Genomic DNA, 230,686 nt, shown 5'->3' on the forward strand with positions numbered 1-230,686 from the left:
CCGCATTCACAAGCTCTTTCAGGGGATCGCGCTGGAAGTGCGCGACATCGCGAATGTTGTACTTATTCACCTCCGAAGGCCAGATCGCGAATCCATCGTGATGCTTCGACGTGATAATGACATATCGCATGCCGGCGGCCTTCATCTGCCGCACCCACGATTTTGCATCGTACGCATCCGGATGGAATTTCGCCGCGACCTCATTCTTGTAGGTCTCCACCGGAATGCGGTTCACCCGCATGATGTGCTCGGCATATCCCGGGTTCGGACGGTCCTTCCACTCTCCGCCAAGAACGGAGTAGGCGCCCCAGTGCACAAAACAGCCAAACCGCGCCTCCCTCCACCATTCCAGCCTCTGATCCCGTGTCTTCAGCGAGGCTGCATACCAGCCTGAAGTCGCGTCTTTGACGGCGGCAGCATCCTTGGGAGCCGCATCGCCGACCTTCATCGGTTCATTTCCTGAATCCAGTTGCCGCTGCGCTTCATCCGGCGTCATATGCTGCCCGTACCCCACAGCATGCAGCGCCAGAACCATGGCGGACGAACAGCAGACAGACCGAATGAAACCTCTCACAGCCATTGCACCTCGAACGCTGAACATCATGCGCACACACAACTCCCTTACTCTTCTGAGCGCACACAGCCTATCATGGGTGAATTTCACTTGTGAAATATATTTTTTACTGAAGGATTGACGGGCAATCTGTATGGGGTCCATATTGGGTCAGTTCTCCGGCATTACGTATGACGTTCGTAAAGGAGCACCATGGATCTCACACGCCGCACCACTCCGTCACGTCGCAGCTTCCTCGCAGGCAGCGCTGCCGCTCTCGTTGCAGGATCTCTCCCGCTCCAGGCATTGCAACCGGCACAGAACCCGGCATCCGCCAAGGAAAGCAGTCCATCTACGGGCCGAGCCGCATGGATGCAGGACCAGCGTTACCGCTGGGGAGTGATGACACACTATCTCTCAGACTGGAAAGCTCGCGATCACAAGCTCGACATGACTATCGAGCTCTGGAACAAGCTGGTGAATGGGTTCGATGTGGAGGCTATGGCGAAACGCCTCCATTCCGTGGGGGCCGGCTATTACCAGATCAGCATTGGCCAGAACTCCGGTTACTATCTCTCTCCGAATGCGGTGTACGACAGGATTGTCGGCAACAATCTCAGCAAATGCTCGCATCGTGACCTGGTAGGCGATCTTTACGAGCCGCTCAGGCGGCACGATATCAGATTGATGGTCTACCTTCCGTCCGGCGCGCCGGCGCAGGACAAAGCTGCTGTCGCTGCCCTGGAGTGGTCCAACGGACCGCATGCGAACAAGAACTTCCAACGAAAGTGGCAGCAGATTATTGAGGAGTGGTCTCGCCGCTGGGAGCAGAAAGTTGCCGGCTGGTGGTTCGATGGTTGCTATTTTCCGAATACGATGTACCGCACCGCAGAGGCGCCCAACTTCGCCAGCTTCGCAGCAGCCGCCCGGGCGGGAAATGCTGCTTCCTGCATTGCGTTCAATCCGGGTGTGCTCTATCGCTTCCTTTCAATAACTCCCGAAGAGGACTTCACCGCGGGTGAGATCGACAAACCGGAACTTGTCGCCATCCGCCGAGCCGAAAAGGGGGAGGTTGATGGAAGCCAGCTCCACATGCTCAGCTTCCTTGGAGAGAAGTGGGGTTCCGGAGCACCGCGCTTCAGTTCCGAACAGATCGTGACCTACACAGGAAATATTCTGGGCGTCGGTGGCGCCGTTACGTGGGATGTTCCGGTAGAGCTTGATGGGACAATTCGTGACGTCTTTCTCGATCAACTAGCTGCAGTCAACAAGGCATTCCCAAGAGAAGCAAAGGCATAATCCATGCTCCTGGATCAGCGAGAGTAATTCCCTGCCGTTGAGCGATAATGGCTGACGTATTCGATTCCAGGATGGGAACTGCGCAAGCTTAAGCCGCCCTTCCCTGCCATTGCAAGGCCGGTTCAGACAGCACCATCGTGCCAGTTTGGCCGTTGCCCTGAATAGATCCTCTAGGCCTTTGCAGGCGTGTCAGCTCGCGTCACCACGGCGATACTCTCCCGGGGCGCATCCCATAATTCTTCGGAAGACGCGGTGGAACTGGGGATAACTACCGAACCCGGCTTCCAGGGCGGCATCGAGCATCGTCTGCCGTTGCCCGTTGCCGTAGATATCCAGGAAACGATCAATCCGCTGACGGTTGCGGAAGTCCACCATCGCAAAGCCGGTCTGTTGCTTAAACAGGCGGCTCAACCGTGCAGCCGACAGTCCCGATCGCCGCGCCAGTTCGTCGAGGTTTAATGTATTGTCCTCGTCGCGCAGCAGGCGGGCAGCCCGCTCCACAGCGGGATGGACATCGCGTACCGGAACCGTGCCCGCCCGCTCAAAACACTGCCAGGCATACAGCAGCAGGTAGCTGAGACCTGCATTCAGAAATCCAGGCTGCTTCGCTCCCGCCAGAAGATCGGCACAATGTGCCTCCATGCGCGACAATTCCTGCGATGTCAGGCGGCGGCAACACTCGCCTTCGCGGGAGAGTTTCAGTAGCGGGGTACTGAACTCGTCGATGGCAAAGCGTTTGACGGCACGGCGCTTGAAGACCGCGATCCACATCTCAAAATCTGCCGACTCTTCAAAGAGCACATGCTCCTGCGCGGGGAACAGCCAGATCAGATCGCCGCTGCGAATTTGGTATTTCCGGCTTCCCAGAAGATAACTGCCCGTTCCGCGGGTGACGATGTTCAGTTCCAGCTCGGCATGGTGGTGGCGCCGGTTGGTCCAGCCCAGGTTGTGGTACAGCCAGACGTTTCCATCGAATTCCGGACGAATTTGCAGGCGCTCGCGCATAACGGTGCTCGCTACGACAAAATACGATAACAACTAATTTCAAAAATGAGAAGCCAAAGGTAATCTCTACTACGTAGATTGCAATGCGTATGGCGATCATTACGGAACAACAACGCGAACTGTACCGCACAGAAGGCTACATGATCCTGCCGGGCGTCATTCCTCCGGAGATGCTGAGCATGTTGCGTGAGGAGTGCTCTTACTACCTCGGCTATTACGATTCCATGATGGACGCCAAAGGCGTTCAAACGGAAAACATCAGCCACCGTGGCAAGAGATACTTCATCAATAACCGCTACCGTCTCAGCTCCCGGCTGTGGCGCTTCGTCTTCAGCGATCTTATGGCCCAGGTGGCTGCGGCGACAGTCGGCCCTGACGCTTATCTCTTCCATGAACAATGGGTAGTCAAAGGCGCCGAACAGGGTATGAAGTTCGCCTGGCACCAGGACTCCGGCTACGTGAAGTGGTACAACCCAACCACCCAGCACAAGCCTTACGTGACCTGCTGGTGCACGCTGGATGACGTCAGCGAAGAAAACGGCACCGTTTATCTGCTGCCCCATTCGCGGGGCGGAACCCAGAACAGCATCATCGACCACACCAAAGAAGATGGCACCAACGACCTGATCGGCTATACAGGCAATGATCCCGGCGATGCGGTCATCGTCCCTGCCGGAAGCATCGTCGCCTTTGACAGCTATGTCTTTCATCGCAGCGGGCCGAACAAGACGAACAATATGCGGCGTATTTATCTTCCCCAGTACAGCGCGACGCCGATTAATCGTCCGGACGGCAAGCCCTGGGCCATGGCCACTCCATTTCTGAAGGATGGCAAGAATATCTACAATCACGCTGACGATACTGCAGAACAATACGGCCCCTTCCCCGAACCATCGAAGGAAAAGGTCGCCTGATCCTTGGATGACAGGCCGCTGGCGAATTGCCGTCAGCGGCCTTTATGCTTTGTAGCCGTTCGAAGAAAAGGGAGAAGGGTGTGCTGAAGACACGTCTAAGTTATGCTGCCAGCGAAGTCGCGGGCCAGCTCATCTTTTGCGTCGTCTCGTTTTACCTGCTGAAGTTCTATACCGATGTCTATGGCATCTCCGCGGCTGCCGCGGGAACCATTCTGCTGGCGACCCGCTGCCTGGATGCGGTGGACGCTCCGCTTTGGGGCATTCTCTTCGACCGCATCCATAGCCGGCTTGGAAAGAGCCGCCCATGGTTCCTCTGGCTGTGCAGTCCGTTCGCCATCTTCGGCGTGCTTACCTTCCTCACACCGCATCTCAGCGGCACGGCAAAGGTTCTCTATGCCGGTGTTACCTATGCCATCTGCAGCATCCTTTACACAGGCATTAATACGCCCGTCACATCCATTCTCTGCGGACTCACTTCAGACTCCCGCGAACGCGTCACGCTTACGACCTTCCGTATGTTCGGGTCAAAGCTCGCCGTCCTGTTCGTCAATCTGACTGTCCTGCGCCTGGTGGATCGCGTTGGAGGCGGCAATGACCGTAAGGGATTTTTGATCGTTATGTCGCTTTACGCCGTCGGCTCCGTACTGCTTTATCTGACTGCATTTCGGAATCTGCGGGAGGCAGTCGTGGAAGAGCACAAGAAGATCGCCCTGCGCGAGAGCCTGCGCGCGATCCGCGGCAACCATCCCTGGCTGATCACCTTCGCAAGTGGTCTCTTCTTCTGGATCGCCTTCATCGCCCGCATCTCGGCGGCACCCTACTTCTTTGAATACACGCTGCATCGCCGCGATCTCATCTCCGTTGCCAACAGCCTGGACTTCGTCTCTCTGGGAACGGTCTTCCTGCTTCCCTGGCTCTGCCGCAAAACATCGAAACGCAATTTATGGACTGCCGGCCTGTTGGGCTGTGTCGCTGGGCAGCTTTTGCTTGCAGCCGGAGCACGCCTATATTCCGTGCCACTCATATTGACCGGCTGGGGACTCGGCTTTTTTGCCAGCGGCGCGGCCATGGCGATACCCTTCACGATTCTGTCTGACAGCGTTGACTACGGCGAATGGAAGTGCGGCATCCGGGCAACCGGCTTTCTTACTGCCATCGGCTTCTCCTTCTGTTTGAAAGCCGGCAGCGGTCTCGGCGGTGCAATTCCCGCCTGGATTCTGGACCGTTATCACTACATCCCACACGTCCAACAGACGGCACAGTCGCTGCATGGCATCAACCTGAGTTTTATATGGCTGCCGGCGGTGGCCTACGCTATGGCAACCATTCCAGTCCTCTTCTACCAGCGGTATGAGCGGCTGGAACCGCAGATCCGCAAAGACCTTGAGTTGCGCCGCGCCGCGGCCGTAGCCATGAGTGCGGGTATCTGATGTTCCAGCTTGAACAACGTCGCGGCGATGCTATCTTCGTCTCGGGAGCTCGTCGCCTTCGACTGAGCTTCCCCACTGAAGCCACTGTCCGCGTCACGTACACGGAAGACAGCGCCTTTGCCGAGCGCAATTCTGCCATCGTCATAGTCCGTGAACACGTATCTTTTAGCGTTGAGGAGGAGCAGGATCTTTATCGCCTCTCAACAAACGCGATCGAAGTTTCTGTTTCGAAAGCGAGCGGAGCTCTAACCGTAAAGGATTCTCAGGGCAAAGTTCTTCTCCAGGAACCCGACCGAGGGGGCAAGTGGCTGACGCGAAAGAAGGTCTATCGCAATCTCTTCTCCACAACACAGGCCATCACCACAGGGCAAAGTATCGATGGCGCACGTGCAGCCGCGGAATCTTTTGAGACCGTCTTCGATCGCGAGGCCTTCGAGGCCAAGCTGGAGTTCATCTTTGCCGAAGATGAAGCTCTTTACGGACTGGGATCACACGAGGAGGGATACGGCAACCTTCGTGGCCGTTCCCGCGAGTTGTATCAGCAGAATATGAAGGCGGTCGTGCCTGTACTGATCTCATCGCGGGGATACGGAGTCCTGCTTGATTGCGAATCGCTGATGACCTTCCACGATGACGCCCTGGGCTCCTACTGGTGGGCCGATACCGTCGCCGAGCTGGACTACTACATCTTTTGCGGAAGCACGCTGGAAGCGCTTTACGGACAGTACTACGACCTTACCGGCAAGCCGGCGATGCTGCCGAAGTGGGCTTTGGGATACGTGCAGTCCAAGGAACGCTACGTCAATGCCGAGGAGCTCCTCGCTGTCGCCAACGAATACCGCAGACGCGAGATTCCTCTCGACTGCATTGTGCTGGACTGGAAGAGCTGGCCCAACGGCTCCGGCTGGGGACAGAAGAGCTTTGATCTAGCCCGTTTCCCTGATCCGTCCGCCATGACTCGGTCGCTGCACAACATAGACGTACACCTGATGGTATCCATCTGGCCCATCATGGCCGGCGGATGTGAGAACCAAGTCGAGCTGCAGCAGAAACAACAGATGCTCGGTAATCAGTCGACCTATAACGCCTTCGATGACACGGCACGAGCCACTTACTGGCAGCAAGCGAAACGCGGGCTCTTCGATCATGGCGTCGACGCATGGTGGTGCGACTGTACGGAACCCTTCGAAGCAGACTGGGCCGGCGCCGTAAAACCCGAACCGCATACCCGGCTGCGTATCAATACCGATGCTGCGAAGAGATACATCGACGAAGCCCGCATCAATAGTTTTTCTCTCCTGCATTCGCAAGGCATCTACGATGGCCAGCGCAGTGCCACGGAAGATCGCCGCGTACTGAACCTCACGCGGTCGTCCTATGCCGGCCAGCATCGCTACGGCACAATTACCTGGAACGGCGATATATGCGGGACCTGGGAGACGCTACGGCGCTGCATCCCTGAAGGCGTGAACTTCTGCGCCACCGGCGAGCCCTTCTGGACGACCGATGCCGGAGGCTTCTTCGTCGCCAATGATCCTGCGCTCTGGTTCTGGAGCGGTGACTACAACGATGGCTGCCGTGGACTCACTCCCATGGACGCTCTGCAGCCAGATGCTGCTGACAGCGGCTGCCGCGATAAGGCATTCTGGGAGCTCTACGTTCGCTGGATGCAGTACGCCTGCTTCCTTCCGATGATGCGATCTCACGGTACAGACGCCGCCCGCGAGATCTGGCGATTCGGTGAACCCGGCGAGCCGTTCTATGATGCACTGGCTGCGATCATCCGGCTGCGCTCCCGTCTTGTGCCCCATCTCTATTCGCTGATGGCTGCCGTCTGCCGCACCGGAGCTCCCATGCTTCGCCCCTTGGCACTGGAGTTTCCCGATGATCCCGTTGCAAGGCAGATGGACGACACTTTTCTTTTAGGCGATTCCCTCCTCATCGCTCCGGTAGTCGAGCCAATGTATTACGGCCGGTCATCGCAGCAGCTTGAAGGACGCCGGCATACCCGCAGAGTCTATCTACCGGCATCATCTGACTGGTTCGACTTCTGGACAGGCATACCTCACGCGGGAGGGATGTGGGTCAATGCCGATGCGCCACTTCAGACCATCCCGGTCTTTGTCCGTTCCGGCTCCATCCTGGTGCTGGGACCAGTGCGCCAGTTCGTTGGACAGTTCCCAGAGGCGCCATACACCGTACACGTTTATCCCGGTGCAAATGGAACCTTCACGCACTATGAAGATGCCGGCGATGGCTACGCCTATGAGCGGGGCGACTATACCCTTACCCACTTTCGCTGGGATGATTCACAACAACAGTTGACCGTTTTGCCCCGCGAGGGCAGCTTCCCCACGATGACCGCATCCCGCGAGCTGACGATTCAAATCTACGCCGATGCAGGAGTGAAAACAGAAACAGTGCGCTATGACGGCGCAGAGGTTCAGATACGATGCACAGAACAATAACCGCTATCACCTTGTTGCTGACCGCGGCCTCCCCCCGGGTCCTGGCTCAGAAGCTCGCCCCCGATGCCGTCATTCTCTCCATTGCTCCGAACGGCAACGATAGCAACGACGGCTCGGCCGGCAAGCCGCTGCGTACCTTCGAACGAGCACAGGCAGCCGTGCGAGAGATCAACCGGCAACATGATGTCGTCGTGGAACTAGGCGACGGGATGTATCGCATCGCCCATCCACTTCTTTTCAATGCCGCGGACGGCGGACAGAACGGCCATCAGGTGGTATGGCGTGCAGCGAAGGATGCAAAGCCCGTAATCTCCGGCGGTATGGCCGTCACCGGATGGAAGGTCTTCGACCGCGCCAAAAATATCTGGGTTGCTGACGTGCCCACAGGAACTGACAGTAGCGATCTCTGGGTAGACGGTCATCTTGCGCCGCGCGCACGCGTAGAGCTTCCAAGAACCGACGTCACCTTTACGCGCGAGGGCCTGACACTCCACGACGCCAAGTACAACTATCTGGCCACGCTTCCGGACCCATCCCGCATTCTCGTCAGTGGAACCGGCTTCTTCACTGAGCGTTTCTCTCCGGTCGCACGCATCGACGGCATGAAGATAGTGATGCAGCAGCCCGCGTGGGACAACAATCTCTGGGGATACGACAGTCTTGCCTTCCCCTACCATCCGGAGCTCGCGCATCTCTATCTCAGCAATGCACTGGCCTTCCTCTCTGAGCCTGGCCAGTGGTACATCGATCCACGCCAGGGCAAGCTGTATCTCAAACCGTCAGCCGGCGTCGATCTCGCCAGGGCCGATGTTGAGCTTCCGCGGCTCACCGTACTGCTCTCGATCAGCGGCAGCTATGACACACCCGCCAGGAATCTGAGCTTCCGCGGCATTCGTTTCTCGCACACAACCTGGATGGGCCCATCTTCTTCCGAGGGCTATGCCAGCCAGCAGAGCGGTTCTTACCTGACGGGCCGCGCCATCGCCTATCCTGCCGATCCGCTAAGTACCTGCAAGTTCGGCTGCCCCGAGTTTGAAAGCGTACGCAACGAATGGCAGCAGATGCCGGCAAGCGTCCAGGTCTCCGCGGCAGAACGCATCACCTTCGAAGGCAATGTCTTCGCGCATCTCGGTCAATATGCCCTTGGCATCGGCAATGATGCCGACGCCATGCTGAGCGGCATTGGCCTCGGAACCGGCGATATCACGGTGACGGCGAATATCTTCACCGATCTTGGCGGAGGCGCCATTCTTGCCGGTGGCGTTCATCGTGACGCCCACCATCCTCCGCGCCCGGAAATGGTGAACCGCCAGCTCATCATCCGCAACAACCGCATCCGCCTGGTCAGCAAGACCTTCCGCGACAATAGCGCGATCCTCAGCACCTACATCACGCAGGCCATCATTCTGCACAACGATATCTCCGAGGTGCCGTACGACGCCATTGATATCGGCTATGGCTGGGGGATGCACGATGCCGGCGGCAATCCCAACTACCGCGTGCGGATGCATGGCTATGACTGGAAGGCCAATCTTGTCTACGCCACGCCAACCACGCATCGTGACACCGTCGTCGCCAGCAACCGCATCCACGGAGCCAAGCGTTTCTTCCACGACGGGGGAGCCATCTATAACCTCTCCGCCAGCCCGGGAACGCTGATCACCGAGAACTACATCTTCGACAACAGTAAGATGATCGGCCTCTATCTCGATGAGGGCTCACGCTACATCACGGTCCGCCGGAACGTCGTACAGGATCCCGACAGCGAGTGGCTGAACATCAATACCGTCCGTGCCGCCTACCCGCTTCGCATCTCACCCGACAACACTGCTGACTCGAACTGGCACGACGGCACCAAGATCGGCGGCATGTGGACCAACTATCAGAACGACCTGATCCTCAACGATCATCTGGTCAGCAACGGCCAGTGGCCCGAAGAGGCGCAAGAGGTCATGAAGAGCGCCGGCATCGAGCCTGAAGCTGGTCCGGTTGCCTATGATGATGCGCAACCCGGAGCCGGCGAACCTGCCAAACCATAGTCCGCTATACGGAACCATGCACCCCGGATTGCACATCGCCGGCCGTTTAGAGCATCTTCCCTGTTGCTGGGTATTCCGGAAGGGCCGTGCAGCGACGTTTTCATTGCGGAAAACGCCCATAGATGCGGAAACCCCACTCGATAACTACAGGGCGAATGCTCTACTTCGTGGATTTCGCCGCCTCGGCAAAGCACTGCTGAGCGATGGTACGCAGCAGCAGCGATTGCTGCCAACGATCGCTTTCTTCCTTCCCCTGGAAGGTACGCGCGTAGTAGATGTCGGGCGCGAGCAGCTCCGGGGTGAAGGTGAAGAACTCCTGCTTTACAGTCTCCGCTTTCAGATAGCGGGTGAAGACGTGCGTCCACAGCGTCTTGAAATGGTCGATGTACGGATGCTCCGCCGAATCTCCCGAGCCGAGATCAACCTGAATCGAGCCGGGGTTGCCAATCCGTCCATGCATGAACCGCACGCACTCCAGCATCGGCTTGATGAACTCGAACTTCGTCTCGAAACCTCCGTAGACCATCTCCTGGCCCGTATACCAGTGCGAGAAGTCGCCGTTGAACTCCAGCGCCGGAAAGCGACGGTGAAAGCCCACGGCGCGCCACATGTCCTGGAAAAGCGTCGCGCGATGCGTCTCCACATACATTGGAACCGAGTGTTTCGCCGAGGCGTTCAGTACGGCCTCAATCAATCGCACTGCATTATCGTCATCTTCCAGGCCCCACCCCACGTGGAGTGTCAGGCACTCCAGCCCCATCAGGTGAGCCTCTTGCGCAACACGGACAGCGTCCTCGGGCACGTTCACCCGCGCCGCGGCACAGACTCCCAGCCCCTGCTTCAGAGCTTCTTCCAGCTCTTGCGGTTTCGGCGAGATATGAAACTGTACGCCGTCATAACCGGCCTCGCGGATCGCCGCCATCGAGCCGCCCGGAAAAGGCCCAAGACCGACGAGAGCCAGAGTATTGAAGTAGCAACGAAGAGTACGTTTTTCAGAACGAATGACAGCACCTCAAGCCAGATAAGGTCAGGACACGAACACGCGCGTGCAACTTTCGCGTGAAACTCCTTATACTTGTTTTCCCGCAACTTTGTCTGAAAACAGGTTTTTGAATATGAAAATCACACTTTACCCTGAACTTCCCGATTTCAACTCCAGGAAAATCGTGTCGATGATATTTCAATCAGTTGCGGCGGCAGCTCTGCTTTACTCGGCGACAGCCTTTGCTTCTACAACCTGCGATGCTCGCCAGATGGGCGCCAAAGCGGATGGCGTGACTAAAGATACCGCCGCAATCCAGAAAGCGATCGACGCCTGCGCCTCCCAAGGTGGAGGAACTGTCGTCCTGCAGGGAGGCACCTTCCTCTCAGGCCCGCTCGATCTGAAGAGCCACGTGGCCCTCTCTGTCGCGAAAGACACCATGCTCAAGGCCAGCGAGGAGATCGATGATTTCCCCGTCCGTGAGGACGCCAAATGGCGCCGCATGGCGCTGATTCATGCCGATCACGCGGAAGATATTGCAATCACCGGCGAAGGCACCATCGATGGCAGCGGACAGGGCTGGTGGACCCGCCATCTGAATCGTCCCAAGGCATCGCCCGAGCCACCGCGGCCGATGATTGTCGATATCACCCGATCCAAAAAGATCCGCATCGAGGGAGTCACGGTCCAGAACTCGCCGATGTACAACATCCTGACCAATCTCTGCGACGGACTCACGGTGCGGAATGTGCGCATCCTGAATCCCGGCCGCAAGGCGCCGAATACTGATGGTATCGATCCGCTCTCGACCTCGCACGTCCTGATAGAGCACGCCTACATCGACACCGGCGATGACAACGTAGCCATCAAGAGCGGATTGGTTGATCGCGGAGAACCTATCGTCCCCAGCCGTGACATCACCATTCGGGACTGCGAGTTTGTCCATGGACACGGCCTCTCCATCGGCAGCGAGCTGGCCGGCGGTGTACAGCATGTCCGGGTCGAGCGCGTCGGCTTCAAGAGCTCGGATCAAGGCATCCGCATTAAAAGCGCCCGCGGACGCGGAAACGATATCGGCGACTTCCACTATAAGGACATCACCATGGAAGACGTCCGCACCGCGATTCAGATCACGGGCTATTACACCGGTTACAAAGCCGACGATCCAGGTGAGCCTGTCGCAGAGCACACTCCCCGCTTCCATGACATTTACCTCGAAAACGTAACCGCGAAGAACTCGCAGACAGCCGTGCAGATCCAGGGGCTCCCCGAGGCTCCAATCCAGAACCTGCAGCTCAAGAACGTTCACCTGCAGGCGAAAAAGGCAGGTGTCGCCCAGTTCGCAAGGGGGAAGGCCGAAGGGTTCACCGTCCAGGCTGAAGACAAGGTAGTTCGCGGCAAAGGGCTCGCTGTGGAAGGGTGGACAGAATAACCATGAAACACAGATGGCATCCATGGCCTACTGCCGCTGTTGTTGCAATGGTCACCGTTCCAATAACGGCCCAGCAGCCGTTGCAACTTCCCGATACCGCTGCTCCCGCGATAACGCAGGCAGCAGACCGTTTCGAGTTTGCCGCTGACGGCCCTGCCGGGCCTGGATGGACACGTCCCAACGAACCCGCCCGGAAGTACTTCCATGAGATGCTGCCGGCGCTCTTCAGCCGCACCATCGCAATTGAAGGTGATCTCCCGCCGACGGCTACACTGCGCTGGATCTTCACCGGCCCCCACGCCGGCCTGACAGTCGAGCTCAGCGAAGGGAACGTCAAGCTTTCAGAGCGTTGGTACGACAGCACGCAGTTACTGGGAGAGAAAGGCACTCTCATACGGCAGGAAAAGGCCTTTACCGGACACCCTCGCACTCTTAAGGTTGTCGCCGATTCGCATCTCTCCGTACATGTTCTGCTCAACGGGCAAGATCTTTTGCAGGCCCCAATGTACTTCGATGTACAACGGCATCAGATGATGCTGGTCGCTCCGCGCACGCAACACCTCGTCGTCCGCGGGGCTTTGCTCGCATCGGAGATCAAAACTGCAGCGCTGCAGATCGATCGGGACAGCAAACAGCAAACCATGCTCGGCTTCGGCGGCAGCCCCGGAATTCCGGCCTATGCGGAGCTGAGCGAACGCGGTAAGGCCGAGTACTGGCACCTTATCCACAAATACAATCTGCTGCTCCACCGGGAATATCCGATGGGCACGGAGCTCAAGCAGGACCTCAGCAACTTCGACGATCTCTCATCCGCTACACCGCACTATTACGGCGACAACTTTCCTAACGGAGAAGTCAGCAACTTCGAGTACTCGCGTCGCATGCTTGCGCTTGGCGGCCACGTCATTTACGAGATGTGGGCTCTGCCAAAATGGGCAGAGAAGCCCTACGACGGCCCAGTCAAGATCATCGACGCCTGGAAGAAGCCCGTTACGAAGCAGGCTGACGTGGAACAGTATGTCCGCATCGTTGTGGCGTATTGCCGCATGGCTACTAAAAAGTCCGGCAAGCCGCCAATGATCGTCGGCATTCAGAACGAGGTCGAACAGATTCCCTCGGTCTATGCCGAGATGACAAAGAGCCTGCGCCGTGAACTGGATAAAGCTGGTTTCAAAGACGTGAAGATCCACATGGCCGATGCTCCCTATCTATGGATGGGCGTCGGCCGGGTGAACGATCTGAAACAGGACACTGAAGCCTGGCAGGATACGGACTATGTCGCTAGCCACGTCTATGACTGGCAAAAGTATGCCGCTGGTCCTGACCGCTACGATCAGCAGCTACAGGCGATGCGCGCTGCGATGGGCGACAAACCCTACCTGGCCACCGAAATCTGCCTGAACGACGGCAAGCTGCAGGAGCCCAGCTATCGCGTCGCCTTCCAGGTGGGACAGCTCTACCACAAGCACCTGACCGAGCTGAATGCTATTGCCCTGATGTACTGCTGGACGATTCTCGATGTCGAACAGCCCAACTTCGGTGCCTCCCGCTCTCTACTGATTCCCGACAAAACACACGGCAATATCCCGGTTACCTCCAGCTTCGAGCTCCGGGTTCTCGGCGCCTATAGCCGCCATATTCAAGAGGGAATGTGGCGTGTCAACGCCACGGCTCCCGGCAACCCGGATCTTCTGGTCTCAGCATTTGCGGGAGACACCGGCAAAAAGACGATCGTCCTCTTGAACCGTAGCACCGACACCACTCGCGTCGAGATTCCCTGGAACACATCCTGGCGCCAGGTGGAGCACGTTACCCAGTACGAAGAGAACGAGGTAGCTGCAGCAAAGCCTGGCTTGCGTGATGTCGTTGTCCAACCTGGAGAGATCTTGATCGTCTCGACGCTGGAGGGAGGCAACTGATGCTACGCCGTCGCGATCTGCTGATCAGCCTGGGAGCGACTGCACTCCATCCGGGCTCTGGTCACAAAGTAATATCCCGGAAGCCTCAATCTCTGTGGACTGGAAGACCGGAAGACATGAAATCCCGTCCGAGATCAGTGCTCTCAGCTACGAGTCGGCGCTGGACCCATGGCACGCTGCGGGCTAGCCCCGAATTCGAAAGCGAACAAGGAATCACATTGCAACCCTTGCACATCAGTAAAACCTCTATCCTCGATCTGCCTGCGCATGGCGCAGGCGTCGTGTGGAAACAATAAGGAGATATATAGATGCATCTCTCACGCCGCGGCTTTCTGCGCGACTCCGTCCTGGCCGGCATCGCCGTCACATCCAGACGAGGCAGCGCCATCACTACCTCCCAGGAGAAGCCTCGCTATGGCCTCTGGTTCAATCATCCTGCCCGGGAGTGGCGCGATGCCTTCCCTGTGGGCAATGGCCGTCTCGGCGCCATGGTTTTCGGCGAGCCCGTCCATGAGCGTATTCAGCTCAACGAAGAGACGATCTGGGTGGGCGAGAAGCGCGACCGCAATAATCCGAATGCAGCCGAAGGCGTTCGCCGTGTCCGCGAGCTGCTCTTCGCCGGCAACGTGAAAGAAGCGGAAGCACTTGCGATGAAGGATGTCATCGCCGTTCCCACGCGCATGCCCTACTATCAGACGCTGGGCGATCTGCATCTGCACTTCGATGGCATTACAGATATCTCGCAGTACCGCCATCAGCTCGACCTCGACTCCGCCATCGTGACAACGAGATTTGTCAGTAATGGAGTCACGTTTGTCCGTGAGGTCTTCTCGTCTGCTCCGGACCAGGTCATCATTGTTCACCTCACCGCCAGCGTTCCCGGCAAGCTCTCCTTCACGGCGGCGCTGGACCGCCCAGCGAATGCGACCACCCAGGTCGTGGGCAGCAAGCGGCTGGTCATGACCGGTCAAGCGCTGCCGGTGAAGCCAACGACCGACCCGGCAACCCAGGAACGTCAAGTAGGTGTCCGCTTCCGCTCCGAAATGGTGGCCCTGAATCGTGGGGGCCGTATCTCCGCGGCAGACAATACGCTCAAGATCGAAGGAGCAACCGAAGTTACGCTGCTTCTGTGCGCCGCAACCGAGATCAGGACGCAGGATATGGAAGGGGCCTGCCGCCGCTATCTCACCGTAGCCTCGGCACCGTTCGCCGAGATCAGGCGCAGGCACATCGCTGACTATCGCCAATTCTTCCGCCGCACCGACCTTACGTTGCTGAACACACCCGATCCCAATGCAGGCGTACCAACCGACGAACGCCTGAAGCGAATGAAAGAGGGCGAGGATGATGTCCACCTGCTGCCTACCTTCTTCCAGTTCGGACGCTATCTTCTCATCAGCAGCAGTCGTCCAGGCACGATGGCAGCAAATCTACAGGGCATCTGGAACGATGCACTTGATCCACCGTGGGGCTCGAAGTTCACTATCAATATCAACACTCAGATGAACTACTGGATCGCCGAAGTCACCGGTCTCGGCGATCTGCACTTCCCGATGTTCGATTTGCTGGACGCAGCGCACGCTGCCGGAGCTGCCACCGCGAAGAAGTACTACAACGCCCGTGGCTTCTGCATCCACCACAACACCGACCTTTGGGGAGACGCTGTGCCCATCGATGGCCTCGGTGGAGGCTTCTGGCCGTTGGGTGGCGCATGGCTCACCACTCATCTTTGGGAGCACTGGCTGCACTCCGGCGATCGGACCTTCCTCGAGCAGCGCGCCTATCCCCGATTGAAAGAGACAGCCGAGTTTCTGCTTGGCTATCTGCAAACGGATAAGGACGGCCATCTCGTCGGTGGCCCCTCCTGCTCTCCGGAGAACGGCTATATCCTTCCCGGCACCACGAAAACCAAAGCCAACCTTTGCATGGGACCGACCATGGACCAGGCAATCGCCCGCGGCCTGTTTCGCCAGTTTGTCGCGGCAAGCCGTGAGCTCAATCTCGATGCAGATCTTCGTGCCGAGGTGGAAGCCGCGGAAAAGAAGCTGCTGCCTTACAAGATTGGTAAACACGGACAGCTTCAGGAATGGGCCGAGGACTATGACGAGTTCGAGCCCGGGCATCGTCATATCTCGCATCTATGGGGCTTCCATCCCGATGACCAGATCACACTCCGTCAGACTCCAGACCTCGCGGCCGCGGTCCGGGTCTCTCTGCAGCGCCGTCTCGACGCGGGCAGCGGCAGCACCGGCTGGAGCCGCTCCTGGATCATCAACCAGTGTGCCCGTCTGGAAGACGGCAACCTGGCCTATGACAACATCAAGTGGTTCTTCCGCCAGAGCGTTCGTCCGAATATGTTTGACGTCTGCGGACTGAAGGACAATTCTCCGTACCAGATCGACGGCAACTTCGGTATGCCGGCAGGTATGGCAGAGATGTTGCTGCAGAGCCATGAAGGCGTCGTGCGCCTGCTGCCCGCTCTTCCTTCTGTATGGCAGGACGGCAGCTTTCAGGGCCTCCGTGCCCGTGGAGGCTTCACCGTCAATCTCACCTGGAAGTCAGGTAAGCCATTCTCGGCAGTCGTTCTGGCATCGCGTCCTGGAAAGCTTCGTCTGGCTGTGCCCCATGGCTCACGCGTGGAGAGCGTTCAGTTACGCGGCAAGTCCGCCGGTAAAACCGAAGGAGAAGAGTACATCATCGAAGCGGAGGCCGGTGCGCGTTATTCCATCCGTTTTGCATAAATGACTCTGGATACCAAAAAGGGAACGGGGTGCGCGATGCGCACCCCGTTCTCCTTTGTTCTAGGGAGGTTAGAAATTCAGCCGCAGAGCCTGCTGCAGCACGCGCGGCGGAGTTGATGTTGACGTAATGAGACCGAAGCTGGTGCTGGTGGGCGAAACATTCGGTGCTCCGAAGTTGGTGTGGTTCAGGACGTTGTATGCCTCAAACCGGTACTGCATGTGAATGCGTTCCTTGAAGACATTGAAGTCTTTCAATACAGAGACGTCCAGGTTGTTCGTTCCGTCCTGCCGTCCGTAGAAGAGCGGGAAGGTACGGTAGTTATATGTCGTGCTGGGCTGGGAGTTCGCATCCCGATTGAACTTCGTGGTGTCGAATACACCCTCAACGCGGCGTGCGTTGAACGTCAACGACTTGTCAAACGATGTTCCATTGGCAAAGAGCGGCGGGTTATTCCACTGAATAGATCCACCCGATAGATGCTGGAAGATTGTATTCATCGTCCAACCGCCAATCAGAGCATCGACGACATACGGCGTATTGGCGGCAAATTGCCGTCCACGACCGAATGGCAGGCGGTAGACTCCGGTAATTGAGAGATGGTGCGGAAAATCAGAAGAATTACCTTGATAAGACAATGGGCCACCGGCGTTGAGTTGCTGCGATAGCAGATTCTTCGAATACGTATAGTTGACATTCAAAGTCAACCCATCGGAGACGCGCTTCTGCAGACGTGCCATCAGAGCGTTATAGTTCGAGCTTGAGTCGGGCGCCAACTGTTGCGTTACGCCACTCTGGGCAGTGCCATTACCGAACTGAGGATAGGCCTGTAGCAACACATATTTCGGAACAGTGGTTGCCGTCGCCAGCGTTCCGGTCATACCGGGCGCACCCTTGAAAGGATTGGAGACGGCCGCGCTAAGGTTATTCTGTACCGCGGCATCGCGCGCCGGCGAACGGCTAAGGTACGGCAACAGGGGCACACAGCTCAAGCAATTGCTATACGAGAGATGGACCTGATGATTGCCTAAATACCCAACCTGGAACATCGTGTTCTTGGTCACCTGGAATTGCAGGTCGAGATACCACCGTTCGGAATACGGTATTTTTACCGCACGCGGACGGGTAGTAATTGGCTGGCCGAGATAGGTATTCACCCCTAGCGCATTTCCTGTGGGCTGCAGAATCGGATTCGCTGCTGGAAATGGATTCGAGAGCGAAGCAGCCGGCGTGAAGTTGCTGTTGAGCGAAGCCACCAGAGATGTATTCGAGATATACCCGTAGCTCTGCGGCGTGTAGTAGTCGTTATACGGATTGACGAAGATACCGAAACCAGTGCGGATTACCATCCGGTCGTTGAAGATCGGCGGATTGAAGGCAAGGCCCACACGCGGCGTGATGTACATCGGCGCCGTGGCATATTCATGGCGGCGGGCATCGGATGCAAAGACCAGACCGCCTTTAGCATTGAAGTTCGCCGCCGGAAGCTCCGGAATCGGCGATGCAGCATACTTTGTCGCGGCTGCGCTCGCCGCAGAATTCACGGCATTCGGATCAAAATAAGAGACAGCACGGTTATGGCTCTCGTTGATCGAGGTCTCACTCTCCAGGCGAATACCAAGATTCAGCGTCAGCCGCCGCGTTAGCTTCCAGTCATCCTGGACGAAACCGGCAAAGTAGTGATTGTTGAAAGTCAGGTAGGGACTGATGGTATAGGCGCCGTTCGACGGAACCCCCAGCAGAAAAGAGGCCATCGAGCCGCCAAAGACCGGCCCGGCGAGCGCCGTACCCGCTTTGGTGAAGGTGCTATCGAAACCGAAGTTTCCGGTGAAGTAGTTGCTGCTTCCGGGAGCCGTCGGGGTTGCATAGTTGCGGTTCTGGCGAAGGTCCGGACCAATCTTCAACGTGTGGCGGCCATGCACCCATGTGACCGCGGTGAAGAATTGGATGGTGTCGAAAGCCGTCCGGCTGGGCGACGCCGCACTCAGAGTGGTATAGGCTGTGCCGGATTCACTGAAACTAATGCGAGGCAGCGCGGCGCCCGCACTGGACGATGAATCCAGATAGCTCGGGAAACCGTAACTGCTTGGTTGGACACCGCCGCTGGCAATTGCCGAGTTCTTATAGGAACGGGTCAGGCTGATTCGGGAATCCATGACCACCGATGAGCTGAAAGTATGGACGAAGTCGACCAAACCGCCCTGATAGACCGTATAACTCTTCGAACCAGTGGCAATATTGCCAAAGTAATTGTTCTGGATCGGCTGATACTCGCTGCGATGCACATCGACAAACAGCTTATTGTTGGCATCGATGCTCCAATCGAAGCGACCGGAGTTCGAGTTGTAGTTATTGATCGTGTTGTTGCTGGAATAAAAGTTGTTCTGCCCATCCGCCGTACCGGTCACGTTCGGTTGCGGGTAAAGCGAAAGATATTTCAGCGCGATCTGACTCAGGCGCGATGCCGGGATGATGTTATTAGTGAAGGGCGTGCGCAGAGCCTGACCGGGGCAGTTCGGGTCGGCCGTGCCACTAGCCGGGTCAAAGATCTGATAGCTGTTGTATGTGGCCGTATAACCTGTGCAGCGAGCAGCAGACTTGTTGGCCCCCAGGCCCAGCAGCGCGGAAAAATCGCCATTGCGCTCCGCTGCCGTAGGAACAGTCGTCAACACTGGGCTGGGCTGCGATCCCTTAAATCCTTCATAGGCATACAGGAAGAAGAGCTTGTCCTTACCATTTACCACGTGAGGAATCCAGATCGGACCTGCGATGTGGCCACCGTACTGATTTTGGCGATAGGCCTGCTGCTTGGTCGTTCCCGCGAACCAGCGATTCGGTGCATTGATCGCAGAGAACTGATTGAACTCAGAAAGAGAGCCGTGGAACTGATTCGTTCCTGACTTGGTCACAAGATTGACCGTTCCGCCCGACGTATCGCCGGTAGACGCATCAGCATTGAAGATATCTACCTTCACCTCTTGCACCGAGTCCTGCAGCGGGCTGAAACCGGGCAGGCGTGAGGAATCCTGCATGTTGGGCACGCCGTTCAACAGATACTCGTTCGATTGCGAATTGCCGCCGCCAAGCGAAAAGTCGGAAGCGGCGGAGTTATCGAAGGGCCGAGCCTGCACGACGGAGTTCTTCTGCTTGACCACGACACCGTACATCGTCTTGGCCAGCGCCAGAGGGGAACGGCCGTTGTCGGGAAGGTTCTCGATCTCCTGAGCCGACAATGTCTGCCCGGCCGAAGCCGTCTCCGTCTGGATCAGTGGGACATCGGTGGTTACCCGGACCTCCTCGGTCGTGGCGCCTACCTGCATGGTAACGTCTTCACCAACCTTCGATCCGGACTCAAGCGTCAGGTTCTCATGTACGTAGCGTTGAAAACCATTCGCGGTAACGGTCACACGGTACTTGCCCGGAGCCAGGAACGGTACGGTGTACTCACCCGCGCCATTGCTCGTAGTCATCGAATTGACGCCCGTCTCCATGTTGGTGACAAGCACGGAGGCATGAGGAATGGTCGCGCCCGTTGGATCTGCGACTCGCCCCGTCAGAGTTGCGCGAAACTCCTGGGCTGATATGACAGAGGCACTGGCGAGAAGAAGCAAAAGCAAAGCGGCAAAGCGTTTCATAGACGTGCTCCTGATTGAAAACCAGATTTCATTCATGAATCCGGAACGGCTGCCACACTAGCGAGGTGAAGAAAGAATTGTCAATAAAGAATGAGAGGAAACATAGCGATTTTCTGCAGCTTTCCCTTGAAATTCTCGTATTTTGTCAGAATGTACCGACAAAAAATGCAATGCACATCGACCCCTCGACATTGCATACTTGGGTGGCATAAACGACAGCACCTTCCCTTCTCGGCGGATACCTCCACGCAGGATTCGGTTGGTGCTTTCTGTAACAACGAACGATTCGCGATCAGTGATCGATGCGTTCGCTAAGTGGAGACACGCATAACCATGAACCGCCGCGAGATGATGAAGCTGGGGGCTGGAGCCTTCGCAACAACTCTTCCACTGGCCGCGCATGCAGAACATTCATTCCGCAATGCGGCATCGGGTAGCGATGCCACCGCAGAACAAGGCGGGGCAGAGACTATCGAACAGTGGGGAATCTTTGAGGTCGCTCTCAGTGGTCCCACCGAAGGGAACCCATTCCTTGATGTCTCCCTGTCGGCGGAGTTCCGCCATCAGCATCGCGCCGTCAATGTCACCGGTTTCTACGACGGCAACGAAACCTACCGCATCCGCTTCATGCCGGATGCCACCGGCGACTGGAGCTACACCACCACATCCTCAGCCGGTGCACTGCATGGCAAGTCAGGCAGCTTTCGCTGCACCTCTGCCTCGGCGGGGAACCACGGGCCAGTCCACGTCGCTCACCAGTTCCATTTCCAGTATGCGGACGGCACACCGTACTTTCCCTTTGGCACCACCACCTACTCATATCTATTCATGAGCGAACCCTACGATACGCAGACAATTGCCGCGCTGAAGGACTCTCCCTTCAACAAGGTGCGCGTCTGCATTCTGCCAAAGGGACAAGGAAAACGCGGCATGCCGGAGTTTCCGTTCGAGCACGCTGAGGGTTCCAGCAGTGCTCATCACGAAGATCTGAAAGATAACACTCCCTCAAATGCAATCTTCGACTGCGATCGCATCAACCCACGCTACTTCCAATTGATCGAGCGCCGCCTTTTGGAACTCCAGAAGGCCGGTATTGAGGCTGACCTGATCCTCTTTCATCCGTATGACTCCTGGGGCTTCAAATCGATGACTCCGGAGCAGGATGACCGCTATCTTCGCTACGCGATTGCTCGCTTTGCCGGGTATCGGAATGTCTGGTGGGCGATTGCAAACGAATATGACCTGGTAAAGACCAAGAGCCTGGCCGATTGGGATCGTTTCTTCCGCATCACGGTCGCGAGCGATCCCTATAGCCATCTCCGTTCCATCCATCACAGCAAAATCATCTACGACCATTCCAAACCGTGGTGCACGCACGCGAGCCTGCAGGAATATGACTTTCAGAAGTCAGCCGAGCGCCGCGCCGCCTGGAATAAGCCCATCATCTATGACGAGATCCAATACGAGGGCAACATCGCCCGCCGCTGGGGCAATCTCTCTGCGGAAGAGATGACGCGGCGCTTCTGGCTCGCCACAGTTCACGGTGTCTATGCCTCCCACGGAGAGACCTACAAGACACCGCCGGGCGAGCCCGTCTGGAGCGACGGCGGAAAACTGCGCGGTGCCAGCCCACTGCGGATCGCCTTTTTGCGCACGCTGCTGGAACGAACGACGCAAACCGGCGTCAACGAGTTCGAAGATGCCTATTACCCGTCAGCTGGCAAAGAGAAAGAGCTCTATCTCTACTACTTCGACTTCCACTGCGTCGGCGAATACGACTTTCCTCTTCCCGCGGGTGTACGCTTCAAAGCCACACTCATCGATCCCTGGAATATGACGGAGCGCGAGCTTCCCGGCGTGTTTACCGGAAGGTCCACTGGCAGCAGGTTCATCGACGAAAACGCCGCCGATCAGATTCAGGGTGGCGCCAACCACATCGAGCTTACGGGCAAGCCCTACATGGCTGTGCTCTTCCAGAAAGTTTAGGAGTATGACATGCATCTGTTGACACAGGCCCGCGTTCGCATCCGGTCCATTGTGCTTTTCTCCGTCGTCTTTGCCGCACCCGCCATCGTGATGGCAGCTCCTGTAAAGGTCGTCGTCCCGGAACATGCAACGCCCCGTGAACGCTTTGGCGCCGACCGCCTGCAAGCGGCCCTTACCGCGAACCATATTGAGGGTGGTGAAGAGATCATACTCGGTCTGCGTTCCCTTCCCGCAGTCGAAAAATACAAGCAACTGCCGCAGCTATGGCCTGGTGCCACCGAAGCCTTCGTCATCAAGCGCATCGGTAACCAGATCATTGTCGCCGGCAGCGATGCCTCCGGTGTTCTTTACGGAGCGCTGGAACTGGCCGGCCGTATCAACCAGGCACATGCTCTTCCGAAAGAGATCGAGTTCATCGATCATCCAGCGCTGAAGCTGCGCGGAACCTGCATCGGAATGCAGAAGCCTGAGATCACCTACGAAGACGCACAATACGATTACCCCTACACGCCCAAAGACTTTCCCTTCTTCTATGACAAGGCGGAATGGACCCGCTACCTGGATATGATGGTTCGCCAGCGGTCGAACACGCTCTATCTCTGGAATGGTCATCCGTTCACTTCGCTGCTGAAACTGCCGAAGTACCCAGAAGCCCAGGAGCTGAGCGACGCACAATTGAACCAGAACATCGAGATGATGCGCTGGATCACCGCAGAGGCGGACAAGCGCGGTATCTGGCTGCTGCAGGGCTTTTATAACCTTCATCTCTCCCATACATACGCCCGCGCTCACCATCTGCCTTATCACCTGGTGAACCCGACGCCGGAGTCCATCGAGTACACCCGCTACGTCATCTCCGAGTTCATCCGCAACTATCCGAACGTCGGCCTCATGATGACTCTCGGCGAGGCTCTCTCTCCACATAAAGGTGTTGAGCTCATGACCCAGGCCATCATCCCCGGCGTGAAAGACGGCATGAAAGCGCTTGGCACCACAGTGGAGCCGCCGATCGTGCTTCGAGATCATGCCACCGATATCGAAGATGTCCTGAAGGCAAGTAAGCCTCTCTACGGCAATATCGACACACTCTCGAAGTGGAATGGCGAGTCCCTCACCTGGACGAACGATCGCGGCAAAGTGCTTGACCGCTTCAAGCTGCTGGTGGAGAACAGCAACGTCGCCGTCTCCAACGTTCACCTGCTCTCGAACCTCGAGCCCTTCCGCTGGGGAGATCCTGACTTCGTTCGTGAGACCCTGTTGAACTATCAGCGCATCGGCATCGGAGGCGTACACCTCTACCCGCTGCGTTACTGGGACTGGCCCAACGCCGCCGACAAGACCGAGCCCCTGCTCTATCAGCCGGAGCGGGACTGGATCTGGTTTGAAGCCTGGGCTCGCTACGCCTGGAACCCTAATCGTGATCCACAAAAAGAGCGCACGTATTGGGTTCAGGAGTTCGCTCAGCGATTCGGTACTCCACAGGCCGGAGAAAAACTGCTGGATGCCTACACGCTCGCTGGTCCGGCACAACCACGCCTGCTGCCGCGCATCGGTATCACCGAAGGCAATCGTCAGGCGTTTGCTCTCGGTATGACAATGCCGGAGCTGATCGATGCCAAACGCTTTGGCCCCGCTGAGACGCTCTGGACTGCCAATGCTCCAGCCGGCGAGCGCCTGTACGACTACGTAGACCATGAGTTCCATCATCAGCCACACCAGGGAGAAACACCGATTGGCGTAGCCGATACCGTCACCAAGGGCGCAGAGCAGGCGTACGAAGCCGCTAAAGCAGCGGCGCCATATGTCACGAAGAATAAGGACGAGTACGATCGTATCGCCAGCGACATGCAGTGCATCTGGCTTCTGATGCAGTTCTATCAGGCAAAGACCCACGCTGCCGCCGAAGTCATGTTGTTTGGGTATGACAAAGACCAGCAACATCTTCAGAGGGCCGATTCCCTGCTGGCTTCATCGGTCGAGTTCTTCCGCCAACTAACGGACATCACCGACAAGACCTATCGCAATGCAGCCGGTATGCAGACCTCGCAGCGGCAGATCCCTGTACGCGGCGGTCCGAAGACCAATCACTGGCGCGACATCCTCCCCATCTATGAAAGGGAGTTGGCCACGTTCCGTTCACGCTTGAAAAGCATGAATGATCCCGCCGCTCTGGCAGAGGCGCAGAAGCCGGTTGAGAGACTTCCTCAGGTCGTTTTCCAGCTTGAGCCTGGCTCCGGCGAAGCATTCACCGTCAAAGCAGGCGAACCGATCTTTCCCGATGGACCACAGCAGATTGCATCGGTAGCCGGTGAACTGGACGGTATGCGCGGCATCCGCGTCAGCAGCAAGAGCAACGCCCCCATCCGCTTCTCTCTCGACAAACCTGCGCAGGTTCTGGTCGGCTTCGTCCGCAAGGGAGTCAACAAAGCAGGCCCACAGAATGCCGATGCCGAGAACTGGAATATCGCCCTGACCAACGCGGTTGCGTTGAAGGGAGCACCGGCTCTCACCGTATGGGCCGCACCACTCTCCGCCGGACGGAATGAGCTCGACCTTGGCCGTGGAAGCTACGTGATTCTTGGCTTCATCCCACAGGAGACAAAGGTCAAAGCTCGCATCAACTTCTCTACTGCTTCCGTTGATGGAGAGCCACCAAATCTTGACTGGATGTTCGAGGACTAAGACAGATAGCCCTCACTGGTGCCCCAGGTCCCTCGGGGACCTGGGTGTTCGCGCTACGCGCGAACCGTCTTATCGTTTGTTATTTCGAAGCCGTTTTTGATGAATCGTGTCGCTGTTCCAATTGAGATGCCACGGCATCGCTGATCTTCAAAAAACTCCCATGCTTACATCCACGCGGCAGATCAATCTTGTCGGTCGCATCGCTCCAATGCACCCAGTCCGTCGTCTCTACCGCCTTGAACCTTGCCGGCGGACGATAGTAGTCGTAAAAGACCACATATCGATCTCCAATCTGCAAGGCTGACGGTCCCTCACTCCATGTCGGTGTAATCGGTCCGGAGATATTACTCCATGGCCCTTGTACACTGGGCCCACTCGCAACACGAATCTGATAACGCAGCGGGTCCTGGTTCTGGTCCTTGAAGACCAGGTACCACGGAGCCAGATCCTTCCGCGACGTGTTGTGAAAGATCGTCTGGTCGATGGTGACGTATCCAGGGTCGAACCATACCGATGCCTTGGTAAAGCTCCTAAAGTCCGCTGTCATCGACGACCAAATGTGGTGATTGTTCGGCTCGCCTTTCATTGCGGAAGACCACAGAACAAGCCATTTCCCGGCCCTCGTGTCCCAATAGATCTCCGGAGCCCAGGTGTTATTGGTCTGAGGGAAATCAGCCATGATCGGAATCTCCCGCATTCCAGTCCAGTGTTGCAGGTCGTCAGACTCGGCATAACCGATCGACTTGCCTCGCCAATCCCACGTCCATACCAATCGATACTTCCCGTCCGGCCCTTGCGTCAGATAAGGATCGCGGATCTTCTGTCCTGCCGGTGGAAGAAGCCATGGCGTCCCATCATTGAGCGGAGCATAGTGATAGCCATCATGCGACAGGGCAAAGTAAATTCCGGTGTCACCGGGCTCTTTGAAATAAGCAAACAGATAGCTCTCTCCCCGTGTGGCGGCGGTCGTCAATCCCAGCAATATCGAAGCAGCAATGATTCCTCGTTTCATCATCTCTTCGCTCCCGGGAGCTGCACTGTCAGCGGGCCAAGTTCCTCACGATGCGCTGCGATCTTCCCATCGATCCAGACCTGGAAGCCGTGTCCTTTGTGGTAATGGGCCCCCGTGCGGTCATAGACCAAAGTCAACTGATGCCCGTGATAAGGCAACCCGTCCAGGGCAAAGTATTGCCATGTCCCCTCAGGCAGCAACGGCTTGATATGCAAGGTATCTCCTGATTCCGGACGGATGCCTAACAGGCCCGTGATCAGGGGATCGGCAAAACCGGAATGGTTATAGTAATTGCCTCGCCCAACTTGTTTGTTCTTCTCCACCAACATACGGCGCGCAATCCAGTCATCAGCATCCGCGTCACGATCCTCGTCAATCCATGGAATCGACTGACCACCGGGCAATGTGAGGTGTTGCGCCAGCACATAACGGGCAAACAACTTATAGTATTCCCTGTTGCTGATGGCCGACGTTCCTCGTGTCTCCAACAGCTCCGACAACGCTGTCAGTGTCTGGGTTGTCGCAAAGGGCCACATCGGGCCATTCCAGGTGCACTGGTCGCTGCTGGCAAAACGAAACCGCGGACTCCGCTTTTCTGCAGTCGTTGGCCCATACTTTCCTTCAAAACCTTGCGCGTCAAATAATTGATTCCAGGCAATGTCCTGGTCAGGCGTAGCGATGCCATACGTCCATGGGATGTAGCCGATCTGCTCCCGCACGCCTGAAAACTGCATCTGCGTTCCTGGATCGACAAACTTCTTCTGTTTGCGGATGCCAGAATCAGCGGCCGGCGAAAGCACCTCATAAAACTGATCTTTCGTATTCCAAAGCCTCTCATGTATCAGGTTCCGCAGGAGATCTGCTTTACGAATGAACTTCGTGCGCAGATCGGCATCGTCGGTAAGCGCGGCGATCGCCCTCGCGTCCGCCACCATATAGCTGTTCAAGGTCGGACGATATCCATCACCGGAGATCGATTTCTCCATCGCATCCCGGGTGTCGATCGACCAGTACAAGCCATTGCTGTCTCGCTGCGTTGCATCCCAATGCTCCGCATATTGCATGAGCGCAGGTAAATTTTCCCGCACAAGATCGCGGACCCCTGTTGCCAGCGTTACCTGATAGAGGGCATCGGCCAACGGCACGGAATACTTCCACGGATCGGCCTCCGGCTTCAACCAATAGCGTGCATAATCCGCAGCGATCTGGGAGGTGTGCAGCCATCGTGCCTCACGCAAATGAAACGGTGTCGCGTCCGGCAGAACACCATACGCTCCATCCGGGCTCTCCGGCTTCGGCAGCCACTCGGTGATCAGGTAGCCATACTTCTCGCTGCGCACCACGTGTTTCTGGAATGCATACCAGCGGAAATAGTAAAGCTCATTGAAGTCCTTATCGGAAGACTCGAACAGCGGAATATTGGCCGCCATCCAGTGATACGAATCGCTTCCCTGTTTTCCCGTAACCAGCTTCTCCTGCTGGCGAAACTCGTCAACGTAATGACGAAAACTCTCGGGCCGCAGAACGACCTGCCCATACAGGCTGGAAGCCGCGAATAGAACGCTGCAGACGATGGCGTGAATGCACTTCATACAGGTAGTCACGACAATAGGGCTGCAGGGTGACGGTTCGCAATTACGTCAGCGCACCTGCACCATAATCTTCTTCATCGCAGCAGGATTCGCCGCCCAGCGGGCAATATAGTCAGAAGCCTCATCCATTCCCACAACCGCACTGATCGCTTTCTCCACGGGAAAGCGCTTGGCCTCAAGCATCGCAATGACCTCGCGAAAATCGCCGGCCAGGGCATTCCGCGAGCCCATGATGTTGAGCTCCTTCTGCACAAAGAGCTTCGTCTCATAGGAGACCGGCTGCTTAGCGTAGCCGATATAGACAACCCTGCCCGTAAAAGCGACCTGCTCGACCGCCATGCGGAATGTCTCCGGCAGGCCGATCGCCTCAATTACGACATCCGGTCCGCATCCGGTAATCTCCTTCAACTTCACTGCAGCGTCCTCGCGCCGGGTGTTGATCAGGTGTCCGGCTCCGGCGGCGCGGGCAATCTCCAGCTTCTCGTCATCCTGGTCGATCGCAATCGTCTGAGCGCCTCGGAACGCCGAGCCGGCCACCGCGCCCAGCCCGACGCCACCGCAACCGAAGATCGCGACCGTATCACTTTCTGTCACCCGCCCCCGCGCCACGGCGTGAAATCCGACAGTTAAAGGCTCTACCAGGCACAGCTCACGCAGACCCAAGGAAGGTGAGGTGTACAACTTCTCCTCCGGCACGCGGATGCGTTCCGTCAACGCGCCATCGCGTTGCACACCCATGGTCTGATTGAACTCGCAGGCGTTCACACACCCGTTGCGGCATGATGGGCAACATCCACAGCTCGTATAAGGCGAGACCGTTACCCGCGTGCCCGCAGGGTATTTCTCCGATCCTTCCAACACAGTCGCTGCAATCTCGTGCCCCGGAACCCTCGGATAGCTCACCATCGGATTGTTTCCGCGATAGCTGTTCAGGTCCGATCCACAAAGGCCAACCATCTCTACCTGCAGCAGAACACCTTCGTTGCCTGGCTCTGGGACATCTGTCATCGCCAGCTCACCAGGAGCAACCATCGTCAACGCTTTCATGCTTTCGCCACCTTGATCTCGTCTTCTTCCAATCCTGCCATCGCGCGTTTCGTGTCTTCGTTCTCCGGGCGCCCCTGCGGCCATGAGGTGTTGTATACCGGAGACACCTGACGTTGCACGGTCTGCAACACCTCGGCATCCGGGTCAAAATCCAGCGCAGCACACGCCGAGTCGACCTGCCCGGCACTGGCAAATCCCATCAACGTCGATGCAACGGATGGATGTTGCAGACACGTCCACATCGAAAGCGTGGCGGGATCCACGCCGGACGAACGGCAGAACCCAACCACCTCTGCCCCGGCTGCACGCACCGCAGGCGGAGCCGGGTGCCATTCGGGAAGCTTAACTCCTCCCAGAATCCCCATGTGCAGTGGCGACGCATTGATCAGCCCGATCCCCAACCGCGCCGCTGCCGGACACAAGGCTTCATCCATGTCATTCGAAAAGAGATTCCAGTGGCAGTAGTTCAATACGGTATCGACCGGCGCCTCTGCGGCCACCCTCGCGAGCAAGCCCGGCCAATATCCGGTAATACCGACATACCGGGCCTTGCCCTGCCGCTTTAGCTCCCATAAGGCAGGAATCGTCTCGTGAATGACCTGATCGATATCTCCGAACTCGATGTCGTGTGCCTGGATCAGGTCCACCGCATCAGTCCGCAATCGCCGCAGGGAGGTTTCCAGGCTGGCAGTAATCCCCTTCGCCGAAAAATCGAATCGATCAGAGCCATTGCGCCCGCACTTGGTCGCCAGCACTACATTCCTTCGATGTGGAACAAGCGCAGTTCCGAGGCGCTCCTCCGCCAGCCCATCTCCGTAATAAGGAGAGACGTCGAAAAAATTGATGCCGGCATCCACCGCCCGACCTACCAGGGCGTCATCTCCAGCCTGTGGAACGGGGGAAAAGACATTGCCCAGCGGCGAAGCGCCGAACCCGATAACGGAAACGGAAAGACCGGTAGAGCCGAGAATTCGATAGCGCATAGTAAACGTAACAGTTAACGTTTACTGAAATGCGGGGGAATTAGCAATCACTCTCTACCCCATTCAATGAGGCCATCTAGTGCTTGTGCGGAATCTCCAGCACCATATGCCTCTCGATATGATTCCGTTCCGCGAAGTTCCCCTGGTTGATCGCGATACTGAGCCTGTCTCTCGAATCGATGTAAAGCAGATCTTTTCCAACGGGAACATCGTCAAACGTTCTCACGAACGGTATGCGGTAGGCTTTTCCGTTCAGCGTCAGCGGGACGGCGTCTCCATGGGAATAGCCGAGCTTCGCGAAGAGAGTCTGCGGCACGTTGAGGACCAGGTTTCCATAAGGTCCATCTGTCCCGATGACCTCCGCATGCAGACCTTTTTCGTCGACCTTTGCCACCGTTCCGTGCAGCCTGACAAGTTGCGCGACGGGAATCTCAGGACCTGCTGTCGTCCAATCATCCCCACGCGCAAGATGCGCGGCCGCTGGAGAGAAGATGTCACGCCCATGAAAGGTGGACGAAAGCTTCGCCCCAATCATCCACTCTGGACTGGTTATCTCTCGTGCGGCTTCCAGGCCATCGCGTTCCGCAATGCCGGTAATTAAGCCGTTGTCAGGCAGTACGAAGTACTGCCCCACCCTCGATTTCACGATAATCGCTTTCCGCGCTGTACCAACACCAGGATCAATCACCGCAACAAACACGGCATCCTTTGCAAAATAGGGAGCACTTCCAGCGAGAAACCGCGCGCCTTCGCTGATATCAAAGGGCGTAACCTGGTGCGTGATATCGATGATGGTAGCCGTGGGAGCAATGCCGTGCATGACGGCATGACAGATGCCTACCGCATCATCTTTCGTATCGAAGTCGGTCAGAAATCCGATCGTGCGCGATCCTGTTTGGCCAAGTGCTCCAGCACCGAGACTCAAAAGAACCATCGGAACAAGAAGCAAGAACGACAGAGCATTTTTCCTGCAGGTGTAGAGTAGGGCTTCCGCATTTATGGGCGCTTTCCGCAATGAAAACGCCGCTGCACTCCTCTGCCGGAATACCCAGCAACAGGAAAAATGCTCTAGATATCGAAAAGCTCTCAAAGCCAACTCCTCACTCGCTGAATGTTTGCTCACCGAAGGGCTACGGAAATTTGACAGCCAGTTCCCCTCTAAGGCATTATCCACACGATAGCGGCAGAGAATCGAAAGCCGCCCCACCGCCCGTCTTCTATGGGTGCTGGGGCGGCTTTTATCTTTTTACGGCAGCAGAAGGGCGGTCCCATGGAATCCACGGCCTCATTCCCAGAGATACAGACCTCGCATAGCCCTTCGCGGCTCGATGCCATCGGCATACCTCCCGTTCTTCTATGGGGGTTCGTAGGTCTGCTGCTGTTCATGATTGGCGATGGCGTCGAATCAGGCTTTCTCACCCCTTACCTGGTAAGCCGCGGACTCACCATCGGGGATGCGGCAACCATCTCGTCTGTTTATGGAGCGATGGCTGCCCTGGCCGGATGGCTCTCAGGAGCTCTCTCTGATGTATGGGGACCCCGCCGTGTCATCAAGATCGGCCTTGTCCTCTGGCTGATCTTCCAGGTGCTATTCCTGACTCTCGGCCTGCAGCATGCCACCTATCCCGCAGTCCTGATGACCTACGGCCTGCGCGGTCTCGGCTATCCGCTCTTTGCCTTTGGCTTCCTGGTATGGATCACGCTCGCTGCACCGAAACAGCGTCTCGCTTCCGCCATGGGCTGGTTCTGGTTTGCCTTCACCGGCGGCCTTCCCACGCTGGGATCGCAGGTAGCCCGGCTTTCCATTCCCTATTTTGGCCAGTACGGTACCTTCTGGATTGCCACAGCTCTCGTTCTCATCGGAGGAGCGGCTCTGCTGATCGGTGTCCGCGAACCTCGCGGACGCTCACGTCTCATCGCGGAGACTGACAGTCCGTTTCACGCACTCCTCAACTTAGTCACACTGGCATGGCGGAGGCCGAAGACCGGAATTGCCTGTATCGTACGCGTCATCAACACGGCTCCTGAGTTCGGGTTCTTCGTCATTCTTCCGGCGTTCTTTCAGGACCGCATCGGGTTCACCCAGGCACAGTTCCTCACGCTGCTCAGCGCCATCTTTCTCTCCAACATCATCTGGAACCTGCTCTTTGGTCTGATCGGTGACCGGTTTGGCTGGCGGCAGACGGTGGCCATCTGCGGCGGCCTTGGATGCACCATCACCACACTCGCGCTTTACTACGTCCCTCTGGCGACGAAGAGTTATGGCCTCAGCGTCGTCACCGGCATGCTCTACGGCGCTACACTCGCCGGCTATGTCCCACTCTCCGCGCTGGCTCCGATGCTGGCTCCGGAAAATCGCGGCGAAGCTCTCTCGCTGCTCAGCCTGGGTGCAGGCGGCGCCATGCTCGTTGGTCCGGGCCTCGTACGCATCTTCTATCACTCTGTTGGCATCGTCGGTCTTATGTGGATCTTTGCCGGTCTCTACCTGTTGAGCAGCCTGCTCGCATGGACCCTAACCATCCCGAATGAACCGAACTCCGAGATCTGACCATGGCCTGGATCGCAATTGACGCAGGAACAACCGTTATCAAAGCGGTCGCCTTCAGCCCTACCGGCGAAGAACTCGCCCTCGCACGCGCGAATACCGAAGTACTGCATCCGCGCGCTGAATATTCTGAACAGACCCAGGAGAGCGTGTGGCAGGCAGTCGTGTCGACTGTCCGGCAGGCTGCACAAAAGTGTGGGGAGCCGATCGAAGGTATCGTCTCCACGGCCCAGGGCGATGGCTGCTGGCTCGTTGACGCGTCCGGCAGCCCCGTACGCACAGCCATTCTTTGGAATGACGGGCGCGCGTACGAGATCGTCGAACGATGGCGCGAGGAGGGCATCATCGACCAAGCCTTCCGCATCTCAGGGTCCGCTTCGTATCCTGGCCTGCCAAATGCCATCCTTCGCTGGCTCTCCCTGCATGAACCGCAAACTCTGGCGCGCGCACGCTGGGCGCTTACCTGCAACGGCTGGCTGTTCTCCTGCATGACAGGCCGTTATGCTGCCGACCTCTCTGACGCGTCGAACCCCTTCTGCGACATCAAAAATCGGCAATACTCCCCGGATCTGCTCCAGCTCTTTCAACTCGAAGAACATTTCGAGAAGCTTCCTCCTATTGCTCAGGGAAGCGATCTCAGCGGTCCACTCACTTCTACCGCAGCACAGCGGATGGGTCTTTCAGCAGGTATACCGGTCCTGATGGCGCCGTACGACATCGTCACCACCGCCTTCGGCTGTGGAGTCAACACGCCTGAACGTGCATGCGTCATCCTGGGCACGACCATCTGCACCGAGACCATTCTTCCCGACGTCGATCTCACACAAGCCGCCTCCGGTACCACCATCGCATTCGAGGACGGACAATTCCTTCGCGCCATGCCGACCCTCACCGGGTGTGAGGCTCTACGATGGGGCGCCACGCTGTTTGCAGGCGGAGATCAGCAACGGCTCGAACAGTTGGCACAGGCAGAGTGTACCTCGCTGGAAGATGCGTTCTTCCTGCCGTATCTCTCCGCTGCCGGAGAGCGCGCGCCTTTCCTCGAACCGAAGGCGCGCGGCAGCTTCCACGGCCTATCATTCAATACCTCTCCATCGAGGATCGCTCATGCCTTATACGAAGGTCTCGCCTTTGTCATCCGTGAATGCCTCGAACGGACCGCCGATCCTGCCCTGCAGCGCGTCTACGGCGCCGGTGGAGGAGCACGGAGTGACTTCTGGTGCCAGATGATCGCAGACGTCACGGGACGAAATGTAATTCGTCCCGCCGGCAATGAACTCGGGGCCAAAGGCGCCTTTCTATGGGCTCTTAGAACGACAAGCAACATGGATCAAGTACAGAAGGTCTCTCTCGGTATTGAGACAGGGACAAGCACCTTCGTACCGCGCACCTCTGAGTACGCCGTCTTCTCCAGCCGCTACAAGACCTGGCTTTCCCTCCGTGAGTCCTCGTCGTCGCAATGGCATCTGCTTCGAGGTGAGCGATGATAGAGCCGGTCTACCTCGGTATCGACCTCGGCACACAGAGCGTCAAGGTCATGGCGGTAACAGTCAACGGCCATGTAGCTGCGGCTTCGTCCGCGCCGCTTACCAGCACAAGAAACGGTATTCGCCACGAGCAGAATGCTGAAGATTGGTGGAGTGCGGTCTGTGTAAGTTGCTCTGCAGTGACCAGGCAATTAGGCGGCGCACCCATTCTTGGTATCGCCGTCGACGCAACTTCCGGAACGATTGTCGTTACCGATTCGCAACTCCGCCCCTGCGGCCCAGCCCTGATGTATGACGATGCCCGGGCACTCGCGGAAGTCGACGAAGTCAATCGTATTGGGGATAGCGTGTGGCAACAGATGAGCTACCGCATGCAGCCCTCGTGGGCACTGCCCAAGATGGTATGGCTCTCGCGCCAGGGCCTGCTCTCTCCTGATCGCCGCATCCTCCACCAGAACGATTTCATCAATGCGCGGCTTGCAGGTGTTCTGCTTCCAACGGACAGCAGTAATGCCCTCAAAACCGGCTACCACCAGCTCGAAGACAAGTGGCCTGACGATGTCCTGAATACTCTGGGGATCGATTCGGGACTCTTGCCCAAAGTTGTTCGCCCGGGAGCCCGTATCGGTGTGACCGGTGGCCGTTCCCTTCAGGAAACAGGCATCTCTGCGGGTACGCCTATCTACGCCGGCATGACCGACGGCTGCGCTTCGCAGATCGCAGCCGGTGCGGTCAGTCCTGGGAGTTGGAGCTCTGTCATCGGTACGACGCTCGTATTGAAGGGCGTGACACCCCAGCTTCTCCACGATCCACGCGGTGTTATCTACTCTCACCGCTCGCCCGATGGGATGTGGCTTCCCGGAGGAGCGTCCAATATCGGCGCGGGAATCATTGCGAAAGAGTTCAAGGCTCAGGATCTTCCACACCTTAATCAATCGGCGGCAGCAGCAGACGGCCCCTCCGGCATTGTGATGTATCCGCTCAGCGGACGCGGAGAGCGCTTTCCCTTCTCAAACTCTGACGCCACCTACTTTGCTCTTGGGCAGTTCGGCTCAGACGAGACGAAGTACCGCGCGATCCTGGAAGGTATCGCCTGTACAGAGCGGCTTTGCGTCGATGTCATGGTTGCCGGCGGCGCGCCTCGAGCAGGTGACTTCTTTATCTCCGGCGGCGCCACAAAAAGCGAGGCCTTCAACCAGATCCGCGCCGATGTCCTCTCCCGCCCCCTCATCGTGCCCTCTGTCACGGAAGCCGCATTCGGCATGGCGGTTCTTGCAGCATCCTCCGCCGACTCACTGCATCACGCTGCAAAACGCATGGTGCATATCGAAAAAAAGATCGAACCCACAGGACAATCCTCGATGTATCTGGAGCAGTACCAGGAATTTGTGAAAGAACTCAGGCAGCGAGGCTGGCTGGATCCCGCGCTGGCATGCACAGCCATCAAAGGTGCACCTAACGAGGTGACACGATGAGCCGCCTCTTTCTTGTCCGCCATGGTGAGACGATATGGCACACCGAAAATCGCTACGCCGGCCGGACCGATATCGCGCTCACGCCCAAAGGCATCCAGCAGGCAGGCAGGCTCGCACGCTGGGCAGCAACCACCAGCATTCAGTCTGTCTGGTCTTCGTCGCTCTCTCGCGCTATCAAGACGGCAACTCCTGCGGCGGACGCCCTTGGGCTGAAGCTTCAGACCGACGATCGTCTCCTTGAGCTCGACTTTGGCCGCGCCGAGGGTCATACAAAGAGCGAGCTGCAAACGACCATGCCCGAAGCTCTCGCTGCCTTCCGAAGCGATCCTGTCCTCCATCACATGCCCGGTGGCGAAGATCCAGTAGTGGCGGCCGAGCGCGGCCTCGCCGCTCTTCGTTGTATCGCCGCACCACTCCCGCCTCACGGGCACGCATTGGTCGTTGCCCATAGCACCCTGCTGCGGCTCGTCCTCTGCCGGGCTCTGGGCATCTCTCTATCGCGCTATCGGGACCTCTTCCCCACCTTTCACAACTGCGCCATCACCGAGATCGAGATACGGCCTAACTCCACTGTCAGTCTTTTGTCGTTCAATGCTCCACTCCCACTTCCCCCGAAGGAGACTTCCCGGTAATGCCTCAAGAAAAACTTCTCGTCATTGGAGACCACTTCATCCAGTCGCAGCTCATGCGGGCTTCCCTTGGTGAGCTTGGCAATCGCTTCGAGATCATCGAAGCGTCGACTCCTTTTCCCATCGAGCCGTTCCGCAATATCGCCGAGGTTCGTGAGGCCTCCGGTTCAGAAGAACAGATGATGGAGGCTCTCCAGGGCGTCTCCATCTGCATCGCACACCATGCGCCGCTCACCCGGCGTGTGATGGAACAGGTAGAAGACCTTCGCCTCTTTATCGTGTGCCGCGGCGGCCCGGTCAACGTCAACGTCCCAGCGGCCACCGAACACGGCATCGCCATCGCCTACACACCGGCACGCAACGCTGCAGCAACCGCAGAACATACCATCGCAATGATGCTGAGTGCGCTGCGCTTCATTCCGCAGACGCACGCCGCTCTCCATCGTGGAGAGTGGAAGGGCGACTACACATGGGACAGCGCAGGCTTTGAGCTTGAAACCGCAACCGTCGGCCTCATAGGCTACGGCGCCATCGGTGGAATCGTCGCCCGTATCCTGCGCGGATTCGGTGCTACCGTTCTCTGCTATGACCCTTATGCGCACATGAACGAAGACTCACCCGCAACTCAGGTAGCTACTCTGGACGAATTGCTGCAACGCTCCGACGTCGTCTCTCTCCACGCCCGCGAGACCGCCGAGACCCGCAACATTCTCGGCGCGGAACAGATCCAGAAGCTCAAGCGCGGCGCCGTTGTCATCAACTGCGCGCGCGGTGCACTGATGGACTACCAGGCTCTCGAACAAGCTCTCCGCTCCGGTCATCTATTTGCGGCTGCAGCGGACGTCTTCCCCGAAGAACCGCTTCCCGCAGATTCAAGTCTGCTGCAGCTCCCCAACTTCATCACGACTCCGCACATTGCCGGCGGCACCAAGCAGGCCGCCATCAAAGCCACCCGCATCGCGGCAGAGGAACTCAAAAGCTATCTTCAGAACGGAACCCTGCGTTACTGCGCGAATCCAGAGGTACTCGTACAGCAGAAAGCCGCTAGAGCATTTTCCCTGTAGATGTAGCGTAGGGCTTCGTCATCTATGGGCGTTTTCCGCAATGAAAACGCCGCTGCACGCCCCTTCCGGGATAGCCAGCAACAGGGAAAATGCTCTAAATAATCCACAACCGCTGATCGCTGACCGAGACCGCGTGAATCCCAGCGGCCAAAAGATCTTCGATCTCCTTGACGGTCTCGATCAGTCCTCCCCCAATAATCCGCAGGGAGGCATGATCTTCCAACAACTTCCGCGCGACCTTGGGTGCTGCCATCGCTGGCAGCACCTCCACCGCATCCGGAAGAAATTGCGTCAGTGATTTACGAGTCGCGGTTACCGCCGCCGAATCAAGGCTGAAAGTACGCTGCACCGTAATCAATCCAAACGATTGCGCTGCTTTGAGGATTTCGGAGCGCGTCGAAACGATGCCAGCGACATGATGGCTGGCAAGAAACTCCACCGCAAAACGGTCGCGCGCCAGGCCATCCAGAAAATCGATATTGACCAGGCATTGCTTTCCCTGTTCCGCAGCTCGCTGCAGCATTCCAGGAAGAGACAGCGGATTTCCTGTCAACAGGTAGACAGCCCGCGGTGGACTCTGAAGCGCCACTTCGAACGCAGCAGGCTCATTCACCGCCGCGATAATCGGCGTATCGATCAGAGCCTGACGAGTTCGAGGCGGCGCCTCCTGGTCGTCCTGACGGCGAGCGTCCCTGCTGCGATCCACGTACCTCTCCTCGAGAGCTCTCCCACGATCTCTCTTAGATAAGGGTACTCAATTTTCATTGCAGCGATAACCGTGGAGACTTAGCCGTGTTGAGCTTAGTCCCCAACAGCACCGCAAGCGTCGGCGCAATCTGCCGCATATGGATCACTCCAGGTTCTTTCCTTTCGCAATATCTGAGCCTTCAGAGACTAAGCATTTTTATGCATTATTGCAAAAAATACGATGATGTGATGTCATGAGAGCCAAGTCGAACCTTTGGTTGCCTTAGCTTATGGCGGAATCATCCTTGAAACACCTGCAGCAAGCTGCAAACCTTACCCGCATCCGTGCGATGTCGATGACCCATCATTCGCAACTGGGTCACACCGGCGGCGACCTCTCCTCTGCCGACATTCTTACCTGTCTCTACCTGGGCGGCATCCTGGCGGTCGATCCTGAAAAACCCTACTGGGAGCAGCGGGATCGCTTCATCATGTCCAAGGGACACTGCTCGGGCGCCTTCTACGCAACCCTCGCCGCCCGCGGCTTCTTCCCGGTCGAGCAACTTAAAACCTTCATGGATCCGCTGTCGATGCTGAATGGTCATCCTGACAGGAACAAACTGCCTGGCGTAGAGGCAAATACCGGTCCCCTGGGTCATGGGGCTCCCATCGCCGTCGGCGCTGCTCTTGCAGCGAAGATGCGTGGCGAGCACTGGCGGGTCTTCGTCCTGACCGGCGATGGCGAGTTGCAGGAGGGCTCCAACTGGGAAGCCGCCATGACCGCTCATCATTACAAGCTGGATAATCTGACGGTTATCGTCGACCGCAACCGCATTCAGCAGGGCGACTTCACTGAAAACACAGTTCAACTGGATCCGCTCCCTTCGAAGTGGGCTTCTTTCGGCTTTGCGGTACGGGAAGTGGACGGGCATAACCACGAGGAGCTGATGCAGGTCTTTCACTCTCTTCCTCTTGAACCCGGGAAACCGACCTGCATCATCGCAAACACGATCAAAGGCAAAGGCGTCAGCTTTGCAGAGAATAAGCCCGCTTGGCATCATGGTGTGCCGACACGTGAGCAGCTTTTGCTGGCGGCAGAAGAACTCGGAGTGGAGGTCCCATGGTAGTCGCCCCCCCTGTTGAGACATCAGCCAAGACCTACGATTGCCGCGAAGCCTACTCCAGGACTCTTGAGGAGATGGCCGCACAAGACAAGCGGGTCTGCGCGGTCATCAATGATTCGGTCTCTTCCACCAAGCTGAAGAAGTTCAAGGAACTCTTCCCCGAGCGGTTCGTCAATGTCGGAATCGCGGAACAGAATATGGTCGGCGTCGGGGCGGGCCTGGCCAATGGTGGCATGGTCCCTTATGTCTGCGGAGCCTCCTGCTTCCTGACCGCCCGCGCTATGGAACAGGTAAAGGTCGATCTTGGCTACTCCAAATGGAACGTCAAGCTCTGCGGCATGTCCTCCGGTATGGCCTATGGGCAGCTTGGCGCCACTCATCATTCCATCGAAGACATGGCCTGGACACGCATCATTCCGAACCTTACCGTCATCGTGCCGGCCGATCCGCTGGAGACCGAGCAGGTCATGCGCTATTCCCTGCGCCACGATGGCCCGATGTTCCTGCGCATCAGCCGCGTTCCGGTGCCAAAAGTGCATGATCGGGGATACCAGTTCACGCTAGGCCGGGCCGCGCTGATGAACGACGGAGACGATGTCACCATCATCACCAACGGCATTCTGGTAGCTCGTGCCCTGCAGGCCGCAAAACTTCTGGAAGAGCGCGGCATCTTCGCCCGGGTGTTGAATATGAGCAGCATCAAGCCGCTCGACTCCGATGCGATTCTCAAAGCCGCACGCGAGACCCGCGGCATCGTCACCGCCGAAGAGGCACTCACCGCCGGCGGTCTTGGCGGAGCGGTCGCCGAGGTGCTCGCACTGCACCATCCTGCACGGATGCGCATGCTGGGGCTGCCCGACGTCTTCGCACCCACCGGGTCCGCGGAGTTTCTGCTGGATCACTTCCACTTGAACGCGGAGGGCATAGTGAACGCCGCACTCGATCTGCTGGGAGCGAAGAAGTAGGCCCAGATCATGTCCGACCTTATCCTCGCCATCGATCAGGGAACAACGAATACCAAGGCTCTCCTCGTCGGCAACGATGGACAGCCGGTCTTTCGAGCGTCTGCACCGCTTACGCTGGTGACACCGCAGCCGGGCATGGTGGAGCAGGATCCTGAAGCACTGTGGCAGTCGGTACTCGCCGTCATCCGCGAGTGCATCGCCCATAGCGGCGCTGATCGGATCAAAGGTATTGCCATTTCCAACCAGCGGGAGACCGCCGTCGCCTGGTATCGTGCCGACGCCAGGCCCGCAGCGAATGCGATCAGCTGGCAGTGCAGGCGAGGCGAGGCCATCTGTGGGCAACTCGCATCTCACAGGGACATCATTCGCGAGCGCACGGGCTTGCCGCTCGATCCGCTTGTCTCTGCGAGTAAATGGGGCTGGCTGCTCCAGCAGAATCCTGCGTTAAGGTCTCAGGCGGAGCAGGGCGACCTTTGCCTGGGCAACGTTGATGCGTGGCTTATCTATAAGCTGACCGACGGCGCGACCTACGTCACGGATCACACCAACGCATCGCGTACGGCGCTGTTGAATCTTCAAACATTGCAGTGGGATGGTGAACTGCTCGATCTGTTTGGAATTCCCCATACCACGATGCCGCAGCTCGCCTGCTCCTCGTCCTTGTTTGGTACGGTCTCGGCGATTCCAGAACTTGTGGACATTCCGATCATCTCCGCTATCGGTGACTCCCACGCGGCGATGGTGGGACATGGAAGCTATACGCCGGGAACCATCAAGGCAACCTATGGTACTGGCTCGTCTCTGATGACGTTGACGCCGGGTCTCCCTGCTCCTACACGCAGTCTGGCGCGCACCATCGCCTGGTCGCACAACGGCACAGCTCATTTTGCCCTTGAGGGCAACATCACCATGACCGGATCGGCGGTGCAATGGGTGGGAGAGTTTCTCGGGCTTGCCGATCCCACCCGCGATGCCGTAGCACTTGCCGAGAGAGTTTCGAATGCAGCAAGTGTCTACTTCGTTCCAGCGATGGTCGGCCTCGGAGCGCCCCACTGGGACTCCGCCGCGCGCGGCACACTCACCGGCCTTAGCCATACCAGCAGGCGTGAACATATGGCGCGCGCCGCGGTCGATGCCATTGCCTATCAGGTCGCGGATGTCTTTCATGCCATGCGCGATGCCGCCGGTGTCGAGCTTCCCACACTGCACACCGACGGAGGCGCAACCCGCAATGGGGCTCTCATGCAGTTTCAGGCGGACCTGCTGCAGGTGCCGGTCCATCGCTCCAGTTGCGAAGACCTGTCGGCACTTGGCGCCGCCTGGCTCGGTGGACTCACACTCGGCTGGTGGCATTCTGTCGCGGATCTCGCATCCCTTCCGCAGGAGTCGGTGACCTTCCTCCCCGGCACATCGCTCGCGTCACACTACGATGGCTGGAAGCTTGCCGTCCAACAGGCTCGCCTGAAGGGAGAGCTCGCATGAGCGATGTGATCCTCCAGGCAAATGGCATCCTGAAGCGGTATCCCGGTAACATCGCGCTCGACCATGTCGACTTCAAGCTTCATCGCAATGCCGTCAATGTACTGATCGGAGAGAACGGCGCTGGAAAGTCCACCTTGATGCGCATCCTGTCAGGCGTGGAATCGTGCGATGAAGGCGCCATCCTCCTCGACGGAAAGCCAATCACTCTCCGCAGTCCACGCGATGCGGCGGCACACGGTATCAGCATCGTGCACCAGGAGCTGAGCGTGATGCCGAACCTCGACATCAGCGAGAACATCTTCGCCGGCCGGGAACTGACCCGCGCGGCTATGGTCGATCGCAAGACCGAAGATACGCAATCGGCCGATGCGCTCCACCGTCTGCACAAGCCGATGCCGGTCAATGCGCAGACAGCTCATCTCTCGCTCGGCTGCAGACAGATCGTCGAACTGGCCCGCACCATTGCTCACGGATCGAAGATCCTGATCCTCGACGAGCCCACCTCTGCTCTCTCGATGGCGGAAGCAGAGTCGCTCTTCGAGGTCATCGGGGATCTCAAACGCTCCGGCGTCACCATCGTTTACATCTCGCACCGTCTGCACGAGCTGCTACACCTCGGCGATTACTTCACCGTCCTGCGCTCAGGACGCGTCGTCGGCGAAGCCGCTCGATCCGAGGTCACGCGGCAATGGATCGTGGAACGTATGTCAGGCCGCGCCGATACTACCGACCTGCAGGTCCGCCCGGCTGCCTCCACCCAGGCCGTGCTATCTGTCCACCACTTAGAGCTCGGCTCCTCTGCCGCAGGTGAAGAATCGCAGGCTGCATTGCACGAGATCTCGTTGACGCTCCACAAAGGCGAGGTGCTCGGCATCTATGGCCTTCTCGGAGCAGGAAGAACCGAGCTACTGGAGACGCTCGCGGGGAACCGTACACCGCTTGACGGCTCCGTTCAGATCGAAGGTCGCACGCTTGAGCTGAATTCCGTTGGCAGCGCGGTTAAGGCCGGCATTATTCTTGTCCCGGAAGACCGTCAGCGCGACGGCCTCATTCCCGAGCTATCGATTCGCGAGAACGTGGCCTTGGCAGCCTCGCATGGCCCCTTGCTCTCACGCGCGCATGAGACAGAATTAGTGCGCAAGCTGGCGAAGGATCTGAACATCGCGGCCAACGATCTTGAACTGCCCGTCACCTCACTCTCCGGTGGCAACCAGCAGAAGGTTCTGATCGCTCGCTGCCTGATGCGCAACCCGCGCGTCCTGCTGCTCGATGAACCAACACGTGGCGTCGATGCCGGGGCGAAAGCCGAGATCTATCGCATTCTTCGCAAGCTGGCTGCGGATGGTCTGAGCATTCTCTTCACCTCATCCGAGATTGAAGAGACGCGCACGCTCGCCGACCGCGCCCTCGTCCTGTGCCAGGGACGCATTGCAGCCCAATTTCAGCATCACCAGTTGACCGACGAAGCACTCTTCGCCGCGGCCAGCCCGAACGTGACCACAGGAAGCCTCGCATGACCTCTATCTCCGCCACGCTCTCATCGTCCGATCGTCTGGCCAGCAGTGGAGCCCGCATCGCACTCATCCTGCTGCGTGCCCGCGCTGTCCTCGTGCTGGTGTTGCTGCTCATCCTGTTCTCTGCCCTGGCGCCGAGCTTTCTGACAGCAGCCAATCTCTCCATCCTGACCAAGCACGTCGCCATCTCCGCGATCCTCGCCATCGGCATGACCTTTGTCATCCTCTCCGGAGGCATCGATCTCTCCGTCGGCTCCGTTGCCGGTCTGGGTGGCATGGTGGCCGGCTACATCCTCACACAGGGCCTCACGCTCGGCGGGACAACGTATCATCCCGGAGTCTTCGTCGCTATCTTCGCAACCATCGCTCTGTGTCTGGTGGTTGGCGCGTTGAATGGCTGGCTGGTCTCGCGCGCCGGCGTCGCTCCCTTTATCGCGACGCTGGGCACGCTGTACATCGCACGCGGTGCGGCTCTGCTGATGTCCAACGGCAAGACCTTCCCGAACCTCGCCGCGCATGCGCCTTCCTTTGCTTTCATCGGCCAGAGCTTTCTGCTGCGCGTCCCCATCCCGGTCTGGCTGATGTTCGCGCTGTTTGCCGTCGCGGCTTTCATCGCCGCCAAGACTCCCTTCGGCCGCCACGTCTACGCTATCGGCGGCAATGAACGTGCTGCCCGCCTGGCCGGCATTGTTGTGCCCCGCGTGAAGATGTACACCTTCCTCTTCTCTGCCTTCTGCGCGGGACTCGTTGGGCTCATCATCGCCTCGCAACTCGAAGCTGCTCACCCGGCCACGGGCGAAAGCTTCGAGCTGAACGCCATCGCCGCCGTCGTCCTCGGAGGCACGTCACTCATGGGAGGACGTGGCTCCGTCACCGGTTCGCTGATCGGAGCCTTCGTTATCGGCGTACTCGCCGACGGCCTGGTAATGCTCGGCGTCTCTGAGTTCTGGCAGATCGTCATCAAGGGCGTCGTCATCGTCCTCGCGGTCGCCATCGATCAGCTCCAATCGCGGTTGCAGGCGAAGTTCCTGCCGCTGCTGCTGCGCTCCACTCCAGGAGCCGGAGCATGAAGCTCGCAACACTGTTCGTGGTTGGCGCCGTCGCTCTTACCGGATGTCACCGTGAAGAGCTGTCGAAGCCGCTGATCGCCATCATCGTCCCCTCGCAGGACAACCCTTACTTCAAGGCCGAGGGCGATGCCGCTGCTGCCCGCGCGCAGCAGCTCGGGTACCGCACCCGCATCGACGCACATAACGATGACGCTTACCGCCAGGACAACCTCATCGACGCCGCCATCGCCAGCGGAGCCGAGGCAATCGTGCTCGACAATGCCGGGTCAGAATCCTCCATCTCCGCCGTACGCCGCGCGAAGGCTGAAGGCATCGCCGTCTTCCTCATCGACCGCGAGATCCAGGTCACCGGAGTCGCCAACGCGCAGATCATCGCCGATAACCACCAGGGCGCTCGCATCGTTGCGGAAGAGTTTGCACGCGCTACCAAGGAAGGTGAGTATGCCGAGCTGCTGGGTCGTGAGTCCGATACCAACGCCCAGATCCGCACCAAAGGCTTTCACGAGATCCTCGACACCGCACCGCAACTGAAGCTTGTTGCGGCACAGTCGGCCAACTGGTCGCAGGCAGAGGCATTTCAGAAGACCGAGACCATCCTGCAGGGACACGCGAAGCTCGCAGGCATCATCGCCGGCAATGACACCATGGCTCTCGGCGCCGCAGCGGCGATCAAGTCCTCCGGCCGCAAAGGAATCGTCGTCACCGGCTTCGACGGCTCACCCGATGCGGCCACGGCTATTCGCTCTGGCGAGCTACGAGCCACCTCTCTCCAACCCGCTGTCGTTATCTCGCGGCTCGCTGTCGACGAGGCCGATCACTTCCTGAAGACCGGTTCAACCGGCAAGCCGGAGAAACAGATCATCCCCTGCGATCTCGTCACTCGCGCCAACGTGGATAACTATCGCGACTTTGAAAAGATCAGATAACACCCAAAAGGAATCACTCATGCCCAGCACTCTCGGCGTCATTCTTGGTAACCGCGACTTCTTCCCCGACGCTCTCATCTCAGAAGCGCGCCAGCAGCTCACCACCCTCTTCTCGCAGCTCGATGTCACGCCTATCTGGCTTACCGCGGGCCAGACCAAGCTGGGCGATGTACAGGGATGGGCCGACGCGGTCAAGTGCGGCGAGCTCTTCCGCGCGCATCGCGCCGAGATCGAAGGCATTTTCGTCTGCTTGCCGAACTTCGGCGATGAGAAGGCGCTCTCCGATGCCATCCGCCTCTCTGAGCTGAATGTCCCTATCCTCGTGCAGGCCTGCCCTGACGATCTGGACGCCTTTGGCCTGGAGCGCCGCCGCGATGCCTTCTGCGGCAAGATCTCCGCCTGTAACAACCTGCGCCAGTACGGCTATAAGTACACCCTCACCCGCGATCACACCGTCGCCATCAACAGCGATCGCTTTCGCGAAGACCTCACCAACTTCCTGGCCACCTGCCGCGTCGTGCGCGGCCTTCGCCGTGTTCGCCTGGGAGCCGTCGGAGCACGCCCCAATGCCTTCAACACTACCCGCTTCAGCGAAAAGCTCTTTGAGGCAGCGGGCATCTCGGTCAATACCATCGATCTTTCCGAGGTCTTCGGCTCCGCACAACGCATTGCCGATGCCGATTCCCGCGTCAAGCAGCGCATCGAGCAGATCCGCAGCTACGCCGATGCATCCAAGGCTCCAAGCGAAAGCCTGCTGAAGATGGCGAAGTTCGCCCTGGTCGTCGATGACTGGATGCAGGAGCTCGGCCTGACCGCCACCGCAATTCAGTGCTGGTCATCAATGCAGAAGAACTTCGGCGTCAACGTCTGCACCATCATGTCGATGATGAGCGAGCAGATGCTGCCCTCGGCCTGCGAGGTCGATATCGCCGGCGTCGTCAGCATGTACGCTCTACAGCTCGCCAGTAAGAAGCCCTCGGCGCTGGTCGACTGGAACAACAACTACGGCAACGATCCTGATAAGTGCGTCCTCTTCCACTGCGGCAACTGGGCCAAAGATTTTCTGCCCGACATCCGCATCGGCACCGCTCCGATTCTCGGCACCGTCCTTGGCGAACAGAACACCGTCGGAGCTCTCGAAGGCCGCACGCCCGCCGGCCTGCTGACCTTCGGCCGTGTTAGTACAGATGACCTTCAAGGTAAGATCCGAGCTTATGTCGGCAATGGCCTCTTCACCGACGATCCGTTGAATACCTTCGGCACCCGCGCCGTCGCGCATGTGCCGAAGCTGCAGAAACTGATGCACGTCATCTGCAAGAACGGGTTTGAGCATCACGCTGCGATGAATGGAAGTCATTGCGCCGTGCCCGTGGCGGAAGCTCTGGAGACCTATATGGGATGGGATGTTTACCACCATCACGCTGAGGTTTGAGCAACGGACATCACCACACTTGGCCCGCCTACGAAGCGGGCCTTTTCTTTTGGGAGCCACCAATCTGGGTGCCCCATATCTCGGCCAGGCCGAGATGTGGGCCTTCGCGCCCTGCGCGAACCGTTTCTCAACATCTAGTGATTACCCGCCCACCCTAGCGTTGCGAGCGTTCACCCCAACGAATAAAGTTCGTTGGGGACCCCGATGGTGGGGCACTCGGGCAGGGAAAATCATGTAAGACATAGGGTGAACAAACTCACGTGTACTATTATGCAGACATAAATATATATGCCACGCATCAATGAAACCCGACTGATGGTCAAGATCGCCCGCCTCTATTACGTACACGAGGTGCGGCAGCAGGATATCACCGAGATGCTCGGCATCCATCAGTCCACTGTCTCCCGCCTTCTGAAGAAGGCACGTGAGGCGAACGTGGTGCGTGTCATCGTCGACGTTCCCGGCGGCGTTTACGCCGAGATGGAAGAAGAGCTGGAACGTCGCTTCGGCCTGCGCGAAGTGGTCATCGTCGACTGCCCTGACGACGAGTTCCACATGATTCAGGAGCTTGGTGCAGCCGCCGCCTTCCTGCTCGAATCGACTCTGCGCCCTAAAGAGAACATCGGCATCTCCTCCTGGAGCCGACACCTGCTCGCCATGGTCGATCAGCTTCATCCGACCAATCGCGCCGAGGGTGGACGCGTTATCCAGATGCTCGGCGGCGTCGGAACACCTGACATCCAATCACGCGCTACCCAGCTCGTGAACCAGTTCTCGCGCCTGATCGGTGCGACTCCTGTTCTGCTGCAGGCTCCGGGTGTAACCGGCAGCGCCAAGACACGTGATCTGCTGCTGCAGGAACCGTACGTGCGTGAAACCATCGAGACGTTCCCGACACTCGACATCGCTCTGGTCGGCATCGGCGCCCTGAAGCCATCGGCCCTTCTCGAAAGCAGCGGCAACAGCTTCACCATGGCAGAGCTTGAGTCGCTGCAGAAGAAAGGCGCCGTTGGAGACATCTGCCTGCAGTTCTTCAACGAACAGGGCGAACTGATCCGTTCCCCGCTGCTTAGCCGCGTTATCGGGATTGAGATGCCGATGCTCAAGCGCGTCAGCAAGATCATCGGTATCGCCGGTGGACCGGCGAAGTTCACCGCCATCAAGGCAGCGATCAAAGGCAAGCTGATCAATGTCCTGATCACCGATCAGAAGACAGCACAGAAGCTGTTGAAGACGTAATCGTATAGAGCGCCACAACCTGGGTGCCCCACATACGCGAAGCTTATGTGGGGGTTCGAGCGAAGCTCGAATCGTCTTTTTTTGTTGTCATCCCGAAGGGATCTGCTTTTCTCTTTCAAAGGCATATTGGTTGAAAAGCGGATTTCTCCCTACTCTTCACCCCAGCCAGCAAAGCTGGCCGGGGACCCCGAGCGCTACGAAATGACAAACAAAGTGCCACAGACCTAAGCGCTGAAGGCGCGTTCTATATCAGCCTGGGGCAACGCCCCAGGTTTTCGGGACTCCATTGAAATCAAGGGCTGAAGGCCCGCTCTATAGTTCATCAATCTCGCTCCGCGAGGCATCCCACTCATCGCTACGCGATGAATGGGGCACGCAGTGTATGGGTTATCCCCCTACGGCAAAACATGCACAATCACGCGCCGATAGCGTGACAGCGGAGGGGTGCCACGATCCGTCACTCGGCAGATGAAATGCAACGTCTTCGGCGAATCAACCTTCGGCGCTACCACCGGCAGGTCCGTCAACACCTGCGAAAACGGAGCAAAGCTCACAGGCTCCGGCAGATCTCCCGCCTCCACGTACTGAAACCAGTAATACGTAATCGAATCACCATCGGGATCATGTGAGCCCGTCGCATTCAGATGAAACTCCTGCCCGGAGTGCACGCTGAACTCCGCCGGAGTATTCTCGGCCAGCACCACAATCGGCGGATGATTCGCCTGGTTATACGGCTTCGTCGTCCACTCCATACGCGCCGCGAAGTCATTCTGAAAGTCTTCGCGCCAGCGCCACAGCGTCACACCGGCATTCTTCGGCTGTGCCGGCTGATCCGCCTGAGCAGGATCGAAGGGCCTGCGCGTTCCTCGCGCCATCGGACCATGAAACTGATCGTCACTCGCGGTCCAGATCGGCCGAGTCTCGGGAACCGGGACCACCACGTTCTGTGATCGAAAGCCGGCATGCATCGGACGCTGCGGCGCAGCCGGAGGTGGCGGTGTATAGAGCGCGAAGCGCCCGCCCCAGCCTCCATAGTTGGGATGCGACGGATCGTTCAGCCCATTGGGAATCAGACTCAGGTACGCCGGCGTATCGCCCTCCATGCCATAGGCCGTATCGGGATACGCCACACCGAGCGGCCCATGCCCCTGCTGAATATTCTTCCCCAGCCACGCCGCCGAAATCATCTCCGGATTCGAGCCGGCGTCAGTCGAGTTGATGCCGGTGTTGAAGCCCGTCGGCGTAATCCAGAACAGGTCCGGAAACTCCTTACGCATCCAGAAGCCTGAATCATCCTGATCGCCGATCGCATACACCCGCAGCTTGGCGACCAGAGCCTTTACCGTCTCCGGCTTTTCGGTTGAGCGGATCTTCCACAGCGCCTGCGCCAGCGTATTCGCTCCGCCCCAGATCGAGACCCACAGCGGCCGCGTATCGTTCTTCTTCAGCGCAGCAATTAGCAGCGCCGAACCCTCGGAGTCCTTCCCCGGACCAACCCCGCCCAGGCCATACTCCGGTGCGCCTGACTTGATAAGCGCCGCAAGAAACTCCGCTGTCGGATAGTGCGGATCGTGCTTCAGCAGATTCTGCCGCACCTGTCCATAGGCCTTGATGATTTCCTGGATCAGCCAGGGATTCGTCCGGTCCATCATGAACGTCGACGTCGTTGCTACCAGTCCCTCGATATCGATCTCGTTCGCATACAGTACCAGCCGCACCATCGACTGCCTGTCGTCGTTGTCGGCGCCCATATCGGTCAGCACAAAGACGCGGTGCTTCCCCTGATCCTGCGCCGGATCTGTTGTCGGCGAGACTGGGACGATATGTTCCTTATCCAGGCAGTTCCAGTTACACGGAGTGCTCTTGAACGGCGGCGCGGCGGGAATCTCCTGCGCACCAGCGGACACCACAAAGGCCGCGGAAATCGCGGCCGTTAGAACCACACACCCTTGCACGCGTCTGGAACGAATCATTGCCCCTCACTTGCGACATATTTATGCGATATAGACATAACATGCACTTTCGGCAGAAGGAAAGTAGCATCGGCGGTTACGGCCGGTCAAGCCTTAGGTCTTGGTCGCCTTGAAGCGCTGCCCTCAGTGGCTAAAGCCACTTGCTTGGATTCGTCGATATGGGACGACTAAAGTCGTCCCCTTAAGCACAACATTCGCGTTGTCACGCGAACGGGTGCCCCGGGGTCCCTAAAGGGACCTGGGCATTCGCGCATCGGGTCCCGAGTCAGCTTGCTGTCTGGGGTGAAGCTTCGCGCGAACCGTTTTTTTGTTTGTCATTTCGCAGTGACCGAAGGGAACGGAGAAATCCGCTTCTCTACTCCGATGCTTTTCCCCCGGAAGAGCAAAGGCGGAGAAGCAGATCCCTTCGGGATGAGAAACAAAAATAGCCCATCTCCGACATTAGAGCCCTCTGATCCCCTCCACCCGCCAACGGCCCCCAAATTGCACCCTCAACCCCGTGAGCCGCGCTACCGTACGTCAACCTCTACCGTCTCAGCCTCTCTACGGGCAAGCATTCCAATGCGTTAGCGGAGCCTGCGACGACACCTGCTGCAACGGATTCTCCGTTCCCGTCGACAAAAAGACGTATGAGTTCTACCGTTTGCTGCCCGTCAGCGAGATCCGGTCTGCCGTCGATACCCATATCCGTAAGGTTCCAGGCTCTACCAGCGACAACCTCTACGCCAGCATCGAGATGACCGCCGACAAGAAGTGCCCCTTCTTCACGGCACAGCGCCTCTGCGGCATCCACAAGGAGCATGGCCACGACTACCTGTCGGCCGCATGCTCCACCTATCCCCGCGCCCTCAATCAGGTGGACGGACGGCTCGAGGTCTCGCTCTATCTCTCCTGCCCCGAGGCAGCGCGCATGGTGCTTCTGGATCCGGGATTTGCGAACCACCACACCGATGGCCCCGCTGTTCCCTTCCGCACCGACCAGTTTTCGAAGGTCGCTCGCAACGGACCCGGCTTGCCTCACAAGCCCTTCAACTTTTTCACCGAGGTGCGCTTGTGCCTGGGCGATCTGATCACCGATCGCAGCCGTCCGCTCTGGCAGCGGATCTTCCTGATGGGAATGATGTGCAAGCAGCTCGACGAGGTCACTTCGCTGGAAGGTGAAGCAAAGGTGGCGGAGATCATCCAGAGCTACCAGCAGATCGTCGAGGAAGGAACACTCCGGACGGAGCTCGATCACCTACCCGCAAACACCGCCGCACAGTTGGATCTCGTCCTTCGCGTCGCTGACCTTGCCAACCGCTCCGGTGTGAACTCAAAGCGATTCAACGAGTCCTTCCAAGACTTCCTCGCCGGCATCGGTTACGCCCCGGAATCATCGGCCGCCCAGGACCTGGAGCGCTATCAGCACGCCGACAACGCCTACTGCAAACCGTTCCTCGAGCAGCATCCGCATATCCTCGAGAACTACCTACTGAACTACATCTTTAGAACACTGTTCCCCTTCGGCCGCGAAGCCAGCGCGCACTCGACGCCAAAGACAATCTTCCAGGAATACACCCTGCTGATCGGCCAATACGTCCTGGTCCACGGCCTGCTGATCGGCATCTCCGGCAACCGCCAATCCGGGTTCGATGAGAAAGCCGTGGTGAAGACCGTTCAATCCTTCTCCAAAACAGTCGAACATAGCCCCGGCTACCTGCAACAGCTCCTCACCCTGCTGGAAGACCGCAACCTGGCAGACATGAAGAGCATCGCAGAGATCCTCCCCCGCTAAACGGGGCCGCTGTCCCTAGATCACCACAACACCGGGCGCCCATTCACGAGAAGCGTGAGTGGGATATTCGCCCCGCCAACCGATCCCATCAATCCAAGAAATACACCGGGTGCCCCGGGTCCCTAAAGGGACCTGGGTGTTCGCGCTACGCGCGAATGTCTTGCTTAAGGGCACGGCTTTCAGCCGTGCCGTATCAAGTCATCAAAGGCAGTGGCTTTAGCCACTGAGGTACGATTCGCGCTACGCGCGTATGGGTGGGAGCATCGGGGTCCCGGCCAGCTTTGCTGGCTGGGGTGAAGGCGTGGGCTTTCAGCCCACGGCTTATTGGCTCTAAAGAAATTGGGCTTCAGCCCTGGGCTTTTTGTGTCGTCTCAGAGAGAACCCAGGGCTGAAAGCCCATCATCATTTAAGACCTTCAATCAGCGGACTAAAGTCCGCTGCTCCCACCAGCTAATTCCCGCTCCGCGCGAATGTTTTGTCTGGTCATCCTGACCGTACGGAAGGACCTGCTTTTTTGTTTGTCATTTCGTAGCGATTGGGGTCCCAGCCAGCTCCGCTGGGTGGGGTGAAGGGTAGCGAAGAAATCCGCTTCTCCACTCATCCGTGATAGAAACATCCAAAACAGAACCCATACTGCCCCTTCTCCTACTCCTCGCCTTCGCAGCCCCCACCTAGAGCATTTCCCTGTCGCTGGGTATTTCGGAACAGGAGAGCAGCGGCGTTTTCCCTGCGGAAACGCCCATAGGCGCGACGCCCTACACTACACCTACAGGGAAATACTCCAGGTGAGCGAATACCAGTATTACGACTTCAAAGCAATTGACCATGCGCTGACAAAGACCGAGATGGACGCCCTTCGTGCCATCTCCTCGCGCGCCGCAATTACCACGACGAGTTTTAAGAATCACTACGAGTGGGGCAACCTGAAAGCCGATCCGCTCAAACTTCTGGAACAGTATTTCGATGCGTTTGTCTATCTGGCAAATTGGGGGACGCGAGAATTCCACCTTCGCTTGCCGCAGGAGCTGGTTGATTTCAAACATCTCAAGTCGATTCTGCCAGGCAAGTCCGCGCGTGCGCGAAGTGCGGGACAGTTCGTGATTGTCACCTTTGAAAGCGAACCTGAGTCCTATGACGACTGGGATGATGGCACTGGCTGGATGGGATCGTTGGTTTCCCTGCGCTCCGATCTGCTTCGGGGCGATCTTCGCTGCTTGTATCTCGGGTGGCTTATGTGTGCGCAGAATGAGGAATTCTCTGGAGATGCGCTGGAGCCGCCTGTGCCCGCCGGTCTGCGCGAATTGTCAGCGCCCCTTGATTCGCTGATCGAATTTCTTGGAATCGACGAGGATCTCGTCGAAGTTGCAGCGTCCGCTTCTGCGCCGCTGAAACCAGGGCCGCCGCGCGAGGAACTCGCAGCCTGGGTTCGGGGCTTGCCTGCAAATGAAAAGGATGACCTGCTCATCGACTTTCTATCAGCACCCAGTGAGCGGTGCGGGCTCGAACTTCTGCAACGCTTCCAACGGGAGAACGCCGTCGCAGCAAGCCACGACGCAATCGAACGGCGTGCAGTGAAAGATCTCCTGGCAGCAGCTCGTGTCCGCGCGGATGAAAGGGAAAGGCAACTGAGTGCGAAGCAAGCGGCGGACGCCGCGCGTAAGACAGAGCTACTCGGCAAAGAGATCAACACCAATGGCACCGAGATCGGAGCCATGTTCCTAGGCACAGACGGCAGCTTCCTCTTCTCCCGCAACATCGGCAAAGAAAAATCCGGCGAACTCTTGCTTGCAAGACCAAACAACATTAATCCGAGGTTCATGACTGTGACAGTGGCTGGTCGGTGCTTCGGTACATGAGCAGAAATGTACTTACTTGTAGAAGGCAATTCCGAGAAGATCGAAGAAATGCGAGTAGACGATAGTAAGGTCAAGAATTGCAATGTTCTAAGAGGGCAAGATGATCAAGGGTGTCGGTATTGACATAGCGAGCGTCGAGGAAATGAGGACCTCGATCGAAGATCAACATGATTTCTTACATGAGGTTTTCACGGAGGAAGAGGTTGCGGCAGTTGCGATAAGACCAAATGCCTACGAATGCTTCGCTGCTCGATTCGCCGCCAAGGAGGCTTTTATGAAAGCCATTGGGAGCGGCTGGACAAGCGAGATCGACTACCTGGATATCGCGGTCCAAAGCGACGGAGCGTCGATTCCCACTATCGAATTATCTCAGAGAGCAGAAGTGTACTGCATGCGACTCCGACCATTCTCCATCAGAATGAGCATCTCTCACACTGCGGCTTATGCTTGCGCGGTCGTCATTCTAGACGAATAGAAGCGCCTCGCTGTTGCGACGGCTCACTTCTTGTGTAGCTGTGCACTGTTCCGCCAGATCTGAAATATCCTTCACCGACCATGTAACCCTGCGCTTCCCCTTCTGAGCAAAAAGATCGAGTTCAGCTTGTGTGGCATGACAGGTTAGATGGCCGACTCCGAGCCCTGCTTCCTGCGCAGTAAAGGCGAGCAGTTGGCCTAGACCTATGAAGTTTCCAAGAGCCTTTTGAATGTAGTACTGAGATCGATAGAGAGCGGTGAGCGAAACCGTTTCCTCTCTAACGTTGAGTTTGAAACTGAGATGTGTAAGACACGGCTGGCCGATGTCCTGTTTCGAGTCATATCCAGGTTGGTAGATAGATAGTTCTTGCGTGGATAGAGAATCGTATACGTCTACCTCGTAGGAGGCGCGCATCTTTACGGCCGCCTTGAAATTCTTCTTGAGCTTCTCTACGATCCGCTCCATCCGTATGAAGTCACCCTTCGGTGAACTCACTTTTTCCGCAAAGAGCCTGCCGGCGTAGGTCCCCCAGCCTGATTTGGAAGCTTGATAACTTGCTGGAAAGTCCTGGTAGACGGCCTTTGCGCCTCCATCGCGATAATACCCTCCAGGTAAGATTGTGTTTGCAACAGTGATGAGCGGGAGCAGGTCCTTCGAACGAAGGAAAGAATCAACCGTATTGCAGACGGCATGATCACCTGGCGTTAGGGCCGAAGGATGCTCGATCGAGACAATTAAGTTATCGATTCGTGTCCGATCAGTACCAAGAATGAGGCGAATTGCTTCAAGCCATGCGTCCGAGAGCGTTTCAGCTTCGACTGGATGGATCCGGTTCACTTTAGGCACGATATTCTCCTAAGAACAGAAGCCTGGGTTCGATGTAGGCCCTAGATAGAACGGCATGCCCCTGGGTGCCCCAGCGCATCCCCCAAGAGTTCCGTATAAGGAATGCGTTGCCGACGGCTCGCTTCAACAAGCCCACGATCAACACGGCGTGACGGCCCATCACATTTCCATCGGAATCCCATTCAAGTGGATCGAGTGTACGTATCCCGAAGAATGATGCCGTAAGTGCGAGACCCATGATAACGGGCCGCTTCAAGTGAAGGGTAGATTCAGCGGAATAAAGATTCGGGAGCAATCTTCCCTGATGTCGAAAAACTCGCGAGACCGCGGGTGGCGCGTATAAACCCAGATCGGTTGGAAGCGCATTAAGATACGGCCATTGGGACTCGAGAGGTTGGCCATCGTGCGCAAGTGCGGCAAACATAGCGTCCGGTGTGGTACCTGCCATTGGCGAATAATGACGCATTCGATGAGCCGCGCGGTAGTGAGCAAATTCAACGCTGAACTCTTCCGCCGGCTGAGCGTGAACCAGCGCGTGTGCGTCGGAAGCAGCAAAGGCAAGACACGTTGGCCTCCTTCCCTGGTCGCGAGCATCTCCGAACTCCTTTCGCAGATCGACGTCGAAAATCATGCGGCCAGAACTTCCATCCGATGTCTCAGCGTGAATCCGATAGCCGGGCGAGCGATATCGAATTTAACGCGGAATTCTTCAGCTATATCGTCTGGATCCCAAGGTCGACTTTGTACGGCACGGATATCCTTCTGCCCGGTAAAGGTCGGTTGAGCAGTGAATCTTCGTTCGACATCACTTCCGATCTCAGAACCGGCAGACAAGAACCGTTCATCGGCCACGATGCTGAATCCTGCTTCCCGAGCTTGTTGGACATTCCAAAGATACCCAGCAGACGACATCTCGCGGAGGCGTATAACGAAGAAATCATTCGGCTCTGCGATGAGCACGCTCTCAGCATCCCGTTCCGTCAATTCCCAGATATTGCATCGCCAATCCGGAGGGAGAACCCTGTTGCCGAGAAGGCCTCGCTTTATTGATTTGATTTCTTCGTCGAGAACGACTCGGCCTCGAGAGGCCGAAAGGATTTTATACTTCGTCAGCGTGCGAACTAGTGCCTCGTAGCTGACACCCAACCGGAGAGCCATTTGGTAGATGACTGCTGGCTGCTGAATCGATGCCGAGTCCCAACGCTGACGAGTGGCGACTTCGTTGATCAAGTACTCCGGCATAAGGAACATGGCCGCAAAGGTATCCGCTGCTACTTCCTCCGGGAGGTAGCGCTGAGTACCGAAGGGGGAGCGGGTAAGTATGTCGTCACCATCGATTCCTGCCCTGTGATTCAGAACTGCATGTCCTAGCTCATGTGCAGCAGTGAAGCGTTGAATAGCCAAGGTTCTTTCTGTAGTCACAAGGATGCCGCGCTTATTGAAGTTTAGGTAGGCTCCGAGGAGTCCTCCTAGTTTTTGAAACAGGAGATTGATTCCACGGCTATCGATTACGCTGAAGATGTCGACGGCTGTTCCTGGAACCCTCGCGATTGTATTGGCGTTGAGTTCCGAATGAAGTTGTTCTGCCTCTAGCGTTCCTTCCAGAACAGCGTCCCGTTGTGATGTCACTCGGTGTCCTCCTTAGGTGCGCGACTACTCAGAAACTCAGCAAATCGGCGTAACTCCATTCGGTCTGTTTCAGTTAGCTTCGAAGCTGTTCGAGCAAGATGTGCTATGTCTTGCGGCAACTCAGGTGGCGGTTCTTCGCCCGTCAGGGAGCCAATTGATCGTTGGTAGAGTTTTGCCAGAACCTGCAACTCGATGGCCTCAACCTTGCGTTGGCCAGACTCGATAAGCGAAATAGCAGTACGTGGGAGATTTAGTTTTCGTGCGACTTCGTCTTGAGAGAAGCCTACGTACTCACGAGCCTCTCTAAGGCGGTCAGCAAGGGCTGCGCGTTCAGTAGGCGACGGTTGCATCTGGTAATACTCCTTCTTGTGTTTGCGCGCTTTGTGGAGCGGGTTGTTTACAATCGAACTCGATCTTGATTTGTTGTAGAAGTGTCGTCACAAAGTCGTTTTTGTCCGAGTATCCGCCCTTCTTAATCGTGTCCTTTGAGGGGCGGTAGCCAAGCACGGCCTTACAAGCCACTAGAACACCCACGGCCTGCTGAGACGACAGCTCAGGCTGTAAGGCGAATACGGTTCCTTTTACTGGCGTCTTCGGCGCCTCCTTCAGAGGAGACTGCGTTTTTGAAATCCACCAGCCCGACAGAATCTTAGTGATAGCGTCGGTTGGAAACGCTTTTTTTGGCAGTGCGACCGTGGACATCGTGTTGCCCCCTGTTCGACTTCCGATCAATGTATAATAAAAAATGTTCGAAAGTCAAACATTTTGGGAGGCCCGTTGGACGACATTTTGCTTTTGCAACTTGCTTGGAGGCTGATCTGGTGTTCGGCTTTGGCCTACCTGATCACTTGGGTGGCGGTAACTCATTACAGTAGGCTGGCGTTCGGCAATGTAACGTTGCTTTGGTTCAGAATATTGAGCTGGTCGATTTGCACTGGTTTCATCCTTCTTGTTTGCGGGGAGCTTTGCCAGGTCCTCAAGATTTACCTCTTCTGGAGACGCTAATGTTTCTCTCGCGCGAACGCATCGCTGAACGCTTTCAAAATTCACCCCTTTTTTCGGAGAACACAGGCGACCCGAAGCATATCCAGCAAGCCTCATACGACTTGCGATTGGGCGCGGCGTCTTATGTGGTCGGCGCAGATGTGCCCGTTAAGTTATCTGCCGACAAGCAGGAATACCTGACCATAGCGCCGGGACAATTCGCCCTCCTGACTACTCACGAAATCTTGAGCATGCCCAGGGATTTGCTAGGTTTCATCACTCTGAAAAATAGTTTCAAGATGCAAGGCCTCATCAATGTGTCCGGATTCCACGTAGATCCGACGTTCAAGGGACGTCTCGTCTTCGCCGTCAACAATATCGGCCCGAGCGATATACGCCTTAGATACGGCGAGGCAACGTTTACGATCTTTTTCTCGACCGTCGACGGCGATATCGGCGAGGCTCGTTCACCAGTAAGGGAAGATTTGCCGCTGAGTTATGTGCAACTTCTGGGCGGATCGAGTTTAACCCTGTCCAAAGTCCAGAAGGACCTTGATGATCTCAAATTCAAGTTCCTCTTCTATGCTCCTTTGGGCGTTGGTCTCCTAGTCGCATTGATTCTCAACCTTTTGAAAAAGTAGTCGAGGTACGCCATGGATATGAACGAGTATCAGCAGAGGGCCCAAGTGACCAGCCAAGGAGAACGCGGAGACCAAAATACAAAGATGGTCGCGCTCTTAGGCTTGTCTGGCGAGACTGGATCCCTTTTGACTTTGTACAAAAAGGTCCTGCGTGATGGATCATCCTTCGGTTCGATGAACGATAGAATCGTGGAGGAACTTGGTGACGTGCTCTGGTACGTCGCCGACATTGCCGCTCAATTTGGTCTTAACCTTAGCGATGTTGCAGATGCTAACTTGCTGAAAATTAAAGACCGTTGGGAACCGTCGAACCCACTCTCCTTTCCGCAATTTGATAGCGAATACCCCGAAGAAGAACGGTTTCCGCGCGTGTTCGAGGCAGAGTTTTGCAACTCGGGACCCACCACGCACCCTCGTCTAGAAGTATTTATTAGTGGGCAGAAGTTCGGCAGCACGCTTACAGACAATGCTTATACGACCGATGACTACAGGTACCACGACCTACTTCACTTGAGCTTCGCGACGGTCCTTGGCTGGTCGCCTGTGCTTCGAGCGCTATTGAAGCGGAAGCGGAAGAGCAGTCCGATGTGCGATGAGGTCGAAGATGGAGGACGGGCGGCCGCGGTTGAGGAAGGACTCGCCGCATTGATCTTCGCTTATGCGACTCAACATTCGTTGCTTGATGGCGTTACCCGCCTAGACTGGCCTCTACTGCGTACCTGCAAGGAGATGACTGCCCACCTCGAAGTGAGCTCGCGATCGTCGAATGACTGGGAAGATGCGATTCTCCAGGCCTTCGCGGTCTGGCGGGAGATGAAGCGTAATGGTGGAGGCATTGTGATTTGCAATCTTGACAGCAGAAGGCTTCGGTACCAAGACCCCTGCTAGGGACAGTGGATGTGCAAGCCCCATTTGGGTGGGTAAAACGGCTTGGGAAGGTCACCGCGCATTCGGAACTGTTGCTTGATTCTTGTTCGTCCGGAAATGCCAACAACCTCCGGATGTGCGATGCGCGAATATTTATCGATCTCACAGAAGAGATTCTGGCAGTCGACCAACTGCAGTTGGCGCCCCCAAAGGGTACGAAATTGCAATCCGCATGCGGCGAACTGATCCTCTTGAGTATTACAAACTGCCTTGATCGCGTCAGATCCCAAGGCCATCGGAAGATCCGGAAAACATTTGCGTAGGCCGTCCCGAGCGCCAGGCCCCGGTACGACGAACTCCCGTTCTGAAAAATCGCATAGCGTGCTGTAATTCAGATCAGTGGCTAGTTGATAGGCCAGAAAGCTCCCCAGCATCGGTTGACTCAGCAGCATATCGTATACCTGTTCCATTGAACGAGCGGCAGTCACTTTCCTCCACACGCCCTCGGTCATCATCTTTTCGAGCAAAACCAAATGCGCACGATGTTTCCGCGTGTACGCCTTCCCGCCACTCGGCATTATGTATGCCGCTGAATAGATCCTGGATCCCGCGTCAAGCATCTCCGATAGAACCAGATCGATTTCGTCGAGAATTCCTGGCCGCCAAGAAAGATCGGAAATCCGTGCGGACAGAACTTCCCAAGTCTCAATCTTGTTGAACAATTTGAATAGAACGATCCGAAAGAATAGTTGAACTGGGCTCTGATCACCTCCGTAGATCACGTGTCGGATCAAGAACTGACTGACTCTGTCTGAAGCTCGATAAGCGTTCGTGAACTTAAAACTTTGCAGAATCGGATCTCCAGTGAGATTCGGTAAACGCTCCAACCGACGAAAAAAGATCTGTTGCCTTTCAGCGGCGAAATACCAGTAGCTCGCGAACACCGCCGTCGTTTTCCATGTACGCCCCGCGAATTTCAAAGTCAACTGTGGGCGCGATACTTCAGTGCTGTTGGGCGCGGGAAATTCGAAGCTGCGATTCACGACTGTAGGGGACATTCTTTGACGATACACAAGTCTCATCCTCTTGATTGCACTGCCGTTCCCACGCCAGCTGAGCGCTAACGAGGATTCGGCCTGCACACCACCAGAATCGACGCGTCTTTCTTGCGGTCAATCCCTTGCACGGTGCTCGCGTCCGTCGATATAGCACAATTGCCCAAACATCGGGCTGGAATCCTTCTTGAAAATCCTCATTCCTTGTTTTCGATCTCCTAGGAATCTCCGTCATTCGAGCTAACGATCAGTGCAAATTGGCGCCCGAGCATTTGGACGTGAAAAAACCTCTCGCGTCGAGAGGTTTGATGCTTCATAACTTCGATTCTTTGGTGCCGGGAGGGGGGGTCGAACCCCCACGACCGCAAGGGTCGGCGGATTTTGAGTCCGCTGCGTCTGCCAGTTCCGCCATCCCGGCTTGTTTTCTATTCTAGCCTACAGCCAGCCGCGCCGCCGGAAGTACCAGTATGGCAACACTGCCGATAAAACCATCATCGCGATTGCCATCGGATAGCCCAGGTGCCACTTCAGCTCCGGCATATGCTCGAAGTTCATGCCATACAGCGAGCCCACCAGTGTAGGCGGCAGGAAGATGACGGCCGCTACCGACAGGATCTTGATAATCGCATTCTGCTGAATGCTGATCATGCCCAGGTTTGAGTCCAGCAGGAACTGGATCTGCGACAGCAGATACGCATCATGCTCCAGCAGAGACTTGATATCCCGCTGCAGCGTCTTCAGCCGCAGGGCTTCGTTACGGTGCATGGCTTCGTTGCGGTCCTGATGCGGTGTCTCGCCGTTCTCTTCTCCGGAGAGGAAGCCGGCCGCCCGTGTCAGGCTCAGCAGGCTCTCACGAGCGCGGCCCGCCAGGTCGCCGCTGCGGCCGATCGTCCGCAGCATGGCGGCCAGGTCTTTCTCCACAGCCTTCTTGGTCGAGGTAGCATCCTGCGCGAAGAGCTCGCCGGCCAGAACATCCAGGCCGTTGCCGATCTCTTCCAGGATGTCGGCTACGCGGTCCACCACGGTCTCCAGAAAGGTCAGCACAGCATCACGAGGATGCTCGATGACCTTCGGCGTCTTATCCACACGCGCGCAGAAGAGCTTGAAGGCCGTGGGATCGGCATAGCGCAGCGTGACAAACTGTCTGGCCGTCACGATCATGGTCACGGCCGCCAGCTTGGGCTGTTGGTCACGCGGACGGCTGACCAGACGGACCGTGATGTACGAGGCGCCGTTCTCGCGGTAGAGGTTGCTGCTGCTCTCCACCTCGGCCATCTCTTCCCTGGTGGGAACGGAAAGCCCCATCGCATGTTCGACGGCGTGGTCTTCTTCCGGAGTGGGCGCCAGCAGGTCGATCCATGCGGCCTGCTGCAGCAGCGAGGGTGAGTCGCCCTCGTCGATACGCAGCGCTCCATTCTCGACGTGAAACGACCGCAGCATCGGCTACTGCACCTTGCCTTGCGGACGCAGCTTTTCCAGCTCCACGGCACAGGCGATGGCGTTCTGCGCGGCCAGCTTCAGGTTGTCCGCAGCCAGCCACAGCCACACCCGCGAGACCTCCGAACCGGAGTCCTCAGGCAGGCGGACCAGGATCTCTTTCCGCCCCGCAGCGCTGACATTGCTTGGCGGTTCGGCATCGCCCAACAGCACCTCGACATGCTCGCCTTCGAGCGCACGCTCCAGCAGAGCCAGCTCTACCGGCTGCGCAAACTCGAGCAGCACACTGAGGACATAGCCATGGAAGACCGGGGCATGCACGATCTGCAGAGCCGGCTCGGGCAGGCGACCTGCAGCCAGCCGTGCAAAGTGCTTATGGATGCGGTTTTCCGTAATGGACAGCCGCTGCACCGCTCCGTCGCCGAAGACCGGCAGAAGATTGAAGGCTGCTTGCGCGTCGTACTGTTCCTTGGGCAGCGACTGGAATGAGAGCAGGTTCAGTGTCTGCTGATGCAGCTCGTCCATCGCCTCCTTGCCCATCTGCGATGCCGGCTCATAGACCACTGCGGCCAGGCTCTGCAGCGGAAGGCTTTTGCCTGCACGCGCCGCGATGAGTGACAGCATCAGCGCCGCCGGATGTGCGGCGATGACTGCGACCGTGCTGAGACTGAGCGCCGCACCGGGTCCCTTCAACGCCAGCGCCTGTTCCGCCCACGGACCCAGTACGACCGTCTCCGGCTGCTCTTCCAGGGCATAGCTCATGTCGACGATGCCTGCACCGGCTTTGCGGGCGAAGCTCCAGCTCTCTTTGGTCTGCGCGGCGGTGCCGGCGAAGAAGACGAGGTCCAGGCCATCGAAGGCGTCGGCGTCGATCTTCTGGATGAAGCTCATCTCGTCTTCCGTGGCCTCAAGCGTTCCGGCCAGCTCTTCATGGTCCAGCAGACGCACATCGGCGGCGGCCAGCACGCTTTGCCCCAGCTCTTCATGCAGGTCCTTGCCTGCCAGGCTCGATGCGCCGGCCACGCCGACGTGATACACGCGTTCTTCCATCTTGTTTCCTTCCTGTTGCCGCTACGATGCGGTCTGCGGACGACGGCGTCGCATCCATCCATAGCTCACGCGTGAGAACAGACCGTACACCGTATAGCTGAGCGCCAGCGTGATCAACGTAATCCCAGACCACAGGAACAGCGGCACCACGGCCAGCGTCAGCAGAATCAGAAGCCGGAACGGATGCCCCCGGCTCAGGTTAATCTCTTTGCCGCTCCAGAAGCGCCAGCGGCTCACCATCAGGAACCCGACAAACGCAACGAACGACAACCACACCAGCGCGATCCAGATATTGTCGATCGGCTGGCCATCAAAGCAATGCACTACGGAAGCCACAACACCGGCCGCGGCGGGAATGGGCATACCGACAAAGTACTTCCGGTCAGGCCGTCCCGGGTTCTGCGGCTTCGGGTCCTTGGTGATGTTAAACCGCGCCAGGCGGCTGGCTCCGCAGATGAGGAACAAAAAGCAGATGAACAGCCCCAGGTCCATCACCTTCTGCCGGAAGACCAGGTTGCCCACCACGGGCAGCATGCGGAATCCCCACAGATAGGCCAGAATGCTGGGCGCCACGCCGAAGGTGATGACGTCGGCCAGGCTGTCCAGCTCTTTGCCGAACTCGCTGGCCGTGTTGGTCATGCGGGCGATGCGGCCATCCAGAGCGTCGAAGGGCATGGCGAAGGCGATGGCAATCGCCGCGCGGTCGAAGAACCTGGCGTCCCCGGTCGATACCGCCTGCAGGCTCTGCATGACGGCGTAGTACCCCACGGCGATATTGCCCGCGGTGAACAACGACGGAAGAACATACATGGCGCGCCGCGGCTGCTTGTGACGGCGCTCGATCAGCTCATCCATCAAGCCTCCGAAGCAACGGGCATCTCCGCCAGAATGGTCGATCCGCCCTTCACCCGCGATCCCTTCTTGACCTTCAGCACCGCCTCCGAAGGCAACAGCACATCCACACGCGAACCGAACTTGATGAGGCCGATGCGCTGTCCGCGCTCAACCTTGTCGCCAGCCTTCAGGTTGCAGACGATGCGGCGCGCCAGCAGACCGGCGATCAGCTTGAAGCTGACCTGATAGTTGGGGCCGTCGACGCTGACGAGCGTCTGCTCATTCACCAGCGACGAATCCGGCGAGAGCGCGTTTCTGAACAAGCCTGTCCGATGGTCGACCTGTGTCACCGTGCCTTCGATCGGCGAACGGTTCACGTGCACGTCGAAGACGCTGAGAAAGACACTGATACGCAGGCGCGATCCGGCGCCGGTCTCGATCCACTCGGCCTCGGTCACCTTGCCGTCCGCCGGAGAGACAATGACTCCCCTGCCCTGCGGGATCGTACGCGAGGGGTCGCGGAAGAACCAGAGGAAGAAGACCGCCAGCAGAACCGGAATCACAGCCAGCCAGGGCCATGCAGTCAACCACAGAAGAACCGCAACGACACCCAGGCCGAGCGCATACAGAAAACCGTCACGCACCATAAAGTTCTTCCGATTATAGAGCCGTGGGGAGAAAAGGTCGTTATCCGAGGTTTTGGGAGCCCATACACCGGGGGTGCCCCATGTGCCTAAAGGGACGTAGGTATCGGCGATGTAAATCCACCTCCCGGGTGCCCCATCCTCGCAACGCTAGGGTGGGCGAGGAGCCACAACTTTATCCCGAGCGATTTTTGTTTGTCATTTCGGAGCGGAGCGGAGAAATCTGCTTCTCTACCAATTCGTCCGAACAAACAAAAACCGTTCGAGCTCCGCTCGAATGGTTCACCCCAGCGAACAAGTTCGCTGGGGACCCCGAATGTCCCACATCTGCTTCGCAGATATGGGGCACCCAGTTGGGTTGCACCGACGTACGGAGACACACCGATCCTGCAAGGCATCGCTGCCCAGCGCTATTGCCGGCTCGATTGGCTCCGCAGCTTCCGCAGAGGGACCTAGTCCCCTCGCAGATGCTCTATCTCATCCTTCAACTTCAACTTCATCTTTTTCAGGCGAATCTCCTCCCATTGGTCCGCGGGTGAATGCAGCGGATTCATGACAAGGTGATCAAGGCGTTCAGAGTAGTTCGCGTGTTCCATCTGTAGACGGGTAAGTTGCTCATGACGGAACGACGCCTCGGTGTGCGCAGGAAGCATGAAAACCTCCTCCAGACTGATGCCAAGCACTTTACTCCGGTCTTTTTTCGAGGGCAACCGTGTCTTGTGGAAACTGTAGGGACATCAACACGGCGTCCTCGACCGGGTCGCGATAGTACCTGCGGCGCAGCCCTTCCTCCTGGAAACCGAGCCCCCGATAAAGCGCCCGCGCAGCAGTGTTGCCGCTACGGACCTCCAGGATCAGCCGTATCGCTCCGGCGGCCTGAGCCTCACCCAGCAGATACCGCAGGAGCCCGTTCCCGAGGCCGTTTCGCCGATAGGCAGAGGCCACAACAATCGCCTCCAGCTCGGCCAGAACCTCACCGGGAATCCGCAGCAGCGAGGCCACGGCGTAGCCTGCGATGTCTCCGTCGGCCTCGGCGATTACGACAATGGCGTCTCCGGCGAGCAGTCCCCGCCAGTGGACGTCAGTCCACGGCGGCATGCCCGGCGTCGCAGCCTGCAACCGCTGCAGCGCAGCCACGTCCCTCTCCTCCGCCCGTCTGAACGCACTAGCCATAGAGAATTATCGCCATAAAAACGGACTAACCACCACACAGGGTGCCCCATATCTGCGAAGCAGATGTGGGAATATCGCCACCACAATGGGTGCCCCATTCATCGCGAGACGGGTCCCTGACGACCTGTTTCGCTAGGGTGGATCGCGATGAGTGGGATATTCGCGCTCCTGCGCGAATATCCCGCGTAGCGCGATGACCTCAGCGGTTAAAACCGCTTCCCTGGAGGCTGGGTACGGGACGGCTGGAAGCCGTCCCCTTAAGCAAAACAATTCGAGCTTGGCTCGAGTGGTTCACCCAGCGAACAAGTTCGCTGGGGACCCCTAATGCCCCACATCTGCTTCGCAGATGGGGCACCCAGTCCGTGCTATCCCCTATGCTCCAGGGCTCGTTCCGCATCCGGGCGACGCAGATACAGCGCATCCACAGCTTCAGCAGTCACCAATCTGCCGGCCTCCAGCGCTTCGATCGCCAAACCCAGGCCGCATTTTGCCGTTGGCTCCGCCACACGCACCACCATGAACGCATCCAGCGAATCCGCTACCCGATCTTCGCAGACCACCACCGTCACATGCGCAGGCACACGGCTCAGCATCTCTTCCAGCGTCACCAGCTCCTGCTCACTCGCGCTGCCCAGGTAAAACTCCCCTCGGCCCGCGTTGAGCACCGCAAACATCGCCTTCGGCTGCATTGCCCGCAGGACGTCCAGCCGCGACAGCGGAATCAGCCCAACACCGGACGCCTCGGACAACCCCTTTGCCATGGCAACCCCGACACGCACGCCAGTGAATGACCCTGGTCCGTGCAACACAGCGATGGCATCGAGATCCGCCAGCGAAAACCCTGCTTCATCTAACAACGCGCGCACAGCACGCATGCCATGCGAGGCTGCCATCCTGGGCGCGAGCTCTATCTGCCGCACTCCTGCTGCAGACGATAAAGCGACAGATCCGCCCAGGCCGCAGGTATCGATCACCAGCAACCGCCGATCGCTCACCCCAGCACCTCGCCCGACTTCACCTGATAGCCATGCAGAAAGTCCGTCGCAGGCATACGCTTCTTGCCTTCGAGTTGCACTTCATCCAGCACCAGCATCGTGCCGTCAGCACACCCGGCCAGCAAGCTGTCGCCATTCACGCGCACGGCTCCCGGTTCTGCAACACCGGCCTCAGCATGCATGCGACGCACCGTCAGCTTCTTACCGCGAAAAATCGTGAAGCACCCTGGCCACGGCTGAAAGCCGCGCCAGCGATTCACATTCCACTGTGCTGTCTGTGCAAACTGAATGCGGCCGTCCTCACGCGTCAGAATCGGAGCCAGCGACGCCTGGGACTCATCCTGCTTCTGCGGCGTGATAGTTCCTGCCTGTAATCCTGCAAGCGTTTCCACCATCAGCTTCGCGCCCACCTCGGCCAGGATCGGAAACAGATCCACCGATGTCTGCTCCGGCCCGACTGGCACTTCCTGCTTCAGGAGCATCGCGCCGGTATCGAGACCCTCGTCCAGCAGCATGGTGGTCACGCCGCTAATGGTCTCCCCATTGGCGATGGCCCACTGGATCGGCGCGGCTCCGCGATACTTCGGAAGCAGTGAGGCATGCCCATTAATGTTGCCGTACCGCGGAAGATCGAGCATCCACTTTGGGATGATGCGGCCATAAGCCACGACCACAATCACGTCGGGAGCGATCGCTTCGAGCTCCGCGCGGAACTCTGCGTTGGTCTTGATCTTCTCCGGCTGCAGGACACGCAACCCATGCGAAAGCGCGAGTTGCTTCACCGGAGGAGCCACGATCTCTTGATTGCGACCCACGGGACGGTCGGGCTGTGTCACCACCAGGGCGATCTCATGCCCGGCGCCGATCAGCGCCTGCAGCGTGGGCACGGCGAACTGCGGCGTACCGCAGAAGACCAGGCGCACCGCTCTACCACTCCCCGTTTTTCTGCATCTTGCGAATGCGCCGCAGCACCAGGTCGCGCTTCAAACGGCTGAGGTGATCGATGAAGAGAACGCCATTCAGGTGATCGATCTCATGCTGAAACGCACGAGACAGCAGCTCGGTGCCCTCGATCTCAAACCACTTGCCCTCTACATCCTGTGCGCGCACCTTCACCTGAAAGGCGCGGTTCACCTTCTCGCGGATCTCCGGCAGGCTAAGGCAGCCCTCTTCTTCATGTTGCTTGCCTTCCTTTTCGATGATCTCGGGATTGATCAGCACAATCTTCTCCGCCGGGTTCTTCTTAAACGAGAGATCGATGATGCAGAGGCGCTTCGCAATATTGATCTGCGGCGCCGCCAGACCAATGCCCTGCGCCTCATACATGGACTCGAACATGTCCTCGACCAGCTGTTTCAGCTCCTTGTCGAAGACAGTGACGTCCTTGGCGGGCTTCATCAACACAGGGTCGGGATACTTAATAATGGGATAGATCATCGTCCTACCAATCTTGCCATCCTGCGCGCAGCGCCGAGCTTCTTTCTTGTCATCCTGAGCGCCCGGGGTCCCCAGCGAACTGGTTCGCTGGGGTGAGTTAGCAAAGGACCTGCTTTAGAAGTTACGAATCTGTACGCAGTAGCCCTCAAAGTTGCGCTTCAGTTCCTTCAAAGAATCTCCGCCAAACTTCTCCAGCACCAGCCGCGCCAGCGTCAGTGCCACCATAGCCTCGGCTGCTACGCCCGCCGCCGGCACCACACAGACGTCGGAGCGTTCATACGCCGCCTTCACCGGTTCACGGGTCTCGAAGTTCACCGATCCCAGCGGGCGGCGCAGTGTCGAGATCGGCTTCAGGTAGCCGCGGACGATCACATCCTCGCCATTGGAGATACCGCCCTCCAGACCACCGGCGTTATTGTGGTCGCGCTCGAAGCGCGTGAACGGGCCATCTGTTTCGCCGTAGGAGATGGCATCGTGAACCTCTGATCCCTTCGACTCCGCTGCCGTGACGCCGCGGCCGATCTCTACGGCCTTCACCGCCTGCAGACTCATCACTGCCTGGGCGAGCAGACCATCCAGGCGCTCATCCCAGTTCACGTGCGTTCCCACACCCGGAGGCACACCATGAGCGACCACCTCGAAGACTCCGCCGATGGTGTCACCGGTGCGCAGGATGCCATCAACCTCAGCCTTCATGGCCTTCTCGCTCTCGGGGTCGGCACAGTTCAGCAGTATCTCGTCCTTGCCGTGCAGAGCCTTGATCTCGTCCCAGGTCACCGGACGCTGCAGCTCAGCCTTGCCTACGCGGATCACGTGGCTGGCGACTTCAATGCCCAGTTCCTTCAGCAGCAGCTTCGCCAGAGCTCCGGCAGCGACGCGCGCCGCGGACTCACGGGCGGAGGCGCGCTCCAGCACGTAGCGGGCATCAGGAAAGTCATACTTCAGCGATCCAGCGAGATCGGCGTGTCCAGGCCGAGGAGACGCCACAGCCTTGTGCTTTTCGGGATCGCCCGGCTCAACCGGGAGAATCTCAGTCCAGTTCTTCCAGTCGCGATTCTCCAGCGTCATCGCGATCGGCGACCCGATGGTGTGGCCATGGCGAACGCCCGAGAGCACATGTGCCGTATCGCGCTCAATACGCATACGGCCGCCGCGGCCATATCCCTGCTGACGCCGCCAGAGCTCGCGGTTGACGTACTCCAGATCGACCGGCACCCCGGCGGGCATACCACTGACCAGCGCGACGAGACTCTCGCCGTGACTTTCACCTGCTGTGGAGAAACGAAGCATAAACATCAATTTTATCGCGAGATGTCCCATTTACAGGAGTGCCCATACACTGGGGTGCCCATGTCCCCTTAGGGACATGGGGATTCGCACTGCTCGCGAGCGTCTTTCTTGGGCATGCCCTCAGCGGCTGAAGCCGCTGTTCGTAGCGGCCCAATACGGGTCGGCTGAAGCCGTCCCCTTAAGCACTACATTCGCGCTTCGCGCGAACCTTTTGTCATCTCGTAGCGAGCGAAGGAAGCGGAGAAAATCTGCTTCTCTACCGCCACGGTTCGCTAAGAAAGACGATTCGAGCTCCGCTCGAACATCCCACCCATCGCCATGCGATGGATGTGGCACCCAGTGCATGGGCCAAAGCAGGTCCCTCGCTACGCTCAGGATGACAACGGAAGTTGCCCAACTAGCAACCAGGAACCAGCAACTAGGAACTGCCCTTCAGGTATTCCTTCGAGTCCACCAACTGCCGATCCATGCTCCGGATCCAGTCCGTCACCGAACCCGGCTGTGCACCGCCCGCGACATGATTCGCAAGCTGTGTCCGCAGGTTCTGCATCTTCGCTTCCAGATCATCAATGGCGTGGAAGACCAGAGCCTCTGCAAACATCGGCAGCTTGGGAGAACCGAACTCCAGCGATCCATGATGCGACAGGATCATGTGCTCCACCAGGATGCGCAGCCTCTCCGGAAACGGCTCCTGCTGCGAGACGAGTGCGAGCTTGTCACGCAGCATGCCCATCGCAATGGAGATGTGTCCGATCAGCTGCCCCTCAGCCGAGTAGGCAAAGCTCGACTTCCACTCCAGCTCGCGCGTCTTGCCGATGTCGTGCAGAATCGCAGCCGTGCACAGCAGATCCGGATCCACCTCGGGATACTGCGGGGCCACCCGTTTGCACATGCGCAGCAGGAAGACAACATGCTCTAACAGTCCTCCGATCCAGGCATGGTGCAACACCTTTGCTGCTGGGGCGCTCATAAACGCCGGCCCGATGACGGGATCGTCGAGGAACGCATTCACCAGCCGTTGCAAGTGCACGTTGCTGAAGGCATCGACGGTCGAGCGCAGCTCCTGCCACATCTCTCCGATGTCGTACTGCGTGTGCGGCAGAAAGTCAGCGGGTTCGACTTCGCTTTCAGCCGCCGGGCGAAGCTTCTGCAGCGTGATCTGGAAGCGGCCGTTGTACTTCGAGATCTGTCCCTGGGCCTTCACATAGCAGCCGGGCTCGCAGGTACGCAGCGCGTCCTCGAACTCGTCCCACATGCGTGCGTCCATGGTGCCGGTCTTGTCCACCAGCGTGAGCACCAGGTACTGCCCCCCGCCTGATCTCTTCTCCCGCGCCGAGATGGAACCCAGTGCAAAGTAGCTGGTAATGACCTCGTTCTCGTACTGCGAGGCGTCTGCGATAAAGAAAGACTTCATATCCTGAAGTTCAAGGATACCCGCCGCCTGCGCCATCAGCACACAGCACCGCGCGCCCGACACATCTTAAATACCTTCGTCCCCGACTGGGCACCCCACCTTCGGGGTCCCTAGCGAACTCTGTTCACTGGGATGAACGCTCGCAACGCTAGGGTGGGCAAGGGAGAACGTCACCGTTCCAACTCTTTTTGTCATTTCGGAGCGTCGGGGTCCCCGACCACCTTCGCTGGTTGGGGTGAAGCGATAGCGGAGAAATCTGCTTTTGAATAACCAGCAAAAAGGCCCCGTCTCCGGGGCCCTTTCTCTTCCTTACTTATTAGTCGTATCGCCGGTTCCCGGCGGTACCGGACTCTTATACGTCCCGTCCTCATTCCGCTGACTGTTGACTTCCTTCTGCGTCTCCGAGGGCGCCTGGACAGTCTGCTGGATGCGCTTCTTCTCCTCGCCCTTCTTGCGCTTTACCTTCTTCTTCTTGGCAGTGTCGCCATTCAGACCGAGCGCAGAGGACTGCACCTGGCGGCTCTGTACTTCTTCTTCCTTCGGAGCATCCGGCATAGCAGCGGCCTTCTCACGGGCAAACGCAGCCTTGCGGTCCACCTTCGCCTGTTCAAACTCCTTTTGCTTGGCAGAGTAGCGCGACTTGTGATCGGCCACCGGAGTCTTCGGCGCCAGCGGATCGGCATTCGCCGCAGCGGCCGCGGCAGCGGCATCAGCATTCGCCTGCGAGAGCGGATTGCTGTCTACCGGAGCGATCGCTGTTCCTGGAGCAGCCTCTTGCTGCGTCGCTCCGTTAGCTACCTGATCTTCAGGAGCCGCTGGCAGCGCGGTCCGGGGAGCCTGGCCGTAACGCACCTTCTCACGCTTGATCTTCTTTGGCTTGCCGTTCTTGTCCAGCGGCAGGCTGGCGAGCTGCGCTCCATCCTTGGGGGCCTGGGCCAGACGACCGGTCTTCGCCGTATCGAAGCGGGACTTGTTCGCCTTCTTCTTCGGAGCCGGAGGGGTATAAGCCGTAAAGATGAACGAGGTCTGACGCCCCGAAGATCCGGAATCCGTATAGCCAGGCCTCAGATCGATGTAGGCATCCTCACGCAACTTGGTCAGGTAGGCACGCAGAGCCGGATTCATCTGCTCGGAGTACATCGCCTCCTGCACCTGGGGTTCAATCTGCTCCAGCGGAGGAACGCCGGCCGGGATGTGCTCGGTGACCTTCAGGATCACAAAGCCCTGGCGAGTCCGAATGGGAGCGGTATTTTCGCCGGCCTTCAAGACAAAAGTCTTATCTTCAAGGACTTGCGCCAGAGCTCCACGCTTGAACATGCCCAGGTCGCCGCCCTGTGCCGCCGTCGGTCCACCGGAAACCGTCTTGGCGAGATCCTCGAACTTCGCTCCGCCGGCCAGTTGTGCGACTACATCATCTGCCTTCTTCTGGGCGGCTGCAATATCGGAATCGGTCGGAGTGGCAGGGGTAGGAATCAGGATCTCGGAGAGGTGAATCTGCTCCGGCTGGGTGAACTCATTCTTGTGAGCGTTGTAGTAGCGCACCTCGTCGGCGTGCGTCATCTGCAACTTACGGCCGACCTCGTTGCGGACCACTTCGCCGGTAATGATGTTGTTGCGAATCGATGCCTTGAAGTCCTCAAAGCTCACACCCTGATCGCGGGCAGCCTTTTCCAGGGCCTCCATCGAATCAAAGTGGTTCTGCTTGCGGATCTCGTCCAGGCGGCGGACAACTTCGGCATCGGCATTGATACCGAGCTCTTTGCCCTTTGAAATCAACAGTTGCTGGTCGATCAGGTCGCGCAGAAGATCTTTGCGGCGCTTGTCGGCGTCTTCCGGAGACACGTGGTTCTGGGCGATCTCGCCCTCAAGCTGCGCCTGGGCACGCTCATAGTCCGAGCGGGAGACGATCTGGTCATTCACGCGGACGACCATATCCTCAACCACTTCGGCGTCGGGCGTAATGGCCTTGGGCGTGGGCGAATTCACCGGCTGCTTCTGGGCAATGGGGCTTACGTAGCGCGGAGCGCTGGACTTCTGCTGCTGGGCGAACGCTGAAACAGCCAGAAGCAGGCTGGCGCTGCCTGTCAGGATGGATGGACGAATGGTCATAAATCGAAACAGATTCCCTGCCGGTTGAACTGCCATACCTAATTCGACTGCAAAGGCCCAAATCGGGTATCGACTCGCCTATTCTACGCCCCGCGAGGCGATTTTGGGCCTCGGTTCGGCTCACCTTCCAGTGCTATACTCCGTCATACGCGGGAGATAGAGCAGCCTGCGTTCGAGCTCTTCCCTACCTGATAAAGAGGTACCGTCCACAATGGCTCTTCGCACCCGCCGTGCCGCCTTCTCTGCAACCGTTTTTCTCGCCACATGCGCCCTTGCCGGTTCCTTCGTGAACCAGAGAGTTGGAGCGCAGCAGGCCACTGACGAAAACAAAGTTCGCGACAGCCTTAAAAGCTTCACCAGCGCCTACGCCGTGGTCGAGCAGAACTACGCCGACCCCATGACCGGCGAGCGCATCGACAAGGCTATCTACGACGGCGCCATTCCGGGCATGTTGCACACGCTCGACCCGCACTCGAACTTCTACGATCCAAAGGCCTACGCGCAAATGCGCGAAGACCAGCACGGCAAGTACTACGGTGTGGGCATGCAGATCCAGCCCCAGGGCAACAAGATTGTTGTTGTCGCTCCCTTCGAGGGCACGCCCGCCTATAAGGCCGGCATCCGGCCGGGCGACGTGATCGTCTCTGTCGACGGCAAGTCGACAGAAGGCATGGACTCGGCCGCTGTCGCCACCCTGTTGAAGGGCGCTCGCGGTACCCATGTTGCCGTGGTGATGGCCCGCGAAGGCTCTGAGAAGCCGCTGACCTTCGACCTGGTCCGCGATGAAATTCCTCGCTACTCGGTTGATCTGGCCTTCCAGATCAAGCCGGGGGTTGGCTATATCCACGTCTCCAGCTTTATGGAGACCACCAGCCACGAGGTCGCCGATGCTCTGGAGAAGTTCGGCAAGATTGACGGCCTGGTCATCGATCTGCGCGGCAACCCCGGTGGCCTGTTGAAGGAAGCTGTGGCGATGAGCGACAAGTTCCTGCAGAAGGGACAGATCGTCGTGAGCCAGAAGGGCCGCGCCTTCCCGGATGAGGTGTACCGCGCCACCCGTGGCGAACAGGGCAAGTCCTATCCCATCGTCGTGCTGGTAAACCGCAATACGGCATCGGCAGCCGAGATCGTCTCCGGCGCGCTACAGGATCACGACCGTGCGTTGATCGTGGGTGAAACCACCTTCGGCAAGGGCCTGGTGCAGACCGTCAGCACGCTGAGCGAGAACACCGGCCTGGCGCTGACCACCTATCACTACTACACGCCGAGCGGCCGCCTGATTCAGCGTAACTACGACAACGTCTCGCTCTACGACTACTACTATGTACGCGACACGCCCAAGGACAACGCCAACCGCGAGGTGAAGCTCACCGACAGCGGACGCACCGTCTACGGCGGCGGCGGCATCACGCCGGACGAAAAGGTCGAGACGCCGAAGTCCACACACCTGCAGGACCAACTGCTGATCGGCTACGCCTTCTTCAACTACTCCAAGCACTACCTGGCGAGCCATCCGGTCACCAAGGAGTTCACGGTGGACGACGCGGTCATCGCCGACTTCAAAAACTTCCTGAAGTCTGCTCCGTCGACGCAGAACATCACCTACTCCGATGCTGACTTCGATGCGGTGAAGGACTGGATCAAGGCCAACATCAAGGCCGAGCTCTTCACCTCGCAGTTCGGACAGACCGAAGGCCTGCGCGTCCGCGCCGACTGGGACCCGATGATCCAGAAGGCCGTCGGCTTCCTGCCGCAGGCACAGGCGCTGGAGGACAAGGCCACCAGCGTGCAGAAGCAGGCAGCGCTGCGGTAAGTCTCCTGCAACACAGAATCAGCGAAACACCGAAGGGCGCGTTGAGAGACGCGCCCTTCGTCTGCTAAACTAACTTTCGTTGGTTGTGCCACCGTCCGCGCCCACCAGATGCGCGGACTTCTGTTGTGGGGCTGTAGCTCAGCTGGGAGAGCGCCTCGTTCGCAACGAGGAGGTCAGCGGTTCGATCCCGCTCAGCTCCACCAAAAGTCTCCTCCGCCATTCTTTCAGCCCTCCCCGAACATCTTCTTTTTTGTTTGTCATCCCGCAGGGATCTGCTTTTCGGCTCATCTTACCGGGCTACAATTCCGCCAAGGAGAACTGCAGCATGACCAACGCATACGAGACCATGCGCAACTGGAAGTGGACACAGACAGAAAAGATCGTTGCGCGCCGCGCCTTCGATCAGGCAGTTAAGCAAGACCTCGATGCGGTCCTGCGCGAGGCCAAAGAGCGCGCTGCACAAATTACCAAACCGGCCGAACTCTGGGAACTGGAAGAGTGGCTCGGCAACCAGCGCCGTCGCATCGACCGTGAGTTCGACTACCGTTACTCCGTCTTGCCTGAGGTCTTCGCTTACCTCCTGCGCTCCGGCCGTCTTACCGAAGATGACCTCCTTGGCCTCGACCGCGCTAAGCTCGACACCATCCGCAGGATGTCCAGTTACTAAGTCATATCGATAAATTCAAGATAGGCCATACACTGGGTGCCCCATATCTGGCAGCATTATCGCCAGATGTGGGTGGGGTGGCCACGGCAATCCTATCATGCCGCAAAAGTTACCCACCCAATTCCTTTCGGTTTGTCATCGGTATGGATCTGCTTTTCTTCAGGCAAACCGCAGCATCAATGCGTAGCCATTGACTTCCTACCAAGCCTCCGACTCAGCCGATCGAACATCTCCGGAAGCTCACGGAAGGGATATCGCTTGAACTCCTCTGGGCTGGCAACATCAAGCATCTTGATCAACCCAAGATTCATCTCCACATCAAACTCCCCAAGCGCATCATCCAACAGCAGGTAAGCGATCTGTTGCAGGGTGACATCATCCTCGCGAAAGTTGGGAAGAAACAGATGAATTCCGGCAATCTTGCCATTATCGAGAAGTGAAAAGGAAAGATCCTCCAGGTTGACAATCCTCCCATTGAGCTCGACTGTAGGAAACAAAGCGCGAGGCGGCCGGAAAGCAGTGATCTTCCACTGAGGCATATCGGGGCAGCACTGACCAGCGAGACAACCGCGGGAAAAACATCCGTCAAGCCATCGGCGCTGATGACAAACTCTCGTATTGGCTCACGAGGGCCAATCTCAAACGCCAGCCGCTCATCCACGAGATGTAACGCGTCTTGTATCTCGTCAAGCAACGCCTCATCGTCATATGCACTGCCATGCAATCTTTGCTGGTTTGCAAGAAACCAATTCCAGAAGCCTTCAATCTCTCGCACAGTTCCTCACTGATCCTACAATCTCGCGACTATCAGTCATGAGCTATTCCGCAGACATTCAGATAGCCCCTCGGCCTTCCAATAACAGAGAAGCAGATGCATCGCTACAAATTATCTGGTTACGTTCCGTCTGTCCCCGGGTTTTCCAATTATCTGGTTACGTTCCGTCTGTCCCCGGGTTTTTCGTGCTTAAATGCGACCGACCCTACGCACAGGAGTAGAAGCCCCCTGCCCAAGCAGGGCCGGTCGAACCATATTTGGCGTTCCGGTATGACGCGTACCGGCCATGTGTATGTTTCACGTAATCGCGAGGCTGCTCGCTTCGTCGAGAGCTACTACCAGGTGCACATGATTAGACCTCAAGCAATATCCCAGAGAGAAGTTCCGTATTGCTGCATATTCTCTGACAACAGCTTCAGATACACAGCTCGGTCAGCGTCACCGTCCAGTATGTACCGTCCGGCATTGCCTCGTTGCGTAAACATGATGCGGCTACCACTCGCGCAAATCGTCCGCTCGTTACATCTCGTCTGTCTCCAGGCTTCCTACATCGTGAGAGGGAGCAAGGGAGGCTGAGTGCCCGCTCTCACCTTTAAAGAAATGATCGCCTCGTCGCTAAGCGGCTCCGGGAGGCCGGCAAGGAACTCGATGTCCGCTTCTTGCCGCCGATTCTCCTCTCGCATTAAGGCATGGGAAACGATCCAGCTATCTTCTTCGGTTGAGGACACGCCCGAGCCTTCTAGGTCGCTCAGATAGAGATATAGGGAGTCTCCGGCAAGCGCTGAGACGCTTGTGATGTGCTCGGCACGACCATCTTTTGTAAACGAGATGATGTCATTAGCCGCGAGGGCAGCGTTCAAGGCGAACGAGGTTAGCTCATGGGAGTAATCCTCGGTGTCCGGTACACCTCTAAGACATGCCTCGCTGATTGACCGATGCACTGTAGAGTTTTGTAAGGTAGCCCATGCGGCATCTTTAGCTTGCACGTAGCAAGAGGCATTAAAGCCCGTATCTTTCGAAAAAGCAAACAAGCTTGGCAGCATCCTCTCAAAAATCAACAGAGCAAAAGCAAGTTGCTTCTTTCGAGAGAGCCGGCCTACTGACACTAGCAATTTATCATTTCCGATCATCGTTTTCCTTGCCTTCAAAACATACTCTTTAAGACGCTCAGAGCCGCAATACCTGCACCTCTCAAATAATCAGCGCAAGCCGGACAAATGCCTCTGCTCGCAGCCACGCCGGTTGGAGTAAGTCCGATCTGCTTAGCTGCATTGACTCCCGTAATCTCGGCGTGCCCTGCCCCTTTTGCAGCGACTTCGCCGTCTTTCAAAAGAGCCTGAACAGCAGGCCTCAACGCCTTTTCGCTCGAACTCACGACACGGGTGCCTTCCTTCGTCTCTGTGACAGCAATTGTCACGAAGTCCGCCGTCTTTCCCATAGCGTTCGAGAGTTCCTTTGCACGTAAGAATGCTGCGCCTACTTCGCCCAAGCCGTCTGTCGGGACCGCAAGCGCTAAAGAGGCCATATCTCCCCATGATCGGGGGAACAGCACAGTCATCAAGCGATCGACGAAATTGTGGGCTGTTGGATCAACGGCGGCTGGAAGTGTCGGATCTTGTCCGATCTGTTGTTGGGCTGCATTTGCATTTTGCATATCATTTTGCAACTGCTGCTGCCAATTCTCAACTTCCCCTGCCATGAGCAGTGTGTAGTTCAGAGGGTTGAATATTCCCGGGGAGTGCCCGGTGGGATCGACCGCGCTCATTGGATTGCTCCCAACATATGCGTAGAGATTCAGGGATTGCGGATTGTCGAGCTTGGCATACGGAACCGGTTCAGCTTTAACGCTCCAATCGGGCGACATGAACCTCCCCATTGTGGAGCCGTAGTACCTGGCCCCGAAGTAGTCGAGCCCTGATTCTGTGTCTCTTTCCTTGCCGGTGAACTTATAGTGATTGGCGGAAGCTACCGGATTGATCTCCTGCCCATAGGGCTGGAACTCCGATGTCTGCGTCGGCCAGCCTTCCACAGTTAGCGCCATGCTGGTTGACCCAAGATGATCGGCCAGATAGTGCGTGGTCGAGACGCTGGGATAGGTCGCCGTGTTAAATCCCTGCAGGTTCCGTATGTTCCAGAAGTTGTTGGTAATTGCATTTCCCGACTGCACACCCTGCCAGATCTGCCAGCCCGGCTGTCCTTGGCCACTCTGGTAGATCGGCAACACACTTCCATCTGCCCGCAGAATGGCCGCGTCGTTTACCAGGACGATGGATGGGCTTCCGTTGGTGATGGAATTCGTCTCTCCGTCAGCCACCACGCAGGCTCCAGTAAGAGTGTGCCCAGCCCAGGAATCGAGCGGAACAACACGGGTTATCCAAGCGCCCGAGGTATCGTGCCAGCTATTGGTCAGGTCGCCATCGAGGGCATGCAAGGCCCAACTCGTGGAATTTCCATTGGAGTCGAAGAGGCACATACCGCCGCGGGCATTGAACTGTTCCTGCTGCCAGACCAGACGGTCGCCGGGACGGATAACAGCATACGGCTGGCCGGTGTTCGGGTTAGTCCCTCCGGGGATCGAGATCGGAAGCGTCATCCCGATCCAGGAGACGCCGTTGTGATCGAAGGTGCCGCCCACCTGGATCTCGTTCTCAAAGGTGTCTGCCTTGGCCACCTTCTTGCCGTTGGCATAGATGTAGTCCGACCAGGAGCCGTCGCTGCGCTTCTCCGAGAGCGGCTGCCCGTTCATGTAGACATACTCGATCCAGTCACCGCCCGCGTCCTTGTGGACGCGGTTCCCCTCCGTGTCGTACTGATACGCCGCCACAGAGGTACTGCCGGAATTAATCTGCGAGACCCGGCTCTCGGCATCATAGCTGTACTGGTGCAATGTGCCCCAGGCGGCCAACCCGTCGCACAATTGGTTGCCGGCGGCATCGAAGGCTGTCAGCGTGGCAGCGCAAGGCAGGTTATTCACCCGGTTGTCGCTTCCAAAGGTCATCGTGGCAGTCCCGTTCACCGAAGGAGAGCTGTTGCCGAAGCTGTCGATGGAGAAGTTCGTCGTAAATGCACCATCAGAGCGGCTGGCGTAGGTCATCCGGCTGAGACAGTCATATTGGAAGGTCTGCGTATGGTAAGCGTTCAGACCATCGACGATCGACCAGATGTTGCCGTTGTTGCCGGCAGTCATACAGGAGCCCGTCGTCGAGGGAGCGAAGCTGTACTGCCGATCCATCAGATTCTGGCTGAAACCGAAGGCCTGGATACGTGTTGTTTGCAGCCGGTTGTTATAGGTGAAACTCTGACCGGCGTTGCCAACCTTCCAGGAACTGACCGCGCCTGCCGGCGTATAGCAGATCGAAGTACTGCTGGAGCAGTCTCCCTGCACGTAGGTATAGGGGAAATCGACATTCGTGGGAGAGAAGGAATTGAAGTTGAGCGCGTTTGCAGCCCAACCTGTCATCGCGGCCGATTTCAACCTGCCAGCGGCATCGAAGCTCTGAGTGACGACGCGGCCACTGGGATAACCGATCGTTACCGGATTGCCCGCGAGATCATAGCGATAGTGGATACCATGTCCAGGCAGGTTCAGATCGGATGGGAGTTCTTCCCCTATATCTGTTACGCGGCCCATCGCGTCGTAGGAGAAGACCCGGTCGGTCCGATGGACGGCTCCGACAAGCGTCTCGGTGAGACGACCAATGCCATTCGAAGGAGTTCCCGCCCAGGTTGAGGTCTGATCGTAGTAGAAGTACGCCCACGGCGTTCCATCCGTGTACTCCTTCCGGGTCAAACGGTTCAATGCGTCATAAAAGTAGTTCGTCTGGACTCCGCGCGCATCCGTTTTATGTCCGAGATTGCCGTTGCCGTCGTAATCCGCAGAGCAGTTCGATCCGTTAGGAGCCGTGGCGGATGATATGGTGCCGTAGCAAATCCAACCGGACTCGGGGTTATAGGCTTGTTTCAGCCTCGACAGCCAGTCGTAATCGAAGCTGCGATTCGTCCGTGCTACGTCTCCTGATACCCCAACTTGTTGAACAGAAGTAAGATCCCCGCGTGCCGAGTAGGTGTAGTTAGTAGTCGCGTTATTCGGCTCGACAACTTTGGTCAATCTTCCAAGGGCGTCTGAGGTCCGCTTCCAGGCATTCCCTGCTTCATCGGTGCTCGTGACGACATTCCCAGAATACGAAAACGTTTGAGAGCTACTATCCGGATTGGTCTTCTGAATAATCCTTTCAAGTTCATCATAGGCGTTTGCCGTCACATCACTGGATGAGCCTTGTGTACTTGTGTAGGGATTCGAAGTCGAGTAGACATGACCCATGGCGTCATAGTTTGTATCAACACTGATGACGCTATCGGCATTCTGTTGAACTTTGATCGTCCTTCCCACCAGGTCATATTTGACAGTCTGTGACATCTTCCCCTGGGAACCACCAGTATCGACGTCTACTGTCGTCGATGAATTCGCACCATCGGTGTATGAGATAGCGGTATGGCCGCCGTCTGGGTAGTCAACCGCCGTCACTCGACTGAGCGAATCCGCGTAGGTGTAGGAGGTCGTCTGCGAGTTTGCGTCCTTGTAAGACGTAACCTTTCCAGTATCGCAATCGTGCGAATAGACAAATGTTTCTGCAATAGACGTACCGTAGGCCTTGGTCACACTCTTGGGAAAGGCACTCAAGCAGTCGAAAGAATTGACGTGGGTTTGGATGCCGTTCGCATCGATAGACCCGGTCCATGTCCCGTCAGAGTTGAAGCTGCTGTGACTGTCGTAGTAGTTCGATGCATCTTTCCACTTCCTGACGGATGTTAGCTCTCCGGCGACGACGCCGGCTGAATACGCCGACTCGTCATAGGTATAGCCGCTCTGTGCTACTTCATGGGAGGCGCCATCGTATACCTTGACTTGCGAGGGCAAGCCGGTCAGACCATTATTCTCGTAGTCTCCGCCACCAGTATCTTGAAACCTGTAGGTAATATCGGTTTCACGAAGCAAAGTTCCCGGCCCGGAGCCAGAACCTTGAACAAAATCGTAGACCTTTTCTGTCGCTATCTCTGAGTAATTGACGCACGCACAAGTATCGTGGGCTGGATACCAGTAGTTGTCAGGATTCCATCGCGCGATTGTTCCTGACGAAGGCACGGGCGTAGCATCCGTCTCCTGCGATGAAGCCACAGCCTGCGTGGTGGTGTTGTAGAGCGTCACCACTGTCTTCTCAACAGGACCAGGAATTGTCTCTGGAGTGGAATAGCCCTGTAGCCACTTCACAATGGGACCGTCCGGACCAGTCTCTGGAGAGACCAGGATGTCCTGAGTCTGGGTAAACAAGGGAGTCTGGCGAAAGCTGCTTGACGTTTTGACGATCTTCGAGATCGTTCCTGTGGCGTTATAAGCATCTCCACCCGCATGCCCTTTATAGAAGACAACGTACTTATTCAGCTTTCCGTTGTCCTCCATGCGTGTTTGGTGATGCCACTCGTCGTTCTGATCGGGCCTGGAAACAATTACCGGTATGGTGTCTCCAGGCTGAGGATTGCACACTCCACCATTTCCCCAGTTGTAGCTCCAGGATGAAACACCACCCCCGGTAGTTACGGATCTTGAGGTAACAACACGCTTCATGGGAAGCGCGGTAGAACAGAGGTCCCACTTTACGGTTCCCCACGTATACACAATCACTCCACCTGTGGGTAGATCGATGCGGGTCAAATCCAGATAATCGGGATCGTATTGGAAGGAGTACGAAGTGTTATTCGGCAGAATGATCTTCGAGAGAAGATACGCATCGAAAGATGTTTCGTCCAGAACGGCACTGTTGACCTGCCCGAGCCGTCCATTGAACTTGAAGTTCGTCTTAGCAGTGTACTTCGAGAAGCAGAAGTAGTAGGTCTGAGATCCACCCGAATCTGTGGACGCAGGTACGGTCCAGGTTCTCGTTGCGACAGCCCCATTATTACAGCGAGCCATCTCACTACTGGGTACACCGGGAAATGGATCGTCCTCTAAAGGCGTCGACCCGCTGGCGCTACTTGCTCCGGCTCCTTGACCTGCCCATGATCCGGGAATAAGACGGCCCATGCTGTCGTGCCAACCATCAACATCGGTTGTAATGGTGTTTCCGTGAGTATCTGAGATATTCCAGGCTGTCAGGCTCGCAGATCCCGGATGGATTGTAAAGCTGCTGTAGAGCACGCCATTACTGTCCTTCACACTAGATACCGGCTCACCATACGTCGCAACCGGCCTCCAACCTGATCCATCTGGCGCCGAGAAAGCGACCGAGGTAGGACCACCCGTCGTACCGGATTTCGCCTCGAGAACGTGAACAGCCCCAGATCGGTCACGTATCCCATCGACTTCTGAAGAGTAGTCGATAGGATCTCCGTTACCACAACATCCTGGCGCGATACGAGGGGTTGTAACGATGGAACCTGAAACCCCTTGATCTCTCACTACATCCACACCTAAAGGACGCGGATTAGCAAACTGATTGAGCTTCCAAACCCCAGCTGCGGAATAACCTACGATGGTAGGGTTGTACCGAGGTGTACCGATTGTAGACATCCACTGCGGCTCGTTATATCTGACGATAAAGTTCAGACGAAGCTTGTTGCCCTTCTGTGGAAATCCGATCAGCGGAATGTGCAGGTTGACGTTGCCTGTATCCAGGTCAACACTGTCGACGCTTGACTGCTGGTACGAAGCGAAGTTCTTTATGCCTACCGGAGGAAGGTAGTCATACTGGCCGAAGCACTTAGCCGAACAACTCAAGAGAAAAGACCAAAATACTAATCTGGCGATCCTCACTGAGTACCACGACCCAGAATTCGTTCCAGCCAACGTGCTGGAACGGCAAACAGACCTAGCACCAGAGCGATCCCAAACAAGAGAACGCAGCAAAGACAAAACGAGTTGTAGGCAGATCAAGAACTGTCCTCCAGACGAGCAGGACCCGGGAAAAAGAAAACGGTTGTTTCTGTTTTTTCTGTTGTGGCGTTAGGCTCTCGTCTCCTGCTGTGGATTGTCAAGAGCATTTCCCTGTTGCTGGGCATCCCGAAAGAGGAGTGCAGCGAAGTTTTCATTACGGAAAACGTCCATGGATGCGGACGCCCCACTCCACACCTACAGGGAAAATGCTCAAGTTCACGCATTTCTTTAGCGCTGTCCAGATTTGCGACAGTGCCGATATCCCCCATTTTCATTGTGATTTTTATCGAATTCTCTACTCCGCCGCTCTCCTCACAGAAATGTTGTCACCGCCGATAAAGCCTATCGAGGAACAGAGCAATGGCGGAACGGCAGCAGATTCACATTTTCAGAAGACACATGGGAGATGTGATTCTCCATCTTGCAATTGGCGTATCGATCGTTCTGTACGGATGCGGGGCAAGCAAGTCGGGCACATCAGCCGTATCGTCCACGTCCAACTCGGGCTCCGGGTCATCCGGTGTGCCCTTGCTTACACTGAGCGGTACACAGCTCGCGTTTCCTGACACTTCGGTCGGCGCCACCAGTGTCGCGCAGAACATTACGCTCAGCAACACCGGCACTGCCGCGGCAAATGTGCAAAGCATCAACATCAGCGGTAGTTTTCGTTCGGATACATCTCTCTGTCTTGGCACGCTTGCCGCCAATGCGAAGTGCACCATGGCCGTGCTGTTTACGCCGAATCAGTCCGGTACTCTGACGGGAAGCATCTCCTTTACCACCAGCACCGGCTCACTGACGGCTACTGCATCCGGCAAAGGCATTGCACTGACCCTCAGCGCGGCTGCAATTACCGTCCGTGAAGGAGAAAGCACGCAGCTCACGGCACAGCTCAACGGCGCTGCAACAGCACAAGCCGTCAACTGGCACACTGATTCAGGCTCAGTCACTCCGGATGGTGTCTACACCGCCAGTAGTAACGTTCCCGCGAGCACAACCGCGCATATCACTGCATCTTTAGCAGCAACTCCCTCCGTCACCGCAACGCTCAATCTTCCTGTAGGCCGTGCGCTGCCGACACTTACCAGCAGCATGCCCACGCAAATAGATGCCGGCGCCACCACCACACTCACAATTACCGGCGCCCACCTGTCGAACCTTTCGCAGTTGACGATCAACGGCCTGCCGCAGACGTTTACCATTGTCAGCGACACGCAAATCTCCGTGCAGGCCGCCATGCAGGCGTGGGACTCCGGAACGATGGCGATCAAGGGAAGCATGAGCGGCTCCGACGGTGGAAGCACAGGCGCGCTACAGCTTTCCGTCAAAGCATTGCCCGTTTCCTACGATGCCGCTGCACGATTCCTGCAACAGGCCGCCTACGGAGCAACTCCGGCGGCCGTGCAACAGGTGCAGCAGATGGGAATGAGTGGCTGGATCGACCAGCAGCTGAGGAACCCTGCCTATGACTACTCCAGCGGCATGGGGCTCTCGTATGGGCAGTACTATCGCAACACTCAGTCGCTGCAGTACTCGCTGCGTCAGCGAGTTTCGTCCGCGCTCTCACAGATCTATGTCGCGGGTGGAAGCATCGCCTGTGGGCCGACGGATTGCGGACCTTTCTGGGAAGCACTACTGGAGAACGATGCCTTTGGCAATGCACGCACACTTCTAAAAGATGTAGCGCTCAGCCCGATAATGGGAGCGTTCCTCGACAATGTCAACAACGCCGCGTATACCGGCAAGGTTCCCAACCAGAACTTCGCTCGCGAGTTCATGCAGCTGATGACGATTGGAACAGTGCAGCTCAACCAGGATGGAAGCCCCATTCTCGACGCGAATGGACAGCTAGTACCGACCTACACGCAATCGAATATCGTGGATATGGCAAATGCTCTGAGCGGATGGAAGTACGCCCGCACCGGAGAGCTATATCCGCAGGCGCAGGTTCCCATGGTCATGGCCGAAAGCTGGCACAACCAGAGCGCGAAGAATATTCTTCCCGGTGTCACGCTGCCCGCTGGGCAAAAGGGAGAGGTCGATCTTGACTCGGTCGTCGATACGCTCTTCAATCATCCCAACTACGGGCCATTCCTCTCCCGCCGTTTGATCCAGCATCTCGTAACCAGCAATCCATCGCCCGCATACATCGCCCGTATCGCAGCAGTCTTCGCGGATGATGGCAACGGCACCCGGGGCAATCTCGGAGCAGTTGTAAAAGCCATCCTGCTCGATAAAGAAGCTCGCAAGGGCGATAACGCCGCACAGGCCGACCCCGCAACGGGACACTTCATGGAGCCCGCTCTCTACCTGGCGAATGTTATGAATGCAGTGCAGGGCATCTATACGGACGACCAAGTGCGCGACCTCGACGTCATCATAGGGCAGCCACTCTACAGTCCACCTTCGGTCTTCAGTTATTACAGCCCCGACCACATGCTTTCCAACGGAACCTACGCTCCTGAAGCGCAACTGTTTACAAGTTCGAACGGTGTCGCCAAGCTTGGCCTGATCTACAGTATCTTCACCAACAAGCAACCAGGCTTCCAGGTCAATTGGAAGACATCTCCGTTCTCAAATGCCACCTCTACGGATGACTTTCTGGCGCGCGTCAATCACCTGCTGTATCACGGCCAGATGCCCGATAGCGTTCGCACAACACTGACCAATTACATCGCCGCTAACCCAACCGCATCGATCAATTCCATGCTCCCCGACCTGATATTTATGGCGGTTTCAAGCGCGGCATATCAGACCATTCAATAGGTAAAAGTACACAACATAGGTTCGAGGGTAACGATGAATCGCCGAGAATTTCTTAAACACTCTTCACGAATAACACTGGGCCTAAGTGCAGCACCGCTGATTCCACGGTTGATCTCAGCACCCCTTTTGGCACAGGCTTCCGGCAGCAACAGCGGCTACCGCGCGATTGTCTGCGTGTATCTCGATGGTGGCAACGATGGAAACAACACTGTCATTCCCGCCGACTCGTTCTACTCGCAGTACGCTGCCGGTAGAGGCGAGCTGGCTATCGATCGAACCAGCCTTGTCGGCCTGCAGGCTACCAGTGGTGGACGTCTGTTTGGTCTGCATCCCAGCCTGAAGAATGTAGCCTCACTCTACAACCAGGGTCATGCTACATGGCTATGCAATGCGGGCCCATTGACCACGCCTTACAAGAAGGGACAGACCACGGGCAAGGTACCGCTCAACCTGTTCTCCCACTCTGCACAAGCTGCCGAATGGCAGTCCGCGCTTACACAGGCGGACAGCACCAATGGATGGGCGGGGCGTCTTGCCGACCTGCTCGCCAAGCAGAATCTTTCGAGCTCGCCTGTCGTGGTCTCTACCAGCGGATGGCAGTTGCTCGGCAGCGGCACAACAACCGATCTCGCCACCATCGGCGCCGGCAAGAACGCAGTGGCTGTTCTGAATGCGTTGCAGTCTCTGACACCTTCCTTAAACCAGATGGACTCGACACCGGGCTCGAACGCGTTGTCGAATACGATCTCCGAGATGCAGAGTGGCCACCTGTCCACAACGAAGCTGCTTCTGGATGCTGCTTCCACAGGCTCCAGCATTCAGACCAAGTTTCCCAGCACAGATATTGGCCAGCAGCTGCGGGTCATCGCACAGATGATCAATGGCCGCTCACGTTTCGATGTCAACCGGCAGATCTTTCTCTCCAGCGTGTCAGGCTATGACACGCACACGCTGCAACTCTCGCTACAAGCTTCGAATCTCGCCGACCTTGATGCTGCAGTTGGCGCCTTTGCGGCTGCCATGCAGGAGATCAATATGTTCGATCAGGTAACTCTCTTCACCATGACCGACTTCGCTCGCGCGCACCAGGTGAACAGCGGCGGTGGCACTGACCACGCCTGGGGTAACCATCACCTCATCGTCGGCGGCGCTGTAAAAGGCGGTGATATGTACGGAACATTCCCCAGCCTTGTTCTCGGCGGTGATGACGACTTTGCGACGACTGGACTCTGGATTCCGACAACATCCGGCACGCAGTACGCCGCCACGTTGGCACAATGGCTGGGCGTACAGGGCAAGGATCTCAATAATGTATTTCCTGAGTTGAGTAACTTTTCGAAGAGTACGTTGGGTTTTCTGGGGTAAGAGCGGCTATTCGAACTCGCTCGAATAACCAGTGTATGGGTTACACGTAACAACAAAGGCCGCGAAGGTTATTCCTCCGCGGCCTTTGCTACTTATAGTTATTAGTACTGTTTGGCAAATGCATCGGCTTCGTGGTTCATCTGATCCGAGGTCAGAGGTGACGACGAAAGCAGAACACGATACGTGAAGGTGACGGTCTTTCCCTTCTCTACCGTGTAATTGAATGGCTCCGCCTTGGGATTGAAGATATGTGCTCCGAGCGGATTCGCCGCGAACAGTCCGTAGCCGCGCGCATGCCAGTAGGTGGGATACCCCGGGTTCTTCGGGTTATCGATGATAGCAATCGCTTCCTTCTTGCCCTCCGGAGTATGTCCACCCAGCACGCACCAGCGACCGCGGGTCGACCATACCTTATCGCCCTCGATGCCTTCACTGGTCAGATAGACACCGGTTGCGATGGAGTTATCCACGGCGGCCACCTGTGTCGGGTTACCGCTCGCGTCCAGGAAAGTTCCACCCTTCTCGGTCGGCGACTCGAGCCAGCGCGCCACACGAATGCCCAGCACGCCTTCCTTGTCGTCGTTGAAGGTGATCTTTTCCAGTGCGGTCAGCTTGCCAATACGGTCAATGTAGCGGACACCGTTCTTCACCCCGAAGACATACTGCGTCGTCTCACGCAGTACATCCTGTCCTGCTCCGTTGGTCCAGATGGACTCGACCGCGAGGTCTCCCTTCCCCTGGCCGCTATGCGTGCTCACGATTTTGGTGTGATGCACCGAGCCCATCTTCGGCTTCTGCGCCGGCTTGATGGCATCAGAGTTATTCCAGAAGTCGAATCCATTGACATTGCCGTAGTTGAACCACAGACCAGCGTGATGCGGGTGATCCGTACGCTCGTTCTTCTGCGGCTTCAGCGGATATCCGCGGGTCACGATGGTTCCGTCAGGAGCCGTCAGCGGATATAGCACCGGCTTCTCCAGCGTAGTGGGCCACATATAGCTGGTAAAGGGCTTGCCGTCGACGGTGATATCGACGCGGCGCTCGCTCTCTACGGGAGTTATTTTTACCATCTGCGCAACCGATGTAAGTGGAAGCAGAACCATAGCGGCTGCCAACAGCTTACGCATAGACCTTGCCTCCGGCGATGATCTGTTGCGTCTTATCGTTGAAAGTTACCTTCTGCCCGGTCTGCATGGCAGCGATGCACATGCACAGCGCGATCGAGTGCGAATAACCCGCCTCAATGCTGGCATTCGGAGTCTTGCGGCTGCGTACGCACTCCATCCAGTTGTGCATGTTAGCCGTCGTCATTGGATCGCCGCCCGTATTGGCGTCGGTCGAAACCTTCTCCGCCTTCTCAGCCAGCGAAAACTTCGGCAGTTGATTCGGCTGCATCTTCATCTCAGCCGCCGCCTTTGTGGTGAGGCCGCCATCCGGCGTCACCTCCTGTGTATCCATGTTCAGGCTGCCGCCGTTGGAGTAGTAGATCTCCTTGATGCCCCCGGCCGAGTTGGTCTGCCGCGACGAGTACAGCACCTGGAAGCCCTTCTTCGGATCGTCCATTGGGCCGTAGTCGAAGACCGCCGTAAACGTATCCCAGTTGCGGCGTCCGTCATGCCACTGATAGATGCCGCCGTTGGCAACCACCGAGCGCGGATGCGGATAGCCTGAGAACCAGTGCACGGTATCGATCTGGTGCACCAGCCATTGATCGGGAATACCCGAAGAGAACGGCCAGAAGAGACGGAACTCGAGATACTTGCGCGCATCGAACGGCTCATACGGACGATTCAACAGGTAGCGCTTCCAGTCGGTGTCTTCCTCTTTCAGCAGTGGCACCACATCTGGACGCCGCCAGCGGCCCGGCTGGTTGACGTTCCAGGTCATCTCCACCATATTGATGTCGCCGAACTTGCCGGAGCGGATGTACTCATACGCCTTCTGATACGCGGGGGTCGACCGACGCTGCGTACCGACCTGGAAGACCCGTCCACTCTCTTTAACCGCCTTCAACAGATCGCGCGCGTCGGACATGATGTCGGCTGTCGGCTTTTCGCAGTAGGCGTCACGACCTGCCTTCACCGCTTCAATGCCGTGCTGTGCATGCTGGAAGTCGGCGGTCGCAATCAGAACGGCATCCACATCCTTGCGCGAGTAGAGTTCGTCGTTATTACGGCAGATCGCAATGTCTCCACCGGAGAGCTTCTTCAGCAACGCCTGGCCCGATTCGCGGCGCATCGACCAGATGTCAGAGACCGCAACGAACTCGAAGTTGTTCTCCTGTTTACAGGCCTGGAAGGCAGGAATCAGAGCCTGCCGCATACGGTCGCCGCAGCCGACAACGGCGGTGCGGACGCGGTCGTTGGCTCCGACGACGGCAGCATAGCTGCGGGCGTTCATCGAGAGCGCAGAGGTAGCAAGCGCGGCAGTGGAAAGCTTGAGGAACTCGCGGCGATCAGTCTGCGAAGTGGCCATGGATCATCTCCGTACGTCAAAATCGAAAGGTTTTACTGGCGGAGGGACAGTGTACAGAGCCGACGGTACTTTTGTCTCGTCTCAGACCGATGCGAGCACCTTTCTTTCCCTTGCAGACCCAGCAATTCATCGACTTGCAATATAAAAAGGCCGCAATGTCGACGAGACATCACGGCCTTTTGCGGACTTCAGAAGCGTTACGAAATCTACTGCAGATCGCGGTAGATCTTGCGGGCGAGCAGGTTTTCGATCTTCTCCTGGCGGCCCGAGCGAGGCTGGGGCTGAATCGCGTCCTTCTCGGCCTTGGCGGCAATCTCCTCCAGGGAGAGCTTGCCGTTGAACATGGCCTGCGCCTCCGGAGTCTTCCAGCCGGCATAGCGCTCGGTGATGATGGCGTCGTACTCGCCCTCTTCGATCAGCTTCGCGGCCGTCAGGAAGGAGCGGGCGCACAGGTCCATACCGCCAACGTGGGCATAGACCAGGTCCTCAGCCGTAAAGCTCTGGCGGCGAACCTTCGCGTCGAAGTTGCATCCACCCACGCCAAGACCGCCCGCCTTAATGACTTGGTACATCGACATGGTCATGCTCCACAGGTCATTCGGGAACTGGTCGGTATCCCAGCCCAGCAGCGCATCGCCGCGATTGATATCAAGCGAGCCCAGAATGCCGAAGGCCCCTGCGGTCGCAATCTCATGCTCGAAGGTGTGGCCGGCCAGCGTGGCATGATTGGCTTCGAGGTTCACACGAACCTCATTCTCCAGGCCAAAGCGCTTCAGGAAGCCATAGACCGTCGCTGTATCGAAGTCGTACTGGTGGGAGGTGGGTTCCTTCGGCTTCGGCTCAACCAGGATCTGTCCCTTGAAGCCAATCTTGTGCTTGTAGTCGACCACCAGCGAGAGGAAGCGGCCCATCTGCTCGAGCTCCTGCTTCATGTCGGTATTCAGCAGCGTCTCGTAACCCTCGCGTCCGCCCCACAGAACGTAGTTCGCTCCGCCGAGCTTCATCGTCGCGTCCATGCAGTGCTTCACCGTGGCAGCGCACCAGGCAAAGACCTCTGGATCGGGATTGGTGGAAGCGCCGGCCATGAAGCGCGGGTGCGAGAACAGGTTCGCTGTTCCCCACAGCAGCTTCGTCTTCGACGAGCTCATCTTCTCGCCCAGGTAGTCGACGATGGTGTGCAGGTTCTTCAGCGTACCGGCGAGCGTCTCCTCCGCAGGGGCAATATCGGCATCGTGGAAGCAGTAGAACGGCACATCGAGCACGCGGAAGAAGTCGAACGCGGCATCGGCCTTCTGCTTTGCCAACGCGATGGGATCGCCTGCACCCATCCATGAACGATGAATCGTGGGCCCGCCAAAGGGATCGCTTCCCGTCATCGCGAACGAGTGCCAGTAGGCCACGGCGAAACGGAGGTGCTCGCGCAGCGGCTTGCCCAGCACAACGCGGTCGGCGTCGTAGTACTGATAGGCCAGGGGATTGGTGCTCGCGGCACCTTCAAACTTCACCGTAGGAAAGTTGCTGAAGATTGTTTCAGACAAGTGGTTCTCCAATCTGCTTATGTTGGATGACAAGATCATAGGTTCGGAAACTGAGCTTTGAGTACGGCGTTGTAGCGGTCCTGCGCCGCACGGTAGGCGGCACGTTTCTCCGCCCGGGGGTGAGCTGTCTTCTCCTCGTCGACGCTGACAAGTCGCTCGGAGAGCACAGCAAAAGTAACCGGAGTTCCCTGCTGGCACTTGTACGCATAGATGGCCTGAATCGCTGCTCCCAGGCAGCCGGCCTCTTCTTCAATCGGTACCTGGATCACCGCACCGGTGGCATCGGCAATCATCTGCCGCCACTCTGCCGAGCGCGAACCGCCGCCGATCACCTGAATCTTGCTCGCGAGCTGGCCTTGCAGAATCAGCTCAAGACCATTCAGAACGCCGAAGGTCACGCCTTCAATGACGCCGCGCAGCAGGTTGCCGGCGCTGAAGTTCGTGGCCGTCACACCATGCATGCTGCCCTGTGCGGTTGGCAGATCCGGCGTACGTTCGCCGTTCAGGAAGGGCAGGAAGGTGATACCGTCCGCGCCAGGATTGGTCGAGGCCAGAACCGGATCGATGTCCTCGACGCCCTTGCCCAGCACGTGCAAAGTCTGTGTCACCACGTTGGTCGCGTTCATAGTGCAGACCAAGGGCAACCATCCACCAGAAGAGGAGCAGAACGGCGCCACACTCGGATCGACACTGGCTAACGGCTTTTCCAGGAACGAATAGACCGTCGACGAAGTGCCCAGGCTCAGCGTCACAATGCCGGGACGAACATTGCCGGTTCCGATCGCGCCCATCATGTTGTCCCCGCCGCCGGAAGAGACAACGCACTGCGGCGATAGTCCAAGCTCAGCTGCAACCTCGGGACGAACTGCGCCGACAAGCTGGTCTACCTTCAGCAGCGGAGGCAGTGCTGCGGCAAGCTGGCCGGTACCGCCATCGATCTCATCCAGAATCTCGCGAATCCATTCGCGCGTGCGAATGTCGAAGAAAGCTGTGCCGGAGGCATCGCCGTACTCAGCATACATCTGCCCGGTAAGCCAGAAGTTCAGATACTCATGCGGCAGCAGGATGTGACGGATACGGGCAAAGTTCTCCGGCTCGTTCTCCTTGATCCACAACAGCTTTGAGACCGTGTATCCGGTCATGGGCAGAATGCCAAAGCGCTCCATTACGGCGCTTTTTCCGCCCAGCCGCTCAATCAATGCAGAGTTCTGCGGAGCGGTCTCGGTGTCGTTCCACAGCTTCGCTGGCCGGATCACCTGTTTCGCTTCGTCCAGAATCACCAGGCCGTGCTGCTGGCCACTTACACCAAGCGCCAGAACCTCTGCGCCATGATGGCTCACCGCCTGCGTCACACTCGTCCGCAAGGCATCGACCCACCACTGCGGCTCCTGTTCGCGAGCCCCGCTGGCACGCTCAATCAACTGATGCCTGGCATATCCTCGACCACGGACCGCGCCCGCCTCGGTGATGAGAAGAGCCTTTGTACCCTGGGTTCCACAATCAATTCCCAAGTACATAGATCAGAGCTCCCATCTGGTTTGAAGTTCTAAAGAAAGGAGGCTGTTGAGGGGCCGCAGTTTCTTTATTTTCCGTCCAAAAATATATCAACATGTTCTTTCGATGGTCAATGAAATCCGTTTTTTATAGGCTACGACATGCCCTAGGCTCTGCGGGATGCGTCGTGGGTCGAACGGTGGTAGGAGGCGTGACGCTGCATCAGCATCGCCGCGCTTCCGCTCAGGCGGGCCAACTCTGCATCACCGGCGGCGCGCAACAACGGCGGCGGTCCAGCCAGCATGGATGCCGCCAGCTCCTGTGCAACGACCGGGCCAAAACGATCCCACGAGGCGGTGATATCGCCGACTACCAGAATCAGTTCCGGCGAAATACTGGCGGTGATCAGCCGCAGGCCTCGGCCAAGGGCGCGCGCCTGTTCAGTGAGCGCCTCGATGGCGTTCTCATCGCCCTCTTCGCTGAGTTGCAGCAGCTCATAGATATCCTTTACCTTGCGGCGGCTGGCCTCGTTGAAGCTCCGAATGGCTGCGCGCGAAGATGCGACCATCTCCCAGCACCCCTTCTGCCCGCACTGGCACAGGGGCCCACTGGGGTCGATCGAGACGTGGCCGAACTCACCGGCCATGCCGTTGTACCCCGAGTGCATGTGTCACCCGGCAAGAATTGCCGCGCCGACACCCTCCGCCACCGCCACCAGCACCACATCCCGGGCGCCTTGCAGGCGGCCGAACCAAAGCTCTGAGATCAGGCAGACGTTGGCATCGTTGTCGATCTCCACCTGCAGGCCGGAGACATCTTCCAGGGCCTTCTTCAGATCGAACTCATGCCAGTGCATATTCGGCGCGAGCAACACACGCTGGGTCGCCGGCTGCACACGGCCCGGCAGGCTCACGCCGATCCCCTCGAATGACTTGGTCGAGTGTTCATCACGCAATGCCCGCATCCGCTTACCAATCTGCGCCACCGTCTTCTTCAAGTCCGACGAGGTCGTGATGGTCTCGCGAGACAGGAAGCGGCCGCTCAGATCTGCCACTGCAAGAATGGCGCGGTCCGGACGCAGATCAAGCGCCAGCGTGACCTTGTCGCTGTTGACCGAAAGCATGGTGGACGGCCGCCCTCGCGCGGGCTTGATGACCGCGCCCTCCTTCACCCAGCTCTCCTGGATCAACTGCTCGACAATCGCCGAGACCGTGCTTGGGCGCAGGCCAGAGAGACGCGACAGGTCAGCGCGAGCCAGCGGTTGCTTGAAACGAATAAGTTCAAGGATGATGTCGCGATTGATATCGCGAGCCATCTCGCTGGAGGCAGGCTGGAAGGACGCCAGGTCGATCTGGCGCACTCCATGGGTCTGCCGTGCATTCGGTTTTCTGGACTTCAGAGAACTCATCGTACCGATCAGTAGAGCATTTTCCCTGCAGGTGTAGAGTAGGGCTTCCGCATCTATGGGCGTTTTCCGCAATGAAAACGCCGCTCCACTCCTCTTCCGGGATACCCAGCAACAGGGAAAATGCTCTAGTTGCCACCATGGTACGACAGCAAGTCACATCACCGTAACTACTTAAGAGATGTCCAGGAAGATTGGCTCGCTGAGGAGCGCAATGCTGCCTCAATGAACTTCAATCCCTTCACTCCATCCTGGCAGGTCGGCAGCAGCAACGACGACGGTGCAGGATCACGCTCTTCCAGCCGGGCCGTAATGCGCTCTGCCAGGTCCGCGTAAAGCTGGGCAAAGGCCTCGAAGTATCCCTCAGGATGGCCGGCAGGCAAACGCGCCGCCGCGGCATTCAACGCTCCGCCACCCCGGCTCAAAATCTGCGTCGGGTGGTTCAGCGGCGTGTACCGCGCGTAGTTCGGGTTCTCCTGGTTCCACTCCAGCGAACCGGCTTCACCATAGATACGCAGATTCAGATTGTTCTCATTGCCAATGGCAATCTGCGACGACCACAGGCTGGCCTTGGCGCCGCCCTCGTAGTGGATCATCGCCTGGACGTTGTCATCCAGCCGGCGTCCGTTAACAAAGGTCGTCAGATCGGCAGAAATCGATGCCGGCTCAAGGCCGCTGACGAAGTAAGCCAGGTGATAGGCGTGCGTTCCGATATCACCGAGGCAGCCGGCCGGGCCGCTGCGCTTGGGATCGGTACGCCACTCGGCCTGCTTATTCGCTCCCGTGCTCTCGAGTGGAGTCGCAAGCCATCCCTGCACATACTCCACATTGATCATGCGGACCTTGCCGAGCACGCCGCTCTCCACAATGCTGCGCATCTGACGCACAATCGGATAGCCGGAGTAGGTGTGCGTCAGCGCGAAGATCAGACCGGAACGCTCGACCTCTTCGGCCAGCTTCACCGCATCGTCCAGCGTCGTCGTCATGGGCTTATCGCACATGACATGGATACCTGCGTCGAGGAACGCCTTGGCGATGGCGTAGTGCGTATCATTCGGCGTCACGATCGCGACAACATCGATGCCGTCGTCGCGCTTCGACTCAACCTCAGCCATCTCGGCGAAGCTGCCGTAGGCACGCGGAATTCCCAACTCTGCCGCAAAGGTCTTCGACTTCTCCGCATTGGAAGAGAGCGCCGCCGCTACCAGATCGTACTTACCATCGAACCGTGCCGCAATGCGATGCACCTCTCCGATGAAGGCCCCTGGGCCTCCGCCGACCATGCCCAGGCGCAGCTTCCGTCCGAGCTTCTTGCTCATGCGTCCTTCCTTCCAATGCCAAGCAGGTTATCGAGCATCCGCTGATCGGTCGTGGCTCCGGCGAAGTCATCGAACGCCTTCTCCACCGCCTGAATGATGCAGCTCTGGATGAACGGCGCGCCTTCACCCGCGCCCTGCGCGGAGCTCTTGATGCAGCACTCCCACTCCATCACTGCCCAGCCGTCAAACCCATATTGCGTCAGCTTGGAGAAGATCGCCTTGAAGTCGACCTGGCCATCGCCCAGCGAACGGAAGCGGCCCGCACGATTCGCCCAGGACTGGAAGCCTCCATAGACGCCCTGCCGTCCGGTCGGCCGGAACTCGGCATCCTTGACATGAAACATCTTGATGCGGTCGTGATACAGGTCGATGTACTCCAGATAATCGAGCCCCTGCAAAATAAAGTGGCTGGGGTCATAGAGCAGGTTGCAGCGCTTGTGCCCCTTCACCAGGTCGAGGAACATCTCAAATGACGACCCGTCGTGCAGATCCTCGCCGGGGTGGATCTCGTAGCAGACATCCACGCCCTGCTCCTCGAAGAAATCCAGCAATGGCAGCCAGCGCTTCGCCAGCTCTCCGAAGGCGGTCTCCACCAGACCTGCAGGACGCTGGGGCCAGGGATAGAGATATGGCCATGCTAAAGCTCCCGAGAAGGTGGCATGGCGATCAAGTCCCAGGTTGCGCGAAGCCTTCGCTGCGAAACGAAGCTGCTCGATCGCCCACTCGGTACGCGCGGCAGGCTTGCCGTGCACAGATGCCGGAGCAAAGCTATCGAATAACGCGTCGTAGGCGGGATGCACTGCGACGAGCTGGCCCTGCAGATGCGTCGAGAGCTCCGTAATCGCCAGACCATGCGATGTGGCAATTCCACGCACTTCATCACAATAGGCTGTGCTTTCCGCGGCGCGCTTCAGGTCGAACAGGCGACCGTCCCAGGTAGGGATCTGCACACCTTTGAAGCCGATCTCGGCTGCCCATTTGCAGATCTCGTTCAGTGAGTTGAATGGCGGTTCATCGCCGGCAAACTGCGCAAGAAAGATTCCAGGTCCCTTGATCGTCTTCATGATTTGCGATGTTCTCTCCCGACCATCTTACTTCTGTGGCGTGGGTTGTGGAGCCGGGCGCATCGGCGGCGGGCCGTCCATCGGGTTCAGACCCTTGCTGTAATGCGGATCCTTCGCTGCGAGATCGGTCCGATAGCTCACCGTATTCGCCGTCGGGAACGAGGTGGGAACAGGCTGCGTCACCTTACCGGTCGCGACCCACTCCACACCGCGCTGGAAGGCAACCACATAATCCACCGAGCTGATCGCCATCACATCGTGACCCAGGGTCGAGTGGAAGATGCGTCCTTTACCGAACTGGGAGACCATCAGCATCGGTTCGTCAAAACCGGTGCCATGATTCTCGGGATCAGAGTAGGCCGTGGCCAGAACCGTCATCTTGCCCGGACCACGCAGGTTGGCATACATCTCGTCGCCCTGATGCATCCACTGCTTCGGCAGCCCCTTGGTGATGGGGTGGTTGGCATCGCGCACCGTGAGTTGGAACGGAAGCCGCAAACCGTGAGAACCCGCCCGGCCCGGCTTATCATCGGCGACCAGCTTGCCATCCTTATAAACCCAGTGCGGACCGGCCTTCTCAGTACGTCCGCGCCATCCGCCGATACCGATCATCTCATTGAAAGCCACCCAGTCCGGGAAGGCGTTATCGGCAGCATGGATCGTCACCAGACCGCCACCGTTGTTCATGTACTGCTCGAAGGAAGACTTCACCTCGCTCGACCAACGCTCATCCGGAGCGTCATAGTTCAACACCACCGCCTGATACTTCGACCACGCGGGATGGAACTGCGAGAAGTCACCATCTTTCTGGATGGTCAGCACCTCCACATCGAAGAGGCCTGTCTCCTCCAACTCCTGCTTCAGGACCGGCGTCTCCGCCGCCCAGTTGTGATACGGAGCCGCGCTTTCACCGTCAAGAATCAGAACGTGGATCTTCGACGCGGCCATCGCCGCAGGTGTCAGCGCGCCAAAACCAACCGCGAGTGCAAGAAACCATTGCTTCATATCTGCCTCTTCTTACTTCGTTGTTGCTGCAGTTGGAGTCCGCTTCGCCGCGGTTGCCGCCGGAGCATCAGGCAGGCGCCAGGCAAACATCACATTGCCGCCGCTGGTCAGGATGTACTGATGCCCATCCAGCTCATAACTGATCGGTGACGAGGCAATCTGTCCACCGGCGCCGGCGTGCCACAGCGTCTTGCCCGTCGCTGTATCCAGTGCCAGGAAGTTTCCGGCCGAATCACCGGTAAAAGTCAACCCGCCTTCCGTGGTCAGAACGCCGGAGCCGGCGCGCTGGCCAAGCTCATGCGACCAGCGGATCTTGCCGGTCTTGTAATCGATCGCGTCCAGCACGCCCTTGCTCCACAGACCGTAATCCGCGCCGGCCCAGCCGTATGCACCGTCCGCGGGCTTATTGAAGTAGAGGCTGTAGCTCGGCGAAGCACTCACGATAAACAGGCCGGTCTTGGGATCGAAGCTCGGCGACCGGTAGTTCGTCATGCCTCCCTCATCGGGTGCGATCAGGCGGCCATCTGGCGCTGGCTCCTTATCGGGATTCGGAATCGGCCGGCCATCCTTATCCACGCCCTTCGTCCAGTTCACCGGGCCGAAGGTCGTGGTTAGCAGATTCTTGCCGTTCGTCCGGTCAATCACGAAGAAGTAGCCATTGCGCGAGGCCTGCATCAGCATCTTGCGCGGCTTACCGTCGAAGACCCCGTCGGCCAGCACCGGAATCTCCACTGCATCCCAATCGTGGGTGTCGTGCGGCGAGGGCTGGAAGTGCCACACCAGCTTTCCGGTCTCCGGATCGAGCGCCAGGATCGTGCAGGTATAGAGGTTGTCGCCCGGCCGCACCTTGCCATTCAGCACCGGCGAAGGATTACCTGTGCCGAAATAAATCAGGTTCAGATCCGGATCATACGTACCGGTCATCCACATGTTTCCGCTGTACGCCACGCGCGGCGTGTCTACCGTGGGTGTGGAGTAAAACGTCCATTGGGTTTTGCCGGTATCAGGATCGACCGCGCGCAGGAAGCCCTGCAGATTATCGAAGTCACCTGAAGCTCCCACCAGAACGTGGTTGCCAACGATCAAAGGGGACATCGTTGCCCACTGTCCCTTCTTCGAGTCGGCAACCTCCACATCCCACAGCACGTTGCCGGTCTTCGCATCCAACGCCTGCAGATGCGCATCCGAGGTCATGTAGTAGAGCTTGTCCTTCAGAATGCTCACACCACGCTGGCCGATATGAAACGCCTTGGTCTGCGGCGCGGCGTAGTGCCACAACTGATGACCGGAGCGGGCGTCGATCGCCCATACGTGATCCGGCAGCGTGAAGTACAGAATGCCGTCCACCAGAATCGGTGTCGCCTTCAGAACTCCGTTCTGCTGTGTCTGAAAGGCCCATTCCAGCGTAAGTCCGCTGACATTGCGTGTATTGATCTCCGTCAGTGCGCTGTGGCGACGGCCGGAATAGTCGCCGTGATATCCCGGCCAGCTATCGGGCGGCGGATTCCTCAGGATCGCGCTGTCTACATTCTGCGCATTCAAACCCATGGTGGCAGTCGCGGCCACAGCCAGCGTCAGCACTCGTGCACTCTTTTTCCAATTCATCCGGACCTGCTTCAACGTGCGCTCTCTTTCCTTACTTAAGGGTTTGGATATACGCGAGAACATTATGAATGTCGTCATCGGTGTACTTGCTCATGGCGGTTACGTGAGCCTCAACCGGCTTATCGAGCTTTGCAGTGATCGCTGTCATCGGCCATGAGCGATAGATACCGGAGCTGTCACGAATCCCGAGCGTGAACTCGTCCTCGTATTCAACAGTGCCGGTAAAGGTCTGGCCCGACTTGGTCTTCACAGTCGCCTTCGTCTTGGCGTCGCGGGGGTACAACATCTGCATCTCAAGTCTGAGACCGCTGAACTTCGACGCAATCCCAGCTAGATCTCCGGTTGCGGAGTGGCACTGTGTGCACCCGCCCGGCCCTTCGAAATATTTCTTACCTGCCTCGGCATTGCCGGTGTGCAGATCGCTCTCGTCGACACCGCGGCGATTGCCGGACTGCGACAGGGAGGCGTCCTGCTGAGCATGAATAAAGGCCACGAGATTCAGAATCTCGGTATCCGACAGGCTGAAGCGCGGCATGCCCTTATCCAGGCGACCGTTGCGGATCACGGCCCCGATCGCCTCGCCGTTCTTATCGCCGGTTACCAGCTTCGAACGTGTCAGATCAGGCCCGGTCTCGCCGCCGCCTGCATCCTTGCCGTGGCAAAAAGCACAGTTCTGGATAAAGAGCGCGCCGCCATTTTCCGCCTGCTGCGGCGTGAACTTGGCGTGTTCCGGCAGAGGTCCTTGCGACCCGACCGTCCAACTAGGCCTTTGAGCAGGAGTTCGTGGAGCTTGCGCCGTCATACGGCTAAAGGTAAACAGCATGGCCGGAGCCGCAACGGCGGCGGTCAGCAGGATGTCTCGGGAACGGAGCCTCATCGAACCTTCGCTTCTTGCGCCGCGCAAACTCCATTGGAAGCAAGGCGCAGCCGTAATAAAAATGGATTTATTTTCCGCCTCGAATATAAGAGGCGCGAAAAACGCATGTCAAGCGCGGTTGTAGCTGGAAAAAGCAGGCCCCGGCATAAAGCCGGGGCCCGTTGGAGGTTAGAAATGAACGCGGAGGACGAATTCCATCGTGCGCGGATCAGTTGAAGCCGTCGCCTGGCCGAAGGAATTTTTGAAACTACCGGTCGAGTCGAAGTTCGGCTGATAGGTCCCATTTGCCTGCGCAGTTCCGAGCGTATTGCTGATCGTGAAGAGCGACAGGTGGTTCGGAGCATTGAACATCTCGGCGCGGAACTCCGCTCCAATCTCTTCGTGGATCGGAATGTTCTTCTGCAACGCGACGTCCCAGTTATTGAACAGCGGCCCCTTGATGGCATCGTATCCCAGGTTGCCGTAGGTTCCCGGCGCCGGAACAGCGAATGCAGCAGGGTTTAGGTACTGCTTGCCGTTATGCGCGTAGGGATCGCCAACCAGATTCGGGCGCTGAGGAACAGCGGAAGTTGTCACGAGATTGCCTGCGACTGACTGGCCGGAGGGCTGAACCACATTGATCGGCAGGCCGTTCGCAATACGGGTAATACCGGAGAGCTGCCAGCCTCCGATGACACGCTTGTACCAGTCCTGCTCATGCTGCCAGAACGGGATGGGATAGACATAGCTGGCTACGAAGATCTTCGGCTGGTTGTAATTGGCCGGACCATAGTCAGCGTGCAGATTGTTGCTGTCCTGCGGCTGATAGTCAAACGTAGAACCTTCGGTCAGAGCCTTAGACCATGTATAGGAAATCGTCGCCAGGCCACCGTGGCTGAAATGGGTTTGCATACGGAACTGCAGCGAGTTGTAGTTCGCATGGGCTCCGTTGGTGTACTGGTAGATTTCGCCGTAGCCGCGATACGGACGCCATGCGTTACGCTGAGCGGCGGCCAACGGATTTGCCTGCTCAGTGCCAGCGGCGGCCTGGTTGAGGTTTTTGCGGTAGGTCAGATTCGCTGAACGTGAGCCTACATAGTTCAACTCAAGGGACGTGTTGTTGAACAGCTTGTGCTGTACACCAAAGCTGTAGCTGTGAATCCGCGGCGGCTCAAGGTTCATTGCCGCCGAGTTACCGATATTGGTTGGCGTGGACTGTGTACCGATGCTGCCGAGGCTGTCTACGTTACCGGCGCTGGCAAGTGAAGCAACTGCGGTAAACGGCAGCTGCGACGACGCACCGTAGATATAGTTGCCTTCGACACGCTCGTAGGACATGCCGTAGCCGCCGTGAATGACGGTCGCCTGTTTGCCCGTCAGGTCATACGCGAACCCAACTCGAGGCGCGAAGGTATTGTAGACGGTGTTGACAATGCCGCCGGGCTTGTTGCGGAACAGCGCCTGCACGGCTGGGTTGTTGTATACGGATGGCGCTACCACCTGCTTCGCCTTCTCAGAGAAGCCGTTGCCGGGCAGTACCAGACCGTTGTAAGGCGAAGGATTGGAGGTAATGCTTCCGTTCGCCTGGCTGATGGTCGCTGCCTTCGACTGATCGAAGAGCGTCGGGTCGAAGAACGCGGTGTTGTTGGGCCAGCTTGAAATTGGCGGCATGAACTGCCAGCGGAGACCCACATTCAAGGTCAACCGGCGGGTTGTTCTCCAGTCATCCTGCACATAGGTTTCAAACTGAGGAAAGCGGGCCTGGATCTGGGGAATGTTGCTGCCTTCGGTATAGTTTGCGAAGTTGCCTTGAACGAGGGCGTTCAACGATGCAAAGGTGAACTGTCCGTTCAAAGCCGGCGGAGCCGTCTGGTTCTTACGCGCGCGCCAGAAGTACGCACCGATCTTGAGCGAATGATTTCCCAGCACACGCGAGAAGTCATCCTTCAGCGCATAAATACGTTGATAGTTATCGAATTGCCTCGGCGATACGTTGGGGTTACCGAATCCAGTGATGGTAATCTGCGGAATGATCGGCGAAGCGTTGAACAGAGTCGCGTATGTCAGTCCGAAGTCAGAACGAAGGATCTTCGCCCCCCTGAACTGAGGATTCGCCCGAATGTTGCCACCCTCATTGATAATGTTTCCGGAATAGGAGCCGGTTGCGACGTTTACCGTCTTGTCATTGAAGGTATGCGTCCACTGCAGCGAAGAGGTCAGTCCAGGGATGGTACGGTCATAGATCACGAAGTTCGTCGGATTACCGACGTTAAGCGTGTTGTCATGAACGAAATGCCCACTGATCTGGTTCTTCTCGTTCATGTTGTAGTCGACCTTGACCAGGTATTCCGACTGGTTATTGTTTCCCAGGCTGAGGTAGCGGAAATTGCCAGTTGGGTCCTGCAGCACCGTCGCTGCAAGAGCGCGGCCGGTGGCAGTGGATCCTCCCGCTGCGATAGCACTTGCAATTGCCGCCGGCGTAGGGACCGTCACATTCTGCACCGTCGAGGTGCGAAGGCGCTTGTATTCCTGTGCGGCAAAGAAGAAGAGCTTTTCACGGTTCTTGTTGAAGACACCCGGGATCCAGATGGGACCGCCGATGGTGTAGCCGAAGTCGTTATACCGCAGCGGTGCCTTTACCGGAGGCGAGCTATAAGAACTGATCGCCCGGAAGGGATACGCCTGAATCGCGTCATTGCGCAGATACTCGTACACACTGCCGTGGAAGTTGCGCCCACCGCTCTTGATCGCGACGGAAACTGTCGCACCCGAAGTTCCACCGTAGCTGGCATCGTAGGCGGATGCGACGTTACGGAACTGCTGCAACGAGTCCGGTGAGATGTTTACGAAGTTGTTACCGCCGCCGCCGTTGTCCTTATTGTCGACCCCGTCAATGAAGTAGTTCGCCGAATCGGTACGAATACCATTGACCGACTGTGCGCTGCCGCTGACGCCATAGGTACCAAAAAGCGAGAAGCCGCCGGCCACTGTCTGCGATACACCAGGCTGAAGGGTGAGGAGCTGAATGTAGTTACGGCCGTTCAACTGGATCTGGGTAGCTTCTGTGCTGGAGATAACGCCGCCAATCTCGGCCGTCGTTGTCTGGATCAGCACATCGCTCGACTTTACCTCGATGGACTCAGTGGCCTGGCCAAGAGCAAGCTGAACCGGTACGGACGGCTTGCTGCCCACGTCAACGTGGACACCGGTCAGGACCGACTTCTTGAAACCCGACATCGTCGTAGTGACGGTGTAGATACCGACGGGAAGATTAAGAACGACGTAGTTACCGTCGTCGTTCGATTTGACCGCACGGCTGACGCCGGTGGCCTCGTTGGTTACGGTGACATCCGCCCCAGGAACCGACGCCCCGGAAGGATCGGTGACAGTGCCCGAAATCTGCTGGCTGTCCACCACCTGAGCTGCGGAAATTCCTATTGACGAAATAAGTACTAGGAAAAACATTAGAAGCCTTCGCTTCATATACGCCCCCTGTTCAATGACTTCCTATGGCCGCCCTGTGTGGAAGAGGACTTCCCTGCGTTACAAGGCAAACCTGTTTTTGAGTTCCGTCTTTGACGGCTTTATTACGCGGGCAAAAATATATAGGGAGAAGGCAAATGACTGTCAACCGAAATTTTGCTGTGTACCAAAATACGGGCAGAAAAAATGTTTTTATGAGTCGTCTCAGAGTTCTGGAGCGACTCCCTTTCTTATCAGGCAGTTCCGCCGGATTACCTTCCGAGCACTGCCCTAACGGGACCTGACAATCAAATGACATTCAACGCAACAAAAACTCTCGTTCCACCCTTGGACCCGGAACAAGGATGATGTACTCTTGCTCGCACCGGAACACCGGCTCTGTTTCGGGGACAAGTTTAAAGAAGCTCTTCCAGGTGCGAGGTATCCGTGATGCGGTTCCATCGGCGTGGGTTATATCTCTTTGCGGCAAGCCTTCTCGGGCTTGGGTCGGTCACGTTCGCTCAAAACAGTACTGTGCTAATCCCAGGGCCGTTGCGCTCGTTTCTGCGCATGGCGGGCGTCAGCCAGAAAGCCGCTCCGGAAGATATTCTTCCGCTCTTCGCGCGCAGTGTCTTCATCCGCGGCTACTCCGGCGGCAGGCCATCGGAATACCTGATGTTGCTGGACCGCTACGTTGCCCAGGCACGAGAACTCCAGGCGCTCGCAGGTCCCGCGGGAGCTCTTAAGGTCACAAACTGCACGGACGCGGTCCCACTTCTGCAGATCCTGGGTTACCGCATCCGCAACGGCTGTGGAAAGACCACACTGCTTACCACTGCCGATCCCGATCGAGCTTTCCTGACCATTGATTCCGGCTTTCCCCTGCCCCAGCTTGAAGAAGCACTGCAAAACGGCCAGACCTTTACCATGCCTTACACCTATTCGCAGGTGCCAGGTCTGTTGCATGAGGGTGACTGGTTCAGCATCAGCACCAGTCGTCGCCGTGGCATTAGCAGCCTGATTGACGCCATCGTCGACGATCCTTCAGTGGCGCGTCTTTATTGGGCGATGAGCAAGCTCGATCCTGAAACACGCAACGTGCTGCTGCGCCAGCCTGGTCTCCGCCGCCTGGCTCCAGTCGCGGCAGTCCTCGACTTCTATGGCGGAGAGCTCACCGTCCGCGATAACCGCGTCATCGTCCCTGGCGGCCCCACCAGCGACAATGCCTGGAAAGATATTGTGGGAGCCAGCCCGCAGTCGCCGGGAGACTTCATCCTGCATCTGCTTGCAAAAGACCGTGGCTGGACCGCGGCCTACTTCGACGCGATGTCTCGCGCCAGCCGTGAAGAGCAGGCTCACCTTACCGAGCCTACGCGCATGAAGCAGCTCTACGAAGCCTTCCGTCCCTCCGATCAGGATCCGCCTGCGACCCGCGGTGTCTTCCGCCGCGCTCCAGATATTCTTGTTCTCTTCTCACGTGCGAACTGGGCTCCCGATGGCACACCTCATATTCCGGGAGATATTGATACCTGGAAGCACATCCTGGCCGATGCTCCGCGCAATCACGCCACAAGCGAATGGGCCAAACGCGCAAAAGGATGGAATCGTCCGGAGCAGGTGCTGCAAGGGATGGTTGGAATCTCCCGCACCGATATGGAGAGCGGACCGCTGCAGATCTTCCTTCAGGCCAATGCCATCGACCGCGCCCGTGGCAATGCCAAACCGCTCGATCCGCAGACGGTTCGTCTGATGGCATCGCACTTCTCGCAGTACGCCAACTGGTTCCCGCTCTTTGCGGAGTTCCCAGAACTCGACAATGACTCAATTCAGCAGTTCATCAATACAGCTCAGGCTGTAGGCGGCATCTCCAATGAGACGCTTCGCGGCAACGCTCTCGGTTCCTTCCAGGCCATAGTTGGCATATGGCAGGTGCTGGCCCGCCAGGATGAGATCCAGCCCGCGATGCTGAATGCCTCCTGGCAACACATCCTGGAGCCCTTCAACAAGGTCCAGAATGATACCGAGCTCTTCGATCACGCCCGTGAATCGCTCGGACAGCTTGCCATGGCGGCCGCCGGGAAACCAAACTGCACACAGGATGAATGGATCAGTCTGCTTGGAGGTCCAAACCAGAGCAGCCGGGAAGCCCGCGCGATGCAGCAGGAGATGGCCGGCCGTATCCGTTCCGTCATGATCGATCAGCGGCTGGTCTCGCTTGATACGCTCTTCGCTTTCAGTGACGGTCTCTCCGCTCTTTCCCAAGGCACCACCACCGCAGACAAGTTACTGCCGATGGCCGAAGAACTACGCGAGTTCGAGATGCCGCGCGCCATTCTCACCACCATGGAGCGCATCGAGTGGGCTCCCCGCGGATACTCGATCCGCCATGCGCAGCTCCAGGCGCGTGTTGACATGACCAAGCTGCTGAAGTCGCAGCCAAACAAGCAGCAGCTTGAAAATGCCCGTGGCACCCTGGCCGCCTTTCTCCGCGACACGCTGGTAGGACTGAACTACGCCTACTACGAGCCACCTGGCGCTCAGATGCTGCACCACAATCCCGTCTTTGTGCGTGCCCATGACTTTACCGGCGCCACCGTTTCGAGCCCTGAACGTGCATGGATGATTGCGGAGCTCTTCGGTACCGGCTCGCCTGCCAGCGGCGGAGCATATCTCGCCGGCTCGCTCGCGGACCTTCCCTTCGCTTTGGCAAAGTCGGAGCAGGACTTCATCGTTCCGGAAAATGTACAGGCACTTATCTGGCGCGAACTGGTTCCTGAGCTTCTCGTCTCCGCGAGCATGCCGCGTTGGTGGGAGATCACCGCTCCGGAGATGCATGCCGCTGCGCTCTATCAACGAGCCGGAGAAGACCTGATCGATCTCGCCCGTAAAAGTCCAGAAGTCCGTTCCCGCGTCCGCGGCATCCTGGAAGATCGCCTGACCGTCGGTCAGATGATAACGGTAGATGATGCATGGAACAGCAAAGCTCCCACACCGCCAAAGATAGCTCCCGCCGATGCTTTCTATCTCACCTCGCTGTACCGCACAAGGTTCCCGCAGGAGCAGGCATGGAGTCCCGCGGAACAGGAACTCGAAGCGCTGAGCAAAGAACATCCGGAAGAGTCACGGTCTGACCGTATTGCGCGCGATTTCGGCGTACCTCACCCGGTCATGGATTCCAGCTATGGCCGCAATCTGCTGGCGATCAAACCATTTCCTTTCTTCGGGGGATTCTCGAGCCGCCTCTTCGGTGAAAGCTGGGACTCCAACAACTTCTACTGGGCCCGGCTTGCCGATGAGCTCGGCTATCAACCAGTCATGCTTCATCGTCTTGTGCCGGAACTGACCCGGCGTATGACGGCAAAGATCTTCGCATCGCACATCGAAGACTGGGCCGCGCTGGACCGTGCCATGCGAGAGACGGGAGAAGACTTCCGGCATACGATTACGGCACAAAAAGCAGCGCAAGCGGTTGCAAGCAGCGTGCAATGAAATTTGGGATTACGGGACACTGAGTATGTTTAGAAATTTGTTCACTGGAACGTCATTGGGTCTGTTGGTGCTTTTGCATGGTGGCCTGCGCGCGCAGGAGGATAGCTCGCGGATTCGCGTCAACGTCGTACTCGTACAGTTGAGCGTTGCCGTTACAGACGGCAAGGGCAATTACATCGGCGGTCTGAAGCCGAGTGATTTTGTCGTCACCGAGGATAAGATCCCCGAAAAGCTGGCAGGTTTTGAAGAGGGAGTCACGACACTCACACGCGCGGCTGACGATACAGGCGTTCCCATGTCTGCGACGGCTCCGCCTCCCATTTCCGCGCCCGGTGACCCGGCTCTTCCATCCGCGACCGGCGGTCCCCAGCCTGCTGGAGCCAGCGTCTTCATTCTGTTTGACAGCAGCAACTACATGTATCGCGGCTTCGTGTTCGCGCAGGACGCTATCGCGGATTTCATCCGTTCGCTCGAAGGCGTCAGCAAGGTGGCTTTCTACTCCTATAGCCGCAATCTCTCGAAGATTACTCCTCTCACCGCCGATCGTAGCGCCGTGATCCGCGGCGTCCGCAGCACCGTCGCCGGCGATGACGAAGCGCTCTACAACAGCCTCCTGCTTACCTTGAAAGACGCCGCTCCACTGCATGGCCGCAAAGCCATTGTCGTCTTCTCGAACGGTCCGGATAACGCCAGCATGGTCCCCCCGGAGGACGTAGCCGAATTAGCGCAATCCACGGGCACCATCATTTACATGATCAGCACCCGCGAGGCTCTTAACGATGAGGCTTCGACGACCGTCTTCGAACGCATTAGCAAGGCCACAGGTGGTAAAGCTTACTTCTCCAAGAGCTGGAAGGACGAGAAGATGGCCTTCGAGTCCATTCGCGAAGATCTGGCGCACCTCTACTCACTCAGCTATTACCCGGCGCCCAACCCCAATCAGGGCTGGCGCACCATTACCGTAAAGCTGGCTGACAAGAGCATGCAGAAATACAAGATTCGCACCCGCGAAGGTTATCGGCTTCAGCAGACCTCGCAGGTTGCACCGATCGCTCCTCCAGGACGCGAATGGCCGGGCGTGCCAACGCCACAGTAGCCATACACTAGACGACAAAGAGCCGGGGATCCTCTCCCCGGCTCTTTTGTGCTTTCTCCCAATTAGTCCAGCTTGCGCAACCAGATATTTTTGACCGAAATCTTGCAAGGTTGGCTTTCGATCTCAAATCCGATCAGACCAGCCTGGTTGTTAACTGACTTAGGATCGTCGTCGATATAGATCGCCATCAGGTGTCCATTGATGATATGCATCATCACCCCACCACGCGCGATCACCTCATAGTCGTTCCAGTCGTTAATCTTCACGTAACCGCCCAGCGCCTGCCGGTCGCCGATCTCAGCAACAAGACGATTCGGCTTGCCCGGAATTGTTTGAGTCACCTGTCCACGCCATGCCAGGATGCCCTGCATCGTATTCTCCGAGTACCACTGCCCGGTGTAGGTAAATGCCTGCGGTCTTACTGGAAACCAGAAGTCGGCCTGGGGCCCCGTCATCATGTAACGCAGATCATAGGGAGGCAAACCCGCGGGTTGTACACGCGTCCACGGGATTCCGGTCTGACTGCGATATTGAATGCCGCCACCGCCGCCCTTTTCTACTTTGATCTGCAGCTTCAGGTCGAAGTCCTTTGTCGTGTCTCCGCGATAAACGATGTAGTTATTTCCACGCGGCTTCCCTTCGAGGGTTTCACCGATCATCACACCGTCTTCAACGCGCCAGATCGTTGTATCGGCATCCCATCCGTTGAAGGTCTTACCATCGAAGATCTCTTTGAAGCCTGTGTGTTCATTAATGTCATAAGGATCTGGCTCATGAAACCTAGGCATACCTGGCAACGGTTTTCCGTCAGGCCCGATCTGCGGACGCCGTGGGGGCTGTGCAGCATCCGCCGAAGCAGGCGGCGCTTGCGCCATCAGGCTTGCCGAAGCACACACAAGTGCAGAGAAGCACAAGAAACCAACGATATGTGAACGAAGAGAGCGAGACGGCCGATACGGCATAGGAGCCATACAGTTTCCTTCCTTCCAAAGAAGAGTTTTTCAGGGACCGATGGCATCCTATCGCGAGACTGACGCTATTGGCGAGGGTAGGAAGGACGAAAAACAGAGAGCACATTTAACGCAGAACGGAAGGTCTGACCAGTGATGATCGTTATTCCTTTGGAAGAAGAGTTTCGCGACCCGAAAGCATTCCATCTTGATTCGAAGAATGGCACTGACAAATCTGCCAGTGCCGAGAGGGTATCGACATATAGGTAGAAGTGAGAGGCGAGGCATCTATTCAGGCCTACTTGGATTTTTGTCACACAATGAATGGCGCAAAAAGCAGATTTCTCCGCTATCGCTGCGAAATGCCAAAGAAAATCAAACCCTAAACGTCGATACACCTCACGGAAGCACCGCGACAGCCTCAATCTCAATCAGACACTCTTCGCGAAAGAGATCCTTCACCCCGGCGAGCGTGCTCACAGGCGGGTGTTGCACATCGATGTACCGATCGCGAATAGCCCGCAACGACTTCAGACGATCTGCATTCAACCCAACGATGTAGTAGTTAAGCTTCACCAGATTGAGCGGTGTGGCGCCATTCTCAGCAAGGACCGCCGTCAGGTTCTCGAAGGCCTGTTTTGCCTGTGCATTGAAGTCATCTTTCGCAATGTGGCCGCTTTTATCAGCGCCTACCTGACCCGATAGAAAGATGAGCTTTCCTCCCGTAACAACCGCCGATTGACTGTATCCAGATGATGGCGCCAGCGCCGGAGAGTTGTGAAACTGAACAGGAGAGTTGGTCTTGGCTTGCCCGAAAGCAGAAGCCGAAAGCACGAGACACAAAAGAAGAGAGGGGGTTACCCCCCCTCAGGAAATTCACAGCATTCATCCAGTACCTCCGCGGAGCGTTCCTTACGGGAACTCTCATTCACCAGAGATCATAGAGCATTTTCCCTGTAGATCTAGTGTAGGGGCTCCCGCATCTATGGGGCGTTATCCGCGATGAAAACGCCGCTTCACACCGCTTTCGGGATACCCAGCAACAGGGAAAATGCTCTAACGAGGAAGACCTTACCGCGGCAGTATTTTCACCATCGTGATTTGATCTGAGATCGTAAGCGGCATGGTTTGATTTGTCGTATGCGTGCTGGTCCAGTTCAGATTGCCGGTTGTGTCGAACGTACCTATATTGGGGGTATAGTAAGTTCCACCCAAAGAGAGAGTTACCTGCTGCGGGGTCACCGGCAGATACAAGCAGTTCACCGGATCGTAGCTACTCTGTTCTGACCAGAGGAGCAGCCAGAAACTCCCATCGTGCTTCTGGAGCAGTAGCTGACGAACGTTCGAATCTCCTCCAGTGACGGTATAGGGCAACGTCCCAGGAGTAAAGCTCGGTCCCGGGTCGGAGAGATTCGCAATCAGGTTTTGGATTGCGTAATATGCGGCCCGTGGATTCATATTGCCGTCAATCAGTCCGTAGCCAGGCGAATTGATCTCTTCGAGAAGCTCATACACATAGGTCCGCTTTACTCCATTCAGAAATGCGAGAGCATAGCTCCGTGGAATATAGGACTCCTCCACATCCGTTGGGATCGTATAAGGTGTCGGATTGCCCGGGAAGCTCAAGTATCCTGTCTCGCTGATCAACGAAGGCAGTCCGGGCGCGTCGAGATTCGCCTGATCGAGCCAGAATGGAAAAGACCCATAGGCATTTCCCTGTGCATCCAGACCGCCCCATCCAGCGATGCCGGGATTACGCCCACCGAAGTAGACGTGCAGATTGTTATGCGTCATCAGAGAACTGATATTGCCAACCGTTCCATAGGCTTCGTATGCGGCGAATGACGGTCCCAGCACAGGTATATTCAACGCTGTTCCGGCTGAACGCACCACCGGAGTAAACGCCATCATATTAGCCATGCTTGTGATTACAGTCGCTCCGCAATTCCCCGCTACATCACACTCATTCGGAGCCTCGAGAAGCTCCATGTCTTTGTTCACAGCCGAAAGTTTCTGAATGCTCTGGGATGTGATTGCGGGATCGTACGGCACCACGTAATTCGTGCGGATCCCGGATTGTGCCAACTGCTGATGACGCGTGGTCAACGGTGCGCCCCAGTTAGGATTGAAGTATCCATCACGGACATGACGGATACCAAGACGCTGCAAGTACGTCAACACCTTCGGCCAGTTGGTATAGTACGGGGTATTGTCGTAGGTCATGTGTGTAACCACACCCATCGAATCAACAAACGCATCGGCAGACGAAGCCTGCACCTGAGGCAGGGTTACTGGACCTGAACTTGTAGATGGCTGCCCCCCGGCTGCCAGTACCTCTTTGGCAGAACCGCAGCCCAAAGAAACGGCACAGCCGCACACAAACAATGCTTGTAGAATCCGTCTTCTGGATGATCTGCCGTGTCTTGATACCGGCTTCCCGAAAGCTTTCTTGCAGCTTGTATCCAAGGACTTTGAACTGAATAATGCCTGCTGACCCGCGGTCAGCATCCTCCCAAACGAAAGAAAACTCAAACTACCGTCCTTCAGACACACCAACACGAACGCGCACGAAGCGACGAACAAACGCGCAATGGTGGCGTCTACTTATTATTAGATTGAAATTGACGTGCTCAGTGTTTTCATCCTAAGCGGGAACTATTCCAGCGCTAGTTTCGGAATGCCATACAAAACGGCTTGCAGACCCATTTTGGTCCAAAGGTTTCCAGATTCCGCGCCAACCGCACACGAAGGTGTCTTCTTCTATAGCTGCCCATAAATTTTCGGGCAACCGACCTCACTGGGAACGAGGAGATTCACGCTTAGCGAACAGTCGGGAAGGCAACATTAAACGTAGTGGGTTACGTTCGAACGTTAATAACAATTAATACAGAACCTTCGTATTGAGGCAGCGCCGACCTAGCCCAGCAGAAAGATCGGCTTCCGGAGTCGGCGGAGCTATGAGCCGCACGCCGGAAGCGCAAGAAAAAAAGAGAGGGGGTGCCCCTCTCAGGAAATTCACAGCATTCATCCAGTAACCTCCGCGGAGCGTTCCCTACAGGAATTCTGATCCATCGGAGATCATAACGAGGATTACCGCGGAAGTATCTTCACAATCGTGATTTGGTCTGAGATCGTAAACGGCACTGTCTGGCTTGCTGTATCCGTATTGGTCCAGTTCAGATTGCCGCTTGTATCGAACGTGCCGACACTGGGAGTGTAGTAGGTTCCTCCAAGCGAAAGTGTTACCTGCTGCGGAATCACCGGCGTGTAGAGACTATGCACTGTGTCGTAGCTGCTTTGTTCTGACCAGAGGAGCAGCAAGAAGCTGCCGTCGCGTTTCTGAAACAGCAACTTGCGTAGCGTCGAATCTCCGGTGATGGCATAGGGCAATGTTCCAGGGGTAAAGCTCGGTCCCGGATCAGCGAGAGCCCCGATCAGGTTCCGAATCGCATAGTATGCCGGCCGCGGATTCATATTGCCGTCGACCAGTCCGAAGCCAGGGGAGTTGATCTCATCGAGGAGTTCGTACACATAGGTCCGGCCAATGCCGTTGAGATAAGCAAGGGCGTACGTCCGCGGGATGTAAGATTCTTCGACATCTGGAGGAACGGTGTAGGGGGTCGGGTTACCGGGGAAGGTCATGTAACCCGTCTCTGTGATCTGTGAAGGCAGCCCCGGTGCATCGAGATTTGCCTGGTCGAGCCAGAATTTAAATGTTCCGTATGCATTTCCCTGTGCGTCCGGAGCACCCCATCCTTCCGCGCCAGGATTGCGGCCGCCGAAGTATACGTGCAGGTTGTTGTAGTTCATGAGTGGACTGAGATTCCCCACTTGTCCATAGGTTTCGTACGCGGCAAAGGCCGGCCCAAGAACGGGAACATTCATCGCCGTTCCCGCTGACTTCACAACCGGCGAGATCGAAACCATATTGGCCATGCTTGAATCCCAGGAAACGCCGCAGCTTCCCGCGAGGTCACACTCATTCGGAATTTCGAGAAGCTCCATGTCATTGCTGACAGACGCAAGCTGCTGGATACTCTGCGAAGAAATCGTAGGATCGTAGGGAATCACATAGTTCGTACGGATTCCCGATTGCGCCAACTGCTGATGCTTCGTAGCAAATGGCGTCCAGCTCGGATCGAAATAGCCATCACGGATATGACGGATACCAAGATCCTGGAGGAACTTGAGTGTCTGAGACCAGTTAGTGTAGTAAGGAGTGTTCCCGTAGGTTATGTGTGTAACTACGCCCATCGAGTCGACAAAGGAATCGGCGGGAGAGGCCTGTACCTGGGGCAATGTTACCGCGTCTGTTGTGGTTGCCTGCCCACCAGCCGCCAATAACTGTCTGGCAGAGCCGCACCCCAGATAAAAGACAAAGGCGCACGCGAACGATGTGCGCATCCACTTGTTGAATTGATTGGTGCGTCGTGAGACCGGCTTCCGAATAATCGTCTTGCAGGTTGTATCCGATGGCTCCGAAATAGCTAGAGACTGCTGGCCAGCGACCAGAATCCTCCCAAACGAAAGAAAACCCAAACTACCATCCTTCAGAGACACCGCCGCTAGAGCATTTCCCTGTAGGTGCAGTGCGGGACTTCTACATCTATGGGTGTTTCCGCAATGAAAACGCCGCGGCAACTCCTCTTCCGGGACACCCCGCAACAGGGAGAATGCTCTAACGCGCACAAAGCGGAGAACGCTTACAGTGGCGTCGTCTGCTCGATTGAAATTGACGTGCTCGGTATCTTCATACTAATCGGGAACAATTCCAAGATTGCGTTGGAAAATGCACAAATTATTTGAAGCGCTATCCTGATCCAAATATTTCCTAACTCTGGTCCAAATATTTCCTAGTCTTGTCCAAATATTTCCCAACCGGGCCAATATTTACAAGATCAATAAATGTTGGGAATCCGACATTACACGTTGTAGCTGGATAATTTTGGTTCGATGCACTCTTAAGCCGAAACGCCGTACGTGTTTTGGTCGTGATTTTATGCCAGTCTTTCTTGGCACGATCCCATGACCCAGAAATAGACATTCCTCCGATGTGCAGCTTTTTGCGTTCGGACCATCCTTGTAACAGCAGTTCGATTTGCAATCCGCACGTCTGATCGGCGTGCGCGCGGCATTGTCCAATTCCTGGGTCCGCGTGCAAGCGTAGGCACCACGTGATCGAAAGGTACTTCTATTGCGCAGAGGTGATTTGTAATCATGCACAGCCTTCCAGGTAACGCAGCACTAGCGACGCAACAGGAAAGTTTCTCGTCGCGCCATATCATCGAAGCCGCCTTTCGACATCGCCGATTGTGGCTTTCCGTCGTAGTCGGCATCTTCTCCCTGTCCGTGGCGTATACCATTCTTCGCCCGCGTCAGTACCGCTCAGAGATGGACATCCTCGTGCAGAACACACGAGCCGATCAACAGATTACTCCGAGCCGTGTGAATGGCACGATCGAGATCAATGGAGTGACGGAAGAGCGGATCAACTCAGAGATTCAATTACTCCAAAGCCGAAGCCTGGCCAGCAGTGTAGTCGATCCCGAATGGAAGAACCGGCCGATCGGAAGCATGTCGCCGTCGGAGCAGAAAGCCCATGACAAGGCCGTAGATAAATTCGAAAAGGGGCTCAACGTCGACCTCGTACGTAAATCGAATGTGATTCATGCAACGTACGTCGCGTCCGATCCTAAGCAAGCCGCCGACGCGCTCAATAGGTTGTTGAATGCCTTCCTGGCGAAACATCGCGAGATTGCACAGCCGCCAGGCACTTCTCAATTCTTCGCCAACGAAGCCGCACGCTACAAAACCGATCTCGACAAGGCGCAGCAGGAACTGGCGCAATATCAGCAGCAGCACAATATCGTATCTCTGCCCGAAACGGAGCAGAATATCGATCGCCAGATCAATGATGCGCAATCCGAAATGAGAAGCATGGATGCGCAGATCGGGGAGATGACACAGCGCATCGCGAGCGACACGCATCAACTGTCCGGCATCGCTCCGCGGCAGATGACGCAGCAACGTACCATCCCCAACGACTACTCAGTGGAACGGCTGAATACGCTGCTTGCCGAGTTGCAGAATGAGCGCACCTCGTTGCTGACGAAGTTCACCCCGCAGGACCGCATTGTGCAGGAGATTGAGACAAAGATCTCGAATACGAGATCTGCACTGAAGAATGCGCAGCAGATGACCTCGCAGGAGAGCGCGACGGACGTAAACCCTGTCTGGCAAACCCTGACCGCTTCCATCATTCAGAATCAGACCAATCGCAAGGCCTTACAGGCCAAACGCGATGCGCTCTCACAACAAGTGAGTGAACTTCGCAAGAATCTCTCTCACGCCGAAGATTCTACGGTCGAATACACAACGCTACGGCAGAAGGTTGCCGATCTGACCAATAACTATCAGCTTTATACGCAAAAGCGCGATGAAGCACAGATGGCAGATGCGATGAATGAAAACCGCCTCCTCAACGTCGCAGTGCAGCAGAATCCAACCTACTCTGCGATGCCATTTCGCCCAAAGCCGGTCGTGGACTCGATCCTGGGTGGTCTCACCGCAATTTTCCTTGCCAGTTTCCTGGTCTTTCTTGCCGAGATGGGAAGAGAAACCATCGCCAACGCCTACGAGTTGGACAAATACGCGCGCTATCCAGTCCTGGCTACAGTGCCGCTGGATAAGGACCGCACGAGAAAGAAAGAGCGGCTTCCGGACTTTGGTCCGGTCCTGATTGGACTTACAGCCAATGCAGAACCGCAAAAGATGCAGAGGGCAAGTCTAGTTCGATATCGCTAGAAAGGGTACTTGATTATGAAGATGATTTTCGATCATCCGGAGACAGCCGAATGGACAGCATCGGCAGATGGTGTAACACGCTCGGCATATCAAACGCTCCTCTATACAATCCTGCAGAAGCCGCGAGAGCAGGACTGCGGAGTGGTGATCGCCCTGAGCTCAAGCAACTCCGGTGGGGGCGTGACGTATGTAGCCAGGGCTTTGCTCCAGGAGCTCTCCAGCTCTGACCTCTCGTCGGTAGCGGGAATCAATCTGAGCTTCCTACGCAAGCTGCATGAACCGACGGTCGAAGCCATCCGTAACTCGGTTGCGAGATCGGGAAATCACCCCAAAGAAGACTTGGGAGATGACGCGGCAGAAGGTCCCCGGCCGCTCGTATTGTCGGAACGGCGTAGCCCATGGGATTGCAGCTGGCGCTACCGGCGTGACTGTATCGAGCTTCTGCGCTCTGAGTTTGATTACACGATCATCGACTGCCCTTCCCTGGATCAATCCGGGGATCTGTTCAGCGTTGCGCCATTTGTCGATGGCGTCATTCTGGTGGCGGAAGCCAATCGAACGCTCCGGCACCAGCCGCGCCAGGCCGAGCAGGCGATCACCGCTGCCGGTGGAACTGTTCTTGGTTACATCCTCAACAAGCAGACTAGCGAGGTGCCCCGATGGTTATCCCCGAAAGCATAAAAGGCAAACAAGTTTTCGGAAAACGGTGGAATGCAATCAAGCTGGCCGCTACGTTGGCCATCCTTCTGGTAGCGCCTGGCTATCGTTTGCTGAGCGCTGAGCAGCAATTGCACCATCGGCCTGTATATACCTTGCACGTTGGGGACGTTATCGTCCTCAACTATCGCTACACCCCCGAATTCAATCAGACAATCAAGGTTCAGCCCGATGGCTGCGTCAACCTGAACATCGTCGGCAACATCAAGCTTGCAGGGCTTTCCATCGATGATGCCCGCAACCAAATTGTGCAGAAGGCATCGGTGCGGCTCAACAACCCGGAACTGACAATCACGCTGCAGGAGTTCGAGCACCCCTACGTTGTCATCGCCGGTGAAGTGGAACACCCCGGGAAGTTTGAGTTACGAGACGATACAACAGCACTGCAGGCCGTCATGCTGGCAGGCGGCTTCAAAGACTCCGCGCGCGACACGCAGGTCATTCTCTTTCGGAAGATCAACGCCGATGACGCTGAAGTGCGCAAACTCAACCTGCACAACGTGAAAACCAAGGCCGAGTTGGAGAAAGATACCGAGTTACAGCCGGGAGATATGTTGCTGGTGACTCGAAACAAGATGGAACATCTCGCCCGCTTCATGAAGGCGAGCAACCTCGGCATATTTTTCAACCCGACCCAGATGCCATAGAGAATTTTCCCTGTAGGTGCAGTGTAGGGCTTCCGCATCTATGGGCGTTTTCCGCAATGAAAACGCCGCTGCACTCCTCTCCCGGGATACCCAGCAACAGGGAAAATGCTCTAAGCATCTCTTCTCGAACCGTAATGGCTGACTGCGCTCTGCCTCGCACAGCCCAGAGGATTCGCATGCTCTTTTTTACTTCATCGATGGAGGTTTGCGATGCAGCAGCAGAAGAATTCGCAGTTCGACGATCGCTCGGCAACCCGCTTTGAGTCGCTCAGCACGCCGTTCGTTGCTCCCATGCGGGCGGAATCGGCACTTCGCCTGCAACCGTCGATAGCGAGAGCCATAGCCGGATCGGCGAGCCGTATAGCCGATCTCACCTGCATGAGTGCGGCTCTAATCTATCTGGCTCTCTGGGCCGGAGGCGGAAGGCCTGGGATCTCCAACAATCCCCTTGGCTTTCTGTCCATGCGAATTTCTATCGGACACTTTGGTGTGCTGGCAGTGTGCCTGATGCTCTGGCACATCATCTTCTCCTACTGCGGACTGTATACCTGGCGGCATGTGCAGTCGCTGAAGGGCCTTCCGGGCAGAGTCATTCTTGCAACCTTCCTCTCTTCACTGATTGCAGGAAGGACGATCGCCACGATCTGGCACCATGGCCACTTCGTGAAAGAGGCACTGCTCTTCTGGGCCATCGCCGGCGCCAGCGTCATCTTGTCACGAACGACGATTGGCCTTTTCCGCCGTTATGTGCAACCTCACTTCCGGAAAAGCAAATATGCCGTAATCGTCGGCAGACGTGCGCGCGCCGCCCGCATCGCCGAAGAGCTCAAAGCACACCCGAAATGGGACTACAAGATTTTGGGACGCGTGGACAGCGTCGTATCTCATCTGGAAACACCTGCCGGATGCCTGGGCAGGATTGGAGATCTTGAGGACATTCTGCTGAAGCAGGTCGTTGATGAGGTCATCGTCGCCCTGCCGGCGAAATCGGACTACGCTGCCATAGAACACACGATCTCGGTCTGCGAGCGAGTGGGTGTCCAGGTGCAGTATCGCGATGACCTCTTCTTCGATGCTTCGCGCCGGGGCCGCTGCTATCGGGAAAGCTACGACCACCGCAAAGTCATTCTCAAGATGGTTGAGGACGATTACCGCCATCGCATTAAAAGAGGAATCGACATCGTGGGCGCGCTCTTTGGCCTGATTCTCTGTGCGCCAGTGTTTCTAGTCGTAGCCATTCTTATCAAGTGCACCAGCCCCGGTCCGGTGTTCTTCCTGCAGCAGCGCTATGGCCTTGGACGCCGCATCTTCTGGATCTACAAGTTCCGCACGATGGTGGTCAATGCCGAAGCGGCTCAGGCATCGCTCGAACATCTCAATGAGAATAGCGGACCGGTGTTCAAGATCTTCAAAGATCCTCGCGTAACTAAGGTAGGCGCCTTCCTTCGCAGGACCTCCATTGACGAGATACCGCAGCTCATCAACATCCTCAAAGGTGAAATGTCCTTTGTTGGTCCGCGTCCTCTGAACCTGCGCGACGTAGGCCTGTTTTCTGAAGCCTGGCTCATGCGACGCTTCAGCGTCAAACCCGGACTCACATGCCTGTGGCAGATTGGCGGACGCAGCAATGTGAGCTTCGATCGCTGGATCGAACTTGACCTGGAATATATCGACAACTGGTCGCTAGAACTCGATATGAAGATCCTCGCCCGCACTGTACCTGTCGTTCTGCGAGAGACGGGAGCGGCATGAACTCCTTCGGTCGAATGCGAGTCCTCTATATCAACCACACAGGCCAGGTCAGCGGCGCGGAGAGGGTCCTTCTGGACATGATCAGAGCGCTCGACCGCAAGCACTACGAACCCTTCGTTGCATGCCCCGCAGAAGGCCGCCTTACCAGGGCAGTAACAGCGGAGGATGTCCCATGTGTCGAAATTCCGCAGGTACAGGCTCGCTTTGGATGGCGATTCGGCCAACTCTGGCAAGCCGCTCGAACAATGAGCAAAGCCGTCGTTGCCGTGCGCCGGACAGTCGTCTATCTCAAGCCCGACATTATTCATGCGAATACATTGCGTGCAGGCATCGTCGTTTCCCTGGCGACTGCCGGTATGTCGCGTCCCTCGATCTGGCACGTGCATGACACGCTGCCGCGACATCCTTTCAGCAGCGCAATCCGTTTCCTCGCGTTTGTTTCCCGCCGCACGCAAATTGTCGCCGTCTCTGGCGCTGTAGCCAGGGCCTTCCGCGGGAGTCTTCCTTTCGGCAGGAAGGTGAGCACGATCTATAACGGCACCGATCTGGCTCAGTTTCCGCTGAAGTCATACGGCGATCGTAATTTCCGGTCAATGATCGGAGTCCCCTACAACGCATTTCTGGTTTGCGCGGTGGGACAGATCTGCGCACGCAAGGGGCTTGTGGAGCTCGTCCGAGCCTTCCAGGGTATACATCAACTGGCCCCGACGATGCATCTTGTCATTGCGGGAAAGGTCGTCTTCGAGCATGAGCAGAAGTACTTTGAGATGCTTCGCCATGTTGCAGCCACCCCTGAACTCAGAGGACGGGTGCACCTTATCGGTGAAATTCGTAATACATCGGCACTCCTAAGAGCGGCCGATCTGCTTGTATTGAACTCCTTGGATGAACCTTTTGGCCTGGTCCTCATAGAGGCGATGTCCAGCGGTACGCCTGTGCTTACGACACGCACGGGAGGAATTCCGGAGATCGTTGAGGACGCGCGAACTGGATGGCTCGTAGAACCCGGAGACACTGCCGGCCTGGCGGGCAGATTGCTCCAGTTATCCCAGAACCGACCTCTGCTCGACGCTGTAGCCATCACAGCGCGGCTTGAAACCTGCCCGCGATTCTCTTCAGAGAGATTTCGGGAGGAGCTGAAAAAACTTTATGAAAAGGTAGTTTCCACAACACCACGGCAGCGACATACGCCCAACCCGCATGAGCTCGGTCCTCTTGTCCACTGCGAGGTGAATGCGAAAAGCAGTACAGAACACGATTTCAAAACGAAGTTCCTCGATTAACAGATTTCAAGGAACAAGGGGTTCTTATGCCCAGAATTGCACTCTTCCAGGACTATCTTGCACAAAACGGCGGTGCGGAACGGGTAACGGAGGCGATCCTCCGGACCTTACCTGGCGCAGATCTTCACACCACAATGGCGGTGCCCGAGCGGCTGCCCCCATATCTCCGCGATGCAGACGCCACGACCACCTGGATGCAGGCACTGCCTGCCAAAGCGAAGTGGTACCGGCAGTATTTCCTTCTGTATCCATTCGCGGTAGAGTCGGCGAATCTGACTGCATACGACCTGATCGTCAGCAGCTGCTGTGGATACGCAAAGGGGGTGAAGCGCAGCAAAGACGCGATTCACGTCTGCTATTGCCATAACCCGATGCGCTGGGTATGGCGCTTTCCTGAATACATCGCACGCGAACACTTCAATAAACCGACAAAGATGCTTCTGCATCTTATGGTCCAGGGCTTGAAGAAGTGGGAAATGCAGGCAGCTACACGGCCTGATTTCTTTATCGCAAACTCGCATATCGTGGCGAACCGTCTCAAAGAAGCTTTCGGCGTAGATGCGGTTGTTATCGAACCTCCGATCGTTACTTCGAGGTTCTGGGTAAGCAAAGAGATCGAGGATTATTATCTGATTCTCTCCCGCTTGAATGCATACAAACGAATTGACCTCGCGGTTCAGGCATGTACGCAAACCAATCGGCGGCTGATCGTTATCGGTGATGGCCCAGCCCGCGAGTCGCTCCAGGCCATGGCAGGGCCGACGGTTACTTTCCTCGGGCGTCAATCCGATGCCGACGTCAATCGCTATGCGAGCCGTTGCCGAGCTCTGATCTTTCCAGGCGAGGAGGATTTCGGAATGGCTCCGCTGGAGATCAATGCGGCTGGCAGGCCGGTAGTGGCCTACGACGCTGGAGGCGCAACGGAGACCATCATGGAAGGCTTGAATGGCGTTCGCTTTGGCGAGCAAACTGTCGATTCACTGATTGAAGGGTTGGAAAGACTGGAAAGCCAGGAATGGGACTCAGCGGCTATCCGGAGAAATGCGCAGCGTTATGACATCAACGTGTTTCAGGAGCGTCTACTGGACTTTCTTGAGAGCGTATCGCCTGCGGTTCATAGCTTGAAATTGCTACAGCGGAGGGCTGGATGAGCATGTCGTCCACAGAATCGATCTCACCACCGAAGTCAGCCGAAACGAACGCTGGACACGGTGCGCGTGCGGTCGTTCATTCCATCGCCAGCAAGGTTCTCATTCTTGCGCTTCAGGCCTCCACAGGGATACTGACCGCTCGAATGCTTTTACCCTGGGGCCGTGGCGAACTGGCGGCTATGATCTTGTGGCCTCTCTTTATTGCAAGCGTTACAACACTGGGCGTTCCCAGTTCTCTCATCTACTATCTGCGTTTTCGCCCTGAAGATCGAAAAGAACTTATTGCAAACGGATTCTTCATGGCAACGATACTGGGCATGCTTGCCACCGCAATCACGGTGTTCCTGCTGCCCCAATGGCTCCATCAATACTCGCCGTCGACCGTACATGCCGCCCAATGGTTTCTCATCACGGTGCCGCTCTGCTCCGTCACTCTCGTTGGCCGCGCGGTGCTTGAAGCATCCCACGACTTCTCCGGTTCGAATGCAATCCAGATCATCACACCCCTTGCGACCCTGATTGGCCTTTTATGTTTTGTGGCCTTCCACCGTCTTACGCCGTTAACCGCCGCAATCGCATACATTGCGGCGTCCGGCCCGGCGTTCTGGTATATGGCTATGCGTTTACGGCGAGTTTCCGCAAGAGTTGCGCCCCCACGCTTGCCGGTCGTAAAGCAGATCCTGAGCTATGGAATTCGTTCCTACGGAATCGACGTCTTAGGAACCCTGACACTGCAAGTCGACCAAGTCCTGGTAGTAGGCATGCTGAGCCCCAGTGCTATGGGATCGTATGTAGTTGTGTTGAGTCTGTCCCGGATGCTCAACCTCTTTCAAAATTCAGTGGTCATGGTGCTCTTCCCCAAAGCTGCGGGACGTTCTGCAGACGAAGTCATTGCTATGACAGGCGACGCCGTACGCGTCAGCGGACTTGTAACGGCAGTATGCGGCATCTTCGTCTGTCTCGCCGGCCCGCTCCTGTTGCGCCTGCTTTATGGCCGTGAATATGTTGAAGCCGCCGGCGTGCTCCGCATCCTGGTTCTGGAAGTAGTGCTCTCGGGAGCTGTCTTTATTCTGGCTCAGGCCTTCATGGCTCTCGACCGGCCAGGCATAGTCACGGTTCTCCAGGCAGTCGGGCTTTCGTTCAGTATTCCTATGATGCTCCTGTTGATCCCCCGCTATGGCATCTATGGAGCCGCGGTATCGCTTCTTACGTCGACGATCGCGAGACTGATCTTCGTCTATGTCGGCTTCCACTGGTTCCTCAAAACCAAGCCACCAAGCCTCGTCCCCGAGGGTGCCGATATCCGCCTCTTGTGGAGTGTGGTCTCTGGCTGGCGTTTGGAGCGTGCCGCATGACTGTTCTCACAGATGTGCAACAGTATCCCCTCGGCGCCGCCGTCCATCCCACCTTGCACCGCGGGCAGGTTCTATGCGCCATCCTGATCCTTATAGGGCTTCCCACAATTTTGATTCTTGGCCATCAGGGTGGGCTTCTAAGGCTTGCATTCCCCGCCCTCAGCCTGATCATAGGTGCATTTCTCCTCTGGCGTTCGAAGCCCCACTATGTTGGCCTCACCTTTTGGCTATGGTTTGTGACTCCATTTCTCGGCCGTATGGCGGACTATCAGTCGGGATACACACCTGCGAACCCGGTTGAAATTGCTCCCTACCTCGTTGCCGGCCTTGCTGGAATTCCGTTGCTCGCGAACCTGCGATGCCTTACTGACCGGGGAACCGTTCCTTATGTCTGCGCATTGGCGGCAATCTTCTATGGCTTTGTCTTCGGCCTTGTGACTCTTCCACTATTCAACGTATTGCGCGCACTGTTGAATTGGCTGGTGCCGGTCATCTTCGGTCTATTCATTTATCAGTATCGGGAACTCTATCCTGAGTTCCGCAGTGTGATTCAAAAATCATTTCTTTACGGCGTATTGATCCTGGGCGCCTACGGCGTCTATCAGTTTTTTTTCCTTCCAGAATGGGATCGTGCCTGGATGCTGCATGTCCAGATGAATTCGTTTGGCGAAATCGATCCCATGAAGACCCGGGCATTTAGCACCATGAATGCACCGGCCATCTTTGCGGCGGCGATGGCCACCGGTCTGCTGTTGCTATTCAACTCGAAGCAGAAGCTCCGTCTGCTATCCGCGGCATTCGGATTCGTCAGCCTCATCATGACCCTTAGCCGTTCCTCGTGGCTCAGCCTGGTAGCCGGCGGCGTCTATCTTCTATTCCGCCTGGGAATGCGCGCACGCGTTAATTTCGCTCTTGCCTCGCTTGCTTGCTTCGCATTCCTGCTGGCCGCCACACAGGTTCCTGGTGTTGATGAGGTTGTCGCACAACGCATGCGTACATTCTCCCAGCCATCACAGGACGTGAGCTATCTTGCTCGTATTGAAGGCCATCAGCGAGCTTTTCATGAGATTGCGCAGGAACCCTGGGGTGAAGGTATCGGCAGCACCGATACGAACCACAACACGGAAGGCGACGACGATATGATCGGGCCCCATGACAGCACCCTGCTTGAGTTTTTCTATTCCCTCGGGTGGGTCGGTACATTCATCTACATGCTGGGCCTCGGCTATCTTTTCTTTCAACTGCTTCGACATCATCGGCGAGACACCTTTGTCCTCTCATCGCATGCCATCCTGATTGGCCTTGTCGCACAGTCCATGCTGAACAGCGTAATGCTGGGCGTTCTGGGTTTCATGGTCTGGACATTTGCATCGATGTGCCTCGCTGCAGCTTGCAGTCCAGAAACGCGCGAAACAGCAATGGACCATCAACCTAACCCAACCGCCAGCTACGCAACCACCTAGGAGGGGACATGCGAGTTCTCCATATCCTCAATGACGTAACCGATCAGGGTAATGGCATCGTCAATACTGCGGTCGACCTCGCTGCCGAGCAGGCGCGAACAGGCGTTCCCGTTGCCGTTGTCTCAGACGGTGGAGGGTATCAGGGCCTGCTGGAGAGAGCCGGCGCGACCCACATCACGCTCAATCAGGCCCGCCGTCCCCTGCAGCTATTACGCGCTATCATTCGATTTGGACAGATCCTCCGGGAGTTTCAGCCGGATGTTGTTCACGCACACATGCGCACCGGACTGCTGCTTGCATGGGTCTGGCGCAGATTCCGGCGGTTCGTCCTGGTCGGCCACGTCCACAATGTCCACGATCGAAGTTCCATCCTGATGGGACTCGCCGATCGCATTATCGTCGTCAGTCAATCGGTTGCCGTAACGATGGAAGGCCAGGGAATCGCACCGCACAAGATAAGGGTCGTTCTCAACCGAACGTTACAAAATCAGCGCCAACCGCAACTCAATGAGATCCAGCCTATGCAATTGGAGCATCCGGCGATTGTTACTGTCGCCGGCATGACGAGCCGCAAAGGCATTGAAGAACTCATCGAGGCATTTGAGTCTGTCGGGCGCAAGTTCCCAACGGCGCACTTCTATCTCGTTGGCGATGGACCGGAACGGAAGATCTTCGAACAGCGAGCACAGCAGTCCCTCTTCCATGACCGCATTCATTTCGAGGGGTTTCAGGCAGTACCCCAGGCATACATGTTAAGTGCGGATGTGTTCGTCCTGGCTTCACGGCGAGAGTCGTTTGGATTAGTACTGATTGAGGCGCGCCAGGCAGGATGCGCTATTGTCGCTACCAACGTGGATGGTATCTCTGAAGCGCTGGACGATGGACGTGCCGGGGTCATGGTGCCGCCTCATTCTCCGGAAGCGCTCGCCAGAGCCATATCGTCCTTGATCGGATCCGTGGACGAGCGTGACGCATGGAGAAAACAAGCGCTGAACGGCATTGAAGACTATAGGGTCAGTGTCATGGCCGGCGAAGTTCAGGGCGTTTATGAGGAGCTCCCCTTATCGTCGAACATCAATACAGAGTCCAACGTGGTATGGCAAAAATAAAGGGGTTTGCAGCTTACAGCATGTTCCCATCGAATCCATATCGGAAGACAAATGCAATCTTCGCACGCCGCGATAAGAGTGCGGCGTGTCTCGTCTGCGCGGTCATACGCGACGCCGGGAAGAAAGGCGGCGCGATGCGAGGAGTACTCTCCCTATGAAGATAACGACTGAGGCGACCAGCACGGCAGAGTCGCAGAAACCGAAAAGTACGCGAAAACCGTTGTTCGACACGACTCTTCTCCAGGTAACTTCCCCTCGCAACGGAACCATGCACGCCCATCCCCCGAGCGCTGAGGATCTCGCGCCCAAAACCAACGTCTCCTCGTCCCGGGCAAACCTTATTCCTACCGTCTTCCACGAAGACTGGTGGATGGAGGCAGCCACCGAAGGCCGCCATACCATCCTGGAGATCTCGGCGAATAACCAGACCGTCGGCCGGCTTCCCTTCATGATGAGAAACCGTCTAGGCCTCAAAGGAATCTGGACTCCGCCCTTTACCTACTTTCTCGGACCAGGAATTGATGAGGGAGAGGGCAGTGCAAATACACGGTATCTTCGCAGACTGGAAATTACCCGGGAACTCATCCACAAGCTACCGCCCTCATCCTGGCAATGCATCCGCTGTCACGGGGGAACACCCGACGTCATCCCCTTTCAGGAACAGGCGTTTCGCACCTATGTGCAATTTACCTACGAGGTGACACCGGCCGGGGAGAAAGAGATCTGGCAGCGCATGCGCGACAAAACGCGTAATGTAATCCGTCGGGCAGAAGAACAGTTCGAAATGGTTGAAATGCCAGACGCCGGTGCATTTATCCGGCTGTATGAAAACAACCTCTCATCAAAAAGCGTGCGCAATAAGCTGGATCTGTCAGCTTGTAAAAGGCTTATTGAAGCTGCGCTCCAACACAATCAGGGACGTGTGATTGCCGCCAGGAACCGCGCGGGGGAAACCGTGGCAGCTAATTTCTGCGCCTGGGATCACAAGACCTCCTATTACATCTCCTGTACCCGCAGTGATGCTGCCGGAAATGGAGCGGCAAGCCTGCTCGTATGGAAGGCCATCCAGCATGCGGCCAACAAGGGCCTGACCTTCGACTTCGCGGGCTTGGGAACCTCGGGCAGCATCCTTCATTACACCGGCTTCGGTGGGGTTATTAGCCCCAGATTCGCGGCCGTCAGATCTACTCGCGTCGGTCGCGTCATAGCCGGCGTACGGTCACTGCTTACGGAGGACCACTTCTTTTTCTGATAGAGCATTTTCCCTGCAGGTGTAGTCCAGAGCATCCGCAACTATGGGCGTTTTTCCGCAATGAAAACGCCGCTGCACACCCTTCCGGGAAACCCAGCAACAGGGAAAATGCGACTAGAGCATTTTCCCTGCGGGTGTAGTCCAGAGCATCCGCATCTATGGGCGTTTTTCCGCAATGAAAACGCCCATTGCTATCGCGAAGCGATGCCGATAACGAGCGGATGATCCGGAATGGCCAAAGGAACCTTCGCGGTATCCTTCCACTCTTTCAACGGCTCACCCTGTATGGAAGGCTCGTAGAGAACGATGCGGCGAGCGGGACTAGCCAGCGTCATCGTTGTTACGATGGGCGAATTCGAAATGTCCTTCTGCCAGAACGTGTCATAGCTTGGCGTCTCCTGCCAGAGCACAAGATAGAACTCCCCACTCGACTTCTCGAGCAGCAGATGATGGATATGAGGATCTTTCGCTTCAAGCGACCAGGCTAGTGAATGGAGGCGAGCAGGCGTGGCCGTATCGTTCAGCTCTTCGATAAGTCTCTTGATTGCGGTGAATGCAGGCTTCTCAGACCTGTCAGCACGAATCAGCCCCCAATGCAGTTGATTGTTCGTGAGGCCGGGGTCAGCCGTCTCATCCAGCAATTCATAGAGATATGTCCGTTGAATGCCCCGCGAGAAGTTCTCAAGAAACAGCCGTGGAATGTATTTCGATGAGGCCAGCTCCGAGACAGCAGGCTGATCCGTGTGGTCGTTCAGAGCATTGTGGTACCCGCTCTCTGTAACAACAATGTTCTTCGCGCCCGACACATTCTTTGCGAAATCCGTCTGCTCTGGAAAGACGTGGGATGGCATCTTCCCTGCCGGATATGGATGAAGATTCCCGGCATCGATAGAATCAGCGAGATTCCCCAGCTCTGGACCACGCTTTGCGAAGGCGAGTGATGGACCGATGATCTGGAAACGACTACCGCCGGCAAGTGCCCTTGCTGAACGAAAGAGAGCTTTGATGTAGTCGCGATCCGTGGAGGTCCAATCGGTCTGTCCACTGATGTCCATCTCGTTCGGCCCTTCAAACGCCTCAATCGAATGATTTGATAATTTGTCGGCCTCTTCCAGTAACTCCGGCCTCATTGGGCCGAGATTGTTTCGCGGATCCACAACTGCATCGAATCGAATGCCGAGGGCACCCAATTCTGCCCAGCGTCCATATATAAGGCGGTTGTAGCCAGGATCCTGAAAATGAATACCGTCGCGCAAATGTCTGATACCGATCATTTGCAGCTCATTTTTTACAAACGAGAAATTGCCATACTCACGATCGAAATAATTCAAGTGTGTATTCACGCCAATACTGTTGACGAAGCCATACGCGCTGCGCGACTGTTCTGCCGATTGTGCGCTCACCGACGGTGAGGAAGCCGCAAAAGAATGTGTTGATCCGCACCAATGATCGAAGGCCACGATTGCGGCAGCGACACAAGCGACTGAAATTACAATAACTTTCCAACGATACATAAAGCGCATAGTTAGTACAGATCTCCATGTCCAACCGATCTTGCTCTCTATGCATCTAAACGCGAAAGTAAGAGTGGGACATCTTCTAATTTTTAGATGCGTGAATCACACGCACGAAAATCAATTTGGCTGCCGAGGTTTGCCCAAGCAGGGCGGGGAGGAATATGGCAGCGATCGATGTAGTCATTGCTGATAATCAACCAATGTCTCTTTCAGGTCTGAGAAGTGCGGTAGCCGACCAATCCGATATAAGGATTCTTGCAGAATGTCAAAACCCAGAGCGGCTCCTTGATGCAGTACGAAATTACTCACCGGATGTGTTGCTGGTGAGTGCAGAAATTCTTCGAGAAGAACTGAAAGAGTTGGAACTCCTCGTCAGCGAAATCGAGGAGACCCGAGTCATCGTGGTCACGAATCGAAAGGATATGGCCTTTCTTGAAGGCGCCTTGCGATGCGGGGCTAAAGGTGTCTTTCAACGCGAATGGCCCGTCCAGCAGATTCCGATGGCTATCCGTAAGGTCATCAATGGCGGGGTCTGGCTGGAGCAGGCCGCGGCGGAGCGCATGCTTGAACAGGTTCTGACGAGGCGTCAGGTTCCCGATGCCGATGAATGCAAGGTTGCGTCTCTCACACCACGAGAGCGTGAAGTGGTCGAACTGATCTGCCAGGGACTGCGCAACAAAGAGATTGCAGATCGGCTTCATATCAGCCTTGCTACTGTTTCGCATCACTTGACTTCTATCTTTCGCAAACTTGAGGTGGACGATAGAACCTCTCTCGTAATCTACGCAGCCAAGCAGCGCCTCGTGACCTTCTAGTGTGAATCTGAAGTTCTTAGCAAGGTCTTTGTCATCTTGAACGTTCGGGGTCCGCGGAACTTGTTCGCTGGGGTAATTCGTGAAGGACCTCTTTTCAAAGCTTCGGATGTCACGAACGTTAGATTCAGGACACTAGCATGATCCTGCTATATACCTGCACAAGGCCTGACACCAGCCTTCTGGTGTCAGGTCATTTGCAGAGATCGTTCCCGCTTTAAGCACTTCAATCGCAGTAGATCTCTCATCATGCCGCTACAGACCGGCTCCTGGAGATCTCCGCCACGGTCTTGGATACTCTCTCCGATTTATCTTTGAGCGCCAGGTCCGCCTGCGCGACGATGCCAATACAACGGCCCTCGCCATCAACGACAGGAACACGGCGAATCTGATGTTTTTGCATTGCATCTTCGCAATGCTCCAGGTTCTCGCCGTCGCGGCATGCCACGGGGTTCTGACGCATATATCTCTGGATTGTCGTGCTTTTAGGATCGAGGCCTTGAGCAATGACCGAACAACAGAGATCGCGATCGGTAATCATCCCTGTCAGCGTGCGGGATTGCTGATCGGCAACTACAGGAAGGGCTCCAACATTCTGTTCGCACATCAACTTCGCCACATGTTGCGCGGTATCGCCCGGAACGCAACAGATGGGATTGGATGTCATCACTTCTCTCACCTTCATAACTTCCTCCGATTCCATGAGTTCTGGGGAAATCCATGGAACTTGATTTGCAGGGTGCGTAGGTAACTCAGATGCACCCGGAGAGGATTGCGTTTTGCTGCGAACAGAGTTTTCTCGAGGTTTTCAGGCAGCCTTATTGATAAAAAAATATGGTCGCCTTCTGGTGTTGCGTGCGCCCTATTTACGTACGCGGATTACAACTTTTCCGAACGCTCCCCGATACAGGTGCTCATATGCCTTGAGAGCATCTTCGAATGCATACACGGCATCAATCACGGGACGTATTCGCAGACGCTCAAGTGCCTCGTTCATCTCTTCGAAGACACGCCGCGGGCCAGTAACCACCCCTTGAATAACGGCCTGTTTTCTGAGGAGCGTAAAAATCGGAATCTCCGACATAAATCCATCCAGGATACCGATCACCGTAATCCGGCCTCCGGGCTTTACCGCAGTCAGAGATTGTGCCAGGCTCTCTCCACCAACAACCTCGAGGATATGGTCAGCGCCCTTCCCATCTGTCAGGGACAGAACTTCCTTCTCCCAATCCGGAGTACGCGCATAGTTCACGGTCTCTGTGGCTCCCAACGCTCGAACACGTTCCAATTTCTCATCGCTGCTCGACGTCACAATCGTGCGCGCTCCGAGCGCATGAGCAATCTGCAAACCGAAGAGCGAAACACCGCCTGTTCCCTGCAGCACCACCGTTTGCCCGGCAGAGAGCCTTCCTCGGGTCACCAGAGAAAACCATGCCGTCAATGCAGCCACTGGAAGTGTCGCCGCCTCCTCGTCGCTCATATACTTGGGAGCCTTCACAACCGCGCTCTCATCGAGAACGAGATACTCGGCGAGCCCGCCCTGGATGGTGCTTCCCAACGTATGCACTACTTCATCCCCGTCGGGTTCTCCATCAATCCAGCGAGTGGCATACTGCGTCAGGACACGATCGCCTGTTGCCATCCGGGTCACGTCGCGCCCCACTTCAACGATCTCGCCGACAGTATCTGCAACCTGCGTCATCGGAAAGATCACATCCGGATTGTAGAGACCTTCCGCAACCAGTTTGTCCCGATAGTTCAGCGAAACCGCACCGACACGTATCAACACCTCGGACGGCCCCGGACGGGGATCAGGGACATCGGCCAGAACCAGATTTTCCCGCCCAAAACCTTGTAGCTGCCATGCTTTCATCGTTACCCTCCAATTCGATTGTTCGAATATTTTCGTACAATAGTAGAATGACCATAGATGTTGACCGCCACCGTGTCAACTCGAAAGGAACTTCGTCATACGAGTCTTTCTCCCCAAAGAACCGGATCGCAGTGAGCTCATGCTCACCCAGATTCTCTATGCCTTGAGCGATGAGGTCAGACTGAGCATCGTTCGTCAGCTCGACGAAGACGGCCCAGCCACCTGCGGCGTCTTCGAGGTAGACCGGCCCAAATCTTCCCTATCGCATCACTTCCGTGTCCTGCGGGAGTCGGGGATTGTGGCCACCACCCGGCAGGGGACAGCTCTGCTGAATGCCCTTCGCCGTAAAGATCTGGACGCGCGCTTCCCCAACCTTCTCGACGCGGTTCTCGAGCGACCTGCGAGCACAGCAAGGAAGAGAATGCGCACCTAAGCGCCACGCGACCGAATGGATGTTCCGCAGAGATACCGCAGCATTCTATAATTGACTCCACGAGCGGGAGTAGTTCAGTGGCAGAACGTCAGCTTCCCAAGCTATAATATTTTTCACTATTATTATCAATAGCTTACGCCCCTTTTCCCTCCTTACTGTCCAGCTTACTGTCCAAATTTTGCATACAATGGCGGCATGGCGATTCCGAGCACCTACGCCGAGCGCGTGAATATCACCAAGTACATCAAGCATGATGGCCGCTGGCGTTTCGCGCCGGTAGCAAAACGCCCTAGCGGAAACATTCATTGGGACTATGTCCTCGTGAATGGGGCTCCGGTACATCATCCGGAGGGCAAATACTTCATCGAATGGAGGGAGGGGAGCGCACGTCGACGCAAGAGCGTCGGAACGGTTCCCTCCGAAGTACTAGGGGAGGCCCAACGGCAGCGAGCATTGCTCGATGCCAAGGCGGCCGGCGTAGAGGTTGTTGAGACAGATAGCCAGCCAACTACCCGCCAGTTGCTCGTCAGCGATGCCGTAGAGAGATATCTACGCAATATCGAGATGAACCATGCCAAATCGACCTACAGGCACTACAGGCACACCCTCACCTTATTCAAGAAATCGCTGTCCAAAGCGACCGTAGATGCGGTCGACCGTGACGACATGATGGACTTCCAGGCTTTTCTCTACAAGCTAGGATTGTCGGCGAGAACCGTAAAAAATAAGACCATCATTGTGGCCTCATTCCTGAAAACCTTCGGCGTGCAGAAATTACTGCGAAAGGGAGACTGGCCCCGGTACACCGAGGAAGATCCAGAAAGCTATACCCCTGAGGAGCTGAAGAAATTCTTCCAAGCCTGCACTCCCGACGAATACCTGCTTTTTCAATTCTTCCTGCAGTCTGGATTCCGCGATGCCGAAGTGCGTCATACGGTCTGGAGCGACCTTGACTTTGCTAATGGCACGGTCCGAGTCACGCATAAAGAGGCCTCGGCATCACAAAGCTGGAGATTTGAACCTAAGAGTCGGCAAACCCGAGAGGTTCCTCTGCCGGACTTCCTGATGAAGTTGCTGAGTGCGGCGAAGAAGAAATCAAATTCAAAACTGATCTTTCCTTCGAAGCCACATTGGAAAGCACCGAATGCGAAGCCTGGAGGCAAACCATCGGATGAGTTTCTGGAATACTGCAAAGCGATAGCGTTACGAGCGAAACTGAATTGCGGAGATTGTGAGAATTCAGACGGAGAAATCTGTGCTGTCGCGCCCTGCTGCGAGCATTTTTATCTGCACAAGTTTCGCGCAACCTTCGCAACAATGCATTTACGGAGCGGCGTCGATATCATTACGGTCTCTCGTTGGTTAGGCCATAAGGATGTCAAGACAACTATGCGATATCTGAAAGCCGCTCACGGTGAGGACGTACGGAAGAAGGTGAACGCCGGACTCCTGGCACTATCATTCGCGCCTCCAACCAGACAACGATCGAAGGCGGATCGAACCGCACAGAAGCACCGATCTTGAAATGCGGAATCTGATTCGAGGCTGCCAGCTTGTAGATTTCTCGCTCGCTCAAAGAGAGGATGCTTGCCATCTCCTTGGCCGTCATCGCGGTCCGTTTTGATTTGAGTTCTTCCAGCATCGATTAGCCCCTCCCGGGATCTGGATTCCCAGCCCTTTTCCGCGCTGTCCATTCAGATTGACGGCCATTTGCTCAGAAGTCCAATGCTCATTCGCGATCCGAAACCATCGCAATTTGCGAACGCAAATCCCGCGATCGGCGATCGCTTGAATCCGAAGGTGCAACTTTTACATATTTCCAACGTTCTAAATACTTATATGTCGGGTGCAACGCTCTCATTTTGCGTCCCTTGACGTCGAAGAAAACAAGTAACACGCCCGCTCAGCTGAGCAAGGGGAGCGCGTGGCATGAGCCTTTACGATTCGCTCGAATTCAAGCACCTCCGTTCCATCGTTGCGATTGCGGAGGCCGGGACTCTTACCGCCGCCGCTTTCCAGCTGCCGTTAGCCCAGTCCGCGCTGAGTAGACAGATATCAGAGCTGGAAGACGCATTGGGCGTTCAGCTCTTAGATCGGACTAGAGGACGCGCGATACTCAACGACGAGGGAGAGTTGCTGCTCGCATTCGCCCGCGTAAAGCTAAAAGAGCGCGCCGAACTAATCGACAACCTGCAGGCACGACAACAGGTCTCAATATACCCCTTCAGCCTTGGCTTTACGGCCTTCGTGGAGCACGACGTAATTAGCGAAGTCTGCTCTGCGTACAGACAACTGTTTCCAAAAGCTACCATCGAGCCGGCGAGCTTCGATCTTGAGGAGCTCATCGGACTCCTCAAAGAACGGCAACTCGATGCAGCATTGGTTACATTGCCCCTCCAAGACGACGTTTTGAAAATCCAGCCAATGATGCACGAACGATTGGTCGTTTGTATTCGCGCTGATGATCCTTTAGCAGAAAAGACTTCGCTATCCCCTGCCGACCTAACGGGACGTCTACGAATTTTCAGCGACCCGCGTCACCATCCCAGGGCACACGCACGCTTGCTCGAAATGCTTAACGAAAAGGGGATCGAACCGCGCATATCCAATCCGACCTTCAATGGAGAGCACATACAATGGATGGTCCGCGAGGGTTTATGCTTCGCTCTCATACGAGAGCGCCAACACTTGCACAAAGATCTCACAACCCGCCCCATTGAAGGTGTGTCTTGGACGATTGATTCAGCAATTGTCTATCACCCGGAACAAAAACGGAAGGTAATGTCTGTACTCATAAAAGAGCTAGAAAAGCGCTTCACAATCTCCCCGGACCTTCAGAGCGAAACGGAGTCCCATCGCCAGAGTGGCCCAATGTCTTCCCAACAAGGTTTGTTTGGAGATGACGATGCCGAACTCAAAGCGGGTTGAATCACTATTTCCTCCGGAATCGCAAATTAGCATCACAAGGCATCGCAAAGAAGTATTGGACAAGCATCAGAACCACCTCTAGTGTGACGGCATATCCCGACTGGTTCCAGTCGTAGGAGGTGCAGATGTCCCGCCGTATTCGTGTCGTCGTTCCCCAGCGAAGAGTCCTCACACTGCAAAGATGGTTGCGGCCATCCGCTGTGTTGCTCGGACTGATTGTTCTCCTTCCCGTCGCCGCACACGCTCAATCGGGCTCTCCGTTTGACAGCGGCTTTACATCGCTTCAAAACCTCTTCACCGGCACGATTGCCAAGGTTGCAAGCCTTATCGCCATTGTGATCGGCGGCTATCAGTTTGCGCATGGTGAGCCTGGCGCCAAGAAGGCCCTCGCCGGCGTTGCAGCCGGCACCGGGATCGCTGTGCTCGCGACCAACGTTCTCTCTTGGCTTTGGGGCGGCTAGACCTCTATTCGCAGCCATAACGCGGTGTTCTTACAAGGTAGGGCTTATGCAGGAATCAACTCGGAACCAGCAGCGCCGCAACCGCGTCTTCAAGAGCCTGCATAAGCCTCTCACTTATCTGGGCATTGAACTCACTCTCCTTTTCTTCATCTGCGTCGCCGCAGTCGGCGTCTTCAACCTCTTCAATTCCTTGCTCGCTGGCGCGCTCGTTTTTGTCGGAGGCTACGCCTTCGGTTCGTGGGTCACGAACGCCGACCCCGCCTTTCTCCGCATCCTCGCGCGATCGGAGCGCTACAAGCTCAGGTACGACGCGCACAAACAGAGCGTTCCCCGCGTGGAGGTCCGCTGATGTTCCGTATTGACCGAGTGCTAAAGCCGTGGAAGGAAGCCGCAGCGTTGAACGATCACATCAACCTGTATGGCTTCTGGAACGAACGGACATTCCTCACGAAGTCAGGCGATCTAGGTATCGTGCTGCGCGTGGAGGGTGTGGACTACGAGAGCCTTGACCGCGCGGCACAGGAATACGCCGTCAAGCGTTTAGAAGCGGCACTCAAGTCCTTCGGCGCTGGCTTCCACATCTACCAGTACCTCATCAAGGCCAGTCGGCCGGACATCCCGTTTGCCCATTATGACGATGCCGTAGTGGAAGCAGCCATCGACCAGCGCCGCACGTTCTTCGCCGCCAAGCAAGATTCGCTATATCAGGTCGAAATTTTCTACGTCGTCTTGCTCGAAGGCTCACGCTCTAAGCGAGGTATTGGCGCCGCCCTCGCGATGCTCTTTTCCGATCCTGCCGGAGCATGGAATGAACTCGGCGGGCAATTCAGCCAATCGAAGATGAAGATCTTACTCCGCTTCCAGATTGAGTCGTGCCTTGGCCGTCTGGAGCAGCGCGTCGAATCGTTCAGCCGACAGCTGGCGGATTTCGTGCAGATTGCCGTCCTTAGCCAGCAGGAGCAGCTCACATTCTTTCGCAGATTAATCAACTACGACGCACCCCAGATTGAGGGTCGTCCGCAGAGCACGCAATTCCTTGACTATCAGGTGGTGAACTCCGATATCGAAGCGGAGCGTGACCACCTCCGCGTCGGCCAGCATCTCGTGCGCGTTCTCACCATGAAAGAGTGCATTATCGAGACCAAACCGTTGGTTCTGGATTCACTGCTGAAGATCCCGGCAAGCTTTACCGTCTGCACTGAGTGGATTCCGTTGCCGCAGGACAAGGCCCGTAAGGAAGTCGCAAAGCGCCGCCGCCACTTCAACATCTCGAAGACGGGGTTTGTGTCACAGCTCGGCAACGATGCGACGAAGACCAACCCGCGCGATGTCCTCGTGGACGAGTCCAAACAGGCGGACATCGAGAACCTTGGAGATTGCCTGCGTGTGCTCGGCGAGGGGCAGTCACTCGGAGACTTCTCGCTCACGATTGTGCTGCACGCACAATCTCTGTCCGAGTTGGACCAGCTTGCGGGCGAATTCCAACGCGTGTTCACCGCTGCGGATGGGTCACTTTCAGTGAGACCTACAACCAGCTCAACGCTTACTTCGCAACGATTCCTGGCAACTATGCCGTCAATGTTCGTCGCCTGTACCTGCTCAATTCGAACTACGCTGACCTGAGCTTTCTGTTTACGATCCTGCCGGGCGAGAAGCACAACCCCCACCTGAACGCAGAATACCTGGCTGTGCTTGAGACGGACAACAGCACACCCTACTTCCTCAACCTGCACAATGGCGAAGTCGCCCACACTCTCATCCTCGGCCAAACGGGTAGCGGCAAAAGTTACCTGGCGAACTTCATCCTTCAGAACGCGCAGAAGTACCAGCCGCAAACGTACATCTTCGACATCGGCGGCAGCTTCGAATCGCTGACAAACATCTTCGGCGGCACCTACTTGAACGTGGGCCAGGAGTCGCGCGACTTCACCATCAATCCTTTCTCCCTGCCTCCCACGAAAGAGAACCAACAGTTTCTCTTTTCGCTCTTCCGTGTGCTGATCGAAGGCTCTGACGGCCATTATCGACTGGACTTCAAAGAGGAGCGCAAACTGTGGGAGGCCGTCCAGCGCACCTACGTTCTGGAGCCGGAACAGCGCACACTCTCTAACTTCGCCAACATCGTTGGCGAATTAAAAGAACGCTTGCACCGCTGGACGAACGCCGGTCAGTATGGCTTTGTGTTCGATAACACTGACGACACGCTTACGTTCTCGCGCTTCCAGACATTCAACTTCGCCGGATGGGGAGATGCGCCGGAGGCCTTGGAGCCGCTGCTGTTTTACGTCCTTCACCGCGCCTCAAACGAGATCAGCGACCCGAAGAAGCTCGCGACATTCAAGCTCTTCCTCTTAGATGAAGCGTGGCTCTTTATCAAGAACGAGACCATCCGCAGCTATATCGTGCAGGCGCAGAAGACGTGGCGAAAGCACAATGCGGCGATGGTACTGGCCACGCAGTCCGTCAAAGAACTTGAGGAATCAGGGATGCAGCAAATCGTCTCGGAATCCTGCCCAACGAAGATCTTCCTTGCCAACCCTGAAATGAACCGGGACTTGTATCGGGACGCTTTCCATTTGAACGACACCGAGTTGGAGTTGATTGCCGGTCTCGTGCCGCCCGGCCAGATGCTCATTCGCAAAGCGCAGTCCAGTAAAAAAGTTCATTTGAATGTCGATTCCGTCTCGCATTGGACGGCCACCAACAATACCCGCGACAACCTCGTAAAGCGCGATTACTTCGCTCGCTTCGGCATTGCCGAAGGCTTGCGCAGACTCGCGCAAGACCATCCGTTCCGGCCACGCTCGCTGGCCGTCACCTCAACCCGGTAGTCCAAGGAGGCATCATGCAGCGTATTCTCATCTCCCTCATGCTCTCCGTCGCGTTCTCCGCTCCTGCCTTGGCGCAGGACGCATCGGCCCGCACGGTGCAGTACCACTCCCAGGACATCGTGCCGATCCGGGCCAAGATGAAGTTCACCACGTTGATTCAGGTGCCGCCGACCGAGAAGATCATGGAAGCGGCCACCGGGGACAAAGACTTCTGGGTGGTGGATGTCGTCGGCAACTTCTGCTTCGTGCATCCGGCAAAGGCCGGTATCAGCACGAACCTGAATCTCATTACCGACAAGGGCAATATCTATTCGTTCACCTTGCAGGACGTATCCAGTAGCTCGCAGATGCCGGACCTGAAGGTGTTGATTGAGCCTGCCGACCGCTCTTCCATTGTCGCGGCAAGCGGACCTCCACAGTTCGTCCCTGTTGCCCAGCTCCAACAGACACAGCAGCAACTTGCGTCCATGCAGTCGCATGTTGATCAGGCGATGGACTCTTACAAGAGCGACTATCAATCGAAGCTGAAGTTTGATTATGTCTTCAAAGCGAACGAAGCGCCCTTCGATATCACTTCCATCTACCACGACGACAAGTTCACCTATATCAAGACGACCGCACCGGAGAAGTTTTCCGTCTACGAGATGAAGGACGGCAAACCCAACCTCATCTCCTATGACCTACGTGAGGGCACGTACATCATCCCGAAGGTTATGGATAACGGCTACATCGAACTCGGCAAGAAGAAGATGGAATTCACGCGCAAGGGCTAAACAACGAGTTGAAGGGAGACGAAGCCATGACCGAACAAACCCAGGCCGCCGCATCCGCCGCTGCACCCGCAGAGCCGATGCTCAATAAGAAGCCCTTCGACCCAAAGGGCGTCATGCAGCGACACTCCAAGCCGATCGTATACGGAGGCTTTTGCCTGCTTGTTGTCGTCGCTCTTCTTTTTAGTTCGCGCGGCAAGACCGCCGTGAGCGCGAAGCAGCAGCAGAAACAGAACAATCCGCAACCGTTTGTGCAGGACAACACGGAGAACAACGTCGCTGACTTCAGGAACCAGTTGGCCCACCAGCAAGAGACGGCTGACCAGGCTACGGTAAGCGACCCGTCAACGGCGAACGTGACACCGCAGCAGCGGGCCGCTATCCTGGGCTACAGCGCAAGCGGACAGGCACAGCCTTGCATCCCCGGCCAGCCCTGCAGTCAGCAGATGCAGGGCTATGGATACGCGCAACAAAACGGCCGCGGTGCCGGACAGGTATCCCCCGAACAACAAGCATCGCAGGAACTCGCAGCTAGGGAGCGCCAACGCGCGTACGAGTCGCGCTTTTCCTCGAATCTTGCATATACCCGACCGCCCGACGCCCCACCACAGACTCAAGCCACCAATGCCGGTAACGGAACCTATCTCCCTACCAGCATGGCCTCCGGCCAGCAGCCATCGAGTCTGGTAAGTGCCCGCGCAGCCGGTGACCCACCGGCTGCCCAGAGCCAGAGCGCATTCAACCGCAAACCGGAGATCAACATCGATTCGGCCACCGGACAGCCATATGTCCTGTATGAAGGGACTACCATTGACACGGTCTTGATGAACCGGCTTGATGGTGACGCTGTAGGCCCGGTGAAGGTTCTTGTTTCTAACCCCGTCTACTCCCACGACCATCAGCATGTGCTCATTCCTGACGGCACGATTGTTCTCGGAGAAGCTAGAAAGATCGGTGGTTCAGGATTCGGGCAGCAGCGCCGCATGGCGGTTGCCTTCCATCGCCTCATCATGCCGGACGGCTATTCAGTGGACCTGGATCAATTCCACGGCCTAGACCAGATCGGGGAGGAAGGACTAAAAGATAAGGTGAACAACCATTACCTGCAAATCTTCGGCACATCCATTGCGCTGGGAGTTATAGCGGGAGCCGCCGAGGTTTCGCAGGGCGGCGGGGTTTACGCAGGCTCCGGCCCACAAGTTTTTACAAACGGAGCTGCGGCGTCGGTTTCGCAGTCGGCAACGACTGTTTTGGACCGTTTCATGCAGATTCCTCCCACCATCACCGTTCGGGAAGGACACCGCGTGAAGGTCTATATCACGCAAGACTTGCTTCTACCTGCCTACGAACATCACACGATCCCCGGATCGTTCTGAGGAGTATTTATGCGCCGTATCGTGACGTTGTTTGGCCTGAGCCTTTCACTCTGCATCATGGGCTGCGAGAGCCACCAGGCGAAGGTAGACAAATTGCAGAAGGAATATGACGACTTGGGCTCTCAGTATCAAAGAGACTGCTCGGCGGAATTAGTAAAGGTCCCTCCGGTACTGAGTCCAAAGTGCTCTGACGAACAAAAGAAAGTCGGAGATGCGTGGAAGCGGTTACAGGCGGAACGCGCAAAGCAGTAAAGCACTAACAAGGAGGAATGATGAAAGGCGCTATGTTCATAAGCGTCATAGCCCTTGCTGTCTCTACGACAGGGGCTAGAGCGCAATTCGGCTCCGGTATCGTGTTGGATCCAACCCAGTCCGCACACGCCGCACAGCAGATTCTCCAGGCCAACCAACTCTACACAACCACGGTAGAGACGAGCCGCAACGTCATTGGGGCGTACAACCTTGCACAGAAGATGGCTAACCTCCCTCAGACCTATTACACCACCTACAAGAACATGGGACGCCAGCAATGGAGTACGTTGGAACAGCCCGCCAATACCTATGGCAACTCTACTCCCTGGATGAATTCGGCTTCCAACGGATATGGGGCCGCCGCCGCAAACCAGACTGCCAGCGTTCCCCGCACCACGCAGATTCAGGGGTACAGTTCGCTGTCAATCCAGGGTCAGCAGGAAATCGCCGCACGAGGCGCGACGGTAGACCTCTCGGACTCAGTGAATGCCTCCAATCTCCAGGCTCTCGGAACAATCCGTGCGAACGCAAACCAACGTGAGACGGATATAAGCCAACTCGAATCCCAAACCCACTCTACCGATCCTGCCCAACACACAGAGATGGCGACTCTGCAACGCATCAACCAAGCGTTGCTTATCGAACTACGAACGCAGCAGGAGACAAATCAGATCCTGCAAGCTCAAGCTCTACAAACGATGGTCGGTCAGAAGGTGCAGCAGGACAACTTAAAGTCTCTATTTCAGACCGGCAATTCCTATCAGCAGACGTTCAAGACCACTACTCCACAGCAGACAACAGCTGGTACGCGGTGGGCCTTCCACTACTAAGCGAAGGAGACGGCAATGGACTTCCTCATCCTCATCAAGAACGGCTGTGACAACCTCACCGCGACTGTATCCCCATCTGTCGACTCGTTAGGGCTGCACATAGTCTTGTCGCTGGCTACGATCATGCTGGTTTGGTTCGGGGTGCAGGAAGCCCTTGCCTCTTCGCAAGGCGGTGGCTTTAGCATGGCAAAGTTTCTGAACTTCTTCCTGCTTATTACTTTCGCTTACTGCTTCGTGAAATTTTATGACGGCAGCATTCCCGGCATCGGGTATTCGTTGAAAGGATTCATCAGCGGTGGCACTAGTAGTCTCGTGGACTACATCGGCAGCGATTCTACGCAAGAGATTCAAACGACGATCCAAACAGCGCTCGGCAAGATGGGCACAATGTCGCCATCTTTGACGGAGCCATACATGTTGCTTTGCACCTACACGGTACAGATCATTCTCAGTATTCTTTCTGGACTTATAGGCGTCATCATTGCTTACGGTGCCATCGGGGCCACGATCATTGGGCTGCTTGGCCCTGTGTTCATTCCGTTCATGGTCTTCGATAAAACGGAATTCCTGTTCTGGGGATGGCTTCGAGCGTTTCTTGGCTTCGAGTTCTACAAGGTAGTCGCAGCCGCCACCATGAGCGTCATGAGCCATCTTCTGATTAGCTATTTTGCGAGCGGTGCGAATAACCTCAATGACCCTCGAAGCCTTGCCGCGGTGATGCCTGGATTGCTCATCCTGTGTTTCGTCACAGGCTTCATTCTGTTGAAGATTCCAGCCATGACAGCGACGCTCTTCTCCGGCCACGTTGGAGGTCACGACGGCGGTATTTCGATTGCAACCAGCGCCGCGGCGCTCATGAAGTAGGAGACTCACTATGTCCACGACTATGACACACTCCCCGGAGATCACCCGAGCTGCGCAACGCTACCTGGAAGAGAACGCTTCGCCGCTGGTTGAGAACACCTGGCAGCGGATCGTCATTTTCACGCTTGTTGGCGTCTGCGGCCTCCTTGGAGCGCTCACCTATAAGAGCCAGCGGGCACTTGCTTCCATGCACCCCATGATTGTCCGTATCAACGACGTTGGACGTGCAGAAGCCATCGACTATCGCAACTTTGCATACCGGCCTCAGGAAGCGGAGAACAAGTATTACCTGACACGCTGGGCGGAGCTGTACTTCACCCGCAATCGCTTCACCATCGAACGTGACCAGACGAAGCTCTACTTCCTCAATGGAGATGTGCAGCACGCCGTCATAGAGCAGGAACGAAAGGACAACTTCATTACCACCTATCGCAACGATGTCACGTTGCCCTACGTGGACGTCGAAGTGAAAAACATCGTCCTTGATGACCTTAGGCAGTCACCGTATTCCGCGCGGATTGAATTCGAGAAGGTCCACACGAATCCAGCGGATCATTCGGAGCTAAAACGGGAGCGTTGGGTCGCCAGTGTCACCTACGTGTTCCGTGACGCGGTTAGGAACAACGAACTGGCGGTCAATCCTCTCGGACTGACCATCGTCCGTTTCCGTGCCGACCAGGCATTCAGCTAAGCAGACAGGAGATTCCCATGCAGGCAAACGAACAAGCTGCTCTTGAACGATTGATCGAGATTGCGGATGGCAACAGCGGTCAGGCCGGTTACGTCGCGGACTTCCTTTTGGCATGGTGGAACGCTGAGGAATGCGGCGGCTTCGATCTGACGAAGCTGTGGGCGCTCGACTCAGCGATTGCAGCCGACGTTGTAACCGTGACCGGTCTTATATCCCGCGTGCATCAGTACCCGGACACCCTAGGCTACAAATCCCGCTTCGACCAGCTCATCCACGCTTGGCGTAAACCAGTTTTCGCGTAATTCCGAGGTCATGGCGATGTCCCTTCAGGCTGCCAATCCGGCTGCACAGCCCAACTCGTCTCTGATGGCACTTCAGCTGCCGTCCCGCAACGCCAGAGAGCGCGGTTCCAGGGGCTCAATGCCGTCCTCTTGTGTACTTGGTCGTGGCAGTGGAGGAGCTACTGTTTGGGTGTGTCTCCATCTCCGGGGAAACGATGAGTGACTTGTGCCCATTAGAGAGCCTTCCGTCCTGTATCCCGTCCTCTGCTCGGGGTCACGCTTCGGGCCTTTCCGCCGCCCTGCGGCAAGCTCGCTCTTCTGCTTCCGCTGCGCGGCCCTACGGGTTACGGTTTCCACCTTCGGCGGACCCACCGTAAATGCAGAGCTTCGGCCTTGGGAGGCGGGGCCTCTCGCTTGGCTTCGCCTAGTGTGACCCGAGCAGGATACGGGAAATTCAACGAAACGGAGATCACCACCATGTACACCAACAAAGTCACCCTCATCGGCTTCCTCGGCAGCGACGCAGAAGTTCGGACCAATGACGACCGCAGCTTCACCACACTTTCACTCGCAACCAAGTCTTCGTACAAGAAGGACGGCAAGTACGTTGAGCACACCGAATGGCACCGTTGCGTCGTCTTTGGCAAGAAGCTGGCAGAGTTCGCCGGCACGCTGAAGAAGGGCGCTCACCTGATGGTCGAGGGCGAGTTGCGCAGCCGGAAGTACACCAGCACGAAGAGCAACACAGAACAGACCATCTGGGAGATTCGAGTGGACTCGATTCTCAAACTGGATCGGGCTGCCAAGGCCACTGCGGAGGAGCAGGACGAAGAGGCCGCAGCCCCGGAGGAAGTGGCCGCCTAGGCCACTTCCTTTTCCGTTCACGGAAGTCCGGCTAACGCCCGGACTTCTATCAATGTGAGGTTCCGCTATGAGCTTTGAATTGATCCTTCCATTCCTTCGCCCCATCGAGCCACTGCTGCTGGACGATGGCGTGAGCGAGATCATGGGCAACCCCGATGGTTCGTGGTGGTTCGAGAAGGCGGGAAAGCTCACCTCTGCAGGCTCGGTTCGCTTCGATGCAAAGGCCCTGCGGACTGGACTCGAAATCATTGCCAACCACCTCGGCAAACAGTTCGATGAGTCGCATCCTCTACTGAATGCACAGCTCCCGGACGGAAGTCGGCTGGCGGCGGTCCTTCCTCCGGTCGTGCGCCCCGGCCCGTCGCTCACCATTCGCAAGTTTGCAAAGGTTCGCTATACGCTGCGGGATCTCATTCAGCGCAACACCCTGAATGAGCAGACGTCCGAGTTTCTTGTTGCGCAAATCGTGGCTGGCAAAACGCTGCTCATTAGCGGTGGAACGTCGAGCGGAAAGACCACTCTGTTGAACGCGCTCGCGGACACTATCCCTGAGGAAGAGCGCATCGTCGTTATCGAAGATACGTCAGAGCTGAGGATCGCCAAGCCGAACGTCTTGGCGGCAGAATGCCAGGTGGAATGCGTAGCTGGAGCGGTGGACTTTGCCACCCTCCTAAAGGGTGCCTTACGGTGGCGTCCAGACCGGATCATTTTGGGAGAAGTTCGCGGCGAAGAAGCCCGCACGTTACTTGATTCGTTCAACACCGGGCACGGTGGTTCACTTGCCACCATCCACGCCAATTCCACTACAAAAGCCCTGCGTCGTTTCTGCGAACTTGCCATGCGTTCGCACCAGCAATCCCTACGCGATGACATCTCGGCAGAGATCGCGGATTCCGTCGATTACGTTATCCAGATGAAGCGGACGGAAACAGGCCGCCGCATTACCGACATTGCCCACCTCCAAGGTTTCTCGCGCGAAGGCAAATGCTTCGCTCTTGAGACCGTCTTTCCAACCCTGCAAGAGTCGTCTCTTTCCACCCACTAACGGAGGTTCCAATGCCACTTATCGAAGTCACTCAAACCCGCCGCGTAACCGCTCATGTTCGATTCAATGAGCCGATCATTGCACAGATCAATCAATACGCTGCATTCATCGGTGCAACGCCTGATGAAGTCATCAACAAAGGACTGGAATACCTGTTCGATAAAGACCGTGACTTCGCTGCATTCCGGACATCCGATCGTTGCAAAGATGTGCCAGAGCTTCTGAAGGCGCGTCGTCCGAATGGTTCGAAGGCATCTCGCGGCGCCGCTAAGAAGCCTTCAGGATCGGTTGAATCCGCTGAGTCTGTGGTGGTTCGGAAAGCATGATCCTCCATCGGATCCCTCGGTTGCATAGGAACCATGCTGCGCATGGGGTGAAAGTTTACACTTCACCCCTCAAAGGGTCGTGTTAGGTGCACTTGGGTGCACCTGTTTAGAACCAATCACTTAACAAAATCGGGTGCACCTAGGTGCACCTGGGATTTTGAGGTTTTTATGGCTCTTCTTGAAGGAGAATCGCCCGCAACAGAAGGTGAGGAGTCCGCCCAGCATCGCGTGTTCCCGGTGACGGTCAAGCTCACGCAGGAGGAGCATCGCCGGATTACCGAACACGCGAACGCGATGGGTCAAGCCCGAAGCGAATGGCTTAGGGACGTGGTACTGAAGGAACTGGAGAATTCGATAGATGCCGGTGGGCCGCGACCGGAGCTTGTGGAGCTTGTTGGCTTGCGCATGATCCTGACCAATCTCCTAAGGCCCATATCGCATGCGAAACCAATCACGGAAGAGCGTTTCGAGGCAATCATGGCCGAAGTCCGGCGCAGCAAGGTCCAGGTCGCAAGCGAGCTTCTTGCAAAGGCTGAAGGAGGCCGCTGATGCCCACACAATGGGGTCGCAAAGAAACCATCATCTGGCCGCCGCACTCGCCCATCTATACCTATGGGGCCACGTTCCTGGCCGTCGTTCTGACGGGCGCATTTATCTATATGCGGTTTGCCTTTGCCACGACACCGCTCCAGCAGTTTTACACGCCGGTTTATGTACGAGCATCGCTCGCCGCCCAGCTTGGTAAAACCCGCAAGGACAAGTACCGGATGCTCTTCGAGGCAGGCAAAACTGTACCTGCAAAGCCTGCCGTAGCGTCTGACATCATGCCAGGAGTCACCGAGCAGCCGGGCGCGAGACCGATCCCGCTAACGCTGACCGAAACCGCCGCACGGCAGGGGTACATTGCTCTTTATCGAGGCGCGGAAACCAGCTACTTCGATGTCCCATTGAGGGACTATCTCCGTCAAAACGTCTACGGTGGTAGCACGCTATGGGACATCTACAAGCAACCTCTTGCCTTCGGCCTGCTCGCGCTTCTGGCGCAACTTCCCTTCTCCATTCGGAAGGACGTGAAGCGCCGCCGTGAACTGAAGTATGGCCGCCGCCTGAAAGGGCCGGTACTGCTAACGCCCAAGCAATTCAATGGAGCGATTGCCGGGGAGGGCGTAGGTTTCAAGACGACCGAGGCGAAAGCGTTGATGCGGATTCCGGCCCGCTACGAGTCACAACATATCGAATTGATGGGCGACACCGGGGCCGGCAAAACGACGCTCATCATGCAGATACTTCGGCAGATTCAGGGACGCGGCCATACGGCGATTGTGTACGACCCAGCCTGCGAATTCATCCAGAGGTTCTATGACGGAGGCCGTGGAGATATTGTCCTGAATCCTCTTGATAAGCGCTGCCCGTATTGGGGACCAGCCGAAGAGCTCCGCAGCAAAGCCGAGGCGAAGACGCTCGCAAAATCCCTGTACCAGCCGACCGATACGCTAAAGGACGAGTTTTTTACCAAGACTCCGCAGAAGATTTTTGCCCATCTCCTGCGTACCGGCCCCACTCCCCACCAGCTTGCGGAGTGGATGGCAAACCCAGCTGAGATTGATAAGAGAGTAGCCGGGACGGAGATGGCGACAATGATTGCGAAGGACTCACCGCCGCAGCGCAATGGTGTGCTTTCGTCCTTGGGTTTGGTCGCGGACAGCCTGCGTATGCTGCCCACGTTAGAGGAGGCGAAGAATCGTAGATGGTGTGCTACCGAATGGGCCGAGGGGCGCAAAGGATGGATCTTCATTACGTCGCGTCCCACCGAACGCGACGCCTTGCAGCCTTTACATAGCCTCTGGATTGACTGGCTGGTTTTGCGTCTGTTGAGCGCCCCGAAGGAGCACCAGACGCCCGTATGGTTTGTGCTCGATGAGCTGGCGTCCTTGCAGCGTCTCCCGCAGTTGCACACTGCTATTACGGAGAACAGGAAATCCAAAAATCCGCTTGTGTTGGGCTTCCAAGGGAAGGCGCAGTTGGAGACCATCTACGGCCATCTTGCCGAGGTGATGCTGTCGCAGCCTGCTACCAAAATCTTCCTCAAAACCACTGAGCCGAAAGCCGCCGAATGGGTGTCGAACGCTATCGGAAAAGTCGAGATCGAGCGTATGAAGGAGACGCATTTCGACGGCACACGAAACGGCAAAAACTTCACCATTGACAGGCAGGTAGAGCCATTGGTACTGGACTCAGAGATTAGCGGTTTGGAGGAGCGCCGTGCCTACCTGAAGCTGGGAAATCACGTCGCTCGGTTCGCCTTCGATTATCTTGATCTACCGACGATTGCAACGGACTTCGAACGTCGGATCGTGGCCGACGACGAATTGGAATATGACCCTTTGAGCAGGTTGAAAGAGGCGGTGCGACCTCCGGCTGTGGACTTGGAAGAAGAGGATGCCGCTAATTCGGAACCGGAGGAGACCGCCCCAAAACTCACCATAGTCACGCGTGCTACGCCCGTGCCTCCGGCAGCAACACAATCTGCAGGCGACGATCCAAAAGCCGATACTGCTCCTGCGTTGCAGGAAGTGGCGGCCGGTGTTTTTGAACGTGAGTAAATGCCATGTTCAAGGTTGCTCCAGAACCGCTCACGGCCGGGAAAGCGCAGGAGTACCACGTCAAGGAGTTCATCGCTGCCGAAAAGAACTACTGGAAAGAGCACGAGCGGATTCCTACGGCATGGCAGGGGAAATTGGTGGACACCTTCGGTCTCAAGGGCGATGTCCAGGCCAGCCAGTTTTCCCTGCTGAGCGAGGGCCGGCATCCCGTAACAGGCCAGCAGCTCATCCAGCATCGCGACGGTAAGGAATACACGAACGCTGAAGGCGAGACGGTAAAGCCGCTTGAGCATCGTGCCGCATGGGACGCTACTTTCTCCGCGCCGAAATCGGTTTCTCTGACTGCTCTGGTAGGTGGCGACAATCGGGTTCGGGAAGCCCATCGTGAGGCCGTTTCGATTGCGCTCACAGAGTTGGAACGGTATACGCAGGCCCGCTTAGGCGGCAATCGACCTGCCGAGACGACGGGTCGCTTTCTTGTCGCGAAATTTGAACATGACACAGCCAGGCCGGTTGATGGCTATGCCGCACCGCAGCTCCACACGCACACTGTCATTTTCAATATGACGACGCGGGATGATCGCTCCTTCCGCGCTCTCCAGTCACACAGCTACTATGCGTCACAGCAATTTGCTACTGCGGTGTATCAGGCGGAACTGATGTACCGCCTGCGCAATCTTGGCTACGAAATCCAAGCCGGAAAAAGCGGAGCGCCGGAGATCAAAGGGTACACGCAGGAATACCTGGACGCTTCGAGTTTGCGCCGTCAGAAGATCGAAGAAGAGATGGCTAAGCGGGGTCAGAGCGGACCGCAGGCTGCGCAGTTTGCCGCCTTCACTACTCGCGACCGCAAGCAGCATCTTGGCCCCGAAGAGACGTTAGCCGCCCATCGCAAATTGGCGGAAGAGTATGGCAACCAACCCGAAAAAGTCATTGCTGCCGCACAGGAACGAATGCTCCGGCGCGGCCAGGAACAGGCACAAGAGCCGGAAGAGCAACAGCAGCGCGTGCGCGAAAGCGTGAGTTTTGCGAAGGCCCGCAACTTTGAGCGTGAGGCCGTCACGGACAACCGAAGTATTATGCGCGACGCCCTGCGTCGCGGCATGGGCGATGTGACGTATGCCGAGATTAGCGAGAACTTCGGGCGTCGGGAAACCATGGGTGAGTTCCTAAAAGTGGACAGTCCAAAGCACTATGCCGGGCAGCGGTACACCACTCGCGATATGCTGCAGGCCGAGCGCAGCAATATCGAGTTCATGAAACGCGGGCAGGCTGTGGTGACGCCGATCATGTCGGCGGAAAATGCTCGCTCCCATGCTGCGGAGCAGGAGCGGTTGAACCCTGCTCAACGTCGAGTCGTGGAAGAAGTGCTAAGCACGACCGACCGCGTACACGGGTTGCAGGGGTACGCGGGTTCAGGTAAGACCGAGAGCTTACGAAGCATCCGCACCGGAGCCGAGGCCGAGGGCTTCGTCGTCGAGGGTTTCGCGCCAACCAACCGTGCTGCCAACCAGCTTCGGGACTCGGGAATCAAAGCAGAAACCTTGCAGCGGTTCCTGGCTCGCGGCATAACCGGCGAGACTGCAGGAGACCCCGCCAGCCGCCACCTGTACTTGGTCGATGAGTCCAGTTTGGCAAGCACCAAACAAATGCAAGCCTTCATGGAGAAGCTGGGACCACAAGACCGAGTTTTGCTGATTGGCGACATTCGGCAGCACCAAGGTATAGAGGCTGGAAAACCTTTTGAGCAACTGCAAGCCGAAGGAATGCGCACCTCGCAACTTGACCAGATCATGCGCCAGAAGGAGCAGCCAGAATTGCTCCGTGCTGTCGAATTGCTTTCGCAACTTCGTACCGTGGACGGCGTCCAGTTATTGCAGGAGCAGGGCCGCGTACAGGAGTTCGCGGAACGTCCCGAACGCATCGCCGCGATTGCCCGTTCCTATGTCGCCCAGCCGGAAAACACACTCGTCATCTCCCCGGATAATGCCAGCCGGATAGAGCTAAATCAGGCGATCCGTGCAGAGCTGCGCGGGATCGACGTCCTGCGTGGGATTGACCGCGAGTTTGCTGTGCTCATGCCGCGATCTGACCTAAGCAGCGCCGACCGAAAATGGGCCGCCCAGTATCAGTCCGGCGATGTACTCCAGTACACGCGCGGCAGCAAGGAATTGGGATTAGAGCCGTACAGCTACGCAACCGTGCGTACCGTGGACACAAAGCTGAATCGGATCACCGTGGAGCGGGAAGATGGCAGCCAAGTGTCCTACGATCCAAAGCGTCTGCAAGGCATCACGGCATATCGAGAAGTCGCCCGCGAGTTTGCAGAAGGCGACCGGATCCAGTTCACGACCAACAACCGTGAATTACAAATTGCCAATCGCCAGCTTGGAACCATCGGACGTGTTCGCCCTAACGAAATGACCGTCCACGTCGAGGGTCAACCGCCGCGCTCTGTAACGTTCGATCCTCAGCAAATGAGGCACTTCGATCATGGCTACGCAGTCACTAGCCATTCGAGCCAGGGCTTGACGGCTGACCGCGTGCTCATCAACGTGGAGGTCTCCGCACATCGCGACCTTATCAATCAGCGCTTTGCTTATGTCGCAGTGTCCCGAGCCGCGCATGACGTGCAGCTCTACACCGATAACGCCGCACGACTGACAAAAGACCTTAGCCGTGATGTATCAAAAACGGCGGCGTTAGAGCTCAGTGAACCGAAAACCGAACAGCAGCGAGGTGAAACCATGACTTACCGCAAAGAACATGCTGAGGGGATGCAGGCCTATCAACCGACTTCTCATATACCGCCCTCCATCTATGCATCGTCCATCGACCCTGAAACCGTACTCGCCGATCTTCGATGGACGCAGGAGCAAGCGAAGAATGGAGTTGACCCTGCCGACACGGTACGCGCTCTCGCAGAACGCCATCTACAACATCCTGAGATCGAACAGGGCCAGAGTGCGCTCATCGAGCGCTATGCTGACCGGATTGCGGAACTTACTTACAACGGCCCGGAAATTCCCGCGGAGCGGCAGGCCGCGCAGCTTGGGCCGACGGCCGAAGAGAGGCGGCATTGGGAACCACTGGTGCAATCTATCGGCGTGGAACATGCGGAGCGATTCGCATGGCGAAAAGAACACGCTGAGATTCAAAGCTATCGCAGTGATGAGAATCGCGGTTGGCTTCACATCGACGCGCACGGTCAATTCTTCGACCGGAATGCGCGGCCCATCGCCGCACAAGTCGCACTCGAACCGTTTGGACTTTCAGCAGCGATGGCGCGTGGTAACGAACAAGGCGCTGGCATCAATAAGGAAGCACCTATCGACAGTGGATACGGCATTTCACTCTAATCACGTTCCCATCTCTTCGATTCCTGTCCTTTTAAGTCGCACATCAAATACAAAAAAGACGGGCATGATTTCGTTATGCAGTGTGTCTCCTGAACCATCCCGCAACGATTCCCAATAGGATTGCTCCACTGGTTGCAAGCATGGCAGGACAATATCCAACAAATCTCGGACGCTGGGGCCGCTGTATCTGTCTCGAAAGTGCGAGTCCGTCAAAGAATTCAAATCGGTTTCAAGAGCCATCCTTGCCAATTGCAGCTTGACGTCTGGAGGCCCAAGAATAGATTCGAGCAGAATAAGCTGCTTCGGTGAGAATTCTTCAACCGACTTGAGATTGGTAGTTATCTCAAAGTCGCCGTAGAACTTCAGCTCAACCGGCGCTGTCGAAAGACGGGAACATGGTTCCATCTCGCTCAAACTCCGTGTCACGTGCCGAATGCGCGTTGCAGGCGTTCCCGTACATCCGGGTTTGAGTTACGACTCGTCTTCTTCGATATGAAGTGCGTAGCGGTGGTGCAATTTCATACTGACCGCCGAAAGGATGGTGCGCAACGAACGCGCGGTGCGGCCCTGTTTGCCAATGAGCTTACCGGTGTCGGACGAAGCGACATGAACATTGAGCATCGTGACACCTTCGTTGCCGTCCAAACACTCTACTCGGATAGCGGCTTCATCGTCTACCAGATGGCCGACAATCTCGTGGACGAGCTGCGGGATCGATTGTTCATCCTTGCGCATAGGCCGGGAAATTGTCGTCATGATTTATCACTCCTGAACTGCTCTCAAGAGGCAGAGCCTCTGTTTCGGCCCGGATTGAATATGCCCTCCCACGCGGAGATACCCGCAGAGGCCGAAGATCACCAGGTACCACGATGGGAATGGTGGCACGTGATCATTGTTGAGAACGCATCCAACAGATCCATGTCAAGCCGGGTCCCCTTCTGAGACATGCGTTCCAACGCCAGATTCCAGGACATCGTTTCCGCGTAGGGCCTTTCTTCTGTCATCGCGCAATATACATCGCAAATCGTAATGAGCCGTACTCGGAACCCGATTTCCGATCCGCCGATGCCTCGCGGATACCCGCTCCCGTCGAGCCGTTCATGATGATCTCGGGCCACAGTCAAAACGACTTCGTTCCATTCTCCGGCCCGGCTTAGAAGTTCATAGCCTAGCCAAGGGTGAGATTGCATAATCTGCAATTCCCTCCCTGTCAGCTTTCCTGGTTTGCATAACAAGGGAGCCGGAACCCTAATTTTGCCGATATCGTGAAGAAAGGCGGCACGTCGAAGTACTCTTTGCTCCTTACTCGAACAACCTAGGTAGTCCGAAAATTGGACAGTCAGTTGGGCGACGGCGCTCAAGTGGCTGGCAAGACCAAGATCGTGCGAGTGTGCAATTGCCGCCCAATGGGATAGACCGAACAAACCGGGTTTGAGATGAAGAGGGGTCAGACTCTGCTCCTCGGAGGGGCCAGGGGAACAATGTCTGCGGTACGCCCCCGCAAACACACCCTATATACCCAAGTCGGGGAGTTGGAAAACCGGCAAAGCACGGTTCCTGTGACCTTTAGCTTTAGGGGCCTGGACATACGTCACAGGCTCCCCGACGCAAAGGCGAAGGGAGTCCTCTACGCGCCAATGCAGCGCGTTCATTGCTTTGCAGGGGTTTCCACACCCCAGGACGGTGCGTAACCGGCCCATCTCATCATCTCTAAAACCGTTCAGCGACGCAATGCTGCCGGAGGCCTTCGAAGGAAAGGGTCGTAATCGGTACCCGAACCGTGGGAGGCGAAGGGGACCGGGTGACCTGCGATGGCCGATGCGGCAGGGGGTATGGAATCACGGCCAGCGCGATTACACCCGTACGTTCCCATTTCTGGGGCCTGCCGCATCACGCTCGCAACGCTATGTCTTCGCCAGAGTCAAACGTTCGGTCGGGAAGCAGGGCCATATAAGATCAGCGTCCACCATCGTAAGGTTGGCTAAGCGCCCATCTTTGGAGATCCAGTCGATGCACCAGACGCCCTTGGTCCCGTCTCGGTGCACCCTATCGCCGACGTGAAAGTTGCACTGCGTTTTGGGTTCCGGACTTATCAGGAAGTCACTGATTTTGGACGCTCGGCATCTCGAGCGGGAGGGGATACCGCTAGCCGAGCATAGGGCGAATATTTAGCCATCATCCGGCTCCAAATCCCACGCATATTGCGCCGCTGTTCCTGCCAGCCAATCCGTGACCCCCATCAGGACCTCTGACATGAGCCAGGACAGAGCCTAGAAATCCCGACGCCGGAATTCGGAAGCTTAAGCACTCTTGCTGAGGTCTGGATGGCCATCGTCGGCGTTCTCGGACGCAGTTTCCATAGTGGCGACATGGCGGACGAGCGAGCGCTTGAGTTCAAGCAGGGCCGGGTCATCTGACGTCAGGCCAGCGTGGGCCTCAACTCTCCCTAGAGTTGTGCGGAGGAGTTCTAAGAATCTTGTGGACAGCGGCGCCATAATCCAGTTTCAAGTGCTTCGATCCCCCAGGGATTCACTGCTACTGAAAGCAGAGGGGATATACATGATTTCCACTGACGTACCCGAGTCGTACCCTAAAAGAAAATTGATGCAGACAATCAATTCCGTAAGCCAAACGGAACCATCGGCGATCTCCGCCTCAAGCCAATTGTCGTGACAGCGTCGCGACAATTAGTTGCAGAATATGGCTGAGGGGCTCTTCCCAGAAGAACCTACGCCGGATGATACAGTTTGCCTAAGCCTTTCCTAATGAGCTCCAATTGTCGTGACGCTGTCACGACAATTGAGCTGGTCCCCACTTTGGCGCGCTTTTACCGCTTCGCCAACCTCCGAACATCAGCGCGCCAAGTCTGGCTTTTCAGTTCTTCTCTTCGATAAGGCTTGTTGTGCTCGTTCTCGAATTCGCAAAGAGCCTCGTTTCGCGATTCGTTCCAGAGCAGTATCCGCTGAAGGCGAGTCGAGTTTCTCAAATGTCGCCACTGCGAGAGCTTGCACGTCCTCGTCAGGGGAGGTTTCCCATTGTTGGGCCTCCGTCAACCCTGCGAGGTGGTCTCCCAGGACGCGTCTCTCCATTTCGCGCTGGGCATATATGTACTCATTCAATTTTTGATCTCGCTCTGGTTCCAGCGCTGAAGTGCGAATTTTCGCCATCTTCGCGGCGACATCAGGTAAGACGGAGGATTGAAAGTATTCTCGATGACTCGCGCTAACGTCTCGGACTTTACCATCCTCCACGCCATACAAGAATCCCAATATACCCGGCGCTATCTCGCCATTCAGGCACACGCAACGTTTGATCAATATTTCCTTTTTCCCCCCTTGGTCGGCCGTCACGATCTGACGATTCAAATCGATGGGAGCCTCGGATTTCAGCGTCGATAGCTCACATTCCACTCCGACACATCGCAAAAGGCTAATTTCATCGTAGCGGCGAGCAGGTGATGAATCGGTTACCGCTACCAAAAAGGGTGCCCCATCATCTAGCTTCGTAAACTGATAAGACTCGACAGAGAGGTCTCCTCCGTCATCGAGCAGCGGATCTTTAAGCGCGGCCTCCCGATCAACTGCCCGTAAAAGATCTGTGACTTGGACCTTGGTGATCGTTATCCCTGAGGTGGTCTCGGGCCACGCGAATGGTACGCGTGGCACGCTGACATGGATTTCGCGGATAAGGTTATCCTCAGCAGCGAGGGCCTCGGGCAAAAGCATAAGACCGAATGCTGCAGCTGCAAGGATTAAGCCAGTTGATTTCAACATAAACACTCCTTTCAGTTGCAGGTCGGATTTTGTAGATTATTGCGCACGCCGTCGGTATATGCCGTATAGGTTGCGTTGGTGTTTTTCATCCACCCATTGCCGCTAGGGTTTACAACCCAATACGTATTCGCGAGCACAGCCGCGCCCCATCGATAGTAGATCAACGCCATGTCCTCTTTTTGCTGAGCCGTTGGCTGCGGCAGGTTTGGATGGCTTTGACGAGTGTTGGCGATGTAGGTGTCAGCGCGCCCCTTGGCCCAGGCGAATACATCGTTGATCGCTGAGTTTGCATTCGCAGTCCAGTCGTAGGCATATGTCATTGACGTTTTCACCATGCCAATACCGATATGGGATCCGCCGCCAAAGCTTTCGTTCGGCCAACAGGCGTTGACTCCGTAAAGAACCAACGGAACAGATGTTGCACCGTCGGAGAGCAAAGTAGTGGTGCTAAACTGCTTGAATTTGCTCTCCGTGCACGCCACTCCACGGAACAGATTTGGCGTGCCGCCTGCTCCAGCTGAATAGTCGGCGGTCAAAAGACTTTTCACCGAGGCAACAGGAATCCCCGTACCGTCCACCAAAACTGTCTTCGATTTTGAGAGTGTGGCTCCGTTGCTCGAGAAACTCGCTTTGAACGTGAGCTGGCCACCTTCTCCAGCCAAAGTAGTGTAATTGTACGTTTGGTTCAGAGAGGACGTGAATTGATGTTGGGGTGCTTGAGAAGCACCTTTGTGGGCAGACGTTGCATACACGGTCGTAACGGTCCAATTCACTGTTCCCGCACCGGGGCAAGATGCATTCGGCGTGGTGCTGACAGATATCGGAATCGTTGCGGTTTTGTAGTTAGAACCGGAATTGATGTGATAGAGGGTCTGCTCCGCAACGATCTGCCATGTACAGGGGCTTCCCGCAACAGTCAGAGTGCTAGCAGGGCTCTGGCTCGTGGTACCGTTCGCGGATAAGAATCCCGACCCTCCAAAACCTGTAGATACGACTTCGACGGCATGAGTTCCTTCTTGGCCGTTTGGCGTAATTTGCGCAGTAATGGACGTATCGGATCGGGAGGAGTAGGAAATAGACATGCCCGCAGTATCGGGAAAATTGAGCGACGGGAATGCACCAAAGTGCTCACCAGCAACAACGACCGTCGACGTCGTACCGTCCGGGATAACGGGCGGCGATACTGAATGGATGATGGGCGTTTGATCGTAGGTCGAGATCTGGACTACAGTCGTGCCTACATAGATCAATTGGGTCGTCACGTATATCGTATACCCTGGATCTGGATAGGACTCTCCTCCCCCTCCCTCAGAATAATCCGTACCATTTGCGAAATATCCAAAGTAGTCGTTGTACTCTGGGTTGCCATACGTATCGTAGGTCCCAGTTTGGTAATAGCACTGAATGTAGTGATCGGAAGCAAGACCGTAGTCATCGCCGGATACTGCCGATGCATTCATATATCCCCAGGCGCACGCGGATGCTGCTGGATCGCCGAGTGGATCCCCCTGAGAAGGGCCACACCCCCAATTCCCGCTTGCGCTTCCTTCTTTTATAGGGCTGTTCCAGTCATCGGACTGATAAAGCGCCCCCGCAACAACGGGGTCGTAATAATATGCGGCAACGTAGTCAAGATCCGTCGCGGAGTAAGTGATCACTTGCTGATTGCTCGGGTCATATTCGATATATGAGATGCCTTCAACAGACTGCGAGTGAGCAATAGACCCGCACAACAAAATCAGAAGAAACGACCATAGAGAATTCTTGATTTTCATTTGTCTCTCCTAGTGGGCCATGGGATCGCTGTTGCGAATCGTTGGCCCAGAAGGCCTGGTCGGAAGGGGTAGCTGTTGAAGGTGAATCTTCGGGAGAAACCGATTGGCGAGATTCTGATCCAAATTTGCAAATCGACTATTTCCCAACGAAGCTTTGAGATTATCGATATGGTGGGCAAGGATGCTCTCTTTTCTTTGCTGAAGAGCTAGAAGAATCGGAGGGACCGCGGGTGCGGCCTCGCCAGGCGACAGACGCCCTTGAGGATAACGATTCCTTGTCGCGCGCGTAATCGCTTGAGCTTCACGGTCAACTATCTCAATTTCGGTCTCGTACAGCCTAGCTTCTCGTCTCAGCTGTAGAGTTTCGCTATCACTTGTTTCAAGTGTTTTTTTAGAGAGGACCGCAATGAGAGTGTTGTCGGCTCCTTGGCCGCGTAGGCTCTCTAGATGGACGATGTATCGAAATAAATGATGATAAACATGGTTTGGGGGGATTGCGGCTCGTTGCCGAGGCTGTTGCCCAAATAGTGGCATAGCGGTGAAGACACAGAGGGATACGCACAACCAATAGCGTATTTCGATTCGCATGAATGAAAGCTCCGCGTTGCGAGATGAATTAGGTTGCTAGTTGCAGGAGTTGGAACTGCTGCCGGACTGGGAAAGATCGAACGACACGTTGGTCGTGCTGCCTCCAACCGTCAGCTGAGCAGTTCCGTTCGCAGCCCCGTCCGGAATGATTGCGACAACCCGTGAGCTGCTCCAATAGATGACTAAAGCCGTGACCCCGCCAATTGTGATCGTATTGCCCCCTTGCGTGGAGCCGAAGCCTTGCCCATTGATCTCGAGCAAGTCTCCCACGGCGGCACTTACGGTCGAAGAGGCACTTGAGACAATCAGGTTGTCACCACGCGCCATACGTCGAACGCGGTTATTCAATGTATCGGAGATGTAGAGATTGCCGAATTTATCAACCGCAAGGCCTCCGGCACCCGCGAGAGATGCACTTAACGCGTTGCCACCATCCCCACTGAATCCATTCGAACCATTACCTGCAAGAGTGTGAATAACACCATTCGAGCTGTTCACCTCCCGCACAACATGATTCTGAAAATCGCTTATGTAAAGATTGCCCATCCCGTCAACCGAAAGGACATTCGGACTATTCAACGTAGCGGAGGTCGCTACGCCACCATCCCCCGAGTAGCCGGCCGCCCCTGTCCCAGCCACGGTCGTTATGACATTGCTGGCGAGGTTCACCCGACGTACGCGATTGTCTCCGGCGGTTGCGATGTAGAGGTACCCAGAAGCACGGTCAAGCACCATTCCATAGGGATTGTTCAGCGTGGCAGAAACGGCCGCACCTCCATCCCCGCTGGACCCTGCCACCCCGGTACCCGCAATGGTTGTGATCGTACCGGACGGATCGACTTTGCGAATTCGTTGATTGTACGAATCGGAGAAGTAGAGGTTGCCCTGCAAGTCAACCTGCACCGCCTCGGGATTGTGCACGTAGGCCAGTTGTGCAGGACCGCCATCACCGCAAACGTCGGATGTCGACGTGCATCCAGTGCCCGAAGTGTTTCCATTGCCTACCACGGTTGTAATGATTCCCGACCCATCAACCTTTCGTATACGCTGGTTCACGGTGTCTGCAATAAACAGATTGCCTGCACCATCGAAGGCGACAGCCGTTGGAGTATTGAGTTGAGCGTTGATGGCCGGCCCGCCATCGCCACAAGTAGCCGTTGGCGACGGACACGCCGTCGATCCTCCCGCAACCGTAGTGATCGTTCCGGAGGTTGATATCTTCCGAACGGCGTTGACTCCAATTCCAGCCACGTAGACGTTATTGAATGCATCTACGCCAAGCCCCGCCGGGCTTGTATGGCTGGCGGAGGTTGCCGCACCTCCATCCCCGCTATACCCTGTGGCACCGTTTCCTGCGATCGTGCAAATTGCGTTGGGAACGGAACATCCTGTTGCACCGACTGCGATGACCTCACGTACGCGGCTGTTTAGCGTATCCGACATATAGAGATTGCCGGAAGAATCAAGTGCAAGTCCGCTTGTGCCTGCAAGAGTTGCCGCTGTGGCTACTCCTCCATCTCCCCCGAAACCATTGGAGCCATTACCTGCAACCGTCGAAATGATCCCTGTTGTCGCCGCAATTTTACGGACGACTCGGTTCGCGAAATCGGAAAAGAAGACGTTTCCGGCGGCATCCACCGCTATCCCATTTGGGCTGTTCAAGGTGGCAGATGTACTCAGTCCACCGTCCCCAGCGTATCCCGTGGCTCCATTTCCGGAAACAGTGGTGATGATTCCGGTAGTCAAGTCAATCTTTCGGACCCGGTTGTCTCCAGTGGTTGAGATGTACAAGAATCCGGCTGGATCGAGCGCCATCCCATATGGGTTATTCAAGGTAGCGGAGGTTGCCTGGCCTCCATCGCCACTTGAACCTGTCGTACCATTTCCAGCGATTGTCGTGATGATCCCGGTGGTGCCTGAGACACGGCGGATCCTCTGATTGAAAGAATCTGAGAAGTAGACGTTTCCGTGCTGGTCCACTTGAACGGCTTCGGGATTATGCAACATCGCCTGGGTTGCCAACCCGCCATCGCCACAGACGTCAGAGGTTGAAACACATCCTGCTCCAGAGGTGTTTCCTGTCCCAGCAATGGTTGAGATCTGCCCGGTGGTATCGACTTTTCGGACACGTTGGTTAACCGTGTCTGCGATGTAGATGTTCCCGGCAAGATCTACTGCTACTGCCGTCGGTGTCTTCAGTTGGGCGGAAGTAGCCGCACCACCATCGCCGCAGGCCGCCGTGGGAGCGGAGCAGGGAGCCCCTGTGCCGGCCACGGTAGTGATGACGCCGTTAGAGTCTACTTTACGGACGACGTTAATTCCCTGCCCAACGATGTAAGATTGTTTTGTCGATCTACGGCAAGACCGTTCGGGAAACCATTCGCCGCATTGATGGCTGCTCCTCCGTCGCCCGAATACCCCGTTGCACCATTGCCCGCAATCGTGGTGATGGTACCAGGCGCCGGAAAGGTTTGCGCGTAAGTTGTATGCGTTATCAGAACACAAAGGCAGAACAAGACAAGGACGGACAGACGACTCAGCAAGCCGCTCATTAGAGCTCCAAATGCAACTCAGAATAACTGGAACGAATGAGAGCCTATCTGGCATTTCAGAATGCAGTTGTCATCAAAATGTCAGATGTTTGTCTCTCCGGAAATACCGCCTTCGTGTTGATGACCTTTCCAGATATTTTCCCTTTCTTGAACTGAGCCAAACCGGTCAAAGTTCAGGCGCCACCGCTTTACGGGCTTTTCAACAAAACGCTCCATTAGCACGGCAATGAAGATGGAGAATATCAACGCGACAACGGCCCGTCCCACAGCATTAGGCGTCCAAAACCAGGTGCGCACCAAAACTACATGATGCGTGAGGTAGATCACATAGGAGAGCTCGCCGATCCGGCGAAGAGGCCTACTTGTAAGGGCCATCACGACTCTTGATCGAGATGCAGTAATGCAATAGTTGAAGATCAACAGAAGGCAGCTCGCCTGTAGCGTATATCGAAGCGTCTCACGGAAAACGGGATTTCGAAACAATAGCGACATCAAGAGCCCAACGACACCTAGGAGCGCCCACCGTCCATTGGAATGCGCAGTGCATCGTTGCGGTGCTTCGCCAATACACAGCGCCAGTACGCTTCCCAAAAGCAAGTTGTCTATCCTGCAATCTGTCGCTAAATAGGTCCATTTGGGGCCATCGCCGATATTGGTGTGGACGAACGAAACAAGGAACATTCGCCAACCGAGTACCAAGACACAAAGCAATACGAGAATCTGGGATTGTCTCTTCCAATCCATGCCTCGCGCAAGAAATGCCTTATAAAGCAGAGGAAAGACCAGATAAAAGTGCATCTCGATCGCGAGCGACCACAGTACGTCCAGACCGGGTCCGGGTTGGCGCAAGCTAGCATTTCTGTTCAATAACGAATGGTAGTTCGCAGTAAATGCGAGGTCGGCAAAATAGGCCCCAGGTGATCCCACGGGATATTTTTTGCTAATGCGCTCCAGAATCCAGACTAAAGCCAAAACCACATACAAGGCGGGAACAATCCTCAGCCCACGTTTCACCCAAAATCGATAAAGAGATATACGCCCGGTGGCAGTATGCTCGTCTTGGAGACGCATGGCGATTAGGAAGCCGCTGAGAAAGAAGAATACGGTGACACCGAGTCCGCCCGGGAGAACCTTGTCGAAGCCAGAGTGAGCGAGAAGCACGAGGAGAACTGCGACTCCCCGAATTCCATCGAGCGCGGGAATATGCAGGTTGCTCTCGCCAATGAGGCGCTGCAGGGGGGACCGAGTTTGATCAGGCATTGGCTTCACGACCGAAGACTTAGTGCCTCTGGAGTCTAAAGACGATCGAAAGCACATTTGTCACTGAAAGTTCACGGACCGTGCACCCTATGCGCTCTGACGTGAAACGCAATAACCGCTGCTACTAGAAGACATAGTGTTTTCATCTAACGCAGACGCGAGCAACAGCAGTGCACACAGGAAGGAAATCCTTCTTCCCTGCATACACTTCTCCTGAGTTGTCCTTTAAAGTCGGGTAACTACGCTGGGGTCTAGGAGAGTTGGGGAGGGTGATCGTTCCCTTCACACTCATCTACTGTCCAACGCGCCGCAGCGAGTCGATCGATAGCTTCCAGTCGACGAGCGGCTGAAGAAGCTCACACAAGCCGAAGAGATGGTCGTTGAAGACCCTGAAATCTTGGGCGGAACGCCTGTCATCCGTGGAACCCGCATTCCCGTCCACCAAGTAGCCGCGCTCTTCGATAACGGCACACCTATCGAGAAAATTCTTGAGGCGTATCCACGTCTGGCACCATCACAGGTCGGCGATGATGTCGTCGCCGTTCTTGATGCCTTGCAGATGGAGAAGCCCATCCTGGCTGGGCACTCGATCGCCGGTGAAGAACTCAGCGACATCGTCACCCGCCATCCCCAGCGCATCGCCGCCGCAATCTATCTCGACGCAGCACTCTCTTTCGCTTTCTACAGCCCCGAACTGGGCGATATGAACCTCGATAGCCTGGCGGTCCAACGCAAGATCGAGCGTCTCTCCCACCAGCCACCCGATGGTCTGGCCGTCGCCCGGCAGCTCCTCGAAACTGACATGCCCGCGTACGAGCGCGATCTCCGCAGCTTTCTGGCCGAAAACGAAAAGCCACGCAGCAGCGCGCCGCAGCCTCGAAGTTCAGGCCCCACCGCAGCCGATCGCGCCACCTTTGCCGCGTACCGCGATTGGCGGGTCCGCAACGGTGACATGCCCCTTCCTGAAGCCGAGCTTCGTCAGCAGCTCAACGCCAACCCCGACGGCTCCGTGGGATCTTGGAAGAATCACTCTCTCGCAAGCCAGGGCATCTTCAACGGAGAGCGGCAGTTCCCGCATCTCGACGACGGAGTCCGTCTGCTCGCCATCTACGAGATGGACCCTGGCCACAACAAAGAGGCCCAAAGCGCAGCCTTCGAGAAGGCCAATCCCTCAGCCACGGTCGTACGTCTGAAGAACGCCAACCACTCCGTATTTCTTTCGAATGAGGCCGAGGTGCTGTCAGCGATGAACGACTTCATCGCCACCGTGCCCTAGATGTGAAGCGACTTCCTAGGAGATAGATCAGGATCGCTTGCGGGCAGGATCGGTAACGACAAACGCCCATCGCTAAGCCATATTGACAAATACGAGCGGACTTGTCGTTACCGAAGGAGCCAAACAGGTTCCGTAGCGGGACAACGGCCTTTCAGGCCTCCCTCCACCCTCTGATTCTCCAAAAGCTCTATTGCAAAGGTCGTTTGATACAACCGCTTTACTTCGTCTTCCGGCACGGAAAAAGGTGGCCCCTCAGCGCAAGCTTGGTTGTACTCATAGCAGATCAGAAGTTGCCGCTGCGCTCGCGTTAGGCTTGTCAAATGGCTCGCATATTCGTCGCGTAGACCTGCCGGCAGGGCGACTAAAGCTGCCCGATCGTACACGGCATCGACGGGGCCGAGAAGGTCCGGAGTGAGATCGAAGATGCTGCCTTGGAAGAGCACGAATCCACCTCCCTCGTAGCGTTGCAGGGAACCACACGACACTGTAGGCTGTTCCCCTAGCTCCTGAAAGAACCGATTGACTGCGAGGTTGCTCAGTTCGGCGCCGGTAACGCGATAGCCTTGCTGAGCTAGCCAATTCAGATCCTTGCTCTTGCCGCAGAGAGGCACGAAAATGTGAGCCTCCCTCCGTAGTCCCAGAGCACGGAAGTTCCGGACCAGCAATGGATGTGCCTCAGCATTGTGAAACGCGATCTGATTGCTCGCCCACTTGTCTTGCCAAAACTGTTGATCCATCTGCCCGGCTTACCTCCCTCGTTACCATTCTCTCTTATCGAGTACAAAGTCGGGCATATGTCCTCATAAACGCGCTTCTCGTCAGGGATGCTCTGGGTTGGTGCCAAATCGCCGAGTCACTCACCGAGCGATCGGTATCGGGAAATCGCAGGTGATTCGCTCCTACATTTGGAGCGAAGGGGTTTAGGAGTTTCGTAACAGTCTCATTCCTGCCCGCAACGCCGGCCCTCATGTCTTTGCGTGCTGCGCACGCTGTAAAGGAAGACAAACCTCGCTAAGGGGCTCTGCCCCGATCGCGCTCTCCAAGGCCATCTGCCCTCCGGGTTTTGGCTCCCCCGCGAGCGGTCCCCCCAAAAAGCTTCGCTCAGAGACCCTTCCGTTTGCTACCCCCGCCTTCGCCAGGAGGCGTTCGGCATGTACATGCCGCGTTTCAACGCGGACGTGCAAAAGCCACAGCCGACAAGGAGCAGACATCATGACCAGCGCAGCCGCAACCCCCATCGACAGCAAGAAGCCCAACACCAAGCAAGAACTCATCACCGCCAACATCAAGCTCTTGATTGAGCAGTTGGAGGCTGGACACTCCGACGCTCTCACCAACTACCTCACCGCCATGAGCCGCTTCCATACCTATTCCTTTGGGAATGTGCTGGAGATCGCGCGGCAGATGCCGACGGCGACCCGCGTTGCAGGGTTCTGGACGTGGAAACAGCTTGGCCGCAGTGTGAAGGCCGGACAGAAAGGCATCCGCATTCTGGCTCCCATCGTCGGGGTGCGGCGCAAGCAGGACGAGGAAGCCAACAAGGACGTCACCAAGCAGAACGAGCGCGTCTTAGTCGGGTTCCGCAATGCCTACGTCTTCGACGTTTCGCAGACCGAAGGCGCAGAGCTCCCCGAGATGCGCGGGATCTCCGGCGACCCCGGCGAGAACTCGGAGCGGCTGGCCGCGTTTGTTCGTTCGCGCGGCATCACGCTTGTCTACAACGAGAAGATCGCTCCCGCCCTCGGCATGAGCTACGGCGGACGGATTGCCATCCTGCCGGGACAGTCCAAGGCCGAAGAGTTTTCGACGTTGGTACACGAAACGGCGCACGAACTACTGCATAAGGCAGAACGCCGCACCGCCACGACCAAGACGGTACGCGAAACCGAAGCCGAAGCCGTGGCCTTTGTCGTGGGCAAGGCCGTCGGTTTGGTGACGGGTTCCGCATCCGCCGACTACATCCACCTGTACCACGGCAATGCTTCCCTGCTGGCGGAGAGCTTGGAAGTGATTCAGCAGACCGCCGCCGTCATCCTTGCAGCGTTGGAGCCGCCTATCGCGGACGAGCAAGAGGAGTCAGCCGCCGCCGAAGCTCAGGAACTCGCGGAGGTGGCGGCATGAAAACCATCCTCGAAATCTTGCAGAAGGCCGGAGGCTGGAGGCACAGCCTCTATCTCAAGATCGAAAACCCTCCCTACATGGCGTTGGTCATTGAGGCCACGCCGGAGCCAGGCCCCCTGGGATTGCCCGCAATCTCGGTCGCGCACTACGGCGAACGGAATGGCGACCTGATGCGCGATCCGGAGATGTGCTTCGAGGTCGTAAGGCCGTTGAACGGAGCAGCAGTCAGCCTCGATGCCTACTTCTGGAGAAATGACTACGTAGCCGTCGAGCAGTGGTCCCGTCGCATTGTGGATGGCCATTACATCGCCCTTCCGGCGTTGCACGCGCAGCATGAATCGTTTGCTGCGATGTGGGATACCAGCCTCAGCCGTCAGGGCTTCCTGAAAGCCTTCACCGACAAATCCATTCGTGGCTAGTCCCGCTCCTGTGGAGCGGAACCATGCCCGGTATGTCTCCGCTCCGCCTCCTTCCACTCGTTCACTGCTCGAAAGGAGCACAGCATCATGGAAACCCAAGTCATCCACGCTACGGAATACCGCAATGTCTCTCTCGCGCTTCTCTCCGAATCGAAGACCAACCCGCGCCGCGAAGTGCGATTTCTACATGCCGAAAGAGTCCACGGCGGCTCTGCTGTTGGAGGGCAAGATTCATCGGCTGCGTCTGCATCAGGAAATCCCACTCGGCGAGGCAGAGCAGGCAGCCGTCGAAGACGGCGTTGCTGCCTACGAAAACCTTCTGTCGAAATTGACGGATATCCCTACGCCTGCAGGACCAACACCACGCCAGATTGGCACCGATCTGGTGCAAATTACATCGCTCAGGCCGCAGGAGCTTTCGGACACAGTTGCAGAAGCACCTCTTGACAGTGCCGGTTAGATACGATGGTCGTATGACGCTTGTCCAACTGATCATTCTTGCCGTGGTACAGGGATTGGCAGAACTTCTTCCAGTCTCGAGTTCAGCTCACGTCATTGTCGCCGAAAAGCTCTTGGGCCTCGATCCTTCGTCGCCGCAAATGACTCTTGTTCTTGTCATGTTGCACACCGGCACCATGTTTGCCGTGATCGCCTACTTTTGGAATGCATGGAGAAATACCTATTTCGAATCGGAAAGCCAGACTCGGTCTTTCGTGGTTAACGCCGTCTGGGCGACATTTCTAACCATGCTTATTGGCTACCCGACGATCATGTTGATTCAGAAGATGGCGTGGAAAGGTGCGCCAGCCTCACAAATCGAAGACCTATTCGGAAGATTGGATATAGTAGGCGCAGCGCTTTTTGCGGCTGGAGTGATCATTATTGCTGCCGGCTTGAAGGAGGTACGACAACGCGTCTCCGCAGCAGCCGATGTTGCAAGAAATCCAGAACTTAACCTGCGTCAAGCTGGATGGATAGGCGCAATCCAGGGTCTATGTCTACCATTTCGTGGCTTTTCTCGTTCCGGCGCAACGATTTCAACCGGCCTTCTAGCAGGCGCCAGTCGCATTCGCACAGAGCGATTCAGTTTTGCCCTCGCTGTGATTCTCACTCCGCCGGTTGTGGGGAGAGAACTCCTGCGATTGCTCAAAGCATCACATGTAGCGGCCGCGGCCGGTCATCCAATAGACCTTCATTCGGTCCTGCTTCGGGCCCTCCTCGGTGCGGTGTTCGCATTCTTAGCCGGTCTCCTCGCCTTGAAGTGGCTTTCCAACTGGCTGGAAAATGGCAGATGGTATCTGTTTGGCATCTACTGCCTCGTTGCCTCAGCTGTGGTGCTCTACCTTCACCACCTTGGCTATTAGCAACGACCTTAGCTCTTCTTGACCCCAAACTCTGTTGTCGTAGAGATCCGATATGTCAGTGCAGAGTCTCCACGCCGTCTAGGCGGCGAAGAGGAGCCAGCAGGAACGACTTGCAATTTGCCCAGATTCCACATAATGCACCGATCCAACCTGCTACCAATCGAAAGTGGCCGCGCATGTTGCCAAAACCATCTCGGAACGACCCACGCTCGTGCAAATCAGCACGGCCTACGGGCAGCAGCCGGAAGGCAGCGTGACATTGCCGCGCAACAAGTACACGGAGATTCGCGCACAGAGCCCTGCCGACAAGGAGGAGGCGAAACGGCCAGAGTTCAAGGCCTGCAAGTTCACCACGGAAGCGATCGTGACGGACGGTTCGGAAGTCGGCACGTTGCGGAAGGTGTGCACCAATTCCGCTTGCCCCGTGCATCATCCCAAGCCCCAACGCAATGACCACGATGAGGAGAAATGGAAGGCCGAGCAGGAGAAGCGCCGCCGCGAGGAGGCCATCGCCAACACGATCGGGCTTCGCATTCTCGCTGCCATCAGCGCCGCCGTTCCGGTGCGCCTGATGAAACGCGATCTCCTCTTCATCAATGCGCATCTCGCGGAGCTTGTCGGAGAACCGCGTCTCGAAGCCGTTGCCAAACAGCATGGCATCAAGCGGTCGAAGGATGCCGAGCCTATCGGCAAACTCTTCGCCGCCTATCTTCGCCGCGCCGACGAAGGCACCCTCTCCCGCGTTGCGGTAGAGCTGACCATCGTCTTGACTGCTGCACGGAGCAATGCTCCCAGCATCCTGCGAGAAGCGGCCACGGTCTATAAAGTGAACACCGATACCATCGCGCAGAAGGTCCGAGCGGAGTTTGTAGCAAAGGCTAAGGCAAAGAAAGAAGCCGGTCCAACCGCCAAGGTGCCGCCCCAGGCCAAGAAAGCGGCCTAGAACCGCTGACGTTTGAGGAGGCCGCTACCCTGCGGCCTCTTCGCGTTTTCCTGCCCGGATCGCGGCGCAGGGAGAGACCGCTTCGGTTTCTCCCTTCAACCCTCATCCCGCTTTGGCTTCCGGCCCCGCTCGCCGGCTGCGCGGCAGGAGTCCAGTTCCTCCTCCTGCACCTTCCCCTATTCCGAGAACCGGCACGCCCACCAGCGTTTTTGTCTCTGCGGCCCGCCTCCCACAAACGGTCCCCCTACTAGCAACGTCACTCGTGCCTGAACGGTCACCGTTCCAAAGCCGGTGACGGTTCAATCTGATCTGGATTGAATTTCTCCGCCGCTCACTCGCTGAAGCCGTTGTCGCGAGCCCAAGTTCGCCAACGAGAAAGGTAACTCGCGCTGTCGCGGAAGAATTGCTCGCGCGATGGATTCGCCTTTTGGAAACCGTTGATTTCTCCCAGAGAGGTAACGGCAACAAATTGGATCTCGCGCTCGGGATCCCCAAGTGCTTCGACTAAGGCGGGGACTGCGGCGGCGCTTTTCGTATGCATTAGTGCAGTCACTGCAGCCTCTCTCGTGACAGGAGACTCGGATTTGAGTAAGCGGCGGAGGGTGGGAATAGCTGAAGAGTCATGGATACCTTCCCGGATTGCAGCGTTCGCATTGTTCAATAGATTGGCTGGGATCTGCTTGGGATCTCCAAACGCACGCTCGATCTGGGTCAGAGCTGTGACGTCATTTCTCCTCACCAAAGCTGTGGCCACGCTCAAATGAACAGAGGGCTCTGTCGAATTCGACACTTTTCGAAGCGCTTCTGTAGCCATGGTTTTCTTTGATGTGTCGAGTGCGCGGATCGCCAAGAGGCGATTACTCATATCAGACGACATTTCGATCGTCGACACTAAGCCCTGGACGATAGTCTCCTCGGGATCTTGGGCCACATAAGTGCCTTTATGGAATGGCAGCGATGCATAGGACGGAGAAGTGAAGACATAATCGGTACCGGAGCGATGCAGGAAATAAACCCGAAAGTCTCCTTCTACTGTGCCTTTGAGGCCCAGAATTGGCATATTACCTGGGAAGCGAACCGTAATGGCCGATGGTACATCGCTTCCCTTTACAATCTGTTGGACATCGATCGCAACCGTGCCGGTCCCGGGAGTAGATGGAGAGGCCTGCGAAGGCTGGCTACCCAGAGGGAGACGTACGTCGGTCGCAACACCAGTCACGATCGTGTCAGAGGAATCAACGAGCTCGTCTAGATTCAAGGGACGGCCGATGACGCTGCGGCATTCAATAGTGATGCCGGCGAGGAGGATCAGGAATACTATTCGCCTGCTCATATTGCCTCTCCTTGCTGGTCCTAGAATCTTGTTATTCATGGGTTCCATGGCCAATGTACCTCTGAATTTGGTGAGTGTTGGTGAAGGTGGCGGTTCCCGGAATTTGTGCGTCGATGAGGGTCCCCGTTCCCACCGCTTGACTCCCTACGTAGAACTGTTGGGAACGATGATGGACCTTGGTTGGATCTGAAGCATTGCAATTGGGGGTCGGGTTCCATGGACCATATGGAGCATAGTTTAAGTTCATCCCGCTTATGAGGTCTGTGAGAGTATTGCCGCTTGTTTGGTATCCATTCGGGTTGGTAAATACCCAGTTTGTACCTCCGTAATCGGCTGTGATACCCGATGAGAAGTACTCGTTTGCGTCAATACTGTTAGGTAGTGGATCGTGAACTTGATCTTGTAGTGCGTAAGAAATGGCTGAGATGAAGCCAAAGGTTGCGTCACAAGTGTCGGAAGTATATCCATAAACCGCTCTATCCGGCCTTCTCACCGTTAGCGTAAATGGATCGGAAGTCACGCCGTCCACAGTCAGAGTGATGGAAACGTCTCCGTTCGACGTACTGAAATAGGATCCAGTCGGCGTCACTGTCGTAGATGATCCCGACGTAGTAGAAAGCTGTACCTTGGAGTCAGCTTGCGAAACAGACCATGTACCGCTGCCATTGCCGTTCAAGGTTATCGACGTGGAATAATTGCTCGGCGAATATCCATTGAAGTACCACAGGTTTTGGTCTCCTGTAATAGTGGGTTTTACGTTCGCATATCCTTGGGCGTAGGCATAGCACCCAGGCGCACTGAGATCCTGCATCTGAACGAAGATGTCGTCGTGTCCTGGAGAACTCCCATGAAGGAGGACCGGGTTGTCCATACCCCAGCTCGAACAGCCGCTGGCATGGTTGCATCCAGACCAATTCACCGCGATATTGTCGTATTCGACCCCCATATCGAAGTCGCCGCAAGGGCTACCCGAATAGGGATCACCACTCTGACAGGTATTGCTGTACGCATATCCGAGATAGTCCTGGCCTCCCACAGCGATATTGACTGTATCTACCCAGAGGCTGCCCATATAAGTGCAGAGCGTCTCTTGACCGACACAACTGAAACTGCGTTCAGAGAATGGAGCGGTGCTTCTTTCGACTAACCGCCCCCGTCCACTGTGCGGTTTGGGCGCATGCCAAGTTACAGTACCGCTTCTGACCTCTGCACTGAGCCGCCGGCCCTTGTCATCCGGAGTTCCTTTTTCAACGAGTTTTCTGAAGCTGATTTCACGTGTGGACATGGCGGGGATCTCAACCTGTTTCGTCCAGAGAGGAGATGAACTTGAAATCGTCACGGGAAAATATTGTTTATCCGGGCTGTTATTGAACAGTATGAGTGTCGCATCATCGCCTTTCTCACTGCCAAGCTGCCAGGGGTGCTTGCCGCCATTTTCGAGCGTAGTGGCATCGTGCCCCTCAATACCCAGATAACCGGAAAATTTCGAGGACGCCAAGCCGATATTTGCGACTACATCACCTGGCAACAACGAGGAGCCTACGATCAAAGAGCCATCCATATTCGACGTACTACGTTGATGGGGAATAAGTTGCACGATCTCTGTTTGCCCTGGCGCCAATTGCAGCTGCTTTATTGTTTCTGTCTTACCGGCATCATTGCCCGAACTGTTGGAAATATATTCGACATGGACTGAGGCGGGCCGGTTAGCAAAATTCGCTACTGTTACCACAGATGGACCAACACCGGATTTTTCGAACAGTGTTGCGGAGGATACTCCGGGAAATACCGTTGCTCCCGACTTCATCATCCCTGGATCGATGAATGGCAGCCCAGCATAGATCGAAGAACCACGCGATATGGTCTTGGTAGTCATACCAAAGGCCGAAAATGACCCGGCTGGACCGTCAGAGGTGATCTCTATACCGAAGGCTTTCGACGGAGTATCGGCAAGATTCCGATTCAGGCTTTCTTCCAATTGAGAAGCCTGGCACGGGGCACCGATCCACGTGTGGTCTCCCATCAATTCCAGCGCTTCCCTTTCGACACGGTCGCCCCAAAAGCACTTGACCGTAAGATGTTGGACATGGTCTGTGGTACTTGCGATTCCTATAACCGGCCTTCCTTGTCCAGGAAGTCCTATTCCCCGTAGAACGGGGGAGCTGTGTGATCCGGGCATCCCGAATTCCTCATCGATGAAGGAAGTGGACTGCTCGTCTTTGTAGCTGATTGACAATTGGGCAGCGGCGGTCATTGCGGCGGCGTTCAGAGGCTCGAGGAGAACGGAACCCCGCCGCAAAGCGGTAGGCATGTTTGGAATAAGATCTTTCACCGCAATTCTCTGTTGGGATAGCGCTGCTTGCTTCCACTCACGGGTAGCGAGAGGCTGTCCCGCCTCATCGCGCACAATCAGTTTGAGAGGAACCGATTGAGCGATAGGGTTGACGATTGCTATCTCTGTCTCAAACCCCTTTCCCTGCTATCCATTGCTTCACACTAAACCGTCTTGTCTCGATATCACTGAGGTGATGCGCAACCGATACTTCGCGGCCAATGGGCGCCTCTGCGCCATACTGGATGGTCGGCGAAAGCATTAGAGCCGCAGAAAAAGCCAAAGCTAGAACTCGTGGCAGGGGATGACGTTCGAATTGCATTGACTATCTCCCAGTGAAGCTCAGACGAAAACATGGGACACAGCAAGGAAGCAATTTGGTACACTCTTGCGCGAGAAATACGTTACAAGAGCGAGTCGGCCCGGAGGCCGAAGAATTGGAAGCGGACAGGGAGAGAAGGCAGATCAGCTATGCTAGCTAATATCTACAAGCACATCGGGGGACCAAGGGAATCAGCAAACCGATTATGGGAGTGGACATTTAGCCTGTCAAGATTTTTTTAAGATTGCAGCGGAAGCAGTACCGATTAGAGATCCACCCAAGGGATAGCGTTATCGAAAGCGGCAGATCTGCCGTCCTTCGCTTCGTTTATTCGCGGCGGGAAAAACCGCCAAGGTTTCTCCCTGCAATCCTCTTCCGGCCTTGATACGAGGCGGATCCGCCGCGCCATGGCTTGTTATAAATTCGGGGTCTCTAGAATCCTTTCAACGCATTACGATTGACGTTCGCTTGCGCCAACTCAGATGCGACCTGATGCATCTGGGAAGCGATCTGCCGCCGCCTCGCGAGCCACACCCCTCTCCTTTGCCGCAAGGCTTCGGGTCCAGAGCGCAATGTGTTTTGTAGTGTCTGTCGTTTCTGCGCAAATTCCTGTTCCAAAGTATGGATATCGCGTGGATCAATCGGTTGGCTCGGGTCGAAACGGAACAATTTCTCCTTGCTTTGTCGCCATGCAACCATTGTGTTGATCTTCACTGGACCGAAGCCCTTGATTCCGGAAATCACAACAGGATCGACGTCCCACGCGTCTTCGATATTCCAGAGCTTGAGCAGCGCCTTGAATTTTGTTCCGATACCCGCGATGGTCTCATCTTCGATGCGAAATTTTTCGAGGAAGTGCTGTCGCTGCTTCCTCTCCCGCGCTGCCTGGAGTTGCGCCAAGCGACTCGCCTTTTCAGGCTCCAGGCCTTGGTATGCAACTTTCGCATGCTCAAGCTTCTTCCGCTCGTCCCCGAATTCTTTCGGAATATTCGAGGCTTCCTTGAAACTTAAGTCGATAGAACGATACCGCTCATCTACCAACTTCTGTGTTTCATAAAACCGCACCACAAACGTATGTCCCTTCACCCAGAGTTTCTTGCTTGCAAAGAGCGAGGCCACGATTACACAAATAGCCGCAAATGGGATAAGCGTCAGAAAGGCAATGATCGCTGGGAGAATTGCCACCGCGAGTGCGATTAAGCGGAATTTACGGCGCGACGCGGCAAGGCCTGGAAGAGCCGACTCAGGCGCAAGGGAACGCTGCATTTGGGTGACGTCAGGAAGCGTGATCGGTTCGGGTATGGCTTTAACCAACTCGATCTCACTCCATACCGCCAAGAGATTGAATCCAGCTGCATTGACTGTAATCGCAACCTTGATACCAAAAATGGGCGTGCCAAGGACCCCTTCCATACGACACCATGGACAATCTTTGAGACCACTGAAGTAGTGATGGTTCGGGTTACCTTGGCACTGTCGAAGATTTTTTGATAGTGAAGAGAGAGCTTCCACCCACGTCGCAGCCCTTGGTCTACCGTGGAGGACAGCCTCTCGCGTGAATGCCTGCCTGAACAAAGCGCCAATGGAAGTCGGGTAGTCACTCAACCGCGGCACAAACGAGGGTAGTTTGACCTCCGGAGAACCGGGGTCTAAGCCATATGGAAAGGCGTACCGACCAATGGCCTGATCTAGGGAAAGCATCTCATCTTTAATTCGGTCATACATGCCCATGAATGGATGGCGCCCGAGGAACAGAAGATAGAAGATGAGCACGCTGAGGCCGAAGGCATCATGCTGCGAGGTTCTAATTTGTGCACCAAAGCTTCCTCCCTGCAGTTCGGGCGGAGTGAACTCGGGAACCCCCACTGGGCAGATGTACTCTTTGCTCCCCTCGGTGATCTGGAAGCTGTCGCAATCGATAAGCGCGACCGTTGCATTCTGCGAGATCATCAGGTTGCTATGGTTAACATCGCCAATGACCTGTCCGCAGTCATGAACAGTCGCAAACGCACGCGCTGTATTGATGGCAGCATGAAGAAGAAACGGAAACTGTGCGTCGGGAAAGAGCTTTAGCCGACTCTTCATCCCATAAAGCTGATGGACTGATTGAAAGCCCGTAATGCGCCTCATGAGTAAGCCCGCTGGGCGCCCGTTACGCGACTGCTTCAATAGGGTGATTGGCCAAGCCGCAATTGTGGTAAGTTGTTCATTTCTTAGTCGGCACATCGCTGCAAGCTTGGCGACTGCATCTTCGCTTAGTCCATTATGGTAGAACTTCGCGACAAGGCCGTTCTCGTTATCAAGTGACCAAACTGCTCCCTCTCCGCCTTTACCGATCTCACGCGCAAGGCGATAGCTCTCACCATTTTCCCCATAAATCGTACTGCCAATCGAGATACTCATATGCACTCCCGGGTGGCGAGCACAAGGGTCTTGTCATCGTCGGTCTTCGCGTTGATGCGGTCGGAGGCGAGAAATTGGGCTAGTTGTGCTTGAATCTCCGTAGCCTCTCCGGAAGGTTTGTTATAGAGGTGCGGAAAGAGTCCGCTAAAAAATTTAGCGTGGGCTTGCTGTGTCTTAAAGTCCAGAGCGAGCCTCTCAAGACCATCGCTAAAGACGGCGATGTCCGCAACCTGCATCTCGACCGAATCCCATTCGAGTTCCTCAGACGCGTTCGGATCAGTCAGAAAGTACGTCGTGTTCGCATATTCTCCTTTGCTGGGCCAGATTGCTACTCTGTACTCCTCTTGCTCGGCCTCGCGAAAGCAAATCGCACCGTCACCTAGTTGCCAGAACGTGCAAACGCGATCCGCCACAATTGCGACGAGAAGCGTACAAGCAAACTGTCGCAGCGGAAGATCTTCGAAGTCGGCCAGATCTTCAAGTGCCATGCGCAACTCCGATGTGGTTCTTCGAGCGTATCCCTCGGTATGAACGTCATCCTCGGGCGCTCGGCTAACGTGAGTGGCGATCCACTCGCACACGAGACGAGAAGCGTCGGCAGAACGGGATGCGGATCCGGCTCCATCACTAACAACGCATACCAAACGGTCAATGTCCTGGGTGAAGGAGCAGCCGTGCGCGTCTTGGCACACGCCATCCTCCGTTTTCAGGTGCGATGTGCCAATGACGGATGCGGAGGCGTGTTTCCAGTCCCCAATCATCCAACCGCGCCCCAACCACTTGGACCGGTCGGGTTTTCTAGTGGAACCTGCGTTCCCACCTGAGACTTGGAAACGGCTGTGAGCGAATTGGAGAGCCATTTGAACAGGTCACGGAAGCGAAGCTCCTGCAGCTTGAGCGGTTCCCGCGTCGTGATCTGAGAGAGGACATCCATTCTTGCCCCCTCGACGCCGACGGCAAAGAAAGAGAAATGGTTTGACACTTCCCCTTGCTTTACACGTTCTGCCGCGCCCTGCCAATAATCTGTAGGACCTCCATCGGTGATCAGAAATACCCAAGGGCGATAGTAGGTGACGCCGTTATTGCGGTAGGTCTGTTTGCGTTGATCCAGAAGGTTCAAGCCGGCTTCGATGGCAGCACCAATCGGTGTATCACCTGAAGCGAGCAGCGCCGGCGGCTGGAACACATCGGGAGTCTGAAATTCAGCGAGGACCTGAACCGGCCCGAAACCCACGATCGCCACTTCAACCCTTTTCTGGGCCATTTCGTCGGCGAAGAGTTCATCTCGAAATTGGCGAATACCGGCATTTAGTTCATCGATCGGCTTGCCACGCATGGAGCCGGAGGTGTCGAGCAGAAGCAGGCAGGGGCACCGAGGCTCAGTGTTTTCTGCAAATTCAACACTCTCTCCAAAAGGAACTTGATCAAACGACATGACTTCTCCTTACATCAGATGAGCGAACCAAGAGATTAGTAGGTACAGCAGCGTCGCCGCCAGGAAATAAGCAGCGGAAGTCCGAAGCGCCCTCCAATTCACATGTTTCGTGATGGATGGAGCTGAATTTCCTCGGGAAGGCAAAGTATACCGCGCGGCAGGAGCCTTCGGGGTACTCTTGAGGTACGACCGGTTATAGAGTCCCGTGCCAGGAATGGACGTTGAGGTGTATTTGCGTCCCCTAGCATCTCTGCCTATCCGAAAGCCCCGGCCTCCAAAGGAGTATCCGAGACCGCTCTTGGACGCATTGATCCGCAGCGGACCTAAATTCAGGCTCTTTCGAAATCCCCATGCCATATACCAAACACAATAAGATGCCCCATTCCGTCTCGCAACAGATTTCTTAGAACTCCACAGCTATAACGACTTAGGATCGGTGTCTGAGGCGAACGTAAAAAACGGCACTAAACGAGTAGACCTCGCTTAGTGCCGTTACCGCATCCACAGTCGTCCTATATGCAGCTCATGCCGTACGGTCGTTCCCTAGCTAGGCTGAACGCCAATGATCAGGAATCTTCTTATTGTTGAGGTGCCGGACGCGGGCAACAAGTGGATGATGCCCTCTCGCCTTTGCCCAGTCAATCCCCTCCTTCTGCGTTCTGAACGTACCAAGAACATTATCGGAGTGACCTTCAACAACATAGTCATCGATCCGCGATCCTTCGGGCCGGCCTTTGGGGCGAGCTTCTACGTACACATTTGCCATTTGAGACTTCCTCCTTTATCGAAACAACAAAATAGACTCCGGACTACCTAAATTACCCTTTCCGCCTACCCATGAAGGAAACATGAACCGGAACCTTAGTTGGTTTCTCGGCGGTAAAGCGTACTTTCTGACCGCTCTTGGTTTTGAATGCGACCTTGGTGGGTTTCTTAACCACCTTATGAGCCTCAAATTCAACGCGTTTTTTCATCGCCACTCCCGAATTGATATGCTGTCTGCGTTCTCGCTCCACGCGGAAGAGCATTGCGAACATACCATCATCACGTCAGCGACTAAACCTCCTGCATTTTAGTTCCGCCGCTTAGATGTTCATCGACATTCAGGTAACGCGAGCAAATTGTCGGTCCATACACTGTCAGCATAGGTCTGGAGAAACTTCGTGCCGTTCGAGTGCTCACGGGTGCCAACCCGTGCCTTGTTTCCTCGTGCGTCACTGACAAATGCAGCACCGTTCTTATTCTTGATCCAGTCGTACACTTCCAGGCGAGTTGACCTTCCCGTTTCGTTAGTCTGCTCATTGATCCATCCGAGATCCGAGATCGCGTGATGGGGATCCTGGTGGTAGCCGTTCGATTTTCTGATGCACGTAATCCGTATTGACACGTTGACGCTCCTTACACAGATAGCCTCTAAACCGTTGTCTCCCGCCAACGCGCTAATGCAAGCGGGATAACTCCTGATGAGAGTCTATTGATAAGGGCTACTTTGAACGACGGCGGCGTTGTGTCGGAAAGTTCTGAGAGTTTCCTTCAGACTGTTTCTTGAGCCGTGACGAACTATCGCGGATCTTTTTTGCAAGATCGGATATAGTACTGTCACCTATTTCCATCAATTTATCGACTGCGCATTTCCCAATCGAGACGTTGGGGACAAAACTGTAATTGCCGTGATAGTGGTTCTTAATGATATCAAGATCGCCAAGTATCGGTTTCAAAGCGTCTCTCAAAATAGACATCCCTTTGAACCCTTGGTCACTGGTCGCCCCCAAATCGACTTTATTCACCTGTGTAGCTTTAAGTTGGGCAACCACCAGGTGCAAAAGCATTTTCAGCGCACCGTCAGTCAACATTACCGTATGAGAACCAAGTCTTATGGCAGTTCTACGTTTAGCCCTGTCTCCCGGAATCGAAATTACTACTCCACCTTTGAAATCGGCACGACGAACAGCCGGCTGCCCCTTGCATTCATCGTGCGTCTGACGCCCGCTTACGAATAACGCTCGTCGTATGCGTTCGGAGACGATCTGACTATTGAAGGGTTTCTGAACGATATCACTCGCATTATCCTTCATTAACTCAACAGCATCGTCCACCTCTCGGGCGAATCCACTGATTACGAGTATCGGGAGGCAGAAAGAAGTGCCATTATGCTCGGTGTGTTTCTCTCGAATTTTACGTAACAGAGATTTCCCGTGTTCGACATGAGCCTTAATTGCGTCCGACGCACCCTTGATTTGCAGGTCTAAAAGGACCAGACAGATTGAATTCTGTTCAAGCTCCGTCAGCGCATCTTCTTTGTTGCTCACTATAATGCTGTCACAGTCAATTGAACTGAGAATCTCTCGGAGGTCTTCGGATATCTCCGCGTCGTCTTCAACGATCAGGACTAGATGACGATTTTTCATCGAGATTCCGCCTCCCGGTGTTTTGGAATCAGAATACGAACACTCGTTCCTCGCCCTTTGACGCTATCGATATGGAGTCTTCCACCATGTTCGGACTCGACGATTTTTACGGCAAGAGGCAGACCAAATCCAGTGCCATCGGACTTACTGGTTGAAAAGAGAGTTAGAGCATCACGCTGTGCTTCAGCGGACATCCCACATCCCGCATCATCAACCGTGATCGTAACGAGGCGCTCCTCTACACTCGCACTGACTCCAATGGGGTTTAGCGAATCGACATCCCGATACGATTCAATTGCATTCAACAGGATGTTTGTAAAAGCTTGAACCAAGCGAGACCGTGAGGCATCAATATCAATAGATGGCGACACTCGAATCTCAATCGGAGCGCAGGAGGTTTTATCGCTATTACTTTCGATAGCTAGGCCAGCAGCTTCATTAACGAGTTCATGTAAAACCTCCGGTCGAAAAGAAAGTACTGGCTGTGCGGTATATGCACGCATCCCATCTAGAACTGCTCGGAGTTGGTTTACACGCCTTCCAATTCGGTTCGCTTCCTCGACAAGTGGTTCCGCAGTTAGATTAGCCTCCAGTAAATGTTTCTGGAGGCGTTCCGCCGATATCGCAAGCGGTGAGAGCAGCTTTATGACCTCGTGATATAGTTCGCGTGCAAATGTATTAGCGATCTGCTCCGATACGCGTTTGACGGCATCCCTACCGATTGGGCCGAAGCGGACCTCAATATTATCGAGAGCCGAGTTGATGCGTTCCTCATGTTGTTTTCCTAGCGTGCTAGCGTGCCGCGAATCGCGGCGTCGGAGCGACGCATATTCTGCGGCCTGTCTTACCCTACGATTATCGTCAAGGGCGAGTCTAGCCAATACTCCTTCGAATACTGAATGCGGGGCATGGGCGGCAGCGTTTGCAACGGCCCTACGTACTTCCCATTTTGAGTGACTCGCGAGTGAAGAAAGCTTCGCAACAAGCTGTTCGACTTCAGGATCTCCAAGAATGGAGTTTCTTAGCCGCATCTCGGATTGGGCAACAGCCCGCAGAGCGACTGACCAGTCGGATGAGTCCAGGGCACACAATAGGTCACCAAATCCAAAGTCCTCAGTGGCCATAACGCGCTTTTCTTAAGAGAAATGCCTCTCGGCCACCCTCCAGAATTCTCTCGATTTGCTCTCTGCACTCGTCCACAGTTCCAACTTGTTTTACAGTGGAGTGCTGACCGTCAGAGGAAAACACAAAGACTCGTTCCGCCTCTCCAAGAACAGGTATGTTTGGGTTGTGTGTCACAAAAATGACTTGGCGGCTTCCCTTGATCGCCTTTAACGCTCGGACAATTGTTTCGTAAACGAAGGCGTTATCGAGGTTATCCTCAGGCTGATCGATCAACAACGGACGTTCACTCTGAGTTAGCAGGATCGGTAGGATTGCTGTACATCTCTGGCCAGTCGAGAGGTGAGTTGATTCCTTGAATGTTTCGCCATCTAGAAGTTCAATGCAGGGACGGTCTTCTAGAGCGACTGTCTCAATGGTGTAGTGAGTTCCACCATTGCGTAATGCATTCAAGATTTTTTTGGAACGATCCTCTTCAAAGCCAGATCTTTGGATCAGGAGGCTGAGATCCTCATTGGCGATCACAGTCGCCAACTCCTCTGGCAAAAATATCGGACACAGTCTATCGGCGACCGGACCCTGTTTTACGCCAATCCCCTTGAGTGCCTCTGTGACGAGTTCTTGATATTCCTCCAGATCGGCCGACTGCTCGACAGTGACGCGAATGCTAGGGAACTGGCTAGATAGACGCTCTGCTATCTGCTTCCTAAGGGCAAATCGTTGATCCCTCAATTCTGATGCCCGTTTCAACAACTCAACGCGAATCGTAACTAAATCCGCACGCTGCCGCTCTTTTCCAAGTTGCTCACGCAACGCAGAGTCTGCATTGGCGAGTGCCGTTTGCAAAGCTACTCTTTCCGCGGCACGTTCTCCTTGCTCCTCAGAAGCTGCAACAATAGTGCGGTACTCCGCTTCTTGAACAGCATGTTGTTCCGCGAGTTTGATCGCGTGTGTCCTTATGGCCGCCTCAAGTACTCTAGCCTTCTCTCCAATTGATCCTATTGCCGTCGCGATGTCATTCACGAAGGATCTAATGTCGGTTTGAACGCCGCTAAAGAGTGCCGCGTTCGCACCATGTAGACTCTGGAAGTCAAGTTGAGCCTCCACACCCGTCTGGAAAGAAGATTGGCTCGCTGCGATATCGCGAAGAAGTTTTTGAAGGGAGAGCATGATGAGCTCAGGAACCTTTTCCTCACGGGAACGTTGTGTCTTCGCTGCATGTGCCACATTAATTTTGTTGGCATCAGGGCCGGCAAGCTCTGCAAGCCCCTTTAGCTTTTCTTGAAGTACGGGCAGCTCTGATGCCTTAACACGTGCATCATCTATCTCTAGGTCAACGCGACGAAGGTCCGCAGTGGACTGATTGAGTTGAAGCTGCACTTGCTCTAATTGCCGGTTGATAGCGATGGTCTCTTGCTCTTGAAAACGATCGAGAAGTTCCAATTGTGCTAGTGGACTGGAAGCGATTTCCTCTATTTCATTCTGGCTGAAAACGTCCGCGGAGAATATCTGATCCCGGTCGAGAGAAATCGGAACTGCCTTACCCACTTCATTTAAGACTTGTACGGTCTCATGGGCCCCTCGGCCGGCTGTATATCGCATGTCTGTCTTGGTGCGGAGCTCAATCGCAAGGCGTCCATTTCCGAGATTAGATTTCACCAAAGTATCGATTGCACGATACCGCTGCAAATTTATTTTTGGATCTGGCATGAGCCCAAGACCGAACCGAAGGAACTCCAGTGCAGTTGTTTTTCCCGCGCCACGGCCTCCTATTAGACAGTTCAGGCCGTCCGCGAACTCTAAGTTTATGCCTGCCAAGAAACCGCCAGTTACACCAAGGCTAAGAACTAAATGATGGGCGGGTTGCTTTTGGATCTTTGTCTTCATAAAAAGCAAACGATTGGCGAGGAAAGTGTACCCTAGGTCACACTCGATACCAACATTTCTCTCGAATGAGATTGGCCTGGTGCTAGATAGTATGGATACTAAGCGGTTCGGGCGATTACATGGGGCCGCCCATCGGCTTCCAGAGCTGCTCGCGTCCGGGCGGAAAACAAGTCATGATCTGCCCTCATGTTTCGAATCCATTTGGAACCAAGTCGTTTTGAGACTTAAGCACTGAAGCCGACCCCTATGGATCGGCTTCGCTTCCTGCCCTCCAAGGAGCAGGGGGAGACCTTCGTTGAGGATACAGGTGTCTCCCCAAATCGGGAAGTGCGGTAAGTGCGCGCCTACAAAGAGATCACACAATCTTAAAATTGAGTTCGCGCAGGAATTCAAAGTCGGTGATGCAGCGAACTCCGAAGGCTTTGCAAACATCGGGTACCCGACGATTTGCGCGTTGCTTGCTTGGAGCTGATACTTCCCGCGAGACCACAGTGATTGCACTTGGGTCCGCATAGGCATATGCAATCAGGAACGGATCTTGTCCGATCTCCTCGATTTCAGAATCGTTCAGGTCGGGTGCGTATCCCTGGGCAATTACAAGGTTGAGATGGACAGGGTTGGTTTGCTCTTGAAGCAGCATACTCGCGGAAACATTCGCATCTGTAAGCCAATCGTGGAGTGGGCCGATCGACACAGCAATCTCGTTGTAAATCTCATAAGGAATCTTGACGACGCCGCTGTCCCCCTGTGCTTGGAGCCAAGTCCAAAATTGAGGAATTCTATCGATCGGATAGTAATCTTCATGAGCGCGAATTAGCACGTTCGCATCGAGCAGATAGAGCAAGACTAGCGAGCCCCCATTGTGGCGAGTCCTGGGGACGACTTCTCATAGCGTCGAATTAGCGGCTCAACAGATGATGGCTTCACTCCAAGGACTTTCGCGGCCCGCGTGTGTGTCAGGCGATTTTCCCGGAGCGTCCGGCGTACAACATCCACCAGCGCTTCGCCAAGCCGACTCTGCTTGACAACGTAATAGCTAGGACCACCTTCTTTAAGTTGATTCGCCGCGCGCGTACTTTCCTTGACGGATGCCCACCGTTGGGCATAGATGGTCGCTAGTTCCCGGTACGTCCCGGTTGAAATCCAGCCAAGGCGTTTTAGTCGAAAGGCAACAAGCGGTTCGCTCACCAGCCAAGTCTTTGCTATTGACTCGATATACCGGGTAGCTGCAGTCGCTCCATTGTTCAGTTCGGTGGGCCGCCGGTCCGCAAAGCTCGATGGCAGCAGTACAAGCCCTGCGACGTCGTTGCAAAATTGCTCGATACGTCCGACATCAGAATTGTCGCGGATAGACTCCGGGGTGCCGCTCACTCCCGTCTCTCCCAGAAAGATATGGACGAGTTCATGGATAAGAGTGAACGAGCGAGCAGTACGCGCGTCGTGGTCATTGATGACAATGAATGGGGCGATCGGATCGGCCACGGCGAATCCGCGGAACACCTCTTCGCTCAGGGTGGAGTGATGGGAACCAAGATCACCCGTCAGCAGCACAAAAACACCGATCTTCTCGACCGCTGAGCGGAGTTTCTTGAAAAAGTCATCCGGAGTGCCGCCCCAGTTCGAACGAACCCTAGGAATATCAAGAAGAGCAGACACTTGATCCGCCACCGACTGCTCTCCATCCGCGAGACGGAAAGAACCCACGAACGACTTGGGAGTCGCTTCGTCTAGGTCTTCAAGCAGGTCTCGGACAATTTCTTGACGAGCCTTGAGATCTCGGAGAAGCGCATCGAGAAGAGCATTATCTCTCGTGCTCACATCACTGCCTGTCGAACGGAAGTCCTCGCCCCGTGGAGCTTTCTTTGGAGGCGTAGCCATATAGAAGGTAAGGAGGGGACGGCGGTAGGTCTTCGCAATCTTATTGAGCTGCGTTCGGGTAGGGCGCCGAGCACCGCGCTCCAGTTCGAGAAGCTTGTCCGTTCCGCTCGCTTCCTTCGAATCGCCAAGCGCCAGCTTTTTGGCAGCGTCTTGCACATCCAGGCCCGCAGACTCGCGTGCCCAGACAAGGATCGCCGGATTGACCTGTTCCTCAAGACGCATATCGATTCGCCGGACCTAGCCGTACCGTCAAAACCAGTATATGAAGCCTTCGTTCTTCAGCGTTAGTGCATCGCGAACGCCGGCCTGCCGAGGACCGAACCCACGTCGTGAAAGGCACGAACGTGGGTTCAATAAGGGTTCAATAAAGCTTCCTCAGGGCCCCGAAACTGCCGTAGAGCGCCAACCGTGCCCAATGATTTCAATGGGTTACGGCAGCTTGGGTCCCTTTCACCGCGATAGTACGATTCGAATCCCCTCCGGACGCCAAACATTCCAAACAGCTTAGCGGAAATCCCCTGTTATCGCCGCAGAGCAGTTGTGGGCAGGGGCCAGTTAACCATCTTTCAGCGTCCCAGCGGAAGCTTTTCCGAGAAGTCTCTCACTACTGCCGACATCCAACCGGGATCTTGCTCGGAACTCAACTTGTGGGGTAATTGGAAGGCAGACCACACGCTTACTTTGTTTCGCCCTTGCCATCGAAAGCGCCCCCGTATCTGCATCGCTCCCAAAGGCTTTTGTGATCTAGCGAGAGGTTACTTTCCACGAATTGAGCTGATTGATGTAAGCTTCTACGTTTTGTAGCGTATCTGTCATGATCCAGGTCTTGAAGGTCCACGGGCTCGGCGTGATCGTAGAAAAATAGTTAACTCCCCATTTAGCAAAGTTACTCTGGTATTGGCAGGTCACGTTCGACAGCGAATCCGTGCACCCTCCGGTCGACTCGTCATAGAAGACGAATCCTGCATTTGGTGAGTTGATGAACACTCCCATCGCAGGCGAAGTTGGATCGGTACCGGCCGCGAGAATCACCGCTTGCGGCCCCGTACCGGCTCCCGGTACTTGATAGCCCGTTGTATCGCTTAAGGCATGAATACTCGAGGTCGAAACCTGCGTAAAGGTCTGAGAACTGGCCGTGTAGTAAAAGTAACTATTGAACTGAGGATTGAGGTAAGCAGTTGGTGCTTCCACCGTAAAATCGCCGCTCATCGATGGCGGTGAAGTGATGACAACCTGATAAAGACCGACTGGCCAATTGCGATCTATTCCGTCCGGACCGATCCAGTCCAAGGTGAGGGTCTTTCCGAGAGTCATATCCGGATAGATCACAGGATTATCAATTCCGCCTCCAAAGTTCGAGGGTATCCAATCCAAAGGAACGGCAGCGCTCGACTGTGTGTTGCCTGACGTGTTCAGTGATATGCAGGGTGATGGGTGAGCCGTATCCCGGTTTAACACATCAGGGTGCCCAAACCCATATTTGTCGCCCGTCTCCTGAAGGCTGTTCAGCACTGGTGCTCCTCCTCCCGGATAGTAGGCTGCGCTGGCCAACTGTCGCCCATAATCGTAATCGTTGATAAATTGAATTCCGTTCCACCACCATTCCCAGACTGCGCAGCCTGTGGCAGCATTTGATTTCGCCTCGACGCCGCCGCCTTGGACTGACGCGAGCGAAAGATCAGTGCCTGGGTAGCGAGCATAACCGAACCCAAGAGCGCCCTCGAGCGCATAATACGGAAAGGACTGAGGATGGGCGATGGGAGATTCATCGATGCCTGTCGCATGATCCCCCGCATTGGCTGATTGCGGTTGATTGTCATAGAAGCGAGTTAGAGGAGAGAGTCCAGGTTTAGCTGAACCGTTACTCCACATATATCCGATGCTTCCCTCCGTATCGTATCCGCCCTCCCCCGCGACTGGAGAATCCATATGATCGGTCTTTGAGGAGTTAAGGAGGCGATATAAGGGCACAACTCCTGGAATGGAATTGTTGGCACTGTCACTTGTTCCCGACAGGACATAGAAGATCCCAACGTAAGGATGCAAGTTTCGTTCAGCGGGGTCCGTTGTGCTTGTATAGTCAGTGCCGAGTTGCATCTCCCACAGCGTATTCAGCTTGATCGGTGCTTCAGGACCGACCTGTGCATGCCCCGTTAGCGTTGCCGAAGAGACAAGCACCAAGAGGGTTATCAGCATCGATATTTGAGGAAGATCGGCGGGAAATGATAACGGATTGTACGAGCGCACGGATGGATTGCCCTCCTTAGGTGGTTAAGCAGAATTTTGCAACGAAATCAAGGACTACGGCGAGGAATGGATAGCTTTTCCCAGGGTTCCTTGACCAATATCAACTAGCGGCAGAATTCCATATTGCTGTTGCGCCGTCAACTCGATGCGGACCTGCGTGTGGCATGCGCATGCGAGGCTCGTGTGGGGCACAATGCTTGCCTATCTCCGCCGCTTACTCTTCGCGTGGTAGAGAAGACGTTCCTCTGCGCTACGCCGATGGCGAGGAGGGTCCACCAAGCCCCCCACCTCAACTGCCATCTCAGACATAACTACATACCCAACTCAGCCGCTATGTATGTACATACGGCCTACACCGAACGCTTACACCTCAATCGAGACCATGAACTCACATCGGATATCATCGCTGAAGAAAAACTCGAAGAGCTTCTGGCACGAGGCAGTTCGCGGCGGATAAGAGCTGTCGCTCAGGACGCCCTTTGGCGCAATACCTATTCGAAGGCATTTGAGTATCCTGCGCAAAAGGAAGAGCTCATCGAACCTGCGACCTACTCCGCTCCGCCATTGCGCATGCGTATGGATGGCGCCGCTTTTTTTTGCGGAAATATGCAGCCGCCGCCCACGCTCCAGCAGAGCATTCTGGCGCCCAGTGCGTCGATGCCATCTAAAGTGGTACAGTCTTGGCCCCAACTGATGCGGCCATGCCAAAGAGGGCTCAGAATCCGGAACCCAAGAGGCATCCCAAGTTCCAGCGCGACGATCGGGGTCATCGGGACGGGACCAAAGGCGTCGTTGTATCGAGTGGATCTCTGAAGATGGGCGTTTTGCCAACGTTTCGGTGGAGGATGCCACCTCACTTGGCCCTGCTTCCCGATCGAACGCCTGACACCGGCGAAAGGCTAGGTTCAAGCGTGATGCGGCAGACCCGAAACGGGAACGTATGGGTGTAATCGCGCTGGCCGTGATTCCATACGCCCTGCCGCATCGGCCAAGTTTTGAACACTTGGATGCAATCTATTTCTGTTATGCTGGGCGGCACCTCCCCACATTGAATTACCGGAGATGCGCTATGGCCCGACTTTTCACTGTGATGATCGATACCCTCAAACATCCGATATGGCCGGATACACCTGAGTGGTACCAGATAGCTATCATTCCATCAGACAAGCAAGGGGCAACTGCACGCAGGGAATATCACGCCCGGGATGTTTTTGCTTCAGACCTTGGATCACGAGCAAAGAAATTGGAAACCCATTCTGGAGTGAGGCCTACTGCGTCAACCTCAAAAGCAGCATGAACATTTCATGCATTGGGAAATCTCGGACGATAAGGCGGCCTATCTCAATTGGGTTGGTTGAGTTTCTTTCCACACTCATATCCCACACTCGCAGTGATAGGCTGTTTCTTACCAGCCCAGCAGGAGAGACAACACGCCTTACATCCCCAAAAAGGGCGAAATTGTTCGCGTCATGGGACGGCGGGATAGAAGTCTTCGGTGATGTAGTTGACTATGATGAAAGCACTGACACGGCTCTAGTTCGCCTTCACAACCACGGCCAGCCGCAGCCTTTCCAGCGCAACCAAGTGAAACTGAAATAGCTCATAGATTGCTCTTACTTCGCCAGACACCACGCAGCATTCCCTCGACTAGCGGGCTGCGCATCGATCCAGAGCAGTAACCTAAAACTCAACATAGGCGAGCGATCTTCCGCTTCCCGAATCGCATCGTCTTCCTATAGTGTTGTCGTGCGACACAGTTCGGGTTACCGGCTACGATCTGAACTTCCAATATCTGCATCACCACTCCTCTCGCATCCCCGAAACCTGACTATAGGAGTTACCGTGTGAAGGATGGCTTTGCATTGAGTTCCGTTACCACGAACTCAATGCAAGGGAAGCGAGATCGGAAACACTTCGATCGTCAACAGACACATCTAACCGGAATGCGATCCTTCTCCGCCGCTCTTGATACCCGGCAACAATTCCATTCTTATCCGGTGACAGCTTTCCTAAAACAATCATTGACCGAGGTGCCAAGCTCTGGCATCGTTTTCAGAGCGGGCCTCAGCCCCGCATCTTCACACATCTGACGAAATCAAGCCGCAAGCCTGGAGATCATTGGACTCGTTGGGGAGCCGGGCGGCGGCTAGGGTCTGGTTGAGGCATGTCCCTGGCACATCAACGGCCAATGAGAAGGAAAGCATGACGTTAATCAAGGTGTTTCTGATAGCTGTCGTTACACAGTTCTTTATCTCTGCCGCTTTTGCATCGACAACCTACCTCGCGAACTCTTCAAGTTATTTCCATAGCTACGGCAATGCAGCCGGCACTGCATGGGAAGCTCCTGTCGGAGCATCGGATGTGATGCTCTCATACGGACCCTATGTCACCGCTGACCTAGGCTACAGCAAGGTCACGTTTTCGCTGGCAGAAGATGACAACACTTCCGATGACAATAAGGTCGTGACAATCGATATTGCCGGCAACAGGGGACAGGCAGTTTTAGCGTCGAAAACCATTACTCGTAAGCAGTTTAGCGGTAGGTATCAAGCTCAAGACTTCTCGCTCATTTTCAACAATCCCGGCTACAGTGATCTTGAATACCGAGTTCATTTCCTCGGCTCTTCCTACATCAAGCACTTCTCTACTACGGTTACGGCAATTCCTGGAACCGTCTACGTTGCGAATTCACCAAGCTATTTTCACAGCTACGGGAGTGGGTCAGGTATCGCTTGGGGAGGTGCCGCCGGAACATGGAATACGATGCTCTCCTATGGCCCTTACGCCACGGCGGCCTTAGGATACAACCAGGCTTCATTTTTGCTTCTCGAAGACAACAACACCTCTGATGACAATCCAGTCTTCCAAATCGACATTGCGGCCAACGCGGGGCAGGCAATTCTAGCGTCCCAAACCATAACGCGTAAGCAGTTCAAGGCGGCCAATACTCCGCAAACTTTTTCATTGATATTCAATAACCCCGGATACAGCGATCTTGAATACCGAGTTCACTTCGTCGGCTATTCCTATATCGAACATTTTACGACTACGATTACGGCAATACCTGGAACCGTCTACCTCGCGAATTCAGCAAATTATTTCCATAGTTACGGGAATGCATCAGGTACAGCTTGGGAAGCGCCTGTCGGGGCGTGGAACACGATGCTCTCGTATGGCCCATATACCACCGCTGACCCAGGCTACAACCAGGCTTCGTTTTTACTTCTTGAAGACAACAATACCTCAGACGACAGTCCAGTCGTTCAAATCGACGTTGTTGCCAATGGAGGGCAGACAATTTTAGCGTCTCAAACCCTAACACGTAAGCAGTTCAAGGCAGCCAACACCCCTCAAAGTTTTCTCCTAGACTTTTATGACTCTGGATACACCAACCTTGAGTACAGAGTTCATTTTGTTGGTTATTCCTATATCAAGCATCTCTCAACCGTGGTGAGAGCTTTGCCCACAATCGATATAGCTCAGTATGGAGCTCAATGTGATGGAGCGCACCCAGATCAAGATACCAACGCCTTGGCAGCCGCAACGCAAGCAGCTGGAGACGGTTACAGTCCCACGGGGATTCCAACGGTCGTCAAAGTAAGCAAAGGACAAAGCGGACAATGCTCCGTCAATTCCACCATCAATGTCCCAGCGGGTACTCACCTTGTCGGCACTGGAGGCGCCATTCAAGCTGTTGGCGCATTCGGCGCCGTCTTTCAGTCCAACGGCGGTAGTGACATCTCGTATGACAATGCGCAGATTGCGGTGACCCCAGACACTAACGATAAGAAGATCACTTCCATGGCAATTGCGTATTCTACAGACCCTGCATTAAATCAGGATGGTCCCTACGAGAAATTCAGCATAACGAACTCCACTATCCACGGGGCTCAGTACGCGATCAAAGTCGACGTCTACGACGCACCTGATGGCTTTTCCCGAAAACTAAGTAACGTGAACATCTCAAGTAATAATATCGATTGCGATTTGATTAGCGGAGGATTTGATTCCCAGTGCCGCGATGGAATACACCTCAATGGAGAGGTGTTTTACGCATTAATAGACCACAATACAGTTCAACATCGTGGTGACGCTGCCTACGCCCTGTCTTCAGCGGGGAAAGATAACATAGTCGATAGCCGCAATCTTTTTGGTTCCCTCTTGCCCAGCTTAACTCCAACCAATATACAGATCTCAAACAACAACGGCGACGATAATCAGACCTGTCTTGATTTTTCCGGTGGCAATAATGTGATCGCTAGTAATAACTCCTGCAAGGACATTATCCCAATTACAGCGCCATCTGGCGCCCCCCCGGCATCTGGCCCCTCGATGAGGTTTGTCTGGGGTGGCTACTACCCTTTGCCTACCAACATCTCAGTGAATGGAGGGCGTTTTTCGAATGTACTCGGTTCGAACGCAGAGCAAAGCAATGTAAAAATGGACTTTTCGATTCCCCCAAATGACAATATCCCGACCCCTGTGTGTAATTGCACAGTAGCTAATGCCCAGTTGAGCGGCAATATCTACATGCTGGGCGATACATTTACGATTGATCAATCAGCTTTTGCCTCTGGAACAGTTCTCACATTGGCGGTTAGGGCCGGTTACATGACTAACGCCATCGTAGTATCAAATTCCACATGGGATTACCCTAGGACCATCAATGTCAACAATGGTGCTGGCGGGATTTCAAATTCTTACCTAATCAATGACACTTACAATGGTGTGGCATCGGCTCAAGTCTGGCTCCACTAAGAGACTGACTCTGGTAGGGCTTGCATCTCAATAGGGACGCCGGCCAATAAAGTAGTACTTCGCATCAGGCTGGGAACGGAACTGAGCAGCAACTCATTCCGTTCTCAGCCCGCTGGACACACACTAGAGCATTTTCCCTATTGCTGGGTATCCCGGAAGGGGAGTGTAGCGGCGTTTTCATTGCGGAAAACGCCCATAGATGCGGAGGTCCTGGACTACACCTATAGGGAAAACGCCCTAGGTGATCTCGAAGCTTACTCCCTGTGCAAGAGGAAGATCCGTTCCGTAGTTAATGGTATTGCTAGCGCGGCGCATGTATTGTTTGCATGCCTCGGGGCCCGATTCACGTCGTCCCCCGGTGTCTTTTTGGCCGCCAAAGGCTCCACCGATTTTGGCACCGGAGGCTTTGCTTCAAGTAACGGATCATGTTTTCCTGGATGTTGTGAGTCAACGTCCTCGGAACCGCGAAACACCCTCAGGTGAGCAGCATTTTCAGTTCCCTCTTGTTCTGTTTCAAGAGAAAGCTTGCTTATCCTTTACGAGGCCGGCAAGAAAGTGCCCGGGCACGAGAGCCGAGCCAAAGGGAGGCACTATGGATGTAGCAGTTTCCGCGTTTGCGAGTCCGTCCGCGAGTGCCGTCCGTGTGCGTAGCTTTCGGACGTCGCTCGCCCATCTATATGAATGTCCTCTCGCCATGTATTGGCTGGCGAACTATAGACATCAATCGTTCCGGTGCTTGCATGGGGCGAGCAGACTTGTCCGAGCTTGCCGTAGACCACTATGGAGCCTCTTCGAGGCGCACTCTTGTCATTGGCTAAGCAATTCCGGAGCATCCGCCTCATTCATACTCCGGCGGACAGTCTTTCCTGACGTCAGAGATTGGCTACAATCCCGATAGGGAGGCGCCGGATGGATCGCGCGCTTGCCTCTGATAAAACGTAACCACCTGCGACACGGCATACTTCGGGCGGGATCGAGATCATCATGTGTACATGGTCAGCAAGCAGATGACCTTTCTTCAATCCGGCATTTCCCTCTTCATACACCCGCATGCTCCGCGTCTACGAAAACTAGGACTTGCGGGCGCTCAGTGAGTGATTTGCCCTGAAGTCAACAGTTGAACTCACAAGCGGCTGATCGATGGACGCTGGCCGACTATGGCTCTGCGGGCTCAAAGTTATCCGCGGTGGCGGGATCACCTGCGCCCTTATATTTTGCTCGTTTCGGATATGGGAAAACCGGGCGAGTAAAGGTCGATTCACCGGCGCCATTGTGGGTGGCAAGGAGTGCGTCAGGAGCGCGTCCTTTCTCGACCCAGTCTTCCAGATAGCTCACATAATCAATGTTGCCGGCGCCTTCGCCTCCTCCACAGTGGCCCATGCCCGGGATCATGAACAGCCGGAAAAAGTCTCGAGTCGCTGCGGGGCCGCCCATGGTTCTCTCAGTCGTTTCGTAGTAGTTCACAGCCTTGAGTGGCGGAACTCCACCCGCCCCTGCATCAGCCCAGCCTTGATACAGGATGAGCTTTCCGCACGCGCTTTAAACGCTCTGAGATCGGGATTGTTCGCTGCATAGAGAGCGTCTGTCATTCCAAACCGTTTGTAGTAACGCTCGAAATCCAAGTCGCTGATCTGCCAACCTGATCCTGGCGCCGGAAGAGACCCACATTCATCAAGCGGATTCGGCAGAGTGATCTGGCTGCTTGCCAATTCCCAAAGACGCTCACGGATCGCAAGGGCAAGTTGCGAAACGAGCTGAATGGTGAGTCTGAGGACCCCGCCTTCGTACACTCTTCCCGCTCACGTGCAAAGCCAAGACGACTAGCCGGAAGCCGTTATCGACCACCTTCTCCTTCAAGCGCTATAATCGCGACATCGAGCGGGAGTAGCTCAATGGTAGAGTAGCGGCTTCCCAAGCCGTTGGTTGCGGGTTCGATCCCCGTCTCCCGCTCCAAATCCCCCATCCAAAACTGCGCGGTTTTCTTCTCAGATGGCTTACTGTCCATACTGTCCAGATTTACCGGAAATGCGGGAAAGCATATGCATTCCATACAGAGGGTGCCGCAAATGCAATGGTGGTAAGTCACTCATATTGCGATATTTATCCGGAAGTCGTTGTTTTCATTTCGCTCCCCAATTTGCTCTAGAGAGAACGTCAGCTTCCCAAGCTGAATGTCGCCGGTTCGATCCCGGTCTCCCGCTCCAGGTTTTCAAGAACCCATCGATTCTGCATTGCAGATAAGAAATGATCGGCTCCTTGTTGCCGCTCCTAAGCGGCCTTCGAACGCCAACGCTCAGAATCGCATAACAAACTTTACCAGCGAAAATGCACAGTGGTGAGGTGATTCGTGTGATGGTGGCCGCTTCTGAGTCAGTTATGATGATTGCTTCGTGAGAGTGCTCGGCCTATTCGCGTTGTCTGCAGTCACGGTCTATTTGGTACTTCTCGTAATTCTCTTTCTGGCACAACGGAGACTCTTATATTTCCCTGCTCACTCCTATACATCGATAACGGAGGCACACGCCAATCGAGCGTTCAACGAGATCCCCGTCAAAACAACGGACGGAATCGAGTTGCGAGGCTGGTATGCACCTGCGACAAGCAGGCCCTGTACTATCGTCTTCTTTCACGGAAACGGGGACAGCTTGTCTACGGCAGCCGGAATTGCCGAACCCTACATTACTGCCGGCTATGGCTTCTTCCTCGCGGAGTATCGGGGATATAGCGGACTTCCCGGAGCCCCCACCGAAAGCGGCCTGTATCACGATGCACGAGCCTATTTGCAAAGCCTGAAAAACCGCGGTGTTGATAGCCGAAATATCATCCTCTACGGACATTCCCTGGGAACTGGAGTAGCAGTGCAAATGGCCTCTGAGTATCGCACCGCAGGCCTGATGCTACTCGCACCATACCTTTCGATTCCCAAGGTGGCGCAGATCAGCTTTCCCTTTTTCCCGTCGAGCCTCCTCGCTCTGGATCGATTCGACAATGAGATAAAGATCAAGCAGATCCACTCACCCGTGCTTATCGGAAATGGATCTGAGGATGCAGTTGTTCCACCGTCACAGGGGAAGAAGCTATATTCCCTGGCGAACGAACCAAAGGAATTTCATCCTCTCCCCGGTCTCGGCCACAACGACACATTCGATGCATTCACTCCATTGAGCCTGCGTTGGCTGGAACACACCTGCGGCGGAAATTAATCCTGAGACGTAGAGCATTTTCCCTGTAGGTGTAGTCCAGAGCATCCGCATCTATGGGCGTTTTCCGCAATGAAAACGCCGCTGCACGCCCCTTCCGGGATACCCAGCAACAGGGAAAATGCTCTAGTCCTTACTGCTGAGGTGGTGTCTGTGGTGTCTGTGGTGTCGGCTGCGTTGGAGTCGTTGGGGTTCCACTTCCGGTGGAGCCGCCACTTCCTGTAGAGCCACTGCTTCCCGTACTCCCGGTCGATCCGGAAGAACCCAGGGTTCCTAAGGAGCCGCTGCTCGGCGAGCCTCCCAAAAGACTCGCCTGAGCCCGCAACTGCTCTACCCTGGGATCGTAGGTAAACTCCCAGTCCTCGTATTTCACTTCGTCCCCATTGATCGCCAGCAGCGACGGTCCGGTTTTAGACGTCCCGACACCCACGATCACGCCGCCGGTTCCCTGCAGGCTTGATGCGCTCTGGCTGCCGATACCGCCGAATGGGCTGGTGCTTCCTGTGCTGCCGGTGGCTCCACTTGATCCCGTTGCGCCAGGTCCCGGAGTCGCTCCAGGCCCCGGATTAGCAGTGGTATTGATGCCCCCGATATTTGAGCCCATCCCTGCGGCAGCGCCCAGACCACCGCCTGTCGGCGCAATCGGCTTGCCGAAGAAGCCCTTGATCTGCGCCTTTGCCTGGCCAAAATGAATCAGGCGCCAGTCATCCTTACCTGTCAACGGATCGACATAACGCCGCCGCAGGAAGCGCTGATTATTTGTATTCTCAAGCTGATCGATCGAGGCCGGATAGTGTCCGAGCTTGAGGTAGTACAGCCGAATCGCACGCTGGTACTGCTGCGCGCGATGCATGGACTCAATCTCCTGATCGCGCCTCAACGATCTTGCCATCGTCGGTGCAGCCACCCCAAGCGTCAGCAGAATAATGAAGATGATCACCAGCAGACCAACCAGAAGATAACCGTCTTCATTGGTCCGCCGCTTCGTCATTGCGTCACCAGGGGAAGGGTCTGCTGATTGTTGTTGGTCATGTCCATCACCACGGCCGAGGTAGCATTGACCGTCACTACCTTATAGCGGCGCGCAACCACATCACCGGATCCCGCCAGAAAGACATCATCTCCCTGTAGCAGGAATGCCTGATGCTGCCCATTTGACCGCGTTGCTACTCCGAAGAAACGCAGGTTGATTGGCGGAGGAGGCGGCGGCCCAACTGGAGCAAGATTGACCGGCTGCGTTATCGGACGCGGTGGAGCAATGGGTTTCGGAATGTTCGCCACCGGGGGAGGAGCTGACGTCATCGAAAAGATGTTCCGCCCCGAACCCGAATACTCGAGCGACTCCGCTGCCTTCATCGCCTCCATGTGAAGCGTTGGGTCAAGCTGCGCCGCTGTGGTGCCAACCTTCTTCGCGGTAGAACTACCAGTCGCCCCAGCACCTTTACGGCCTGTGTTCGCCGATGCGCTGCCATTTGGCGTCATATCACGAATGACCGGAGCAGCCGGCGGCGCAGTGGTGGCTGCCGGAGAACTAAGAAAATTGTCCCAGATGATATAGCCCAGGCAAATCACCGCAACCGCGCCCAGCGTTCCGGCAATGGCGACCTTCTTCTTATCCTCAACGCCGGACTTCATGGCCTGCCTCCTGCCTAGTGCTTCCCTCCGGTTTCGTACTTGCCTCCTGCTTAACATCAGACGGCAGTGGCCTACGCAGGTACGTCGTCACACGCAGACGCAGATTCACCACAGAGGTTGCCGGCGCGTTGTTGTTATTACCCCCGCCAGCCTGCCCTGTAAACGTCACCGCACCGATCACGAAGAAGGTCTTGTCGCGTTCCACTGAATTAAGGAATTGCATCAGAGGACGATAGTCCCCTGAGAGCGTCATATCCATCCTGATCTCGACCAAATCCGGATCGGGCGAATCCTCGGGAGCCGTCTCCGTGTACTGTACCCTCGTCAAACGGACGTTCTGCTTCTTCGCCAGCGTACCCAGCTCCGCCAATACCGGAGACCACGCATAGGACAGGCGTTGCTCGGTAAACTTGTCAGCCTCAGCACGTGCCGTGGTCAGCTTGTCATCCAGTCCACGCAGCGGTTGCGCGGCAATATCGGCAGTCTTCAGAGCTACCTGCTGCTGACTTAAAGCCTCGCTGCCGCTCTGCCGAAGCTTGTTCCATGCCAGGAAGAGGTGCACAGCGAGATAAATATTCAAAGCCAGCAACACCATCACGCCCGCAATATGGAGGTTCACGGGAGACAGTGCATCCGCAACACGACGCGAATTCAGGCTGGGAGTCACGGTGGACGTACTCATCGCTTCACACCTCCCGGATTGGTTCCCTGATTGGTTCCTGGGTTGACTGCCTGCCTGACTGCCTTCGGCGGCATCGCTGTACCTGGCCCAACCGGCGGACCAGACCTGATCGGCACGCTCTGCCCACCCGGAGCATTGACAGCAGGCTTTGCTGGAAGCTTTGCAGGAGTGCGCACTACCGGCTTCGCCGGAGTGATTGCGTCCTTCTTCGAATTCGCAGTATCTTCCTTCGCTGTCTCCTTCTTCGCCTCGGTACGCGGAGCCAGCGGGTTATAGCCGGAGAGGATATCGAACTCTACGTTGCCCATCGCCGCAAGTTGATAGGCAGGCTGATTGCCTGATGTCTGCAACGATTCACTGGCCAGGCGAGGCTCGGCAAACCGTCGCGAGTGCTCCAGGTTACGAATCAGTTCCACCGCTTTGTCGCGGTCTCCCATCACGCGCAAACGGATATGTACGTCGCCGTCGCTTCCGATCTGTGGTTCGATCGATGACACCTGTACTCCTGCCGGAAGCACATTTTCGAGGTCCATCATCACAGCCGTCCAACTGAAGCTCTTACGCAGGAACAGCTCATTTAGGAACCGGGAGCGCTCCAGCGCCGCAGCATTCACCGGCTGATGCATACGCGCCTCGTTCCGCGAACGCTCCCGCTGCAGGTCTGAGGTCTTGTTCCGCAACGTTGCTAACTGTGCCTGTGCGACATCTGCCTTGGACGATTCCATGTACAGCAAACCACCTAATGCAGCCGCGGTAACTCCCAGGGCGGCCATGGCAACACGCAGCCGCTTGAAGACCTGCCCAAGCTCGACAAAAGGCTTCGACGCGAGATTGATCTGGATACGCATCAGCCTTTCAATGCTCCTCTCACGCCGGCCAGCAGATTGCGCGACACAGTCGATCCGGTCAACAGATCCTCGGCGCGTACGATCTCCCGCAACCGAACCCCTTCTCCAATCGTCTCGGACGCGATTCGCTGCAGCTCGTTCGACGGCCATGTCCCTGCAACCAGGATCTCATCCGGCAGTGCGCCCAGCGTATCTTCAAAATAGGCTGTCGCAACCGAGATGGCGCGAGCAATCTCATCGGCATGGTTCAAATGCTCCACCTCGGCCAACAGAACATCCGTCTGCTCCATGGCCAGAGCCGATGTCGGATCGGTGGCTACAGGCGGTGGTTCCTGTGCCGCTGCATTGACCGTCTCGTGGGCAAACTCCACCGTACGGTACAGCACCAGGTTGCCGCCTCGCACAATCGCGGTGGTCATGCTGGCTTCATCGATATTCAGGAGCAGCTGCGCCTTTGGCTCCGCGGGGTCAAGCACCGCCACGGCAGCCAGCGTTGACGGCAGCACCGCGCCGGGCTCATATCCTGCCTCGCGTACAGCCTGTTCATACTCGCTGCGCAGGTCCGCGGGCATGGCGACCGCCAGCACACTCACGCTCCCCCTGGCCTCGCTCATCACCTGGTAGCTGATTGCGGCAGTATCGGAATCAAAGGGCAGCATCCGTTTCAGACGGAACCGCACCACGCTTTCGGCATCGTCTTCCTTTGAGGGCAATGTATCGAAATCCAGGAGAACGACACGGACCGCTGCGTCCGGAAGAACAAGTGTGACATCGCGGCTCTGTGCCGCTACCCGTTCCAGCACTGAACGCAGCGCGGCGGCAACCGCAACGCGGTCTGCAAGGTTGGGGATCTTCAATGAAGGCAGCAACGCACCCGCCCTCAGCGATACCTGCGTGACCGCACGCACCGGTGCTGTGGTTGCATCAGCCGCTGCGGCCACCACCAGTTCGCCACGTAACTCGGCCGCCAGGCGGGGACGTTGATGTGTGCCGCTCAACTTGGAAAGAAAGGACATGTGTTGAATTGTTACCGGGTCGCCTCGATAAAGGTTACCTTGTTGATCTCCTTCAAGGTAGTTACACCGGCGCGCACACGCTGCAGCGCCGAGTCGCGTAGAAATGCCATCCCCTTTTCACGCGCCACACGCCGAATCTCCGAGCCCGGCTTCTTGGCCAGCAGCATCTCGCGGATCTCATCATCCAGCTCCAGCAACTCATGAATGGCCGAACGTCCGCGATACCCCGTACCTCCGCACTCCATGCAGCCGGCTCCCTCGCGGAACTGGAAACCGCGCCAATCCTCGAGCTCGAGGCCGCTCTGCAGCAGGGTCTCATCGTCGTACGTAACGTAATGCGCGCAAAAATCACAGATCTGTCGTACCAGCCGTTGCGCCAGAATGCAGTTCAGAGCAGAGACAAAGTTGTACGGCTCAACTCCCATATTCAGAAACCGGCCAAGTACATCGACAACATTATTGGCGTGCACAGTCGTGAAGACCAGGTGACCCGTCAGCGCCGAGTTGATGGCGATCTGTGCGGTCTCGGCGTCACGAATCTCACCGACCAGAATCTTGTCCGGGTCGTGACGCAAAATCGAACGCAGACCGCGGGCAAAGGTCAGGCCCTTCTTCTCATTGACCGGAATCTGAGTAATGCCGCGGATCTGATACTCGACCGGATCTTCGATCGTGATGATCTTGTCTTCTTCACTCTTGATCTCATTCAATGCGGCATACAGCGTCGTCGTCTTACCGGAACCGGTAGGCCCGGTAACCAGCACCATGCCGTACGGCTCTTTGATGTAACGCCGGAAGCGCCGCAGATCCTCATCCGCGAAGCCCACCACATCCAGCGAGAGTTTCGTGAACTTCTCGCTCATCGACTCTTTATCGAGCACGCGAAGCACGGCATTCTCGCCGTGTACGGTCGGCATGATCGAGACACGGAAATCGATCAGGCGCCCTTTGTAGCGCACACGGAAGCGCCCGTCCTGTGGCACACGGCGCTCGGCGATATCCAGTTCGCTCATGACCTTGATACGTGACAGGATCGTCTGATGATGCTCTCGCGCAATTGGCGCCATGGCCTGCGTCAGTACACCGTCAATACGGTACTTCACCAATAGAGAGTCGTCGTAGGTTTCGAGGTGGATATCAGAAGCCCGGCGTTCCAGCGCCGTAAAGATTGTCGTATCGACCAGGCGGATAATCGGCGAGATATCTTCTTCGCTGGTCAGCTTCTCGATGGAGATGTTCTCGTCTGCATTTTCATCCGACGACACTACATCGAAGGTCAGTCCCTCGCTCGCCTCTTCCAGAACACGCTGCGACTGCTCGTTCTTCTTCAGAATGTCGGTAATCTGCGACAGCGTTGCCACCCGCGTAACCAGCCGCGCCGACAACAGAGAAGCAATCTCATCCAGCACCATCAGTTTGGATGGATCGCTCACCGCGATCACCAGGCGGCCATCGGGCTTCTGTTCCAGCGGGACAAAGTTGTACCGAAACATCAGTTCCACGGGCACCGTCCGGAACAGCTCATGCTGAATCTTGAAGTTCTTCAGATCAACAAATTCAGAGTGATAGCGGCGCGCCAGCATCTGCGCGCGCTCTACCTCGTTCAGCTCCAGGCCGTTGGTCGAGGGAATCGGGATCGCTAGGGGAGCTTGTGCCATGGTTTATTGGACTCCGGTTTGCGCCAAGGGTTTACTGACCGAGCCCGCCAGCGCCCAGCGAGAAAATCGGTAGATAGAGCGAGATAAGAATAATGGCAATCACGATGCCCATGAAGACGAGCAGAATTGGCTCAATCAGGCTCATGGCCGCCGCCAGGGAAAGCTGTACATCCTCCTCAAAAAATTCGGCTACCGAGTTCAACATTGCCGGCAAGGCACCAGTGGACTCGCCGACCTCAATCATCTCCGTCGCCAGATTCGGAAAGATCTTCGTCTGTCGCAGAGAATACGCAAGCCCCTTGCCCTCACGGACCGAACCCACCGAAGCATACACGGCCAGCGCCGTCTGGCGGCTGTTGATCGATTTTGCCGCCGTCTCCAGCGATGGCACCAACGGCAGACCGCCGGTCAGCAGCGTTGACAATGTGCGGGAAAACAGCGCTACCTGGTACTTCAGCCACACCGGCCCAATCAGGGGCAGCCTGATCCGGATGCGGTCAACCAACTGATTCCCGGTATCCGTCTTGAGCCAACGGAAGAAGATATAGACCGCTATTGCGAACACCACGGCCGCATAAATTCCGTAGTGCTGCGCCTGTTTCCCCAGATTCAGCAGGAAGACAGTAATTCCCGGCAGCGGCGTATTCAATTGCTCATAGAGCTCCGCAAACCGCGGAATCACAAAGGTCAGCAGAAAGATCATGATGCAGATCACCATCAGCACCAGAACGATGGGATACACCATCGCGGACCTTAGTTTCTTGGTAAAGCTCAAAGACAGCCGCTGAAAGTCGACAAAACGCTGTAACACTTCTTCCAGGTTGCCGGACCGTTCACCAGCCAGAAGTGTGGTGGTATAGATGATCGGCACGCCGCTTTGCGCATCGAACGCCGACGACAGCGACTCCCCCGTACGGACGCGTGCCGCGACGTCTTCCAACTGCCCCTTCAGATTCAGATCTTTCTGACCGGCCGTGAGCAAATCCAGCCCGCTCAGAATCGGCAGACCGGCGCGTATCAGGGTCAGGAACTGCTGGTTGAAGATGAGAAAGGTATCGAGCTTGATCTTCTTCTTGCGACCGGCTGCCAGCACCGAACGAGGCTTAACCGAATAGACAAGATAGCCCGCGTGCGTGAAACGCAGACGTAACTCCTCAGCCGTGGCAGCGGCGTGGATTTGCTCCTGTATACGGCCGCGCTCATCGGCCAACTTGATGACAAACTCAGTCATGAATCCGGCGGGGTAACCCTGTATGAGTTTAGACGCCGCATGGCCCTTTTCGGAGGTCCATTTCCATGAAACTCACACAAAAGAAAAGACCTCGCCCAAGGCGAGGTCTTTTTACCGGAAATCAGAAACTTACACGCTGAAGCTCGATCCGCAGCCACAGGTGCTCTTCACCTGGGGGTTATCGAACTTGAAGCCGGCAGCCTCCAGCGTCTCAACGTAGTCCACCGTGCAGCCGTTCAGGTACATGGCGCTGGTGGCGTCAACAAAGACCTTGAGATCTTCGTAGCGGACAACCTTGTCCATCATGCCCTGCTGGTTCTCAAAGCTCATCGAGTACTGGAAGCCGGAGCACCCACCGCCCACTACACCGATGCGCAAACCGGCAGGGACTGGATCCTGGGTAGCCATGATCTCCTTCACCTTGGCAATCGCCGCCGGGGTCAGGTTGACAGGCTGCGACGACGTCGTCGGCGAGGAAACCACCTCAACAACCTCGGGGGTAGCGGCAGTAGTAGCCATGGTAAGAAACTCCTATTCAGTCGATCTCTATCTAAGTGTATGCCGCCTCGGAAGGCCGGGCAAGGGGCCATTTTGCACCCTGCTACACAAGTAATGGATGCGGTCGTACCCAAATGGATGCATTTTGCCCCACCGCTCCAAAAGCAGCGTATATTTCCGTGTGGGTGGTCTTTCTGCCGTCCCGAGCCTGCAAACTGCCCGTTGCAGACCCGCCGGTAGCCCTACCGTCGTCGCGTGGACCTCTGAGAAATGAAATACCACGCACAGACGGCAACAGCTTATGTACGCCTGCAGTGATTCCTCTCAGGAGGTGTACCCCCATGAACACCATGACCCTGCTGTGGACCATTTGGGCCTTCCTATTCCTTTCCACGACTGCCCTTATGGTCTATCGTGGTCTTCTTACCCGCGGGGAAGAAGACCAGATCTTCCTGGATGAAAATATTCTCGGCGAAGAAAAACGCCGCCAAGACGACATCCAGCGGAGAATCCAGTACCTTAAACCCTTTGTTGCCTTTGCCAGCGGAACCACGATTGCCCTCTCTGCCGCGTTGCTGGGAATTTATGTCGTGAACGCCATCCAGGTTCTGCGTGGATGAGTTCCAGAGAAGAAGCGCCTTGGTATAAAGCCGGCCGCCAATTTGGCGGCCGGCTTTGTTTGCGAACCCTTTCCCCTATCCCGGCATCCTTCCATAATGGGAAAGCCGTGTCATCGTGATCAGCTTCATCGCCAATTGGTTTATCGACTTCTTCGGCATTACCCATCCGACAGAACGTCAGAAGCGCCTGGCTGCCTGGTTCATTGTGGGGTTAATGACGGCGACCTTAGCCGCCCTTGCTGGGATCGCTACCCTGCTCTTCTATCTGGTTCGCCCATAAATTTAATTCTGAAAGCTATAGTGCTCCGGTTACCGGCAGGAGTATCATTCCGCCCGAACGGCCCTGCCTACCCCGAGAGCCCGCCAAATAAAAGCGGACCCGCCCGGTATCCCGAGCCGGCGATTGCAGCCTTTCGGAGGGTTTCAAACATGTCTATGCAACTGATGCTGATCATATGGGCGGCCCTCACCGCCTGTTTTCTCGCGCTTCTGGCGTACCGTAGCACGCTTACCCGTTATGAGGAGGACCAGCTCTTTCTCAGCGACTCCAACACCGTAGAAAAGTCCGAACAAATGGAAATCGTTCGGAAAGTCAACAAGTTGCAACCCATGTTGCGTGTCCTGGGTGGCGCCGCCGGTCTGGCGACCGCAGGCATCATCGGCGTTTATGTATACAGCGCCTGGCAAGCTCTGTCGCACTAACGGCTCCCCCGCCAACAAGCAACTTTCCCCAGGGTCCGGTGTCTCTTAAAACGAGTGCCGGACCTTCCCTCTTTTAGGCCGGAAGCTCGCCGCAGACACCTCGCAAGCAGCGAAGGCGTGAACAGCGGCAAGGTGACCCGATGGATGTAGCAGGTACAATTCGCAAGTCGTTTGGAAAGATAGTCTTAGGCTCGGCCCTTGCCCTCGGAGCAGCGATCGTTCCAACGGCGGCGCACGCGGCGGTATTTGTCTCTGTGGGCATTGCCCCACCTCCTATTCCTGTGTATGCGCAGCCTGTAGCCCCGGGTGACGGTTATATCTGGACTCCCGGTTACTGGGCCTATGGCCCGGACGGCTATTACTGGGTCGATGGCGCCTGGGTGCTTCCTCCTTATGTAGGCGCCCTCTGGACTCCCGGCTGGTGGGGCTGGGGTGACAGCGCTTACTTCTGGCATCCCGGTTACTGGGGATCCACAATTGGCTACTACGGCGGCATTAATTACGGCTTCGGTTACTTTGGCACTGGCTTCTATGGTGGTTATTGGAATGGCGGCCGTTTCTGGTACAACCGCGCCTACTGCAACTTCCGGCCCGGCTTCCGCGGCTCGTTTTATAACCAGCCTTATCGCGGAGTGCCCGTCCATCCCGGCGGCGCCAGCTTCCAACGTAATCCGCCCGCACAGTACGCTAACTTCCATGGCGGCACGGCGGTGAATAACTTCAACCGGACCAATGTCTCAGTGAACCGCGGCGGCTTCAATAGCGGAGCGCAGCGTTTCAATGGCAACCAGAACTTCAATGCCGGTCGTCAGCCCTTCAACAGCAACCGTGACTTCGGCCAGAATCGTGGCAGCTTCGGCAGCGGAGTACAGCGCTTTGATGGAAATCGCCAAGCCTTCAACGGCGGCCAGAACTTCGGCGGCAACGTAAACCGCGGCGGCTTTGGTGGAAACCCACCAAGCTTTGGTGGAAACCGTGGCAGTTTCGGTGGCAGCCAGCCCAGTTTCGGCAATCGTGGAGGCTTCGGTGGTGGTGGCAGCTTCAGCGCTCCCCGCAGCAGCGGCGGTAACTTCGGTGGCGGTGGAGGCTTCGGCGGTGGCCGTGGCTTCTCCGGCGGCGGTGGCGGCGGCTTCCATGGTGGTGGAGGCGGTGGTGGCTTCCACGGCGGTGGCGGACATCGCTAACACAAAACCAAAAGGGCTGAGACCTCGAAGTCTCAGCCCTTTTTCATTTCCGCCAGTCCTCGTATCATTCCGGCAATCCGCTCCAGAGCCCCCGGTTTGGCTAACGACCGTGCCGCGGCGCTCATCCTCTCTCGCCTCTCTCGATCGCTGAACAGCTCCGTCAGAGCCTCCAGTAGACTCTGCTCGGTGACGTCTTTTTGCAGCAACACGACAGCGGCACCGGCGTTCCCAAGCACTTCGGCGTTCTTCCTCTGGTGATCATCAGCCGCCGTCGGGAGCGGCACCAACAGTGACGGTTTGCCCGCCGCACACAATTCTGAAACCGTACTCCCCGAACGCGCCAGCACTACATCCGCCGCGGCATACTGCTGCGGCATGTCGTTCAAGAAAGCTTCTACGGCAATGCGTAAACTATCCGCGCCGCTTATCGCAAAAGCCTCCCGTGTCTTTTCCAGGTTTCGGGAGCCGGCCTGATGTAGGATGGTCAACCCTGGAACAGCGTCCAGCAGCCGCACAACGATCTTCGGAACGAACTCGTTGAAGACTGCAGCGCCCTGGCTTCCCGCCGTCACCAGCAGACGCGGAGCCTCCCCTTCAGCCTTCCGCGGAAGGTCAAAGATCTCCGGCCTGACGGGCACGCCGGTCACCGTTGCGTTGCGAAAATAGTGGGTTGTCTGCTCATAGGCAACCGCAGCCGCGCTGACATATTTGCCTACCAGGCGGTTGGTCATGCCGGGCAAGGCATTTGGCTCATAGGCCAGCGTAGGAATCCGCAGCAGGACCGCTGCGGCCATTGCCGGCCCACTGGCATAGCCACCGACCCCCACCACCACGTCCGGCCGGAAACTCCGCATCAGCCGGATGCAGTAGAGCACTCCCAGGGGAAGATCCGTAAAGGTCTTCAGCCGCGTCATCAGGCTGACGTTCTTCAATTGGCCAGACTTCACCAACTCCAGCGGAAACCCGGCCTCCGGAATCAGCTTTGTCTCAAGCCCACGCTCGGTTCCGACAAAACGCACCTCGGCTCCGAACGCATCACGCAACTTACGCCCGATAGCGAGCGCGGGAACAACGTGTCCGCCCGTGCCTCCACCGGCAATCAATACCTTCATCAATGTCCTTATATCTCTATATCGAGACTAGACTAATCCGTCTCACGGGAGATGTTCAGCAGCACGCCCATACTGGCCAAGGTAATAAACACGCTCGTGCCACCCGAAGAGATAAACGGCAGCGGGATGCCCTTGGTTGGCAGCAGCGCCAGAACAACGCTGATATTAAAGAAGGCCTGGATGAGGATCGCGCAGGTAATCCCGAACGCCAGAAACCGGGCAAACGGATCGGTCGAGAGAAACGCCGTACGTAGCCCGCGATAACCGAGCACCACAAAAAGCGCGACCACAAACAGCGCTCCCAGCAGCCCCAGTTCTTCACAGACATTGGCGTAGATAAAGTCTGTGTGCGGCTCCGGCAGATAGAACAGCTTCTGCCGGCCCTCCATCAGACCAAGTCCATGGAAGCCTCCGGTGCCCACGGCAATGAGCGACTGCAGAATGTGGAATCCGGTTCCGCGCGGATCCTTCTCCGGATCCATATATGCCAGCATACGGGCGCGGCGCCAGGCCACATGAAACAGCAGGAAATAGAGCACCGGCGAAGCCAGAGCGGCGCCGATAGCGAAGTAGCGCATCTGAGCGCCGGCGAGATACAGCATCAGGGCGAGCACCGCCGCACAGACGAGCGCGGTTCCGAGATCGGGCTCTTTCACGACAAGGGCGATCATGAGCAGCGGCGGCGCCGCAGCCCGAAGAATGGTTCCCTTCCAATCGTCCATGCGATGCATGCGGTTCTGCAGGAACCACGCCAGAAACAAGACCAGTACCGGCTTAGCAATTTCAGAGGGCTGAAAACTGAAGAATGGACCGATCTTGAACCAGCGATGCGTGTTGTGCGAGTCGCGCATCGCGAAGACGCCAATCAACAACAGCATCGTGATCGCGACCGAAGGCAGAACAATCTTGGGATTATTGAATTTGCGGTAATCCACCCGCATCAGCACAAGCAGCGCTCCCAGACCTACCAGAGCCCACATCGCCTGTTTGCTGACGAAGGTATAGGGTGAGCCGTAACGCTCCTTGGCCATCACCGCCGAAGCAGAGAAGACCATTACCAGTCCGATAAGGACCAACAGCACCACCACAAAGAACAACCATTTATCGACGCCGACGCGCTTTGCCATTTCCTGCCTTCATCCGGAGCGGGCAGGCTCGCCGTCGTGCCGGCCTACTCCGCCCAGCCGTTTACCGTCTCCTTGAAGACGCGGCCGCGGTGTTCGTAACTCTGGAACTGATCGAAGCTCGCACATGCAGGCGCCAACAAGACGACTTCTCCTGGCTGGGCAGCTCCCTTTGCCTGCGCGAGCGCGTTTTCCAAAGTTCCCGCTGAAACTATGTTGACTACTTTGTTAAGGTGCGACTCGATCTTTTCCGCGGCTGAACCAATGGTGTAAACAGCCACTGCCCTGTCTTTCAGCAGAGGCACGAGCGTGCGGTAATCCGAATCCTTGTCCTTACCTCCGAGAATCAGGTGGATCCCCTTCGGGAACGACTCCAGCGCCTTCACCGTCGCATCCACATTCGTGGCTTTGGAGTCGTTGTAATAGTCCACACCATTCAGCTTGCGCACAAACTCAAGGCGGTGTTCGACTGCCTTGAAGCTGGCGACACCCGCACGGACTTGTTCTTTAGGAACACCCGCAAGCCTTGTGGCTGCAATAGCTGCAAGGACATTCTCAATATTGTGCGCGCCCTTGAGGGGGATCTCGCTGATCGGCATGATCGGCTCCGGCCGATGGCCTTCCTTCTGTTTGAAGTAGATGCCATCGCCGTGGACAAACGCGCCCTGTTTGATCTGCCGCGAGGGTGAGAACCAATAAATACCGGCCTTCGTGTGCGAGGCGGTCAACTGTGTCGGCACATCTTCGGCGTTCAGCACGAGGTAGTCTGACGGTTCCTGCGCAATGGTGATGCGATATTTTGCCGCGGCATACGCCTCAAAGGTTCCATGACGATCCAGGTGATCGGGTGTAATGTTCAGCACAACCGCGATCTTTGGATGGAAGTGGGTTACGGTCTCCAACTGGAAGCTCGAAACCTCAAGAACCACCCAGTGCTTATGGGTGGAGACGCGGCGAAGGTTCAGAACCGGAGTTCCGATATTGCCGCCCACCAGAGTCGGCAGACCGGCGGTCTTCAGAATATGACCGATCAGCGAGGTGGTCGTCGTCTTCCCATTCGAGCCGGTAACGGCGATGATCTGCCCTTTCAGAAAGTACGAGGCGAGCTCGACCTCACCAATCACCGGCACGCCGGCAGCCATGGCGTACGCGATCTCTTCGGTGTTCAGCGGAACGCCGGGAGAAACCACCAGCAGATCCTGCCGCCGGAAGGTCAGCACTCCATGCCCGCCCGTCTCTACCGCAATACCCGCCTCCAGCAACGCCGGGAGCTCCGCTGACAGCGCTGAAGCCGACCGCGAGTCCGAGACGGTGACAAGGGCTCCCTGCTCTTTTAGAAAGTGAGCAGCAGCCAGGCCTGACTTCCCAAGACCAACAACGAGAACACGTTTATTCTTCAGATCGATCAATCTTCAGTTCCTGACTGTTACGAAACCTTCGGCCCAATGGTCTTGATCGAGCGAATACTCGACCATTTCAATCCGTTCGGACTCGCCAGAAATCCTGGCTGATTGCAAATTCTATCCTGTGCAGCCTGTGCTTTTGTCCGTGTACGGTAGACACCTATCAGTTTTGAATCTTCTCGTCCATCCCCGATCTCATGGGTATGCCAAAGCAACCAGACAGAATCCACTCCCATCGCGATAAGCTCCTTAACTCAATGGAACTTGAGGTGACAACAGCAACATTTACTTTTACAAGTCACCATGAACACAGCACAACAAACTATGCCCTGTTGGACGGTACTCGGCAAAGGAAGTTGGCAGCTATCCCATAGTGAAATATGGGATTACCGCAATTTCAGGGTCGTCAGAGCGAAGAGAGCAAAAACCAGGGCGGCAATCCAGAACCGGGCAATGACCTTACTCTCGCTCCACCCCAGCAGCTCGAAGTGATGGTGCAGCGGCGCCATCTTGAAGATACGTTTCCCATTACGAAGTTTGTAGCTACCCACCTGCAGCATCACACTCAGCGCTTCCAGGATGAAGACGCCGCCGATAAAGGGCAGCAGCAGCTCCTGCTTGATGAGTACCGCGACCGTTCCGATGGCTCCGCCCAGAGCCAGGGAACCCACGTCACCCATAAAGACCTCGGCGGGGTGCGCGTTGTACCAAAGAAATCCGATGGAAGCGCCCACCATGGAGCCACAGAAGATACTCAGCTCTCCCGCCAGCGGCATACGCGAGAGCTCCAGGTAGTCCGAAAAGACCGCATGGCCGCTCACATACGTCAGCACCGTCAGTGCTCCGGCGGCAATAATCGTGCACCCGATCGCCAGACCGTCCAGGCCGTCCGTCAGATTCACCGCGTTGGAGCTGAAGGTGAGCACCAGCATGACAAAGATCACGAACGGAGCAAATCCCAGCCACCATAGCGAGTGGTTGTGCAGCAAGGCTCCGATGATCAGGTCGGGCCTCCAGCGCTTAATGAATGGAACGACCAGACGGGTGGAGTAAAAGCCCTTATGCTGCAACACGCACAGCGCCAGCGCAACGCCCAGGCTGACCAGCAACTGCAACGCAAACTTCTGCTTCGAGGTCAGGCCGAGGTTTCGCTTGTGAACGACCTTGATGTAGTCGTCCGCAAATCCGATCGCCGCAAAGAAGAACGTCGAAAGAATGGTGATCCAGACCAGCGGATTCGACAGATCACTCCATAGCAGGGTCGGCACCAGAATGGAGATGCAGATCAGCACGCCTCCCATCGTCGGCGTGCCTTTTTTCTTCTGGTGACTCTGCGGCCCTTCTTCGCGAATGTACTGGCCGATCTGGAATTCTCGTAACCGCTCAATCACATAGGGGCCGATGATCAGGCCGATCAACAGCGCCGTCAGCGAGGCAAAGACGGTCCGGAACGTAAGGTAACGAAAGATCCGGAACAGCCGGAAATACGGGAATAACTTCTGATAGAGCAGCCAGTAAAGCATGTGCGCCTAGAGCAGTTCTCCTAAAGGTGTAGTGCGAAGCGTTTGCAGTTTGCGCCGTTTTCCTCCGAAGAAAACGGCATTCGCAGATTTCTCCAACACCACAGTATTAGGAGAATTGCTCTAGTGTATCCCCGCCAATGCGCGTTCCAGACGTACCCCGCGTGATGCCTTCAACAACACAGCATCCCCGGCTTGCAGGTTGGTCTCCAGCCATTGCCCGGCTTCTTCTGGAGTGGCCACAAAAACCGCTTCGGCGCCTTCCGCCTTTGCCCCGGCGACCAGGTGCTCTGCCAGACCGCGCACTCCAATGACCTGCCGGATACCGAGCTGCGCCATCGTCCGTCCGCTGGCCTCATGCAGTGCGGGGCCATCCGGGCCAAGCTCCAGCATCTCGCCGGCAATCACGATATGCCGCTCCGCCTTGACTGCCAGCAGAGCTTCCACCATCGCGTCCAAAGCTCGAGGATTGGAGTTGTAGCAATCGTTGATCAGCGTCGCTCCACGCCAGCGCAAAAGCTCGCCGCGCTTGTCCGATGGCTGCAGCTCGCGCAGCCCTTCCACGCATTCCTCCAGAATCATGCCGCACTGCAGTCCGGCAGCGATGCCTGCTAGCGCATTGTAGACATTGTGGCGCCCCAGAAGCGCCAGCTTTACCTCGGCACACTGTCCTCCCGCGATCACCGAGAAGGTCATGCCCTTCTCGCCGGCTTCGTGCACATTCTTTGCACGTACGGTCGCTGTTTCACCCAATCCATAAAAGACCGCGCGACTGCCCATCCCCTTGCCGAAGGTGCTGACATATTCGTCATCGGCGTTCAGAATCGCGATGCCGTCGGCGGGCAACGCCTGCACCAGCTCATATTTTGCATTGGCAATCCCGGCGATCCCATCCGGGAAGTACTCCAGGTGCACCGGCGCGACATTCGACACCACAGCCCAGTTGGGTTCAGCGATCCTGGCAAGAAATGCAATCTCCCCGGCATGGTTCATACCCATCTCAAGGACGGCTATCTCATGCTCCGGCTCAAGGCGAAGCACCTGCAGCGGCACACCGAAGTTGTTGTTCAAATTGCCCGCGGACTTCAGTACCTTGAACTTCGCTCCCAGAACGGCGGCCACACCTTCCTTGGTGGTCGTCTTGCCTGCTGATCCGGTGATACCGATGACGCGTTTGCCCCAGTGTCTCCGAACGGCGGTGGCAAGCTTCTGCATCGCCGCCAGTACGCAATCGTCGCCTTCCGGCACGCGCAGCAGCTTGCCTTCATCAACGGTTGCCGGAACCACCCAGTGCATGCTCACCACGGCAGCTACCGCGCCATCCTTCAACGCCGTCTCTACGAAGTCATGTCCATCCAGCCGCTCTCCCTTGACCGCAAAGAACAGGTCGCCGGCGGCGATGGTGCGCGAATCGATGGAGTAGCCATAGGCAATGGCATCGTCATCGAAGTCGCCTTCTGCGTGAATCCAATCCGCAATCTGGCCGAGCGTCAGCTTCATGCCATCTCCTTCAGAACTCGTGCGGCCACTTCGGCATCGTCGAACGGAATCGTGCGGTCGGCCAGCACCTGCGTCTTCTCGTGTCCCTTGCCTGCAAGCAGCACGATGTCACCGGTTTTCGCTACTGCCAGCGCCCGCCGGATCGCCTGCTCACGGTCGGCCTCGACAATGCAGTCCGTTCCGGTCTCCTCTACACCACGCAGCGCCTGTTCGATAATGATGCTGGGATCTTCTGAACGAGGATTATCGCTGGTCAGTACCACCAGATCGCTTCCCCGGCCCGCGGCACGCCCCATCTTCGGCCGTTTGGTGCGGTCGCGATCGCCGCCGCAACCGAAGAGCGTAATCACGCGATGCTCTTTGCCGGCCAGCTCCCGCGCCAGCCTGATCAGGTTCAACAGCGCATCGTCAGTGTGTGCATAGTCCACTGCGACGGTCATGCCCCGATCGTTCGGAACCGTCTGGAACCGGCCCGGAACGAACGACAGCTTCGCAACACCCGCAGCAATCTGTTCCAGCGGAACGCCGCGGGCATAGGCAGCAGCCGAGGCCGCCAATGTATTCAATACATTCACGCGCCCTGTCAGATTTGTCCGAATAGAAATTTCTCCCACAGGCGACTTCAGCACAAAGCTCGTTTCGCCGGCGCGCAGGAGGACCTGCTCCGCACGCCACTCGCCTTTCGTCATGCCGTAGGTAGCTACGATCGATCCTTCACGCAACGCAAACTTCTCCAGGCGATGACCATACTCGTCCTCTGCGTTAATCACAGCGGCACGCGGAGGCGGCGCGCCCACACCTGCAAAAAGCCTTTGCTTGGCAGCGAAGTATTTTTCCATCGTGCCGTGATAATCCAGATGGTCCTGCGTCAGGTTGGTAAAGACGGCTACATCCACCGGCATGCCCCACACGCGCTCCTGATCGAGGGCATGCGAGCTCATCTCCATCACGGCCTCGCTTACTCCCGCCTGGACGCCTTCGGCAAATAGTGCCAACAAATCTCGCGCTTCTGGAGTGGTATGAGGAGACTCACGCACTTCCCCCGCCAGGTGCACTTCAATCGTGCCGACAAGAACACTCTTACGTGCCGCAGCCTGCAGCATCGCCTCTACGAGGAAGGTAGTGGTCGTCTTTCCATTGGTTCCAGTCACGGCCGTGAGCTTCAACTTCTGCTCGGGATGGCCAAAGAAGTTGGCGCTTGCCGTCGCCAGAGCGCGACGGCCCTGCTCGATCAACCCAATACAGAGATGCGGCCAGCGCGACAATGCATTGGAAAAACTCTCCCGTGAATCGGTGAGAACTCCACCCGCGCCTTTGTCCATGGCCTGACGGATGAATTTATTGCCATCGGTTGTGCCGCCGCGCATCGCCACAAACAGCGAGCCTTCGCGCACACGGCGCGAGTCATATTCGACGCCCGTGATCTCGCACGAGCCGTGGGTCTGCTCGTCGAGCTCGATACCTGCAACTACTTCGGAAAAAAGCATAAAGAGAGACTGCGAAATAACGGTATTCAGACTGCGAAATAACGGTATTCGGACTGCGAAATAAGTCTTCAAAGCTAGCGCAGGAAACGCACAACCACCTGCGTCCCTACAGGAACCATGGTACCTGCCGAGGGCACCTGTTCGCGGGCCAGGCCGCTTCCGACCGGCTGTACACGCAATCCAACCGAGCTCGCCTGTTGCACTACCTGGCGCAGCGCAGCGCCGTTGAACGACGGCACTGCCACCCGCTTCGTCGCATCAACAATTACGCCACCGTCTTCCTTGCGCTGGGACAGCGGAACAACCTTCGGCGCGGTCAGCGGCTTGTTATCCGCCGCGTCGGCCATCGTGTTCGCTCCTCCGTTGGCACGGAAGGCCGCCAGCACCCTCTCCGGCAACAGATTCAGCACAGACCTCTTCGCGGGCTGCGATGCCGCGGGCTCAGGCTCCGGCCTGGCAGGACCGGCGTTCGCCGTTCCCTTTAGTGGATCGTCATCTGGAAGCGCATTGGCCTCGGCAAACATGGCATTCAGATCGGCCGTGCTGTCCTCGGGATGATCGTCGTGCTCGACCTTCGCCACCTTCATCTCGTCCACGCGCTTCTTCGGGTTGAATGGCTGATCGTGCGGAACCCCCAGATACTCCAGCACCTGCTGCGCCACTTCGGCGAAGACTGGCGCGGAGACCGAACCACCATAGTAGGAAGGCCCCGCCGTAGGTGTATCAATCACCACCGCAACCGCGATTGCAGGCGTGCTCACCGGAGCAATGCCCGCAAAACTGGCGACGTGCTTGGTCTTGGAATAGGTATGGGTTGCCGTATCGATCTTCTGCGCCGTTCCCGTCTTGCCACCGCTGGAATATCCGTTTAGCGCAGCCAGCGTTCCCGTTCCATTCACCACAATCGACTGCATCATGCTGCGCATCTTCGCAGCGGTGAGTTCGCTGATCACACGGTGCGAGCCATCCGGCAGGTTCTTCGGAAGTTCATTCTGCGGACGGAATGGAGTTGCCTTCAACTCCGGATCGCCCTTCATCTTCTCCGTCTCAGAGAGGATAATGTGCGGCGGCAGATACATGCCGCCATTGGCGATGGTAGAGACCATCGTTACCAACTGGATCGGTGTTACGCCGACCTCCTGACCGATGGCCAGTGAACCGATCGATGCCGGATCCCACTTGCGAACCGGACGCAACAGACCGCGGGTCTCGCTCGGCAGCTCGATACCTGTGCGATCGCCGAAACCGAAGTCGCGCATGTATTTGTAGAAGCGCTCGTTGCCGAGTTTCATGGCAAGCTTCACAGCCGCGACGTCGCTGGACTTCTCCAGAGCGCGCTGCACCGTCACCACGCCCATGCCGCGATCGGAGATGTCGTCATGAATCGTGCGGCCAAAGATGGTGATCGCTCCGCCCTGGCAGTCCACCAGGTCTTCCGGCTTTACATTGGCGCCATCGAGCGCCGACGCATACGTCACCAGCTTGAAGGTGGAGCCGGGCTCATAGACATCGCTTACTGCCAGATTCGAGAGCGCCTTCGGATCGAGATGCCGTGTCTCATTCGGATTAAAGCGCGGCGACACCGCCAGTGCCAGAATCTGCCCCGAGCGCGGATCCTGCACCACCACAACACCATGTAGTGCTTTGGTTTTCTCTACCTGCTCATCCAGAGCCCGCTCGGCAATGTGCTGGATATTAGTGTCGATGCTCAGCACCAGGTTCTCGCCCGGCAACGGCTCCTGCTCGATGCTGCCCAGCACCTTGCGGCGGGCGTCGAGTGCGGTGCGCACCTTGCCCGGTGTGCCATGCATATCTTCCTCGAACTCACGCTCCAGGCCACCGAGACCAACATCCTCAGCGCCGACATATCCCAGCACCTGTGAAGCCAGATCGTTGTTCGGATAGAAGCGCTTGAACTCCTTCTGGAAGTAGACGCCTTTAAGGTTAAGGTCCTTAACCCGCTCGGCGATCTCAGGCGTCACGCGATGCGCGACCCAGGCGAAGTTGTGCGAAGCAGTGAAACGCGCCAGGATGCTCTGTTCAGAGGTAAAGCGGTCGTCGGGATCGTCATGCACTACGTGGGCCAGCAGACTTGCAGCATCAGCCGCATTGCTGCCCAGTTCCTTGGGAACGGCGTAGATCGAATCCACAGAGACAGTCATCGCCAACTCACGCAGATTGCGGTCATACAGCAGGCCACGCCGCGGAGCTACGGTCACGCTACGCTCCTGCTGACTTGCCGCCTTCTCTACATAATGCGAATGGCGGATGATCTGCAGCCAGACCAGGCGGCCAGAGATGACCACCGTCCAGAAAAGAAAGAACGCCGCCACGTAGACGAACCGGACACGCTTAATCGGTGCGGTGAGCGTCTGACGTGGGGGCGCCACAGTATGCATCTACTTCAACCTCAGCATCCAGAGAAACAACAGAACAACCTATTAATGCGTAGCCACCTGCGCCACGACCGGAGCATTCGGATCGTTCACACCATCCGGACGAACCACCTGACCAGGAAGAGGAGCTGACAGACCAAGCTGCGCGGCCATCGTGTGGATCCGCTCGGGATCGGTCAACTGGGCCTCCTGCAGACGGAGTTGGCGATTCTGCTCCTGCATCTGCTCGACCTGCTGCTTGGCCGCTTCGATCCGGTAACCCGCTTCAATCGCGCTGAAGTGCTGCCATACGTACACCATCACCAGCACGAACAACACCGCGCAGGCAGAGCCGAAGGTGCGCATCTCACGCTTGCGGACCGGATCGTCGGCCTTCACGATGCGCGAGTTGTCGATGTATTTGTGGAAGAGAACCTCGGGCGTCGGTCCGCGGCGCGCCGCGCGCTGCGTCTCATACACACGGCGATTCCGCTCGGCCGGCGACTCGGTGCGGCACTTCCGCCGTCCCATTCCTTCAATTGTCTGCGCCACGCTTGCCATTGCCGTGCTCCCTTCTCACTTCTTCTCCACTACCCGCAGCTTGGCGCTGCGTGCCCGCGGATTGCGTTCCATCTCGTCCTCAGTCGCCGTTACCGGCTTCTTCGTCAAAATCCCGTACTCGCCTGTCCGCGATCGTTCGCGGAAGTCGTCTTTCACCAGCCGGTCTTCCAGCGAGTGAAAACTGATCACTGCCAGCCGGCCACTGGGCTTCAGAAGAGATGGCGCGCTTGCAAGCAGCGACCGGATCTCTCCCAGCTCGTCATTCACGTAAATCCGGAGCGCCTGAAAGGTCTTCGTCGCGGGATGAATCTTCTCGCCTTTCATTGCTGGGGCCGCGGCCGCTACCACTCGGGCTAACTCCCCCGTCGTCGTAATCGGCCGGGCCCTGACAATGGCTCTGGCAATCCTGCGCGAACTCCTTTCCTCTCCGAATTCGTAAATCAGGTCGGCGAGCTCGTTTTCGTCGATCTGATTTACCACCTGTTCGGCACTCACCCCTACATTCGGGTTCATCCGCATATCAAGCGGACCGTCGTGCCTGAAACTGAATCCTCTGTGCGGTGTGTCCAGCTGCAGACTGCTTACGCCAAAGTCGGCCAGGATGCCATCGAGCGTTCCAGGCGCAATTACCTGGCCTGCCTCGCTGAAAGCCCGTGCATGAAACTCAACCTTCGGCATCGTTGCCTTCAGCTCCGCCGCCAGATGTTCCAGCCGCTCCTTCGCCAGCTTCATGGCGTCCGGATCGCGATCGAAACAATGCAGCGTTCCATTTGGCCCCAGGCGGCGAGCGATTCCGCTCGTATGCCCGGCAAGTCCAAGCGTCGCGTCAGCGTAGATTCCGCCGCGCCGCACATTCAGGAAGTTCAAAACCTCTTCAAAAAGAACCGGCACATGAAGCGATGCAATCATTCATCCCCCATGCGGCTCCCTTGGGAGCCCAAAACCGTTACAGACCGAGGTCAGCCAATGCAGCCTGGTCGTCCATCGTGAGCGGCTGGGCCTCCAGCTCAGCCTTGAAGGCTTCGTGGTTCACCAGCTCCAGGTAGGTCTGCGATCCCAGAACCACCACCTCGCCCTTCACGTCTGCTGCCTGCCGCAGAATGGCCGGAATCAGAACCCGTCCCTGCTCGTCCATCTGCGCCATCTGGCCGTAATAGTTGGTTACGTCCAGAAACTTCTTCTTGTGGGGATTCATGGAGGGAATCTGCGCCAGCCTCTCCTCGATCTTTTCCCACTCCTTCAGCGGATAAATTTCAGCCCGCTTGCCGTCCTTGCTGGTGATGTAGAACTGATCGCCATAGACATCCTTGCAACGGCGCATGAACTCGGCGGGCAGCTTAAGCCTTCCCTTGTCGTCGACACGCGCTGGATGATTTCCGCGAAACATCGTTCCTCAGTGCCAGCAAGAACCAAGAGCACAAAGTTGGTTACGGTGCGAATCTTGCCGTTCGCTTCCGTTCCAGGGTTAGAATCATGCCATCGGAGCAGCATTCATCCCTTTTGCTCCACTTCTTACCACTTCGACCCACAGAATCACCCATAAGTTGCCCCAATACAAGTCCCTAAATTGCGGAAAACATTAGCGGTTCCAAAATGGTCTGTGGAAAACTCAGGCTGTGGGGGTAACCAAAGGGTATACCCCAACCCGTGGTGTTTAGGAGATTGGTGCAGGAGGGTGGCGCGGCTGAGGAAATCCGTGGTAAGCGAAAATTAGGCGAAAGTAAGCGGGAACCGCGTCAATCCTGCTGTTTCCGCCGCCGCATCCGCGACAGAATCCACAGCAGATACGCCACGATAAGCAGGTTCCCAATCAGGATCCCCAGCCTCCAGATGTTGGGGTGGTGTGCCAGCTCATAGAGTTCCCAGGGGAGGAAGACCAGGCTGGCAATCACCGTCAGATACTCTGCCCAAATCTTCTCCCGCACCAGCCCTACCCCCTCCACCAGCTTCAGCGCGCCGTATGCAAAAGCAGAGGCGCCGATCTGTTTCAGGCGGTGGTTGTTGATCAGGTCGATCTTGTCAAAGGCGAGCGAAACCAGCCGGCCATCTTCATTCAGGTGGAGATAGCGGACCAGATTCGTGAGCTCGTCGTTGAGATCTTTATTCAGGAGATGAAGCACTCCAAGTCCCACGGCTACGGAAAGTGCCGCTTCCAATACCTTCAGGATGCCGATGGCCAGCAGACCAGAGTCATGGTGTTTTGCTGCAGGATGGGACTGCGTGCCGTTCATACGCGCGAGGAGGCCTGACTTCCAGCTTCGAGGCAAGACTACCGGACTGTCAAACCGACGCGGGAGAACAGACGATAAATACGCACGCGTCCTCATGCGCCAGCTATCGGCCGTTTCTGAAGAACCGTTACGTACAGCACAGCCCGCCGGCAGCGAAGATATCCAATTTCTGCCACGGAGATGGAGCCTGGTCGTGAGGGCGACCAGCTCCACCTCCGTGTTGCCCGAAGCACCGTGTGTGTTTGCTTCGGACCCTTTCGGACGCACCGGCCATGTTCCGAGGCAAGGCGGCGCGCCCATCCTGCACCTGCGTTACAGCTCAGCCCACTGCCGCAGCAGGTTGTGATACACCCCGGTCAATTGCACCGTCGAAGGATGCTCCGGATGATCAGCGGCCAGTCTCTGGATTGAAGTATCGAGATCGAAGAGCAACGTACGCTGCGCATCCTGGCGCACCATGCTCTGCAGCCAGAAGAACGAGCTCACCCGGGCTCCGCGAGTCACTGGCGTCACATGATGCAGACTCGTCGAGGGATACAGGATCATCGAGCCTGCGGGCAGTTTCACGCTCTGCACGCCATAGACATCTTCGATTCTGAGCTCTCCTCCGTCATACTCTGAGGGTTCTGTAAGAAAGAGCGTGCACGAGAGATCGGTACGAATGCGGAATCCTGTATTTCCGATCGGACGCACTGCGGTATCGACATGCGTACCAAAATGGCCACCGCCCGCATACCGGTTGAACATCGGCGGAAAGACTCTCAAGGGCAGCGCCGCCGAGAGAAATAGCGGATTGGCGCCCAGCGCGTTAAGTACGATCTCACCGAGCTGCTGGGCGACCGGGTGCGTTTCCGTGAGCTGCTGATTGTCCTTTACCGTCTGGGCCTGGTAGCCGGCGGTTACTTTTCCATCCGACCAGTCTGCGCTGTCGAGAATGGAACGCATGTGGCGTACCTGCTCCGCGGTAAGAACATCAGGAATCGTGACTAACATCGGTTTGCCTTACTCCTTGCTGCATAAGTGCAGGGACGGTATCCGCGAGGCCCTGCACTCGGGGTTGGAGCAAGTCTCCTAAAGGTGTAGAGCGGAGTCCTGGCTGTTTGCGCCGTTTTCCGACGAAGAAAACGGCATTCGCAGGTTTATCCAGAGCCACAGTATTAGGAGAATTGCTCTAAAAGCGCGCGTTGAAACCAAACTGCGCGTTGAAGCCTTCTCCTGGAATCAGGTGATTCGGATGGGGCTGATCGATATAGAACTTGTTGCCAAGGTTGTTGAGATTCGCCTGAAAGTCGAGGCGATCGCTGAGCGGCTTGCGTATCATCGCCGAGAAGATCCAGTATTCAGGAATGCCTTTGTAGTCCAGACGGACGTTATTCACGTTGGTGGCCGCCGTCGTGTCATAGACCGCAATCAAAGTGCCTGTGCTGGCGCGGCGTGCCGCTGTGTAGTTCGTACCGAAACCACCGACAAAGCCCCATCCGATGTCATGGGTCACCCACAGGTTGCCGGTGTTCTTCGGCACGTTAGCAAATGGCATACCTACGGGGTTGATATAGAACGGGGCCGAATGTGCCAGGGCGAGACTCGCGGCATCTCCCTGCGCGGCAATTGCGGCGGCCTGGACGGCGAACGGTGACGCATTCAACGTCGTAGCCGTGACACGTCCGGACAGATAGGCATAACCTGCCAGAATGTCGAAATGCTGCGGCAGATGTCCCAACACACCGAACTGCACACCCTGAATGCGCTGATTGCCGACATTTCGAACCTGGGTGGTGTCGAACGGATCAGTTTCGTAGACATTCGACTTCGTCGTACGGAAATAGGCTCCGTTGAGATTGAGACGATCGCGCAGGAACGCCCACTTTGCGCCGGTTTCGTAAGTCTCGTTCTCCTGCGGGGCCTGGGTCGCATTATTTGCGGTCAGGCTGAGGCTCTCGGCCGAAGGATTGAAGCTGGTGCCCCAGTCAAAGTACACACTTCCATTCGGACGAGGCTTCACCACGGCTGCGGCGCGATAGGTCGGCTTATCATCGGCGCGCCATGGGAGCACACCATTCGCGGCTTGATCTGATTGCGTCTCGAAGTGATCGAAACGAACTCCACCCGAAAGCATGAGCCACTGCGTCAGCTTCATGGTGTCGTTGAAGCCGACACCGTAGCTCCAGGAGGTAATGTGAGTACGGCCTGGAGGCGTGGAGTAGCTCGCGACATACACATCCTGCGCTGGGTTCAACGCATTCGTCGTACCTACCGTACGAGCAGTGCGTTGCGGCATCGACCGCTCGCGCCCACCTTCCGCCATGATCACAGCATCATTCTCGATGTGCCGCAGTGAGAAGTGGCCGACGGCACTGGTCTGGTTCCAGATAATGTCTTCCGTGCTGTTGATCGGAATCTGCGCACGGGTGACCTGCACATTGCTCAAAGGAGTCGTTACGGGATAGCAAGCCGTCGCATTGGTCGGAGCGCAGGTTGCGTTATACCCCGTGATCTTCCCGGTCGAGTCTTTGATCGCAGTCAGCGTTCCCACCGTCAAGATCTGAGGCTCCGTGATCACAACATTGCGGGGGTAGTTGCCCCAACGCGTAACGTTGCGCAGTGTTGCTCGCGTGCCGATGTCGTGTTCCACCTTCGCGGTGACTACATCGGGATTCGTGCGCAGGAAGTTGTCATTGGCAAAACCGTAGTAGTTCTTGCGGTTCACCTTGGCGACACGCGGCCCGAAGTAGGGCAGACCATAGTCCGGAGTGGAGTTCTCGGCCTCGTGCAGGTAGTTGAGGCTGAAACGCGTCGGCGAATTCAGACCAAAGATCAGCGACGGCGCGATACCAAAACGCCGGGTCTCTGCATAGTTACGCTGCGCGACTTTGCTCTGAGTACCCACCACATTCAGACGAAATGCCGCGCCATCAAGCGTGTCCTTCAGCGGAACATTGATGTCGCCGGCAACACGCCGCATGAGGTTTGTACCAAGCTGCAGCGAACCACGTGCGAACTCATTTGCCTGGGGCTGCTTTGTCTCCTGATTGATGACGCCGCCGGTCGATCCGCGTCCGAACTGCACGCTTGCAGGTCCCTGCAATACAGCCACCTGCTCGTAATCGAAGGCATCGCGGTAGTAGCTTCCGAAGTCACGAATGCCATCGAGGAACATATCGTTACGCGCGGAGAACCCGCGGATCGTCAGGTTATCGCCCTGCGCTCCAGCCTCGCCGGCTGCAATGGAGATGCCTGGCGAGTTGCGCAGAGTATCGCGCAGCGTGGTGACCTGCTGCTCCTGCATGATGTACTGCGGAATCACATTGACGGTCTGCGCCGTGTCCAGCAGCGGCTGCGTGAACTGCGTCAGCGCGACAGTCGTCGACTGCGTCGTGACATCCACCTGCTCGGAGTTTTGTACACCGATCTCAAAGGTAGAGTCTCCCGTCACCTTTACGCCCAGGCCGGTTTCGCCCAGCAGCTCACGAAGGGCCTGCTCGGCAGACATCATGCCGCTGACGCCCTTGGTACGGAAGCCGGCAACCGTCTCGGCGGGAACCTTCAGGTTCACCTTGCTGCCGCTCTGCGACTCAAAGCTCCGCAGCGCCTCGTCCATCTGTCCGGCTGGGATATTGAACTTCACCACGCCCTGCGAGATAGGCGCGTGATGCGAACGATCATGTCCATGACCTTCCTGGGCGACCGCTCCCTCGCCGGCGCCATACGCCGCCAGAGTTACCGCCACTACCTTCGCGCTACGCTTCTGCCAGAGCTTCCAACGATTCAAAGGCCTCTTCATCCCAATCCTCCAGGGGTTTTGGTCTGCGCGGAGGCCCTCACCTGCACACGCTTCCCAGTCTTGTCTTTCGCCCGAAACCAGCCCTCAACCCGTTCGCGGCACACCTTCGCCCCTCAGAGCTTCCTGAAGGCGATAAAAGACTTATTCAGTCCGATATAGGAAGCATATCGCAATCAGCGACCTTTCAGGTCCTATTTGAGAAAAATTTCCGACTATTTCGGTCGGTAATCGTTCAAGTACTCTGAAAGCCGTGCCGGCCACATTTCATACCGAGCAGTGGGTTCCCTACCCGGTCGAGCTGGTCTTCGCCTTTTTGGCGAATCCATACAATCTGCCACTGCTGATGCCGAAGTTCTTCAAGGTCCGGATCGAGGAGGCGGCGCTTGCACCTCCACCGCAACGACCGGTAGCTCCGGATCCTGCGCTACGCCTGAAGAGCATCGCCGCAGGCGCCGGCAGCCGCTTTACGGTCTCAGCCTGTCTGGTTCCCTTGCCTCTCATCAACTTCCGTGTTCCCTGGGAGGTCGAGATTGCCGAGTTCGCGTGGAACCACCACTTCACGGACGTCCAGCTTCGCGGCCCCTTCCGTTACTGGAAGCACACGCACAGCGTCAGCGAAGAGACCCGCGCCAACGAGGCCGGAGTTCCCATTCACGGCACTCGCATTATTGATGACATCGAGTTCACCCCACCCATGGCCCTTGCTTCCTCCGCCATCATCAGGCGGCAACTGGCGTCCAACTTCCGAACCCGTCAGAAGAAGCTCGATTTGATCCTGCCGAAGTTGATAGCCAGTCTGAATCGACGCTAGGAGCGAGTCAGTATCTTCGGGACTTTTTTGGTCATTTCGGAGCGACAGCGAAGAAATCTGCCTCTCTACCGATACTCTTCTGGGCTGAAAAGCTGGGTCGCGCTTAGTGTGATACCCATCTTCGCAATGAAATCGCGAAGCGTGGGAAACCTTGGATTTTGATTCCAACCAGATTTCTTCGCTGCGCTCCGAAATGACAAATAAAAATCAAACCCAAGATGGTCCGCACACTCCAAGGACTTGCGATTCCGGGCAATACCCTGCACCCTAAACCTATGTGGCCCAAGCTTCTTCTCCAACTGACGGAACACCTTCCCAAGCTCATCCGCCTGATCCCACTGCTTGAGTCGCTGGTCGCTTCTCGTCTGGCTGCGCCCTCCGCTTCGGCGGAACTTGACCTCACCCCGCTCAACGAGGCCACGGAGGCACTGAAAGCCGAGCTCGGCCAGGTCGCCCGTTCTCACGTCGCGCTCAGCAAGCAGATCTTTGAGGCGCACCAGGACCTGAACCAGCGCATCGAGCATCTCTCCACAGAGCTCCGCTCCCACCAGGAAGCGAGCAGCCGCCGAATCGATCAGCTCGAGCACCAACTCCATAACTTCCAGAACTGGTTCTGGATCCTCCTAGCTCTGCTGCTCGTCGCGATAGCCCTGATGATTGCCCTGCTTGTCGTCAAGTGAGATGATCGGAGCCTTGACGAGGGTCGATGAGACGAATTCTTCTCGGCGTTTTCCTGCTATCGTCAGCCCCACTTATCAGCACGCAGCCCGGCAGTCAGCCATCTCCGCAAAGCCTGCTTGCTGCCGAGCGGGACGCGTTCGTCACGGCTTATTCAAGACCATGGCGTCGCGTCGTTCGCTTCATTCTTTTTCCCGGAGATAAGAAAAAAGAGATCACCGGTGCGGTAGAAGATACCGTCTATTCTCCGTTTCACCAGAAACGCACCTACAGCTCCCCGAAAGAATCGTTCTCCATCTACACGCTTCCGGAAGGCACATTCACGGATCGTAAGAACGCGGTCATTCCTGGAATGCTTCGCTTCGCCTTGCAAGGGATGTCCCCTCAACTTGTGCCGCAGCTCCTGCCCAAGGATCGCATTCTCGCTATTGCGGCTCTCCCTGACACTCACTTCAGTTGCTACCAGACCGAACGGCGGGACGACTCCGGATTCATCGCAATCAGCAGCAGAAGCGTACCTTCGTTCTGTTTCGACCACAACGGAACACTGCGTACCGTAACGCTGGAACACATTGTCACTGCAGTTAACGCTCAGCTGCTGCTGAACCAGCGATACGTTCCATCCCGAGTACTGGTCGCGACCGAGGAACGACCGCTTGTCTCTCTTGAGACAGTGCTGCTGGAACCTCTCCCCGAGGGCCGGACAATTGAGAGGCCTCCGGAAGCAAGCTATCCAGGCGAGCGCTCCGAGATCAGCCCGTGCGATTCCGGGGGCGCCGATATAACTGGCGACGCTTCCTCGTTCGGTACGCGCGGCGTGCTCCTCGATATTCATATTGATAAACAAGGAAAGGTCGACCGCACATCTGTCATCACTTCCGCCTCTTCCTTATTCGAGCGAGAGGCGCAGGATGAGGTCCGGAAAAGAACATACTCTCCATGCGTAATCTCCGGGAAAGCTACGGATTTTGGTCTGACGACGCTCTGGTGGGGAAGGGATCGTTTCCGGTTCCGAAAAGGACCTTTTTCTCGCTTCTAAAAGCATTTCCCTGTTGCTGGGTATCCCGGACGAGGTGTGCAGCGGCGTTTTCATTGCGGAAACGCCCATAGATGTGGAATCCCTGCGCTACGTCTACAGGGAAATTGATCTAAGCGAATAACCATCCCCCAACCATGACAAACCGGGGCTATGATGTTCGGCATGATGCGGACGCTGATCTTCGCTCTCTGCGGAATCGCGGTCACAGGGGCCCTGGCGGAACAACCATGGAAGCCTGCCGACGTGCTTCGGGCACAGCGTCTCGAAATCCGTGAGGCCTATCGTCAGCCCTGGCATCGTATTGTCAGCTTCCAGCTTTATGATCAGCAGGGACGCCCCTCCCAGGACGGAACCGTCGAAGATTTTTACAGCTCCCCTGACAGCCAGCGCCGGATTTTTACGTCCACTAAGCAGCACTTCACGACTTACACGACGACTGAAGGCGCCTTCAACGATGTCCGCAACATCTCTCTTTCTCCAGCCCTTCTGGTTGCACTCGCCGCGCTCGGCGAGACCGGAGTCCCCGATGTGCTTCCACGTGACCGCTTTCTGAGCGAACATGCTCCTGGTCATGGCAACCTGGCCTGCTTCGGCACCCAACGGACAGATGAGTCCGGCATGTATGCCATTTCCCTGGTCGACGCGCCCACAACCTGCTTCCAGTCCACCAGCGGAGAGCTACGAGCCGTAAAGCGCAACGGCATCGTGACGGCGATCCTCGATTGGAGTACGCTACGCCAGCATCGCGTCCCCGGCCGCATTGCGGTATTTGGCGAAGAGGGAAAGATCGCCGAGTTAACGGTTGTCCTGCTGGAGCCCCTCGACCATTCCCTGGACGCCCCGCCCTCCAACCTTCGCCTGCATCCAGCCCATGGCACTGAACTAGCGGCGTGCGACCAGGGAGGATACAGCCCTGTTGGCCTGCCTCAGTCTCAAACCCCACGGCTGCAGGCGTATGTTCACGTCGATCGCAAGGGCAAACCGGACAGCATCCGCGTCCTATCGCGCGCCGATACTCTCACCCAGGGCTATGTCGCTGAGGAGATGAAACATCGCTCCTACCCTCCCTGCGTGGTCGACGGGCGTGTCACGGACTTCTCATTCATTACCAGCGTCTATCGGCCAGAGATGAACCAGGTCTCCACCGCGGGCTTCCTCTCCGGATGGAACGCGTATCTGGGCCCGGGAGCCAACGACTCCTCAAACTCGCTTTCAAACCTGGCCATTGCGGGCTGGTAGATTCGCCGGGCCGGTTCACCTTGCCCCGGCATCACCCCTCATTTAAGCTCGTAGATATGTACGAGGACTTTCACGCTCGCGACCGGTTTACCGGGGAAGACCTGCACTGCACCTGGAAAGGCACGGTCGTGGCCATCGCAACGCGTCACGCCGACGCCACCGATATCCGTTTCGCTGTGAACGGCCGCCCCGTTTGGATCGCCATGCCGAATGAGGCGTGGGTGCAGCAGAAGGCCAAGAACGGTCACGTCATTACGGATTATCTGGCTGCGCAGGCCGCAGGGCGTTACCTCAAGTCCATCATCGAAACCGGCTACGATAACGGCCGCGAGATGTACACCATGTCCATCGATGAGGTATTGCAGCACGTTGACGAGGTGGTCCGCGAAGCCGGCCACACCTCTAAGCTGCCGCAGCTCCCGCTGGTCAATCGCGACTCCCACCCCGCCGAGCTGGATTTCGTTCTACCGGGCGAGCCTCACAAACAGTCGCTCTCCGAATAGGTTTTCATTCGCTTTTAAGCTTTCTGGGGCACGCTGGAGCCATGCTGCTTCGCCGATCTCTCCTGTGTGCCCTCATGGGCGCTTCGTCCATCCTTTGTCATGCGCAGGAGGGTCTGCGTGACACGACGCTCCTCATCATCCGGCACGCGGAGAAACCCCTCGTCGGCGATCGCCTCACTCCAGCCGGAGAGGCACGCGCACAGCGTTATGCGGCCTATTTTGCTCCTTTCGTCGATCCCAGCGGCCGGAACCTCTCCATCGACACGATCTTCGCCGCGACCGACAGTAAAAACAGTCTGCGTCCGCGTTTGACCGTGGAGCCACTCAGCACAACGATTCACAAACCGATCAACACGCACTTCGTCGAGAAGAAGAACGATGATTTCGTTGCCGAACTCCAGAAGGAGTCTCACGGCAAAGTCATTCTCATCTCCTGGAGGCACGGTGGGATTCCCGAGCTGCTTACCAGACTCGGGGCGGATTCCACACGACTGCTCGGCGGCGAACACTGGCCGGACGATGTCTTCAACTGGGTCGTCGAACTCCACTACGACCACGACGGAAAACTTGCTTCGCAACAACTGATTCACGAACCCTTTTGAGATAGTTGGTCTGGGGCGTATAGCTGAAACCGGGCGAAGTGCTGCAGATAACAGAGATTGAAGCGGCAAACGGCCGCTGATAGAGCATTTTCCCTGTGGGTGTAGTCCAGAGCATCCGGATCTATAGGCGTTTTCCGCAATGAACGTCGCTGCACGCCGCAGCCGGGGTACCCAGCAACAGGGAAAATGCTCTAAACTTAGGAATTACGTGCCCATCTCGGGCGCGCACCTCTATCGAGACCTAAGGAACATCACGTTGGACAGCCAGACCCGCCATTCATTGAAGCAGCCAGACGCCTACGTCGCCGCAACCGAGCACGGCCTGCAGTGGGCTAAGCAGAATCGCAGTGCCGTAGTTCGCTATGCGGTCGGAATTGTTGTCGTTCTGCTCGTCGTTATTGGCGGTCTGGTGATCTACAACGTGCGTTCCAACTCCGCCAATACCGCCTTCGGCGAAGCCATGAGTGTCTATCAGGCCGATATCGCCGAACCCGGTGTTCCGCCGCAGCAGGGCGTCAAGACCTTCCCTTCGGCGCAGGAGCGCGCCAAGGCCGCCCATGAGAAGTTCCAGCAGGTGGCTGATCGCTATGGCATGACCTCCAGCGGCAAACTCGCCCTCTACTTCGCCGGCCTGACTGCCATCGAAGCGAATCAGACCTCCACGGCGCAGGCCGCCCTGGAAAAAGTTGCCGGCTCCTGGAACAGCGATCTCGCGTCTTTGGCGAAACTTTCCCTGGCCAGCCTGTATCGCCAGAGCGGACAGGACCAGAAGGCAATCGACCTCTATAACCAGCTCATCGCCAAGCCGAATCATTCGGTTCCGGCCGCAACCGCCCAGTTGCAGCTTGCATCCCTCTATGAAGCCAAGGGGCAGCAGGCCGAGGCCCGCAAGATCTACGCACAGCTCAAGGACAAGGAAGCCAAGACTGCTGCCGGTTCGATTGCCGATCAGCGTCTGAATCCGGGCGCGCGTCAGTAAAAGCATTTTCCCTGTAGGGGAAGAGTAGGGCTTCCGCATCTGTGGGCGTTTTCCGCGAAGAAAACGCCGCTGCGCTCCTCTTCCGGAAAACCCGGCAACAGGGAAAGATGCTCTAAAATCCCATTTCAGTACCGGGCTGGAAATCCCCGATTCTTAAGAAGGTTTAATTGGATTTCCGGCGTCGACACGGCGCAAGATACTCCCAGTACTTCGGAAAAGCTGTCGTTTTGTTGTTCTTGACTGCCCTGCATTCCACCGAAGCAGGAGAAATATATGCGCCGTATCCTGGTCGTTGACGATGAGCATCTCGTAGCCGATACCCTGCGAATTATTTTCCGGGAAAATGGTTTCGAGGCACGCGCTGTCTATACAGCGGAAGATGGCTTGTCTGCCGCACGTGACTTTCACCCAAACCTCCTTCTCTGCGATGTGAATATGCCCGGAGAGGACGGCGTTGCTCTGGCAACCCGCCTGACGGAAGAGCAGCCGGACTGCCGTGTCGTGCTCTTTACCGGTTACTACTCTCTGATGAAGAGTCTGATGGACCGTTCCAAAGAGCAGTCGCAGCCTTGGTCCGTGCTGACCAAACCGCTTCATCCAACCGATCTTCTGCGCGAAGCGAACGAACTGTTAACCTAGTGCTGAACCAATGACTTCCATCGGCCGCATGCTAATCGGTGCCGGCTGCCTGTTGATCCTGGCCGGCCTTATTTTCCTGGTTGCCGGTAAGTTTTCGCTCCCCTTTGGCCGCCTTCCAGGCGACATCAGTTTCCGTGGACGTAACTGGCAGGTTTTCATCCCTTTAGGGACAAGCATCGTTATCAGCATTGTCCTCTCTCTGGTTCTCTATCTCCTCAGCCGCCTCCGGCGCTAGAGCATTTTCCCTGTAGGTGTAGTCCAGAGCATCCCGCATCTATGGGCGGTTTCCCGATGAAAACGCCACTGCACGCCCTTCCGGGATACCCAGCAACAGGGAAAATGCTCTAGAGCAAGTCTCCTAAAGATGTAGAGCGGAGTGTCGGGTCCCCAGCGAACTTGTTCGCAGGGGTGAAGTCCTGGCTGTTTGCGCCGTTTTCCTGCGAAGAAAACGGCATTCGTAGATTTATCCAAAGCGATAGTCTTAGGAGAATTGCTCTAACCTAGAGCTATGCCTACGCTGGCACAGCTCCGTTCAGGCCGTACCTCGGACACCGCTCCTCAGCTTGGCTTCGCGTTCGAAGAACCCGAAGCTGCGCCGCAGGCGGCTGAACCTGCAGCCCGGCCGGCGCCGCGCCGCACTACGTTTTCCGTCGCCGAACTGGTCTCACTTATCCGTGGCGAGCTCGAAAAGGGATATGGCAATATCTCCGTCTTCGGAGAGGTCTCCAACTGCCGCCCTGCCAGCTCCGGCCACGTCTACTTCACACTGAAGGACGGCGAGGCACAGCTTCCCGTCGTGCTCTTCCGGCGCCAGGCCCAGATGCACCGTTTCCGCATCGAAGACGGCCTGGAAGTCCTGGTGCGTGGCCGCGTCTCCGTCTACGAATCGCGCGGACAACTTCAGCTCATCGCCGAATCAGTTGAACCTCGCGGAGCGGGAGCGCTGCAGCTTGCTTTCGAACAGCTCAAGGCCCGCCTGCAGACCGAAGGTCTCTTCGATGCTGACCGGAAGCGTCCACTTCCTGCCTTCCCCACACGCATCGGCATCGTCACCTCCCCTACCGGCGCCGTTATCCGTGACATCGTCAACGTCATCCGGCGGCGGCACGCCTGCCTCGATCTGCTGGTATACCCCGCCGCGGTACAGGGCGCCAGTTCGCCGCTGGAAGTCGCCAATGGCATCCGCTACTTCAACCAGGCAGCAGGGACTCCCCACGCGGTAGACGTTATTCTGCTGGCGCGCGGAGGCGGCTCTGCCGAAGACCTCGCCGGCTTCAACGATGAGGCACTCGCCCGTATGATCGCGGCCAGTGAGCTTCCCATCGTCTCTGCCGTCGGCCACGAGACTGACTTCACCATTGCCGACTTCGTCTCGGATCTGCGCGCACCCACTCCGTCGGCCGCCGCAGAGCTGATCACAGCCGCTCAGCATCGCATTGAAGATCATGTGGCCACACTCGGCCAGCGGCTGGTTCGTGCTGCCCGCTATACCACCATGCAGGCCGGCCAGCGTTTCGCGCGTATCAACGCCCAAGCCATCCTCTATCGTGTAGAAGATGCCATCAGCCGCCGCTATCAGCGTCTGGACGAGCTTGCATGGCGCGCCAATTCTGCCGTAGGCGCGGGGCTTCAGCGCAATGAGCGACGTCTGCTTGCGCTGCACCAGCGTCTGGCAGCACGCGATTTGACACGGCAGCTATCCCAGGCGCAACAACGTGTTTCTATCGTTGAGTCACGCCTTGTGACGGCTCATCGCGGCCGCCTTTCGAGCGAACGGAACCGCGTGCAGGCCGTTTCGACCGCGCTTCAGTCGCTGTCACCGCTTGCCGTGCTGCAGCGTGGATATGCGCTTGTTTATGACGCCGATGGCAGGCTGCTGCGGGATGCCGCCGAGGCTGCTCCGGGAAGTTCTATTACCGCACGATTGCACAAGGGCTCCCTGGATGCCACCGTCACCGGCAAGCGTTCCTGACGGCAAACTGTTACCCTCAAATTCAATATGCGAAAGCTCTTTGGAACCGATGGCATCCGTGCTGTCGCCGGCGAATCTCCGCTCGACCCGAAGACCATCTACGCCGTCGGTTTGGCACTGGCACACTCCCTGCGGGATTCGAAGGATGTTCTGCTTGGCATGGACACCCGCGAGAGCTCTGAGTGGATCGCTGCCACGCTCATTGCAGGCCTCACAGCCGGAGGAGCCGTTGCGCATCTTGCCGGAGTGATCACCACGCCGGCCGTGGCTTATCTGACACGCAAACATGGTTTTGGCGCAGGCGTTGTCATCTCTGCCTCGCACAATCCATGGCAGGACAATGGCATCAAGCTCTTCGGCCCCGATGGCTACAAACTCCCCGATGCCACAGAACTGGCCATGGAAGAGGAGATCTTCCGGCACCTCGGCAGTCTTGTTCATGACTCAATCGCTGCCAATGCGCTGCCCGAAGCCGACGACGCCTACCGTGCCGAGTACATCCAGTTCCTCCTCGGACAGGTGCCAGATCTTTCTCTCGATGGCAAAACCATCGTTATCGACTGTGCCAACGGCGCAGCATCTTCAGTCGCGGCGCAGCTCTTCGCCGAGCTTGGCGGAGAGATCCGTATTACCCACGCCTCTCCCAATGGCCGCAACATCAATGAGAGTTGCGGCGCACTGCATCCGGAGATCGTCGCTGACGAAGTCGCAGCCTCAGGCGCTTCTATGGGCATTACCTTTGACGGCGATGCCGATCGTGCTCTCTTTGCCGACGAGTACGGCCATGTTGTCAATGGCGATGCCGTCATGCTGCTCGCCGCACGCGATCTGAAGGCTCGCGGAGAGCTTGCGAACGATCTCGTCGTCGCCACGACCATGTCCAACATGGGTTTGGAGGCAGCGCTCAAGCGCTCCGGCATCCGGATGCTTCGCGCTCCAGTAGGCGACAAATATGTTCTGGAGCAGATGCAGGCTACTGGCGCGTCGCTCGGCGGTGAGCAGTCCGGCCATATCCTCTTCCCGGCGCTTTCCACCACCGGCGATGGCCTGCAGACTGCGCTCGCTGTGCTGAATGTTCTGCACCGCAATGGTAAATCGCTCGCAGAGCTGACCGGGGATCTGAAGGTCTTCCCGCAGGTGATCGTAAACGTCAAGGTGCGTGAGAAGAAGCCGCTTGATCAGTTCCCAGCAATCGTCAGCGCTATCACCGCAGCCGAGGATGAACTGAAGGATAGTGGCCGTGTCGTGATCCGTTACAGCGGCACCGAAGCTCTTGCCCGCGTGATGATCGAGGCGGAAGACGAGACCCGGATGAAGCACCACGCAGAGGCGATCGCCAGCTCCATCCGTACAGAGCTCGGAATCTGACAAGAACGCGGATGAAATGGACGGCCAAACAACGGATACTGCTCTTTCTTATCCCGCGCCTCTCCTCCTTTCTCATCCGCCTGCTGGGCTGCACGCTTCAGTTTGAGGAGATATGCGCACCCGGCGTCATTCCGGGCGACCGCATGCCTCCCCCTGGCGTCTTCGCCTTCTGGCACCGCTCCCTGTTGATGGCCGCCTACCGGTTCCGCAATCTTAGGATCGCTATTCTCATCTCCCAGTCCTTTGACGGCGAATTGATCGCACGCACTGTCGAACGTCTCGGCTTCAACGCAGTGCGAGGCTCCAGCTCTCGCGGCGGGGCGGCCGGTCTTCTTGCCATGGAGACGGCCTTCCGCAACGGCCATATCTGCGCTTTCACCGCTGACGGGCCTCGCGGTCCAAACATGATCGCGAAACCCGGTGTAACGGCCCTCGCGAATCGCGTCGGAACGAATGTCGGCGCATTTCATCTGCAGCCGCAACGCGCCTGGGTGCTGCGTTCGTGGGATTGCTTCCTTATCCCTAAACCCTTTAGCCGTGTCACCGTGACCTGGCCGCCCCATACGCCGGCTAACCCCACTCCAGAGGCGACACAGTCGACGCTCGATGAGGCGGTGCGGATGGCAAAACCGTATACAGGAGACCTCTAGATGCTGGTCTCCGACTTCGACTTCCATCTTCCCGAGGAGCTCATCGCGCAGCAGCCGCTGCCGGAACGCGACGCCTCGCGCATGCTGGTGCTCGACCGCCATACCGGCGCTTTTCGTGATGACAACTTCCGTTCTTTACCCTCACTGCTGCAGCCCGGTGACCTGCTCGTACTGAACAACAGCCGCGTGATTCCGGCACGCCTCTATGCGACGCGCTCCGGCTTTACCGGACAGATTGAGGTGTTGCTCACCCAGCAGACTGCACCGCTGGAGTGGACGGCTCTGGTTCGTCCTGGGAAGAAGGTTCGCGTTGGAACAACACTTGTCTTCGCCGACCAGCTTCAGGCCGAAGTGATTGCCGCCGGTGAATTCGGCGAACGTACTCTGCGCTTCGCTCCGGTCAACGACTTCTTCGTGCGTCTCGACCGCATCGGCCACATTCCCCTGCCGCCCTACATGCACCGTCCTGATGACGCAGGAGACCGCGAGCGTTACCAGACGGTCTACAACCAGCAGCCAGGCTCGGCGGCAGCCCCGACCGCCGGTTTGCACTTCACGCCGCGCGTGCTCGAGGAGATCAAGGCTCGCGGAGTCCAGATTGCTACGATCACGCTGCACGTCGGTCTCGGAACCTTTCAACCAGTGCGTGTGGAGCGACTGGATGAGATCAGGCTCCATACCGAGCACTACACCCTGCCGGAAGAGACAGCACACGCAATTCAGGGTGCACAGCAGGAAGGCAGGCGAATCGTTGCCGCCGGCACCACAACGGTCCGCACGCTGGAACACTGTGCCCGCACCTCGCTCGAACCTCATTCCGGAGAAACAAATATCTTTCTCTCTCCCGGAGCGGAGTTCAAGCTCGTCCAGGCGCTGTTGACCAACTTCCATCTGCCCCAATCCACGCTGCTGATGCTGGTAAGCGCCTTCGCAGGACGAGATAACGTGCTTCACGCCTACAACCACGCCGTGGCGGAGCGCTATCGTTTCTTCAGCTACGGCGACTGTATGTTCATCGCCTGAAAATCCATCGATCAAAAGTTTTCCGTGTGCTTTTCCGAGGACGAGGGATTGTGCCCTGAGAACAACTCCAAGGCACCATTCAACTATTCAACAATTCAACTCACAACCATCCAAACGCGTATCCTTCTAAGGATGGCTGACGAGCAGAAACCCGCAATCTACCTGCTGGACGCAATGGCGTTCATCTTCCGCGCTTACCACGCCATGCAGCGGCAACGCCCCATGTCCACGCGCACCGGCATTCCCACGGCGGCGACCTATGTCTTCGTGAACATGATCAACAAGCTGCGCCGCGACTTCCAGCCGAAGTACCTCGCCGCCATCTACGATCCTCCCGGCCCCGTCTTTCGTGATGAGCGCGCCCGCGAGATGAAGGCCGTCCGCAAGTGGAATATCAAAACCCAGCAGTTTGAAGATGTCGACTACGCCGGCTACAAGGCTACCCGTACCGAGACTCCACCTGACCTGCTGCAGCAGATGCCTTACATCCGCCGCTCCCTGGATGCGTTCCGCATTCCCGTGCTGCTCCACGAGGGCTTCGAAGCCGACGACGTGATCGGCACCCTCTCCTGCAAGTTTGCAGCAGAGGGATACAAGGTTTACGTCGTGTCTTCGGACAAGGACATGATGCAGCTTGTCAACGATGATGTGCATATCCTGAATCCGACGAAGGACAACCTCATCCTCGATCCGAAGAAGGTCGAAGAGACGCTCGGCGTCCCACCGCAACGTGTGATCGATGTGATGGCACTGCGGGGGGATTCGGTCGACAATATTCCCGGGGCTCCGGGCATCGGCGACAAGGGATCCGTGGAGCTGATTCAGCAGTTCGGCACCGTGGAAGCCGCGCTCGATCGTGCCGAAGAGGTCAAGCGTAAGACCTATCGAGAGAGTCTGCAGAACAATCGCGACAACATCATGCTTAGTAAAGAGCTGGTCACGATCCACACCGATGTGCCTGTAGAGTACGACCTTGCCGCGATGGAGACGCAGCCGATCGACCCGATCGCCTGCCGCGAACTCTTTACCGAACTCGAATTTACGACTCTGCTTAAAGAA

The 230,686-nt window shown here is 56.5% G+C and carries 185 protein-coding genes, 3 tRNA genes and 3 pseudogenes (2 of these 191 cut by a window edge); 93 read left to right on the plus strand and 98 right to left on the minus strand.

Annotated elements, in window-relative coordinates; translation table 11 throughout:
* Window positions 1–580: the beginning of an alpha-L-fucosidase gene (locus OHL21_RS20565; protein WP_263419181.1), read on the minus strand. Its footprint begins 1,352 nt before the window's first position; only the first 580 of its 1,932 coding nucleotides appear in the window; it begins with the start codon at window positions 578–580; its stop codon lies off the left edge, out of view.
* A gap of 186 nt (window positions 581–766) precedes the next feature.
* Here OHL21_RS20565 and OHL21_RS20570 point away from each other — a divergent pair, with 186 nt between their 5' ends.
* A complete protein-coding gene (locus tag OHL21_RS20570) occupies window positions 767–1,852 on the plus strand; it encodes an alpha-L-fucosidase (RefSeq protein ID WP_263419182.1) in 1,086 nt (361 codons plus the stop codon).
* A gap of 189 nt (window positions 1,853–2,041) precedes the next feature.
* On the opposite strand, the gene OHL21_RS20575 is transcribed toward OHL21_RS20570, so the two are convergent.
* Entirely contained in the window at window positions 2,042–2,857 is an 816-nt protein-coding gene (locus tag OHL21_RS20575; protein WP_263419183.1) for an AraC family transcriptional regulator, read from the minus strand.
* An 83-nt stretch (window positions 2,858–2,940) separates the two neighbouring features.
* Here OHL21_RS20575 and OHL21_RS20580 point away from each other — a divergent pair, with 83 nt between their 5' ends.
* The 4 genes from OHL21_RS20580 (at window position 2,941) to OHL21_RS20595 (ending at window position 9,708) form a co-directional block, all read left to right on the plus strand.
* Window positions 2,941–3,771, plus strand: a complete 831-nt coding sequence (locus OHL21_RS20580) for a phytanoyl-CoA dioxygenase family protein (protein WP_263419184.1) — start codon at window positions 2,941–2,943, stop codon at window positions 3,769–3,771.
* Window positions 3,772–3,851: 80 nt separating this feature from the next.
* Window positions 3,852–5,201 (plus strand): MFS transporter, encoded by a 1,350-nt coding sequence (locus tag OHL21_RS20585; protein WP_263419185.1) that lies wholly within the window; start codon window positions 3,852–3,854, stop codon window positions 5,199–5,201.
* Entirely contained in the window at window positions 5,201–7,669 is a 2,469-nt protein-coding gene (locus tag OHL21_RS20590; RefSeq protein ID WP_263419186.1) for a glycoside hydrolase family 31 protein, read from the plus strand. The genes OHL21_RS20585 and OHL21_RS20590 overlap by 1 nt, the downstream gene beginning before the upstream one ends.
* Window positions 7,654–9,708: a right-handed parallel beta-helix repeat-containing protein gene (locus OHL21_RS20595; RefSeq protein WP_263419187.1), complete on the plus strand. Its 2,055-nt coding sequence runs from the start codon at window positions 7,654–7,656 to the stop codon at window positions 9,706–9,708. The genes OHL21_RS20590 and OHL21_RS20595 overlap by 16 nt, the downstream gene beginning before the upstream one ends.
* A gap of 160 nt (window positions 9,709–9,868) precedes the next feature.
* Here the strand turns inward: OHL21_RS20595 and OHL21_RS20600 are convergent, their stop codons facing one another.
* On the minus strand, window positions 9,869–10,630 hold the full coding sequence (locus OHL21_RS20600) for a sugar phosphate isomerase/epimerase family protein (RefSeq protein WP_263419188.1): 762 nt from the start codon (window positions 10,628–10,630) through the stop codon (window positions 9,869–9,871).
* A 250-nt stretch (window positions 10,631–10,880) separates the two neighbouring features.
* Here OHL21_RS20600 and OHL21_RS20605 point away from each other — a divergent pair, with 250 nt between their 5' ends.
* The 3 genes from OHL21_RS20605 (at window position 10,881) to OHL21_RS20615 (ending at window position 16,782) form a co-directional block, all read left to right on the plus strand.
* Entirely contained in the window at window positions 10,881–12,122 is a 1,242-nt protein-coding gene (locus OHL21_RS20605; protein WP_263419189.1) for a glycoside hydrolase family 28 protein, read from the plus strand.
* Window positions 12,123–12,124: 2 nt separating this feature from the next.
* Complete coding sequence (locus OHL21_RS20610; protein ID WP_263419190.1) at window positions 12,125–14,041, plus strand: glycoside hydrolase; 1,917 nt, start codon at window positions 12,125–12,127, stop codon at window positions 14,039–14,041.
* A 308-nt stretch (window positions 14,042–14,349) separates the two neighbouring features.
* Window positions 14,350–16,782 (plus strand): glycoside hydrolase family 95 protein, encoded by a 2,433-nt coding sequence (locus tag OHL21_RS20615; protein WP_263419191.1) that lies wholly within the window; start codon window positions 14,350–14,352, stop codon window positions 16,780–16,782.
* A gap of 69 nt (window positions 16,783–16,851) precedes the next feature.
* Here the strand turns inward: OHL21_RS20615 and OHL21_RS20620 are convergent, their stop codons facing one another.
* Window positions 16,852–20,415 carry a TonB-dependent receptor gene (locus OHL21_RS20620; protein ID WP_263419192.1) on the minus strand — a complete coding sequence of 1,188 codons (3,564 nt, stop codon included), beginning with the start codon at window positions 20,413–20,415 and terminating at the stop codon, window positions 16,852–16,854.
* Window positions 20,416–20,748: 333 nt separating this feature from the next.
* Between OHL21_RS20620 and OHL21_RS20625 the strand changes: the two genes are divergently transcribed.
* Both OHL21_RS20625 and OHL21_RS20630 read left to right on the plus strand, forming a co-directional pair.
* Window positions 20,749–22,401 (plus strand): DUF5060 domain-containing protein, encoded by a 1,653-nt coding sequence (locus OHL21_RS20625; protein WP_263419193.1) that lies wholly within the window; start codon window positions 20,749–20,751, stop codon window positions 22,399–22,401.
* A 9-nt stretch (window positions 22,402–22,410) separates the two neighbouring features.
* Window positions 22,411–25,083 (plus strand): hypothetical protein, encoded by a 2,673-nt coding sequence (locus tag OHL21_RS20630; protein ID WP_263419194.1) that lies wholly within the window; start codon window positions 22,411–22,413, stop codon window positions 25,081–25,083.
* 79 nt (window positions 25,084–25,162) lie between these two features.
* Here the strand turns inward: OHL21_RS20630 and OHL21_RS20635 are convergent, their stop codons facing one another.
* From OHL21_RS20635 to OHL21_RS20655, 5 genes are all read right to left on the minus strand, one after another.
* Entirely contained in the window at window positions 25,163–26,098 is a 936-nt protein-coding gene (locus tag OHL21_RS20635) for a glycoside hydrolase family 43 protein (RefSeq protein WP_263419195.1), read from the minus strand.
* Window positions 26,095–27,687 (minus strand): MGH1-like glycoside hydrolase domain-containing protein, encoded by a 1,593-nt coding sequence (locus tag OHL21_RS20640; protein WP_263419196.1) that lies wholly within the window; start codon window positions 27,685–27,687, stop codon window positions 26,095–26,097. Before OHL21_RS20640 ends, OHL21_RS20635 begins: the two co-directional genes overlap by 4 nt.
* A 48-nt stretch (window positions 27,688–27,735) precedes the next feature.
* Window positions 27,736–28,734, minus strand: coding sequence for a zinc-binding alcohol dehydrogenase family protein (locus tag OHL21_RS20645; protein WP_263419197.1), 999 nt, complete (start codon window positions 28,732–28,734; stop codon window positions 27,736–27,738).
* Window positions 28,731–29,717: an aldo/keto reductase gene (locus OHL21_RS20650; protein ID WP_263419198.1), complete on the minus strand. Its 987-nt coding sequence runs from the start codon at window positions 29,715–29,717 to the stop codon at window positions 28,731–28,733. The genes OHL21_RS20645 and OHL21_RS20650 overlap by 4 nt, the downstream gene beginning before the upstream one ends.
* 76 nt (window positions 29,718–29,793) lie before the next feature.
* Window positions 29,794–30,651, minus strand: a complete 858-nt coding sequence (locus OHL21_RS20655; RefSeq protein WP_263419912.1) for an SAM hydrolase/SAM-dependent halogenase family protein — start codon at window positions 30,649–30,651, stop codon at window positions 29,794–29,796.
* A 336-nt stretch (window positions 30,652–30,987) separates the two neighbouring features.
* On the opposite strand from OHL21_RS20655, the gene OHL21_RS20660 reads away from it, so the two are divergent.
* From OHL21_RS20660 to OHL21_RS20680, 5 genes are read left to right on the plus strand one after another with little or no spacing between them, the layout of a single operon-like run.
* Window positions 30,988–32,265: an MFS transporter gene (locus OHL21_RS20660; protein WP_263419199.1), complete on the plus strand. Its 1,278-nt coding sequence runs from the start codon at window positions 30,988–30,990 to the stop codon at window positions 32,263–32,265.
* Window positions 32,266–32,267: 2 nt separating this feature from the next.
* Entirely contained in the window at window positions 32,268–33,749 is a 1,482-nt protein-coding gene (locus OHL21_RS20665) for an FGGY-family carbohydrate kinase (protein WP_263419200.1), read from the plus strand.
* The gene (locus OHL21_RS20670; protein WP_263419201.1) at window positions 33,746–35,224 is read left to right on the plus strand and encodes an FGGY-family carbohydrate kinase; all 1,479 of its coding nucleotides are present in this window, start codon (window positions 33,746–33,748) and stop codon (window positions 35,222–35,224) included. The genes OHL21_RS20665 and OHL21_RS20670 overlap by 4 nt, the downstream gene beginning before the upstream one ends.
* Entirely contained in the window at window positions 35,221–35,856 is a 636-nt protein-coding gene (locus tag OHL21_RS20675; RefSeq protein WP_263419202.1) for a histidine phosphatase family protein, read from the plus strand. The genes OHL21_RS20670 and OHL21_RS20675 overlap by 4 nt, the downstream gene beginning before the upstream one ends.
* The gene (locus OHL21_RS20680; RefSeq protein ID WP_263419203.1) at window positions 35,856–36,917 is read left to right on the plus strand and encodes a 2-hydroxyacid dehydrogenase; all 1,062 of its coding nucleotides are present in this window, start codon (window positions 35,856–35,858) and stop codon (window positions 36,915–36,917) included. The genes OHL21_RS20675 and OHL21_RS20680 overlap by 1 nt, the downstream gene beginning before the upstream one ends.
* Window positions 36,918–37,011: 94 nt before the next feature.
* Here the strand turns inward: OHL21_RS20680 and OHL21_RS20685 are convergent, their stop codons facing one another.
* The gene (locus OHL21_RS20685; protein ID WP_263419204.1) at window positions 37,012–37,623 is read right to left on the minus strand and encodes a glycerol-3-phosphate responsive antiterminator; all 612 of its coding nucleotides are present in this window, start codon (window positions 37,621–37,623) and stop codon (window positions 37,012–37,014) included.
* A gap of 286 nt (window positions 37,624–37,909) precedes the next feature.
* Between OHL21_RS20685 and OHL21_RS20690 the strand changes: the two genes are divergently transcribed.
* From OHL21_RS20690 to OHL21_RS20725, 8 genes are all read left to right on the plus strand, one after another.
* A complete protein-coding gene (locus tag OHL21_RS20690) occupies window positions 37,910–38,731 on the plus strand; it encodes a transketolase (protein ID WP_263419205.1) in 822 nt (273 codons plus the stop codon).
* Window positions 38,725–39,693, plus strand: a complete 969-nt coding sequence (locus tag OHL21_RS20695; protein ID WP_263419206.1) for a transketolase family protein — start codon at window positions 38,725–38,727, stop codon at window positions 39,691–39,693. The genes OHL21_RS20690 and OHL21_RS20695 overlap by 7 nt, the downstream gene beginning before the upstream one ends.
* Before the next feature lie 9 nt (window positions 39,694–39,702).
* Entirely contained in the window at window positions 39,703–41,175 is a 1,473-nt protein-coding gene (locus tag OHL21_RS20700) for an FGGY family carbohydrate kinase (RefSeq protein ID WP_263419207.1), read from the plus strand.
* Window positions 41,172–42,692, plus strand: a complete 1,521-nt coding sequence (locus OHL21_RS20705) for a sugar ABC transporter ATP-binding protein (protein WP_263419208.1) — start codon at window positions 41,172–41,174, stop codon at window positions 42,690–42,692. The genes OHL21_RS20700 and OHL21_RS20705 overlap by 4 nt, the downstream gene beginning before the upstream one ends.
* Window positions 42,689–43,759 carry an ABC transporter permease gene (locus tag OHL21_RS20710; protein WP_263419209.1) on the plus strand — a complete coding sequence of 357 codons (1,071 nt, stop codon included), beginning with the start codon at window positions 42,689–42,691 and terminating at the stop codon, window positions 43,757–43,759. The genes OHL21_RS20705 and OHL21_RS20710 overlap by 4 nt, the downstream gene beginning before the upstream one ends.
* Window positions 43,756–44,685, plus strand: a complete 930-nt coding sequence (locus OHL21_RS20715) for a D-ribose ABC transporter substrate-binding protein (protein WP_263419210.1) — start codon at window positions 43,756–43,758, stop codon at window positions 44,683–44,685. Before OHL21_RS20710 ends, OHL21_RS20715 begins: the two co-directional genes overlap by 4 nt.
* A 19-nt stretch (window positions 44,686–44,704) precedes the next feature.
* Entirely contained in the window at window positions 44,705–46,117 is a 1,413-nt protein-coding gene (locus tag OHL21_RS20720) for an L-fucose/L-arabinose isomerase family protein (protein ID WP_263419211.1), read from the plus strand.
* Window positions 46,118–46,405: 288 nt separating this feature from the next.
* On the plus strand, window positions 46,406–47,356 hold the full coding sequence (locus tag OHL21_RS20725; protein WP_263419212.1) for a sugar-binding transcriptional regulator: 951 nt from the start codon (window positions 46,406–46,408) through the stop codon (window positions 47,354–47,356).
* Between the two features lie 395 nt (window positions 47,357–47,751).
* Here the strand turns inward: OHL21_RS20725 and OHL21_RS20730 are convergent, their stop codons facing one another.
* Window positions 47,752–49,329 carry a DUF1593 domain-containing protein gene (locus OHL21_RS20730; protein ID WP_263419213.1) on the minus strand — a complete coding sequence of 526 codons (1,578 nt, stop codon included), beginning with the start codon at window positions 49,327–49,329 and terminating at the stop codon, window positions 47,752–47,754.
* A gap of 499 nt (window positions 49,330–49,828) precedes the next feature.
* On the opposite strand from OHL21_RS20730, the gene fliB reads away from it, so the two are divergent.
* The 3 genes from fliB (at window position 49,829) to acpS (ending at window position 53,434) form a co-directional block, all read left to right on the plus strand.
* The gene (gene fliB / locus OHL21_RS20735) at window positions 49,829–51,103 is read left to right on the plus strand and encodes a flagellin lysine-N-methylase (RefSeq protein ID WP_263419214.1); all 1,275 of its coding nucleotides are present in this window, start codon (window positions 49,829–49,831) and stop codon (window positions 51,101–51,103) included.
* 785 nt (window positions 51,104–51,888) lie between these two features.
* Window positions 51,889–52,959 (plus strand): hypothetical protein, encoded by a 1,071-nt coding sequence (locus OHL21_RS20740; RefSeq protein ID WP_263419215.1) that lies wholly within the window; start codon window positions 51,889–51,891, stop codon window positions 52,957–52,959.
* Between the two features lie 100 nt (window positions 52,960–53,059).
* Window positions 53,060–53,434 carry a holo-ACP synthase gene (gene acpS, locus OHL21_RS20745; RefSeq protein WP_263419216.1) on the plus strand — a complete coding sequence of 125 codons (375 nt, stop codon included), beginning with the start codon at window positions 53,060–53,062 and terminating at the stop codon, window positions 53,432–53,434.
* On the opposite strand, the gene OHL21_RS20750 is transcribed toward acpS, so the two are convergent.
* Genes OHL21_RS20750 through OHL21_RS20760 form a run of 5 tightly spaced genes read right to left on the minus strand, consistent with a single transcriptional unit; the run spans window position 53,423 to window position 56,611 of the window.
* Window positions 53,423–54,280, minus strand: coding sequence for a thymidylate synthase family protein (locus tag OHL21_RS20750; RefSeq protein ID WP_263419217.1), 858 nt, complete (start codon window positions 54,278–54,280; stop codon window positions 53,423–53,425). The two genes, acpS and OHL21_RS20750, sit on opposite strands and share 12 nt — an antisense overlap.
* Window positions 54,273–54,911 carry a C1 family peptidase gene (locus OHL21_RS24580; protein ID WP_399259041.1) on the minus strand — a complete coding sequence of 213 codons (639 nt, stop codon included), beginning with the start codon at window positions 54,909–54,911 and terminating at the stop codon, window positions 54,273–54,275. The genes OHL21_RS20750 and OHL21_RS24580 overlap by 8 nt, the downstream gene beginning before the upstream one ends.
* Window positions 54,908–55,909 carry an ImmA/IrrE family metallo-endopeptidase gene (locus tag OHL21_RS20755; RefSeq protein WP_263419218.1) on the minus strand — a complete coding sequence of 334 codons (1,002 nt, stop codon included), beginning with the start codon at window positions 55,907–55,909 and terminating at the stop codon, window positions 54,908–54,910. Before OHL21_RS20755 ends, OHL21_RS24580 begins: the two co-directional genes overlap by 4 nt.
* Entirely contained in the window at window positions 55,906–56,259 is a 354-nt protein-coding gene (locus OHL21_RS24585; RefSeq protein WP_399259043.1) for a helix-turn-helix domain-containing protein, read from the minus strand. The genes OHL21_RS20755 and OHL21_RS24585 overlap by 4 nt, the downstream gene beginning before the upstream one ends.
* The gene (locus tag OHL21_RS20760) at window positions 56,240–56,611 is read right to left on the minus strand and encodes a hypothetical protein (RefSeq protein ID WP_263419219.1); all 372 of its coding nucleotides are present in this window, start codon (window positions 56,609–56,611) and stop codon (window positions 56,240–56,242) included. Before OHL21_RS20760 ends, OHL21_RS24585 begins: the two co-directional genes overlap by 20 nt.
* 302 nt (window positions 56,612–56,913) lie before the next feature.
* Here OHL21_RS20760 and OHL21_RS20765 point away from each other — a divergent pair, with 302 nt between their 5' ends.
* Both OHL21_RS20765 and OHL21_RS20770 read left to right on the plus strand, forming a co-directional pair.
* Window positions 56,914–57,534 (plus strand): dCTP deaminase, encoded by a 621-nt coding sequence (locus OHL21_RS20765; protein ID WP_263419220.1) that lies wholly within the window; start codon window positions 56,914–56,916, stop codon window positions 57,532–57,534.
* Between the two features lie 12 nt (window positions 57,535–57,546).
* Window positions 57,547–58,422 carry a nucleoside triphosphate pyrophosphohydrolase family protein gene (locus OHL21_RS20770; RefSeq protein ID WP_263419221.1) on the plus strand — a complete coding sequence of 292 codons (876 nt, stop codon included), beginning with the start codon at window positions 57,547–57,549 and terminating at the stop codon, window positions 58,420–58,422.
* Here the strand turns inward: OHL21_RS20770 and OHL21_RS20775 are convergent.
* From OHL21_RS20775 to OHL21_RS20840, 14 genes are all read right to left on the minus strand, one after another.
* A complete protein-coding gene (locus OHL21_RS20775; protein ID WP_263419222.1) occupies window positions 58,419–59,444 on the minus strand; it encodes a nucleotide kinase domain-containing protein in 1,026 nt (341 codons plus the stop codon). The two genes, OHL21_RS20770 and OHL21_RS20775, sit on opposite strands and share 4 nt — an antisense overlap.
* Window positions 59,445–59,786: 342 nt before the next feature.
* Window positions 59,787–59,874 (minus strand) — tRNA-Leu (locus tag OHL21_RS20780).
* Between the two features lie 17 nt (window positions 59,875–59,891).
* Window positions 59,892–60,896 carry a magnesium transporter CorA family protein gene (locus tag OHL21_RS20785; RefSeq protein WP_263419223.1) on the minus strand — a complete coding sequence of 335 codons (1,005 nt, stop codon included), beginning with the start codon at window positions 60,894–60,896 and terminating at the stop codon, window positions 59,892–59,894.
* Between the two features lie 3 nt (window positions 60,897–60,899).
* Window positions 60,900–61,943, minus strand: coding sequence for an Asd/ArgC dimerization domain-containing protein (locus OHL21_RS20790; RefSeq protein ID WP_263419224.1), 1,044 nt, complete (start codon window positions 61,941–61,943; stop codon window positions 60,900–60,902).
* A 21-nt stretch (window positions 61,944–61,964) separates the two neighbouring features.
* Window positions 61,965–62,798, minus strand: a complete 834-nt coding sequence (gene pssA / locus OHL21_RS20795; protein WP_263419225.1) for a CDP-diacylglycerol--serine O-phosphatidyltransferase — start codon at window positions 62,796–62,798, stop codon at window positions 61,965–61,967.
* Window positions 62,798–63,424 carry a phosphatidylserine decarboxylase gene (locus OHL21_RS20800; protein ID WP_263419226.1) on the minus strand — a complete coding sequence of 209 codons (627 nt, stop codon included), beginning with the start codon at window positions 63,422–63,424 and terminating at the stop codon, window positions 62,798–62,800. The genes pssA and OHL21_RS20800 overlap by 1 nt, the downstream gene beginning before the upstream one ends.
* 449 nt (window positions 63,425–63,873) lie before the next feature.
* Window positions 63,874–64,074: a DUF465 domain-containing protein gene (locus OHL21_RS20805; protein ID WP_263419227.1), complete on the minus strand. Its 201-nt coding sequence runs from the start codon at window positions 64,072–64,074 to the stop codon at window positions 63,874–63,876.
* Between the two features lie 31 nt (window positions 64,075–64,105).
* Window positions 64,106–64,558 carry a ribosomal protein S18-alanine N-acetyltransferase gene (gene rimI, locus OHL21_RS20810; RefSeq protein WP_263419228.1) on the minus strand — a complete coding sequence of 151 codons (453 nt, stop codon included), beginning with the start codon at window positions 64,556–64,558 and terminating at the stop codon, window positions 64,106–64,108.
* A 401-nt stretch (window positions 64,559–64,959) separates the two neighbouring features.
* Window positions 64,960–65,589 carry a tRNA (adenosine(37)-N6)-threonylcarbamoyltransferase complex dimerization subunit type 1 TsaB gene (tsaB, locus tag OHL21_RS20815; RefSeq protein WP_263419229.1) on the minus strand — a complete coding sequence of 210 codons (630 nt, stop codon included), beginning with the start codon at window positions 65,587–65,589 and terminating at the stop codon, window positions 64,960–64,962.
* Window positions 65,586–66,512, minus strand: a complete 927-nt coding sequence (gene fmt, locus OHL21_RS20820; protein ID WP_263419230.1) for a methionyl-tRNA formyltransferase — start codon at window positions 66,510–66,512, stop codon at window positions 65,586–65,588. The genes tsaB and fmt overlap by 4 nt, the downstream gene beginning before the upstream one ends.
* A 4-nt stretch (window positions 66,513–66,516) precedes the next feature.
* On the minus strand, window positions 66,517–67,026 hold the full coding sequence (gene def, locus OHL21_RS20825; protein ID WP_263419231.1) for a peptide deformylase: 510 nt from the start codon (window positions 67,024–67,026) through the stop codon (window positions 66,517–66,519).
* A 114-nt stretch (window positions 67,027–67,140) separates the two neighbouring features.
* On the minus strand, window positions 67,141–68,316 hold the full coding sequence (gene aroC / locus OHL21_RS20830) for a chorismate synthase (RefSeq protein ID WP_263419232.1): 1,176 nt from the start codon (window positions 68,314–68,316) through the stop codon (window positions 67,141–67,143).
* Window positions 68,317–68,734: 418 nt separating this feature from the next.
* Window positions 68,735–69,730, minus strand: coding sequence for a 3'-5' exoribonuclease YhaM family protein (locus OHL21_RS20835; protein WP_263419233.1), 996 nt, complete (start codon window positions 69,728–69,730; stop codon window positions 68,735–68,737).
* Between the two features lie 309 nt (window positions 69,731–70,039).
* On the minus strand, window positions 70,040–71,839 hold the full coding sequence (locus tag OHL21_RS20840; protein ID WP_263419234.1) for a peptidylprolyl isomerase: 1,800 nt from the start codon (window positions 71,837–71,839) through the stop codon (window positions 70,040–70,042).
* Between the two features lie 211 nt (window positions 71,840–72,050).
* Here OHL21_RS20840 and OHL21_RS20845 point away from each other — a divergent pair, with 211 nt between their 5' ends.
* The 3 genes from OHL21_RS20845 to OHL21_RS20855 all read left to right on the plus strand — a co-directional run bounded on the left by OHL21_RS20845 (window position 72,051) and on the right by OHL21_RS20855 (window position 74,319).
* Window positions 72,051–73,652, plus strand: a complete 1,602-nt coding sequence (locus OHL21_RS20845) for a S41 family peptidase (protein WP_263419235.1) — start codon at window positions 72,051–72,053, stop codon at window positions 73,650–73,652.
* A 127-nt stretch (window positions 73,653–73,779) separates the two neighbouring features.
* A tRNA-Ala gene (locus tag OHL21_RS20850) sits at window positions 73,780–73,855 on the plus strand.
* A 122-nt stretch (window positions 73,856–73,977) separates the two neighbouring features.
* Entirely contained in the window at window positions 73,978–74,319 is a 342-nt protein-coding gene (locus OHL21_RS20855) for a hypothetical protein (RefSeq protein WP_263419236.1), read from the plus strand.
* Between the two features lie 176 nt (window positions 74,320–74,495).
* Here the strand turns inward: OHL21_RS20855 and OHL21_RS20860 are convergent, their stop codons facing one another.
* From OHL21_RS20860 to OHL21_RS20870, 3 genes are all read right to left on the minus strand, one after another.
* Entirely contained in the window at window positions 74,496–74,858 is a 363-nt protein-coding gene (locus OHL21_RS20860) for a hypothetical protein (protein ID WP_263419237.1), read from the minus strand.
* A 781-nt stretch (window positions 74,859–75,639) separates the two neighbouring features.
* Window positions 75,640–76,224, minus strand: a complete 585-nt coding sequence (locus OHL21_RS20865) for a YjaG family protein (RefSeq protein WP_263419238.1) — start codon at window positions 76,222–76,224, stop codon at window positions 75,640–75,642.
* 14 nt (window positions 76,225–76,238) lie between these two features.
* Complete coding sequence (locus tag OHL21_RS20870; RefSeq protein WP_263419239.1) at window positions 76,239–81,866, minus strand: RHS repeat-associated core domain-containing protein; 5,628 nt, start codon at window positions 81,864–81,866, stop codon at window positions 76,239–76,241.
* Between the two features lie 555 nt (window positions 81,867–82,421).
* Here OHL21_RS20870 and OHL21_RS20875 point away from each other — a divergent pair.
* On the plus strand, window positions 82,422–84,788 hold the full coding sequence (locus tag OHL21_RS20875; RefSeq protein WP_263419240.1) for a DUF1800 family protein: 2,367 nt from the start codon (window positions 82,422–82,424) through the stop codon (window positions 84,786–84,788).
* Window positions 84,789–84,821: 33 nt separating this feature from the next.
* Window positions 84,822–86,153, plus strand: a complete 1,332-nt coding sequence (locus OHL21_RS20880) for a DUF1501 domain-containing protein (protein ID WP_263419241.1) — start codon at window positions 84,822–84,824, stop codon at window positions 86,151–86,153.
* 101 nt (window positions 86,154–86,254) lie between these two features.
* Here OHL21_RS20880 and OHL21_RS20885 read toward each other — a convergent pair whose 3' ends face one another.
* From OHL21_RS20885 to OHL21_RS20935, 11 genes and pseudogenes are all read right to left on the minus strand, one after another.
* Window positions 86,255–87,280 (minus strand): DUF6807 domain-containing protein, encoded by a 1,026-nt coding sequence (locus OHL21_RS20885; RefSeq protein WP_263419242.1) that lies wholly within the window; start codon window positions 87,278–87,280, stop codon window positions 86,255–86,257.
* Window positions 87,273–88,628 carry a Gfo/Idh/MocA family protein gene (locus tag OHL21_RS20890; protein ID WP_263419243.1) on the minus strand — a complete coding sequence of 452 codons (1,356 nt, stop codon included), beginning with the start codon at window positions 88,626–88,628 and terminating at the stop codon, window positions 87,273–87,275. The genes OHL21_RS20885 and OHL21_RS20890 overlap by 8 nt, the downstream gene beginning before the upstream one ends.
* 206 nt (window positions 88,629–88,834) lie before the next feature.
* On the minus strand, window positions 88,835–90,166 hold the full coding sequence (gene xylA / locus OHL21_RS20895) for a xylose isomerase (RefSeq protein ID WP_263419244.1): 1,332 nt from the start codon (window positions 90,164–90,166) through the stop codon (window positions 88,835–88,837).
* A gap of 35 nt (window positions 90,167–90,201) precedes the next feature.
* Window positions 90,202–91,683 carry a xylulokinase gene (gene xylB, locus OHL21_RS20900; protein ID WP_263419245.1) on the minus strand — a complete coding sequence of 494 codons (1,482 nt, stop codon included), beginning with the start codon at window positions 91,681–91,683 and terminating at the stop codon, window positions 90,202–90,204.
* Window positions 91,684–91,826: 143 nt separating this feature from the next.
* Window positions 91,827–93,068, minus strand: a pseudogene (locus OHL21_RS20905) (ROK family protein).
* A 167-nt stretch (window positions 93,069–93,235) separates the two neighbouring features.
* Window positions 93,236–94,384 carry a Gfo/Idh/MocA family protein gene (locus tag OHL21_RS20910; protein ID WP_263419246.1) on the minus strand — a complete coding sequence of 383 codons (1,149 nt, stop codon included), beginning with the start codon at window positions 94,382–94,384 and terminating at the stop codon, window positions 93,236–93,238.
* Window positions 94,381–95,448, minus strand: coding sequence for a sugar phosphate isomerase/epimerase family protein (locus OHL21_RS20915; RefSeq protein WP_263419247.1), 1,068 nt, complete (start codon window positions 95,446–95,448; stop codon window positions 94,381–94,383). The genes OHL21_RS20910 and OHL21_RS20915 overlap by 4 nt, the downstream gene beginning before the upstream one ends.
* A gap of 27 nt (window positions 95,449–95,475) precedes the next feature.
* Window positions 95,476–96,453, minus strand: a complete 978-nt coding sequence (locus OHL21_RS20920; protein WP_263419248.1) for a ThuA domain-containing protein — start codon at window positions 96,451–96,453, stop codon at window positions 95,476–95,478.
* Between the two features lie 12 nt (window positions 96,454–96,465).
* Window positions 96,466–98,058 carry an acido-empty-quinoprotein group A gene (locus tag OHL21_RS20925; protein WP_263419249.1) on the minus strand — a complete coding sequence of 531 codons (1,593 nt, stop codon included), beginning with the start codon at window positions 98,056–98,058 and terminating at the stop codon, window positions 96,466–96,468.
* A 31-nt stretch (window positions 98,059–98,089) separates the two neighbouring features.
* Window positions 98,090–98,935 carry a c-type cytochrome gene (locus OHL21_RS20930; RefSeq protein ID WP_263419250.1) on the minus strand — a complete coding sequence of 282 codons (846 nt, stop codon included), beginning with the start codon at window positions 98,933–98,935 and terminating at the stop codon, window positions 98,090–98,092.
* Between the two features lie 168 nt (window positions 98,936–99,103).
* Complete coding sequence (locus OHL21_RS20935; protein ID WP_263419251.1) at window positions 99,104–102,331, minus strand: carboxypeptidase regulatory-like domain-containing protein; 3,228 nt, start codon at window positions 102,329–102,331, stop codon at window positions 99,104–99,106.
* Window positions 102,332–102,928: 597 nt separating this feature from the next.
* Between OHL21_RS20935 and OHL21_RS20940 the strand changes: the two genes are divergently transcribed.
* Window positions 102,929–105,865: a hypothetical protein gene (locus OHL21_RS20940; protein WP_263419252.1), complete on the plus strand. Its 2,937-nt coding sequence runs from the start codon at window positions 102,929–102,931 to the stop codon at window positions 105,863–105,865.
* 25 nt (window positions 105,866–105,890) lie between these two features.
* Window positions 105,891–106,961 carry a VWA domain-containing protein gene (locus OHL21_RS20945; RefSeq protein ID WP_263419253.1) on the plus strand — a complete coding sequence of 357 codons (1,071 nt, stop codon included), beginning with the start codon at window positions 105,891–105,893 and terminating at the stop codon, window positions 106,959–106,961.
* Window positions 106,962–107,023: 62 nt separating this feature from the next.
* Here the strand turns inward: OHL21_RS20945 and OHL21_RS20950 are convergent, their stop codons facing one another.
* The 4 genes from OHL21_RS20950 to OHL21_RS20965 all read right to left on the minus strand — a co-directional run bounded on the left by OHL21_RS20950 (window position 107,024) and on the right by OHL21_RS20965 (window position 112,450).
* A complete protein-coding gene (locus tag OHL21_RS20950) occupies window positions 107,024–107,749 on the minus strand; it encodes a 3-keto-disaccharide hydrolase (RefSeq protein ID WP_263419254.1) in 726 nt (241 codons plus the stop codon).
* Window positions 107,750–108,310: 561 nt separating this feature from the next.
* Window positions 108,311–108,745, minus strand: a complete 435-nt coding sequence (locus OHL21_RS20955; RefSeq protein WP_263419255.1) for a RidA family protein — start codon at window positions 108,743–108,745, stop codon at window positions 108,311–108,313.
* 237 nt (window positions 108,746–108,982) lie between these two features.
* The gene (locus OHL21_RS20960) at window positions 108,983–110,188 is read right to left on the minus strand and encodes a hypothetical protein (RefSeq protein WP_263419256.1); all 1,206 of its coding nucleotides are present in this window, start codon (window positions 110,186–110,188) and stop codon (window positions 108,983–108,985) included.
* A gap of 813 nt (window positions 110,189–111,001) precedes the next feature.
* Window positions 111,002–112,450 carry a hypothetical protein gene (locus OHL21_RS20965; protein WP_263419257.1) on the minus strand — a complete coding sequence of 483 codons (1,449 nt, stop codon included), beginning with the start codon at window positions 112,448–112,450 and terminating at the stop codon, window positions 111,002–111,004.
* Between the two features lie 678 nt (window positions 112,451–113,128).
* Here OHL21_RS20965 and OHL21_RS20970 point away from each other — a divergent pair.
* The 10 genes from OHL21_RS20970 to OHL21_RS21015 all read left to right on the plus strand — a co-directional run bounded on the left by OHL21_RS20970 (window position 113,129) and on the right by OHL21_RS21015 (window position 125,444).
* Window positions 113,129–114,715, plus strand: coding sequence for a GumC family protein (locus tag OHL21_RS20970; RefSeq protein ID WP_263419258.1), 1,587 nt, complete (start codon window positions 113,129–113,131; stop codon window positions 114,713–114,715).
* A gap of 15 nt (window positions 114,716–114,730) precedes the next feature.
* Window positions 114,731–115,396, plus strand: a complete 666-nt coding sequence (locus OHL21_RS20975) for a P-loop NTPase family protein (protein ID WP_263419259.1) — start codon at window positions 114,731–114,733, stop codon at window positions 115,394–115,396.
* A complete protein-coding gene (locus tag OHL21_RS20980) occupies window positions 115,375–116,079 on the plus strand; it encodes a polysaccharide biosynthesis/export family protein (RefSeq protein WP_263419260.1) in 705 nt (234 codons plus the stop codon). Before OHL21_RS20975 ends, OHL21_RS20980 begins: the two co-directional genes overlap by 22 nt.
* A 210-nt stretch (window positions 116,080–116,289) precedes the next feature.
* Complete coding sequence (locus OHL21_RS20985) at window positions 116,290–117,831, plus strand: sugar transferase (protein ID WP_263419261.1); 1,542 nt, start codon at window positions 116,290–116,292, stop codon at window positions 117,829–117,831.
* Window positions 117,828–119,114: a glycosyltransferase family 4 protein gene (locus OHL21_RS20990; protein WP_263419262.1), complete on the plus strand. Its 1,287-nt coding sequence runs from the start codon at window positions 117,828–117,830 to the stop codon at window positions 119,112–119,114. Before OHL21_RS20985 ends, OHL21_RS20990 begins: the two co-directional genes overlap by 4 nt.
* A 26-nt stretch (window positions 119,115–119,140) precedes the next feature.
* Window positions 119,141–120,265, plus strand: coding sequence for a glycosyltransferase (locus tag OHL21_RS20995; protein ID WP_263419263.1), 1,125 nt, complete (start codon window positions 119,141–119,143; stop codon window positions 120,263–120,265).
* A gap of 2 nt (window positions 120,266–120,267) precedes the next feature.
* Complete coding sequence (locus OHL21_RS21000; protein ID WP_263419264.1) at window positions 120,268–121,620, plus strand: oligosaccharide flippase family protein; 1,353 nt, start codon at window positions 120,268–120,270, stop codon at window positions 121,618–121,620.
* Window positions 121,617–123,083 (plus strand): O-antigen ligase family protein, encoded by a 1,467-nt coding sequence (locus OHL21_RS21005; RefSeq protein WP_263419265.1) that lies wholly within the window; start codon window positions 121,617–121,619, stop codon window positions 123,081–123,083. Before OHL21_RS21000 ends, OHL21_RS21005 begins: the two co-directional genes overlap by 4 nt.
* Before the next feature lie 8 nt (window positions 123,084–123,091).
* Complete coding sequence (locus OHL21_RS21010; protein ID WP_263419266.1) at window positions 123,092–124,192, plus strand: glycosyltransferase family 4 protein; 1,101 nt, start codon at window positions 123,092–123,094, stop codon at window positions 124,190–124,192.
* Between the two features lie 154 nt (window positions 124,193–124,346).
* Window positions 124,347–125,444 carry a GNAT family N-acetyltransferase gene (locus OHL21_RS21015; RefSeq protein ID WP_263419267.1) on the plus strand — a complete coding sequence of 366 codons (1,098 nt, stop codon included), beginning with the start codon at window positions 124,347–124,349 and terminating at the stop codon, window positions 125,442–125,444.
* Between the two features lie 191 nt (window positions 125,445–125,635).
* Here OHL21_RS21015 and OHL21_RS21020 read toward each other — a convergent pair whose 3' ends face one another.
* On the minus strand, window positions 125,636–126,847 hold the full coding sequence (locus OHL21_RS21020) for a hypothetical protein (protein WP_263419268.1): 1,212 nt from the start codon (window positions 126,845–126,847) through the stop codon (window positions 125,636–125,638).
* 275 nt (window positions 126,848–127,122) lie between these two features.
* Here OHL21_RS21020 and OHL21_RS21025 point away from each other — a divergent pair, with 275 nt between their 5' ends.
* Window positions 127,123–127,776, plus strand: coding sequence for a response regulator transcription factor (locus OHL21_RS21025; RefSeq protein ID WP_263419269.1), 654 nt, complete (start codon window positions 127,123–127,125; stop codon window positions 127,774–127,776).
* 244 nt (window positions 127,777–128,020) lie between these two features.
* Here OHL21_RS21025 and OHL21_RS21030 read toward each other — a convergent pair whose 3' ends face one another.
* Together OHL21_RS21030 and OHL21_RS21035 are read right to left on the minus strand one after the other, a co-directional pair.
* Entirely contained in the window at window positions 128,021–128,458 is a 438-nt protein-coding gene (locus tag OHL21_RS21030) for a CBS domain-containing protein (RefSeq protein WP_263419270.1), read from the minus strand.
* Between the two features lie 177 nt (window positions 128,459–128,635).
* Window positions 128,636–129,646, minus strand: coding sequence for a zinc-dependent alcohol dehydrogenase family protein (locus OHL21_RS21035; RefSeq protein WP_263419271.1), 1,011 nt, complete (start codon window positions 129,644–129,646; stop codon window positions 128,636–128,638).
* A 139-nt stretch (window positions 129,647–129,785) separates the two neighbouring features.
* Between OHL21_RS21035 and OHL21_RS21040 the strand changes: the two genes are divergently transcribed.
* Window positions 129,786–130,079: an ArsR/SmtB family transcription factor gene (locus OHL21_RS21040; protein ID WP_263419272.1), complete on the plus strand. Its 294-nt coding sequence runs from the start codon at window positions 129,786–129,788 to the stop codon at window positions 130,077–130,079.
* 195 nt (window positions 130,080–130,274) lie between these two features.
* On the plus strand, window positions 130,275–131,603 hold the full coding sequence (locus OHL21_RS21045; protein WP_399259061.1) for a tyrosine-type recombinase/integrase: 1,329 nt from the start codon (window positions 130,275–130,277) through the stop codon (window positions 131,601–131,603).
* Here OHL21_RS21045 and OHL21_RS24590 read toward each other — a convergent pair.
* Window positions 131,602–131,721 (minus strand): annotated as a pseudogene (locus OHL21_RS24590) (hypothetical protein); the annotation flags it as partial. The gene OHL21_RS21045 and the pseudogene OHL21_RS24590 overlap by 2 nt on opposite strands.
* 287 nt (window positions 131,722–132,008) lie before the next feature.
* Here OHL21_RS24590 and OHL21_RS21050 point away from each other — a divergent pair.
* From OHL21_RS21050 to mobF, 18 genes are all read left to right on the plus strand, one after another.
* Entirely contained in the window at window positions 132,009–133,007 is a 999-nt protein-coding gene (locus tag OHL21_RS21050; protein WP_263419274.1) for a LysR family transcriptional regulator, read from the plus strand.
* 125 nt (window positions 133,008–133,132) lie between these two features.
* Window positions 133,133–133,468, plus strand: a complete 336-nt coding sequence (locus OHL21_RS21055) for a TrbC/VirB2 family protein (RefSeq protein ID WP_263419275.1) — start codon at window positions 133,133–133,135, stop codon at window positions 133,466–133,468.
* A gap of 46 nt (window positions 133,469–133,514) precedes the next feature.
* The gene (locus tag OHL21_RS21060) at window positions 133,515–133,817 is read left to right on the plus strand and encodes a VirB3 family type IV secretion system protein (protein WP_263419276.1); all 303 of its coding nucleotides are present in this window, start codon (window positions 133,515–133,517) and stop codon (window positions 133,815–133,817) included.
* A complete protein-coding gene (locus OHL21_RS21065) occupies window positions 133,817–135,091 on the plus strand; it encodes a hypothetical protein (protein ID WP_263419277.1) in 1,275 nt (424 codons plus the stop codon). Before OHL21_RS21060 ends, OHL21_RS21065 begins: the two co-directional genes overlap by 1 nt.
* A gap of 65 nt (window positions 135,092–135,156) precedes the next feature.
* Entirely contained in the window at window positions 135,157–136,299 is a 1,143-nt protein-coding gene (locus tag OHL21_RS21070) for a VirB4 family type IV secretion system protein (RefSeq protein WP_263419278.1), read from the plus strand.
* 14 nt (window positions 136,300–136,313) lie between these two features.
* On the plus strand, window positions 136,314–137,072 hold the full coding sequence (locus OHL21_RS21075; RefSeq protein ID WP_263419279.1) for a TrbG/VirB9 family P-type conjugative transfer protein: 759 nt from the start codon (window positions 136,314–136,316) through the stop codon (window positions 137,070–137,072).
* Window positions 137,073–137,098: 26 nt separating this feature from the next.
* The gene (locus tag OHL21_RS21080; RefSeq protein WP_263419280.1) at window positions 137,099–138,445 is read left to right on the plus strand and encodes a TrbI/VirB10 family protein; all 1,347 of its coding nucleotides are present in this window, start codon (window positions 137,099–137,101) and stop codon (window positions 138,443–138,445) included.
* Between the two features lie 9 nt (window positions 138,446–138,454).
* Window positions 138,455–138,697 carry a hypothetical protein gene (locus OHL21_RS21085; RefSeq protein ID WP_263419281.1) on the plus strand — a complete coding sequence of 81 codons (243 nt, stop codon included), beginning with the start codon at window positions 138,455–138,457 and terminating at the stop codon, window positions 138,695–138,697.
* A 17-nt stretch (window positions 138,698–138,714) separates the two neighbouring features.
* Window positions 138,715–139,527: a hypothetical protein gene (locus OHL21_RS21090; protein WP_263419282.1), complete on the plus strand. Its 813-nt coding sequence runs from the start codon at window positions 138,715–138,717 to the stop codon at window positions 139,525–139,527.
* Between the two features lie 15 nt (window positions 139,528–139,542).
* The gene (locus OHL21_RS21095; protein WP_263419283.1) at window positions 139,543–140,391 is read left to right on the plus strand and encodes a type IV secretion system protein; all 849 of its coding nucleotides are present in this window, start codon (window positions 139,543–139,545) and stop codon (window positions 140,389–140,391) included.
* Window positions 140,392–140,401: 10 nt separating this feature from the next.
* The gene (locus OHL21_RS21100) at window positions 140,402–141,082 is read left to right on the plus strand and encodes a type IV secretion system protein (RefSeq protein WP_263419284.1); all 681 of its coding nucleotides are present in this window, start codon (window positions 140,402–140,404) and stop codon (window positions 141,080–141,082) included.
* A gap of 17 nt (window positions 141,083–141,099) precedes the next feature.
* Entirely contained in the window at window positions 141,100–141,384 is a 285-nt protein-coding gene (locus tag OHL21_RS21105) for a DUF7673 family protein (protein WP_263419285.1), read from the plus strand.
* A gap of 456 nt (window positions 141,385–141,840) precedes the next feature.
* Window positions 141,841–142,227, plus strand: coding sequence for a single-stranded DNA-binding protein (locus tag OHL21_RS21110; protein WP_263419286.1), 387 nt, complete (start codon window positions 141,841–141,843; stop codon window positions 142,225–142,227).
* Between the two features lie 67 nt (window positions 142,228–142,294).
* Entirely contained in the window at window positions 142,295–143,272 is a 978-nt protein-coding gene (locus OHL21_RS21115) for a CpaF family protein (protein ID WP_263419287.1), read from the plus strand.
* An 11-nt stretch (window positions 143,273–143,283) separates the two neighbouring features.
* On the plus strand, window positions 143,284–143,598 hold the full coding sequence (locus OHL21_RS21120) for a hypothetical protein (RefSeq protein ID WP_263419288.1): 315 nt from the start codon (window positions 143,284–143,286) through the stop codon (window positions 143,596–143,598).
* Window positions 143,599–143,766: 168 nt separating this feature from the next.
* Complete coding sequence (locus OHL21_RS21125; RefSeq protein ID WP_263419289.1) at window positions 143,767–144,147, plus strand: ribbon-helix-helix protein, CopG family; 381 nt, start codon at window positions 143,767–143,769, stop codon at window positions 144,145–144,147.
* The gene (locus OHL21_RS21130; protein WP_263419290.1) at window positions 144,147–146,201 is read left to right on the plus strand and encodes a type IV secretion system DNA-binding domain-containing protein; all 2,055 of its coding nucleotides are present in this window, start codon (window positions 144,147–144,149) and stop codon (window positions 146,199–146,201) included. The genes OHL21_RS21125 and OHL21_RS21130 overlap by 1 nt, the downstream gene beginning before the upstream one ends.
* 5 nt (window positions 146,202–146,206) lie before the next feature.
* Window positions 146,207–149,560, plus strand: a complete 3,354-nt coding sequence (mobF, locus tag OHL21_RS21135) for a MobF family relaxase (protein WP_263419291.1) — start codon at window positions 146,207–146,209, stop codon at window positions 149,558–149,560.
* On the opposite strand, the gene OHL21_RS21140 is transcribed toward mobF, so the two are convergent.
* The 7 genes from OHL21_RS21140 to OHL21_RS21165 all read right to left on the minus strand — a co-directional run bounded on the left by OHL21_RS21140 (window position 149,561) and on the right by OHL21_RS21165 (window position 159,508).
* Complete coding sequence (locus OHL21_RS21140; RefSeq protein ID WP_263419292.1) at window positions 149,561–149,974, minus strand: hypothetical protein; 414 nt, start codon at window positions 149,972–149,974, stop codon at window positions 149,561–149,563.
* A 57-nt stretch (window positions 149,975–150,031) separates the two neighbouring features.
* On the minus strand, window positions 150,032–150,316 hold the full coding sequence (locus OHL21_RS21145) for a KH domain-containing protein (protein ID WP_263419293.1): 285 nt from the start codon (window positions 150,314–150,316) through the stop codon (window positions 150,032–150,034).
* Between the two features lie 98 nt (window positions 150,317–150,414).
* Complete coding sequence (locus OHL21_RS24595) at window positions 150,415–151,068, minus strand: HD-GYP domain-containing protein (protein WP_399259068.1); 654 nt, start codon at window positions 151,066–151,068, stop codon at window positions 150,415–150,417.
* Between the two features lie 1,344 nt (window positions 151,069–152,412).
* Entirely contained in the window at window positions 152,413–153,333 is a 921-nt protein-coding gene (locus tag OHL21_RS21150; protein ID WP_263419294.1) for a hypothetical protein, read from the minus strand.
* An 11-nt stretch (window positions 153,334–153,344) separates the two neighbouring features.
* Window positions 153,345–155,108, minus strand: coding sequence for a hypothetical protein (locus OHL21_RS21155; RefSeq protein ID WP_263419295.1), 1,764 nt, complete (start codon window positions 155,106–155,108; stop codon window positions 153,345–153,347).
* Between the two features lie 624 nt (window positions 155,109–155,732).
* The gene (locus tag OHL21_RS21160) at window positions 155,733–158,303 is read right to left on the minus strand and encodes an NHL domain-containing protein (RefSeq protein WP_449649508.1); all 2,571 of its coding nucleotides are present in this window, start codon (window positions 158,301–158,303) and stop codon (window positions 155,733–155,735) included.
* Window positions 158,304–158,329: 26 nt separating this feature from the next.
* A complete protein-coding gene (locus tag OHL21_RS21165; protein ID WP_263419297.1) occupies window positions 158,330–159,508 on the minus strand; it encodes an acyltransferase family protein in 1,179 nt (392 codons plus the stop codon).
* Window positions 159,509–159,881: 373 nt separating this feature from the next.
* On the opposite strand from OHL21_RS21165, the gene OHL21_RS21170 reads away from it, so the two are divergent.
* On the plus strand, window positions 159,882–160,784 hold the full coding sequence (locus OHL21_RS21170; RefSeq protein ID WP_263419298.1) for an alpha/beta fold hydrolase: 903 nt from the start codon (window positions 159,882–159,884) through the stop codon (window positions 160,782–160,784).
* 107 nt (window positions 160,785–160,891) lie between these two features.
* Here OHL21_RS21170 and tmpT read toward each other — a convergent pair whose 3' ends face one another.
* Entirely contained in the window at window positions 160,892–161,521 is a 630-nt protein-coding gene (tmpT, locus tag OHL21_RS24600) for a thiopurine S-methyltransferase (protein WP_399259072.1), read from the minus strand.
* Between the two features lie 475 nt (window positions 161,522–161,996).
* Between tmpT and OHL21_RS21175 the strand changes: the two genes are divergently transcribed.
* From OHL21_RS21175 to OHL21_RS21195, 5 genes are all read left to right on the plus strand, one after another.
* Entirely contained in the window at window positions 161,997–162,905 is a 909-nt protein-coding gene (locus OHL21_RS21175; protein ID WP_263419299.1) for an ArdC family protein, read from the plus strand.
* Complete coding sequence (locus tag OHL21_RS21180) at window positions 162,902–163,324, plus strand: DUF6908 domain-containing protein (protein ID WP_263419300.1); 423 nt, start codon at window positions 162,902–162,904, stop codon at window positions 163,322–163,324. The genes OHL21_RS21175 and OHL21_RS21180 overlap by 4 nt, the downstream gene beginning before the upstream one ends.
* 124 nt (window positions 163,325–163,448) lie before the next feature.
* The gene (locus OHL21_RS21185) at window positions 163,449–163,784 is read left to right on the plus strand and encodes a hypothetical protein (protein WP_263419301.1); all 336 of its coding nucleotides are present in this window, start codon (window positions 163,449–163,451) and stop codon (window positions 163,782–163,784) included.
* A gap of 13 nt (window positions 163,785–163,797) precedes the next feature.
* Complete coding sequence (locus OHL21_RS21190) at window positions 163,798–164,688, plus strand: undecaprenyl-diphosphate phosphatase (RefSeq protein WP_263419302.1); 891 nt, start codon at window positions 163,798–163,800, stop codon at window positions 164,686–164,688.
* Window positions 164,689–164,899: 211 nt separating this feature from the next.
* Window positions 164,900–165,631 carry a hypothetical protein gene (locus tag OHL21_RS21195; RefSeq protein WP_263419303.1) on the plus strand — a complete coding sequence of 244 codons (732 nt, stop codon included), beginning with the start codon at window positions 164,900–164,902 and terminating at the stop codon, window positions 165,629–165,631.
* A gap of 331 nt (window positions 165,632–165,962) precedes the next feature.
* Here the strand turns inward: OHL21_RS21195 and OHL21_RS21200 are convergent, their stop codons facing one another.
* From OHL21_RS21200 to OHL21_RS21255, 14 genes are all read right to left on the minus strand, one after another.
* Window positions 165,963–166,964, minus strand: coding sequence for a HEAT repeat domain-containing protein (locus tag OHL21_RS21200; RefSeq protein ID WP_263419304.1), 1,002 nt, complete (start codon window positions 166,962–166,964; stop codon window positions 165,963–165,965).
* A 31-nt stretch (window positions 166,965–166,995) separates the two neighbouring features.
* Complete coding sequence (locus OHL21_RS21205; protein WP_263419305.1) at window positions 166,996–169,218, minus strand: hypothetical protein; 2,223 nt, start codon at window positions 169,216–169,218, stop codon at window positions 166,996–166,998.
* An 832-nt stretch (window positions 169,219–170,050) separates the two neighbouring features.
* Window positions 170,051–172,021, minus strand: a complete 1,971-nt coding sequence (locus OHL21_RS21210) for a helix-hairpin-helix domain-containing protein (RefSeq protein ID WP_263419306.1) — start codon at window positions 172,019–172,021, stop codon at window positions 170,051–170,053.
* Window positions 172,018–172,881, minus strand: coding sequence for a PP2C family serine/threonine-protein phosphatase (locus OHL21_RS21215; RefSeq protein WP_317889998.1), 864 nt, complete (start codon window positions 172,879–172,881; stop codon window positions 172,018–172,020). Before OHL21_RS21215 ends, OHL21_RS21210 begins: the two co-directional genes overlap by 4 nt.
* Window positions 172,779–173,456: a vWA domain-containing protein gene (locus OHL21_RS21220; protein ID WP_263419308.1), complete on the minus strand. Its 678-nt coding sequence runs from the start codon at window positions 173,454–173,456 to the stop codon at window positions 172,779–172,781. The genes OHL21_RS21215 and OHL21_RS21220 overlap by 103 nt, the downstream gene beginning before the upstream one ends.
* Window positions 173,457–173,465: 9 nt before the next feature.
* Entirely contained in the window at window positions 173,466–173,813 is a 348-nt protein-coding gene (locus OHL21_RS24605; protein WP_399259077.1) for a DUF4236 domain-containing protein, read from the minus strand.
* A gap of 190 nt (window positions 173,814–174,003) precedes the next feature.
* On the minus strand, window positions 174,004–174,222 hold the full coding sequence (locus OHL21_RS21225; protein ID WP_263419309.1) for a hypothetical protein: 219 nt from the start codon (window positions 174,220–174,222) through the stop codon (window positions 174,004–174,006).
* A 327-nt stretch (window positions 174,223–174,549) separates the two neighbouring features.
* Entirely contained in the window at window positions 174,550–174,843 is a 294-nt protein-coding gene (locus tag OHL21_RS24610) for a DUF3892 domain-containing protein (RefSeq protein WP_399259080.1), read from the minus strand.
* Between the two features lie 97 nt (window positions 174,844–174,940).
* Entirely contained in the window at window positions 174,941–175,864 is a 924-nt protein-coding gene (locus OHL21_RS21230) for a response regulator (protein ID WP_263419310.1), read from the minus strand.
* On the minus strand, window positions 175,861–176,988 hold the full coding sequence (locus OHL21_RS21235) for a sensor histidine kinase (RefSeq protein ID WP_263419311.1): 1,128 nt from the start codon (window positions 176,986–176,988) through the stop codon (window positions 175,861–175,863). Before OHL21_RS21235 ends, OHL21_RS21230 begins: the two co-directional genes overlap by 4 nt.
* Complete coding sequence (locus OHL21_RS21240) at window positions 176,978–178,873, minus strand: AAA family ATPase (RefSeq protein ID WP_263419312.1); 1,896 nt, start codon at window positions 178,871–178,873, stop codon at window positions 176,978–176,980. Before OHL21_RS21240 ends, OHL21_RS21235 begins: the two co-directional genes overlap by 11 nt.
* Window positions 178,874–179,228: 355 nt before the next feature.
* Window positions 179,229–179,717, minus strand: coding sequence for a DUF4411 family protein (locus OHL21_RS21245; protein ID WP_263419313.1), 489 nt, complete (start codon window positions 179,715–179,717; stop codon window positions 179,229–179,231).
* A gap of 2 nt (window positions 179,718–179,719) precedes the next feature.
* A complete protein-coding gene (locus tag OHL21_RS21250) occupies window positions 179,720–180,973 on the minus strand; it encodes an ImmA/IrrE family metallo-endopeptidase (protein ID WP_263419314.1) in 1,254 nt (417 codons plus the stop codon).
* A gap of 522 nt (window positions 180,974–181,495) precedes the next feature.
* The gene (locus OHL21_RS21255) at window positions 181,496–182,998 is read right to left on the minus strand and encodes a hypothetical protein (protein WP_263419315.1); all 1,503 of its coding nucleotides are present in this window, start codon (window positions 182,996–182,998) and stop codon (window positions 181,496–181,498) included.
* 2,202 nt (window positions 182,999–185,200) lie between these two features.
* Between OHL21_RS21255 and OHL21_RS21260 the strand changes: the two genes are divergently transcribed.
* The gene (locus OHL21_RS21260; RefSeq protein WP_263419316.1) at window positions 185,201–187,756 is read left to right on the plus strand and encodes a hypothetical protein; all 2,556 of its coding nucleotides are present in this window, start codon (window positions 185,201–185,203) and stop codon (window positions 187,754–187,756) included.
* An 894-nt stretch (window positions 187,757–188,650) separates the two neighbouring features.
* Here the strand turns inward: OHL21_RS21260 and OHL21_RS21265 are convergent.
* From OHL21_RS21265 to OHL21_RS21275, 3 genes and pseudogenes are all read right to left on the minus strand, one after another.
* A pseudogene (locus tag OHL21_RS21265) lies at window positions 188,651–188,772 on the minus strand (transposase); the annotation flags it as partial.
* Window positions 188,773–188,911: 139 nt separating this feature from the next.
* A complete protein-coding gene (locus OHL21_RS21270; RefSeq protein ID WP_317890006.1) occupies window positions 188,912–189,277 on the minus strand; it encodes a tannase/feruloyl esterase family alpha/beta hydrolase in 366 nt (121 codons plus the stop codon).
* Window positions 189,217–189,546: a hypothetical protein gene (locus OHL21_RS21275; protein WP_263419317.1), complete on the minus strand. Its 330-nt coding sequence runs from the start codon at window positions 189,544–189,546 to the stop codon at window positions 189,217–189,219. The genes OHL21_RS21270 and OHL21_RS21275 overlap by 61 nt, the downstream gene beginning before the upstream one ends.
* A gap of 88 nt (window positions 189,547–189,634) precedes the next feature.
* Here OHL21_RS21275 and OHL21_RS21280 point away from each other — a divergent pair.
* Window positions 189,635–189,709: transfer RNA gene (locus tag OHL21_RS21280), tRNA-Gly, on the plus strand.
* A 443-nt stretch (window positions 189,710–190,152) separates the two neighbouring features.
* Window positions 190,153–190,959, plus strand: coding sequence for an alpha/beta hydrolase (locus OHL21_RS21285; RefSeq protein WP_263419914.1), 807 nt, complete (start codon window positions 190,153–190,155; stop codon window positions 190,957–190,959).
* Between the two features lie 130 nt (window positions 190,960–191,089).
* Here OHL21_RS21285 and OHL21_RS21290 read toward each other — a convergent pair whose 3' ends face one another.
* The 8 genes from OHL21_RS21290 to OHL21_RS21325 form a co-directional block, all read right to left on the minus strand.
* A complete protein-coding gene (locus OHL21_RS21290) occupies window positions 191,090–191,947 on the minus strand; it encodes a type II secretion system protein (protein ID WP_263419318.1) in 858 nt (285 codons plus the stop codon).
* The gene (locus OHL21_RS21295; protein ID WP_263419319.1) at window positions 191,944–192,591 is read right to left on the minus strand and encodes a hypothetical protein; all 648 of its coding nucleotides are present in this window, start codon (window positions 192,589–192,591) and stop codon (window positions 191,944–191,946) included. The genes OHL21_RS21290 and OHL21_RS21295 overlap by 4 nt, the downstream gene beginning before the upstream one ends.
* Complete coding sequence (locus OHL21_RS21300; protein WP_263419320.1) at window positions 192,575–193,273, minus strand: hypothetical protein; 699 nt, start codon at window positions 193,271–193,273, stop codon at window positions 192,575–192,577. Before OHL21_RS21300 ends, OHL21_RS21295 begins: the two co-directional genes overlap by 17 nt.
* On the minus strand, window positions 193,270–194,121 hold the full coding sequence (locus OHL21_RS21305) for a PilN domain-containing protein (RefSeq protein ID WP_263419321.1): 852 nt from the start codon (window positions 194,119–194,121) through the stop codon (window positions 193,270–193,272). Before OHL21_RS21305 ends, OHL21_RS21300 begins: the two co-directional genes overlap by 4 nt.
* A complete protein-coding gene (locus tag OHL21_RS21310) occupies window positions 194,121–195,137 on the minus strand; it encodes a type IV pilus biogenesis protein PilM (RefSeq protein WP_263419322.1) in 1,017 nt (338 codons plus the stop codon). The genes OHL21_RS21305 and OHL21_RS21310 overlap by 1 nt, the downstream gene beginning before the upstream one ends.
* A gap of 11 nt (window positions 195,138–195,148) precedes the next feature.
* Complete coding sequence (locus tag OHL21_RS21315) at window positions 195,149–196,795, minus strand: GspE/PulE family protein (RefSeq protein WP_263419323.1); 1,647 nt, start codon at window positions 196,793–196,795, stop codon at window positions 195,149–195,151.
* 31 nt (window positions 196,796–196,826) lie between these two features.
* Entirely contained in the window at window positions 196,827–198,026 is a 1,200-nt protein-coding gene (locus OHL21_RS21320) for a type II secretion system F family protein (protein WP_263419324.1), read from the minus strand.
* Between the two features lie 129 nt (window positions 198,027–198,155).
* On the minus strand, window positions 198,156–198,545 hold the full coding sequence (locus OHL21_RS21325) for a HesB/IscA family protein (protein WP_263419325.1): 390 nt from the start codon (window positions 198,543–198,545) through the stop codon (window positions 198,156–198,158).
* Between the two features lie 320 nt (window positions 198,546–198,865).
* On the opposite strand from OHL21_RS21325, the gene OHL21_RS21330 reads away from it, so the two are divergent.
* The 4 genes from OHL21_RS21330 to OHL21_RS21345 all read left to right on the plus strand — a co-directional run bounded on the left by OHL21_RS21330 (window position 198,866) and on the right by OHL21_RS21345 (window position 201,030).
* The gene (locus tag OHL21_RS21330; RefSeq protein WP_263419326.1) at window positions 198,866–199,144 is read left to right on the plus strand and encodes a hypothetical protein; all 279 of its coding nucleotides are present in this window, start codon (window positions 198,866–198,868) and stop codon (window positions 199,142–199,144) included.
* A 115-nt stretch (window positions 199,145–199,259) separates the two neighbouring features.
* Window positions 199,260–199,424, plus strand: coding sequence for a hypothetical protein (locus OHL21_RS21335; RefSeq protein WP_263419327.1), 165 nt, complete (start codon window positions 199,260–199,262; stop codon window positions 199,422–199,424).
* A 149-nt stretch (window positions 199,425–199,573) separates the two neighbouring features.
* Complete coding sequence (locus OHL21_RS21340) at window positions 199,574–199,846, plus strand: hypothetical protein (RefSeq protein ID WP_263419328.1); 273 nt, start codon at window positions 199,574–199,576, stop codon at window positions 199,844–199,846.
* Window positions 199,847–199,986: 140 nt separating this feature from the next.
* Window positions 199,987–201,030 carry a YXWGXW repeat-containing protein gene (locus tag OHL21_RS21345; protein ID WP_263419329.1) on the plus strand — a complete coding sequence of 348 codons (1,044 nt, stop codon included), beginning with the start codon at window positions 199,987–199,989 and terminating at the stop codon, window positions 201,028–201,030.
* A gap of 32 nt (window positions 201,031–201,062) precedes the next feature.
* Here the strand turns inward: OHL21_RS21345 and murG are convergent, their stop codons facing one another.
* The 13 genes from murG to OHL21_RS21410 all read right to left on the minus strand — a co-directional run bounded on the left by murG (window position 201,063) and on the right by OHL21_RS21410 (window position 218,124).
* Complete coding sequence (gene murG, locus OHL21_RS21350; protein WP_263419330.1) at window positions 201,063–202,142, minus strand: undecaprenyldiphospho-muramoylpentapeptide beta-N-acetylglucosaminyltransferase; 1,080 nt, start codon at window positions 202,140–202,142, stop codon at window positions 201,063–201,065.
* Window positions 202,143–202,174: 32 nt separating this feature from the next.
* Window positions 202,175–203,269 (minus strand): putative lipid II flippase FtsW, encoded by a 1,095-nt coding sequence (gene ftsW / locus OHL21_RS21355; RefSeq protein WP_263419331.1) that lies wholly within the window; start codon window positions 203,267–203,269, stop codon window positions 202,175–202,177.
* 44 nt (window positions 203,270–203,313) lie between these two features.
* On the minus strand, window positions 203,314–204,672 hold the full coding sequence (murD, locus tag OHL21_RS21360) for a UDP-N-acetylmuramoyl-L-alanine--D-glutamate ligase (protein WP_263419915.1): 1,359 nt from the start codon (window positions 204,670–204,672) through the stop codon (window positions 203,314–203,316).
* A gap of 383 nt (window positions 204,673–205,055) precedes the next feature.
* The gene (gene mraY / locus OHL21_RS21365; RefSeq protein WP_263419332.1) at window positions 205,056–206,192 is read right to left on the minus strand and encodes a phospho-N-acetylmuramoyl-pentapeptide-transferase; all 1,137 of its coding nucleotides are present in this window, start codon (window positions 206,190–206,192) and stop codon (window positions 205,056–205,058) included.
* 120 nt (window positions 206,193–206,312) lie between these two features.
* Window positions 206,313–207,689, minus strand: coding sequence for a UDP-N-acetylmuramoyl-tripeptide--D-alanyl-D-alanine ligase (locus OHL21_RS21370; RefSeq protein ID WP_263419333.1), 1,377 nt, complete (start codon window positions 207,687–207,689; stop codon window positions 206,313–206,315).
* Window positions 207,686–209,176 carry a UDP-N-acetylmuramoyl-L-alanyl-D-glutamate--2,6-diaminopimelate ligase gene (locus OHL21_RS21375; protein ID WP_263419334.1) on the minus strand — a complete coding sequence of 497 codons (1,491 nt, stop codon included), beginning with the start codon at window positions 209,174–209,176 and terminating at the stop codon, window positions 207,686–207,688. The genes OHL21_RS21370 and OHL21_RS21375 overlap by 4 nt, the downstream gene beginning before the upstream one ends.
* A gap of 74 nt (window positions 209,177–209,250) precedes the next feature.
* Window positions 209,251–211,566: a penicillin-binding transpeptidase domain-containing protein gene (locus tag OHL21_RS21380; protein WP_263419335.1), complete on the minus strand. Its 2,316-nt coding sequence runs from the start codon at window positions 211,564–211,566 to the stop codon at window positions 209,251–209,253.
* Between the two features lie 51 nt (window positions 211,567–211,617).
* Window positions 211,618–212,112 carry an FtsB/FtsL family cell division protein gene (locus OHL21_RS21385; protein WP_263419336.1) on the minus strand — a complete coding sequence of 165 codons (495 nt, stop codon included), beginning with the start codon at window positions 212,110–212,112 and terminating at the stop codon, window positions 211,618–211,620.
* 15 nt (window positions 212,113–212,127) lie between these two features.
* Window positions 212,128–213,021, minus strand: coding sequence for a 16S rRNA (cytosine(1402)-N(4))-methyltransferase RsmH (rsmH, locus tag OHL21_RS21390; protein WP_263419337.1), 894 nt, complete (start codon window positions 213,019–213,021; stop codon window positions 212,128–212,130).
* Window positions 213,022–213,058: 37 nt separating this feature from the next.
* Entirely contained in the window at window positions 213,059–213,499 is a 441-nt protein-coding gene (locus tag OHL21_RS21395; RefSeq protein WP_263419338.1) for a division/cell wall cluster transcriptional repressor MraZ, read from the minus strand.
* 349 nt (window positions 213,500–213,848) lie between these two features.
* Window positions 213,849–214,343 carry a DUF2127 domain-containing protein gene (locus tag OHL21_RS21400; RefSeq protein WP_263419339.1) on the minus strand — a complete coding sequence of 165 codons (495 nt, stop codon included), beginning with the start codon at window positions 214,341–214,343 and terminating at the stop codon, window positions 213,849–213,851.
* Window positions 214,344–214,655: 312 nt separating this feature from the next.
* Window positions 214,656–215,336 carry a Fe2+-dependent dioxygenase gene (locus OHL21_RS21405; protein WP_263419340.1) on the minus strand — a complete coding sequence of 227 codons (681 nt, stop codon included), beginning with the start codon at window positions 215,334–215,336 and terminating at the stop codon, window positions 214,656–214,658.
* Window positions 215,337–215,514: 178 nt separating this feature from the next.
* Window positions 215,515–218,124, minus strand: a complete 2,610-nt coding sequence (locus OHL21_RS21410) for a TonB-dependent siderophore receptor (RefSeq protein ID WP_263419341.1) — start codon at window positions 218,122–218,124, stop codon at window positions 215,515–215,517.
* A 250-nt stretch (window positions 218,125–218,374) separates the two neighbouring features.
* On the opposite strand from OHL21_RS21410, the gene OHL21_RS21415 reads away from it, so the two are divergent.
* From OHL21_RS21415 to polA, 14 genes are all read left to right on the plus strand, one after another.
* Window positions 218,375–218,935 carry an SRPBCC family protein gene (locus OHL21_RS21415; protein WP_263419342.1) on the plus strand — a complete coding sequence of 187 codons (561 nt, stop codon included), beginning with the start codon at window positions 218,375–218,377 and terminating at the stop codon, window positions 218,933–218,935.
* 218 nt (window positions 218,936–219,153) lie between these two features.
* Window positions 219,154–219,615, plus strand: a complete 462-nt coding sequence (locus OHL21_RS21420) for a hypothetical protein (protein ID WP_263419343.1) — start codon at window positions 219,154–219,156, stop codon at window positions 219,613–219,615.
* Window positions 219,616–219,641: 26 nt separating this feature from the next.
* Window positions 219,642–220,652 carry an energy transducer TonB gene (locus OHL21_RS21425; protein ID WP_263419344.1) on the plus strand — a complete coding sequence of 337 codons (1,011 nt, stop codon included), beginning with the start codon at window positions 219,642–219,644 and terminating at the stop codon, window positions 220,650–220,652.
* A 162-nt stretch (window positions 220,653–220,814) separates the two neighbouring features.
* A complete protein-coding gene (locus OHL21_RS21430) occupies window positions 220,815–221,891 on the plus strand; it encodes a hypothetical protein (protein ID WP_263419345.1) in 1,077 nt (358 codons plus the stop codon).
* Between the two features lie 56 nt (window positions 221,892–221,947).
* Window positions 221,948–222,394 (plus strand): hypothetical protein, encoded by a 447-nt coding sequence (locus tag OHL21_RS21435; RefSeq protein WP_263419346.1) that lies wholly within the window; start codon window positions 221,948–221,950, stop codon window positions 222,392–222,394.
* 41 nt (window positions 222,395–222,435) lie between these two features.
* A complete protein-coding gene (locus tag OHL21_RS21440; protein WP_263419347.1) occupies window positions 222,436–222,996 on the plus strand; it encodes a hypothetical protein in 561 nt (186 codons plus the stop codon).
* Between the two features lie 256 nt (window positions 222,997–223,252).
* Window positions 223,253–223,975: a tetratricopeptide repeat protein gene (locus OHL21_RS21445; RefSeq protein ID WP_263419348.1), complete on the plus strand. Its 723-nt coding sequence runs from the start codon at window positions 223,253–223,255 to the stop codon at window positions 223,973–223,975.
* 273 nt (window positions 223,976–224,248) lie between these two features.
* On the plus strand, window positions 224,249–224,614 hold the full coding sequence (locus OHL21_RS21450; protein WP_263419349.1) for a response regulator: 366 nt from the start codon (window positions 224,249–224,251) through the stop codon (window positions 224,612–224,614).
* Window positions 224,615–224,624: 10 nt separating this feature from the next.
* A complete protein-coding gene (locus tag OHL21_RS21455; protein ID WP_263419350.1) occupies window positions 224,625–224,849 on the plus strand; it encodes a DUF2905 domain-containing protein in 225 nt (74 codons plus the stop codon).
* Between the two features lie 273 nt (window positions 224,850–225,122).
* A complete protein-coding gene (gene xseA / locus OHL21_RS21460; protein WP_263419351.1) occupies window positions 225,123–226,586 on the plus strand; it encodes an exodeoxyribonuclease VII large subunit in 1,464 nt (487 codons plus the stop codon).
* A gap of 27 nt (window positions 226,587–226,613) precedes the next feature.
* Window positions 226,614–227,954, plus strand: a complete 1,341-nt coding sequence (glmM, locus tag OHL21_RS21465; protein WP_263419352.1) for a phosphoglucosamine mutase — start codon at window positions 226,614–226,616, stop codon at window positions 227,952–227,954.
* Between the two features lie 11 nt (window positions 227,955–227,965).
* The gene (locus OHL21_RS21470) at window positions 227,966–228,604 is read left to right on the plus strand and encodes a lysophospholipid acyltransferase family protein (RefSeq protein ID WP_263419353.1); all 639 of its coding nucleotides are present in this window, start codon (window positions 227,966–227,968) and stop codon (window positions 228,602–228,604) included.
* On the plus strand, window positions 228,605–229,627 hold the full coding sequence (gene queA / locus OHL21_RS21475; protein ID WP_263419354.1) for a tRNA preQ1(34) S-adenosylmethionine ribosyltransferase-isomerase QueA: 1,023 nt from the start codon (window positions 228,605–228,607) through the stop codon (window positions 229,625–229,627).
* Window positions 229,628–229,759: 132 nt separating this feature from the next.
* Window positions 229,760–230,686, plus strand: partial view of a DNA polymerase I gene (polA, locus tag OHL21_RS21480; RefSeq protein WP_263419355.1) — the 5' end (the start) only. 1,836 nt of this gene lie beyond the right edge of the window; 927 of the gene's 2,763 nt are visible here — the first part of the coding sequence; it begins with the start codon at window positions 229,760–229,762; its stop codon lies beyond the right edge, outside the window.

Source organism: Terriglobus albidus (genome assembly GCF_025685425.1).
In the GTDB taxonomy this organism is placed as follows: Bacteria; Acidobacteriota; Terriglobia; order Terriglobales; family Acidobacteriaceae; genus Terriglobus; species Terriglobus albidus.

What these genes read in the sequence shown, in the direction of transcription:
- OHL21_RS20570 (WP_263419182.1), top strand. Translation starts at nt 767, where the DNA reads ATGGATCTCACACGCCGCACCACTCCGTCACGTCGCAGCTTCCTCGCA.
- OHL21_RS20575 (WP_263419183.1), bottom strand. Translation starts at nt 2,857, where the DNA reads ATGCGCGAGCGCCTGCAAATTCGTCCGGAATTCGATGGAAACGTCTGG.
- OHL21_RS20580 (WP_263419184.1), top strand. Translation starts at nt 2,941, where the DNA reads ATGCGTATGGCGATCATTACGGAACAACAACGCGAACTGTACCGCACA.
- OHL21_RS20590 (WP_263419186.1), top strand. Translation starts at nt 5,201, where the DNA reads ATGTTCCAGCTTGAACAACGTCGCGGCGATGCTATCTTCGTCTCGGGA.
- OHL21_RS20595 (WP_263419187.1), top strand. Translation starts at nt 7,654, where the DNA reads ATGCACAGAACAATAACCGCTATCACCTTGTTGCTGACCGCGGCCTCC.
- OHL21_RS20600 (WP_263419188.1), bottom strand. Translation starts at nt 10,630, where the DNA reads ATGGCGGCGATCCGCGAGGCCGGTTATGACGGCGTACAGTTTCATATC.
- OHL21_RS20605 (WP_263419189.1), top strand. Translation starts at nt 10,881, where the DNA reads ATGATATTTCAATCAGTTGCGGCGGCAGCTCTGCTTTACTCGGCGACA.
- OHL21_RS20610 (WP_263419190.1), top strand. Translation starts at nt 12,125, where the DNA reads ATGAAACACAGATGGCATCCATGGCCTACTGCCGCTGTTGTTGCAATG.
- OHL21_RS20615 (WP_263419191.1), top strand. Translation starts at nt 14,350, where the DNA reads ATGCATCTCTCACGCCGCGGCTTTCTGCGCGACTCCGTCCTGGCCGGC.
- OHL21_RS20620 (WP_263419192.1), bottom strand. Translation starts at nt 20,415, where the DNA reads ATGAAACGCTTTGCCGCTTTGCTTTTGCTTCTTCTCGCCAGTGCCTCT.
- OHL21_RS20625 (WP_263419193.1), top strand. Translation starts at nt 20,749, where the DNA reads ATGAACCGCCGCGAGATGATGAAGCTGGGGGCTGGAGCCTTCGCAACA.
- OHL21_RS20630 (WP_263419194.1), top strand. Translation starts at nt 22,411, where the DNA reads ATGCATCTGTTGACACAGGCCCGCGTTCGCATCCGGTCCATTGTGCTT.
- OHL21_RS20635 (WP_263419195.1), bottom strand. Translation starts at nt 26,098, where the DNA reads ATGATGAAACGAGGAATCATTGCTGCTTCGATATTGCTGGGATTGACG.
- OHL21_RS20640 (WP_263419196.1), bottom strand. Translation starts at nt 27,687, where the DNA reads ATGAAGTGCATTCACGCCATCGTCTGCAGCGTTCTATTCGCGGCTTCC.
- OHL21_RS20645 (WP_263419197.1), bottom strand. Translation starts at nt 28,734, where the DNA reads ATGAAAGCGTTGACGATGGTTGCTCCTGGTGAGCTGGCGATGACAGAT.
- OHL21_RS20650 (WP_263419198.1), bottom strand. Translation starts at nt 29,717, where the DNA reads ATGCGCTATCGAATTCTCGGCTCTACCGGTCTTTCCGTTTCCGTTATC.
- OHL21_RS20655 (WP_263419912.1), bottom strand. Translation starts at nt 30,651, where the DNA reads ATGGTTCTTTTGAGTCTCGGTGCTGGAGCACTTGGCCAAACAGGATCG.
- OHL21_RS20660 (WP_263419199.1), top strand. Translation starts at nt 30,988, where the DNA reads ATGGAATCCACGGCCTCATTCCCAGAGATACAGACCTCGCATAGCCCT.
- OHL21_RS20665 (WP_263419200.1), top strand. Translation starts at nt 32,268, where the DNA reads ATGGCCTGGATCGCAATTGACGCAGGAACAACCGTTATCAAAGCGGTC.
- OHL21_RS20670 (WP_263419201.1), top strand. Translation starts at nt 33,746, where the DNA reads ATGATAGAGCCGGTCTACCTCGGTATCGACCTCGGCACACAGAGCGTC.
- OHL21_RS20675 (WP_263419202.1), top strand. Translation starts at nt 35,221, where the DNA reads ATGAGCCGCCTCTTTCTTGTCCGCCATGGTGAGACGATATGGCACACC.
- OHL21_RS20680 (WP_263419203.1), top strand. Translation starts at nt 35,856, where the DNA reads ATGCCTCAAGAAAAACTTCTCGTCATTGGAGACCACTTCATCCAGTCG.
- OHL21_RS20695 (WP_263419206.1), top strand. Translation starts at nt 38,725, where the DNA reads ATGGTAGTCGCCCCCCCTGTTGAGACATCAGCCAAGACCTACGATTGC.
- OHL21_RS20700 (WP_263419207.1), top strand. Translation starts at nt 39,703, where the DNA reads ATGTCCGACCTTATCCTCGCCATCGATCAGGGAACAACGAATACCAAG.
- OHL21_RS20705 (WP_263419208.1), top strand. Translation starts at nt 41,172, where the DNA reads ATGAGCGATGTGATCCTCCAGGCAAATGGCATCCTGAAGCGGTATCCC.
- OHL21_RS20710 (WP_263419209.1), top strand. Translation starts at nt 42,689, where the DNA reads ATGACCTCTATCTCCGCCACGCTCTCATCGTCCGATCGTCTGGCCAGC.
- OHL21_RS20715 (WP_263419210.1), top strand. Translation starts at nt 43,756, where the DNA reads ATGAAGCTCGCAACACTGTTCGTGGTTGGCGCCGTCGCTCTTACCGGA.
- OHL21_RS20720 (WP_263419211.1), top strand. Translation starts at nt 44,705, where the DNA reads ATGCCCAGCACTCTCGGCGTCATTCTTGGTAACCGCGACTTCTTCCCC.
- OHL21_RS20725 (WP_263419212.1), top strand. Translation starts at nt 46,406, where the DNA reads ATGCCACGCATCAATGAAACCCGACTGATGGTCAAGATCGCCCGCCTC.
- OHL21_RS20730 (WP_263419213.1), bottom strand. Translation starts at nt 49,329, where the DNA reads ATGATTCGTTCCAGACGCGTGCAAGGGTGTGTGGTTCTAACGGCCGCG.
- acpS (WP_263419216.1), top strand. Translation starts at nt 53,060, where the DNA reads ATGATCAAGGGTGTCGGTATTGACATAGCGAGCGTCGAGGAAATGAGG.
- OHL21_RS24580 (WP_399259041.1), bottom strand. Translation starts at nt 54,911, where the DNA reads ATGATTTTCGACGTCGATCTGCGAAAGGAGTTCGGAGATGCTCGCGAC.
- OHL21_RS24585 (WP_399259043.1), bottom strand. Translation starts at nt 56,259, where the DNA reads ATGCAACCGTCGCCTACTGAACGCGCAGCCCTTGCTGACCGCCTTAGA.
- OHL21_RS20760 (WP_263419219.1), bottom strand. Translation starts at nt 56,611, where the DNA reads ATGTCCACGGTCGCACTGCCAAAAAAAGCGTTTCCAACCGACGCTATC.
- OHL21_RS20765 (WP_263419220.1), top strand. Translation starts at nt 56,914, where the DNA reads ATGTTTCTCTCGCGCGAACGCATCGCTGAACGCTTTCAAAATTCACCC.
- OHL21_RS20770 (WP_263419221.1), top strand. Translation starts at nt 57,547, where the DNA reads ATGGATATGAACGAGTATCAGCAGAGGGCCCAAGTGACCAGCCAAGGA.
- OHL21_RS20785 (WP_263419223.1), bottom strand. Translation starts at nt 60,896, where the DNA reads ATGCTGCGGTCGTTTCACGTCGAGAATGGAGCGCTGCGTATCGACGAG.
- OHL21_RS20790 (WP_263419224.1), bottom strand. Translation starts at nt 61,943, where the DNA reads ATGGAAGAACGCGTGTATCACGTCGGCGTGGCCGGCGCATCGAGCCTG.
- pssA (WP_263419225.1), bottom strand. Translation starts at nt 62,798, where the DNA reads ATGGATGAGCTGATCGAGCGCCGTCACAAGCAGCCGCGGCGCGCCATG.
- OHL21_RS20800 (WP_263419226.1), bottom strand. Translation starts at nt 63,424, where the DNA reads ATGGTGCGTGACGGTTTTCTGTATGCGCTCGGCCTGGGTGTCGTTGCG.
- OHL21_RS20805 (WP_263419227.1), bottom strand. Translation starts at nt 64,074, where the DNA reads ATGCTTCCTGCGCACACCGAGGCGTCGTTCCGTCATGAGCAACTTACC.
- def (WP_263419231.1), bottom strand. Translation starts at nt 67,026, where the DNA reads ATGATCTATCCCATTATTAAGTATCCCGACCCTGTGTTGATGAAGCCC.
- aroC (WP_263419232.1), bottom strand. Translation starts at nt 68,316, where the DNA reads ATGCTTCGTTTCTCCACAGCAGGTGAAAGTCACGGCGAGAGTCTCGTC.
- OHL21_RS20835 (WP_263419233.1), bottom strand. Translation starts at nt 69,730, where the DNA reads ATGAAGTCTTTCTTTATCGCAGACGCCTCGCAGTACGAGAACGAGGTC.
- OHL21_RS20840 (WP_263419234.1), bottom strand. Translation starts at nt 71,839, where the DNA reads ATGACCATTCGTCCATCCATCCTGACAGGCAGCGCCAGCCTGCTTCTG.
- OHL21_RS20845 (WP_263419235.1), top strand. Translation starts at nt 72,051, where the DNA reads ATGGCTCTTCGCACCCGCCGTGCCGCCTTCTCTGCAACCGTTTTTCTC.
- OHL21_RS20855 (WP_263419236.1), top strand. Translation starts at nt 73,978, where the DNA reads ATGACCAACGCATACGAGACCATGCGCAACTGGAAGTGGACACAGACA.
- OHL21_RS20860 (WP_263419237.1), bottom strand. Translation starts at nt 74,858, where the DNA reads ATGCCTCAGTGGAAGATCACTGCTTTCCGGCCGCCTCGCGCTTTGTTT.
- OHL21_RS20865 (WP_263419238.1), bottom strand. Translation starts at nt 76,224, where the DNA reads ATGATCGGAAATGATAAATTGCTAGTGTCAGTAGGCCGGCTCTCTCGA.
- OHL21_RS20875 (WP_263419240.1), top strand. Translation starts at nt 82,422, where the DNA reads ATGGGAGATGTGATTCTCCATCTTGCAATTGGCGTATCGATCGTTCTG.
- OHL21_RS20880 (WP_263419241.1), top strand. Translation starts at nt 84,822, where the DNA reads ATGAATCGCCGAGAATTTCTTAAACACTCTTCACGAATAACACTGGGC.
- OHL21_RS20885 (WP_263419242.1), bottom strand. Translation starts at nt 87,280, where the DNA reads ATGCGTAAGCTGTTGGCAGCCGCTATGGTTCTGCTTCCACTTACATCG.
- OHL21_RS20890 (WP_263419243.1), bottom strand. Translation starts at nt 88,628, where the DNA reads ATGGCCACTTCGCAGACTGATCGCCGCGAGTTCCTCAAGCTTTCCACT.
- xylB (WP_263419245.1), bottom strand. Translation starts at nt 91,683, where the DNA reads ATGTACTTGGGAATTGATTGTGGAACCCAGGGTACAAAGGCTCTTCTC.
- OHL21_RS20910 (WP_263419246.1), bottom strand. Translation starts at nt 94,384, where the DNA reads ATGAGCAAGAAGCTCGGACGGAAGCTGCGCCTGGGCATGGTCGGCGGA.
- OHL21_RS20915 (WP_263419247.1), bottom strand. Translation starts at nt 95,448, where the DNA reads ATGAAGACGATCAAGGGACCTGGAATCTTTCTTGCGCAGTTTGCCGGC.
- OHL21_RS20920 (WP_263419248.1), bottom strand. Translation starts at nt 96,453, where the DNA reads ATGAAGCAATGGTTTCTTGCACTCGCGGTTGGTTTTGGCGCGCTGACA.
- OHL21_RS20925 (WP_263419249.1), bottom strand. Translation starts at nt 98,058, where the DNA reads ATGAATTGGAAAAAGAGTGCACGAGTGCTGACGCTGGCTGTGGCCGCG.
- OHL21_RS20930 (WP_263419250.1), bottom strand. Translation starts at nt 98,935, where the DNA reads ATGAGGCTCCGTTCCCGAGACATCCTGCTGACCGCCGCCGTTGCGGCT.
- OHL21_RS20945 (WP_263419253.1), top strand. Translation starts at nt 105,891, where the DNA reads ATGTTTAGAAATTTGTTCACTGGAACGTCATTGGGTCTGTTGGTGCTT.
- OHL21_RS20950 (WP_263419254.1), bottom strand. Translation starts at nt 107,749, where the DNA reads ATGCCTAGGTTTCATGAGCCAGATCCTTATGACATTAATGAACACACA.
- OHL21_RS20970 (WP_263419258.1), top strand. Translation starts at nt 113,129, where the DNA reads ATGCACAGCCTTCCAGGTAACGCAGCACTAGCGACGCAACAGGAAAGT.
- OHL21_RS20975 (WP_263419259.1), top strand. Translation starts at nt 114,731, where the DNA reads ATGAAGATGATTTTCGATCATCCGGAGACAGCCGAATGGACAGCATCG.
- OHL21_RS20980 (WP_263419260.1), top strand. Translation starts at nt 115,375, where the DNA reads ATGGTTATCCCCGAAAGCATAAAAGGCAAACAAGTTTTCGGAAAACGG.
- OHL21_RS20985 (WP_263419261.1), top strand. Translation starts at nt 116,290, where the DNA reads ATGCAGCAGCAGAAGAATTCGCAGTTCGACGATCGCTCGGCAACCCGC.
- OHL21_RS20990 (WP_263419262.1), top strand. Translation starts at nt 117,828, where the DNA reads ATGAACTCCTTCGGTCGAATGCGAGTCCTCTATATCAACCACACAGGC.
- OHL21_RS20995 (WP_263419263.1), top strand. Translation starts at nt 119,141, where the DNA reads ATGCCCAGAATTGCACTCTTCCAGGACTATCTTGCACAAAACGGCGGT.
- OHL21_RS21000 (WP_263419264.1), top strand. Translation starts at nt 120,268, where the DNA reads ATGTCGTCCACAGAATCGATCTCACCACCGAAGTCAGCCGAAACGAAC.
- OHL21_RS21005 (WP_263419265.1), top strand. Translation starts at nt 121,617, where the DNA reads ATGACTGTTCTCACAGATGTGCAACAGTATCCCCTCGGCGCCGCCGTC.
- OHL21_RS21010 (WP_263419266.1), top strand. Translation starts at nt 123,092, where the DNA reads ATGCGAGTTCTCCATATCCTCAATGACGTAACCGATCAGGGTAATGGC.
- OHL21_RS21015 (WP_263419267.1), top strand. Translation starts at nt 124,347, where the DNA reads ATGAAGATAACGACTGAGGCGACCAGCACGGCAGAGTCGCAGAAACCG.
- OHL21_RS21025 (WP_263419269.1), top strand. Translation starts at nt 127,123, where the DNA reads ATGGCAGCGATCGATGTAGTCATTGCTGATAATCAACCAATGTCTCTT.
- OHL21_RS21030 (WP_263419270.1), bottom strand. Translation starts at nt 128,458, where the DNA reads ATGAAGGTGAGAGAAGTGATGACATCCAATCCCATCTGTTGCGTTCCG.
- OHL21_RS21035 (WP_263419271.1), bottom strand. Translation starts at nt 129,646, where the DNA reads ATGAAAGCATGGCAGCTACAAGGTTTTGGGCGGGAAAATCTGGTTCTG.
- OHL21_RS21040 (WP_263419272.1), top strand. Translation starts at nt 129,786, where the DNA reads ATGCTCACCCAGATTCTCTATGCCTTGAGCGATGAGGTCAGACTGAGC.
- OHL21_RS21045 (WP_399259061.1), top strand. Translation starts at nt 130,275, where the DNA reads ATGGCGATTCCGAGCACCTACGCCGAGCGCGTGAATATCACCAAGTAC.
- OHL21_RS21050 (WP_263419274.1), top strand. Translation starts at nt 132,009, where the DNA reads ATGAGCCTTTACGATTCGCTCGAATTCAAGCACCTCCGTTCCATCGTT.
- OHL21_RS21055 (WP_263419275.1), top strand. Translation starts at nt 133,133, where the DNA reads ATGTCCCGCCGTATTCGTGTCGTCGTTCCCCAGCGAAGAGTCCTCACA.
- OHL21_RS21060 (WP_263419276.1), top strand. Translation starts at nt 133,515, where the DNA reads ATGCAGGAATCAACTCGGAACCAGCAGCGCCGCAACCGCGTCTTCAAG.
- OHL21_RS21065 (WP_263419277.1), top strand. Translation starts at nt 133,817, where the DNA reads ATGTTCCGTATTGACCGAGTGCTAAAGCCGTGGAAGGAAGCCGCAGCG.
- OHL21_RS21075 (WP_263419279.1), top strand. Translation starts at nt 136,314, where the DNA reads ATGCAGCGTATTCTCATCTCCCTCATGCTCTCCGTCGCGTTCTCCGCT.
- OHL21_RS21080 (WP_263419280.1), top strand. Translation starts at nt 137,099, where the DNA reads ATGACCGAACAAACCCAGGCCGCCGCATCCGCCGCTGCACCCGCAGAG.
- OHL21_RS21085 (WP_263419281.1), top strand. Translation starts at nt 138,455, where the DNA reads ATGCGCCGTATCGTGACGTTGTTTGGCCTGAGCCTTTCACTCTGCATC.
- OHL21_RS21090 (WP_263419282.1), top strand. Translation starts at nt 138,715, where the DNA reads ATGATGAAAGGCGCTATGTTCATAAGCGTCATAGCCCTTGCTGTCTCT.
- OHL21_RS21095 (WP_263419283.1), top strand. Translation starts at nt 139,543, where the DNA reads ATGGACTTCCTCATCCTCATCAAGAACGGCTGTGACAACCTCACCGCG.
- OHL21_RS21100 (WP_263419284.1), top strand. Translation starts at nt 140,402, where the DNA reads ATGTCCACGACTATGACACACTCCCCGGAGATCACCCGAGCTGCGCAA.
- OHL21_RS21105 (WP_263419285.1), top strand. Translation starts at nt 141,100, where the DNA reads ATGCAGGCAAACGAACAAGCTGCTCTTGAACGATTGATCGAGATTGCG.
- OHL21_RS21110 (WP_263419286.1), top strand. Translation starts at nt 141,841, where the DNA reads ATGTACACCAACAAAGTCACCCTCATCGGCTTCCTCGGCAGCGACGCA.
- OHL21_RS21115 (WP_263419287.1), top strand. Translation starts at nt 142,295, where the DNA reads ATGAGCTTTGAATTGATCCTTCCATTCCTTCGCCCCATCGAGCCACTG.
- OHL21_RS21120 (WP_263419288.1), top strand. Translation starts at nt 143,284, where the DNA reads ATGCCACTTATCGAAGTCACTCAAACCCGCCGCGTAACCGCTCATGTT.
- OHL21_RS21125 (WP_263419289.1), top strand. Translation starts at nt 143,767, where the DNA reads ATGGCTCTTCTTGAAGGAGAATCGCCCGCAACAGAAGGTGAGGAGTCC.
- OHL21_RS21130 (WP_263419290.1), top strand. Translation starts at nt 144,147, where the DNA reads ATGCCCACACAATGGGGTCGCAAAGAAACCATCATCTGGCCGCCGCAC.
- mobF (WP_263419291.1), top strand. Translation starts at nt 146,207, where the DNA reads ATGTTCAAGGTTGCTCCAGAACCGCTCACGGCCGGGAAAGCGCAGGAG.
- OHL21_RS21145 (WP_263419293.1), bottom strand. Translation starts at nt 150,316, where the DNA reads ATGACGACAATTTCCCGGCCTATGCGCAAGGATGAACAATCGATCCCG.
- OHL21_RS21150 (WP_263419294.1), bottom strand. Translation starts at nt 153,333, where the DNA reads ATGTTGAAATCAACTGGCTTAATCCTTGCAGCTGCAGCATTCGGTCTT.
- OHL21_RS21155 (WP_263419295.1), bottom strand. Translation starts at nt 155,108, where the DNA reads ATGAAAATCAAGAATTCTCTATGGTCGTTTCTTCTGATTTTGTTGTGC.
- OHL21_RS21160 (WP_449649508.1), bottom strand. Translation starts at nt 158,303, where the DNA reads ATGCCAGATAGGCTCTCATTCGTTCCAGTTATTCTGAGTTGCATTTGG.
- OHL21_RS21165 (WP_263419297.1), bottom strand. Translation starts at nt 159,508, where the DNA reads ATGCCTGATCAAACTCGGTCCCCCCTGCAGCGCCTCATTGGCGAGAGC.
- OHL21_RS21170 (WP_263419298.1), top strand. Translation starts at nt 159,882, where the DNA reads ATGGTCGTTGAAGACCCTGAAATCTTGGGCGGAACGCCTGTCATCCGT.
- tmpT (WP_399259072.1), bottom strand. Translation starts at nt 161,521, where the DNA reads ATGGATCAACAGTTTTGGCAAGACAAGTGGGCGAGCAATCAGATCGCG.
- OHL21_RS21175 (WP_263419299.1), top strand. Translation starts at nt 161,997, where the DNA reads ATGACCAGCGCAGCCGCAACCCCCATCGACAGCAAGAAGCCCAACACC.
- OHL21_RS21180 (WP_263419300.1), top strand. Translation starts at nt 162,902, where the DNA reads ATGAAAACCATCCTCGAAATCTTGCAGAAGGCCGGAGGCTGGAGGCAC.
- OHL21_RS21185 (WP_263419301.1), top strand. Translation starts at nt 163,449, where the DNA reads ATGTCTCTCTCGCGCTTCTCTCCGAATCGAAGACCAACCCGCGCCGCG.
- OHL21_RS21190 (WP_263419302.1), top strand. Translation starts at nt 163,798, where the DNA reads ATGACGCTTGTCCAACTGATCATTCTTGCCGTGGTACAGGGATTGGCA.
- OHL21_RS21200 (WP_263419304.1), bottom strand. Translation starts at nt 166,964, where the DNA reads ATGAGCAGGCGAATAGTATTCCTGATCCTCCTCGCCGGCATCACTATT.
- OHL21_RS21205 (WP_263419305.1), bottom strand. Translation starts at nt 169,218, where the DNA reads ATGACCGCCGCTGCCCAATTGTCAATCAGCTACAAAGACGAGCAGTCC.
- OHL21_RS21210 (WP_263419306.1), bottom strand. Translation starts at nt 172,021, where the DNA reads ATGAGTATCTCGATTGGCAGTACGATTTATGGGGAAAATGGTGAGAGC.
- OHL21_RS21215 (WP_317889998.1), bottom strand. Translation starts at nt 172,881, where the DNA reads ATGGCTCTCCAATTCGCTCACAGCCGTTTCCAAGTCTCAGGTGGGAAC.
- OHL21_RS21220 (WP_263419308.1), bottom strand. Translation starts at nt 173,456, where the DNA reads ATGTCGTTTGATCAAGTTCCTTTTGGAGAGAGTGTTGAATTTGCAGAA.
- OHL21_RS24605 (WP_399259077.1), bottom strand. Translation starts at nt 173,813, where the DNA reads ATGGCATGGGGATTTCGAAAGAGCCTGAATTTAGGTCCGCTGCGGATC.
- OHL21_RS21225 (WP_263419309.1), bottom strand. Translation starts at nt 174,222, where the DNA reads ATGGCAAATGTGTACGTAGAAGCTCGCCCCAAAGGCCGGCCCGAAGGA.
- OHL21_RS21230 (WP_263419310.1), bottom strand. Translation starts at nt 175,864, where the DNA reads ATGAAAAATCGTCATCTAGTCCTGATCGTTGAAGACGACGCGGAGATA.
- OHL21_RS21235 (WP_263419311.1), bottom strand. Translation starts at nt 176,988, where the DNA reads ATGGCCACTGAGGACTTTGGATTTGGTGACCTATTGTGTGCCCTGGAC.
- OHL21_RS21240 (WP_263419312.1), bottom strand. Translation starts at nt 178,873, where the DNA reads ATGAAGACAAAGATCCAAAAGCAACCCGCCCATCATTTAGTTCTTAGC.
- OHL21_RS21250 (WP_263419314.1), bottom strand. Translation starts at nt 180,973, where the DNA reads ATGCGTCTTGAGGAACAGGTCAATCCGGCGATCCTTGTCTGGGCACGC.
- OHL21_RS21260 (WP_263419316.1), top strand. Translation starts at nt 185,201, where the DNA reads ATGACGTTAATCAAGGTGTTTCTGATAGCTGTCGTTACACAGTTCTTT.
- OHL21_RS21290 (WP_263419318.1), bottom strand. Translation starts at nt 191,947, where the DNA reads ATGACGAAGCGGCGGACCAATGAAGACGGTTATCTTCTGGTTGGTCTG.
- OHL21_RS21295 (WP_263419319.1), bottom strand. Translation starts at nt 192,591, where the DNA reads ATGAAGTCCGGCGTTGAGGATAAGAAGAAGGTCGCCATTGCCGGAACG.
- OHL21_RS21300 (WP_263419320.1), bottom strand. Translation starts at nt 193,273, where the DNA reads ATGAGTACGTCCACCGTGACTCCCAGCCTGAATTCGCGTCGTGTTGCG.
- OHL21_RS21305 (WP_263419321.1), bottom strand. Translation starts at nt 194,121, where the DNA reads ATGCGTATCCAGATCAATCTCGCGTCGAAGCCTTTTGTCGAGCTTGGG.
- OHL21_RS21310 (WP_263419322.1), bottom strand. Translation starts at nt 195,137, where the DNA reads ATGTCCTTTCTTTCCAAGTTGAGCGGCACACATCAACGTCCCCGCCTG.
- OHL21_RS21315 (WP_263419323.1), bottom strand. Translation starts at nt 196,795, where the DNA reads ATGGCACAAGCTCCCCTAGCGATCCCGATTCCCTCGACCAACGGCCTG.
- OHL21_RS21320 (WP_263419324.1), bottom strand. Translation starts at nt 198,026, where the DNA reads ATGACTGAGTTTGTCATCAAGTTGGCCGATGAGCGCGGCCGTATACAG.
- OHL21_RS21325 (WP_263419325.1), bottom strand. Translation starts at nt 198,545, where the DNA reads ATGGCTACTACTGCCGCTACCCCCGAGGTTGTTGAGGTGGTTTCCTCG.
- OHL21_RS21330 (WP_263419326.1), top strand. Translation starts at nt 198,866, where the DNA reads ATGAACACCATGACCCTGCTGTGGACCATTTGGGCCTTCCTATTCCTT.
- OHL21_RS21340 (WP_263419328.1), top strand. Translation starts at nt 199,574, where the DNA reads ATGTCTATGCAACTGATGCTGATCATATGGGCGGCCCTCACCGCCTGT.
- OHL21_RS21345 (WP_263419329.1), top strand. Translation starts at nt 199,987, where the DNA reads ATGGATGTAGCAGGTACAATTCGCAAGTCGTTTGGAAAGATAGTCTTA.
- murG (WP_263419330.1), bottom strand. Translation starts at nt 202,142, where the DNA reads ATGAAGGTATTGATTGCCGGTGGAGGCACGGGCGGACACGTTGTTCCC.
- ftsW (WP_263419331.1), bottom strand. Translation starts at nt 203,269, where the DNA reads ATGGCAAAGCGCGTCGGCGTCGATAAATGGTTGTTCTTTGTGGTGGTG.
- mraY (WP_263419332.1), bottom strand. Translation starts at nt 206,192, where the DNA reads ATGCTTTACTGGCTGCTCTATCAGAAGTTATTCCCGTATTTCCGGCTG.
- OHL21_RS21370 (WP_263419333.1), bottom strand. Translation starts at nt 207,689, where the DNA reads ATGAAGCTGACGCTCGGCCAGATTGCGGATTGGATTCACGCAGAAGGC.
- OHL21_RS21375 (WP_263419334.1), bottom strand. Translation starts at nt 209,176, where the DNA reads ATGCTTTTTTCCGAAGTAGTTGCAGGTATCGAGCTCGACGAGCAGACC.
- OHL21_RS21385 (WP_263419336.1), bottom strand. Translation starts at nt 212,112, where the DNA reads ATGGCAAGCGTGGCGCAGACAATTGAAGGAATGGGACGGCGGAAGTGC.
- rsmH (WP_263419337.1), bottom strand. Translation starts at nt 213,021, where the DNA reads ATGATTGCATCGCTTCATGTGCCGGTTCTTTTTGAAGAGGTTTTGAAC.
- OHL21_RS21395 (WP_263419338.1), bottom strand. Translation starts at nt 213,499, where the DNA reads ATGTTTCGCGGAAATCATCCAGCGCGTGTCGACGACAAGGGAAGGCTT.
- OHL21_RS21400 (WP_263419339.1), bottom strand. Translation starts at nt 214,343, where the DNA reads ATGAACGGCACGCAGTCCCATCCTGCAGCAAAACACCATGACTCTGGT.
- OHL21_RS21405 (WP_263419340.1), bottom strand. Translation starts at nt 215,336, where the DNA reads ATGTTAGTCACGATTCCTGATGTTCTTACCGCGGAGCAGGTACGCCAC.
- OHL21_RS21410 (WP_263419341.1), bottom strand. Translation starts at nt 218,124, where the DNA reads ATGAAGAGGCCTTTGAATCGTTGGAAGCTCTGGCAGAAGCGTAGCGCG.
- OHL21_RS21420 (WP_263419343.1), top strand. Translation starts at nt 219,154, where the DNA reads ATGGTCCGCACACTCCAAGGACTTGCGATTCCGGGCAATACCCTGCAC.
- OHL21_RS21425 (WP_263419344.1), top strand. Translation starts at nt 219,642, where the DNA reads ATGAGACGAATTCTTCTCGGCGTTTTCCTGCTATCGTCAGCCCCACTT.
- OHL21_RS21430 (WP_263419345.1), top strand. Translation starts at nt 220,815, where the DNA reads ATGATGCGGACGCTGATCTTCGCTCTCTGCGGAATCGCGGTCACAGGG.
- OHL21_RS21435 (WP_263419346.1), top strand. Translation starts at nt 221,948, where the DNA reads ATGTACGAGGACTTTCACGCTCGCGACCGGTTTACCGGGGAAGACCTG.
- OHL21_RS21440 (WP_263419347.1), top strand. Translation starts at nt 222,436, where the DNA reads ATGCTGCTTCGCCGATCTCTCCTGTGTGCCCTCATGGGCGCTTCGTCC.
- OHL21_RS21450 (WP_263419349.1), top strand. Translation starts at nt 224,249, where the DNA reads ATGCGCCGTATCCTGGTCGTTGACGATGAGCATCTCGTAGCCGATACC.
- OHL21_RS21455 (WP_263419350.1), top strand. Translation starts at nt 224,625, where the DNA reads ATGACTTCCATCGGCCGCATGCTAATCGGTGCCGGCTGCCTGTTGATC.
- xseA (WP_263419351.1), top strand. Translation starts at nt 225,123, where the DNA reads ATGCCTACGCTGGCACAGCTCCGTTCAGGCCGTACCTCGGACACCGCT.
- glmM (WP_263419352.1), top strand. Translation starts at nt 226,614, where the DNA reads ATGCGAAAGCTCTTTGGAACCGATGGCATCCGTGCTGTCGCCGGCGAA.
- OHL21_RS21470 (WP_263419353.1), top strand. Translation starts at nt 227,966, where the DNA reads ATGAAATGGACGGCCAAACAACGGATACTGCTCTTTCTTATCCCGCGC.
- queA (WP_263419354.1), top strand. Translation starts at nt 228,605, where the DNA reads ATGCTGGTCTCCGACTTCGACTTCCATCTTCCCGAGGAGCTCATCGCG.